This is a genomic window from Rhizobium sp. CG4 (assembly GCF_023701965.1).
Taxonomy (GTDB): Bacteria; Pseudomonadota; Alphaproteobacteria; order Rhizobiales; family Rhizobiaceae; genus Agrobacterium.
Map to the genome: position 1 here is coordinate 1 of NZ_JABAEG010000005.1, position 230,686 is coordinate 230,686.

General features: G+C 54.8%; 201 protein-coding genes and 3 riboswitches (1 of these 204 cut by a window edge). Of the genes, 120 read left to right on the forward strand and 81 right to left on the reverse strand.

Annotation, left to right across the window (positions count from 1 at the left end):
- From HGO37_RS15410 to HGO37_RS15425, 4 genes are all read left to right on the forward strand, one after another.
- Window positions 1-251: hypothetical protein (locus HGO37_RS15410; protein WP_250984099.1), on the forward strand; the 251-nt coding region annotated here is incomplete at its 5' end.
- 259 nt (window positions 252-510) lie between these two features.
- Window positions 511-3,000, forward strand: a complete 2,490-nt coding sequence (gene hrpB / locus HGO37_RS15415) for an ATP-dependent helicase HrpB (protein WP_250984100.1) — start codon at window positions 511-513, stop codon at window positions 2,998-3,000.
- A gap of 108 nt (window positions 3,001-3,108) precedes the next feature.
- Complete coding sequence (locus HGO37_RS15420; RefSeq protein ID WP_250984101.1) at window positions 3,109-4,413, forward strand: ActS/PrrB/RegB family redox-sensitive histidine kinase; 1,305 nt, start codon at window positions 3,109-3,111, stop codon at window positions 4,411-4,413.
- A gap of 72 nt (window positions 4,414-4,485) precedes the next feature.
- Window positions 4,486-5,076 (forward strand): ActR/PrrA/RegA family redox response regulator transcription factor, encoded by a 591-nt coding sequence (locus HGO37_RS15425; RefSeq protein WP_192490641.1) that lies wholly within the window; start codon window positions 4,486-4,488, stop codon window positions 5,074-5,076.
- 13 nt (window positions 5,077-5,089) lie between these two features.
- Here HGO37_RS15425 and HGO37_RS15430 read toward each other — a convergent pair whose 3' ends face one another.
- On the reverse strand, window positions 5,090-5,575 hold the full coding sequence (locus tag HGO37_RS15430) for an MmcB family DNA repair protein (protein ID WP_250984343.1): 486 nt from the start codon (window positions 5,573-5,575) through the stop codon (window positions 5,090-5,092).
- A 169-nt stretch (window positions 5,576-5,744) separates the two neighbouring features.
- Between HGO37_RS15430 and HGO37_RS15435 the strand changes: the two genes are divergently transcribed.
- Window positions 5,745-6,434 (forward strand): L,D-transpeptidase, encoded by a 690-nt coding sequence (locus HGO37_RS15435; protein ID WP_250984102.1) that lies wholly within the window; start codon window positions 5,745-5,747, stop codon window positions 6,432-6,434.
- Window positions 6,435-6,498: 64 nt separating this feature from the next.
- On the opposite strand, the gene HGO37_RS15440 is transcribed toward HGO37_RS15435, so the two are convergent.
- A complete protein-coding gene (locus HGO37_RS15440) occupies window positions 6,499-7,740 on the reverse strand; it encodes an MFS transporter (protein WP_250984103.1) in 1,242 nt (413 codons plus the stop codon).
- 120 nt (window positions 7,741-7,860) lie between these two features.
- On the opposite strand from HGO37_RS15440, the gene HGO37_RS15445 reads away from it, so the two are divergent.
- A complete protein-coding gene (locus HGO37_RS15445) occupies window positions 7,861-8,316 on the forward strand; it encodes a winged helix-turn-helix transcriptional regulator (RefSeq protein ID WP_250984104.1) in 456 nt (151 codons plus the stop codon).
- Window positions 8,317-8,367: 51 nt separating this feature from the next.
- Here HGO37_RS15445 and HGO37_RS15450 read toward each other — a convergent pair whose 3' ends face one another.
- From HGO37_RS15450 to hslV, 4 genes are all read right to left on the reverse strand, one after another.
- On the reverse strand, window positions 8,368-10,536 hold the full coding sequence (locus HGO37_RS15450; protein WP_250984105.1) for a malate synthase G: 2,169 nt from the start codon (window positions 10,534-10,536) through the stop codon (window positions 8,368-8,370).
- A 156-nt stretch (window positions 10,537-10,692) separates the two neighbouring features.
- Window positions 10,693-11,658: a DUF1402 family protein gene (locus tag HGO37_RS15455; protein WP_250984106.1), complete on the reverse strand. Its 966-nt coding sequence runs from the start codon at window positions 11,656-11,658 to the stop codon at window positions 10,693-10,695.
- A gap of 179 nt (window positions 11,659-11,837) precedes the next feature.
- Window positions 11,838-13,145, reverse strand: a complete 1,308-nt coding sequence (gene hslU, locus HGO37_RS15460; protein WP_250984107.1) for an ATP-dependent protease ATPase subunit HslU — start codon at window positions 13,143-13,145, stop codon at window positions 11,838-11,840.
- 31 nt (window positions 13,146-13,176) lie between these two features.
- Complete coding sequence (gene hslV / locus HGO37_RS15465) at window positions 13,177-13,704, reverse strand: ATP-dependent protease subunit HslV (protein ID WP_250984108.1); 528 nt, start codon at window positions 13,702-13,704, stop codon at window positions 13,177-13,179.
- 202 nt (window positions 13,705-13,906) lie between these two features.
- Here hslV and hisB point away from each other — a divergent pair, with 202 nt between their 5' ends.
- The 7 genes from hisB (at window position 13,907) to coaA (ending at window position 18,566) form a co-directional block, all read left to right on the forward strand.
- Window positions 13,907-14,503: an imidazoleglycerol-phosphate dehydratase HisB gene (hisB, locus tag HGO37_RS15470; protein ID WP_250984109.1), complete on the forward strand. Its 597-nt coding sequence runs from the start codon at window positions 13,907-13,909 to the stop codon at window positions 14,501-14,503.
- A gap of 62 nt (window positions 14,504-14,565) precedes the next feature.
- Complete coding sequence (locus HGO37_RS15475) at window positions 14,566-15,057, forward strand: DUF2628 domain-containing protein (RefSeq protein ID WP_250984110.1); 492 nt, start codon at window positions 14,566-14,568, stop codon at window positions 15,055-15,057.
- A gap of 1 nt (window position 15,058) precedes the next feature.
- Window positions 15,059-15,709, forward strand: a complete 651-nt coding sequence (hisH, locus tag HGO37_RS15480) for an imidazole glycerol phosphate synthase subunit HisH (RefSeq protein ID WP_250984111.1) — start codon at window positions 15,059-15,061, stop codon at window positions 15,707-15,709.
- 1 nt (window position 15,710) lies between these two features.
- Window positions 15,711-16,445, forward strand: coding sequence for a 1-(5-phosphoribosyl)-5-[(5-phosphoribosylamino)methylideneamino]imidazole-4-carboxamide isomerase (gene hisA / locus HGO37_RS15485; RefSeq protein ID WP_250984112.1), 735 nt, complete (start codon window positions 15,711-15,713; stop codon window positions 16,443-16,445).
- On the forward strand, window positions 16,442-17,218 hold the full coding sequence (gene hisF, locus HGO37_RS15490; protein ID WP_250984113.1) for an imidazole glycerol phosphate synthase subunit HisF: 777 nt from the start codon (window positions 16,442-16,444) through the stop codon (window positions 17,216-17,218). Before hisA ends, hisF begins: the two co-directional genes overlap by 4 nt.
- 21 nt (window positions 17,219-17,239) lie before the next feature.
- The gene (locus tag HGO37_RS15495; RefSeq protein WP_250984114.1) at window positions 17,240-17,563 is read left to right on the forward strand and encodes a phosphoribosyl-ATP diphosphatase; all 324 of its coding nucleotides are present in this window, start codon (window positions 17,240-17,242) and stop codon (window positions 17,561-17,563) included.
- A 28-nt stretch (window positions 17,564-17,591) separates the two neighbouring features.
- Window positions 17,592-18,566, forward strand: a complete 975-nt coding sequence (gene coaA, locus HGO37_RS15500; protein ID WP_250984115.1) for a type I pantothenate kinase — start codon at window positions 17,592-17,594, stop codon at window positions 18,564-18,566.
- Between the two features lie 72 nt (window positions 18,567-18,638).
- Here coaA and lysM read toward each other — a convergent pair whose 3' ends face one another.
- The 3 genes from lysM to HGO37_RS15515 form a co-directional block, all read right to left on the reverse strand.
- Complete coding sequence (lysM, locus tag HGO37_RS15505; protein ID WP_192490625.1) at window positions 18,639-19,094, reverse strand: peptidoglycan-binding protein LysM; 456 nt, start codon at window positions 19,092-19,094, stop codon at window positions 18,639-18,641.
- A 79-nt stretch (window positions 19,095-19,173) separates the two neighbouring features.
- The gene (gene arfB / locus HGO37_RS15510) at window positions 19,174-19,608 is read right to left on the reverse strand and encodes an alternative ribosome rescue aminoacyl-tRNA hydrolase ArfB (RefSeq protein ID WP_250984116.1); all 435 of its coding nucleotides are present in this window, start codon (window positions 19,606-19,608) and stop codon (window positions 19,174-19,176) included.
- Window positions 19,609-19,824: 216 nt separating this feature from the next.
- A complete protein-coding gene (locus tag HGO37_RS15515; protein WP_250984117.1) occupies window positions 19,825-21,435 on the reverse strand; it encodes a phosphoenolpyruvate carboxykinase in 1,611 nt (536 codons plus the stop codon).
- A gap of 331 nt (window positions 21,436-21,766) precedes the next feature.
- Between HGO37_RS15515 and chvI the strand changes: the two genes are divergently transcribed.
- From chvI to trxA, 12 genes are all read left to right on the forward strand, one after another.
- On the forward strand, window positions 21,767-22,492 hold the full coding sequence (gene chvI / locus HGO37_RS15520) for a two-component system response regulator ChvI (RefSeq protein WP_192490622.1): 726 nt from the start codon (window positions 21,767-21,769) through the stop codon (window positions 22,490-22,492).
- A 182-nt stretch (window positions 22,493-22,674) separates the two neighbouring features.
- Complete coding sequence (locus HGO37_RS15525) at window positions 22,675-24,432, forward strand: sensor histidine kinase (RefSeq protein WP_405049461.1); 1,758 nt, start codon at window positions 22,675-22,677, stop codon at window positions 24,430-24,432.
- Window positions 24,422-24,883 carry an HPr kinase/phosphorylase gene (locus HGO37_RS15530; RefSeq protein WP_250984118.1) on the forward strand — a complete coding sequence of 154 codons (462 nt, stop codon included), beginning with the start codon at window positions 24,422-24,424 and terminating at the stop codon, window positions 24,881-24,883. The genes HGO37_RS15525 and HGO37_RS15530 overlap by 11 nt, the downstream gene beginning before the upstream one ends.
- A gap of 133 nt (window positions 24,884-25,016) precedes the next feature.
- The gene (locus HGO37_RS15535) at window positions 25,017-25,418 is read left to right on the forward strand and encodes a PTS sugar transporter subunit IIA (protein WP_192490619.1); all 402 of its coding nucleotides are present in this window, start codon (window positions 25,017-25,019) and stop codon (window positions 25,416-25,418) included.
- 16 nt (window positions 25,419-25,434) lie between these two features.
- Entirely contained in the window at window positions 25,435-25,710 is a 276-nt protein-coding gene (locus tag HGO37_RS15540; protein ID WP_192490618.1) for an HPr family phosphocarrier protein, read from the forward strand.
- A 126-nt stretch (window positions 25,711-25,836) separates the two neighbouring features.
- Window positions 25,837-27,240, forward strand: coding sequence for an adenosylhomocysteinase (gene ahcY, locus HGO37_RS15545; protein ID WP_250984119.1), 1,404 nt, complete (start codon window positions 25,837-25,839; stop codon window positions 27,238-27,240).
- Window positions 27,241-27,439: 199 nt separating this feature from the next.
- The gene (locus HGO37_RS15550) at window positions 27,440-30,013 is read left to right on the forward strand and encodes a sensor histidine kinase (protein WP_405049462.1); all 2,574 of its coding nucleotides are present in this window, start codon (window positions 27,440-27,442) and stop codon (window positions 30,011-30,013) included.
- Between the two features lie 20 nt (window positions 30,014-30,033).
- Window positions 30,034-31,527 (forward strand): tRNA (adenosine(37)-N6)-threonylcarbamoyltransferase complex ATPase subunit type 1 TsaE, encoded by a 1,494-nt coding sequence (gene tsaE / locus HGO37_RS15555; protein WP_250984345.1) that lies wholly within the window; start codon window positions 30,034-30,036, stop codon window positions 31,525-31,527.
- Between the two features lie 80 nt (window positions 31,528-31,607).
- The gene (locus HGO37_RS15560; RefSeq protein WP_250984121.1) at window positions 31,608-32,345 is read left to right on the forward strand and encodes a nucleotidyltransferase family protein; all 738 of its coding nucleotides are present in this window, start codon (window positions 31,608-31,610) and stop codon (window positions 32,343-32,345) included.
- On the forward strand, window positions 32,342-35,530 hold the full coding sequence (gene addB / locus HGO37_RS15565; RefSeq protein WP_250984122.1) for a double-strand break repair protein AddB: 3,189 nt from the start codon (window positions 32,342-32,344) through the stop codon (window positions 35,528-35,530). The genes HGO37_RS15560 and addB overlap by 4 nt, the downstream gene beginning before the upstream one ends.
- Entirely contained in the window at window positions 35,520-39,098 is a 3,579-nt protein-coding gene (gene addA, locus HGO37_RS15570) for a double-strand break repair helicase AddA (RefSeq protein WP_250984123.1), read from the forward strand. Before addB ends, addA begins: the two co-directional genes overlap by 11 nt.
- Window positions 39,099-39,188: 90 nt before the next feature.
- The gene (gene trxA / locus HGO37_RS15575; protein ID WP_192490614.1) at window positions 39,189-39,509 is read left to right on the forward strand and encodes a thioredoxin; all 321 of its coding nucleotides are present in this window, start codon (window positions 39,189-39,191) and stop codon (window positions 39,507-39,509) included.
- Between the two features lie 48 nt (window positions 39,510-39,557).
- Here trxA and HGO37_RS15580 read toward each other — a convergent pair whose 3' ends face one another.
- Window positions 39,558-40,811 carry an MFS transporter gene (locus HGO37_RS15580; RefSeq protein WP_250984124.1) on the reverse strand — a complete coding sequence of 418 codons (1,254 nt, stop codon included), beginning with the start codon at window positions 40,809-40,811 and terminating at the stop codon, window positions 39,558-39,560.
- Window positions 40,812-40,879: 68 nt separating this feature from the next.
- Here HGO37_RS15580 and HGO37_RS15585 point away from each other — a divergent pair, with 68 nt between their 5' ends.
- Window positions 40,880-41,281 (forward strand): helix-turn-helix domain-containing protein, encoded by a 402-nt coding sequence (locus tag HGO37_RS15585; protein ID WP_250984125.1) that lies wholly within the window; start codon window positions 40,880-40,882, stop codon window positions 41,279-41,281.
- Window positions 41,282-41,287: 6 nt separating this feature from the next.
- Here the strand turns inward: HGO37_RS15585 and HGO37_RS15590 are convergent, their stop codons facing one another.
- The 7 genes from HGO37_RS15590 to HGO37_RS15620 all read right to left on the reverse strand — a co-directional run bounded on the left by HGO37_RS15590 (window position 41,288) and on the right by HGO37_RS15620 (window position 48,385).
- Window positions 41,288-42,640 carry a bifunctional folylpolyglutamate synthase/dihydrofolate synthase gene (locus HGO37_RS15590; protein ID WP_409515579.1) on the reverse strand — a complete coding sequence of 451 codons (1,353 nt, stop codon included), beginning with the start codon at window positions 42,638-42,640 and terminating at the stop codon, window positions 41,288-41,290.
- Window positions 42,641-42,762: 122 nt separating this feature from the next.
- Window positions 42,763-43,665 (reverse strand): acetyl-CoA carboxylase, carboxyltransferase subunit beta, encoded by a 903-nt coding sequence (gene accD, locus HGO37_RS15595; RefSeq protein ID WP_192490610.1) that lies wholly within the window; start codon window positions 43,663-43,665, stop codon window positions 42,763-42,765.
- Window positions 43,666-43,704: 39 nt separating this feature from the next.
- On the reverse strand, window positions 43,705-44,544 hold the full coding sequence (trpA, locus tag HGO37_RS15600; RefSeq protein ID WP_192490609.1) for a tryptophan synthase subunit alpha: 840 nt from the start codon (window positions 44,542-44,544) through the stop codon (window positions 43,705-43,707).
- Between the two features lie 2 nt (window positions 44,545-44,546).
- The gene (gene trpB, locus HGO37_RS15605; protein ID WP_250984126.1) at window positions 44,547-45,767 is read right to left on the reverse strand and encodes a tryptophan synthase subunit beta; all 1,221 of its coding nucleotides are present in this window, start codon (window positions 45,765-45,767) and stop codon (window positions 44,547-44,549) included.
- A gap of 2 nt (window positions 45,768-45,769) precedes the next feature.
- Window positions 45,770-46,432: a phosphoribosylanthranilate isomerase gene (locus HGO37_RS15610; protein WP_250984127.1), complete on the reverse strand. Its 663-nt coding sequence runs from the start codon at window positions 46,430-46,432 to the stop codon at window positions 45,770-45,772.
- 171 nt (window positions 46,433-46,603) lie between these two features.
- On the reverse strand, window positions 46,604-47,365 hold the full coding sequence (locus HGO37_RS15615; RefSeq protein WP_250984128.1) for a M48 family metallopeptidase: 762 nt from the start codon (window positions 47,363-47,365) through the stop codon (window positions 46,604-46,606).
- Between the two features lie 177 nt (window positions 47,366-47,542).
- Complete coding sequence (locus tag HGO37_RS15620; RefSeq protein WP_250984129.1) at window positions 47,543-48,385, reverse strand: fumarylacetoacetate hydrolase family protein; 843 nt, start codon at window positions 48,383-48,385, stop codon at window positions 47,543-47,545.
- 136 nt (window positions 48,386-48,521) lie between these two features.
- On the opposite strand from HGO37_RS15620, the gene HGO37_RS15625 reads away from it, so the two are divergent.
- Entirely contained in the window at window positions 48,522-49,124 is a 603-nt protein-coding gene (locus tag HGO37_RS15625; protein WP_250984130.1) for a nitroreductase family protein, read from the forward strand.
- A gap of 160 nt (window positions 49,125-49,284) precedes the next feature.
- Here the strand turns inward: HGO37_RS15625 and gyrB are convergent, their stop codons facing one another.
- From gyrB to HGO37_RS15650, 5 genes are all read right to left on the reverse strand, one after another.
- A complete protein-coding gene (gene gyrB, locus HGO37_RS15630; protein WP_192490603.1) occupies window positions 49,285-51,720 on the reverse strand; it encodes a DNA topoisomerase (ATP-hydrolyzing) subunit B in 2,436 nt (811 codons plus the stop codon).
- Window positions 51,721-51,861: 141 nt separating this feature from the next.
- Window positions 51,862-52,227, reverse strand: coding sequence for a helix-turn-helix domain-containing protein (locus HGO37_RS15635; RefSeq protein ID WP_250984131.1), 366 nt, complete (start codon window positions 52,225-52,227; stop codon window positions 51,862-51,864).
- On the reverse strand, window positions 52,224-52,790 hold the full coding sequence (locus HGO37_RS15640; protein WP_250984132.1) for a Smr/MutS family protein: 567 nt from the start codon (window positions 52,788-52,790) through the stop codon (window positions 52,224-52,226). The genes HGO37_RS15635 and HGO37_RS15640 overlap by 4 nt, the downstream gene beginning before the upstream one ends.
- Window positions 52,787-53,908 (reverse strand): murein transglycosylase A, encoded by a 1,122-nt coding sequence (gene mltA, locus HGO37_RS15645; protein ID WP_250984133.1) that lies wholly within the window; start codon window positions 53,906-53,908, stop codon window positions 52,787-52,789. Before mltA ends, HGO37_RS15640 begins: the two co-directional genes overlap by 4 nt.
- Window positions 53,905-54,603, reverse strand: a complete 699-nt coding sequence (locus tag HGO37_RS15650; protein ID WP_250984134.1) for a Tim44/TimA family putative adaptor protein — start codon at window positions 54,601-54,603, stop codon at window positions 53,905-53,907. Before HGO37_RS15650 ends, mltA begins: the two co-directional genes overlap by 4 nt.
- Before the next feature lie 142 nt (window positions 54,604-54,745).
- Between HGO37_RS15650 and HGO37_RS15655 the strand changes: the two genes are divergently transcribed.
- Together HGO37_RS15655 and secB are read left to right on the forward strand one after the other, a co-directional pair.
- The gene (locus HGO37_RS15655) at window positions 54,746-55,288 is read left to right on the forward strand and encodes an FxsA family protein (RefSeq protein ID WP_250984135.1); all 543 of its coding nucleotides are present in this window, start codon (window positions 54,746-54,748) and stop codon (window positions 55,286-55,288) included.
- 64 nt (window positions 55,289-55,352) lie between these two features.
- On the forward strand, window positions 55,353-55,832 hold the full coding sequence (gene secB / locus HGO37_RS15660; protein ID WP_192490597.1) for a protein-export chaperone SecB: 480 nt from the start codon (window positions 55,353-55,355) through the stop codon (window positions 55,830-55,832).
- A 127-nt stretch (window positions 55,833-55,959) separates the two neighbouring features.
- On the opposite strand, the gene dnaQ is transcribed toward secB, so the two are convergent.
- From dnaQ to HGO37_RS15685, 5 genes are read right to left on the reverse strand one after another with little or no spacing between them, the layout of a single operon-like run.
- Window positions 55,960-56,661, reverse strand: a complete 702-nt coding sequence (dnaQ, locus tag HGO37_RS15665) for a DNA polymerase III subunit epsilon (protein ID WP_250984136.1) — start codon at window positions 56,659-56,661, stop codon at window positions 55,960-55,962.
- Complete coding sequence (gene coaE, locus HGO37_RS15670) at window positions 56,654-57,262, reverse strand: dephospho-CoA kinase (protein ID WP_250984137.1); 609 nt, start codon at window positions 57,260-57,262, stop codon at window positions 56,654-56,656. The genes dnaQ and coaE overlap by 8 nt, the downstream gene beginning before the upstream one ends.
- On the reverse strand, window positions 57,259-58,122 hold the full coding sequence (locus tag HGO37_RS15675) for a shikimate dehydrogenase (protein WP_250984138.1): 864 nt from the start codon (window positions 58,120-58,122) through the stop codon (window positions 57,259-57,261). The genes coaE and HGO37_RS15675 overlap by 4 nt, the downstream gene beginning before the upstream one ends.
- Window positions 58,115-58,714, reverse strand: coding sequence for a Maf-like protein (locus HGO37_RS15680; RefSeq protein ID WP_250984139.1), 600 nt, complete (start codon window positions 58,712-58,714; stop codon window positions 58,115-58,117). Before HGO37_RS15680 ends, HGO37_RS15675 begins: the two co-directional genes overlap by 8 nt.
- A gap of 49 nt (window positions 58,715-58,763) precedes the next feature.
- Window positions 58,764-59,585 carry a pyruvate, water dikinase regulatory protein gene (locus HGO37_RS15685; protein WP_250984140.1) on the reverse strand — a complete coding sequence of 274 codons (822 nt, stop codon included), beginning with the start codon at window positions 59,583-59,585 and terminating at the stop codon, window positions 58,764-58,766.
- Between the two features lie 404 nt (window positions 59,586-59,989).
- Between HGO37_RS15685 and hemE the strand changes: the two genes are divergently transcribed.
- From hemE to HGO37_RS15725, 8 genes are all read left to right on the forward strand, one after another.
- A complete protein-coding gene (gene hemE / locus HGO37_RS15690; protein WP_250984141.1) occupies window positions 59,990-61,018 on the forward strand; it encodes a uroporphyrinogen decarboxylase in 1,029 nt (342 codons plus the stop codon).
- A complete protein-coding gene (gene hemJ / locus HGO37_RS15695) occupies window positions 61,015-61,557 on the forward strand; it encodes a protoporphyrinogen oxidase HemJ (protein WP_250984142.1) in 543 nt (180 codons plus the stop codon). The genes hemE and hemJ overlap by 4 nt, the downstream gene beginning before the upstream one ends.
- A 195-nt stretch (window positions 61,558-61,752) precedes the next feature.
- Window positions 61,753-63,018 (forward strand): transcription termination factor Rho, encoded by a 1,266-nt coding sequence (rho, locus tag HGO37_RS15700; RefSeq protein WP_192490589.1) that lies wholly within the window; start codon window positions 61,753-61,755, stop codon window positions 63,016-63,018.
- A 112-nt stretch (window positions 63,019-63,130) separates the two neighbouring features.
- Window positions 63,131-64,462: a tRNA uridine-5-carboxymethylaminomethyl(34) synthesis GTPase MnmE gene (gene mnmE / locus HGO37_RS15705; protein ID WP_250984347.1), complete on the forward strand. Its 1,332-nt coding sequence runs from the start codon at window positions 63,131-63,133 to the stop codon at window positions 64,460-64,462.
- A gap of 67 nt (window positions 64,463-64,529) precedes the next feature.
- Window positions 64,530-66,407: a tRNA uridine-5-carboxymethylaminomethyl(34) synthesis enzyme MnmG gene (mnmG, locus tag HGO37_RS15710; RefSeq protein ID WP_250984143.1), complete on the forward strand. Its 1,878-nt coding sequence runs from the start codon at window positions 64,530-64,532 to the stop codon at window positions 66,405-66,407.
- Between the two features lie 11 nt (window positions 66,408-66,418).
- Entirely contained in the window at window positions 66,419-67,036 is a 618-nt protein-coding gene (gene rsmG / locus HGO37_RS15715; protein WP_250984144.1) for a 16S rRNA (guanine(527)-N(7))-methyltransferase RsmG, read from the forward strand.
- 21 nt (window positions 67,037-67,057) lie between these two features.
- A complete protein-coding gene (locus tag HGO37_RS15720) occupies window positions 67,058-67,852 on the forward strand; it encodes a ParA family protein (RefSeq protein ID WP_275643473.1) in 795 nt (264 codons plus the stop codon).
- Window positions 67,853-67,882: 30 nt separating this feature from the next.
- Entirely contained in the window at window positions 67,883-68,764 is an 882-nt protein-coding gene (locus HGO37_RS15725; protein WP_250984145.1) for a ParB/RepB/Spo0J family partition protein, read from the forward strand.
- A gap of 154 nt (window positions 68,765-68,918) precedes the next feature.
- Here HGO37_RS15725 and HGO37_RS15730 read toward each other — a convergent pair whose 3' ends face one another.
- Window positions 68,919-69,137: a DUF1674 domain-containing protein gene (locus tag HGO37_RS15730; RefSeq protein WP_250984146.1), complete on the reverse strand. Its 219-nt coding sequence runs from the start codon at window positions 69,135-69,137 to the stop codon at window positions 68,919-68,921.
- A 116-nt stretch (window positions 69,138-69,253) separates the two neighbouring features.
- On the opposite strand from HGO37_RS15730, the gene htpX reads away from it, so the two are divergent.
- The 4 genes from htpX to purH all read left to right on the forward strand — a co-directional run bounded on the left by htpX (window position 69,254) and on the right by purH (window position 75,186).
- Entirely contained in the window at window positions 69,254-70,213 is a 960-nt protein-coding gene (htpX, locus tag HGO37_RS15735) for a zinc metalloprotease HtpX (RefSeq protein ID WP_250984147.1), read from the forward strand.
- Window positions 70,204-71,598 (forward strand): RsmB/NOP family class I SAM-dependent RNA methyltransferase, encoded by a 1,395-nt coding sequence (locus tag HGO37_RS15740; RefSeq protein WP_250984148.1) that lies wholly within the window; start codon window positions 70,204-70,206, stop codon window positions 71,596-71,598. Before htpX ends, HGO37_RS15740 begins: the two co-directional genes overlap by 10 nt.
- A gap of 222 nt (window positions 71,599-71,820) precedes the next feature.
- Window positions 71,821-73,464: a heparinase II/III family protein gene (locus HGO37_RS15745; RefSeq protein WP_502941424.1), complete on the forward strand. Its 1,644-nt coding sequence runs from the start codon at window positions 71,821-71,823 to the stop codon at window positions 73,462-73,464.
- 105 nt (window positions 73,465-73,569) lie between these two features.
- Window positions 73,570-75,186 (forward strand): bifunctional phosphoribosylaminoimidazolecarboxamide formyltransferase/IMP cyclohydrolase, encoded by a 1,617-nt coding sequence (purH, locus tag HGO37_RS15750; protein ID WP_250984149.1) that lies wholly within the window; start codon window positions 73,570-73,572, stop codon window positions 75,184-75,186.
- 117 nt (window positions 75,187-75,303) lie between these two features.
- Here purH and HGO37_RS15755 read toward each other — a convergent pair whose 3' ends face one another.
- On the reverse strand, window positions 75,304-76,845 hold the full coding sequence (locus tag HGO37_RS15755) for a UxaA family hydrolase (RefSeq protein ID WP_250984349.1): 1,542 nt from the start codon (window positions 76,843-76,845) through the stop codon (window positions 75,304-75,306).
- A 50-nt stretch (window positions 76,846-76,895) separates the two neighbouring features.
- On the reverse strand, window positions 76,896-77,606 hold the full coding sequence (locus tag HGO37_RS15760) for a FadR/GntR family transcriptional regulator (RefSeq protein WP_250984150.1): 711 nt from the start codon (window positions 77,604-77,606) through the stop codon (window positions 76,896-76,898).
- A gap of 227 nt (window positions 77,607-77,833) precedes the next feature.
- Here HGO37_RS15760 and HGO37_RS15765 point away from each other — a divergent pair, with 227 nt between their 5' ends.
- The 9 genes from HGO37_RS15765 to HGO37_RS15805 all read left to right on the forward strand — a co-directional run bounded on the left by HGO37_RS15765 (window position 77,834) and on the right by HGO37_RS15805 (window position 87,194).
- Window positions 77,834-79,399: a sugar ABC transporter ATP-binding protein gene (locus tag HGO37_RS15765; RefSeq protein ID WP_250984151.1), complete on the forward strand. Its 1,566-nt coding sequence runs from the start codon at window positions 77,834-77,836 to the stop codon at window positions 79,397-79,399.
- A gap of 8 nt (window positions 79,400-79,407) precedes the next feature.
- Complete coding sequence (locus HGO37_RS15770) at window positions 79,408-80,430, forward strand: ABC transporter permease (protein ID WP_250984152.1); 1,023 nt, start codon at window positions 79,408-79,410, stop codon at window positions 80,428-80,430.
- Window positions 80,431-80,515: 85 nt separating this feature from the next.
- Complete coding sequence (locus tag HGO37_RS15775) at window positions 80,516-81,457, forward strand: ABC transporter substrate-binding protein (protein ID WP_250984153.1); 942 nt, start codon at window positions 80,516-80,518, stop codon at window positions 81,455-81,457.
- Between the two features lie 75 nt (window positions 81,458-81,532).
- Window positions 81,533-82,546 carry an aldo/keto reductase gene (locus HGO37_RS15780; protein WP_250984154.1) on the forward strand — a complete coding sequence of 338 codons (1,014 nt, stop codon included), beginning with the start codon at window positions 81,533-81,535 and terminating at the stop codon, window positions 82,544-82,546.
- Window positions 82,547-82,551: 5 nt separating this feature from the next.
- Complete coding sequence (locus HGO37_RS15785; RefSeq protein WP_250984350.1) at window positions 82,552-83,394, forward strand: amidohydrolase family protein; 843 nt, start codon at window positions 82,552-82,554, stop codon at window positions 83,392-83,394.
- A 4-nt stretch (window positions 83,395-83,398) separates the two neighbouring features.
- Entirely contained in the window at window positions 83,399-84,409 is a 1,011-nt protein-coding gene (locus tag HGO37_RS15790; protein ID WP_250984155.1) for a zinc-binding alcohol dehydrogenase family protein, read from the forward strand.
- Window positions 84,406-85,539, forward strand: a complete 1,134-nt coding sequence (locus HGO37_RS15795; RefSeq protein WP_250984156.1) for a mannitol dehydrogenase family protein — start codon at window positions 84,406-84,408, stop codon at window positions 85,537-85,539. Before HGO37_RS15790 ends, HGO37_RS15795 begins: the two co-directional genes overlap by 4 nt.
- Before the next feature lie 12 nt (window positions 85,540-85,551).
- Complete coding sequence (locus tag HGO37_RS15800) at window positions 85,552-85,881, forward strand: L-rhamnose mutarotase (RefSeq protein ID WP_192490573.1); 330 nt, start codon at window positions 85,552-85,554, stop codon at window positions 85,879-85,881.
- A gap of 35 nt (window positions 85,882-85,916) precedes the next feature.
- Complete coding sequence (locus tag HGO37_RS15805) at window positions 85,917-87,194, forward strand: L-fuconate dehydratase (RefSeq protein ID WP_250984157.1); 1,278 nt, start codon at window positions 85,917-85,919, stop codon at window positions 87,192-87,194.
- Between the two features lie 47 nt (window positions 87,195-87,241).
- Here HGO37_RS15805 and cobD read toward each other — a convergent pair whose 3' ends face one another.
- Window positions 87,242-88,273: a threonine-phosphate decarboxylase CobD gene (gene cobD, locus HGO37_RS15810; RefSeq protein ID WP_250984158.1), complete on the reverse strand. Its 1,032-nt coding sequence runs from the start codon at window positions 88,271-88,273 to the stop codon at window positions 87,242-87,244.
- Between cobD and cbiB the strand changes: the two genes are divergently transcribed.
- A complete protein-coding gene (cbiB, locus tag HGO37_RS15815; protein ID WP_250984159.1) occupies window positions 88,272-89,237 on the forward strand; it encodes an adenosylcobinamide-phosphate synthase CbiB in 966 nt (321 codons plus the stop codon). The genes cobD and cbiB overlap by 2 nt on opposite strands.
- Here cbiB and HGO37_RS15820 read toward each other — a convergent pair.
- Both HGO37_RS15820 and cobO read right to left on the reverse strand, forming a co-directional pair.
- Window positions 89,224-90,681, reverse strand: coding sequence for a cobyric acid synthase (locus HGO37_RS15820; RefSeq protein ID WP_250984160.1), 1,458 nt, complete (start codon window positions 90,679-90,681; stop codon window positions 89,224-89,226). The two genes, cbiB and HGO37_RS15820, sit on opposite strands and share 14 nt — an antisense overlap.
- Window positions 90,682-90,692: 11 nt before the next feature.
- Window positions 90,693-91,310 carry a cob(I)yrinic acid a,c-diamide adenosyltransferase gene (cobO, locus tag HGO37_RS15825; RefSeq protein ID WP_250984161.1) on the reverse strand — a complete coding sequence of 206 codons (618 nt, stop codon included), beginning with the start codon at window positions 91,308-91,310 and terminating at the stop codon, window positions 90,693-90,695.
- Window positions 91,311-91,445: 135 nt separating this feature from the next.
- Window positions 91,446-91,658, forward strand: a riboswitch (cobalamin riboswitch).
- Window positions 91,659-91,780: 122 nt separating this feature from the next.
- On the opposite strand from cobO, the gene HGO37_RS15830 reads away from it, so the two are divergent.
- The 7 genes from HGO37_RS15830 to HGO37_RS15860 are packed head-to-tail and all read left to right on the forward strand — an operon-like array spanning window position 91,781 to window position 100,085.
- Window positions 91,781-92,206: a DUF1636 family protein gene (locus HGO37_RS15830; RefSeq protein ID WP_250984162.1), complete on the forward strand. Its 426-nt coding sequence runs from the start codon at window positions 91,781-91,783 to the stop codon at window positions 92,204-92,206.
- The gene (cobW, locus tag HGO37_RS15835) at window positions 92,203-93,240 is read left to right on the forward strand and encodes a cobalamin biosynthesis protein CobW (RefSeq protein WP_192490566.1); all 1,038 of its coding nucleotides are present in this window, start codon (window positions 92,203-92,205) and stop codon (window positions 93,238-93,240) included. The genes HGO37_RS15830 and cobW overlap by 4 nt, the downstream gene beginning before the upstream one ends.
- 3 nt (window positions 93,241-93,243) lie before the next feature.
- A complete protein-coding gene (gene cobN, locus HGO37_RS15840; RefSeq protein WP_250984163.1) occupies window positions 93,244-96,594 on the forward strand; it encodes a cobaltochelatase subunit CobN in 3,351 nt (1,116 codons plus the stop codon).
- Complete coding sequence (cobG, locus tag HGO37_RS15845) at window positions 96,591-97,949, forward strand: precorrin-3B synthase (RefSeq protein ID WP_250984164.1); 1,359 nt, start codon at window positions 96,591-96,593, stop codon at window positions 97,947-97,949. The genes cobN and cobG overlap by 4 nt, the downstream gene beginning before the upstream one ends.
- Complete coding sequence (locus HGO37_RS15850; protein WP_250984165.1) at window positions 97,949-98,581, forward strand: precorrin-8X methylmutase; 633 nt, start codon at window positions 97,949-97,951, stop codon at window positions 98,579-98,581. Before cobG ends, HGO37_RS15850 begins: the two co-directional genes overlap by 1 nt.
- Window positions 98,578-99,327, forward strand: a complete 750-nt coding sequence (locus tag HGO37_RS15855; RefSeq protein ID WP_250984166.1) for a precorrin-2 C(20)-methyltransferase — start codon at window positions 98,578-98,580, stop codon at window positions 99,325-99,327. The genes HGO37_RS15850 and HGO37_RS15855 overlap by 4 nt, the downstream gene beginning before the upstream one ends.
- Entirely contained in the window at window positions 99,324-100,085 is a 762-nt protein-coding gene (locus HGO37_RS15860) for a precorrin-3B C(17)-methyltransferase (protein WP_250984167.1), read from the forward strand. The genes HGO37_RS15855 and HGO37_RS15860 overlap by 4 nt, the downstream gene beginning before the upstream one ends.
- Here the strand turns inward: HGO37_RS15860 and HGO37_RS15865 are convergent.
- Window positions 100,052-100,819 carry a cobalt-precorrin-6A reductase gene (locus HGO37_RS15865; protein ID WP_250984168.1) on the reverse strand — a complete coding sequence of 256 codons (768 nt, stop codon included), beginning with the start codon at window positions 100,817-100,819 and terminating at the stop codon, window positions 100,052-100,054. The genes HGO37_RS15860 and HGO37_RS15865 overlap by 34 nt on opposite strands.
- Here HGO37_RS15865 and cbiE point away from each other — a divergent pair.
- Genes cbiE through cobM form a run of 3 tightly spaced genes read left to right on the forward strand, consistent with a single transcriptional unit; the run spans window position 100,818 to window position 103,230 of the window.
- The gene (gene cbiE, locus HGO37_RS15870) at window positions 100,818-102,086 is read left to right on the forward strand and encodes a precorrin-6y C5,15-methyltransferase (decarboxylating) subunit CbiE (RefSeq protein WP_250984169.1); all 1,269 of its coding nucleotides are present in this window, start codon (window positions 100,818-100,820) and stop codon (window positions 102,084-102,086) included. The genes HGO37_RS15865 and cbiE overlap by 2 nt on opposite strands.
- A complete protein-coding gene (locus HGO37_RS15875; RefSeq protein ID WP_250984170.1) occupies window positions 102,083-102,460 on the forward strand; it encodes a cobalamin biosynthesis protein in 378 nt (125 codons plus the stop codon). Before cbiE ends, HGO37_RS15875 begins: the two co-directional genes overlap by 4 nt.
- Window positions 102,457-103,230 (forward strand): precorrin-4 C(11)-methyltransferase, encoded by a 774-nt coding sequence (cobM, locus tag HGO37_RS15880; protein ID WP_250984171.1) that lies wholly within the window; start codon window positions 102,457-102,459, stop codon window positions 103,228-103,230. The genes HGO37_RS15875 and cobM overlap by 4 nt, the downstream gene beginning before the upstream one ends.
- Here the strand turns inward: cobM and HGO37_RS15885 are convergent.
- Complete coding sequence (locus HGO37_RS15885; protein ID WP_250984172.1) at window positions 103,185-104,315, reverse strand: cobalt-precorrin-5B (C(1))-methyltransferase; 1,131 nt, start codon at window positions 104,313-104,315, stop codon at window positions 103,185-103,187. The genes cobM and HGO37_RS15885 overlap by 46 nt on opposite strands.
- 58 nt (window positions 104,316-104,373) lie before the next feature.
- On the opposite strand from HGO37_RS15885, the gene cobA reads away from it, so the two are divergent.
- The 8 genes from cobA (at window position 104,374) to HGO37_RS15925 (ending at window position 115,181) form a co-directional block, all read left to right on the forward strand.
- Entirely contained in the window at window positions 104,374-105,159 is a 786-nt protein-coding gene (cobA, locus tag HGO37_RS15890) for a uroporphyrinogen-III C-methyltransferase (RefSeq protein WP_250984351.1), read from the forward strand.
- A complete protein-coding gene (locus HGO37_RS15895; RefSeq protein ID WP_250984173.1) occupies window positions 105,156-106,469 on the forward strand; it encodes a cobyrinic acid a,c-diamide synthase CobB in 1,314 nt (437 codons plus the stop codon). The genes cobA and HGO37_RS15895 overlap by 4 nt, the downstream gene beginning before the upstream one ends.
- Window positions 106,470-106,565: 96 nt before the next feature.
- The gene (locus HGO37_RS15900; protein WP_250984174.1) at window positions 106,566-108,098 is read left to right on the forward strand and encodes an acyl-CoA carboxylase subunit beta; all 1,533 of its coding nucleotides are present in this window, start codon (window positions 106,566-106,568) and stop codon (window positions 108,096-108,098) included.
- A gap of 90 nt (window positions 108,099-108,188) precedes the next feature.
- Entirely contained in the window at window positions 108,189-109,100 is a 912-nt protein-coding gene (gene yghU, locus HGO37_RS15905) for a glutathione-dependent disulfide-bond oxidoreductase (RefSeq protein WP_250984175.1), read from the forward strand.
- Window positions 109,101-109,111: 11 nt separating this feature from the next.
- Window positions 109,112-109,489, forward strand: a complete 378-nt coding sequence (locus HGO37_RS15910; protein ID WP_192490551.1) for a hypothetical protein — start codon at window positions 109,112-109,114, stop codon at window positions 109,487-109,489.
- Between the two features lie 160 nt (window positions 109,490-109,649).
- The gene (locus HGO37_RS15915; protein WP_250984176.1) at window positions 109,650-111,653 is read left to right on the forward strand and encodes an acetyl-CoA carboxylase biotin carboxylase subunit; all 2,004 of its coding nucleotides are present in this window, start codon (window positions 109,650-109,652) and stop codon (window positions 111,651-111,653) included.
- A 72-nt stretch (window positions 111,654-111,725) separates the two neighbouring features.
- Window positions 111,726-113,867 carry a methylmalonyl-CoA mutase gene (gene scpA / locus HGO37_RS15920; protein ID WP_250984177.1) on the forward strand — a complete coding sequence of 714 codons (2,142 nt, stop codon included), beginning with the start codon at window positions 111,726-111,728 and terminating at the stop codon, window positions 113,865-113,867.
- 120 nt (window positions 113,868-113,987) lie between these two features.
- A complete protein-coding gene (locus HGO37_RS15925; protein ID WP_250984178.1) occupies window positions 113,988-115,181 on the forward strand; it encodes a cytochrome-c peroxidase in 1,194 nt (397 codons plus the stop codon).
- 58 nt (window positions 115,182-115,239) lie between these two features.
- Here HGO37_RS15925 and leuB read toward each other — a convergent pair whose 3' ends face one another.
- From leuB to HGO37_RS15940, 3 genes are all read right to left on the reverse strand, one after another.
- Entirely contained in the window at window positions 115,240-116,352 is a 1,113-nt protein-coding gene (gene leuB / locus HGO37_RS15930; RefSeq protein ID WP_250984179.1) for a 3-isopropylmalate dehydrogenase, read from the reverse strand.
- A gap of 228 nt (window positions 116,353-116,580) precedes the next feature.
- Window positions 116,581-117,186, reverse strand: coding sequence for a 3-isopropylmalate dehydratase small subunit (leuD, locus tag HGO37_RS15935; RefSeq protein WP_250984180.1), 606 nt, complete (start codon window positions 117,184-117,186; stop codon window positions 116,581-116,583).
- Between the two features lie 167 nt (window positions 117,187-117,353).
- Window positions 117,354-117,590, reverse strand: a complete 237-nt coding sequence (locus HGO37_RS15940; RefSeq protein WP_250984181.1) for a hypothetical protein — start codon at window positions 117,588-117,590, stop codon at window positions 117,354-117,356.
- 111 nt (window positions 117,591-117,701) lie between these two features.
- On the opposite strand from HGO37_RS15940, the gene HGO37_RS15945 reads away from it, so the two are divergent.
- Both HGO37_RS15945 and HGO37_RS15950 read left to right on the forward strand, forming a co-directional pair.
- The gene (locus HGO37_RS15945; protein ID WP_250984182.1) at window positions 117,702-118,613 is read left to right on the forward strand and encodes an HpcH/HpaI aldolase/citrate lyase family protein; all 912 of its coding nucleotides are present in this window, start codon (window positions 117,702-117,704) and stop codon (window positions 118,611-118,613) included.
- On the forward strand, window positions 118,610-118,816 hold the full coding sequence (locus HGO37_RS15950; protein ID WP_250984183.1) for a DUF1737 domain-containing protein: 207 nt from the start codon (window positions 118,610-118,612) through the stop codon (window positions 118,814-118,816). The genes HGO37_RS15945 and HGO37_RS15950 overlap by 4 nt, the downstream gene beginning before the upstream one ends.
- Before the next feature lie 66 nt (window positions 118,817-118,882).
- Here HGO37_RS15950 and HGO37_RS15955 read toward each other — a convergent pair whose 3' ends face one another.
- On the reverse strand, window positions 118,883-119,323 hold the full coding sequence (locus HGO37_RS15955) for a metallopeptidase family protein (protein ID WP_192490542.1): 441 nt from the start codon (window positions 119,321-119,323) through the stop codon (window positions 118,883-118,885).
- A 332-nt stretch (window positions 119,324-119,655) separates the two neighbouring features.
- On the opposite strand from HGO37_RS15955, the gene rplU reads away from it, so the two are divergent.
- The 17 genes from rplU (at window position 119,656) to leuC (ending at window position 135,206) form a co-directional block, all read left to right on the forward strand.
- A complete protein-coding gene (gene rplU, locus HGO37_RS15960) occupies window positions 119,656-119,970 on the forward strand; it encodes a 50S ribosomal protein L21 (protein ID WP_192490541.1) in 315 nt (104 codons plus the stop codon).
- Window positions 119,971-120,011: 41 nt separating this feature from the next.
- Window positions 120,012-120,281 carry a 50S ribosomal protein L27 gene (gene rpmA, locus HGO37_RS15965; protein WP_250984184.1) on the forward strand — a complete coding sequence of 90 codons (270 nt, stop codon included), beginning with the start codon at window positions 120,012-120,014 and terminating at the stop codon, window positions 120,279-120,281.
- A 128-nt stretch (window positions 120,282-120,409) separates the two neighbouring features.
- Window positions 120,410-121,045: a GNAT family N-acetyltransferase gene (locus HGO37_RS15970; protein WP_192490539.1), complete on the forward strand. Its 636-nt coding sequence runs from the start codon at window positions 120,410-120,412 to the stop codon at window positions 121,043-121,045.
- The gene (locus tag HGO37_RS15975; RefSeq protein WP_250984185.1) at window positions 121,042-121,635 is read left to right on the forward strand and encodes a GNAT family N-acetyltransferase; all 594 of its coding nucleotides are present in this window, start codon (window positions 121,042-121,044) and stop codon (window positions 121,633-121,635) included. Before HGO37_RS15970 ends, HGO37_RS15975 begins: the two co-directional genes overlap by 4 nt.
- A 145-nt stretch (window positions 121,636-121,780) precedes the next feature.
- The gene (gene obgE / locus HGO37_RS15980; protein ID WP_192490537.1) at window positions 121,781-122,851 is read left to right on the forward strand and encodes a GTPase ObgE; all 1,071 of its coding nucleotides are present in this window, start codon (window positions 121,781-121,783) and stop codon (window positions 122,849-122,851) included.
- The gene (gene proB, locus HGO37_RS15985; protein ID WP_192490536.1) at window positions 122,848-124,017 is read left to right on the forward strand and encodes a glutamate 5-kinase; all 1,170 of its coding nucleotides are present in this window, start codon (window positions 122,848-122,850) and stop codon (window positions 124,015-124,017) included. Before obgE ends, proB begins: the two co-directional genes overlap by 4 nt.
- The gene (locus HGO37_RS15990; protein ID WP_250984186.1) at window positions 124,010-125,296 is read left to right on the forward strand and encodes a glutamate-5-semialdehyde dehydrogenase; all 1,287 of its coding nucleotides are present in this window, start codon (window positions 124,010-124,012) and stop codon (window positions 125,294-125,296) included. The genes proB and HGO37_RS15990 overlap by 8 nt, the downstream gene beginning before the upstream one ends.
- Window positions 125,271-125,924, forward strand: coding sequence for a nicotinate-nucleotide adenylyltransferase (locus tag HGO37_RS15995; RefSeq protein ID WP_192490534.1), 654 nt, complete (start codon window positions 125,271-125,273; stop codon window positions 125,922-125,924). Before HGO37_RS15990 ends, HGO37_RS15995 begins: the two co-directional genes overlap by 26 nt.
- Before the next feature lie 102 nt (window positions 125,925-126,026).
- Window positions 126,027-126,455 carry a ribosome silencing factor gene (gene rsfS, locus HGO37_RS16000; RefSeq protein ID WP_250984187.1) on the forward strand — a complete coding sequence of 143 codons (429 nt, stop codon included), beginning with the start codon at window positions 126,027-126,029 and terminating at the stop codon, window positions 126,453-126,455.
- Window positions 126,456-126,616: 161 nt separating this feature from the next.
- The gene (gene rlmH, locus HGO37_RS16005; protein WP_250984188.1) at window positions 126,617-127,099 is read left to right on the forward strand and encodes a 23S rRNA (pseudouridine(1915)-N(3))-methyltransferase RlmH; all 483 of its coding nucleotides are present in this window, start codon (window positions 126,617-126,619) and stop codon (window positions 127,097-127,099) included.
- Between the two features lie 101 nt (window positions 127,100-127,200).
- Entirely contained in the window at window positions 127,201-128,625 is a 1,425-nt protein-coding gene (locus HGO37_RS16010; RefSeq protein WP_250984189.1) for a murein hydrolase activator EnvC family protein, read from the forward strand.
- Window positions 128,615-129,943 (forward strand): S41 family peptidase, encoded by a 1,329-nt coding sequence (locus HGO37_RS16015; protein WP_250984190.1) that lies wholly within the window; start codon window positions 128,615-128,617, stop codon window positions 129,941-129,943. Before HGO37_RS16010 ends, HGO37_RS16015 begins: the two co-directional genes overlap by 11 nt.
- A gap of 65 nt (window positions 129,944-130,008) precedes the next feature.
- The gene (locus HGO37_RS16020) at window positions 130,009-131,205 is read left to right on the forward strand and encodes a divergent polysaccharide deacetylase family protein (protein ID WP_250984191.1); all 1,197 of its coding nucleotides are present in this window, start codon (window positions 130,009-130,011) and stop codon (window positions 131,203-131,205) included.
- A gap of 47 nt (window positions 131,206-131,252) precedes the next feature.
- Window positions 131,253-131,768, forward strand: coding sequence for an RNA pyrophosphohydrolase (locus HGO37_RS16025; RefSeq protein ID WP_250984192.1), 516 nt, complete (start codon window positions 131,253-131,255; stop codon window positions 131,766-131,768).
- Between the two features lie 104 nt (window positions 131,769-131,872).
- A complete protein-coding gene (locus HGO37_RS16030; RefSeq protein ID WP_250984193.1) occupies window positions 131,873-132,670 on the forward strand; it encodes a transporter substrate-binding domain-containing protein in 798 nt (265 codons plus the stop codon).
- A 49-nt stretch (window positions 132,671-132,719) separates the two neighbouring features.
- A complete protein-coding gene (locus tag HGO37_RS16035) occupies window positions 132,720-133,535 on the forward strand; it encodes an amino acid ABC transporter permease (RefSeq protein ID WP_250984194.1) in 816 nt (271 codons plus the stop codon).
- Between the two features lie 261 nt (window positions 133,536-133,796).
- Window positions 133,797-135,206, forward strand: coding sequence for a 3-isopropylmalate dehydratase large subunit (gene leuC, locus HGO37_RS16040; RefSeq protein ID WP_192490525.1), 1,410 nt, complete (start codon window positions 133,797-133,799; stop codon window positions 135,204-135,206).
- An 87-nt stretch (window positions 135,207-135,293) separates the two neighbouring features.
- On the opposite strand, the gene HGO37_RS16045 is transcribed toward leuC, so the two are convergent.
- The 7 genes from HGO37_RS16045 to HGO37_RS16075 all read right to left on the reverse strand — a co-directional run bounded on the left by HGO37_RS16045 (window position 135,294) and on the right by HGO37_RS16075 (window position 143,685).
- Window positions 135,294-136,820 (reverse strand): M48 family metalloprotease, encoded by a 1,527-nt coding sequence (locus HGO37_RS16045; protein ID WP_464039216.1) that lies wholly within the window; start codon window positions 136,818-136,820, stop codon window positions 135,294-135,296.
- Between the two features lie 272 nt (window positions 136,821-137,092).
- Window positions 137,093-137,812: a thiamine ABC transporter ATP-binding protein gene (gene thiQ / locus HGO37_RS16050; RefSeq protein ID WP_250984195.1), complete on the reverse strand. Its 720-nt coding sequence runs from the start codon at window positions 137,810-137,812 to the stop codon at window positions 137,093-137,095.
- Entirely contained in the window at window positions 137,809-139,434 is a 1,626-nt protein-coding gene (thiP, locus tag HGO37_RS16055; protein WP_250984196.1) for a thiamine/thiamine pyrophosphate ABC transporter permease ThiP, read from the reverse strand. The genes thiQ and thiP overlap by 4 nt, the downstream gene beginning before the upstream one ends.
- A gap of 31 nt (window positions 139,435-139,465) precedes the next feature.
- On the reverse strand, window positions 139,466-140,488 hold the full coding sequence (gene thiB / locus HGO37_RS16060; RefSeq protein ID WP_250984197.1) for a thiamine ABC transporter substrate binding subunit: 1,023 nt from the start codon (window positions 140,486-140,488) through the stop codon (window positions 139,466-139,468).
- A gap of 41 nt (window positions 140,489-140,529) precedes the next feature.
- Window positions 140,530-140,638, reverse strand: a riboswitch (TPP riboswitch).
- A 74-nt stretch (window positions 140,639-140,712) separates the two neighbouring features.
- Window positions 140,713-141,105 carry a VOC family protein gene (locus HGO37_RS16065; protein ID WP_250984198.1) on the reverse strand — a complete coding sequence of 131 codons (393 nt, stop codon included), beginning with the start codon at window positions 141,103-141,105 and terminating at the stop codon, window positions 140,713-140,715.
- A 96-nt stretch (window positions 141,106-141,201) separates the two neighbouring features.
- Window positions 141,202-143,028: an ABC-F family ATP-binding cassette domain-containing protein gene (locus HGO37_RS16070; protein ID WP_250984199.1), complete on the reverse strand. Its 1,827-nt coding sequence runs from the start codon at window positions 143,026-143,028 to the stop codon at window positions 141,202-141,204.
- Between the two features lie 3 nt (window positions 143,029-143,031).
- Complete coding sequence (locus tag HGO37_RS16075; protein ID WP_250984200.1) at window positions 143,032-143,685, reverse strand: thiamine diphosphokinase; 654 nt, start codon at window positions 143,683-143,685, stop codon at window positions 143,032-143,034.
- Window positions 143,686-143,774: 89 nt separating this feature from the next.
- Window positions 143,775-143,851, forward strand: a riboswitch (SAM riboswitch).
- A 100-nt stretch (window positions 143,852-143,951) separates the two neighbouring features.
- Here HGO37_RS16075 and metA point away from each other — a divergent pair.
- Both metA and HGO37_RS16085 read left to right on the forward strand, forming a co-directional pair.
- Window positions 143,952-144,869, forward strand: coding sequence for a homoserine O-acetyltransferase MetA (gene metA, locus HGO37_RS16080; RefSeq protein ID WP_250984201.1), 918 nt, complete (start codon window positions 143,952-143,954; stop codon window positions 144,867-144,869).
- Between the two features lie 74 nt (window positions 144,870-144,943).
- The gene (locus tag HGO37_RS16085; protein WP_250984202.1) at window positions 144,944-145,966 is read left to right on the forward strand and encodes an aldose epimerase family protein; all 1,023 of its coding nucleotides are present in this window, start codon (window positions 144,944-144,946) and stop codon (window positions 145,964-145,966) included.
- A gap of 8 nt (window positions 145,967-145,974) precedes the next feature.
- Here HGO37_RS16085 and mtgA read toward each other — a convergent pair whose 3' ends face one another.
- On the reverse strand, window positions 145,975-146,658 hold the full coding sequence (gene mtgA, locus HGO37_RS16090; RefSeq protein WP_250984352.1) for a monofunctional biosynthetic peptidoglycan transglycosylase: 684 nt from the start codon (window positions 146,656-146,658) through the stop codon (window positions 145,975-145,977).
- A gap of 200 nt (window positions 146,659-146,858) precedes the next feature.
- Here mtgA and HGO37_RS16095 point away from each other — a divergent pair, with 200 nt between their 5' ends.
- Together HGO37_RS16095 and hisC are read left to right on the forward strand one after the other, a co-directional pair.
- Window positions 146,859-147,773, forward strand: coding sequence for a polyprenyl synthetase family protein (locus HGO37_RS16095; protein WP_250984203.1), 915 nt, complete (start codon window positions 146,859-146,861; stop codon window positions 147,771-147,773).
- 1 nt (window position 147,774) lies between these two features.
- Window positions 147,775-148,839, forward strand: coding sequence for a histidinol-phosphate transaminase (gene hisC, locus HGO37_RS16100; RefSeq protein ID WP_250984204.1), 1,065 nt, complete (start codon window positions 147,775-147,777; stop codon window positions 148,837-148,839).
- A 54-nt stretch (window positions 148,840-148,893) separates the two neighbouring features.
- Here the strand turns inward: hisC and HGO37_RS16105 are convergent, their stop codons facing one another.
- Both HGO37_RS16105 and ispG read right to left on the reverse strand, forming a co-directional pair.
- The gene (locus HGO37_RS16105; RefSeq protein WP_250984205.1) at window positions 148,894-149,562 is read right to left on the reverse strand and encodes a YiaD family glycine zipper/OmpA-like lipoprotein; all 669 of its coding nucleotides are present in this window, start codon (window positions 149,560-149,562) and stop codon (window positions 148,894-148,896) included.
- A 68-nt stretch (window positions 149,563-149,630) separates the two neighbouring features.
- Complete coding sequence (ispG, locus tag HGO37_RS16110) at window positions 149,631-150,881, reverse strand: flavodoxin-dependent (E)-4-hydroxy-3-methylbut-2-enyl-diphosphate synthase (RefSeq protein ID WP_250984206.1); 1,251 nt, start codon at window positions 150,879-150,881, stop codon at window positions 149,631-149,633.
- Here ispG and HGO37_RS16115 point away from each other — a divergent pair.
- Entirely contained in the window at window positions 150,868-151,137 is a 270-nt protein-coding gene (locus HGO37_RS16115) for a hypothetical protein (RefSeq protein ID WP_250984207.1), read from the forward strand. The genes ispG and HGO37_RS16115 overlap by 14 nt on opposite strands.
- A 58-nt stretch (window positions 151,138-151,195) precedes the next feature.
- Here the strand turns inward: HGO37_RS16115 and HGO37_RS16120 are convergent, their stop codons facing one another.
- The 4 genes from HGO37_RS16120 to HGO37_RS16135 form a co-directional block, all read right to left on the reverse strand.
- Window positions 151,196-152,386, reverse strand: coding sequence for an MFS transporter (locus HGO37_RS16120; RefSeq protein WP_250984208.1), 1,191 nt, complete (start codon window positions 152,384-152,386; stop codon window positions 151,196-151,198).
- 11 nt (window positions 152,387-152,397) lie between these two features.
- Entirely contained in the window at window positions 152,398-153,204 is an 807-nt protein-coding gene (locus tag HGO37_RS16125; protein ID WP_250984209.1) for a DeoR/GlpR family DNA-binding transcription regulator, read from the reverse strand.
- 122 nt (window positions 153,205-153,326) lie between these two features.
- A complete protein-coding gene (gene pyc, locus HGO37_RS16130) occupies window positions 153,327-156,788 on the reverse strand; it encodes a pyruvate carboxylase (protein ID WP_250984210.1) in 3,462 nt (1,153 codons plus the stop codon).
- Window positions 156,789-156,914: 126 nt separating this feature from the next.
- Window positions 156,915-157,652, reverse strand: a complete 738-nt coding sequence (locus HGO37_RS16135; protein WP_250984211.1) for a helix-turn-helix transcriptional regulator — start codon at window positions 157,650-157,652, stop codon at window positions 156,915-156,917.
- A 324-nt stretch (window positions 157,653-157,976) separates the two neighbouring features.
- Here HGO37_RS16135 and HGO37_RS16140 point away from each other — a divergent pair, with 324 nt between their 5' ends.
- Window positions 157,977-159,737: a glucan ABC transporter ATP-binding protein/ permease gene (locus tag HGO37_RS16140; protein ID WP_250984212.1), complete on the forward strand. Its 1,761-nt coding sequence runs from the start codon at window positions 157,977-157,979 to the stop codon at window positions 159,735-159,737.
- A gap of 249 nt (window positions 159,738-159,986) precedes the next feature.
- Here HGO37_RS16140 and HGO37_RS16145 read toward each other — a convergent pair whose 3' ends face one another.
- Window positions 159,987-168,470: a glycoside hydrolase family 94 protein gene (locus HGO37_RS16145; protein ID WP_250984213.1), complete on the reverse strand. Its 8,484-nt coding sequence runs from the start codon at window positions 168,468-168,470 to the stop codon at window positions 159,987-159,989.
- Between the two features lie 620 nt (window positions 168,471-169,090).
- Here HGO37_RS16145 and HGO37_RS16150 point away from each other — a divergent pair.
- Window positions 169,091-170,269 (forward strand): M20 aminoacylase family protein, encoded by a 1,179-nt coding sequence (locus HGO37_RS16150; RefSeq protein ID WP_250984214.1) that lies wholly within the window; start codon window positions 169,091-169,093, stop codon window positions 170,267-170,269.
- Window positions 170,270-170,348: 79 nt separating this feature from the next.
- Here HGO37_RS16150 and HGO37_RS16155 read toward each other — a convergent pair whose 3' ends face one another.
- The 6 genes from HGO37_RS16155 to denD all read right to left on the reverse strand — a co-directional run bounded on the left by HGO37_RS16155 (window position 170,349) and on the right by denD (window position 177,005).
- A complete protein-coding gene (locus tag HGO37_RS16155) occupies window positions 170,349-170,492 on the reverse strand; it encodes a hypothetical protein (RefSeq protein WP_250984215.1) in 144 nt (47 codons plus the stop codon).
- A 228-nt stretch (window positions 170,493-170,720) separates the two neighbouring features.
- The gene (locus HGO37_RS16160) at window positions 170,721-171,695 is read right to left on the reverse strand and encodes a threonine ammonia-lyase (protein WP_250984216.1); all 975 of its coding nucleotides are present in this window, start codon (window positions 171,693-171,695) and stop codon (window positions 170,721-170,723) included.
- A 165-nt stretch (window positions 171,696-171,860) separates the two neighbouring features.
- On the reverse strand, window positions 171,861-173,294 hold the full coding sequence (locus HGO37_RS16165; protein ID WP_192490503.1) for an aldehyde dehydrogenase family protein: 1,434 nt from the start codon (window positions 173,292-173,294) through the stop codon (window positions 171,861-171,863).
- A 38-nt stretch (window positions 173,295-173,332) separates the two neighbouring features.
- The gene (locus tag HGO37_RS16170) at window positions 173,333-175,117 is read right to left on the reverse strand and encodes an IlvD/Edd family dehydratase (RefSeq protein WP_250984217.1); all 1,785 of its coding nucleotides are present in this window, start codon (window positions 175,115-175,117) and stop codon (window positions 173,333-173,335) included.
- A gap of 8 nt (window positions 175,118-175,125) precedes the next feature.
- Window positions 175,126-176,022 carry an NAD(P)-dependent oxidoreductase gene (locus tag HGO37_RS16175; protein ID WP_250984218.1) on the reverse strand — a complete coding sequence of 299 codons (897 nt, stop codon included), beginning with the start codon at window positions 176,020-176,022 and terminating at the stop codon, window positions 175,126-175,128.
- On the reverse strand, window positions 176,022-177,005 hold the full coding sequence (denD, locus tag HGO37_RS16180) for a D-erythronate dehydrogenase (RefSeq protein ID WP_192490500.1): 984 nt from the start codon (window positions 177,003-177,005) through the stop codon (window positions 176,022-176,024). The genes HGO37_RS16175 and denD overlap by 1 nt, the downstream gene beginning before the upstream one ends.
- Window positions 177,006-177,212: 207 nt before the next feature.
- Between denD and HGO37_RS16185 the strand changes: the two genes are divergently transcribed.
- From HGO37_RS16185 to HGO37_RS16210, 6 genes are all read left to right on the forward strand, one after another.
- Window positions 177,213-178,655 carry an FAD-binding oxidoreductase gene (locus tag HGO37_RS16185; protein ID WP_250984219.1) on the forward strand — a complete coding sequence of 481 codons (1,443 nt, stop codon included), beginning with the start codon at window positions 177,213-177,215 and terminating at the stop codon, window positions 178,653-178,655.
- Between the two features lie 128 nt (window positions 178,656-178,783).
- Window positions 178,784-179,500 carry a FadR/GntR family transcriptional regulator gene (locus HGO37_RS16190; RefSeq protein WP_250984220.1) on the forward strand — a complete coding sequence of 239 codons (717 nt, stop codon included), beginning with the start codon at window positions 178,784-178,786 and terminating at the stop codon, window positions 179,498-179,500.
- Window positions 179,501-179,758: 258 nt separating this feature from the next.
- Complete coding sequence (locus HGO37_RS16195) at window positions 179,759-180,919, forward strand: fumarylacetoacetate hydrolase family protein (RefSeq protein ID WP_250984221.1); 1,161 nt, start codon at window positions 179,759-179,761, stop codon at window positions 180,917-180,919.
- A gap of 115 nt (window positions 180,920-181,034) precedes the next feature.
- Window positions 181,035-181,565 (forward strand): TRAP transporter small permease, encoded by a 531-nt coding sequence (locus HGO37_RS16200; RefSeq protein WP_250984222.1) that lies wholly within the window; start codon window positions 181,035-181,037, stop codon window positions 181,563-181,565.
- Window positions 181,566-181,568: 3 nt separating this feature from the next.
- The gene (locus HGO37_RS16205) at window positions 181,569-182,846 is read left to right on the forward strand and encodes a TRAP transporter large permease (RefSeq protein ID WP_192490495.1); all 1,278 of its coding nucleotides are present in this window, start codon (window positions 181,569-181,571) and stop codon (window positions 182,844-182,846) included.
- Window positions 182,847-182,888: 42 nt separating this feature from the next.
- A complete protein-coding gene (locus tag HGO37_RS16210; protein WP_250984223.1) occupies window positions 182,889-183,896 on the forward strand; it encodes a TRAP transporter substrate-binding protein in 1,008 nt (335 codons plus the stop codon).
- 70 nt (window positions 183,897-183,966) lie between these two features.
- Here HGO37_RS16210 and acs read toward each other — a convergent pair whose 3' ends face one another.
- Window positions 183,967-185,925, reverse strand: a complete 1,959-nt coding sequence (acs, locus tag HGO37_RS16215) for an acetate--CoA ligase (RefSeq protein WP_192490493.1) — start codon at window positions 185,923-185,925, stop codon at window positions 183,967-183,969.
- Window positions 185,926-186,154: 229 nt separating this feature from the next.
- On the opposite strand from acs, the gene HGO37_RS16220 reads away from it, so the two are divergent.
- Window positions 186,155-186,859, forward strand: a complete 705-nt coding sequence (locus HGO37_RS16220) for a DUF1013 domain-containing protein (protein ID WP_192490492.1) — start codon at window positions 186,155-186,157, stop codon at window positions 186,857-186,859.
- 164 nt (window positions 186,860-187,023) lie between these two features.
- Here the strand turns inward: HGO37_RS16220 and HGO37_RS16225 are convergent, their stop codons facing one another.
- From HGO37_RS16225 to tesB, 3 genes are all read right to left on the reverse strand, one after another.
- The gene (locus tag HGO37_RS16225; protein ID WP_192490491.1) at window positions 187,024-188,379 is read right to left on the reverse strand and encodes an ammonium transporter; all 1,356 of its coding nucleotides are present in this window, start codon (window positions 188,377-188,379) and stop codon (window positions 187,024-187,026) included.
- A 25-nt stretch (window positions 188,380-188,404) separates the two neighbouring features.
- Window positions 188,405-188,755, reverse strand: coding sequence for a P-II family nitrogen regulator (locus HGO37_RS16230; protein WP_192490490.1), 351 nt, complete (start codon window positions 188,753-188,755; stop codon window positions 188,405-188,407).
- A gap of 214 nt (window positions 188,756-188,969) precedes the next feature.
- A complete protein-coding gene (gene tesB, locus HGO37_RS16235; RefSeq protein ID WP_250984224.1) occupies window positions 188,970-189,860 on the reverse strand; it encodes an acyl-CoA thioesterase II in 891 nt (296 codons plus the stop codon).
- Between the two features lie 84 nt (window positions 189,861-189,944).
- On the opposite strand from tesB, the gene HGO37_RS16240 reads away from it, so the two are divergent.
- The 4 genes from HGO37_RS16240 (at window position 189,945) to fdxA (ending at window position 195,843) form a co-directional block, all read left to right on the forward strand.
- On the forward strand, window positions 189,945-191,159 hold the full coding sequence (locus tag HGO37_RS16240) for a ubiquinone biosynthesis hydroxylase (RefSeq protein WP_250984225.1): 1,215 nt from the start codon (window positions 189,945-189,947) through the stop codon (window positions 191,157-191,159).
- A gap of 743 nt (window positions 191,160-191,902) precedes the next feature.
- Window positions 191,903-194,929 carry a helicase-related protein gene (locus HGO37_RS16245; RefSeq protein WP_250984354.1) on the forward strand — a complete coding sequence of 1,009 codons (3,027 nt, stop codon included), beginning with the start codon at window positions 191,903-191,905 and terminating at the stop codon, window positions 194,927-194,929.
- A gap of 4 nt (window positions 194,930-194,933) precedes the next feature.
- A complete protein-coding gene (locus tag HGO37_RS16250; RefSeq protein ID WP_250984226.1) occupies window positions 194,934-195,347 on the forward strand; it encodes an RNA-binding S4 domain-containing protein in 414 nt (137 codons plus the stop codon).
- Window positions 195,348-195,504: 157 nt separating this feature from the next.
- Window positions 195,505-195,843, forward strand: a complete 339-nt coding sequence (fdxA, locus tag HGO37_RS16255) for a ferredoxin FdxA (RefSeq protein ID WP_192490487.1) — start codon at window positions 195,505-195,507, stop codon at window positions 195,841-195,843.
- Between the two features lie 68 nt (window positions 195,844-195,911).
- Here fdxA and holA read toward each other — a convergent pair whose 3' ends face one another.
- The 3 genes from holA to leuS are packed head-to-tail and all read right to left on the reverse strand — an operon-like array spanning window position 195,912 to window position 200,130.
- Window positions 195,912-196,949 carry a DNA polymerase III subunit delta gene (holA, locus tag HGO37_RS16260; RefSeq protein ID WP_250984227.1) on the reverse strand — a complete coding sequence of 346 codons (1,038 nt, stop codon included), beginning with the start codon at window positions 196,947-196,949 and terminating at the stop codon, window positions 195,912-195,914.
- A gap of 9 nt (window positions 196,950-196,958) precedes the next feature.
- Window positions 196,959-197,510 carry an LPS assembly lipoprotein LptE gene (locus HGO37_RS16265; RefSeq protein WP_250984228.1) on the reverse strand — a complete coding sequence of 184 codons (552 nt, stop codon included), beginning with the start codon at window positions 197,508-197,510 and terminating at the stop codon, window positions 196,959-196,961.
- The gene (gene leuS / locus HGO37_RS16270) at window positions 197,500-200,130 is read right to left on the reverse strand and encodes a leucine--tRNA ligase (protein WP_250984229.1); all 2,631 of its coding nucleotides are present in this window, start codon (window positions 200,128-200,130) and stop codon (window positions 197,500-197,502) included. Before leuS ends, HGO37_RS16265 begins: the two co-directional genes overlap by 11 nt.
- Before the next feature lie 188 nt (window positions 200,131-200,318).
- Here leuS and HGO37_RS16275 point away from each other — a divergent pair, with 188 nt between their 5' ends.
- Entirely contained in the window at window positions 200,319-200,978 is a 660-nt protein-coding gene (locus HGO37_RS16275; RefSeq protein ID WP_250984230.1) for a YggS family pyridoxal phosphate-dependent enzyme, read from the forward strand.
- A gap of 87 nt (window positions 200,979-201,065) precedes the next feature.
- Here HGO37_RS16275 and bfr read toward each other — a convergent pair whose 3' ends face one another.
- The 3 genes from bfr to HGO37_RS16290 form a co-directional block, all read right to left on the reverse strand.
- Window positions 201,066-201,551 carry a bacterioferritin gene (bfr, locus tag HGO37_RS16280; RefSeq protein WP_250984231.1) on the reverse strand — a complete coding sequence of 162 codons (486 nt, stop codon included), beginning with the start codon at window positions 201,549-201,551 and terminating at the stop codon, window positions 201,066-201,068.
- Window positions 201,517-201,828 (reverse strand): (2Fe-2S)-binding protein, encoded by a 312-nt coding sequence (locus tag HGO37_RS16285; RefSeq protein ID WP_192490481.1) that lies wholly within the window; start codon window positions 201,826-201,828, stop codon window positions 201,517-201,519. Before HGO37_RS16285 ends, bfr begins: the two co-directional genes overlap by 35 nt.
- A gap of 285 nt (window positions 201,829-202,113) precedes the next feature.
- On the reverse strand, window positions 202,114-203,295 hold the full coding sequence (locus HGO37_RS16290; RefSeq protein WP_250984232.1) for an acetyl-CoA C-acetyltransferase: 1,182 nt from the start codon (window positions 203,293-203,295) through the stop codon (window positions 202,114-202,116).
- A gap of 222 nt (window positions 203,296-203,517) precedes the next feature.
- Between HGO37_RS16290 and phaR the strand changes: the two genes are divergently transcribed.
- On the forward strand, window positions 203,518-204,099 hold the full coding sequence (gene phaR, locus HGO37_RS16295) for a polyhydroxyalkanoate synthesis repressor PhaR (protein ID WP_192490479.1): 582 nt from the start codon (window positions 203,518-203,520) through the stop codon (window positions 204,097-204,099).
- A gap of 58 nt (window positions 204,100-204,157) precedes the next feature.
- Here the strand turns inward: phaR and HGO37_RS16300 are convergent, their stop codons facing one another.
- Together HGO37_RS16300 and HGO37_RS16305 are read right to left on the reverse strand one after the other, a co-directional pair.
- Entirely contained in the window at window positions 204,158-205,477 is a 1,320-nt protein-coding gene (locus tag HGO37_RS16300) for an MFS transporter (RefSeq protein WP_250984355.1), read from the reverse strand.
- A 158-nt stretch (window positions 205,478-205,635) separates the two neighbouring features.
- Window positions 205,636-210,393: an NAD-glutamate dehydrogenase gene (locus HGO37_RS16305; protein ID WP_250984233.1), complete on the reverse strand. Its 4,758-nt coding sequence runs from the start codon at window positions 210,391-210,393 to the stop codon at window positions 205,636-205,638.
- Between the two features lie 546 nt (window positions 210,394-210,939).
- Here HGO37_RS16305 and HGO37_RS16310 point away from each other — a divergent pair.
- Entirely contained in the window at window positions 210,940-211,524 is a 585-nt protein-coding gene (locus HGO37_RS16310) for a CarD family transcriptional regulator (protein WP_192490477.1), read from the forward strand.
- 70 nt (window positions 211,525-211,594) lie between these two features.
- Here HGO37_RS16310 and HGO37_RS16315 read toward each other — a convergent pair whose 3' ends face one another.
- Window positions 211,595-212,143 (reverse strand): L,D-transpeptidase family protein, encoded by a 549-nt coding sequence (locus HGO37_RS16315; RefSeq protein WP_250984234.1) that lies wholly within the window; start codon window positions 212,141-212,143, stop codon window positions 211,595-211,597.
- Between the two features lie 167 nt (window positions 212,144-212,310).
- On the opposite strand from HGO37_RS16315, the gene HGO37_RS16320 reads away from it, so the two are divergent.
- The 3 genes from HGO37_RS16320 to HGO37_RS16330 all read left to right on the forward strand — a co-directional run bounded on the left by HGO37_RS16320 (window position 212,311) and on the right by HGO37_RS16330 (window position 216,761).
- Window positions 212,311-215,040, forward strand: coding sequence for an FtsK/SpoIIIE family DNA translocase (locus HGO37_RS16320; RefSeq protein ID WP_250984235.1), 2,730 nt, complete (start codon window positions 212,311-212,313; stop codon window positions 215,038-215,040).
- Window positions 215,041-215,141: 101 nt separating this feature from the next.
- A complete protein-coding gene (locus HGO37_RS16325; protein WP_250984236.1) occupies window positions 215,142-215,822 on the forward strand; it encodes an outer membrane lipoprotein carrier protein LolA in 681 nt (226 codons plus the stop codon).
- A 135-nt stretch (window positions 215,823-215,957) separates the two neighbouring features.
- Window positions 215,958-216,761, forward strand: a complete 804-nt coding sequence (locus HGO37_RS16330) for an exodeoxyribonuclease III (RefSeq protein WP_250984237.1) — start codon at window positions 215,958-215,960, stop codon at window positions 216,759-216,761.
- 18 nt (window positions 216,762-216,779) lie between these two features.
- Here HGO37_RS16330 and HGO37_RS16335 read toward each other — a convergent pair whose 3' ends face one another.
- The 3 genes from HGO37_RS16335 to rplS all read right to left on the reverse strand — a co-directional run bounded on the left by HGO37_RS16335 (window position 216,780) and on the right by rplS (window position 218,859).
- Complete coding sequence (locus HGO37_RS16335; RefSeq protein ID WP_250984238.1) at window positions 216,780-217,235, reverse strand: cyclic nucleotide-binding domain-containing protein; 456 nt, start codon at window positions 217,233-217,235, stop codon at window positions 216,780-216,782.
- A gap of 167 nt (window positions 217,236-217,402) precedes the next feature.
- A complete protein-coding gene (locus HGO37_RS16340; protein WP_192490472.1) occupies window positions 217,403-218,086 on the reverse strand; it encodes a response regulator transcription factor in 684 nt (227 codons plus the stop codon).
- Window positions 218,087-218,319: 233 nt separating this feature from the next.
- Window positions 218,320-218,859 carry a 50S ribosomal protein L19 gene (rplS, locus tag HGO37_RS16345; RefSeq protein WP_250984239.1) on the reverse strand — a complete coding sequence of 180 codons (540 nt, stop codon included), beginning with the start codon at window positions 218,857-218,859 and terminating at the stop codon, window positions 218,320-218,322.
- Between the two features lie 269 nt (window positions 218,860-219,128).
- Between rplS and HGO37_RS16350 the strand changes: the two genes are divergently transcribed.
- The gene (locus HGO37_RS16350; RefSeq protein ID WP_250984240.1) at window positions 219,129-219,875 is read left to right on the forward strand and encodes a sulfite exporter TauE/SafE family protein; all 747 of its coding nucleotides are present in this window, start codon (window positions 219,129-219,131) and stop codon (window positions 219,873-219,875) included.
- On the opposite strand, the gene trmD is transcribed toward HGO37_RS16350, so the two are convergent.
- The 5 genes from trmD to ffh all read right to left on the reverse strand — a co-directional run bounded on the left by trmD (window position 219,857) and on the right by ffh (window position 223,622).
- Window positions 219,857-220,558, reverse strand: coding sequence for a tRNA (guanosine(37)-N1)-methyltransferase TrmD (trmD, locus tag HGO37_RS16355; protein ID WP_250984241.1), 702 nt, complete (start codon window positions 220,556-220,558; stop codon window positions 219,857-219,859). The two genes, HGO37_RS16350 and trmD, sit on opposite strands and share 19 nt — an antisense overlap.
- Before the next feature lies 1 nt (window position 220,559).
- Entirely contained in the window at window positions 220,560-221,132 is a 573-nt protein-coding gene (gene rimM, locus HGO37_RS16360; protein ID WP_192490468.1) for a ribosome maturation factor RimM, read from the reverse strand.
- Window positions 221,133-221,313: 181 nt separating this feature from the next.
- On the reverse strand, window positions 221,314-221,688 hold the full coding sequence (gene rpsP, locus HGO37_RS16365; protein WP_250984242.1) for a 30S ribosomal protein S16: 375 nt from the start codon (window positions 221,686-221,688) through the stop codon (window positions 221,314-221,316).
- 33 nt (window positions 221,689-221,721) lie between these two features.
- Window positions 221,722-222,039: a chorismate mutase gene (locus HGO37_RS16370; RefSeq protein ID WP_192490466.1), complete on the reverse strand. Its 318-nt coding sequence runs from the start codon at window positions 222,037-222,039 to the stop codon at window positions 221,722-221,724.
- 8 nt (window positions 222,040-222,047) lie between these two features.
- Window positions 222,048-223,622: a signal recognition particle protein gene (gene ffh, locus HGO37_RS16375; RefSeq protein ID WP_192490465.1), complete on the reverse strand. Its 1,575-nt coding sequence runs from the start codon at window positions 223,620-223,622 to the stop codon at window positions 222,048-222,050.
- Between the two features lie 323 nt (window positions 223,623-223,945).
- On the opposite strand from ffh, the gene HGO37_RS16380 reads away from it, so the two are divergent.
- The 7 genes from HGO37_RS16380 to HGO37_RS16410 form a co-directional block, all read left to right on the forward strand.
- On the forward strand, window positions 223,946-225,013 hold the full coding sequence (locus HGO37_RS16380) for an MBL fold metallo-hydrolase (protein ID WP_250984243.1): 1,068 nt from the start codon (window positions 223,946-223,948) through the stop codon (window positions 225,011-225,013).
- Window positions 225,014-225,183: 170 nt separating this feature from the next.
- A complete protein-coding gene (gene dapF, locus HGO37_RS16385; protein ID WP_250984244.1) occupies window positions 225,184-226,101 on the forward strand; it encodes a diaminopimelate epimerase in 918 nt (305 codons plus the stop codon).
- Window positions 226,098-227,372: a tRNA (N(6)-L-threonylcarbamoyladenosine(37)-C(2))-methylthiotransferase MtaB gene (gene mtaB, locus HGO37_RS16390; RefSeq protein WP_250984245.1), complete on the forward strand. Its 1,275-nt coding sequence runs from the start codon at window positions 226,098-226,100 to the stop codon at window positions 227,370-227,372. The genes dapF and mtaB overlap by 4 nt, the downstream gene beginning before the upstream one ends.
- 20 nt (window positions 227,373-227,392) lie before the next feature.
- A complete protein-coding gene (ftsY, locus tag HGO37_RS16395) occupies window positions 227,393-228,844 on the forward strand; it encodes a signal recognition particle-docking protein FtsY (RefSeq protein ID WP_250984246.1) in 1,452 nt (483 codons plus the stop codon).
- A 2-nt stretch (window positions 228,845-228,846) separates the two neighbouring features.
- Window positions 228,847-229,497: a septation protein A gene (locus HGO37_RS16400; RefSeq protein ID WP_250984356.1), complete on the forward strand. Its 651-nt coding sequence runs from the start codon at window positions 228,847-228,849 to the stop codon at window positions 229,495-229,497.
- The gene (locus HGO37_RS16405) at window positions 229,494-230,084 is read left to right on the forward strand and encodes a DUF2585 domain-containing protein (protein ID WP_250984247.1); all 591 of its coding nucleotides are present in this window, start codon (window positions 229,494-229,496) and stop codon (window positions 230,082-230,084) included. The genes HGO37_RS16400 and HGO37_RS16405 overlap by 4 nt, the downstream gene beginning before the upstream one ends.
- Before the next feature lie 207 nt (window positions 230,085-230,291).
- Window positions 230,292-230,686 carry the 5' portion of a GGDEF domain-containing protein gene (locus tag HGO37_RS16410; RefSeq protein WP_250984248.1) on the forward strand. Its footprint extends 796 nt past the window's final position, so 395 of the gene's 1,191 nt are visible here — the first part of the coding sequence; it begins with the start codon at window positions 230,292-230,294; its stop codon lies off the right edge, out of view.

The window sequence follows — 230,686 nt, forward strand, 5'->3', positions numbered from 1 at the left end:
TAAGGTCCCGCAAGCTTCGCCGCCCACGTTTCTCTTTCTTCTCATATTCAATTGTCAAAAAACTGACACACATCAGTGTCCAAAAATCCAACCCCAAAATCCGAAAACCCTGGGAACAAACCAGCCATAAAAGCCAATCTATCGTGATTTCTCTAGAACGAAGCAGTCCGTCGCCAGCAGCGCCGCCGCCCTCGTTCAGTGAGCGGACTTATAAATCTATCCCAACAAACAAGTCAACAGGGGGAATGTAAAAAAATTGTCATTTTTTCATCACATTGATTCTAAACAGTAATTTCTGCAACCCAGACAAAATATCCCAAAATCATTCCCAACAACAAAAATGACCGAAGCAAAAGAAGAAATTCAGCGGGAGCAATACGTATATAAAGGGACAAAATCCCTCACCCAGCCCAATGGCTGCGCTGTATCTTCACCAGCACACTTGAATCTGTGGGCCTGCTGTTTAAGAGCATAGTGCAACAAAGAGGCTGACGAGCGAGATCAAGTGAGATGCCCCTCCCCCATGCAGGAAAGTTGCCGGACCTGCCGGTCAGCCATGTCCTACCGCAAATTGCGTTAGCGCTTGATGCTGGACGGTGTGCAATACTCTCAGCGCCACCGGGCGCCGGTAAAACGACATTGGCGCCGCTTTATCTTCTCGATCAGAGTTGGATGAAGAACGGCAAGATCATTCTATTGGAGCCAAGGCGACTGGCGGCACGGGCGGCGGCGGCACGCATGGCATCTATATTGGGTGAAGAGGTCGGCGAAACCGTTGGTTACCGCATGCGGCTCGATAACCGCATAAGCGACCGCACTCGCGTCGAAGTCGTCACGGAAGGCGTGTTCAGTCGCATGGTGCTCGACGATCCCGAACTTCCCGATGTCGCCGCAGTAGTGTTTGATGAATTTCATGAACGTTCGCTTGACGGCGATTTCGGGTTGGCACTGGCACTGGATGTGCAAGCCGGGCTGCGCGATGATCTGCGTATTCTTGTCATGTCGGCGACGCTGGATGTCGAGAAGGTCAGTGCCCTACTGGGCAATGCACCGACAATTGAGAGCATGGGCCGCAGTTACCCTATCGATATCCATTATGATGAACGGACGACGCCTGATCGTGTAGAAGACAGGATGGCACGGGCAATCATTGAAGCACACGCCAGTGATGCCGGTTCGATATTGGCGTTTTTGCCGGGGCAAGCGGAAATCACGCGCACTGCCGAGCGCCTGCAAGGCAGGTTTGATCCTGATACTTCCATCATACCCCTATACGGTAACCTGTCACAGAAAGAGCAAGACGCTGCCATTCGTCCGACAGATCCAGGCAACCGCAAGATCGTGTTGGCAACGTCGATTGCTGAGACATCTATCACCATTGATGGTGTGCGTATTGTCATTGATAGTGGATTGCAGCGCCTACCGGTCTTCGAGCCGGCAACCGGGATAACCCGGCTAGAGACACAAAGGGTATCACAAGCCTCTGCCGAACAACGTGCCGGACGCGCCGGAAGAACGGAGCCGGGGACGGCCATCCGCTTATGGCACCCGGGCCAGACTGCTGCCCTGCCAGCCTTTACGCCACCACAAATTCTGTCCAGCGACCTTACTGGATTGGCACTCGATCTGGCGCATTGGGGGGTAGCAGATCCGACCACATTATCCTTCATGGACCAGCCGCCGGCAATTGCGCTGGCTGAGGCACGGTCCTTGCTGCAGAAACTCGGAGCATTGGATGCCGGTTACAATATTACCGCACAGGGCAAGATCATGCGAGGCCTTGCCTTGCCACCTCGTTTGGCCGCGATGGCCGTTCACGCAGCAAGACAGGGAGACGCTGAACAGGCATGTCTGCTGGCCGTACTTTTAACTGAGCAAGGGCTTGGTGGTCAGGACATCGATCTAGAAGAACGTTTGCGACGTTTCCGGTTTGAAAAAGGAGACCGGGCAGAAGCGGCGCGCAAACTGGCAAACCGCCTTGCAATGTCACTGGCGAAGATGACGGGCGGGGCTGGCGAGAAGTCCAAGGTGCGGCCGAGTGCCGGTCAACTTCTCCTACATGCCTTTCCCGACCGCATTGCTTTGCAGCGTGGGGCGCGGGGGCGTTATGTCATGGCGAATGGCCGTGGCGGTGAACTTGGTGAAACCGAGCAACTAGCGGGCCAGCAAATGCTTGTCGTCACCGATATAACAGGACGAGCTGCTCAGCCACGTATTCTGTCCGCAGCTGCTGTGTCCCGTGCAGATATAGAGAGCGAAATGCCGGGTATTGTCGCGCAGGAAGACCAGTTTTTCCTCGACAGACAAAGTGGGCAGGTGCGCGCCCGCAAAGTAACGCGCATCGGCGCTATCATTCTTGACGAGACCCCGCTACCGCGCCCCACTGGGGAGAAAGCTGCCATGGCAATGGCGCAAGGCATTCGGGAGCGTGGATTGTCGCTGCTTGGCTTCAGCAAAGAAGCACAGCAATTGCGCCACCGTATCGGGTTCCTGCACCGTACATTGGGTGAACCATGGCCGGATATGAGCGATGACGCTCTACTGTCGAGGCTTGAAGACTGGTTTGTACCCTTTCAGAGCGACTGCAAAGGTCTTTCCGACGTCAAACCCGGGACGTTGTTTGACGGGTTGATGTCACTTCTACCGCATGGGTTGGACCGCGATCTTCCCCGACTTGCGCCAACCCATTTCGAAGCTCCTACGGGTCAACGACATCAGGTACATTATGACGGTGAAGAGCCATTGCTGGTCATACGGGTGCAGGAATTGTTTGGCCTCAAGACACATCCTGCTGTTGCAGGCGGCAAATTACCGCTCCTGTTGGAATTGACCTCGCCTGCGCATCGCCCCATACAGACGACACGCGACCTACCAGGGTTCTGGTCCGGTTCGTGGAGAGATGTACGCGCTGACATGCGTGGCCGTTACCCGCGACACCCTTGGCCAGAAAATCCCGCAGATGCCGCGCCGACCAACCGTGCAAAGCCACGCGGCACCTGATCACGTGTCGCAAGACCTGTGTCCCTCCCGGTCGGTACCAAGAGTTTTGACCGCTATGCCCGCGACAAGACAATAAAGTCTGACGTGAATAGCATGAAGGAGACTGGCATGGCCGTTCAGCCAATCGAAAATACCCAGCTTGACCGGTTCAGCCGCCAGATACGTTTGCAAACAATTGTGCGTTTACGCTGGCTAGCAGTAGCCGGGCAGAGTGCAACACTGCTGCTGGTGGAATTGGTGCTGAAGTTCCCACTGCCTTTGGTGCCGTGCATCCTTCTCGTCGCAGCATTGGCGGCCGCCAATCTTGTTCTGACTGCCCGCTTCCCATCGACACACCGACTTGAGCCGCGTTCGGCCACTTTGCTACTTGCATTTGACCTTCTGCAGCTGACAGCGCTTCTTTACATCACCGGCGGTCTCTCCAACCCGTTCAGCCCACTAATTTCCGTTCCGGTTATCATTGCATTTGCCTCGCAGCCGCTGCGTTATTCGCAAGTGCTGTTGGGTGTTGCACTTGTCTGCTCGGCAATTATTGCATTCTCCCCCTATCCCGTACCTTGGTATCCGGGTGAGCCATTGCCGATCCAACCGATCATGCAGGTCGGCATGTGGTGCTCGATCATTGCTATGATGCTGTTTACCGCCTTCTACGCCTACCGGGTTTCCAATGAAGCCAATCAGCTTGCCAATGCACTGGCGGCCACGGAACTGGTGCTGGAACGCGAAAAACATCTGTCGCAGCTTGATGGCCTTGCTGCGGCCGCAGCCCATGAATTGGGCACACCACTTGCCACGATTAGTGTGGTCGCGAAGGAAATGGAACGCGAGCTTGGTAAGGATGAGCGGTTTGGCGAGGATGTCTCGCTGCTGCGCAGCCAGAGCGAACGTTGCCGTGACATTCTGAAGCGGCTGACTTCCCTTTCTGCTGACGGCGAAGAACATATGCGTCGTCTGCCTCTCTCCTCGTTAATGGAGGAGGTGATCGCGCCGCACCGCGAGTTTGGCATCAAGATCAATCTGGTCGACATCAATGGACGGGATGGAGAGCCTGTCGGATCCCGTAACGCTGGCATACTGTACGGTCTGGGCAACCTGATCGAAAACGCCGTCGACTACGCCAGCAAATCGGTGATCATCACTGTTGAACACAACGCCCAGCAGGTGCGCATTACCATTGAAGATGACGGCGAGGGTTACGCCCCGGACATTCTGGTGCGTATCGGTGATCCCTACGTGACCAAACGCCAGAACATGGCGCGCGCCGGCGGATTGGGCCTCGGGCTTTTTATTGCCAAAACCCTGCTGGAACGTTCCGGCGCTACGCTGACATTCGAGAACCGATCCGACACGACAGGCGCACGCGTCAAAGTGGTCTGGCCGCGCAGCATCATGGACGACATCAGGGCGAAATGACTTTACGCCAAGGCCGCTAAGGGCCATAACAATTATCACCTATAAAGACAGAAATAGCCGGGAGGCCGGGGCATGAGCAACGAAACCCAAACCACAGCGTTAAGTGGCGCAGACCAACCAACAGAAGACCATATCGGGCCTGACAAGACCCTGCTGATCGTTGATGATGACGGTCCGTTTTTGCGCCGTCTGGCACGCGCCATGGAAACAAGAGGATTTGTTGTCGACACGGCCGAGACGGTCAGTGAAGGCATTGCCAAGTCGAAGATCATGCCACCGAAATACGCGGTGGTCGATTTGCGCCTGACGGATGGCAATGGTCTGGAAGTCATCGAAGCCATTCGTCAGAACCGCGACGACACGCAGATCGTCGTGCTGACAGGTTATGGCAACATTGCCACCGCTGTTACCGCCGTTAAGCTGGGTGCACTGGATTACCTGGCAAAACCTGCCGATGCTGATGACGTCTTCAATGCGTTGACGCAGCGCGCCGGTGAGAAAAAGGAACTACCGGAAAACCCGATGTCTGCGGACCGAGTACGCTGGGAGCACATTCAGCGCGTCTACGAGATGTGTGAACGCAACGTGTCGGAAACAGCTCGTCGTTTGAATATGCACCGCCGCACCCTGCAGCGCATTCTGGCCAAAAGAGCCCCTAAGTAAGGACGCTGACCGGTCACTCCCCAAAGGTTTGGCCGGTTTGCCATTCGGCGAGCATCAAGCGGCGCGCCGCCGTTCGTGAGAAGTCGAGAGTGATCGCCTTACGCCGCGCCGGTACCAGCTTGTGTTCCGGTGCCTCGCGCAACATATGCGCCGAGTACCCGTCCGAAACAATCAGACCAAAGTCCGGCGGAAAGATATCAAGCGGCACTTCATTATGGGTTGCAAAAAACAGCCTGTCGCAAAACAAGCGATATTCCGGCCATTTGCGATCGACACGAAAATCTTCAATCGATGATTTGATCTCGATGATCCAGATCTCGCCTTTCATGGACAGGCTGATCAAGTCCGCGCGTCGGCCATTGGCAAGCGGCAATTCTGGCAACACAGCATGGCGCATCTCATGCAACAAACGCTGCACGCCACGTCGCACCAGCATGGCCTTTTCAGATTGCCGCCCGTCGACCAGCGGGTTACCGGCACCAAATGAAACGATGGTCATATCAAAGCCCTGTGAAATGTTGCAAAAAGGCCATCCCGTCACAATTAATCGCTGCATAGCGTGATGCTGCAACGCAATGCCTTGCAAAGCCCAGTCTAATGGAAAATAAGCTGCTGACAAAGGTGGTTCAACCTTCCCCATCACCAGCGTCATTTTCCGCGAGAACATCATGCGCATTCGCACTATTTTGACTGCATTCGGTCTGACAGCAACGCTTGCCATAACCGGTTGTGCTTCTACGAGTTCTGAAGTTTCGAAGAACGAGGCTGCTCCGATAGCAGCCCCTGCCCGCGTTGAAACTGTTCAGATTTTCAACGATGTTTATGGTCCGGTCACCGACGCCGGTTACGCACTGCCAGCAATTCCGATCGAGCGTGTGAACGAGAAGTTCCGCCGCCAGATCGTTGAGTTCCAGACACAGGAAAAGCCGGGCACGATCATCGTCAACACCCGCGAGCGTTTCCTGTATTACGTCATGTCCGGCAACCGCGCCGTTCGTTACGGCATCGGCGTTGGCAAGCAGGGTTTTGCATGGGCGGGCGAAGCCTATGTTGCCTGGAAGCAGGAATGGCCAATGTGGCACCCGCCAAAGGAAATGGCTGTACGCAAGCCGGATATTGCCCAGTACGTTGAAAAGGGCATGGGTCCTGGTCTCAGAAACCCGCTCGGCGCACGCGCCATGTACCTGTTTAACGAAAAGGGTCAGGACACACTGTTCCGTATCCATGGTTCGCCAGAATGGGCTTCGATCGGCACAGCTGCGTCCTCCGGCTGCATCCGTATGATCAATCAGGATGTGATCGATCTTTACAGCCGTGTTCGTCCAGGCCGTACCTCCAAGGTTATCGTGATCCAGTAAGGTCACGCAAACGACCAAAATCACAAAAGCCGCCGGAGAACGTCCTGGCGGCTTTTTTGTTTGCTCAGATGTTGTGCTGTCGCATGACGCTTGAAGAAATCCAGAATAACACGGCGGACAGGCTGAATGTTGCACCGAGCATCGATACGCCCGTCCAGCCAAATTGGGCATAGGCGGTGGTTGACGAGATGGCTCCTACTGCACTTCCTGTCGAATAGAACACCATGTAACCGCCAACCAGACGACTGCGCGCATCTGGGCGAGCCGTAAAGATCACACTCTGATTGGTCACATGGACTGCCTGAATTGCGAAATCAAGCAACACCACACCTACGACAAAAAGCAGCAAAGACGCGGGCAAAAGGCCGACCAGCAACCATGAAAGGCTGAGCAAAAGGAGCGACAGGCCCGTTACCCGGTTAGCATGACCACGATCGGCAAGATGTCCGGCTCCACTGGCAGCAAGTGCACCCGCTAGGCCGGCAATACCAAACAGCCCTATACTGGTGTGTGAAAGCGAAAAAGGAGTAGTACTCAGTGGCAACACCATTGCCGTCCACAAGGTGCTAAAACTTGCAAAAATGAGAAAAGCCAGGATGCCTCGCTCGCGCAGAATGCGCTCTCGCAGAAACAATGCTGGTATGGATTTTACGATTGCCCAATAGCTGCCTGTCCGTGCGGTGGACGGCGCTCCGCCCGGCAGGACACGGGCAAGCACCAGACCCATGATCAGCATCAAAAATGCGGACACCATATAAACGGTGCGCCAGCCGCCGAAATCAGCGAGTACACCGGAGACAAACCGGGCAGCAAGAATGCCTATCACTACCCCGCCCGTCACAAGGCCAATGGCGTGTCCCTGTTGTCTGGGAGCCGCCAACGTCGCGGTAAAAGCCACGATGACCTGCACGACAACAGCAAGAAGTCCGACACAGATCATTCCGACGAAGAGAATGGCGACATGCTGGGCTGTTGCAACAATCGTCAACGCCGCCGCGGACAGAAGGATTTGGCAGATGATAAGCTTACGGCGGTCAATCAGATCACTAACCGGCACAATGAGCAGAAGCCCTGCGACGTAACCGACATGCGTCAGCGTGACGACAAGTCCAATTGATGCGGGCTCAATGCCAAAGTCAGCCGCCATGACATCGAGCAATGGCTGGGCATAATAGATATTCGCGACACTGAGACCACAGGTCAAAGCAAAGATCAGAATGATCCAGCCAGACAGGCTGGCGGGTTGAAGGCTTTGGACGTGTGGTGCATCGGGGTGGAATGGGGCAAGATTGACTGGCGTTTCCATGGACATGTTTCCTTTGTGGTCTTATAACAAGACCACTTGCCACATTTGCATTCCAGTTCTATTTTAGAACTAGATTTGGCAGATAGCCGCCATCACGCGCCTTAACGTGGAACAAAGCAGATGAAACGTAAGAGTTTTCGGGAAGCGGAGTGTCCGGTCGCACGGACGCTGGACGCGATCGGTGACTGGTGGTCCTTGCTTATCATTCGCGATGCATTTGATGGAATCAGTCGATTCAGCCAGTTTCAGCAGAACCTCGGTATTGCCAAGGGTATGCTGACAACGCGGTTGCGCGATCTTGTTGAGGCGGGCGTACTAGGGCTGGCCCCAGCCTCTGATGGTAGTGCCTATCAGGAATATGTGCTGACCGAAAAAGGGCGGCGACTTTTTCTTGTTATTGTCTCGCTGCGACAATGGGGTGAAGACCACCTCTACCAAGCCGACGAACCCCGCTCCACACTGGTGGAGACCAATACAAATCATCCGGTTTCGCGGCTGGAATTATCCTCTTTATCCGGGAAAAAGCTTACCTGGGAAGAAACCCGGATCGTTGCAGCCCAGCGCCGCAGTTCATGACAATGTCTGTCACGACGCTGTCTCGCCTCGTGACAGACCTGAGGGGATATATCAGCCTGCCAGCTTTGCCTTCAACTCTTGGCGACGGCGGTGCAGAACCGGTTCAGTATAACCGTTTGGCTGCATACGGCCCTCCAGCACCAGTTCCAGTGCTGCCTGGAAAGCAACGGAATCGTCAAAATTTCCGGCCATTGGTGTGTACGCAGCATCGCCGGCATTCTGACCATCGACCACAGCTGCCATTCGCTGCATTGTTTCAACGATCTGCTGACGACTGGCGATACCGTGATGTAGCCAGTTGGCCATGTGTTGCGCAGAGATGCGCAGGGTCGCACGATCTTCCATCAGGCCAACATTGTTGATGTCAGGAACCTTGGAACAACCAACACCCTGATCAACCCAACGCACGACGTAGCCCAAAATTCCCTGGGCGTTGTTATCCAATTCGCGCTGGATGTCTTCAGCAGACCAGTTTGGACGGCTGGCGACAGGTACCGAGAGAATATCGCCCAGCTTGGCGCGCGGGCGGCTTTTAAGCCCCTGCTGGACGGCGGCAACATCGATCTTGTGGTAATGGGTTGCATGGAGTGTCGCCGCAGTCGGTGAAGGTACCCAAGCGGTGTTTGCGCCAGCCTTTGGATGGGCGATCTTCTGCTCCAGCATCGCGGCCATCAGGTCCGGCATGGCCCACATGCCCTTGCCGATCTGCGCATGACCGGACAATCCACATTCCAGACCGATGTCGACATTCCAGTTTTCGTAGGCTGCAATCCAGGCCGCCTGCTTCATGTCGCCCTTGCGGATCATTGGACCCGCTTCCATGGAGGTGTGCATTTCGTCACCGGTGCGATCAAGAAAACCGGTATTGATAAACACAACACGGTCCTTTGCCGCGCGAATGCACTCCTTGAGATTGACCGTGGTACGGCGCTCCTCATCCATAATGCCCATTTTCATGGTGTTGAGTTTCATGCCAACCAAAACCTCAACACGCGAGAAGATTTCGCAGGCGAAGGCCACTTCTTCAGGGCCATGCATCTTGGGCTTCACGACATACATCGAACCGGCACGCGAGTTCTTGTAGCGACCACCGGGGCCAATGTCATAAAGCGCAATCAAAGCAGTGATGACACCATCCATGATGCCTTCGGGCACCTCGTTACCGTTACGGTCAAGAATAGCCGGGTTAGTCATTAGGTGGCCGACATTGCGAATCAACATCAGCGAACGACCGGGTAGCGTCAGTGCTGAACCATCAGGGGCCGTGTAGTCACGATCGGTGTTCAGCGTGCGGGTAAATGTCTTGCCCGCCTTGGTCACGCTTTCCTTGAGATCACCGCGCATCAGGCCAAGCCAGTTCCGATAGACTTCAACCTTGTCAGCAGCATCCACAGCGGCGATGGAATCTTCGCAGTCCATGATGGTTGTCAGCGCCGATTTGGCAATCACATCCGAGATGCCGGCAGCATCGCTTTTGCCAATCGCAGTTGTTGGGTTGATGACAATTTCGATATGCAGACCATGATTGGCCAGCAGAATAGCGGAAGCCTGCGTCGCCTCCCCTTTGTAGCCGGCAAACTGCGCAGGATTTTTGAGGCCTGTCACGCCACTGGATGAGGCGATTTCCAATGTTCCGTTGTTGACCCGCAGGGCGTTGATAGCGGTCCAGTCACCATCAACAAGCGGAAACGCGTCATTGAGAAATGCTCGTACCCACGCAATGACCTTGTCACCGCGCTTGGGATTATAGCCTTCGGTCTTTTCGGCACCGTCGGTTTCAGGAATGGCATCCGTGCCATAAAGCGCGTCGTACAGCGAACCCCAGCGGGCATTGGCAGCATTCAGCGCGTAACGGGCATTCATGACCGGAACGACAAGCTGCGGGCCAGCGATCTGCGCGATTTCCGGATCGACATTATGAGTCGAAATGGTGAAGGCACCGCCCTCCGGCTGGATGTAACCGATATCGCGGAGAAATTGCTCGTAGACAGCAAGATCTACAGGTGCACCGTTCTGCCGGTACCAGTCATCAAGTTTAGCCTGAAACGCGTCACGCTTTTCCAACAGAGCGCGATTCTTCGGCGAAAGGTCGTGCACGATTTCGGAAAAACCGGCAAAAAACGCATCGGCATCAAGTCCGGTTTCAGGCAGGACTTCTGTGGTCAGAAAGTGGTGCAGCTTTGCGTCTACAGATAGTCCGTGCTTTTCAACGAAGGTCATACAGGGCTCTCCAAAACTTCTGGTGTTTGGGTGCCACATTGCCAGCAGGATATTTTTAGTCAATCACACAAAAGTAAGAAGGATCTGTTCCGTCTGGGAACAAATCCTTCAAGATCAATAACAAAATAGGCCTTGGGCAGATCCAAGCCTGATGGCTTACAGCAATTTTTTGAGGTCTTCGATGCGGTCGTTGACCAACCAGCCGTAATAGTTTTCTTCCGGCCAGGCTGGCCCATCACCTGCGGCAGCACGGGCGCGATTGCGCGCGGCCAAAGCTCCGGCACGCTGTGTGGAGCCACCGACATTATAGAGCGTCGATGTCAGACCGGGATTGTCAGAAATATCCATGTTTGCAATGGACTTGTAATCGTCAATTGATTTGCGGATCGACGCAGCCATGAAGGCAAGCGAGCGATCAGGATCCATAATCGCCTTGTAAACCGCCGCAGCGTCGTTTTCATCCAGCTTTTCATAGCCCGATGTTTTGGAAACCATGTCAGTCAGCATCAGAGCTGTCAGCGGGTTCATCTGGCCCAAACCAAAGGTCTGACCTGCATAAAAGGGCTGGAAAAATACGGCACTAAAACGATTGTCCGGATAGGATTTTCCACCAACCTTGCGGCCACGGAAGCTTTTTTCCCAGACATTTTCCCGGCACGACCACAGACGGTAAGCATCCGAGTTTGGCGAACAGTTGGCAAATTCAGGTTTTGCAATGAACTGGGCAATGGTTTCGTCTTCATAACCGAAGCGGAAACTGCTGCCAGCGTAGGATGCCGCCTTGACGTAATAGGACTGCAAGCGGTCGTAGGCGTCGACATTATAGGTATGTTCGCCGACAATCGCACCGATCATATGAATGGGGTCGATGCCGTAGCGACCGGCTGTCGACTTGATCTTACCGATAAGCTGCTTGTCGCTGGACAGGAGATCGATGACCTTCTGGTATTTTCTCTCGTAACTTGAATTGCTGGCTTTCGTGCGTCGCGCCGATGCACCTGGTACACCCGGCTGTTCCGCATTGCGGTTACCCGCAGGAACAAGCGTGGCAGCATCAGCTGCTGCAGTCGAAAAAGCCGTCATCAGCAGTGCGGCGGCGAGTGTCACAATTGTATGGCGCAAGACCGGATGCCTCATTCTTCCCTGAGATGCTTCCCTCTCCTCCAGAGTGGTTACATCTGCACGCTGCTCCGTAAAAGGAGTTCCCAAACAAATTCCAGCCTCCCCTTACAGAAAAGAGAGGCTGGATGTCGAGGAAAAGCAGACCGTATCACCGAATATTGCAGTAACGATGGTTCTTTTTACAGAATATAGCGGGACAGATCGGTGTCAGCGGCAATGTCGCCAACATGCTTGCGAACATATTCGCTGTCGATGTTGACTGCGGAGCCGCCACGGTCCGGTGCATTATAGGAGATGTCGTCCAGAACCCGCTCCATCACCGTTTGCAGACGACGTGCGCCGATATTTTCCACGGTTGAGTTGAGGTGGACCGCCACATCGGCCAGTGCATCAATCGCGTCTTCGGAGAAATCGAGATCAAGCTCTTCAGTCTTCATCAGAGCCTTGTACTGGCGGATGAGGCTTGCTTCCGGCTCCGTCAGGATACGACGGAAATCGTCCTTGGACAGCGCCTTCAATTCCACGCGGATCGGCAGACGGCCCTGAAGTTCCGGAAGAAGATCCGAAGGTTTGGCCACATGGAATGCGCCTGACGCGATGAACAGGATATGGTCGGTTTTTACCGGACCATATTTGGTCGAAACCGTGGTGCCTTCCACCAATGGCAGAAGGTCTCGCTGCACGCCTTCGCGCGACACACCGGCACCCATGCCGCCATCACGCGCCGCGATCTTGTCGATTTCGTCGAGGAAGACGATACCGTCATTTTCAACAGATCGTACAGCTTCACGCTGGATGACTTCATTGTCGATCAGCTTGTCAGATTCGTCACGGATCAACTCAGGATAGGATTTCGAAACCGTGGTGCGGACTTTCTTCGACTTGCCGCCCATAGCCTTGCCGAACATTTCCGACAGGTTCAGAACGCCGATATTAGCGCCTGGCATGCCGGGAATGTCGAAGCCGGGCATGCCCGCTCCGCTATCGGCAATCTCGATATCGATTTCCTTGTCGTCCAGTTCACCATCACGCAGCTTCTTGCGGAAGCTTTCACGCGTGGCAGGCGACGCTGTGGTTCCGACCAGCGCATCGAGAACGCGCTCTTCAGCACTGTCATGCGCCTTGGCCTGCACCTCGGCGCGTTTCTTTTCACGAACCAGACCGATGCCGATCTCAACCAGATCGCGGATGATCTGCTCGACGTCGCGACCGACGTAACCAACTTCGGTAAATTTTGTCGCTTCGACCTTGATGAACGGAGCACCCGCCAGTTTGGCAAGGCGACGGGAGATTTCCGTCTTGCCGACACCGGTTGGTCCAATCATCAAAATATTCTTCGGCATGACTTCGTCGCGCAGGCTCTCATCGAGCTGCTGACGACGCCAGCGATTGCGCAGGGCAATCGCTACAGCGCGCTTCGCCTCGTGTTGGCCAATGATGTAACGGTCAAGTTCCGAGACGATTTCGCGGGGAGAAAAAGTTGTCATGAATTTTACCTCACGGCCTTCGTAGCCGGATTCAGTTATCGGAATCGAGAGTTTCGATTACAAAACTATGGTTGGTATAAACGCAAATATCAGCAGCAATATCGAGCGCGCGGCGAGCAATGTCTTCCGCATTCTTGTCAGAATCCATCATGGCGCGAGCCGCGGCAAACGCATAATTTCCGCCCGAACCGATGGCCATTGTGCCATGTTCCGGTTCCAGCACGTCACCATTGCCGGTGATGGCCAGTGTTATGGTCTTGTCAGCGACAATCATCATGGCTTCAAGATTACGCAGATACTTATCCGTGCGCCAGTCTTTGGCAAGCTCAACCGCTGCACGCATCAGCTGGCCTGGATATTGTTCCAGTTTCTTTTCAAGTCGATCGAGCAGCGTAAAGGCATCGGCCGTCGCACCGGCAAATCCGGCGACAACTTCACCCTTCCCGATGCGGCGGACCTTGCGGGCATTGCCCTTCATAACCGTCTGGCCGAGACTGACCTGGCCGTCACCGGCGATTACGACCTTACCGCCCTTACGAACCGTTATAATCGTTGTCATCAAACACCTGTCTGCCCTCGATGGGCACGTTACAATCGGACCGACGTGGCCCTTTCCAAGCGTCTATGTAAGGAGGCTTTTGGCGATTGCAATCATGCTGACAATGTCAACACAGGCCACTATATGACAAGGTGATGTAACTTCTGGATATTTGCCGATCTTGCTGATAAGGAACGGCCATCATTTGCATGGAGCAGCCAGAATGGCAGAGCGTAAGGGTGAGATTTCCCGCAAGACCAACGAGACATCGGTATCGGTGCGCGTAAATGTCGACGGGACCGGACAATCAAAAATTTCGACTGGCGTCGGCTTTTTTGACCACATGCTGGACCAGCTTGCCCGCCATTCGCTGATCGATATGGAAATCGAGGTGCAGGGTGACCTGCATATCGATGATCACCATACGGTCGAGGACACCGGCATTGCCATTGGCCAGGCCATTGCCAAGGCACTGGCAGATCGCCGCGGTATCACGCGCTATGCCTCGCTTGACCTTGCCATGGATGAAACCATGACCAAAGCGGCTGTCGATATCTCCGGGCGTCCATTCCTCGTGTGGAACGTCAATTTTTCCGCGCCGAAAATAGGCACGTTCGACACCGAGTTGGTGCGTGAGTTCTTCCAGGCACTGGCACAGAACGCCGGTATAACCCTGCATATTCTCAACCACTACGGCGCTAACAACCATCATATCGCCGAAACATGCTTCAAGGCCGTTGCCCGCGTGCTACGCACCGCAACGGAAATCGATCCACGGCAGGCAGGTCGCGTACCCTCTACCAAGGGCATGCTGGCCTGAATGTCTGAGCAGGCAGGAAGGCAAGACGCCTTTCAGCCGCTCTGAAATTTGTCAGGAAAGCCATGACAAGCTATCTCGTTCTTGAAGCGCCCGATGGAGCCGATCCACAAGGGCTTTCGCCCCGGTTCGTTGCCGACCGCTTTTCCTGGCTTGGTTTTATCGTGCCGTGGATATGGCTTGGTGCGAACCGCCTGTGGCTGTTTGCGGTCCTTGCCATTGTGGTCCAGATCCTCGCCGGTGCCCTGTCTACAGTCAGCGGATTTGAGGTCGCGGGCGCTCTCTGCGCGCTGACCCTTGCTCTGCTGACCGGTTTTGAGGGTCGAAACCTGCTTATCCGACATTTGACCTCCAAGGGTTGGGAAACGAAGGACATTATCGTCGCTCCCGATCTGGCAACTGCCGAAACCATTCATTTTTCCATGGCCGCAGACGAGCCGTCGCCAGAGACAGCTGTTATAAAACCGGAATGGAAAACCTCATCGCAGGGTGTCTCCCGCCTTGCAGACAGTGATGCAGCCGGACTGTTCCAGTTCGATTTCAGTGGAAGGCGCTGACATGCGTGTGGCAATCATCGACTACGGTTCGGGCAATCTGCGCTCGGCCACCAAGGCTTTTGAACGGGCCGCAAGTGAAGCTGGCATTGCCGCCACGATCGAACTGACTGACAAGGCAGACGTTGTGGCGAAAGCTGACCGTGTTGTGCTGCCCGGCGTCGGCGCCTACGCAGATTGTCGCGCCGGCCTCAACGCTGTTCCAGGCATGTTGGAGGCGTTGAAGGACGTTGTCGAACACAAGGCACGGCCGTTTCTTGGCATCTGTGTTGGCATGCAGCTGATGTCCTCGCGCGGTCTTGAGAAAACCACCTCTGAAGGGCTTGGCTGGATCAAAGGCGACGTCGTTGAAATGACACCGGACGACAAGACCCTGAAAATTCCGCAGATCGGCTGGAATACGCTGGATGTGAAGCATCCTCACCCCTTGTTTAACGACATCAAAACCGGAAAAGATGGTCTGCACGCCTATTTCGTGCATTCCTACCATCTGGCAGCGACGAACCACGATGACGTTATTGCCACAACCAATTACGGCGGGGCGATGACTGCTTTTGTTGGCCGCGACAACATGGCCGGTGCACAGTTTCACCCTGAAAAAAGCCAGACGCTTGGCCTCGCCCTTATTTCCAATTTCCTGCGCTGGAAGCCCTGACATGATCCTTTTTCCCGCAATCGACCTTAAAGACGGCCAGTGCGTACGCCTGAAACTCGGTGATATGGACCAGGCCACCGTTTACAATCCAGACCCTGCCGCTCAGGCTAAGGCCTTTGAAGATCAAGGCTTTGAATGGCTGCATGTTGTGGATTTGAACGGTGCCTTTGCCGGTGAAAGCGTCAATGGTGCCGCGGTCGACGCCATCTTGAAGGCGACCACGAACCCTGTGCAGCTTGGTGGCGGCATTCGTACGCTGGACCATATTGAGGCGTGGCTGTCGCGCGGGCTGGCTCGCGTTATTCTCGGCACCGTCGCCGTGCGTGATCCAATGCTTGTCATCGAGGCCTGCAAACGATTTCCGGGACAGGTTGCCGTTGGTATTGATGCCAAGGGTGGCAAGGTGGCTGTCGAAGGCTGGGCGGAAGCCTCAGAACTTGGTGTGATTGAACTTGCCAAGCGTTTTGAAGGCGCTGGCGTTGCCGCAATCATCTACACCGACATTGACCGTGACGGAATTCTGACCGGTATCAACTGGCCATCCACGTTGGGGCTGGCCGGTGCCGTTTCCATTCCGGTGATCGCCTCGGGTGGTCTCGCTTCGATTGATGATGTCAAACGTATGCTGGAACCGGACGCAGCCAAACTCGAGGGCGCGATTTCCGGTCGCGCGCTTTATGATGGCCGCATTGATCCAGCGCAAGCATTGGCGCTGATCAAGGAGGCACGCGCATGAGCCTCAAAGCCCGTGTCATCCCCTGCCTTGATGTCAAGGACGGTCGCGTTGTGAAAGGCGTCAACTTTGTTGATCTGATCGATGCTGGCGATCCTGTCGAAGCGGCAAAAGCGTATGACGCCGCCGGCGCCGATGAACTTTGTTTCCTCGACATTACCGCCTCATCGGACAATCGCGACACCATTTTTGACGTTGTCTCCCGTACGGCCGATCACTGTTTCATGCCGTTAACCGTCGGTGGTGGCGTTCGTGCCGTTGCCGACATCCGTAAGCTGCTGTTGTGTGGCGCCGATAAGGTGTCGATCAATTCCGCAGCAGTGAAGGATCCGGATTTTGTGGCACAGGCTGCCGACAAATTCGGCAACCAGTGCATCGTTGTTTCGATTGACGCCAAGAAGGTTTCGGCTCCGGGTGAAACTGACCGTTGGGAAATTTTCACCCATGGCGGTCGCCAGAAGACCGGCATCGATGCCGTTGAATTCGCCATCAAGATGGTGGAACGCGGCGCTGGCGAACTGCTCATCACGTCCATGGACCGGGATGGTACCAAGAGCGGTTACGACATTGCGCTGACACGCACGATTGCCGACGCGGTTCGCGTACCGGTTATCGCGTCCGGTGGCGTTGGAAACCTCGATGATCTGGTAGCTGGTGTCCGTGATGGTCACGCAACTGCCGTTCTCGCCGCTTCCATCTTCCACTTTGGTCTCTATTCCATTAGCGAAGCCAAACAGTATATGGCCAACCATGGCATTGCCATGCGTCTGGACTGATATAAGCCTCAGGAACACATCATGAGCGGTTTTTCCCTTGCCGATCTGGAACGTATCGTCGCTGCGCGCGCTGCGGCGTCACCGGACGAATCATGGACGGCCAAACTTTTTGCGGCAGGCCAGCCGCGTGCAGCCAAGAAACTGGGCGAGGAAGCGGTCGAAACCGTGATTGCCGCCATTTCCAATGACCGCACTGAACTGACCAAGGAAAGCGCCGATCTTCTCTACCACCTGCTTGTGGTGTTGAAGATTGCCGATATTCCGCTCACGGAAGTGATGGAGGAACTGGAGCGCCGCACGGCGCAGACCGGTCTTCAGGAAAAGGCGTCGCGTCCCACGGCTTGATCAAGCCGCGCACGCAGAGGAGAGGCGCATGCCGACGACCAGTACACTCGACCATTTCCGAGCCGATGATTATTCGCCTTACCATTTCTTCTCTTCGGAAGAATGGGCGAAGTTCCGCGCCGATACGCCGATGACACTGACGGCCGACGAGGTCAGCCGATTACGTTCACTCGATGACCCGATCGATCTCGACGAGGTGCGGCGTATCTATCTTTCGTTATCGCGCCTTCTGTCATCCCATGTTGAAGCATCGCAACTGCTGTTCGAACAGCGCAACCGCTTCCTCAACATGTCCGATGTCAACAAGACGCCTTTCGTCATCGGCATTGCCGGTTCGGTTGCGGTCGGAAAATCCACCACCGCCCGTATCTTGAAAGAACTGCTGGCACGCTGGCCTTCCAGCCCGAAGGTGGATCTGATCACCACGGACGGTTTTCTCTATCCAAACGCTGTCTTGAAACGCGAAGGCCTGATGGAGCGCAAGGGATTTCCCGAAAGCTACGATATCGGTGCATTGTTGCGGTTCCTGTCTGCCATCAAGGCGGGACAGGCAGAGGTCAAGGCGCCACGTTATTCGCACCTGGTCTATGATGTCCTGCCAAATGAATATTCGGTCATCGACCAGCCGGACATTTTGATTTTCGAAGGCATCAATGTGCTGCAGTCGCGGGATTTGCCCGCGGGTGGCCGTATCGTGCCCATCGTTTCGGATTTCTTCGACTTCTCAATTTATATCGATGCAGACGAACACCAGATACATAACTGGTACGTCAACCGGTTTATGAACCTGCGCAAGACCGCGTTCCGCGACCCCAACTCCTTCTTCAATCGTTATGCCTCGATCAGTGAAGAAGAGGCCTTGCAGATTGCCGAGGGACTTTGGGCCAATATCAATCTGAAGAACCTGCGCCAGAATATCGTGCCGACCCGGCCGCGTGCGGACCTCATTCTGCGCAAGGGCAATAATCATCTGATCGATACGGTGGCGCTAAGAAAGCTCTGATCACCGCACAAATCTAAAGCGCCGCAGACTAGAAATCTGCGGCGTTTTTGTATCCATTTTTTTGAAATGCGTTTATTCGTCCAGGGCCGGAATGCGCAGCACCTGACCCGGATAGATCTTATCCGGATGGGTCAGCATCGGCTTGTTGGCTTCGAAAATAATATTGTTCTTGGCGCCCTTGCCTTTGCCGTATTGGGCTTCGGCAATCTTCCAGAGATTATCGCCTTTTTTAACCGTGTAGAAGACTGGCTCCTTCGCAGGTGCCGCAGCCACTTTCAGTTCACCGGCCTCCACCTTGGACACGCCGAGTGTATTGCCAACCGCGATAACGGCCTTTTCAAAGGCGGACTGATCGGCCACTTCGCCCTTCAGTACGATCTTGTCGTCAACCACATCTACCTGCACCTTGTCGGTGCCGAGATTGTGCGATGCCAGCTCCTTTTTAACAGCTTCGGCATCCGGAGCCTCTTCATCTCCTCCAAGGCCCAGTTTTTTCCCGGCATTCTTGATAAAGCTGAACAATCCCATGGTGATTTCCTCTCATGTTCGGAAACACTAAAGAACTGTAAGCCTGATCAAAATACAAGCATGTTTTGTGATGGCAGTTTCAATCACCGATTGGGCGGCCGCGCATCTTCTTGACTTCAGAGCGTCCGGATTTCTCTTTCAGACGACGCTCAACCGACCCTTTTGTGGGTTTGGTGGCTTTGCGCACTGGCGGTGGTGGTTTGGCCGCCTCAAGAATCAACTCCTTCAACCGATCACGTGCATCTTCCCGATTGCGCTCCTGGCTGCGGAAGCGGCTGGCTTCAATCATCAACACGCCTTCTTTTGAGAGACGACGGCCCGCTAATTGCTTGAGGTTTGTCTTGACGCGATCAGTCAGGGCGGGAGAGGTTTCAACGCTGAAAAACAGTTGAACGGCGGTGGAAACCTTGTTGACGTTCTGGCCACCCGGCCCACCCGCCAGCACGAATTGTTCCGTCAGTTCCCATCCGGAAATCGTTATTCGATTGCTGACAAAAAGTGGTTCACTGGCCATGGGCGGTTTTCTCCGGTGCGCGTCATGCCACAGATCGACAGAAATGAAAACCGGGAGAGCCTAGTGAAAGGCCCGACCCGGCCAGTTTGCGACGATCAGGCACATGCAAAGGGAAACATCGCATAAAGAAACCCCGGCGATATCTCGCCGGGGTTTCACGTGAATCCAAACTACAGTGTGCCGCGTCCTTCCAGACGCAACACCTGCATCCACTTGTTATTCTGCAGCGATCTTCAGGCCAGGAGCCGCATCGCGCACCTTGCTGTCGACGTGATCCTCGAACTTTGTGAAATTGGTCACGAACATCGAAACCAGCTTCTTGGCCTGTGCGTCGTAAGCAACGCCATCAGCCCAAGTCGAGCGCGGGTCGAGAATGGCGCTGTCGACGCCTTCCAGCGAAGTCGGCACAGCGAAACCGAAGTTTGCGTCCGTGCGGAACTGGGCGTTTTTCAGCTCACCTGTCAAAGCCGCTGTCAGCAGTGCGCGGGTTGCCTTGATCGGCATACGCTTGCCAATGCCGTAAGCACCACCGGTCCAGCCGGTGTTGACGAGCCAGCAATCCACCTGGTGGCGGCTGATCAGGTCACGCAGCAGGTTACCGTATTCCGCAGGATGACGTGGCATGAACGGTGCGCCGAAGCAGGTCGAGAATGTTGCTTCCGGCTCAGTCACGCCCTTTTCTGTACCAGCGACCTTGGCGGTGTAACCGGACAGGAAGTGGTACATGGCCTGCTCAGGTGTCAGACGGGCAATTGGCGGCAGAACGCCAAAGGCATCTGCTGTCAGCATGATAATGGTTTTCGGGTGGCCGGCAATACCGGTTTCCGACGCATTTGGGATAAAGTGCAGCGGGTAAGCGCTACGTGTGTTCTCGGTCAGCGAATTGTCGTTGAAATCCGGAACGCGGTTTTCGTCCAGTACAACATTTTCCAGAACCGTGCCGAAACGACGGGTCGCCGCGTAGATTTCCGGCTCTGCTTCTGCAGAAAGCTTGATTGCCTTGGCGTAGCAACCGCCTTCGAAGTTGAAGATACCATCTTCACCCCAACCATGCTCGTCATCACCGATCAGCGTACGCGACGGATCTGCAGACAGCGTGGTCTTGCCGGTGCCGGACAGGCCGAAGAAGACGGCCGAATCACCTGCCGGGCCAACATTGGCCGAGCAGTGCATTGGCATAACGCCCTTGGCAGGCAGCAGGTAGTTGAGAACAGTGAACACCGACTTCTTGTTTTCACCGGCATAGGACGTGCCGCCGATCAACACCAGACCATTGGTCAGATCGCAAGCAATCACCGTTTCGGTGCGGACGCCGTGACGCTCTGGATCAGCCTTGAAGCTTGGCAGGTTGATGATGGTCAGCTTCTGCTTGAAAGAACCCAGCTTTTCACGCAGCGGGCGGATCAGAAGGTTGCGGATGAAAAGCGCATGCCAGGCCAGTTCGGTTACAACACGAACCGGAAGGACGTTGTCTTCGTCGGCACCGCCCAGCAGATCCTGTACATAAAGTGTCTTGCCGGCAGCGTGGGCCAGCATGTCCTTGTGCAGGATTTCGAACTTTTCAGGAGACAGTGGCTTGTTGTTATCCCACCAGATGGTGTTTTCCGTCGCCGCGTCGCGGACAACAAACTTGTCCTTTGGCGAACGACCTGTGTGTTGGCCGGTCACTGCACGCAATGCGCCATCAGCGGTGACATCGGCTTCACCATTGCGGATTGCTTCTTCGTAAAGTTCGCTCTCGATGAGATTGTACTTGACGTTGGACGCACCAGCCAGACCAAGCTCGGATACTCCATTAGCAGGATTACGAATTCCAAGCTCCTCCATGAGCAATTTCCTTTTGTTGCAGGCATAACCATTGAAATTTTCGCAAGCGTATGACCCGTTTTTCGGAAACGCAAGAGCACCTTTTAAAATACATCAATAAATTCAATATATTAATCGATTTAGAATATTTTATTTCATTTTAAATCGTTTAAACAATCGCAGATTTTCGCGTTTAGGACGGGTGCAAACGACTGTTTGGAAGATTGCACGATGTCGCATCCTTTTTCTTTGCCACAATTTGTTCCACCTTTATACTCATGAACACGCTCACGGCGCTCCAACCTGGCTGGGTATGATGTCGAGAGAGAAGATGACGATGGAGATAAACACTATGCAGACAATTGCCCTTGTGGACGACGACAGGAATATTCTGACATCCGTTTCCATCGCCCTCGAAGCCGAGGGTTACAAGGTCGAGACCTATACCGATGGCGCATCGGCACTGGATGGACTTCTGGCCCGTCCGCCGCAGCTGGCCATCTTTGACATCAAGATGCCCCGCATGGACGGCATGGAGTTGTTGCGTCGCCTTCGCCAGAAGTCTGATATCCCTGTTATCTTTCTCACCTCGAAAGACGAAGAGATCGACGAATTGTTCGGCCTTAAAATGGGTGCGGACGACTTTATCACCAAGCCGTTTTCGCAGCGCCTTCTTGTGGAGCGCGTAAAGGCTATTCTGCGCCGCGCCAGCAGCCGTGAGGCCGCCGCAAGTGGCGTACCCGGCACCAAATCCGCCGCTGACCAGCAGGCCCGTACTCTGGAACGCGGCCAACTTGCCATGGATCAGGAACGTCACACCTGCACATGGAAGGGTGAGCCGGTAACATTGACAGTAACCGAGTTCCTCATTCTGCATTCGCTGGCACAGCGTCCAGGCGTGGTCAAAAGCCGTGATGCGCTGATGGATGCTGCCTATGATGAGCAGGTTTACGTCGACGACCGTACCATCGACAGCCACATCAAGCGTCTTCGCAAAAAGTTCAAGGTCGTTGACACTGACTTCGATATGATCGAAACGCTCTATGGTGTAGGCTATCGCTTCCGCGAAGCGGCCTAAACGGGCTATAAGAACGTCCGGTTTGAGACGGTTACCGCCCTGTTATGGCCAGTCCAAAGCGACTGGTTTCAGGGGCTGATGAAGAAAAGGCTGAAAACCCTGGAGGTTTTGGCCTTCTTCACTTGGGCGGTGAAAAGGAACAGGAATTGCTGAAGCAAACCTTTGAGAACAACGCGCAGAATATGGATGCGGACGACCGTTTGCAGGATCGCCCCCACCGTATTCACCCGTTGACGCTCATTCGACGGATCTTCGGCAATGCGGTGTTTTCCAGCCTTACTCGCCGTATCCTGTTTTTCAACGTGGCGGCGACCGTCGTTCTGGTTGGCGGTATTCTCTACCTCAATCAGTTCCGTGAAGGTCTGATCGACGCCCGCGTCGAAAGTCTGCTGACGCAGGGAGAAATCATTGCCGGTGCGATTTCCGCATCGGCGTCCGTTGATACCAACTCGATCACCATCAATCCGGAAAAGTTGCTTGAACTACAAGCGGGCCAGAGCATTACGCCTGTTCCCAATGATGAGGACCTGAGCTTCCCGATCAATCCGGAACGAGTTGCCCCGGTTCTACGTCGATTGATTTCCCCTACCCGCACACGCGCCCGCCTGTTTGACGCGGATGCAAACCTGCTGCTTGATTCGCGCCACCTTTATTCGCGCGGCCAGGTCCTGCGTTTTGATCTGCCGCCAGTTTCCAATGAAACGACAAGCTGGGGTGACTGGTTCGCCAGCCTGTTTAACCGCATGCTGCAATCCGGCAGTCTTCCTCAATACAAAGAAGCGCCTGGTGGTGATGGCTCGATCTACCCCGAGGTCATGAACGCATTGACCGGTGTTCGTGGCGCGGTGGTGCGGGTGACGGACAAGGGTGAACTGATCGTGTCGGTGGCTGTGCCGGTACAGCGTTTCCGCGCAGTTCTTGGTGTTCTGCTGTTGTCGACACAGGCGGGTGACATCGACAAGATTGTGCACGCCGAGCGTCTGGCGATCATGCGCGTGTTCGGTATCGCGACACTGGTCAACATTGTGCTGTCATTGCTATTGTCTTCGACCATCGCCACACCTTTGCGCCGTTTGTCAGCTGCCGCAATTCGTGTGCGTCGCGGTGCCCGCACCCGCGAGGAAATCCCTGACTTCTCTGCCCGTCAGGACGAAATTGGTAACCTTTCCATTGCCTTGCGCGAAATGACGACGGCGCTGTATGACCGGATTGATGCCATCGAAAGCTTTGCTGCCGACGTCAGCCACGAATTGAAAAATCCGCTGACCTCGTTGCGCAGTGCGGTTGAGACCCTGCCACTGGCCAAGACGGAACAATCTAAACAGCGCCTTACGGAAGTCATTTTCCACGATGTCCGTAGACTTGACCGCTTGATCAGCGACATTTCCGACGCCTCGCGTCTTGATGCCGAACTTGCCCGTGCCGATGCCAATCCCGTTGATATGGAAGTGCTTGTCAAAAGCCTTGTCGAGATTTCTCAGCAAATCAGTGCCAAGAAAAAAGCCGTCAAAATCGAATACAAGGCAGATCACAAGGCTGGCGTCAAAACCAACTTTGTCGTCAACGGCCATGACCTGCGTCTTGGCCAGATCGTCACCAATCTGATCGAGAATGCGCGCTCTTTCGTACCTGAAGACAATGGTCGGATCTTCGTGCATCTTTACCGGCACCGGGATCGTTGTGTGATCCGCGTCGAAGACAATGGTCCTGGCATTCAGGCAGAAAATATCGACCGCATTTTCGAGCGTTTTTACACCGACCGGCCATCGACGGAAGACTTTGGTCAGAATTCTGGCCTTGGACTTTCCATCAGCCGCCAGATTGCCGAAGCCCATGGTGGCACTCTGAAGGCAGAAAACATGCTCGACCAGCACGGCTTGATAACCGGTGCACGCTTTACCCTGAGCCTGCCTAGCGCTGAACAGCATCATGAGCGCTGATCGCATCAATCTTCATGCGACCGCCATCACCGTCGATGAAATCGGCATTTTATTCATTGGACCATCCGGCAGCGGAAAATCGTCCCTGGCCTTCGCTTTTCTGACGGAAGCCCGTTATGCCGGGCAATCCTCGGCACTGATTGCCGATGACCAGATTTTTGTCTCGCAGCAGCAGGACGGCACAATCATCGCTGAACGCCCTGTGTCAATTGCAGGGCTGCTGGAGTTGCGCGGCAGCGGTATTGTTCGGCTGGACAGCATTGAAAAGGCGACATTGCATTATGCGGTGATGGTTCTGGCGCCAAACGACACGCATGAGCGACTGCCGCCGGAAAACGAGATGTATGCGTTGCCCTGTGGCGGGCAATTGCCCGTCACACGAATTCCGCTGCAATGCCATAATCCGCTTGCCAGGTTCAGGACATTGGTAAGCAATTCGCTTTATGCATAAGACAAATGCGTCGATTGCCTCATTTTTGGACTTGCGATTCCTGTTTTCATCACCAAGATGGCTACCCACCGGTGGACAGAATTGCGGCATTGCGGTAGTCGGCAATTAGAATGCGTGTGCAAGGGAGCATTTCATGATCGGACTTGTGCTTGTCACTCATGGCAAGCTGGCTGAAGAATTTCGTCATGCGGTAGAGCATGTCGTAGGTCCGCAGAAGTTGATCGAAGCGGTTTCAATCGGCCCGGAAGATGACATGGATCAGCGCCGGCAGGATATTCTTGATTCCGTTGCGCGTGCAGATGATGGAAACGGCGTTATCATCCTGACCGACATGTTCGGCGGTACACCGTCAAATCTAGCGATTTCCGTTATGCATAATGGTCCAATCGAGGTGATTGCCGGTGTAAACCTGCCTATGCTTATCAAGCTGGCCGGCGTGCGCGGTGAGAACAATATGGACAAGGCGCTGCAGGAAGCATCCGATGCGGGCCGCAAGTACATCAATGTTGCCAGCCGCGTCTTGAGCGGAAAATAACGGACATTTCACACCCATGTCGCCATTATCGCGCGAATTGCTGATTATCAATAAACGCGGCCTGCATGCCCGTGCCTCGGCAAAATTCGTGCAGATGGTTGACGGATTTGACGCCGAGATCACCGTTTCAAAAGACGGAATGACGGTTGGCGGAACCTCGATAATGGGTCTTATGATGCTGGCAGCCAGCCCTGGCTGCACGGTGCTTGTGGAAGCAAGTGGCAATCAGGCTGAAGAGGCGCTTGCCGCTCTCGACGCGCTGGTTGCCAACCGTTTCGGTGAAGAAGCGTAAAGTCATATAAAGACATAAAGACTTCTTTATATCATTATTGCCAGATTGGTTTAAGCCTGATACACCCCTTGGCCAACAGTTGCCACCAAGGGGTGCGGATCGCACCTCACTGATCTGGAGAAACGCATGAGCACTGAAACCAAAGATTATATCGTCGCTGATATCAATCTTGCCGCATTTGGCCGCAAGGAACTCGATATCGCCGAAACCGAAATGCCGGGTCTGATGGCCTGCCGCAGCGAATTCGGTGCTTCCAAGCCGCTCAAGGGCGCACGCATTTCCGGTTCGCTGCACATGACGATCCAGACTGCTGTTCTGATCGAGACGTTGAAGGAACTCGGCGCTGATGTTCGTTGGGCATCCTGCAACATTTTCTCCACGCAAGACCATGCGGCCGCCGCTATTGCCGCTGCTGGCATTCCTGTTTTTGCGATCAAGGGTGAAAGCCTGACGGAATACTGGGAATACACCGACAAAATCTTCCAGTGGACCGACGGCGAGCCATCCAACATGATCCTGGACGATGGCGGCGATGCTACCATGTACATCCTGCTCGGCGCACGCGCAGAAGCTGGCGAAGACGTTCTGTCCAACCCGGGCTCTGAAGAAGAAGAAATTCTCGTTGCACAGATCAAGAAGCGCCTCAAGGCATCGCCAGGCTGGTTCACCAAGCAGCGCGAAGCAATCAAGGGTGTGACCGAAGAAACCACCACAGGTGTTCACCGCCTGTACGACCTGGCTAAAAAGGGTCTTCTCCCCTTCCCAGCAATCAACGTCAACGACAGCGTTACCAAGTCGAAGTTCGACAACAAGTATGGCTGCAAGGAATCGCTGGTCGATGGTATTCGCCGCGCTACCGACGTGATGATGGCTGGTAAGGTTGCTGTCGTGTGCGGTTACGGCGACGTTGGCAAGGGTTCGGCTGCTTCGCTTCAGGGCGCTGGCGCCCGCGTCAAGGTTACCGAAATCGACCCGATCTGCGCTTTGCAGGCCGCTATGGACGGTTTTGAAGTTGTCCGTCTGGAAGACGTTGTTTCTTCGGCTGACATCTTCATCACCACAACCGGCAACAAGGACGTTATCCGCATCGAGCATATGCGCGAGATGAAGGATATGGCGATTGTTGGCAACATCGGCCACTTCGACAACGAAATCCAGGTTGCTGCACTGAAGAACCTGAAGTGGACCAACATCAAGCCACAGGTCGACATGATCGAGTTTGCCAAGGGCAACCGCATGATCCTTCTGTCGGAAGGTCGTCTGCTGAACCTTGGCAATGCCACAGGTCACCCATCCTTCGTGATGTCGGCGTCCTTCACCAACCAGGTGTTGGGCCAGATCGAGCTGTACACCAAGCCAGGCGAATACAAAAACGACGTCTATGTGCTGCCGAAGCACCTCGATGAAAAGGTTGCCCGCCTTCACCTCGAGAAGCTTGGCGTGAAGCTCACAGAACTTTCTGACGTTCAGGCCGACTATATCGGTGTATCAAAAGTGGGCCCATTCAAGGCTGAGCACTACAGATATTAACCATATCAAATTTATCCACAATATATAGTGATGGCCCGCTTGACAAAGCGGGCCATTTCTTTTTTGGCCCAGTCCCTTCCCGCAGATTCCCTAAGGCAGTATTGTTTAAGCTCTTGATTCGTGAGGCTTCCGATCGGACGTCACGCGAAAATGGGATGTCTTGTCGATGAGCGGCACAACGGACGGAGACAGACCGGAAATGTCGGTAGAGATAAAAAACTCGCTTCTGCGGGTACAAAAAAACGTGGGCGAAACAAGCCCCACACCAAAATCCGGCGCGCATGTGCGGTTCTATCGCACGGCTCGTAACCGGGTTTCTGTTTTCGGTGGTCGCTTTGTTGCATTCCTGTCCGGCACGACGCTGGCAGGTGTTGCGCAGGCACAGGAAGCAAACATCATTACCAGCGGAGAGCGGCTGTTCTCCTCCAGCGAGACCATCGGCTTCTCGCTGGTGATTGGCGTTTTGGCAGCAAGTCTGCTGTCGGTTGTTTGGCTGGTGCGTCAGCGCGGCAATATCGAGGCGGAAAGCCGCGATTACCGCACAGCGCTTGCCGATGCCAACCAGAAGATTGATACCTATCAGGCACTGATTTCCGACAAGAGCCGCCGAATCGTGGTTTGGGAAAATACCGGCAAGCGCCCAGATTTTATCGGGCAGCTTCCTGTTGAGACCGGTGCTCCGCAAAATGATGCCGATTTCCTGGCGTTTGGCCGCTGGTTGAAATCCGGCTCAGCCAGCCAGCTTGAGAAGGCAATTGAAAAGCTGCGCAGCCATGCGCAGAGTTTTGACCTGACCATTGAAACCCACCGCGATGAGGTTATCGAGGTTCAGGGCCGGGTTTCAGGTGGCAAAGCATTTGCCCGTTTTATTGCGCTTAGCAATCTGCGCGCCGAACTGGCAGAACTGCGGATCGAGCGCGAAAGACTGCTGTCTTCCATCAATGCTTTTGAAGAACTGCTCGACGCACTGGAACAGCCTGTTTGGCGTCGCAACAGCGATGGCCAGTTGCTTTGGGTTAACCACGCCTATGGCAAGTCGGTCGATTCCAGCAATGCCGCCGATGCCGTCAAGGAACAGCGTGAACTTCTGACCACCGTGACACGCCAAAAAATCCGCGCCGTCACCACGCCGGAATCGCCGTTCTCCGACCGGATTTCCACAGTCGTGAACGGCAACCGCACGTTCTTTGATGTGGTCGATGTCAAGACACCGGGCGGATCTGCCGGTATTGCGATTGATACATCGCAGGCCGAGGCCATTCGTGAAGAGCTGAAACGTACGCTGAAAAGCCATGCCGAAACGCTCGATCATCTGGCAACGCCGGTGGCGATTTTCGACGGCCAGCAACGACTTCAGTTCTACAATCAGGCATTTGCGCGTCTCTGGGAACTGGATATCGTTTTCCTTGAAGGCCATCCTGACAATTCCGAACTGTTTGACCGTTTGCGACTAGCCGGCAAGCTGCCGGAAGAACTGAACTGGAAGAGCTGGAAAGAATCTGCCCTCTCGGTTTATCGTTCGCTGGATACACAGACCGATCTCTGGCACCTGCCAAACGGCCAGACACTGCGGGTTATCGCAACTGCGCATCCGCAGGGCGGCGCAACCTGGGTGTTTGAAAACCTTACTGAACAGGTGGACCTGCAGACCCGTTACAATACGTTGGTCAAGGTACAGGGCGAGACCATCGACCATCTGGCCGAAGGCGTTGCGGTGTTTGGTGCGGATGGGCGCATCCGCCTGTGCAACCCGGCATTCCGTGCGTTATGGGGCGTCACTGCTGAACAGGCAGAACCGGGCACTCACATCAAGGCCATCGAAAAGGCTTGCTCTGCATCCTATGAAAAGCCAGATGGCTGGCGGGAATTCAGCCAGTTCATCACCAGCTTTGATGATGAACGGCGCTCCAAACAGGGTACGCTGGAACTGCTTTCCGGGCTGGTGCTCGATTATGCAATCATTCCATTGCCAGACGCACAGACCATGCTGACCTTCGTCAACATGACTGACAGCGTCAGAGCAGAGCGGGCGTTGAAAGAAAAGAACGACGCACTGTTGAAAGCCGATGAACTCAAGAACGATTTCGTCCAGCACGTCTCCTACGAACTTCGTTCACCGCTGACCAATATTATTGGCTTTACCGATCTGCTCAAGACGCCGGGCATCGGCACGCTGAACGATCGGCAGGGTGAATATATCGATCATATCTCGACATCGTCGTCCGTGCTGTTGACCATCGTGAACGACATTCTCGACCTGGCGACCGTGGACGCCGGTATCATGCAGCTGCAATACAGCGAAAATGATCTGAATTCTTTGCTGGACGATGTGGCTGAACAGATCACCGACAAGCTGCATGAAAGCAATGTCGAGCTGGAAATTGCCGCACCGGTGAAGCTCGGTACATTGGTTGCCGACCATCAACGGTTGAAGCAGATCCTGATCAAGCTTCTGACCAATGCAGCCAACTTTGCCCCGGAAGGTTCGACAATCCTGCTGAGCTGCAACCGCAATGGCAGCGATTTTGTCTTCTCGGTTTCCGACAAGGGTCCGGGCATTCCAGAAGACGTTTTGAAGACGGTGTTTGATCGTTTCTCAAGCCGTGGCAATGGCGGCCGTCGCAGTGGTGCCGGTCTTGGTCTCTCGATCGTTGAAAGCTTTGTCAGCCTGCATAAGGGTGAAGTGCATATCGACAGCAAGCCGGGCGAAGGCACGGTCGTGACCTGCCGTATCCCGTCCTACATCAACCCGCACTCTATCGCTGCAGAGTGAGCAAACCCGTGTCCGCGATCATGCATATCCAACTGGCAGGAGAAGCGGACACGATGCGGCTGGGCGAGCAACTTGCCCTGACCTTGAAACCCAGCGATTGTATTGCTTTGGTCGGAGATCTCGGAGCCGGTAAGTCGACATTGGCGCGGGCATTCATCCGCGCCATGGCAGACGACGAAGAGCTTGAAGTTCCAAGCCCGACCTTCACCATCGTACAAAGCTACAATCTGCGCATACCTGTCCACCATCTCGACCTTTACCGCCTGTCGGACGTCAGTGAACTGGATGAACTCGGGCTCGATGAAATGCTAAAAGACGGCATTTGCCTCATCGAGTGGCCGGATATTGCAGCAGAGGATTTACCACGCAATAGCCTGCTAACGTTGCAGCTGGAGCATTCCGGCACAGGGCGTATTGCGCAACTGGAAGGCCCTGCCCGCATTCTGGACCGTCTGCAGCGCGTTTTGGATATTGCGGATTTTCTCGGAAGAGCTGGTCATGGAACGGCGAAACGCCGCTTCTTGACGGGTGACGCGTCAACTCGTGCCTATGAAACCATTCTGCCGCAAGACGGACCTAACCTCATCCTGATGGACTGGCCGACACCGCCCAAAGGCGCTGTTATCCAGGACGGCAAGACCTATGCGGAAATTGCCCATATTGCGCAAACGCCACCGGCCTTTATCGCTATAGGCAATTATCTCTCCGGCAATGGATTGTCGGCACCGGCCATTCACGCCGCCGATATCGGCAAGGGGCTGTTGCTGCTGGAAGATCTCGGTCGCGAAGGGGTTCTCGATGAAGCGGGCAACCCTATAGCGGAACGTTATCTGGAAAGTGTCGCCTGTCTTGCACGCCTACATGCGTTGAAAACACCCGGAATTTTGCCGGTCGATGACAGCGAAACCTATTCAATACCCGGATTCGATCGCGCCGCCATGAAAGTGGAAGTGTCGCTTTTGATCGACTGGTATCTGCCGTGGAAACGTGGGTCTGCCGCATCCCAGGATGAGCACGACGAATATTTTGCAATCTGGGACGATCTGATCGACCAGCTTGCCGACAGCGAGACAAACTTGCTGCTACGCGATTTTCATTCTCCAAACATTATCTGGAGAGATGACAGAACCGGTGCTGGCAAGGTCGGTATCATTGATTTTCAGGACGCGATGATTGGGCCAACTGCCTATGACGTGGCGTCGTTGGTGCAAGATGCACGTGTGACCATACGTCCTGATCTGTCAGACGCGCTTCTCGAACGTTACCTTGTGTTGCGCCGTCAGCAGGACGCGACGTTTGATGAAACGAAGTTCCACGACACCTTCGCCATTATGGCGACACAGCGTAATTGCAAGCTCGCCGGCATCTGGGTACGTTTGATGCAACGGGATGGCAAACCGGGATATATGCGCCACATGCCGCGCACGATGGAGTACCTTAAAGCCGTATTAAAAAATGATCGGCTTTCCCCCTTGCGGGACTGGTTAATCAAGGCTGATATCGGCATTCTCTAAAGCATCGTACCGAACACGATGGAGTGGTCTGCGGATCATCTGATGCTTGAACAAATGACGTCTCGAACCGAACAGGCAACATGACAATTCGCAATGCAATGGTTCTGGCAGCAGGTCTTGGCACCCGGTTGCGCCCTATCACTGACACGACCCCCAAACCGCTGGTGGCAATCGGTGGTAAACCGATGATCGATTATGCCCTGGATGCCCTGACACAGGCTGGCATCGATACCATTGCCATCAACGTGCATCACCATGCCGGGCAAATGGAACAGCATCTGGCACACTATGATCGTGCAAATATCCTGATTTCGGATGAACGCGACAGGTTGATGGATTCGGGTGGTGGATTGGCCAAAGGATTGAAATTGTTGCCAGCCGGCCCAGTCATGGTGATGAATGCGGATCTGTTCTGGCTCGAACGCCCTGACCTCGAACAGACGGCGCTCGAAAAATTAGCCGGATTCTTCGACAGTGATCGCATGGATATGGCGATGCTGTGCGTAAAGCTGGAGCATACGACCGGCCATAATGGCAAAAAAGACTTCAATCTCGACAGTGATGGTCGCCTGGCACGTTACCGTGATGGAGATGACAATCCTGTCGTCTACGCCGGTGCCATCGCCATGGATTCGCGGTTGCTTGCCGATGCGCCTGACGAACCCTTTAATCTGAATATCTATTTCGACCGGGCGATCGCAGCAGGCCGCCTGTTTGGCACCATGCTAGATGGTGAATGGATAACGGTTGGTACGCCGGATGCTATTGAAGCTGCAGAAATGACGATCCGCCGTTTTAACCGCGAGGTTGCGGCATGAGCGGCTCCGCTCATCATCAGCGCATCGTTACCATCGCCGCTGGTAGCCCGTTTCTGAAGACGCTTGCGGAAACACTCTGCAATGGCCAACTAACGCCGGATTACCGTTACGATCCAACCGATCCCCTGTCGCTGGCACGGGTGACGATTTACGTGCCGACCCGTCGTTCGGCCCGTAATCTGCGCTCCGAATTTGTGGATCTTCTCGGCGGAAAATCAGCCATTCTTCCGGTTATCCGCCCACTGGGTGAAACGGATGACGATAGCGGTTTTTTTGATGCCGAAATGCCTGCGCTTCTTGATCTTGCTCCACCAATTTCCGGCACGGCAAGACTTCTGGAACTGGCCCGTTTGATCCTAGCCTGGCGAAACAGCCTGCCTGATGCGATCCGCGCCGTGCATTCCGATTCGCCACTTGTCGCACCCGCCAGCCCTGCCGATGCCATTTGGCTTGCCCGGTCGCTGGCCGAGGTGATTGATGCCATGGACACCGAGGAACTGGATTGGGAACGGCTGGGCGAACTGGACACCAGCGAACATGCGCAGTGGTGGCAACTGACAGCCGACTTTCTCAGAATTGCCAGTCAGTTCTGGCCAGCCCGGCTGAACGAGCTAAACCGTTCTTCGTCTGGACGGCACATGAATTCAGTTCTGCGTGCCGAAGCACAGCGCCTTTCAAAACTTACCGATAGCGGCCCGGTTATTGTTGCCGGTTCCACAGGCTCTATTCCGGCAGCGGCTGATCTGATCGTGTCCGTGTCCCGACTGCCGCAAGGTGTTGTCGTACTTCCGGGTCTTGATACCAACATGCCCGAAGAGAACTGGCAGGCGATTGCCACCGAACCGGACGATCCTTCCAGCCGTACACATCCACAATATGGATTGTTTGTCCTGTTGCAAAAGCTTGGCGTGCTGCGTCGTGACGTCGAAGCCCTTTCAACGCCAACGCCAGCACTTCAAAAACGGGCCGCCGTGTTTTCTGCCGCCATGGCACCTGCGCAGGTCACCGACGACTGGGGTCGTTGGCGGGATGAAAATCCTCAATCAATTTTCGAAGAGGCGTTTGAAAACGCCTGCCTTATTGAAACGGCAAATGAGCGTGAAGAAGCCACGGCAATTGCCATTGCGTTACGCCTTGCACTGGAAAAGCCCGGTCGCCATGGCGTTCAGTCTCAGGCAGCACTCATCACCCCCGACCGCGCACTCGCCCGTCGGGTGGCAACGGAACTTGCGCGATTTGGCATTGAGGCGGACGATTCCGCCGGTACCCCACTGACAGCGACACCACAATCAACCATCCTGCAGCTGGCACTGGAGGCCATTTTGCGGCCGGGTGATCCTGTCGCGATAGTCTCGCTTCTCAAACATCCACTTGCACGGTTCGGTGCGACGGTTGAAGAACACGATCGGGGCATGACCGGCCTGGAGCTTCTGGCGTTGCGTGGCGGTACCGAGGAAGTCGACATTGCCACAATCAGCGGCCTGCTTGCCGACCAGCTTCTGCAGCACAGCACAGACCGCCATCCGCCAAAGTGGCGCAGCGCCTTGCCGGAGGAGATTGCGACAGAAGCAGCGCTGCTGGCAGAAAAAATCCTGCCAGCAATAGAACCATTGACCTCTACTTTCCTGTCCGAAGGCAAAAATGGCAGGCCGCGGACGGATCGTCTGCCCCTGTCACAATGGGCGGAAAGAACGGGCCGCGTGCTGGAAGCGATCTGCGTTGATGAAAACGGAGATCTGGCGGCCCTGTGGTCTGGAGAGGCCGGTGACAAACTTGCCAACCTGTTGGGCGAGTTGATGGAAAGTGGCGACATTCTGGATGCTGACGGTCCGCAATGGATTGATATTGTCATGGCGCTGGTGGCGGGAGAATCGACCAAGCCGCGCGCCATGAGCCATCCTCGCGTGTTTATTTTCGGTGCACTGGAAGCCCGTTTGCAGACCATGGATACAATGATCCTTGGGGGCCTGAATGAGGGCGTCTGGCCAGGCCAGACCACCAACAATCCTTTCCTTTCACGCAGTATGAAAACCGCCATTGGGCTGGAACCACCGGAGCGCCGTATTGGTCAATTAGCGCATGATTTCGACATGGCCAATGGAACACGCGACATATTCTATACCCGCTCGCTGCGGCAGGGCTCGGCACCATCTGTGGCTTCCCGCTGGCTGCAGCGCCTGCTGGCGCTGGGTGGGCCGAATTTCGCAAAACAACTGAAAGAGCGTGGCGAACCCTACCGACAATGGGCAGCCATGCTGGATAGCGGTCTGTCGCAAGATCCGGCCAGACGCCCCTCGCCAATTGCGCCTGCCGAACTGCAACCAAAAAGCTATTCTTTCAGTGAAGTGGGCAAATTACGGCGTGACCCCTATTCCATTTACGCACGCCGTATTCTGAGACTTGATCCAATCGATGAGTTCAACCGAGATCCCGGCGCCGCTGATCGCGGTACGTTGTATCACCGCATTATTGAGCGCTACACAGCAGCCGAACATGTTCCCGGCACACCGGCTTCATATGAGGCCATGCACCAGATTCTGAACGCATGTTTTGATGCGGAAAATCTACCTGCACATATTGATGTCGTATGGCGGCAGCGGTTTGCAGCCGTCGCCAACTCTTTCATCGAATGGGAAAAGGCACGCCATCATGATATCCGGCGTACTTTCACCGAGGTTCCCGCAGGTATGGAAATGCCACTTGCCGGTATTCGCCTCACCGGCATCGCCGACCGGATCGATCTGAAAAAAAATGGCTTGGCCGACATTGTCGACTACAAGACCGGACTGTCGCCTTCCGTACAACAGGCACGCGCCCTGCTCGACCCGCAATTGGCGCTGGAAGCCGCTGCACTGCGAGGCGGCGCGTTTCGCAATGTTGGCAATCAGGAGCCGGAAAACCTCGTTTACGTGCGCCTGAGACCCGGCGAACGTTTCCTGTCCGAACAGGTCAACAACGAACACTCGACCCGCTCGACCAAAAAGCAGCCGAAGTCGGCGCTGGAACTGGCCATCGAATCGGTTGAGCAGCTTGAAAAATTCGTAGGACTTCTGCAACGCGGCGAACGTGGTTTCGCCTCACGCCTCATTCCCGAGCAGCAGCAGACCTATGGCGGCGAATACGACCATCTGGCCCGGGTTTCCGAGTGGTCTACCGCAGAGGCGGGAGACGGCGATGGCGAGTGATACCATGCATTACGAAACAGACATCGATAATCCGGCCAATGACGATCCGAAAAGCTGGATCGACTGGACAGTCAGCCAGCAGACACGTGCGTCGGATCCCCTCGGTTCTGCCTGGGTGTCTGCCAATGCCGGTTCCGGTAAAACCCACGTTCTGACACAACGCGTTATTCGCCTGCTATTGGCTGGCTGCCGCCCATCGGCGATCCTTTGTCTGACTTATACAAAGGCTGCAGCGTCTGAAATGTCGAGCCGTGTGTTTGACCGGCTGGCGGAATGGGCAACCTTGCCGGATGAGGATCTGGCGCGCCGCATCGCGACAATTGAGGGAAAGCAGCCGGATCGGTTGAAGCTTGCCGAGGCAAGACGGTTGTTTGCACGCGCCTTGGAGACGCCGGGCGGTCTTAAAATTCAGACCATTCACGCCTTTTGCGAAGCGCTTCTGCACCAATTTCCGCTGGAAGCAAATGTCGCCGGACACTTCTCGGTGCTTGACGATCGTGCCGCTTCGACGCTTCTTGCCGAAGCAAGGCGAACACTGTTGACGAGTGTTTCCAGTGATCGCGACAGCGAGCTTTCACAGGCTTTGGCTTACGTTCTGGATATTGGTGATGAGACAGGGCTGGAAAGTCTGTTGAGCGCCATTGTCGCCAGCCGCAACCCTATTCACGCCTTTCTGGCACTGGCCCGCAAAAGCGGTGGCATTGATACGGCACTGCGACGTGAGTTTGCTATTCCTGACGGCATGAGCGAACAGGATGCCGCGAGCGCGTACTGGCCCCTACCTTATCTCAGTGGTGCATTGCTGGACGCCTATCTGACGCTTGCCGACGAGGTTGGCGGTGCGCGGGCAGAAGTGGTTGCCTATCAGCTGCGGCTGGCGATCAAGGAAAGCGACCCAGTCAAACGAATGGATTTTGTCGAGGCGGCCATTCTGACCGAAAAAGGCACGCCCAAAACCGATGCCTTCCTGTTCAACAAGGCGATGTCGAAAGCAGCACCGGAACTGGGTGACGCTTTTGCCGCGGCAAAGGAGCATGTGGCGGCCTGCCGCAATACCTACCGCACGCTTCGCATGCTATCTGCAACCCGCGCTGCACTTGTACTGGCAGAAAGGCTGATTGCCGAATTTGAGGATCTGAAGAAGCAACGTAGCCAGTTGGACTTTGAAGATCTGATCGAACGTGCTGCAACACTTCTCAACCGCGATACAGCCGGTGCATGGGTTCATTACAAGCTGGACCAGGGCATTGACCACATTCTGGTCGATGAGGCGCAGGACACCAGCCCGGTGCAGTGGTCCATCATCCAGTCTCTGGCAGCCGATTTTTTCAATGGTCGCACGGCGCGTGAAACACGCCGCACAATGTTTGCCGTGGGCGACGAAAAACAATCCATCTACTCCTTCCAGGGAGCCAGGCCCGAGCGATTTGCGCAGGAGCGCCGCGACACACATCGACGCGTGACGGCGGTCGAGCAGGTATTCCATCCGGTGCGCCTACCGCTTTCCTTCCGCTCCACCGAAGACGTGTTGTCGGCTGTCGATCAGGTGTTTTCCAATGAGGAAAATGCCAAAGGCCTGAGCTTTACGGGAGAGCCGGTGGAACATCGCTCCAACCGCATCGGCCAGGCTGGTACTGTTGAAGTGTGGGAGATGATTGCCGCCGAGCAAGCTGACACCGAAGACGATTGGACGGCACCGTTCGATTCGCTACCAGAAAGTGCACCGCCTGCCGTTCTAGCCCGTCGAATTGCCGCACGGATCGGTGAGATGATTGGCAATCAGACCATTACCGAGAAAGGCGTGACCCGGCCGATTGAAGCGGGGGACATTCTCGTTCTGGTCCGCAAACGCCACGCCTTCGTTAACGCCCTGACCCGCGAACTGAAAAAACGACGCGACATTCCTGTTGCCGGTGCCGACCGCCTGCGGCTGACCGACCACATCGCCATTCAGGATCTACTGGCGCTGGGGCGTTTTGTGCTTTTGCCGCAGGATGACCTTTCCCTGTCTGCACTTCTGAAAAGCCCGCTGTTCAACCTGTCGGAAGACGATATTTTTACCTTAGCAGCCAAGCGGGAGGACAATGAAAGCGTCTGGCAGCACCTGCAGCGGTTATGCAGCGGTGAAAGCCGCTCGCCGTATCAAGCAGCAATGGAACGTCTGCAGGGCTTTATAACGCTTTCCAAAACCGCAACGGTGCATGACTTCTTTGCCGCCATTCTTGCGCTCTATGAAGGACGCAGGCTGTTCCTTGCGCGGCTTGGCAATGAGGCGAGTGACGTTCTGGACGAATTCCTGTCTTTTGCACTCGACCATGAGCGAGCCGGCCTGCCGGGTCTGCAATCTTTTATCTCCGTGCTGGAAACCGACTCCCCGGAAGTCAAACGTGAGCAGGACAAGGAGCGTAATGAAGTACGCATCATGACCGTGCACGCGTCCAAAGGTCTGGAAGCGCCAGTCGTTTTCCTGGTGGATGGCGCATCAAAGGCTTTCAACCACAGTCATCTGCCGAAACTTCGTTTTATCGAAGCCACAGAAAATTCCTTCCCGGTCTGGCTACCCGGCAAAGGTTTCAGCAATACGCTGACCGAAGCCGACGAAGCGCGGCTGAAAATGTCGGCGGACGAGGAATATCGTCGCCTGCTTTATGTGGCGATGACCCGCGCTGCCGATCATTTGATTGTCTGCGGATATCGCGGGCCGAAAGAAAATCCGGATTGCTGGCATGCAATGATTTCAGCAAGCCTTGCTTCGGATGAAACACGGTGCCAGTCCGTCACGCTGAAAAGCGGTGCCGAGGAATGGTGTGGTCTTTTATGGCGGGCAACTCTAGGCGGCGCATCTGCTGAAATAAAAGACACGCCAGAGGTTCAACATCATGACAGTCTCGTGCTGCCGGCAGCACTAGGCGAGCCGTTGCCACCACAGACCTATCTGCCGCGACCTCTCAGCCCCTCCGGTGCCGGTACAATCATCGATGATGGTGCGGATGATCTGATCGTAACATCGCGATTGTTTGCGACGGAAAAGGCATCGTCTTCGGGCATAGCACTGCAACGTGGGCGGTTGATCCACCGCATGATGCAGATGCTGCCGGATTTTGCGGAAGAAGAACGCCGCGATGCTGCCTTGCGTTATGTAGAGCGTGCTGCCCGCTTCTGGCCCCAACGCGAACGCGACAATCTGATTGAGACTACGCTTTCTGTCTTTGCCAATCCGGAGTTGAAAGCTGCTTTCTCAGCCAATAGCCGTGCAGAAGTCTCTATCATGGGAACGCTGACCCTCGGCAGAACCGACTATGCAGTCTCCGGGCGTATCGACAGATTGGCGGTGGATGGCGATCACGTTATCCTCATCGATTACAAAACCAACCGTGTTCCGCCAAAGGGCAATGTTGACACGCCTCATTCCCATAAGGCGCAGCTCGCCATCTATAAACGCATTCTTGAGCCGCTCTATCCGGGTAAAACCTTCATCTGCGCGTTGGTTTACACCGAAACGGCAAAGCTTGTGACGCTGGATGAGAAAGAACTCGCACTGGCCCTTGCCGCAATCAAGACAAAGTGAGATACCGGGAAAACCGCACACAGGGCATTGAAATTCTGCCCGCGCCGCATCACATGCTTGCCAACAAGCTTCACTGAAAGGAGAGCCGCGATGGCTACCGTTAAAGTCGATACCGCCAACTTCCAGTCGGAAGTTCTCGAATCCTCCGAACCTGTCGTTGTTGATTTTTGGGCGGAATGGTGCGGCCCGTGCAAGATGATTGCACCAAGCCTTGAAGAGATTTCCAATGAACTGGCTGGCAAGGTCAAGGTTGCCAAGCTGAACATCGATGAAAATCCTGAGCTTGCTGCTCAGTTCGGCGTGCGCTCCATCCCGACACTCGCCGTTTTCAAGGGTGGCGAAGTGGCCGACATCAAGGTAGGCGCTGCCCCCAAGAGCGCGCTCTCTGCCTGGATTGCTGGCGCAGCCTGATTTTCCAATCAGAATACAGATTAAAAGCCCGGCGATGCCGGGCTTTTTTTATGGCTGCTCGCGAGTCAGACTTTCCCGTCTACGCCTGCCTGCCGCTATATTAACAGCGATTGCAGCAATCATCATGGTGCCGGAGAATAGAAAAACCAGCTGCATGCCCTGCCCTATGGCCTCACTTGTGGCATCTGCTAAATTTTTGGTGCCGACACCGGCGCTGAAAACAACTCCCATAATCGATGCACCGGTAATCAAACCGATATTGCGTGACATGGTCAGGACCCCGGATGCTGTAGCGCGCTGTTCTCTCGGCACATCTGCCAAAGCTGCGGTGTTATTGGCCGCCTGGAACAATTGATATCCCGGCGTCAGCAGAATGATGGATGAAATATATCCAGCCAGCCCAATGGTGTTAGGCACAAAAGCCAGAAGAAAAGCGCCGGCAGCCAACAAGATCAGCCCGAGGGACAACACTCTCCTGCTTCCCCAGACATCAACAAGTCGACCCGATGGCACACCGCTGATGATCGACAGGAGCGGCCCAATCGCCATGACAAAGCCGATCTGATTAATCTGCAACTCCAGCCTGAGGCCGAGATAAAATGGGCCGACAACCAATGTCGTCATCATCACTGCGGCGACCAGAAGATTGATGACAAGACTGGCGACCAAGGCAGCGTTGAACACCGATCGCATGCTAGCAGCTACTGTTTGTTTTCTCGCGACGTCATCAGGCAGGATTACAACTGCCAGCAGCAAGGCGATTGCGGTGACAGGGATCTGCAGCCAGAAGATACCCTGCCATCCCGCCACCGGGATTAACAGGCCACCAAGCGAGGGGCCAAGAGCGGTACCAACAGCGGAAACGGTTCCGAGCAGTCCCATGGCCCGTCCAATCCGCGATTGGCCTGCCATTTGGCGCATCAGGGCCATGGAGAGCGTCATTAGAAAAGCTGCGCCGATACCTTGAAGTGCTCGTGCAGCAATCAGCCACCAGAGATTTTGCGCAAATGCACTGGCAAATGAGGCAAGGCAAAATAAGCCAAGGCCAGTTTGTAACATGGGCTTTAAACCGAACCGGTCACCGAGCCTGCCAGCGATGACGACGGATACTGTCATGGCAGCAAGATAGATGACCACGACCGCTTGCACTTCTGCAAACGGTGCCGAAAACGCCTCAGCCAGTGCTGGCAAGGCAATGTTGACAATGCTGGTGCCGAGCGATGCCAGCAACATCGATAATGAGAGGGTAAAAACGACCCCCTTCGTCATTCGCTGTTGTTCACTTACTTTCGTTTGCTGCATGTCTTTGCCTCTTGTTTGAATAACGAACGAGGAGCATGCTGCCACTTCAAGCCAACTTGAGGTCAAGTATGAAGTTTCTGGATATTGGCGAAGTTTCGGCGCGTAGCGGGTTCAGACCGTCGGCACTTCGATATTACGAAGAAGCCGGGTTGATCACCTCGGTGTCACGCAAAGGTTTGCGTCGACAGTTTCCGCCCGAGGTCCTGCTGCAACTCAAATTGATTGCGATGGCCAAGTCAGCAGGATTTTCACTGCAGGACATTGCCGGAATGTTTGGCCAGAATGGACTGCCTCAGATATCGCGCGATGTTTTCAATCAAAAGGCGGATCAGATCGATGCACAGATCCGCGAACTGACGACGTTGCGTGACACGTTGCACCACGTCGCCGAGTGCCCTGCCCCGTCGCATATGCAATGCAAGTCATTCCGGCAGCTTCTGAATGCTAGTTTGACTGCAAAGCCTGCTTGAACGATGTCAGTCTGGCAGTGTGCCGTTGGCAGAAAGCGCGTTGCCAGCCAGGTAGAGCGATCCACCAATCAGAATACGTGGAGCCGGTGCGTCGAGCATCAACCTTCCGTGAATCTCCTGCAGCGCTTCCTCGATTGACGAGGATGGCTCTGCCGTCAATCCGGCGTCAAAGGCGGCATGTGCCAGAACGACAGGATCAATTGCAGCATCGGTTCCGCCAATCGGCACGGTAAAGACATATTCGGCGATATCGGCAAATGCCTTGAAGTAGCCAACCGGATCCTTGGTATTGATCATACCGGCGATGATGAACAGCGGGCGCGGCTGCTTTTCCTCGAAACCAGCCATCGCTTCGGCAATCACTTCACCGGCACCGGGATTATGCCCGCCATCGACCCACAATTCAGCACCCTTTGGCGCCAGTTGGAACAGTTTGCCATCCATCAGTCTCTGCAAACGACCCGGCCATTCGACCGACTGCATGGCTTTTTCCATCATGCGCTCACTGACTTCGAAGCCTGCAGCCTTAACGGCGCGAATGGCAGCAGCGGCATTGGCAAGCTGGTGGCGGCCCGGAAGCCGCGGCATCGGAAGATCGGACAGCCCAAATTCGTCCTGGTAGATCATGCGGCCAAATTCCTCATGGGCACCGTAATCCTGTCCGAAGACAGTGGTGGGACAGGACAGCCGCTCGGCCGTACCGACCAGAACCTCAAGAGCCGCATCAAATTGCTGATGGCCGATGACGACAGGAAAGCCCTTTTTCATGATACCGGCCTTTTCGGCCGCAATCAGTTCCACTCTGTCACCGAGATAAGGCTGGTGATCCAGCGAAATCGGCATGATGACGGAGACAGCCGGGCTGTTGATGACATTGGTGGCATCAAACCTGCCGCCAAGTCCCACTTCGATAATCGCAACATCTGCCGGATGTTCCGAAAACAACAAGAACGTCACCGCCGTCAGAATTTCAAAAACTGTGATTTTTTGTCCGCCATTGGCATCAGCCACGCGGCGCAATGCGTCGGCAAATACGGCATCTTCCACGAAACGACCACGGCCTCCGGGGACGCCGAGGCGGTATCGTTCGTGCCAGCGCACCAGATGCGGCGAGGTATGAACATGAACAGAAAGACCGGCTGCTTCGAGAAGCGCGCGGCTGAACGCCGTGACAGAGCCTTTGCCATTGGTGCCGGCCACATGAATGACAGGCGGCAGGCGGCGATGTGGATTGCCCAGCTTCTCAAGAAGAGCGGTAATACGCTCCAGCGAAAGGTCAAAGCCCTTCGGATGAAGCTGCATCAGCTTTTCAATTTCCAGTTCGGCTTCACTCATGGGCAAGTGCGTCATGTCGGTCATTCGCCCCTCAGGCGTCTAAAGCGTGTGTCTAGAGGACAAAGCCTGTTCCGCACACATCCGGAAAATACAAATGCGCAGCCTGACGAAAATGCAGGCTGCGCATGGATCTTGAAAAAGCGCAATCAGGCGGAAACGGCATCAACCACGGTAACCTGCTTTTTTTCAGGCGCCGCGATGTTCGATTTCGTCATGATCTTGAGAAGGTTTGCCAGCGTATCGGGAATCTCATGGCGATCCACCACCATGTCGACCATGCCGTGATCCAGCAGGTATTCCGCCGTCTGGAAGCCTTCCGGCAGCTTTTCGCGAATTGTCTGCTCGATAACGCGCTTGCCAGCAAAGCAGATTTCGGCACCTGGCTCGGCAATGTGAACATCGCCCAGCATTGCATAAGACGCGGTCACACCGCCCGTGGTCGGGTTAGTGAGCACGACAATATACGGCATGCCTGCTTCTTTGAGCATGTTGACGGCAACAGTGGTGCGCGGCAGCTGCATGAGAGACAGAATGCCCTCCTGCATACGTGCGCCACCGGAAGCCGGGAACATCACGAGCGGGCACCGTTCGGAAATAGCGCGCTCAAATGCCTTTACGATGGCCTCACCGGCCGCAATACCCAGCGAACCGCCCATGAACTGGAATTCATGCACGACGGCCACAATCTTTAGGCCCTTCAGCAAACCAACGCCGGCCAGAATGGTATCTTCCTGGTCGGTCTTGATGCGGCTGTCACGCAGGCGATCGGTGTATTTCTTTGAATCGCGGAACTTCAGCGGATCCTGCGCGACCTTTGGCTGCTGCAGTGCTTCGTAAACGCCGTCATCAAACAGATCAGCAAGTCGGGCCTTGCCCGGCATCTTCATATGATAGCCGGAAGCAGGAATAACCCACTTGTTGTCTTCCAGATCCTTATGGAAAACCATCTCGCCCGTTTCCGGGCACTTGATCCAGAGGTTCTCCGGCACATCGCGGCGGCCCAGCATGGAATTGATGCGCGGCCGAACGTAATTGGTGATCCAGTTCACTTGAAAACTCCTGACTTTTTCTGCTGTCCGTACCGAATACTACTCGGCAGCAGCAAGGCGTGATGCTCTGACGCCCGTGGAAAGTCCCTTTACCAGTGTCGTGACGGCATGAACAGTGTCCGCTGACGCCTTACCGTCCTTTGTCAGACTTCCGGCAATCTGCGCGACAATCGCAGTACCGACCACCACACCATCGGCAACTGCGCCTATGGCCTTGGCATGTTCGGCTGTCTTGACGCCGAAACCGACACAAACCGGTAGGTTCGTGTGCGCCTTGATACGCCCGACGGCCCCGGAGATCAACGACGGATCCGGCAGCGCCGAACCGGTGATACCGTTCATCGAAACGTAGTAAACAAAACCGGACGTGTTGTTGAGAACCGCAGGCAGACGCTTCTCATCCGTGGTCGGTGTTGCGAGACGAATGAAATTGAGACCTTTCTGCAATGCTGGAATGCAGAGTTCGTCATCCATTTCCGGCGGCAGATCAACGATGATCAGGCCGTCTATACCGGAGGCCAATGCATCGTCGATGAACTTTTCGACCCCATAGATGTAGATGGGGTTATAGTAGCCCATCAGGACAATTGGCGTATCGTTATCAACCTTGCGGAATTCACGGGCCAGATCAATCGTGGTTTTCAGCGACTGGCCGTTCTTTAGCGCGCGCTGGCCAGCCAACTGAATGGCCGGGCCGTCGGCCATCGGATCAGAAAACGGCATGCCGAGTTCGATCACATCTGAACCGGCTTCCGGCAGCGCCTTCATGATGCCAAGCGATGTTTCGAAATCAGGATCGCCACCCATGAAATATGTAATGAGCGCCGGGCGATTTTCTGCACGCAGATCCGCGAAACGTTTTTCCATACGAGCAGTCATGATTACGCACCCATTCCCAGAAGTTTCGCCACAGTGAAGATATCCTTGTCGCCGCGACCGGACAGATTCATGAGAATGATTTCGTCCTTGCCCATTGTCGGCGCGCGCTTGATAACTTCGGCCAAAGCATGGCTTGGCTCCAGTGCGGGAATGATGCCTTCAAGACGTGTCAGTGTCTGGAATGCTTCCAGAGCTTCATGGTCCATGATCGGAACGTATTCAACGCGACCAATATCATTCAGCCAGGAATGCTCAGGCCCGATCCCCGGATAGTCTAGACCGGCAGACACGGAGTGACCTTCCTTGATCTGGCCATCCTCATCCTGAAGCAGATAGGTACGGTTGCCATGCAAAACACCTGGAGAACCGGCCGTGATGGATGCGCAGTGCTCATCACCTGACAGACCCTTGCCGCCAGCCTCGACACCGACAATCTTCACACTTTCATCATCCAGGAACGGATGGAAAATACCGATAGCGTTGGAACCGCCGCCAACAGCTGCAATAACCATATCCGGCAGACGGCCTTCGGCCTCCATCATCTGCTGTTTGGCTTCTTCACCAATCACAGCCTGAAAATCGCGCACCATCTCCGGATACGGATGAGGTCCGGCAGCGGTACCGATCAAATAGTAGGTGTCGTCGACATTGGTAACCCAGTCGCGCAGCGCCTCATTCATGGCGTCCTTCAACGTGCCGTGGCCAGCCGTGACCGGCTTAACTTCAGCACCGAGGAGTTTCATGCGGAACACGTTTGGAGCCTGACGCTCGACATCCGTTGCACCCATGTAGACAACACAAGGCAGACCAAACCGTGCGGCCACGGTGGCAGAAGCCACGCCGTGCTGGCCGGCACCGGTTTCAGCGATGATACGAGTCTTGCCCATGCGTTTGGCAAGCAAGATCTGGCCAAGGCAATTGTTGATCTTGTGCGAACCGGTGTGGTTCAGCTCTTCGCGTTTGAAATAGATCTTGGCACCGCCGAGTTCCTCGGTCAGGCGTTCCGCGAAATAGAGCGGGCTTGGACGGCCGGTATAGTGGGCGCCGAGATGCTTCAATTCCGCCTGGAATTCAGGATCATTCTTGGCCTTGTCCCATTCCGCCTGAAGATCGAGGATCAGAGGCATCAGGGTTTCGGCAACAAAGCGCCCCCCGTAAATGCCGAAGCGCCCATCCTGGTCGGGACCGGCACGAAACGAATTCGGTTTTGGCGTCTCGTTCACTTTCAAACTCCCTGCGGTTTGTTTCCGGCTGTCTCGATGGCATCAAAAAGCGCATCAATCAGTCCGAGATCCTTTACGCCAGGCGCACTTTCCACGCCCGACGATAAATCTATTCCCCTCGCCCCGGTGCGTGACAGCGCCTCTGCGACATTATCTTTGTTCAATCCACCGGAAAGCATGTAATCGATATCTGCGTCAAGGCCAGCCAACAACGACCAGTCAAAGCTTACACCATTGCCACCCGGCAGATCCGAACCGTTTGGAGGCTTGGCATCGAACAGGAAGCGATCTGCTATTCCTATATAGGGTTCGACCCTGATAAGATCATCAGCTTCACGGATGGAAAGTGCCTTCATGACTGGCAATCCGTAGATCGCCTTGACGTTCAAAACCCGTTCAGGGGTTTCCGTGCCATGAAGCTGCAGAATATCCGGTTTGAGAAGCGCAATGATCTCGTCCAGATCATCATTGTCGGCATTGACGGTGACAGCAACGATTTTTGCCCGTCCCCGCACCGCATCCGCCAGTTTTCCAGCAATATCAGGTTCAATATTGCGGGGGCTTTTTTCAAAGAAAATGAAGCCAATATGGCTTGCACCACGGGCAACGGCTTTTTCCACCGCTTCCGAGGTCTTCAATCCGCAGATCTTGATATCAGGTTTCATAGCCGCGACGTGACATGATTTTATCCAAGAGTCGAGCCAAAACGCGACCTCCCGATGAGAGAATATGTTTCACGTGAATCCAAGTTGTAGTGTTACCTGTTATACGCGCGACAAAATGGGCCAAATGATGGAAAACATAACAGAGTGGCCGTCATTTTATGCCAATGACGTCTAGCTGAAATCCAATGCATGCAGCTGTGAACCATGCCGCTTCAGCCAAGCCTTGGATTCTTCCATATGTGGGCACAGTGCTTTGCACAGTGCCCAGAATTTTGGTCCGTGGTTCATTTCACGCAAATGCGCCACCTCATGAGCGGCCAGATAATCAATGACACTGTCCGGGGCCATAACGATACGCCATGAAAAACTGAGATTGCCTTCGTAGGAGCACGATCCCCAACGGCTGCGCGTATCTTTCATGGTGAGGGAGCGCACCGGCCGGCCCACGGTTTTTGCATGCATGGCCACCAGCCGCTCTAGATCAGCACGGGCTTCCTTTTTAAGGTAGGTTGAAATGCGTCGACCGGTATGTTCCGGCAGGCCGCTGACCCGCAAGATCGCCTCCCCTTCCGGAGTACGCAGAACCTGCGTCACCCCGCGCAACGTTCCGGTATGTTCGATACGGTGGGAAATACCGCGAATGCTGATGGTACCGCCATGGCGCAGATGTTGCTCCGGGCCAAGTTTTTCGAGCCTGTTTTTCAACCAGCCGTGATGCCGATCAAGAAAATCATCGACCTCGCGATGGTGTAGACCATAGGGAATGGTGAGTTTCAGACCCTTTCCGCCTGGTTCGATACGCAGGGTAATACGGGTGGCGCGCAGGTTTTCCTTGATAACCAACGGCAAGCTTCTGCCGGCCACTTCATGCATACGCTGAAGCGGGGCTTTGGGTTTTGCTGGTGTTCGAGATTTTCTCAGTAAGGAAAACATGCTGTTTCATAACCGATTCGAGGCCATTCACGCCAAGGAAAACTGCGTCCTGCCAATCCTGCGGGTATGTCGCGGACTGTGAAACAAACAAAAGCCCGAAGATACCTTCGGGCTTTTGTGTAACTTCCAGCATGTCTTGCGATAAAAACATCGCAGAACGCACCGTCAATTCAGATCTTAGACGTCAGCGACGAAAGTCTGCTTCTGCGTGCCAAGGCCTTCGATGCCGAGCTCAACGACGTCACCTGCCTTGAGGAAGCGTGGTGGCTTCATGCCGAGGCCAACGCCTGGAGGTGTGCCGGTGGAGATAACATCGCCCGGGTGCAAAGACATGAACTGGCTGAGGTAGGAAACAACATTGGCAACGCCATAAACCATGGTCTTGCTGGAGCCGTTCTGTACAGTTTCGCCGTTTACCTTCAACCACATTCCAAGGTTCTGCGGATCGGTAATTTCTTCCTTTGTTACCAGCCATGGGCCGATCGGGCCGAAGGTGTCGCAGGACTTGCCCTTAGTCCACTGTCCCTGACGCTCGGTCTGGAACGCACGCTCGGATACGTCGTGGCTGACGCAGTAACCTGCAACGTAGTCCAGTGCGTCGGCTTCGGAAACGTATTTCGCTGTCTTGCCGATAACCACACCCAGTTCAACTTCCCAGTCGGTCTTTTCAGAGCCACGTGGAATAACGACATTGTCGTTAGGACCAACGATAGCGGATGTTGCCTTCATGAAGATAACTGGTTCGGAAGGAACGGCTGCGCCGGTTTCAGCAGCGTGGTCCGAGAAGTTCAGGCCGATGCAGATGAATTTGCCGGTGCCGGCAACGCAGGCGCCAATACGGCTGTCATCGAGAACTGGCAGGCTGGACAGGTCCAGTGCAGCAATCTTTTTGAGGCCTTCAGGCGAAATCGCCTCGCCGCCAATATCCTTTACATGAGCGGAAAGATCACGGACCTTACCGTCGTTGTCAAGAATGGCTGGTTTTTCCTGACCCGCTGGGCCAACGCGCATCAATTTCATAGGGATCCTCCCGGTTGTCAGACAAGATAGATCATATATGAACGATCTATTTATCCTTGTCACCCCTTGACCGCATATGGACCTGAAAAATAGCATGCGGAATGCTGACATCTTTTTACCAATGAAAGGCGCAAAGATGACCAAAGCCAATTCCCGCCAATCCGAATATCCCATTGATCCATTGTTTCTCGAGCGCTGGTCACCGCGAGCCTTCACCGGTGAGGCAATGCCGGCGGATGATCTTCTGACCATTCTGGATGCCGCCCACTGGGCACCATCTGCTTCAAATTTCCAGCCATGGCGTTTTATCTACGCCCATAATGGCAGCGAACAATGGCAGACACTTTTCGACTTGCTGATGGACGGTAACAAACGTTGGGTCGACAAAGCGTCTGTGCTGCTGTTTGTGGTATCTCGCACCTACAATGTTTCACGCGAAGGCGAGAAAAAGCCATCGGCGACCCATTCCTTCGATGCTGGTGCTGCTTGGTTTTCAATGGCCATGCAGTCGCAGTTGCTCGGTTACCATGCCCATGGCATGGGTGGCATTTACCGTGACAAGGCACTTGAGGCTTTGGATATTCCCGACGGGTATCAGGTTGAGGCAGCGGTTGCGATCGGCAAGATAGCCGACAAGGACACCCTGCCCGATGATCTGAGAGAACGTGAAGTGCCAAGCGGCAGACTGCCACTGGCAGACGTTGCCTTTGAAGGCAAATTTGCCGGCAAGATTGATTAAGGGCAGTTTCCGCTTTCGGCAGTCTGGCACCAACGGGCTGTCTTGCCGCAAAGACATCTTAATTGATGCCATAGCACAAAATAAAATCCCCGAGGTTTAGCCCGGGGATTAAAAGTTTCACGTGAATCCTCAACCATTCACCGTCTGGGGCGGTACCTGATCAGATATCCAGATTGGCAACGCTCAAGGCGTTTTCCTGGATAAAGTCACGGCGCGGCTCGACTTCATCGCCCATCAGGCGCGAGAACAAGCCATCCGCGTCGGTCGCATCATTGACCTTGACCTGCAGCAGCGAGCGAACGTTTGGATCCAGCGTGGTTTCCCAAAGCTGCTCGGCATTCATTTCGCCAAGACCTTTATAACGCTGCATGGACAGACCCTTGCGGCCCGATGCAAAGATCGCATCCAGCAATTCACGCGGGCCGGAAAGGGTGATGTTGCCTTCCTTGCGGGTCAGGACCGGCGGAACACGGTAGATGTCTGCCAAGCGAACGGACAACTGGTCAATGTAACGGGCATCAGCCGAACCGATCAGGTTCATATCGAGCCACGCCACTTCCTTGACGCCACGCACCATACGTTCGAAACGGAAACCGCCCTCGTCCGTCACGTGGCCACTCCAGCCGCGTTCGGTTTCTTCAGCAATCATATCCAGGCGCCGTGCCACTTCGGCGGCGATTTCTTCGCCACGGCTCTTGTCAGCAGCAAGCTCGACATTAAGTAGGCCAGCAATTGCCGCCTGCTCGACAACACCGCGATTGTAACGCGAATGGAGACCATCAATCAGCGAACGCAGTTTGGACGTGTCAACAATTATCTCACGCAAATCCTGGCCGGCGCGTACTTCGCCTGAACCCAATGTCAATGTCGCGTCTTCGAGACCCATGGTCACCAGATAATCTTCCAGCGCCTTTTCGTCCTTCAGGTACTGAACGGACTTGCCACGCGTCACCTTATAAAGCGGCGGCTGCGCGATATAGAGATGACCGCGTTCAATCAGTTCCGGCATCTGACGGAAGAAGAATGTCAGCAGCAGTGTACGAATATGTGCCCCGTCCACGTCAGCATCGGTCATGATGATGATCTTGTGGTAGCGCAGTTTATCCGGATTAAACTCGTCCTTACCGATCGACGTACCAAGCGCGGTAATCAACGTACCGATTTCCTGGCTGGACAACATCTTGTCGAAGCGGGCGCGCTCTACGTTGAGGATTTTACCGCGCAGCGGCAAAATGGCCTGTGATTCACGTGAACGACCCTGCTTGGCAGAACCACCAGCCGAGTCACCCTCGACGAGGAAAAGTTCAGACTTGGCAGGATCACGTTCAGAGCAGTCAGCAAGCTTGCCAGGTAGAGACGCGATATCCAGTGCGCCCTTACGACGGGTCAGTTCGCGAGCCTTGCGCGCAGCTTCACGGGCAACCGCAGCTTCAACCACTTTGCCAACCAGAACCTTGGCTTCTGTCGGATGTTCTTCCAACCAGGTCGAAAGGGCTTCGTTGACCAAACCTTCAACAACTGGCCGCACTTCCGACGAAACCAGCTTATCCTTGGTCTGCGACGAGAACTTTGGATCAGGAACCTTAACAGACAGAACTGCAGTCAGGCCTTCACGGCAATCGTCACCGGTCAGGCTGACCTTTTCCTTCTTGGTGATACCTGACGTATCCGCATAGGAGGTGATCTGACGTGTCAGCGCACCACGGAAACCGGCCATATGCGTGCCGCCATCGCGCTGTGGAATGTTGTTTGTGAAGCAAAGAACATTTTCATGGTAGCTGTCGTTCCACCACATGGACACTTCAACGGTGATCCCGTCTTTTTCGCTTTTGATAAAGATCGGCTTGTCGACCAGAGATTTCTTGGAACGGTCAAGGTAGCGCACATAGGCTTCCAGACCGCCCTCATAAAGCATCTCTTCCTGCTTGATTTCCGGGCGACGCTTGTCAGTTAACAGAATGCGCACACCCGAGTTAAGGAATGCGAGCTCCCGCAGACGGTGTTCCAGCGTGCCGTAATCAAATTCGATATGAGTGAAGGTTTCCGTGCTTGGCTGGAAGGTCACTTCCGTGCCGGAACGACCTTCATAATCACCAATTACTTTCAGCGGCGCATCAGCCACGCCGTGGGTGAAAGCGATTTCATGCAGCTTACCATTGCGGCGGATACGCAGCTTAAGCCAAACGGACAGCGCGTTCACCACCGACACACCCACGCCGTGCAGACCACCAGATACCTTGTAGGAGTTCTGGTCAAACTTACCACCTGCGTGCAGCTGGGTCATGATAACTTCAGCGGCAGAAACACCCTCACCGGTGTGGATGTCTGTTGGAATACCACGGCCGTTGTCGGTCACAGTGACCGAGCCATCAGCATTGAGCGTAACAGTTACAATATCGGCGTGGCCGGCCAGCGCTTCGTCGATTGCGTTATCGACAACTTCGTACACCATGTGGTGCAGGCCGGAGCCATCATCCGTATCGCCAATATACATGCCAGGGCGCTTGCGTACCGCATCGAGACCCTTGAGAACCTTGATCGAATCGGCGCCATATTCAGGGGTTGCGCCAACTTCGCCAGACGGTGTTTCGGTCATGAATTGTCTTTCCAAATTTGTCGGTGGCAGAAGGGGTCTCTGCGAATCACCAGATTCCTGACCCGCGACTATAGAAATTTTAGGGCAACATCCAAAGTCCGGGAACTGTTCTAACCCCCATAATTCGGGGGATATAGGCATTTATCCGGTCGTCCGGCTGCGTTGCAGAACATCTGACAGTTCATTTAGCACGGATGATGGCAAATGGCGAATATCCTTCGCAAGCGCGTTGGCAAAGGCGGTGTATTCCGGCGCCATACCGGACGTGTCGATAACCACCCTTGGATCTGATACACCGGCCAGAGAAAATAGCTCCTCGGCCTCGTCCCAGATAATGTTGAAATAACCGGCAACCCGCTGGAGAAAATCGAAGCTGGGTTTGCCACGCTTTCCATGCTCCAGCGCTGAGAGGTAGGCGGGCGATACACCGATGGCATAGGCCATCTGCTTTTGCGTCACACCCTTACGTTCTCTCAACAGACGCACAGCTTCTGCAAAGGGTGTCATGATCGATCTCCCCTCGCCCGCGACAGCCTGACATATAGCGCGCCATCACCACCGTGATTACGCGAAGCATCTTCATAAGACGATATCAGGTAACTAAACTCCGGCTTGGAAAACCACATTGGCACTGCTCGTTTCAGGGCACCATCGCTGCCGAGCGACCTGCCTTTGCCGGTGATGACCAATACATGCCGCATACCCCGTTCATGGGCACGGATCAAAAAGTCCAGCAGAATGGAATGCGCTTCGCTCTGGACCATGCCGTGCAAATCAATACGGCCTTCAAGTGGCAGATGGCCGCGGGTCAGTTTTCGTTTGACCGGTTTCTCAAGCGGATGGTGAATGCGACCAGCCTTAGCCTTAATACCGGGATCAAGCGGCACTTCCTCAACAATCATTTTCGGGAATTGCGCTTTGGGCTTCTCCGGTTCTGCGGCAACGGGCGCTGCTTCCGTTACATCTTCAAACTCCAGGTCTTCAAGACGACCGGACACAGGCCGTGTCGTTCTGGCGACCTTGCCCCACAAAATGCGTTCGTCCCGATTCAGCTTTCGACCACCCTTCATGGCCGGTACCTTTGGGCGGCATGGTTGGGTAGCAGAATGTAAAAATCAGCGTTGTTGCGGATCGTGCCTGCCTGCTCTCCACCCAGATAACCGGAGCCCGTGAAAATATCACCGCGTGCCGGACCGATAATCGCCGAACCGGTATCAAGCGCCAGCATCAATCTGGCGAAAGGTTTTCCCTCGTCGAGATGTGTCAGCTCCGCAGCGTGAATAAAAAATGGGTAGCCAAATGTGTGAATGGAGCGATCGACAGCCAGCGAGCGGCCGGCGATCAGTGGAACCTTTGCAGCCGCCACCGGCCCCAGAGTTTCATCCGAAACATCCGCGACCTTGAAAAAAATATAAGAAGGATTGTGCCACAGCACTTCGTCCACCAAGGCAGGATTTTCGCCGAGCCATCTACGAATGGACTGCATGGAGACAGTGGCCGGATCGATGCAGCCACGATCGATCAACAACCGACCGATGCCTGAAAACGGATGACCAGCTTTTGCCGCATAGGTGATGCGGGTCACGCTTCCATCGGGAAATTTCAGCCTTGCGGCACCCTGAACATGGGCGAAGAACACATCAACCTTCGATTTGGCCCAGGCAATTTCCAGATTCCTACCCTGTAGGTAACCCTGATCAATCACTTTGCGGTCCGGATAGACATCGACACCGTTGTCGCTAGAAAGTCCAAATGCGTAGGATGCATCGATATGAGCTGGGCGATTTTGCGCATCCAGATCAATCAAATCAGTGGGGCGATTGTAGAAGGGATATTTCCAGACATCGTCAGGAACGGCAGATACTTCGACTTCCGGTTCATAAAAACCGGTTACGAAACCTTGCGCTGTTTCCTGAGGAAGAATGGCAAATGGCGAACAGTGTCGTTCAAAAAACTCCCGGGCATCCGCTGCACAGGATGGCTGAAATGTTTCTGCCGCTTCAAGAAGCGGCAGCAAATCATCACTCGACAGTCCAAGGGAACCGGTACGATAGGGTTTTATGGAGCGCAGATGCCGAAGACAGGCCTGCATAGCATCCAACAGCGGGCGTGGGTCATCTCCACGCCAGCCCGGTAGATCCAAAAATTTCAGTTCTCGTAACGAGAAATTCTGGCCTTCGGCACTCATTGTTCGGATTCTGTAGCAACCAGTTTCCAGTTTGGATCTTTTGACCGCACATCGCGGGCAAAGGTCCAGATATCATTGACCTCGGAAACACCCTCGGCATCGCCGTCTACCAGTTCCCCATCCTTGCTATAGGTGGCCGAAATCAGCTGGCTGGCTATGCGCACTGTGATCTGTTCTTCTTCATCACGAATGCTGGCCTGAAGAATATCCGCCTTTTCGATACCGACAAAAGTGGACTTCACGACTTCGCCCTGTGCCTCACGTTCCGTAATGGCTGAATTGAAGCCATCATAAACTTCTCGTGACAACAGGTTTTTGAGGGTCTTGCGATCGCCATCAGCAAAGGCCATGACGATCATTTCGTATGCCATACGGGCACCGTTGAGGAATTCCTTGGGCCGGAAAGACGGATCACTCTTGAGGAGTTCACGAAGTGATTCGTTCAGTTCTGTGCCTGGTTTTGCAAAAGAATCGATTTCAGCAAAACGCTCATCCTCATCCCTTCCATCGCGTTTGGGCAGGGTAACAACCTTGCCGTCATCACCACCGGGACCCCTTGCAGCGTCCTTTGCGCTATAGGGATCAAAGGGCGGTTTTTCATTTCCTGTGCGGCGACCAAGGACGCTGCGCAACTGAAGAAAAATCAGTACAGCCGCAACAAGAAAGAATAATGTTATGAAATCGCTTGAACCCATGTTTAGCCAAAACCACCATTTAAATCCACATCATGAAACATCATATAGTCTGAACTGTCACTCATTCAAATAGACAGATGCAATCGGCGGTATGGGCGTCATACCGTTGGCAACGAGATAACTCACACGCAAGGCGAGAATAATGCGTTTTCCACTCCTATCCTTCTTCGTCATACTAATGCCGATCTTGGAAATTGCTGGCTTCATTGTTGTGGGCAAGGCAATAGGTGTTTGGGCAACGCTGGCACTTGTCATTCTCAGCGCTTTCGCAGGTCTGATAATTTTGCGAGCGATAGGACTTGGCATGTTCCGCAAACTTTCGGCCAGCCGTCAAAGTGGCGTAGCGCCTGCCGAAGAGATCGTCCAGGGCGTTATGCTTGGCCTCGCCGGTGTCCTCCTGTTCCTACCCGGCTTCATTACCGATGTGATCGGTCTACTGCTGTTACTGCCTTTTGTACGCAAAGCGATCTGGTCGAAATTCGCAGCCAATATTGTTGTGGCCAGCAATTTCAGCCAAAGTCGCCAGTGGAGTGGTGGTGCCCGAAGCCACTCTTCGCGCCCTGATGTCGTTGATCTCGATGACACTGACTTTCACCGGCAAGACCCGAATGAAAAAAGTCCTTGGCGAAAAGGACCTGATATCGACCATCTTGACGGACCCGGAAACAACGGTCCCCGTGGCTGAAGGCTTGTAAGCCCTGTTTTGAAATGATAGATGGCCAAACACATTCAATCCGCGAGGAAAAAGCATGACCACCGAAAATGGCGCGCAGGGCGGAGCCAGCCCCTCCCTGAATATTCTGACCCAGTACATCAAGGATCTGTCGTTCGAAAATCCCGGCGCTCCCCGTTCCTTGCAGGCGCGTGAGGGTGCTCCCTCGATCAACATCAATGTCAACGTCAATGCGAACCCGATCACCGGTTCTGACTTCGACGTTGTTCTGACGCTGAACGCCGAAGCCAAGGATGGCGACAAGGTTCTGTTTGCTGCGGAACTGGTTTATGGCGGCGTTTTCCGCATTACTGGTTTCCCACAGGAACATATGCTGCCGGTTCTCTTCATCGAGTGCCCACGCCTTCTGTTCCCGTTTGCACGCCAGATCATTGCTGACGTGACGCGCAATGGTGGCTTCCCGCCACTGATGATCGACCCGATCGACTTTGCGCAGATGTTTGCCCAGCGCGTTGCTGAAGAGCAGGCCCGCTCCAAGGTTCAGGTTACCAACTGATAGTTGGTTCGCTTGTATGAAACTAAAAAGCCCGCAGCGAATACCCCGCAGCGGGCTTTTTGTTTGTTCAAAGAAAAATCTTTCTCTTTTATCTGCGGTCTCGTCTCGGAGACCACCGACAGCTGATTTAGTTGTAACGTCCCCAAATCGCTTTTTCGCCCATTGAGGCAACCAGCTTCGCATGCGATTCAGCTTCAAGTTGGGACAATCGTGATGGCAATGCGTGTGGTCGCGACAATGGTGCGTCAACATCGCTGTCATCGCCGACATCTATCTGTTCTGCCACCTTCTGCGCCGATCCGAAACCAAGCGCTGTCTGGCGTCCGCCAATCATCTCGATATAGACTTCAGCCAAAAGTTCGGAGTCGAGAAGCGCGCCGTGTTTTTCGCGGCGGGAGTTGTCGATGCCATAACGACGGCAAAGAGCGTCGAGAGAGTTTGGCCCCATCGGATGTTTGCGGCGAGCCATCGCCAGGGTATCCAGCACCATATCAGGTGCCACGGGCTCTATACCCAGACGCGCAAATTCCGCATTGATGAAGCCCATATCGAAGGTCGCGTTGTGAGCGACCCACTTCGCGCCTTCGAAGAACTCCCGGATCTGGTCAACGACTTCAGGAAATTTTGGCTTATCGACCAAAGATTCGTCGGTAATGCCATGCACCGCCAAAGCATCTGGGTGAACTTTGCGTCCCTGCGGATTGATATACAAATGGATCGTACGACCCGTAGGAAAATGATTGATAAGCTCAATGCCGCCAATTTCGATGATGCGATCATTCTTTGATTCAAGTCCGGTCGTTTCCGTATCGAAAATAATCTCACGCATCTGCATTATCCTTATTCATCTGCCCACGCAGATTGTGAATGATCTCATCAACCTGTTGTCTGGCCGCCTCCATACCGTTTCCGGTATCAATTATAAAATCCGCCCTCGCCCGTTTTACCGCATCCGGTGTCTGCCGTGACAGGATCATTGCAAATTTTTCTGCCGTCATGTCAGGGCGTTTCAAAACCCGTTCTTTCTGAATTTCAGGATCACAAGTGACGACAACTATCTTGTCGACCCTTTTGTCAGCTCCTGTTTCAAACAGCAAAGGTATATCGATAATGACGATGTCTTGCCCCAAGGCTTTCTGGGTTGCCAGAAAGTCCTTTTCCATTTCGCGCACAAGCGGATGAACAATGCCTTCCAGCACTTTAAAATTAGCCGGATTCTTCTTGAGTTCTTGCGACAGTTTTCGACGGTCGACTGTTCCATTGGACGTGACGCCAGGAAAAGCGTCTTCAATTGTAGAAACTGCTTTGCCTGAATAGAGACTGTGCACATTCCGATCAGAGTCATTGACCGGGATTCCGGCATCGGCAAACATGGCAGCTGTCGTCGACTTGCCCATGCCTATCGACCCGGTCAGCCCGATCACAATCATGCATGTTTCTCCATGTCGGCGATGATCAGCGACCGAAGAGTTTCATCGACCTTGGGGCGAACCCCAAACCATTTCTCAAAACCTGGTGCTGCCTGATGCAGTAACATGCCAAGACCGTCAACAATTGCAAAACCCTGTTGCTCCGCAATTTTAAGGATCGGTGTTTTGAGGGGCACATACACGATGTCAGTCACAACTGCGGCGGCTGCCAACGGTGAGAAGTCGAAATCCGGTATTTCACTTCCATCCATTCCAAGCGACGTAGTGTTCACAAAAAGCCCTGCACCCGACATGGTTTCCTGTAAAGCACTCATGGAGTGCGCATGCACTTTCTCACCAAAGCGATCTGAAAGTTCCTGAGCGCGTTCTACCGTTCTGTTGAGAACATGGATTTCGCTCAGGCCGCGATTGCGCAATGCCTGAATGATCGCGCGGCTTGCACCACCTGCTCCCAGAACAACAGCCTTGCCTGCCTTGTCCCAGCCGGGATGACGTTCATCGAGATTGGCAATAAAACCGTGACCGTCAGTATTGGTGGCACATAGTTTTCCGTCTTCCAGCCAGATCGTATTGGCGGCGCCCAACTCTTGTGCCAATTCGTCCGGCTTGTCAGCATATTGAAATGCACTTTCCTTATGCGGGATTGTGACATTGCCGCCGACAAAGCCGCCCTCCTCGCCAGACTTGATCTGTGCAAGAAAGTTATTGAACGCATCCGGATGAACTTCGACGGTATTATATGATCCTTCGATGCCGAATTGTTTCAGCCAGTATCCATGGATCAATGGCGAGCGAGAGTGCTTGATTGGGTAGCCGGCAACAAAAGCCTTCATGGTTAATGTTTCACGTGAATCACGCATTTATCACCCCAAATTCTCTTAACGCTTCCAAAAGCGGCAGTAGCGGCAGGCCAAGCACGGTAAAATAATCGCCTTCAATTGAAGTGAATAGCTGGATTCCCTCTCCTTCAAGTTGATAGGCTCCGACGCTGGTCAAGGCTTTTTCGCCGACCTTCCGCAGGTGTCCGTCGACGAAAGCTTCACTCAATTTCCGAACAGTCATATTGGCATGGGTTATCGTCTGCCAGAGCACCTCGCCGTCACGCACCATGACCGCGGCCGAGTTCAAACGATGTGTCTGCCCCGAGAGCGACATCAGATGCTGATGTGCCTCAGCCATATCTTTCGGTTTGTGGTAGATTCTGGAACCCAGCGACATTGTCTGGTCGCAGCCAATAATAATGGCCTGATGATGAAGGGCGGAGACGGCCAGTGCTTTTGCCTTGGCAAGTTCAAGCGCTGTTTCATCCGGCGTGCTACCGGCCTCCTGCAGCGGCTCTTCAATCAGACGTTCGTTGATATCAGCGGCTTGCGCAGTAAACTCCAGGCCGGCGTTTCTCATCAAAGCCTGGCGGGATGAACTGGAAGACGCCAGAATCAAGGCCGGTTTCATATCTCTCTCCAAACTTTATATCAGCGGCGGTTAAACAGCGTGTCGCGGCTTAGCGTAGCTGTGGACGCAGGGCAATGATCGCGGCGGCCGTTTCTTCAATCGATCTGCGCGTCACATCTATCACCGGCCAGTTATTATGGGCACACAGCGAACGCGCATATTTCAGCTCTTCCATAATTGTCGCCCTGTCAGTGTATCCACCAGGGTCAAAACCGCTTGTTGAACCGAGTTCACGATTTTCCCGAATTTGGGAAATGCGATCTGATGTGGCGATCAATCCGACGATCAAAGGTTTGGTGGCTGCATAAAGACTTTCGGGCAAGGGAACACCGGGAACAACAGGTATATTGGCAGCCTTTATACCTCTGTTAGCGAGATAGATGCTGGTGGGAGTTTTGGAGGTACGGCTGATGCCGACGATAACCACATCAGCCTCATCATAGTTCTCCGACATCTGGCCATCGTCATGATCCATGGCAAAGGTCAATGCTTCAATGCGGCCAAAATAGTCGGCGTTCAGAGCATATTGTGCACCGACCTGCTGTTTTGATTTTTTTCCGAGATAGGTCTGAAAGGTCGTCAAGATCGGTTCGAGCACATTCACGCAAGGGATATCCATAGCCTTGCAACGTTGCGACAGGAACTCGCAAAGGTTCTCGTCCACCATTGTGTAAAGGAGAATGCCGGGTTCGTTATCGATTGCATCGAGGATCTGGCCAAGCTGCTTCTGGTTTCTGACCATTGGATAGACATGCACAATTGGTGTTGCGGCATGAAACTGCGCGGAGGCAGCACGGCCTGCAGATCTGAGAGTCTCTCCTGTTGAGTCAGAAATCAGATGCAGATGAAAGAAACTTTTCTGGTTCTCCACGTTGTTTTTGCCTGCCTGTTGATAAGTGGGGATGACTTCATCCTACTTGCGAGAGACAGATCCGGGAACGGGAAAAGTGTCGAGTTTTCCACAAAAAGCACTTCAGCGGACTTCGTTGAGAGGAGCTTGTGGATAGATGGGAAAAAATGCCGCAGTCCAAATCCATGCAACAGTTATCCACAATTTGAGAGCAATTTTTTAGCGTTCAAGTCAATGATTTTTCGCTATTTTTTGAATTATTCACAGTACCAAGCTGTTTGGCTGAAGCTGTGTCCCCTCAATTGCTGCCTGTCATGTTTTTGTGGGTGAGGCTTGAGGTGTTTTTAATTCCTGATACTCACTGACTCTAAGAATAAGAAGATTCTAAGAATCTCTATTTTTATATTTTGGAAAGGTGTGAATTCATGGCTGTACGCCGTCTGCTGAAAGTGCTTGATGGAGAAACACTCACTCCTCCACCAATCTGGCTTATGAGACAGGCTGGTCGTTACCTTCCCGAATACAGACAAACGCGTCAGCAAGCCGGAAGTTTCCTGGACCTCTGTTATAATCCGGAATTGGCCACCGAAGTGACATTGCAGCCTATTCGCCGCTTTGGTCTGGATGCTGCAATCCTGTTCTCAGACATCTTGGTTATTCCAGATGCTTTGAAGCGCAATGTTACTTTCAGTGAGGGCAAGGGTCCGGCTATGGATCCGATTGAGGTTTCAGACATTGCATCCTTTTCCAAGGTCGATGTTCTTCCGCATCTCTGTCCCGTGTTTGAAACCGTAAAACGGTTGCGCGCAGAACTGCCTCAGGAAACGACGCTGATTGGCTTCTGTGGGGCGCCCTGGACAGTTGCGACCTATATGATTGCCGGCCACGGAACACCCGATCAGGCACCTGCGCGTCTGTTCGGTTATAATCATCCTCAAGCGATGGAAGAACTGCTGGCTACTCTCGCTGACATATCCGCTGATTATCTCGTGGCGCAGATTGACGCCGGCGCAGATGCCGTTCAGATTTTCGACTCCTGGGCTGGTGTGCTTGGTGAGAGTGAGTTTGAAAAATTTGCGGTGAAGCCGGTTCAGCGCATCATTGCGTCCGTTCGTAGCCGTCGCCCCGGTGCCAAGATCATCGCTTTTGCCAAAGGTGCGGGACTTCTGTTGAAGGATTACCGTCAAAAGACCGGCGCAGATGCAATTGGGCTCGATTGGTCTGTTCCGCTTTCCTTTGCACAGGAGTTGCAGAAGGACGGCCCCGTTCAGGGCAATCTGGACCCTATGCGTATGGTCGCCGGTGGCAAGGCACTGGATGAGGGCATCGATGCCATTCTGCAGGCACTGGGCAACGGTCCACTGATTTTCAATCTTGGCCATGGTATCACGCCACAGGCCGATCCAGAGAATGTAACGAAGCTGGTGAACCGCGTGCGTGGTTTTAAACGATGAGTGGTGAGCAGCAGACTTCGGAATCTGCTGGACGGAAAACCCGGCTGCGCGTAGCTGTGGCGCTCAGCGCATTTGTTTGCTTCGGTGGCCTGCTCTACTGGATAGGTCCTGATCAGGCCTATCTCTGGGTTAAGGCGCTGCATATCATCGCTGTGATTTCATGGATGGCGGGGCTGCTTTATATGCCGCGGCTGTTCATCTACCACACTGATGCACCGGTCGGTTCCGTGCAATCCGAAACCTTCAAGGTGATGGAACGGCGTCTTCTCAAGCTGATCATGAACCCTGCCATGATGATTTCATGGGTGTTGGGGCTCTACCTCGCCTGGAGCGTTTATGGCTTTTCGGGTGGATGGCTCCATGCCAAAATTCTCGCAGTGGTGTTTCTAACCGGTGCGCATGTGTATTTCAGCCGTGCAGTTCGGGTTTTTGCGCGTGATGAAAACAAACACAGCGCCCGACACTGGCGGTTGTTAAACGAGGTTCCAACCGTCTTGATGATCATCATCGTCATACTTGTGGTTGTGAAACCGTTTTGATCGGTTCATATTTTTATAAATTTCGCGGAATTGTTGCTTTTCTCTTGCAGGCTTCCAATTCAGTCGCTATTTTCCCGCTACTCATCTTCGCGGCATGTGTCTTGTTCAGTCGTATGCGGGTCATTCACCCAGTACCGAATTTTTCCGCACGCCCCTCCCCTATCATTTCTTAATATCTGAAACGGTCTTCTCTTCATGGCTGAAATGAAGCTTCAAGAACTAAAAAGCAAATCTCCAACCGATTTGCTGACATTTGCGGAATCGCTCGAGGTCGAAAACGCCAGCACCATGCGTAAGCAGGAGTTGATGTTTGCTATCCTCAAGGTTCTCGCCAGCCAGGATATCGAGATTATCGGTGAAGGTGTGGTGGAAGTTCTGCAGGACGGTTTCGGCTTTCTGCGTTCCGCCAATGCCAACTATCTGCCTGGTCCTGATGATATCTACATATCTCCCTCGCAGATCCGCCGCTTCTCGCTGAAGACTGGCGATACGGTTGAAGGACCAATCCGTGGGCCGAAGGAAGGCGAACGGTATTTTGCGCTTCTGAAGGTCAACTCGATCAACTTCGACGATCCTGAAAAGATTCGCCACAAGGTTCACTTCGATAACCTGACACCGCTCTATCCGAACGAGCGTTTCAAGATGGAACTTGATGTTCCAACCTCGAAGGATTTGTCGTCTCGCGTTATCGATCTGGTTGCCCCACTCGGCAAAGGCCAGCGTGGTCTGATCGTTGCACCGCCACGTACCGGTAAAACGGTTCTGCTGCAGAATATCGCACATTCGATCACTGCTAACCATCCGGAATGCTATCTCATCGTTCTGCTGATCGATGAGCGTCCTGAAGAAGTGACGGACATGCAGCGTTCTGTGAAGGGTGAAGTTGTTTCCTCTACCTTCGACGAGCCAGCAGTTCGCCACGTTCAGGTCGCTGAAATGGTCATTGAGAAGGCGAAGCGCCTTGTCGAGCATGGTCGTGACGTTGTTATCCTGCTCGATTCGATCACCCGCCTCGGTCGTGCTTACAACACCGTTGTTCCCTCTTCTGGTAAGGTTCTGACCGGTGGTGTCGATGCCAACGCCCTGCAGCGTCCTAAGCGTTTCTTCGGTGCTGCCCGTAACATCGAAGAAGGCGGCTCATTGACAATCATCGCAACGGCGCTGATCGATACAGGCAGCCGTATGGATGAAGTTATCTTTGAAGAATTCAAGGGTACAGGTAATTCGGAAATCGTGCTTGACCGCAAGGTTGCTGACAAGCGTATCTTCCCTGCTCTGGATATTCTCAAGTCCGGCACACGTAAGGAAGACCTGCTTGTGCCACGCCAAGATCTTCAGAAGATCTTTGTTCTACGCCGTATCCTTGCTCCGATGGGAACGATGGACGCCATCGAATTCCTTATCGACAAGTTGAAGCAAACCAAGAACAACGGTGATTTCTTCGATTCGATGAACACCTGACGGTTAGCCGGATTCAATAATAAAGTGGCCGTGTGGTGTAATGCCAGCACGGCCATTTTTTATTGAAGATAATAATTGTATGTTCGGGCCTAGGTGGGACCAAGTGACAGCGATGACAAAAACCTCAGACACGATTTACGCATTGTCCAGTGGCGCGCTGCCTGCTGGTGTCGCGGTCATCAGACTCAGCGGACCACAGGCATTTCCTATGTTGCAAAGTCTGATCAAAGGTCCTTTGCCGGATTCCAGAAAAGCAAGTTTAAGAACGATTCGTAACCGTAATGGTCTAGTGATTGATCAGGCGCTGGTGCTTCCATTTCCAGCTCCACACTCCTTTACCGGTGAAGATTGCGTGGAATTGCAAGTCCACGGCAGCCGGGCTGTGGTGAACGCTGTATTTGAGGAGTTGGCGGGGCATGAAGGGGGAAGGCCGGCGGAAGCTGGAGAATTTTCCCAACGTGCTTTCGAGAATGGGAAGATGGATCTTGTCGAGGTTGAAGGTCTCGCAGATCTATTACATGCAGAAACGGAGATGCAGCGTCGTCTTGCCGTTGAGCAAAGTTCTGGCAAACTCTCTGCTCTTTACGATGGCTGGGCCGACAGGTTGACGCGAGCGCGTGCGTTTATCGAGGCCGAACTCGATTTTGCCGATGAAGAAGATGTACCTGACTCTGTCGCCAATCAGGTTTGGATACAGATGAAGGCGCTGCTGGATGAAATTAACAATCATCTTACCGCCGCATCGTCAGCAGAAATCATCCGAGACGGCCTCAAGATTGCGCTGGTTGGCGAACCTAACGTCGGCAAGTCCAGCCTGCTGAACGCTCTCAGCGGTCGTGACGTGGCGATCGTTACCGATATTGCTGGCACGACCAGGGATGTCTTGAACGTCGATCTTAACCTTGGTGGTTATCTCATCACCGTCTCCGATACCGCCGGCATACGAGAGACAGCTGATGCCGTCGAGCAGGAAGGCGTTAAAAGAGCGGTTGCAAAAGCCGAAACGGCCGACTTGGTTTTGCATCTTGTTGATACCGATTCGATTCCGAAACAAACTAGCCTTACTATCAATACTGGTAACCACGTCCTCTTGCGCAGCAAAAGCGACAAGCGCTGTCCCTCGCCTTTGCCATCTGAATTTGCACTCGAACTGTCCGTCGAAAGCGGACATGGTGTGGAAAAACTCAAATCATTTATTCGAGACTATATAGAGAACCGCCTTGGTTCTGCATCGATGTTGGCGCCCGCGCGACAGAGACATCAGAAACGTCTTGAAGAGACACGAAATTATGTTAGTGATGCGCTGCAATCCGAAGGTCAGGATTTGGCCATACGATCGGAATATCTCCGTCTCGCTGCAAGTTCTCTTGGTAGAATAACCGGACGAGTAGATGTCGAAGATTTATTGGGTGTGATTTTCTCCGAATTCTGCATTGGCAAATGATTCACGTGAAACATTCGGGCTAATGAGTGCCCTCTCCGTTTCCGCAGAGTAATACAAGGGCATTGATATGCACTACGATGTAATTGTTATCGGTGGTGGACATGCAGGCTGCGAAGCTGCGGCTGCAGCGGCACGTCATGGTGCCAAGACAGCTTTGATTACCCACAAAGCTGACACCATCGGCGTCATGTCCTGTAATCCTGCGATCGGTGGGTTGGGAAAAGGTCACCTTGTTCGCGAGATTGACGCTCTCGATGGTTTGATGGGCCGTGTTGCCGATGCGGGCGGAATACAGTTCCGTATGCTCAATCGTAAAAAAGGGCCGGCTGTCCGCGGTCCTCGTACTCAGGCTGATCGCAAGCTTTATCGTCTCGCCATGGCTAAGGAAATTGCCTCAATCGATAATCTTACAGTTATCGAAGGTGATGCCTATGATATTGAAATTGAAGATAAAATCGTCAAAAAAGTTGTCATGGCGGATGGGCGTGTGTTTCCTTGCGCATCAGTTGTTCTGACCAGCGGCACCTTTCTCCGAGGCCTCATTCATATCGGTTCCGAAAAGATTCCTGCAGGTCGTGTTGGTGAAAAGCCATCTGTTGGACTATCCGATACACTGGCGCGGTTGGGGCTGAAACTGGGTCGTTTGAAAACTGGCACACCCGCCCGTTTGAATGGCAAGACAATTGAGTGGGATTCGGTGGAGCGCCAGTCCGCAGACGAAGACCCGGTCCCCTTCTCTTTCATGACGGACGCGATTGTTAATCCACAAATTGATTGTGGTGTGACCCGTACCACCGAATACAGTCACAAGATCATCCGCGACAATATCCATCTCTCAGCGATGTATTCCGGACAGATTGAAGGTGTTGGGCCGCGTTATTGCCCTTCCATCGAGGACAAGATCGTTCGCTTTGGAGACCGTGACGGTCACCAGATATTCCTGGAGCCTGAGGGACTGGATGACGACACGATTTACCCGAACGGTATTTCGACGTCGTTACCGGCGTCCGTTCAGGAAGCTTTCATTCATAGTATTCCCGGATTGGAAAAAGTTGAAATTTTCCAACCAGGTTATGCAATTGAATATGATTACGTTGATCCTCGCGAGCTCTACCCTTCTTTGCAGGTCAAGAAGGTGCAAGGTCTGTTTCTTGCAGGACAAATCAATGGCACGACTGGTTACGAAGAAGCGGGCGCTCAAGGCCTGGTCGCCGGTCTTAATGCATCGCTTTATGCTTCCGGTGCTGACGCCCTGCATTTCAGCCGCACTGAATCCTATATCGGTGTGATGATTGACGATCTGACGTCAAAGGGCGTCAGTGAACCGTACCGCATGTTTACATCACGTGCCGAATATCGGCTTTCTCTACGGGTTGATAATGCCGATTTGCGTCTGACCCCTATTGGTTTGAAAGCGGGAATTATTGGTTCGGCCCGCGCTGGGCGCTTTTCTGAATTCACGGATGCGATCGAAGACGGTCGTGCTCTGCTGCAGTCAATTCAGATCAGCCCCAACGAAGGGGCGAAAATTGGCTTGAAGTTAAATCAGGATGGGCAGCGCCGTTCTGCCTATGAGTTGCTGTCCTATCCTGATATTTCGCTCGATCAGCTCCGTGGACATTGGAGCGAGTTGAGCGTGATCAACAATAAGGTTGGCGAAGTGCTGGAGATTGAAGCTGGCTATGCTGTGTATATGCAGCGTCAGAGCGCTGATATTATCGAAATTCGTCGTGACGAGGATCGTAAGATACCAGATGATTTTGACTACAGCTTGCTTTCCAGCCTGTCGAATGAATTGAAGCAGAAACTTATTGCTGCAAAACCTCTGAATATCGCACAGGCATCCCGTGTCGATGGCATGACACCGGCCGCTGTATCGCTTATTCTGGCGTTGGTAAAAAAGCACAACGTAGCGATTCAACCGCAGGTAAAATCGCACTCATAACGAGTCTTTATATGCAGATAAACGGCCAAAGTGTTTCACGTGAAACACATGAACGACTCACACATTATGTTGAGCTGTTTAAAAAGTGGAATAAAACAACAAATCTCGCAGCGCCCTCCACCATATCGGAAATCTGGAGTCGGCACATTGCGGATAGCGCGCAGATCTTTCAGCTAACCCCACAACCGCAAACGTGGGTTGATTTGGGCAGTGGCGGCGGGCTTCCTGGTGTTGTCACGGCGATTTTCCTGGCTGAACTCAACGATGGCTGGGTTCATCTGGTTGAAAGCAATAATAAGAAAGCAGCGTTCTTGCGTGTTGCTTTGGCTGAAACCGGTGCTCGGGGCAGTGTTCACCCTATTCGCATCGAAAAAGCGCCTGAAATCATTCCGCATTGCGATGTGATTTCAGCACGTGCGCTCGCTGACCTCGATCTTTTGCTCGAATATATGCATCCTTGGGCCAAAGATTCCGAAAAAGTGAAGGCTTTTTTTAATAAAGGCCGGGATTACCGAAGTGAGATCACGAAAGCCCGTGGTCGTTGGCAGTTTGATCTGATAAAACATTCCAGTGTTGTTGAGGCAGATTCCGTTGTTCTGGAAATCAGCCGTCTTACATCTCAACAATGATGTATTCTCTGGGTGTGCGGCATTATGTTTGAAAAAAACCGAATTATCACCATTGCAAATCAGAAAGGCGGCGTTGGTAAAACAACGACAGCCATCAATCTTGCAACGGCACTCGCGGCAATTGGGGAACGTGTTCTTATTGTTGACCTCGATCCGCAGGGTAATGCCAGTACTGGCTTGGGTATTGATCGCCGCGACCGCAAACTTTCGTCTTATGACTTGCTGATTGGTAGCAATACGATTGGTGAGACTGTCGTCCCAACAGCTGTTCCCAATCTTGATATTGTGCCATCCACAATGGACTTGCTGGGCTTCGAAATGGAAGCCGCGAATCTGCCCAACCGTGCTTTTCGATTGAAGGCCGCCCTGTCGAGCGAACAGGCGAAAACCTATTCCTATATTCTGTTGGACTGCCCGCCGTCCTTCAATCTACTGACCATGAATGCCATGGCCGCCGCACATTCAGTATTGGTGCCACTTCAGTGCGAGTTCTTTGCATTAGAAGGGTTGAGCCAGTTGCTTGATACCGTCAACCAGGTTCGGCAGACGGTCAATCCTACTCTCGATATCCAGGGTATTGTGTTGACAATGTTTGATGCGAGAAACAATCTTGCCCAGCAGGTTGTTAACGATGTGCGTACGCACCTTGGGGAAAAAGTCTATCATACGCTTATTCCTCGCAATGTTCGGGTTTCGGAAGCGCCATCTCATGGTAAGCCTGCAATTCTCTACGATCTGAAATGCGCGGGTAGTCAGGCCTATCTCCAGCTTGCATCGGAAGTTATCCAGCGTGAGCGGTTGCGTAAGGCGGCGTGACGGACAAGTTTATAGTACGGAGTGACATGCATGAGTGACGATATTTCAAAACGTCGGCTTGGCCGCGGTTTGGCAGCCCTGATCGGTGAGATGGATCAGCCCCTGCCCTCGGGAGATACGCAGCGTACGGTCAATCCCGATCGAAATGTTCCCATCGAATTCATAGCCCGCAGCGCGCGTAACCCGCGCCGGCATTTCGATGAAAGCGAACTGCAGGATTTGGCTGCTTCTATTCGTCAACATGGCATCGTGCAGCCGGTTGTGGTGCGTACCGTTGAACCCAGCCGTTATGAAATCATAGCTGGTGAACGTCGCTGGCGTGCTGCGCAGCTAGCGGGCTTTACAGAAATCCCAGTTATTATTCGTGACGTGGACGATCGAACAGCGCTTGAATTGGCGATTGTTGAAAACGTCCAGCGCTCAGACCTTAATCCGCTTGAAGAAGCGCTGGGTTACGATCAGCTTATCGCTGAGCATGGTTATACACAAAACGATCTTGGTGAAATTATCGGTAAAAGCCGAAGCCATGTTGCCAATAGCCTGCGCTTGTTGAAGCTACCGGATCCCGTTCGTGACATGTTGGCACAGGGTTCCCTGTCTGCCGGTCACGCACGTGCGCTGGTTTCGACCTCTGATCCATCGGGCCTGGCAAAAACGATCGTGTCAAAGGGTTTGTCCGTTCGTGATGCTGAGCGTTTGGCGCAAAATGATATCAAGGGACAGAGTGAACATCAGCGGCAGTCCGTACCGGAAACCAAGGATTCAGATACTCTGGCTTTGGAGCGTTCACTGACGGATGCACTTGGGTTGGATGTAAAGATCAATCACAAAGCGTCTGGCGGCCAGATCCGTATCAGCTATAAAACGTTGGAGCAGCTCGAGGCTGTCTGCAAGCTTCTGGAACGCGCCTGATATTGTTTCGAAAATGAAATGATTTTATTGCAAACCCGCATCGACGTTGGTGCGGGTTTTATATGGTTACTGACGTCTTAATGAGATGTGCTGACTAGCGACATTTGTTTAAGTCTTTGTTTTCACGCTATTTTGATCAACGTGAAACGCCGAATTAAAAATCAATTGCACGGCCGTTGATTTCATAATCACCAAATCGCACGGGCTCAGCGCCGCCTCGCCCGCCGGTTTCCGGCGGTAGCTCCAGTTCCTGTTGTGCTTTTCGGCGTTCTTCTGCTTCCTGTAGGGCTCGTTTGGCGGCTGGCGACAATTTACGTGTTGAGAGGTTCTTTTCGTTCTCGTCGAACAAGTTGTCGTTATCTGCATTCTGCATGGTTTCGCGCCTTTGGCAGTCTGATATTGAAAAGCGGACTATCATAACCAAATTACACGAGGAACAATCGAACGGCAAATGGCCGTATCGAACACATCGTAAAATGGAGACAACGGATGAATCTTGCGCGCACTGCCATGCTTCTTGCCTTCATGACAGCCTTGTTCATGGGGGTCGGCTTTCTGATTGGCGGACAGGGCGGTATGATGATCGCACTTGTCATCGCGGCGGGTATGAACCTGTTTTCCTACTGGAACTCGGACAAGATGGTGTTGTCCGCTTATCACGCCCAAGAGGTTGATGAGCGCAACGCGCCAGAGTTTTTTACGATGATCCGCGATCTATCGCAGAATGCCGGCCTGCCAATGCCGAAGGTCTATATCTATGAGAGCGAGCAACCAAATGCCTTTGCTACGGGCCGAAATCCTGAAAACGCAGCTGTGGCCGCCTCTACGGGCCTTCTGCAAAGGTTGAGCCCGCAAGAGGTTGCAGGGGTCATGGCCCACGAGCTTGCCCATATCCAAAACCGTGACACTTTAACCATGACGATTACGGCAACCCTTGCCGGTGCTATTTCCATGCTCGGAAACTTTGCGTTTCTGGTTGGTGGCAATCGCAACAACAACAATCCGCTCGGTTTCATTGGCGTGCTGGTTGCGATGATTGTTGCGCCACTGGCGGCCATGCTTGTTCAGATGGCGATCAGCCGGACGCGCGAATATTCCGCTGACCGTCGTGGTGCCGAGATTTGTGGTAATCCACTATGGCTGGCCTCAGCGCTTCAGAAAATCTCTGGCGCTGCACAGCGTCTGCACAATGAGGATGCCGAACGTAACCCGGCGACTGCGCATATGTTCATCATCAACCCGCTATCCGGTGAGAGAATGGACAACCTGTTTTCCACGCACCCGAATACGGAAAATCGTGTCGCTGCGCTGCAGGCAATGGCAAACGAATTTTCCCAGCCATCGACGCCACCCGCCACAAGTGCTAATGCCGAGCGTAAGACACGTTCTGTACCCTCCACCGGCTGGGGACGGGGCGGAAACAATGAACGCAAAGGACCATGGTCTTGACGGCAGAACACGCCAAAAAAACACCTCACCGCAACAAACGGCGTGACAATCCAAGAGCAGGTAGCGATCAGGACGGTGGACTGCAGTTTGACAACAAGCCGGGTCTAGAAACCCGCAATGCTGCTGTCAAAATCCTGTCTGCTGTCATCGATAAGAAAACATCGCTTGATGGTATGCTGGATGCTGAAACAGGCAATCCGGCCTATAGGGCGCTAAATGCGGCTGACCGTGGCTTGGTGCGCGCCATCATCAACACAGCCCTTCGTCACCTGCCGCGTATTGATGCGGCGATATCCATGTTGCTGGACAATCCCTTGCCATCAGGCGCGCGGTCGCTGCATCACGTTCTGGTGGTCGGTGTAACGCAGATGCTCTACCTTGATGTACCCGACCATTCTGCTGTCGATCTTGCCGTAGAGCAAGCTCATCGCGATCCTCGTAATCGGCGTTTCGTAAAATTGGTCAACGCCCTTCTGCGTCGTCTCGGCCGCGAAAAGGAGGAGATCAAGGAACGAATTTCCACCGTGCCGGTGCTGCCTGAATGGTTCTTTGACCGGTTGGTCTCGGCCTATGGTCGAGAAAAAGCCGAGCAGATTGCGCAGGCACAGCTTTGGCCTTCGACCATCGACGTTACGGTGAAATCTAATCCAGAAGTCTGGGCAGAGAAATTTGGCGGTCAGGTACTGGCTACGGGATCTGTACGTCTTGGCGCCTTTGAAGGGCAGATCCCTGATCTCGAGGGTTTCACGCAGGGCGAGTGGTGGGTGCAGGACGCAGCTGCCAGCCTTCCAGTCAGATTGATGGGAGACATCAAGGGCAAACGGGTGGTTGACCTCTGTGCGGCTCCTGGTGGCAAGACCGCACAGCTTGTTTTGGCTGGAGCTGACGTGACGGCCCTTGATCAATCGGGTAACCGTTTGAAGCGACTTCGCGGCAATCTGGAGCGTCTCGGTTTTGCAGCCGATACGGTTGAAAGCAACCTGTTGACGTTCACCACAGATGAACCTTTTGATGTGGTGCTGCTTGACGCGCCCTGCTCTTCAACAGGAACCCTGCGTAAACATCCTGATGTTCCATGGACAAAGGGACCGGAAGACATTGAAAAGCTCGCCGGACTCCAGGAGAGAATGCTGCGCCACGCCATTTCACTGGTGAAGCCAGGTGGCATTCTGGTGTTTTCCAACTGCTCGCTTGACCCTCTTGAGGGTGAGCACATGATTTCCCGCGTGCTGCAAGACAGCACCGATGTGGAACGTGTGCCTGTGGACAAAAAAAATTGGCCAGGTTTGGAAGCTGCCGTCAACGGCGACGGCGATTTGCGCACAACGCCTGATATGCTTGGCGGAACCGATGGATTTTTTGCCACCGTGCTGCGTAGAAAATAAGCAAAGCCCGACGGATTTCCACGTCTGAAAAACTGATGTCGGATTTTTTTCTTGAAATTCCGTGCCTTAAAAAGATTATGCAATCAATCACGAATCATGTGATTGATTGCTAAATTATTTGTTTCGTGTGCAATTCCTTAAAATCAGGCATGAGACCGTATAGACGGGAAAAACGGTTTGGCAGGGTCTAACTCCAACGGTTACGGAAGTGCAGGGTTTTTTATGAAAACCCTATACCGTCGTGCGCGTATACGGGTTGCCGGCTTGCGTATGGTCCTGATACCCGGGGTGTCTGCGCCTGATGGGCTGGTTGCAGCACCGACAGATTTACATGCCGTTGATCCGTTCGTTGCGGAAGAATTGCTGAATGGTCGTATCGTTTTGGCTGGCCGGGTCTACGAACTGGATGGCGTTTCGGTTTTTGCGGATGAATTGCCAAGTCTGGCATTTGCGGAGAGCCTCTATTCCTTTGAATGGTTGCGTCATATTCGTGCTCACCGTACAAATGAATGCTGCGCAAAGGCCCGCCAACTGGTGGCGGAATGGATGGCGCTGCACGGGCGAAAAGCGCGTGGTCTGGCGTGGGAGCCGGACATTGCAGCCAGACGGTTGATTGCGCTCCTGTCGCATTCTCCTGTTGTACTGAATGACGCCGAGAGTGGTTTCTATCGCCGCTTCATGAAGACACTGGGTTTTCACGTGCGTTATCTCGGCATGATCGCCCGCTTTGCGCCCGATGGTGAAACTCGCCTGCGAATACATATTGCACTGGCTGTCGCCTCAATCTGTATGTCTGGCAAACAATCCTGGGTGTCACGTCAGGCCAGAAAATTAAGTCGTGAAATGGAACGTCAGGTCCTGCCGGATGGCGGGCATGTTTCACGCAATCCGCGGGTTCTTCTCGATCTGTTGCTGGATCTGCTGCCGCTGCGTCACAGCTATATTAATCTCGGACACACTGTTCCGTCCGGGCTTGTTTCCGCAATTGACCGAATATTTCCGGCATTGCGGTTTTTCAGGCATCAAGATGGTGATCTGGCTCTGTTTAACGGCGCCACGAGCACGTTGGCCAACGAACTGACGGCTGTGCTGCGGTATGACGATACGGCCGGGGCAACGACGCGTGAACTGCCTGATATGGCCTATCAGCGTTTGGTGGCTGGAGACACAACTGTGCTGATTGACACTGGCCGGGCTTTATCTGTTGAGCTTTCATCAACTGCCCATGCCGGTTGTCTGTCTTTTGAAATGTCTGCAGGACGGTATCGCTTTATCGTCAATTCCGGTTCTCCGGAAAATGGCAGTGTCGAACTGAAAGAATTGGCGCGCTCCACGGCGGCCCATTCAACTGTGACCTTGGCCGATACGTCGTCATGCCGGTTTTCCCGCTCAGCATTTCTCGGACCAATTATGGTGCAAGGTGCCCGCGAGGTGATGGTCAACCGTACGACTGGGCCTAATAAAAACGACATCGTTTCCGCAAAGCATGACGGTTATGTTGCCGATTTTGGTTACCTGCATGAGCGCGAAATGGATATGAATGAGGCTGGAACACGTATCCGGGGTCGTGACATTGTCTATGTAGCTGGCAAGAACAACAAACATATTCCTGAAAGCCTGCTGGCTGTTGCGCGCTTCCATGTTCATCCCCTGATCGAACTTAGCCAGCTCAATGATGAAACCGTAGTTCTGACTGCACCTGATGGTACCCGCTGGCATTTCTCAGTTCCCGGCCGAGCCCTTGCCATTACCGATGATATCTTCATGGCAAATGTGTCCGGCCCACGGCGGTCGCAACAGATTGAAGTGGCTTTCGACGTTCCCGAAGTACGCGAAATACGCTGGTTTTTAGACCGTAAGGCCTGAATGATTGCCTGATTCGTGTTTATTCCCGTGGGAAGGTGTGCTAACGCGACCCCAACGGCCGGTCTCTTCTTCCGGCTGATTTTCCTGCCTATACGGAGTAAGCCGATGGCTGTTGTTTCCAAGAAAATCCCCGCCCCGGATAAAGTCAAAATTCGCACGGCACTTTTGTCCGTATCGGACAAGACCGGCATCATCGAACTCGCCACCACACTGGCTTCAATGGGTGTGAAACTGCTGTCGACAGGTGGAACCGCGAAGGCTATTGCCGATGCTGGCTTGCCGGTTACCGACGTTTCTGACGTCACGAAGTTTCCGGAAATCATGGATGGCCGCGTCAAGACGCTGCACCCGAATGTGCATGGCGGTCTTCTGGCGATCCGTGATGACGCTGATCACATCGCTGCCATGAAAAAGCACGGTATCGAAGGCATCGATCTTTCCGTCATCAATCTCTACCCCTTCGAGGAAGTTCGCGCCAAGGGTGGTGATTACCCGACAACGGTTGAGAATATCGATATTGGTGGCCCGGCCATGATCCGCGCTTCAGCCAAGAACCATGCCTATGTCACAGTTATCACTGATCCGTCCGACTACGGCGCTTTGCTGGATGCACTGAAGGCTGATGACGGCCAGACAACCTACGCGCTGCGCCAGAAGTTTGCTGCCAAGGCCTATGCTCGTACAGCTGCCTATGACGCGATGATATCCAATTGGTTCGCGGATGCGCTTGAAATTGAAGCACCTGATTACCGCGCAATTGGCGGCGTCCTGAAAGAAAAGATGCGTTATGGTGAAAACCCACATCAGAGCGCGGGCTTCTACCTGACCGGGGAGAAGCGTCCCGGCGTTGCCACGGCAACGCTGCTGCAGGGCAAGCAGCTTTCCTACAACAACATCAATGACACGGATGCTGCCTTCGAGCTGGTGGGTGAGTTTCCGGCCTCCAACGGTCCGGCCTGCGCCATTATCAAGCACGCCAATCCATGTGGTGTTGCAACCGGTGAAACCATGCTTGAGGCCTATAAAAAGGCCCTCGCCTGCGATTCTGTATCGGCATTTGGTGGCGTGATTGCGCTTAACCAGACGCTGGATGCGCAGACGGCCGAAGAAATCGTCAAGCTGTTCACCGAAGTGATCATTGCTCCTGACGTTACGGAAGAAGCAAAGGCCATCGTAGCGCGCAAGCCAAACCTGCGCCTGCTGTCGGCCGGTGGTCTGCCAGATCCGCGTTCGCGTGGCCTCGCAGCCAAGACCGTTTCCGGTGGCCTTTTGGTTCAGAGCCGCGATAATGGCATGGTTGAAGACCTCGACCTCAAGGTTGTGACAAAACGTGCGCCGACTGCCCAAGAGTTGGAAGACATGAAGTTTGCGTTCAAGGTCGCAAAACATGTTAAATCCAACGCCGTTATCTACGCCAAGGATGGTCAGACAGCGGGTATTGGCGCAGGCCAGATGAGCCGCGTGGATTCCGCACGTATTGCGGCCCTGAAAGCTGAAGATGCCGCCAAGGCGCTTGGCCTTGCCGAACCACTGACAAAGGGCTCTGCGGTTGCTTCTGAAGCGTTTTATCCGTTTGCAGATGGTTTGCTAGCCGCGATTGCTGCCGGCGCTACAGCCGTCATCCAGCCGGGTGGCTCGATGCGTGACCAGGAAGTGATCGACGCGGCCAACGAACATAACGTGGCGATGGTCTTCACTGGCATGCGTCACTTCCGCCACTAAGCATCGCGGCTTCTCTCAGCCTTTATTGGGAGAGGCCCCAGCACCTTAATAATCAAAAAGGCCCGGAGAGATCCGGGCCTTTTTCCATTTCGTGGCGATTTCGATGTTTCACGCCTATCAGGTCACAGCTCCAACCTGCCACGGTACAAACTCGTTATCACCATAGTCGTAAATTTCGCTGACTGTCTTGTCGCCAGAGGCAACAGCAAGAATCCGCTCGAAAATCCGTTCCCCTGCTTCCTCAATGCTTTCGACACCGGTGACGATTTCACCGCAGTTCAGATCCATGTCTTCCTGCATGTGTTCGAACATTTCAGTGTTGGTCGCGATTTTAATGCAAGGTGAGGGCTTGAAGCCGGATACGGATCCACGTCCTGTCGTGAAACAGATGACGTTGCAGCCGCCGGCAACCTGGCCTGTTACAGCAACGGGGTCATAACCGGGTGTGTCCATAAACACGAAACCTGGTTCGGTAACGGTTTCTGCAAATTCATAAACTGCTTTCAGCGGCATCGAACCACCCTTGGCCACGGCACCCAGAGATTTCTCAAGAATGGTGGTCAAGCCGCCCAGCTTGTTGCCGTGCGACGGGTTGTTATTCAGTTCGTCTCCGTTACGCGCGGTATAGTCGCGCCACCAGTCAATGCGCTCAAGCAGCTTTTCGGCAACCGCTGGCGTTACGGCACGGCGTGTCAGAAGATGTTCGGCACCATAGATTTCCGGCGTTTCCGAAAGCACCGTGGTGCCACCATTGCGCACGATCAGGTCGGATGCGTAACCAAGTGCCGGATTTGCAGAAATGCCGGAATAACCGTCCGAACCACCACATTCCAGTGCTAGTTTCAGTTTGGACAGTGGCTGCGGGGTGCGTTTGGCATGATTGACGAGTGGCAGCATGTCCTTGATCTGGGCAATCGCAGCTTCGATGGTCTTGCGGGTGCCGCCATGCTGCTGGATGGTCATGGTACGCAGACGCTCACCCTCCTCCATCCGGTAGTGTTCGAGAATGGGGGCAATCTGGTTTGTTTCACAGCCGAGGCCGATCAGCAGAATGCCGCCAAAATTGGGATGACGTGCATAACCTTGAATGGTGCGGATCAGCAGTCGGTACCCTTCCGACTTGGTGTTGAGAGCACACCCCCCACCATGGGTCAGCGCAACGACACCGTCGACGTTGTCAAAACCGTCCAGTCCGCCCTGCTTGTTGAAGTAGTCGGCAATGTAGCGGGAGACGGTGGCGGAACAGTTCACGGACGCGATGACGCCGATGTAATTGCGGGTACCAGCGCCACCAAGGCCACGATCGTAGCCCATGAATGTACGGCGTTCGGCTTCCGGCAGCATGCCGGTTTCCTCGATATCGACGCTGAACTGGTGCGCATGCTCGGAGGGTACCATGGCAAGGTTGTGCAGGTGGACATGACGACCGGGCTCAATGTCCTGGGTGGCAATACCGATCACCTGACCGTATTTACGGACTTCTTCGCCAGACTTAATGGTCTTCAGCGCAACCTTGTGTCCGCGGCCGATCAGGTCAAGTGCGACAAGATCTCCCCTGCCGGTCGGGTTTCCTGCAGGAATGGATCTGCGGGCCACAGCAACGTTATCGTTGATATTCAGCAGGATGGTTGGCTCGGAATTTAATGCTTTATCATGCACTGTCACGGGGATTTTCCTCCTCCCGGTCTATGTCTGCGCAAAAGCGCTACTCAGTTCTCGATCCAGCGCTGCTTTGAGCTTTCGAGATGGCTATGCATCGCTGCTTGCGCAAGCAGTGGATCGCGCATTTCAAGGGCTGCCAGAATGACTTCATGCTCATTCAGGGCTCGTGTCCATGTCTCACGGTCCTCAAAACGGACGCGAAACTGGGCGGAAATAGGACTGTGGCGTTCGTCAAAAAGCTCAGCCACCATACGGGCCAACACGCTGTTTTGCGATTGTTCAGCAATGGTAATGTGAAACAGTCGATCCTGATCGAGCGGCTTTTTGCCGAGATCGATTTCCTTCTTCATGCCGTCCAGTAACTGGCGAAGCGTAACGAGTGCTTCCTGTGTAATACGGCTTGCGGCCAAAACAATTGTTGCACCCTCAATGGCAGCACGCGCCTGCATCAGCTCGGTCGGGCTGTCGCCCATCGACTTGGTTTGCCATGTGGTGGTGGCGGGCTCCGCAGACACATAGACGCCGGACCCCATACGAATTTCAACGCTGCCATCGATTTCAAGTGCAATCAGTGCTTCGCGTAGGGATGGCCGTGAAACACCCAGTTTCTGGGCCAGTTCCCGCTCCGCTGGCAGGCGCGATCCGGGCTGAAATTCGCCCTGATCGATCAACTCACGGATTTGATCCGCAATCTGCTGGTAAAGGCGGCGTGTTTCCATGTGTTTGGTCAGGCCAATTATCTCGTTGAGTATGAGCATTTTAAGTTTACGAAATTTGGCCTTACCGTATCTATAAGTGTGACAATAGGCAAGAATAAGTTTAAAATATTGAATTATATAGATTTATTGCGGCTGATAATTTTCTGCTATAAGGCTGGTTTCGAAGTTTTTCGATAATTGGCTTGACCAATAAAAAAATGCGGCCTAACCATTGCCTCCGATTGAAGGCAACCGGGTGGAGCGTGGTTGCGCATGGAGGATCTCAAATGTCACAAGGCGAACTCAATATCGTAGGCGCAAATACGCCTGGCGATAGCTTTGCCGGTGCTGCCGAAACCCTACTGCGCCTCGAAAATATCACCAAGGAATTCCCCGGTGTTCGGGCCTTGTCGGGCGTACATTTTGATCTCGTGCGCGGTGAAGTGCATGCGGTCTGTGGTGAAAACGGTGCCGGAAAATCAACATTGATGAAAATTGTCAGCGGCGTTTATCAGCCGACTGAAGGTACAATCATTCACAAAGGTAACAAGGTTCAGTATTCCTCGCCGCTCGAATCCGAAGCGGCCGGCATTGCCATCATCCATCAGGAACTGAACCTCATTCCGCATCTCAGTGTGGCGGAAAACATCTATCTGGCGCGCGAGCCGCGTCGTGGGTTCTGGGTCGATCGCAAAAAACTGCGCGCCGATGCCAAGCGCTGTCTTGATCGTCTGGGTGTCGATATTGATCCCGACCAGACGGTGCGTGGCCTTTCCGTTGCGCAGTGCCAGATGGTGGAAATTGCCAAGGCCCTGTCTCTGGATGCCGAAGTGCTGATCATGGACGAGCCTACCTCGTCGCTGACCGAGCAGGAAACCACCCTGCTGTTCAAGGTCATTCATGACCTTAAACGGTCCGGTGTCGGCATCGTTTATATTTCTCACCGTCTGGACGAGATGGCGCAGATCGTTGACCGCGTCACCATCTTGCGTGACGGTCGTTATATCTCCACTGCCAAATTTGCTGAAACAACGGTTGATAATATCGTTGCCCAGATGGTTGGCCGGTCACTGGAGGAAAAATTCCCTGAGCGCACGTCCACGCCGACCGACGAGGTTATCTTTGCCGTTAAGGGACTGACCCGCAAGGGCGTATTCGAGGATGTCAGTTTTGAGTTGAAGCGCGGTGAAATTCTCGGCTTTGCCGGGCTGATGGGCGCCGGTCGTACCGAAGTCGCGCGTGCGATTTTTGGTGCAGATCCGCTAGATTCCGGCGAGATCACCTTTGAAAGCCGCGTTCTTGATATTCGCACCCCGCAGGATGCTATCCGCGAAGGGATCGCCTATCTCTCCGAAGACCGCAAAAGTGATGGTCTTGCGGTGAAGATGTCGGTGGCAGCCAATACGACGCTTGCCAACATGGAAGCGGTTTCCAGCAAGTTTGGCGTGATTGATTTTGCTAAGCACAATGAGATTGCCCGCAAATATGTCGATCTTCTCAACGTCAAGACGCCGTCGATCGAGCAGACCGTTCGTCTGCTATCCGGTGGTAACCAGCAGAAAATCATCATCGGTAAATGGTTGTTCCGCGAATCCCGCATCCTGTTCTTCGATGAACCGACCCGCGGTATCGATGTGGGTGCGAAATTTGCCATCTACAAAATCATGGACGAATTGGCCGCACAGGGCATTGGCGTCATTCTCATCAGTTCCGAATTGCCGGAAGTGCTGGGTCTGACCGATCGTATTGCCGTCTTCCATGAAGGCAAGATCACCGGTGTCTTGAAGACGGCCGAAACGAACCAGGAAGAAATCATGCGATACGCATCCGGCTATGTACCGGCGGCGCAGTGAGGAATGCAATGAGCAGCAATAATCCTGAACAAAAGAACATGTCTTTGAGTGACCGCCAGAAGGATATCATCCAGAAGTTTGCGGCGCTGGGCAGCCTTGTTGCGTTGACCATCGTGTTTTCGCTCACCAGCAGTGCTTTCTTCACCGTTAGCAATGCCATGACCATCGCCTTGCAGGTCACGTCGATCGCTCTTCTCGGTATTGGTGCAACCTGCGTCATCATCACCGGCGGTATCGACCTTTCGGTTGGCTCGGTTTTGGCGCTTGCCGGTGTTGTTGCCGCGCTTGCGGTGAAGGAACTTGGTATCCCCGTGCCGTTTGCGATGCTTCTCGGCATTTTGACCGGTTCGATCTGTGGTTACATCAACGGACTTCTGGTCACACGCTTCAAGCTGCCGCCGTTCATTGCAACGCTTGGCATGATGTTGATTGCACGCGGCGTGGCCCTGCAGATTACCGGTGCCCGCGCAGTGTCCGGCCTCGGTGAATCCTTTGGCGTTCTGGGTAACGGCGCGCTGTTCCGTGTCGTCAACATCGGCGAAGACGGCTTCCCGAATGTTGTATTCCCAGGCATTCCCTACCCGGTCATTCTGATGGTCGTCATCGGTATTGCCGTATCTCTGATGCTCAACCGCTCAGTACTTGGCCGCCATATCTATGCTGTTGGCTCCAACGCGGAAGCTGCACGCCTGTCCGGCGTCAATGTCAGCCGGGTCACCAACTTTACCTACATTCTTTCAGGCACGCTTGCCGGCCTGACAGGCTGCGTTCTGATGTCTCGTCTTGTTACCGCACAGCCGAATGAAGGCGTGATGTACGAACTGGACGCGATTGCCAGTGCGGTGATCGGCGGTACGTCGCTGATCGGTGGCGTTGGTACAATTTCCGGCACAGGCATTGGTGCCTTTGTCATCGGTATTCTGCGCAATGGTCTTAACATGAACGGTGTTTCGGCATTCACGCAGCAAATTATCATCGGCCTCGTCATTCTGGTGACCGTGTGGATCGACCAGTTGCGTAACCGCCGCTGAGAAGGGCGCGGACCCTTTCCGTAAACAACAAGGGGGACGAGGAGTTCTCCCGAAGAGGCCAGAGTGGCCACCATTGGAGGAAGAGATGAAGAAACTTTCGACTGCCCTTCTCACATCTGTCATCGCACTGTGGAGCGTTTCCACCGTCCAGGCCGGTGAAATTGCAGTTATCGTCAAGACGGTAAACTCCACCTTCTGGCAGAACGTCCAGAAGGGCGCAGACGCTGCGATCAAGGACCTGAACGGTCACACGATCACATTCCAGGGCCCGGCTTCGGAATCTGCGATTGCTGACCAGGTGAACATGGTTGAAAACGCAGTAAACCGTAAGGTTGACGGCATCGTTCTCGCTCCGTCTGATCCAGACGCACTGGTTCCAGCCGTCAAGAAGGCATGGGAAGCCCGTATTCCTGTTGTGCTGATCGATTCGCAGCTCGCTGAGGGTTCCGAGCAGTATTACCAGTCCTTCCTCGCAACCGACAACAAGAAGGCCGGCGAGCTTGCAGCGCAGGCGCTGATCGAAAAGGTTGGCACTGAGGGCAAGATTGCCGTCATGTCCTACGTTGCCGGTGCCGGTTCGGAAATTGGCCGCGTTGGTGGTTTTACCGATTACATCAAGGCAAATTCCAAGTTGGAAATCGTTGGTCCGTTCTATTCGCAGTCGCAGATGGCAACGGCTCTGAACCAGACGACTGACGTTCTTGCTGCCAATTCAGACCTCAAGGGCATCTTTGGCGCCAATGAGCCAACAGCAATCGGTGTTGGCCGTGCGCTCGTTCAGTCCGGCAAGGCTGGCAAGGTTGTCGGTATCGGCTTTGACGGTAACCAGGACCTGCAGGAATTCGTCAAGGATGGTACACTGGCAGGTATTGCCGTTCAGGGTTCCTACCAGATGGGTGAACTTGGCGTGCAGACAATCGGCAAAATCCTCAACAAGGAAAAGGTCGAGAAGTTCGTTGATACCGGTGTGGTTGTTGTCACCAAGGACAACATCGAAAAGCCGGAAGCAAAGAACGTTCTTTACTAATCTGCCAGACAGGGCGCGTCGCGACACGCGGCGCGCCGGTTTCTCCTGCAAACGCCTGATTGAAAGTGCCAGACGATGAAAGTATCCGATACGCGCAAGCTGCCCCGCCGCTCCGTTGACGTTACCCTTATGGGGCTTGGCTGCGCCCAGATGGGCAATCTTTACCGTGTCACGCCTTACGAGGAATCGAAGGGTGCTTTCGAAAAGGCATGGGAAAGCGGCATTCGTTATTTCGATACCGCACCGTTTTACGGTTACACTCGTTCGGAGCGTCGTCTCGGCACGATGCTGACCGAACATGATCGCAAGGATTACACCGTCAGCACCAAGGTTGGTCGCGTAATGGTTCCTGACGATACGGTTGGTCCGGAGGAGGATGCCTATGTCGCTCCGCTGCCGTTCCGCCCGAATTATGATTATTCCTATGATGGCATTTTGCGTTCGTTTGACGCCAGCCAGCAGCGTCTTGGAATTCTGAGACCTGATATTCTCTACATCCACGACATCGGCGCTGCGACGCATGGTGAAAAGCACCCGCATTACTGGGAGCAGTTGACCTCTGGCGGCGGTTTCAAGGCGCTTGCAAAGCTGCGTGAAGAAGGGTCGGTCAAGGCTGTTGGCCTTGGCGTCAACGAGTGGGAAGTCATTCGTGATGCCATGCAGGTTTTCGACGTTGATGTCGCCATGCTGGCCGGTCGCTATACGCTGCTGGAACAGCAGAGCCTTGCCTTCATGGACAATTGCGCCACGGTTGGCACCGCGATCGTCATCGCCGGCGCGTTCAACTCCGGCATTCTGGCAGGCAACAAGAAGTTCAACTATGCCGACGCGCCAGCTGATATCGTCAAAAGCGTTGAAGCACTGGAAGCTGTTTGCGCTGACACAGGCGTCAAGTTACAGGCGGCAGCCTTGCAATTTCCTCTCGCCCATCCTGCCTCCGTCACGGTGGTTTCGGGTGCGCGCAACGCAAGCCAGCTGACCTCGAACATCGAGTGGTTCGAGGAAGAAGTTCCGGCCGAATTCTGGGCCGAGCTGCGCAAGCGTGGCCTGATTGCCGAGGGTGCGCCGGTTCCTGGCGGCAAGGCTTGATCAACATGCGGATCGATGCCCATCAGCATTTCTGGCTTATGAAGGATCGGCAGGGCCAATGGCCTCCGCCGTCCTTGGAGGCAATCTACCGGGATTTTTCCCCTCAGGATCTGAAGCCTTTGCTGGACGCGCAGTCCATTGACGGCACCGTTCTGGTCCAGACGATGGAGAGCGAGGTCGACACCGCCTATATGCTCGATCTAGCGGCCAATAACAGCTTTATCAAAGGTGTGGTTGGCTGGACGGATTTGAAGGCCCCGGGGGCTGCAGAGGCCATCAAGGCATTGTCCGCCAATCCGGTGCTTAAGGGTTTTCGGCCCATGTTGCAGGGTCTGGAAGACGACGATTGGATCGATGATCCCGCGCTGGACTCGACAATCGGTGCGATGATTGCCTGTGGTCTCGTGTTCGATGCGTTGGTTTTGCCTCGACATCTGCCCGCACTTTTCAAATTTGTCTCACGCCATCCTGATCTTCCGGTGGTTATCGACCATGGTGCCAAACCTTGGATAGCGACCGGCCATTACAGCGAATGGCGTCAGAACATGGCGGCATTGGCAGGCCTGCCCAATGTATCCTGCAAATTGTCGGGTCTGCTGACGGAGGCCGGTGATCAGAAACCTCAGGCTGTCCGTCCTTACGCGGAAACGATCCTTGAGCTTTTCGGTCATTCGCGCGTGATCTGGGGCAGCGACTGGCCTGTGCTGCGGCTTGCTGGCGATTATGCCGGCTGGCTGGAGATGTGCCGCGATATCGTGCCGCAACAGCATCACGATGCCGTCTTCGGTGGAAACGCCGTTTCCTTCTACAATCTGACCGACCGCCGGTCGTCTTCTGAAAACAGGTGATGTGATGCTTGCGATAAGCTGCGATTCTCCCGGAACACTGACAGCCGTTGACAAGGACATGCCGTCACGTGGCGATGGCGAAGTGCTGGTGCGGGTACGCCGCATTGGTGTGTGCGGTACCGATCTGCACATCTTCACTGGCAATCAGCCTTATCTGTCCTATCCGCGCATCATGGGACATGAGTTGTCCGGTACAGTTGAAGAAGCACCGCAGGGAAGCACTCTTGCCAAGGGCGATATCGTAACGATCATTCCTTATATCTCCTGTGGTCACTGCAGCGCTTGCCTCAAAGGCAAGAGCAATTGCTGCCGCAATATCGGAGTTCTCGGCGTGCACCGTGATGGCGGCATGGCGGAATATCTCAGCGTGCCACAGCAATTTGTGCTCAAGGCCGACGGGTTGACGCTTGATCAGGCCGCGATGACGGAGTTTCTGGCAATTGGCGCTCACGCCGTTCGCCGCGCCAAAGTCGAAAAAGGCCAGAATGTTTTGATCGTTGGCGGTGGTCCCATCGGCATGGCCGTTGCTATATTTGCAAAGCTTGATGGCGGACGCGTCACTGTCATTGACGGACGCACAGACCGTCTGGATTTCTGCAAGAAACACCTTGGTGTCGATGAGACCGTTCAGCTCGGCGATGGCGACAAGGACAGGCTGTCGGAGATTACCGGTGGCGATTTTTTTGATGCTGTTTTTGATGCAACAGGCAATTCGAAGGCCATGGAGCGTGGTTTTTCGTTCGTCGGTCACGGCGGCACCTACGTGCTGGTATCGATCGTCAGCAGCGACATCACCTTTAATGATCCGGAGTTCCACAAGCGGGAAACCACACTGCTCGGCAGCCGAAACGCGACCATCGAGGATTTTGAACGGGTCATTGCTGCACAGCGCAGCGGTGGCGTGCCGGATGCCTTGATCACACACCGCATGACACTCACAGAGGTTCCGGAGAAGTTTTCTGGTCTGCTTGATCCGGCAGCGGGCGTTGTGAAAGGCATGGTTGAGGTTCAATGAGCGAAGCCACTCCCATCCTGCAGTTCGGGACAAGTCGTTTTCTCCTGGCGCATGCCGACCTCTTCGTGTCGGAAGCACTGGAAGCGGGCAAGGCGCTTGGCAAGATTGCCATTGTCCAGACAACAGGCAATGCCCAGAGTGCGGCACGTATCGCTGCACTGGGTAAACCCGATGGCTATCCGGTGCGTATCCGTGGTCTGAAAAACGGCGTCGCTGTTGATGAGGAGCGTCGTGGCATGGCTGTGGCGTTTGGCCTGAGTGCGAACCAGGATTGGCAGACCGTTCGCGAGATTGCCTCTGTTGCGAAGGTGATTATCTCAAACACCGGCGACAAGGGTTATGAGCTGGATTCGGACGATACCGTCGAATTGGCTGATGATTTTACCCGGGTTCCAAAAAGCTTTCCGGCCAAGCTGTGCTTGTTGCTGCTGGAGCGCTGGCAGCTCCACCCGGAAAGTGAAATCTCGATTTTCCCTTGCGAACTGATCCCGCGTAATGGCGACCGGTTGAAGGATATTATCCGTGGACTTGCCGACAGTTGGCAACTGCCTGCTGGTTTCACGTTCTACCTGACGGAAAAGTGCCGTTTTGCCAACAGCCTCGTTGACCGGATTGTTTCGGAACCGATTGAGCCTGTTGGCGCGGTTGCAGAACCCTACGCCATCTGGGCTGTTGAAAATCAGGCCGGGCTGACATTGCCCTGTGTGCACCCTCATCTCGTTTTGACCGATGATCTCGATCATTACGAAAACCTGAAGCTTTATCTTCTCAATCTCGGTCACAGCTATCTGGCCGAACGTTGGTTGGTTGATGCGCGTGCCAAGGACGAGACCGTGCGTGAAGCCATGGCAGATTTGGACTTACGTGCCGATCTTGAAGCGGTCTGGCATGAAGAGGTTCTGCCGCTGTTTGCCGCTGACGGTCTGGGGACTGACGCAAAGACCTATGTGGACGATGTTCGCGAGCGTTTTCTCAACCCGTACCTCGCCCACCGGCTCGCCGACATTGCCGGCAATCACGACGAGAAAAAACGCCGCCGTATCGCACCGGTTATCGCATGGGCTGAAAAGCTCGGCCTCAATCTGCCGCAGACGCGTCTTCGCGCTGCAATGGCGACCATAAAGCAGTAACAGGAGTTATCAATGCAGCGCATGGGCATGGTCATTGGCGTCAAGCCGGACATGATTGCGGAATACAAGCGGCTTCATGCTGCGGTATGGCCGGAAGTTCTGGAACTGATCAGCAAAAGCAATATCCGCAACTACACGATCTTCCTGCGCGAGCCGGAGAACCTGCTTTTCGGATACTGGGAATATCACGGCACGGATTATGAAGCCGATATGGCCCGTATCGCTGCCGACCCCAAAAATCAGGAATGGTGGTCTTTCACCATTCCCTGTCAGCAACCGCTTGAAAGCCGCAAGGATGGAGAGTGGTGGGCTATGATGGAAGAAACATTCCACCACGACTGAGAACCTTTATTTTCCCTGACCGCGAGTAACCGGCCATGACCAAGATTACCGACCTTAAAGTATACGACCTGCGTTTCCCGACCTCCCAGAGCCTCGACGGTTCGGACGCCATGAACCCCGATCCGGATTATTCGGCAGCCTATGTGGTGCTGAAAACCGATACGGATGGTCTGGAAGGCCACGGCCTGACCTTCACCATCGGCCGCGGCAATGACATTTGCTGCATGGCGATCAAGGCGATGAGCCATCTCGTCATTGGTACCGACCTTGCCAAGGTCTTGGAAAACCCAGGTCAATATTGGCGTCACCTGACCAGCGACAGCCAGCTGCGCTGGATCGGTCCGGATAAGGGTGCCATGCATCTGGCCACCGGTGCAGTCGTCAATGCCGTCTGGGATCTCTTGGCCAAGCAGGCTGGCAAGCCGGTCTGGCAGCTGGTCGCCGATATGAGCGCAGAAGAAATCGCAGATATCGTTGACTATCGTTACCTGACCGACGTTTTGTCGCGTGAAGATGCGCTGGCTATTCTCAAGAAGGCGGAAGCCGGTAAAGCGGCCCGTGTTGAGACGCTGAAAAATGAAGGTTATCCCTGCTACACGACCTCTGCCGGATGGCTGGGTTATGACGACGACAAGTTGCGTCGTCTCTGCAAGGAAGCCATCGATGCCGGTTTCAACCACGTTAAGATGAAGGTTGGCCGTGATCTGGAAGACGATATCCGCCGTCTGACCATTGCACGTGAAGTGATTGGTCCGGATCGTTATCTGATGATCGACGCCAACCAGGTCTGGGAAGTTGATCAGGCAATCGAGTGGGTCAACAAGCTGGCCTTCTCCAAGCCGTTCTTCATCGAAGAGCCAACCAGCCCGGATGATATTGCCGGCCACCGCAAGATCCGTCAGGCGATTGGCGATGTGAAGGTTGCGACTGGTGAAATGTGCCAGAACCGTATCATGTTCAAGCAGTTCATCGCTGAAGGTGCGATTGACGTGGTGCAGATCGATTCATGCCGTATGGGCGGTCTGAACGAAGTTCTGGCCGTGTTGCTGATTGCTGCAAAATACAATCTGCCGGTCTGGCCGCATGCCGGTGGCGTTGGTCTTTGCGAATATGTTCAGCACCTGTCGATGATCGACTATCTGGTGGTTTCCGGCACCAAGGAAGGCCGCGTCATCGAATATGTCGACCACCTGCATGAGCACTTCATCGAGCCCTGCGATATCCGTGAGGCTGCCTATATGCCGCCAAAATTACCGGGCTTTTCCATTGAAATGAAGCCCGCGTCGATTGCGGAATATACTTTCAAGGGTTGATACTGATTAAGTCAACAAAATCCCCGGTTCTGACCGGGGATTTTCTATTACATGCCTTTCAAGGCATCACGAAGCCGCTGCCATTCTTCCTGGCGTCCCGGCAGTCCAAAACGCAAATCTTGCGGTCTCTCTTCAAAGGCGCGCACCAGAATGCCATGTTCGCCAAGATGGCTGAAAATCTTGCCTGCATTTTCATGGCGGACCAGCCGGAAGAGATTGGTGCCACCTAATACCGTCAGGCCGGCAGCGCCCAGCACTTCATCCAGTCGTTCGGACTTTTGCCGAAGGTGCAGGCGCATATCCACCTGCCAGTGTTTGTCGTTCAATGCTTCCGTGGCAATGTGGAGCGCGGGACCGGAAATGGCCCAGGGACCGAGACGGTTTTCCAACAGGCCAGCGGTCTGTGGTGTTGTCACTGCAAAGCCCAGTCTCAAACCGGCCATGCCGTAAAACTTGCCGAATGAGCGCAATACAACAATACCGCCCTGATCGACATCACCGCACAAGCTCTCATAACCGTCGCCAGCGTCACCAAATGCCTCATCGACAATCAGCGTGCCACCTTTTTCCTTCAATGCTGTGGCCAGCGCTAAAAGGTCTGACTTCGAGATAACGCGACCGGTCGGATTATTTGGATTGACGACGATGGCGAGATCCGCGGTTGAAAGCGTCGCAAAGTCATCCGTCTCGATCACCTCAAAGCTATTCAATCGTGCAGCGCGGGCATGTTCGGCATAGGTAGGTGACAGAATAACGGCTTTTGGTTTGGCCGATTTTTTTGCCAGCTCAGAAACCAGCGGCAGCAAGATTTGCGTGCCCGGTGCCGCCGCAACGTGGGCAGCAGAGGGCGCCCCATAGGCGCGTGCAGCGCGTTCTCTAAGGATCTCTGCCAATGCCGGTTCTGGCAGACGCGAAAAAGCCTCTGCCGGAATGGGCGAATGTGGATAGGAAATTGGATTGATGCCGGTCGAAAGATCGATCCAGGGGGCTGGCGCCTGTGGAAACAGGCTACGGGCGCGGGCAAGATTTCCACCGTGCAGGATCACAGGCTCAATCTTTTCTGCTATTGGACTGTCCATGTTTTTCGCTCTCGCCTTCCTGTCGCTGCTGATCGAACGGTTCACCGGTTATCCGAACTGGCTTTTTGCCCGTATCGGGCACCCCGTGACATGGGTTGGTTCGTTTATTGCGCTCCTCGATAAAAAATGGAACCGGGAGAGTGACGATTTTGCAAAACGAAAAGTCATGGGTATGACGACGGTGATTGTTTTGCTGGTTGTGACGATTTTTCTGGCATCGCTGGTGCAGTCCGTTTTGTTTCTTCTGCCCGTTGGCCTTTTGTTTGTGGCGATCGTTTGCGCTGCATTGCCTGCACAGAAAAGCCTTGAGCAGCATGTCGAGGCGGTTGCAGTCGCACTTGAAACCGAAGGGTTGGAAGGTGGTCGCAAAGCCGTGTCGATGATTGTCGGCCGCGACCCGGATCAGCTTGACGAAGCGGCCGTATGCCGTGCGGCAATTGAAAGTCTGGCTGAAAATTTTTCGGATGGCATCGTTGCTCCCGCTTTCTGGATCGGCATGTTGGGTTTGCCCGGGGGGGCAGCCTATAAGGCTATCAACACGGCTGACAGCATGATCGGCCACCGCAACAAGCGTTATGAAGCCTTCGGCAAGGCATCAGCCAAGCTGGATGACCTGGTCAATCTGCCAGCCTCACGTCTGACTGGTTATCTGTTCGTAGTCGCTGCCGTGTTCGTAAAGGATGCGTCTCCCAAGCGGGCGCTGAATGCCATCAAACGTGATGCGCATCATCATCGCTCTCCCAATGCGGGATGGCCGGAAGCGGCTCTGGCCGGTGCTTTGGGCTACGCGCTTGCTGGCCCGCGTTCTTATGATGGTCAGATGATCGAGGCACGTTTTATGGGCAGAGGTGGACGTCGTGACTTGACGGCCGCCGACATTCGTCGCGCGTTGAAGCTGACACGGATCGCCGATGGATTGCTGATTGCGCTGTTTGGCTGTCTGGTTCTTGTTATCGGGCGATAGCCAAAAGTCCGTCCAGATCGAGGTGGGCTTCCATATGGGCCGCCAATCGATCAAGAACCTCATCAACCTGCTGTTCGTAATTGAGTGTCGAACTGCTGCCACCTAACCGCTCCAGCCATACGCCTCTTTGTCGATCATCGGCAAAAAGACCGTGGATGTAAGTGCCAAAAACACGCCCCGCCGGTGAAAGCGCCCCTTCAATGTGATCATCGACAGATGAAAACGGTCGGTCACAGTCTTTACCAGTGGTGACGCCGACATGCATTTCATAGCCGGAGAATGAAGTACCGTCGAAACTTGAACCGGTCACCGAGGCGAGGCGTTTATCGCCTGTCAAAACGGTGTCGACATCAAGCAGGCCCAAACCCTCGACCGAGGCTGGCGGTCCTTCGATGCCCTTCGGGTCGGCGATTGTGTTGCCCAGCATCTGATAGCCGCCACACAGGCCCAGCACATAACCGCCTCGTCTGACGTGAGCCTTGATATCGATATCAAGCCCGGACTTTTTTAGCACTTCCAGATCAGCAATTGTCGACTTTGATCCGCACAGGAGAACCAGCGCGCAATCGGCTGGAATGGTCTGTCCGGGTCTTACCCTGATAAGTTCGACGGTCTCTTCCATGTCGAGAGGATCAAGATCATCAAAATTGGAAATATGCGGCAGGATCGGCACTGCAATACGGATTTTTGCGCCCCGCTTTTGTGTGGCGGGCCCACTCAGGCCAAGCGCGTCTTCGGCCGGTAGCTGTTGCGCGTCGGCAAAGTGAGGCAGAAGGCCTATGCTGCGCCATCCGGTTTTGTCGGCAATGATCCGCATTCCATTGTCGAACAGTGTTGGATCGCCACGGAAACGGTTGACAATAAATCCCTCAATCATCACTGCATCATCTAGGTCCAAAACCGTTTTGGTGCCAACGAGGCTGGCGATAACGCCCCCTCGGTCAATGTCGCCGATCAGGATGACAGGTGCATCGGCGGCACGGGCAAATCCCATATTGGCAATATCATTGGCGCGCAGATTGACCTCGGAAGCACTGCCGGCACCTTCGACCAGCACCAGATCAGCTTGTGATTTCAGACGTTCCAAACTCTCTAACACCTGCGGCATCAGGCCTGCCTTCATATGCTGGTAATCGGCAGCCTTAGCATTGCCAATGACCTTTCCCTGCACCACCACCTGCGCACCGGTTTCGCTTTGCGGCTTCAACAGTACTGGGTTCATGTGAACAGACAGAGGAACGCCGGCAGCTCGCGCCTGTAGTGCCTGGGCGCGGCCAATTTCACCGCCGTCAGCGGTCACAGCAGCATTGTTGGACATGTTTTGAGGTTTGAATGGCAGCACCGACAAGCCACGTTTGACAAAGGCGCGGGCAAGGCCTGCGACCATAAGCGATTTGCCGACATCAGAGCCGGTGCCCTGAAACATCAGAACGCGTGCTGCCATGTGGTTTTATCCTAAAACTCGATACCGGCCTGGGCTTTGACGCCAGCCTTGAAATGATGCTTCACCAGTGTCATCTCAGTCACCATATCGGCAGCATCGATCAACGGCTGCTTGGCGTTACGGCCGGTGACGACAACATGCAAATCGGGGCGACGGTTCTGCAATGTCTCGATCACGTCGTTCAGGTCGAGATATTCATAGCGGAGAGCAATGTTCAACTCGTCGAGGACAAGAAGTCCGATCGTTTTGTCTTCCATAAGCGTCTTTGCTTCCGCCCATGCCTTGGCGGCTGCGGCGATATCGCGCTTCAGATCCTGAGTGTCCCACGTGAAACCTTCGCCCATGGTGCGCCATTCGACGCGGTCTCCGAACAGAGTCAAGGCTTGTTGTTCACCGGTCGCCCAAGCGCCCTTTATGAACTGCACGACGCCGACGCGGCGGCCATTGCCAAGCATGCGCAGCGCCAGACCGAAGGCCGCGGTAGACTTGCCTTTACCCGGTCCAGTGTTGATGATCAAAAGCCCTTTTTCGACCGTTTTTTCCGCGACTTCGGCATCCTGGACGGCTTTGCGATTGACCATTTTTTGGCGATGACGCTCGGCCTCAGTTTCGGTAATCTCGCGGGTCATGGCGGTTTTCCTGTCATTGCTACGTCTAAAAAACGCTTATCTGCTATTTGCGAAGCGGCGACTATAGCCAATTTGCCTCACCCGGCAATGCTGGCGGCATGTGGGCTTTGCATTGACCGCAGCAGCGGTTGCGCCTAAGTGTAAATCACTGACGGTCTTTTTCCGGCAACGGGAAAAGCTAAGAGGGAACACGGTTCCGCCCCGATTTGACGGGCCACTCCGTGGCTGCCCCCGCAACTGTAAGCGGTCAGCCCACGCCGAAACGCCACTGGACATATGTTCGGGAAGGCGGCGACACGGGCGCCATAAGCCGCAAGCCAGGAGACCTGCCGTTTCAGGAAAATACGTCTGTCGGGCGGGGTGCTCCGGTCAGTCGAACCGATCGAATATCTGGCTATCATCGCGATGAATTGCCGTTTTCGATAACCGCACCCATGATTTTTTTGAAGGCGCGGAAAGCGAATACGGATTTGGATATTACGGCAACATCACCCTGCCCTGATGGTAAAACACAAAACGGCACCGCTGATGGTGTCGTCGTATTTGTCTGCCGAAACTGTCGCAGCGAGGACGATCCGAATGCCGATCCCCGCCCCGGCGCGCTTTTGTCATCTGCCGCTATCGCGAAGGCCCAGGATGTTGGCATCGAGGTACGTAGCGTCAATTGTCTTGCCAATTGCAAGCGTGGTTTGAGCGCCAGTATTCGCAGTGTTGATGGCTGGTCCTATATTTTTGGCGGCCTTGCACAAGACGATGCTGACGACCTGCTGATCGGCGCGCAATTGCTTGCCAGTGCGCCGGACGGTCTTATGCCTTGGCGCGGACGTCCCGACAGTTTGAAACGTGGCATGATTGCCCGTACTCCACCATTTGATTACACAGAGGAAAAATCATGAGCAATTCGCTGGACCGTGTTCCCTGCACCATCGTCACCGGTTTTCTGGGTGCTGGAAAAACCACGCTTTTGCGTGGTCTCCTGGAAAAACTGGAAGGCAAGCGTCTTGCGATTATCGTCAATGAGTTTGGCGATGTTGGCATTGATGGCGAAATCCTCAAGGGCTGCGGTATCGAAAGCTGCCCAGAAGAAAACATCGTTGAACTGGCAAATGGCTGCATTTGCTGCACGGTTGCCGATGATTTCCAGCCAGCGATCGAGCAGATACTCAGCCGCCAGCCGAAGGTGGAGCATATTTTGATCGAAACTTCCGGCCTTGCCCTGCCGAAGCCTCTGGTGCAGGCGTTCCAGTGGCCGGCAATCAAAAGCCGCGTCACGGTGGATGCTGTTATCGCTGTTGCCGACGGTGCTGCACTCGCAGAAGGCATGGTCTCGCATGATCTGGATGCTCTTGCTGCCCAGCGTGCCAATGACGAGGCGCTTGACCATGATGATCCAGTTGAAGAAGTGTTCGAAGACCAGATTGCCTGCGCTGACCTTATCGTCCTGACCAAGGGCGATCTGCTGGATGCCGAAGGTCTGGAACGCGCCAAGGCGCATATTGGCGAACATCTGCCCAAGGCTGCAAAGATCGTTGTAGCGTCCAATGGCGCCATTGATCCCGCTGTCCTGATCGGTCTTGGTCTTGCTGTGGAAGACGACATTGAAAATCGCCATACCCATCACGATGAGGAAGAAGACCACGATCACGACGAGTTCGACAGCTTCGTTGTGGAATTGTCGGCGGTAAGTGACCCGGAAGCTCTGGCGTCCCGTATTGCTGAAACAGCTGCTGCGGAAAACGTGCTGCGCATCAAGGGATTTGTCGAGGTTTCCGCCAAGCCTATGCGCCTGCAGGTGCAGGCAGTAGGTTCGCGCGTCAATCATTATTTTGATCGCCCATGGGCAGCAGGCGAAACCCGCCGCAGCCGTCTGGTTGTCATTGGTGAAAAGGGTATCGATCGCGCAAAAATCGAAAAGATGCTTGCGGCCTGATCCATGCATATTCTCGCCACCACATCTTCGTCTCTCGACGACCTGATCGAGCCGGTTGATCTCAACCAGCCACAGGCGGATGTGGTGGTGTTATCTTTTTCTAGCAGCGATCTGGCAGGTCTGGAGCGTGGTTGGAAGCAGACATGTACTGGCTCTCTCTCGCTCGTCTCTGCCAACCTGTCCGAACTTCGCCATCCCATGTCTGTCGATCTTTGGATTGAGAAGACGGCGGAAAAGGCGAAACTGATCCTTATCCGGATTCTCGGCGGTGCAGATCGTTGGCGTTACGGTGTCGATCAGCTTGGTTTGATGGCTAGGCGACGTGGCATCAAACTGGTCCTTTTGCCCGGTGAATGCAGCGAGCGGGACGACAAGTTGGAAGCGGCGTCCACCGTTGACGCTTCTACTCTTTCGGCAATCCTGTCATTTTTCCGCGAAGGCGGCAGCTCCAATATGGCGCTGCTGTCCGCCGGTTTGAGCGCTTTGGTTCAGGGTGAAGCATGGCCTAAGATCGTACCAGACCCTTTGCCAAAGGCCGGGTTCTACCGACCCGGTGAGGGGTTTGTCGATCTTGAGCGAGCATTGGATGGCTTTACTCCCGATGCACCTGTCTTGCCAATGTTGTTTTACCGCTCGATGTTGCTGGCGGCGGATATCGCGCCTGTCGATGCGTTGTTTGCGGCTTTGGAAAGGCGTGGGTTTGCGCCATTGCCGATTTTCGTCAGCGGCCTGAAGGACGCTGAGGCAATTCGGTTTCTAGAGGAGAAGCTGCCTCTGTTGGAACCTGCAGCAATCATCGCTGCGACTGCTTTTGCAAGCCACACCGACGATGTTGGCGATACGCTTTTCGACCGATTGGGCGTTCCGGTTTTTCAGGTCATCATGGCGACAACACGTCATGATGGCTGGGTCGACAATATGCGCGGTCTCAACCCGTCTGATCTTGCCATGCATGTGGTGCTGCCAGAGCTGGACGGGCGCATTCTGGCTGGGGTCATCTCGTTCAAGCAGCTTGATCCGCAGGGTGGGCAAGGGCTGGTAAACGTCGCCGAAGCTGATCGCGTCGAGCAGGTTGCTGCACGCGTCCAAGCTTTTCTTCGGCTCAAGAGTGCAGAACCATCCGATCGACGCCTCCTCATTCTGATGCCGGACTATCCCGGTGCCGCACCGGGCCGAACCGGATATGCTGTTGGTCTGGACGTGCCACAGAGCGTGCTGGAGATGATGCGTGACCTCAGTGATGCTGGTTACCGCGTTGAAAACATCCCTGACACCGCACGCGGTTTGCTGGATCGTATTGAAGGCGAAACAGCTGAGCTTTCGCAGGCTGACTATGCCGCCTTTTGTGCATCGCTCCCGTCGTCTGCTTGTCAGGCCTTACAAGACACTTGGGGTGACGCGGCACTGGACGATGTCGTTACTGATGGTCATTTCCATTTTAGAGCAGCGCATTTCGGCGCGGTGACGGTCGCACTTGCTCCTGATCGCGGACGCAACGAAGACCGGCGTGTTGATTATCACGATCCTGCCTTGCCTCCGCGTCATGCATTGGTGGCTTTTGGTGCCTGGATGCGTGAAAAGCTTGACGCACATGCTGTGATCCATGTTGGTGCCCATGGCACCCTTGAATGGTTGCCGGGTAAGACCGTTGCGCTGTCGCAAGCGTGTTTTCCGGAAATCGTTACCGGGTCCCTGCCGGTCATCTATCCATTTATCGTTTCCAATCCGGGTGAAGCTGCCGTCGCCAAACGGCGTATTGCTGCCGTAACCATCGGGCATATTCCACCCGTGCTGGTGGAAGCTGGTCTTTCGCCGGATCAGGCTGCGCTCGAGCAGCTTGTTGATGAATATGCACAGGCTGACGGGCTTGACCGCCGCCGGCGCGATAGACTGGCCACACTGATCGTTGAAAAGGCACGCGATACGGGCATAGCGGCTGATGCCGGCGTTGACTTGGGTGATGATGCCGATACGGCGCTGTCGCGCATTGATGCTTTTCTTTGCGACCTCAAGGATTTTGCCATCAAGGATGGCCAGCATGTGTTTGGGCGCACGGTGGCTGGCGAACAGGACCCGCTGAGAACTCAAAGTGCAGACGCGGAAAAAGCTGCTTTGTTGGCGGCACTTGACGGCCAGCACATAGTCCCCGGCCCGTCAGGTGCTCCAGCGCGTGGCAGGCTGGATGTGTTGCCGACCGGGCGCAATCTTTACGCTGCCGATCCGCGCACCATGCCCACACCAACGGCGTTTGAACTGGGCCGGATGGCGGGTGAAGAGGTGCTGCGGCATTATCTGCAAAGCAACGGTGATTGGCCAAAACATCTGGTTTTTGACCTCTGGGGATCAGCCTCCTTACGCAATGGTGGCGAGGATGTCGGGCAAGCTCTGCATCTGATGGGGGCAAGGCCGATCTATGATCCTGCCACTGGCCGGGTGACTGGCATCGAAGTTTTGCCACCCGCTGCGCTTGGGCGTCCAAGAGTGGATGTGACATTCCGCATTTCCGGCCTCTTCCGCGACATGTTTCCAGCTCTGATTGCGCTGCTGGATGCTGCGGCCAAGGCGATTGCGCAGCGTGAAGAAGCGCCCGGCGATAATCCACTGGCTGAGGAAGCGGTCACGTTGGGTCGTATTCCCTCGCGTATCTTCGGTTCTGCACCCGGCACTTATGGAGCGGGGATTGAAGAGAAGTTGGCAAATGGCCGCTGGGATGAGCGCGATGAATTGGGGCAAATCTATCTGGATGCTGCAAGCCACGCCTTTGGCGGCGCAGATGGATTGCATGTGTCTGCGGATACCGGCTTTGCTGGTCAGGTGCAAAAGGCTGAATTTCTGATCCATACTGGTGATGATCCCGGGCGGGATCTTCTTGATGGTTCATCGGATGTCGCCTTTATTGGTGGTTTTGCGGCTGCCAAGGCCGCACTTGGTCAAGCCGCAGATGTCGTGGCACTGGACACCACTGATCCTGCTCGCCCAAGGGCAAGATCCATCGCGCAGGCTTTGACGCGTGTGGTGCGGGCTCGCGCAGTCAATCCACGGTTCATCGCCGGACAAATGCGGCATGGTCCGCGTGGCGCTGCTGAATTTGCCGAAACGGTTGATCGACTGATTGGATTTGCTGAAACCACTCATGTCGTTCCGTCATCGCTGATCGAGGCGCTTTATGATGCCTATTTTGGCGATGAGGCGGTTCGTGATTTCATTCTGCAAGAAAACCCGCAGGCAGCTGAAGTGATGGCGCAGCGCTTTATCTCTGCCCGCCGCCGAAATCTCTGGCACAGCCGTCGTAACGCTGTGGACGCTGAGCTGGAAATGCTGCTCACATCCCGACAGATGCGGGTGGCGACATGAGTGCATTACCGCTTTCCGACGTCCAGCCATTTTCGCGTCGCGGCGTTTGTCCGGCACTGTCTGCACCGATGCAGACCGGTGACGGGCTGCTGTCTCGGGTGGCCTTTACCGGTTATGTGTCTCCGCAGGATTTTGTCACACTTTGCGCATTGGCCACCCGGCACGGCAATGGACTGGTTGATATCACCGCCCGTGGCGGGCTTCAGTTTCGTGGTCTGACAGCACAAAGTGCGACTGGGTTGGAGCGTGATGTTTTGCAGCTTGGCTTGCCTATTCGCCAAGGCCTGGCCGTTGAAACGTCACCGCTGGTTGGCGTCGATCAAACCGCGATTGCGGACACACGAAACATCGTAAGCCGGATTCGTTTATCGGCTGAAAAGCTCGGTCTTCACGACAGGCTGGCGGCAAAGATGTCGGTTATCTTGGACGGTGGTGGCCATGTCAGTCTCAGTGATCTGCTGGCCGACATTCGTCTGCGGGCCGTGACACTGAGTGGCGAGATATTCTGGCAACTAACGCTGGGTGGTTCGGAAAATAAGGCTTTGAGGGCCGGTTTGCTGCGCCAGGAACACGCTGCTTCTGTGGTCATTGATCTGCTTTCGCACCTTGCGACAATCGGGCCAGATGCGCGTGGACGTGATTTGGATCTCGCTACCGTACGTACGGTCTGCGATGAACGGTTGCTGGACCGGGATCTTGATGATGCTTCCAGATGCGTCGTAGATTTGCCTTACGGTCTGATGCCGTTGGGTGATGGTTTCTTTGCCGCTGGACTTGCACCGGCATTCGGGCAAATCTCGGCCGACGTTCTGACATCGCTCTTTCAACAGGCAACCAATCTGGGGTTGGAAAATGTCAGATCTGGACCATCGCATTCGCTGATATTTTGTGGCCGCGAAGCGGATTGCCGAGAGTTGCTTGCCTATGCCGCCAAGGCTGGTTTTATGACGATGGCAAGAGATCCCCGATCTGCCATCGCCGTCTGTCCGGGCGCCCCCGCCTGTGGTTCAGCCTTCATGCCGACCCATGCGCTTGCAGACCATGCAGCTGCTGAATGTAGCTCCATACTGGACGGATCATTTACCCTGCATTTATCAGGCTGCGCCAAGGGATGTGCACACCCCTCACCAGCGCTTTTGGCTTTTCACGGCCGTGCTGAAGGTCTGGCTTTTGGGCTTTCAGCGCGTGTCGGAGACCCACCAACTGCTGTTCTGCCCATTGGTGCGCAAAAGGCTGCGCTTTCGCGGCTTGCCCAGCTTTACGAAAAAGAACATAAGCCCGGAGAAAACGCGCGTACATTTTTTTCCCGTTTGGGAAGCGAAACCGTCAGCGCGCTGCTCCAACAGGATAATTGATGACCGACTACGATTACATCCGCGATGGTAATGCCATCTACGAACGCTCATTCGCCATTATCCGCGAGGAGGCCGATCTTTCTGCGTTCACAGTTGATGAGGCTGACATTGCGATCCGTATGATCCATGCCTGCGGACAGGTCGAAGCCGCGCAGCACTTCCGTTTCTCCAAAGACTTTGTTATCGCGGCGCGTGGTGCATTGCAGGCTGGCAAACCTGTTTTGTGTGACGCTGAGATGGTGGCGCGTGGCGTTACCCACGCACGACTTCCGGCCAATAACGAAGTGATCTGCACCTTGCGTGATCCGCGCACGCCTGAGCTCGCCAAACAGATTGGCAATACCCGTTCGGCAGCAGCGCTCGATCTGTGGGCAGATAAGCTTGATGGCGCGCTTGTGGCCATTGGCAACGCGCCAACCGCGCTGTTCTATCTGCTTGAGATGCTGGACAAGGGCGGAGTGCGTCCGGCCGCCATCATCGGCATGCCGGTTGGTTTTGTTGGGGCTGCGGAATCGAAAGATGCTTTGGAGGTCAGCCCGCTCGGTATTCCCTACGCCATCGTCAAGGGACGCCTGGGTGGTTCGGCCATGACTGCTGCCGCGGTTAATGCCATCGCGAGGGCGGGTCTGTGAGTGCTGCTCTTCTTGAAAATGTCAAAGGCAAGCTGATTGGCGTTGGCACCGGCCCGGGCGATCCTGAACTTCTGACCTTGAAAGCCGTTCGCGCCATTGAAACCGCCGATGTGTTGGCGTTCTTCTGCAAAAAAGGCAGCACCGGCAATGGTCGCGCTATTGTCGAGGCCTTCATCCGGCCAGGCACCATCGAGATGCCGCTGGTTTACCCGGTTACGGTGGAAAGCGATAAGAACGGCGAGGATTATCGCGGTGCAATATCCGGATTCTTTGACCAGTCTGCCAAGGATATTGCGGTTCATCTGGATCAGGGACGCAATGTCGCGGTGCTGTCAGAGGGCGACCCGCTGTTTTATGGTTCCTATATGCATCTGCATTTGCGACTTGCGCCATCGTATCCGGTGGAAGTGGTGGCGGGTATCACGGCGATGTCTGGTTGCTGGTCGATGACTGGTCTTCCACTGGTACAGGGCGATGATATCTTGAGTGTCCTGCCTGGCACGCTCTCGGAAGACATCCTCGCAGAACGTCTGTCTGGCACTGACGGTGCTGTTATCATGAAGGTCGGACGCAACCTGCCCAAAATTCGCAAGGCACTGGAAAAGGCAGGCAAGCTGGAGAGCGCGCTTTATGTCGAGCGTGGCACGATGGCGAACAGTGCGGCCATTCCGATGCGCGAGCGGGACAGTTCTCCGGCTCCCTATTTTTCGCTTGTTCTGGTTCCTGGCTGGAAGGACCGTCCATGAGCGGCCGTCTTACCGTTGTTGGACTCGGTCCGGGCAATCTCGCGCAGATAACACCGCAAGCTCTGACAGCTGTGGAAGCGGCAGACGATTTTTTCGGCTATATTCCCTATCTCGACCGCCTGTCCTTGCGGCCGGATCAGCGTCGCCATGCCTCTGACAATCGCGAGGAAATCTCCCGCGCCGAAGCCGCGCTGACGCTGGCTGCGGCGGGTGGCAATGTCTGCGTGGTATCCGGTGGTGATCCCGGCGTTTTCGCCATGGCTGCGGCGGTCTGTGAGGCCATTGAAAATGGTCCTGACGCGTGGCGTGATATTGAATTTTCGGTGGTGCCAGGTGTGACGGCCATGCTGGCGGTTGCGGCCAAGGCTGGTGCTCCTCTTGGGCATGACTTCTGCGCAATATCGCTCTCGGACAATCTCAAGTCTTGGGCGCTGATTGAAAAGCGCCTGATTGCGGCGGCAGGTGCCGGCTTTGTCATGGCGTTTTATAATCCGGTCAGCAAGGCACGCCCGCATCAGTTGTCGACTGCATTCGAGGTGTTGCGAGCCCATCTACCGGGCACGGTGCCGGTTATTTTCGGCCGTGCGGCAGGGCGTGTTGACGAACGTATCCGTGTTGTGCCGCTGTCGGAAGCGACAAGCGATATGGCCGACATGGCAACCTGCATTATCGTCGGTACCGAAGAAACCCGGCTTATCATGCGCGATGGCAAAGAACCGATTGTTTATTCACCACGGTTTTCCAAAAGGGAAAGCTGATGCTTAATGGCGGTGAGCGCAGCTTCGATATTGGGCAACGTCGCGGCGCAGGGATGCGGCGGGCGTTCGATCATCACCACCTCGATGCCCAGCTGCCGCGCCGCTTCGATCTTACCATAAGCCGCCGTGCCGCCGGAATTTTTGGACACGATGATGTCGATCCGGTTATCGCGCAGCATGGTAATCTCGTCCTCCAGTACAAAGGGTCCGCGCGCGGTGATGTAACGGGCATCGGGCACATTGAGAGGTGGTTCAACCGGATCGACGCTGCGGACCAGGTAATGATGTTGGGGCGCGGCCTCAAATGGCAAGAGCTCCTGGCGACCAAGCGCAAGGAAGGCATTCTTGCTGCTGGAGCCCACTGCGCCGACCGCCGTATTGACATCGGCAACGGCCTGCCAGCGGTCACCCACCTGCCTTTGCCACGGCGCCCGCTCCAGCGCAATCAGCGGCACTTGCGCCTGCTGCGCAGCATGAACGGCATTGGCAGAGATACGTGCGGCGTAGGGATGCGTCGCATCAATCAGCAGATCAAACGCATTTTCCATGATAAAGGAAGCAAGACCATCTGCTCCGCCAAAACCGCCAATGCGCACCGGAACCGGCTGTTTGACAGGCTCGCGAGTGCGTCCTGCCATAGAAAGCAATATCCGATAGCCGGATTCTTCCGCCAGTTTGCCCGAGAGAATACGGGCATCGGCGGTACCGCCAAGAATAAGAATGGAACGTGTCATGGCTTCTGAATATGCCGGAAATGGACAGGCTTCCACCGAAAAGGCACAAACCCCTTGGCTTTCGATCGTCGGTATTGGCGAAGACGGGCTGCATGGCATCAGCCAAAATGCCCGTCTTGCCATTGAGGAAGCAGAATTTGTGTTTGGTGGCAAAAGACATCTTGTACTTGCTGCCGACGCGATTAAGGGCGACGCGAAATCCTGGCCGGTGCCGTTTGATGTCGCAATGGCCGACGTCGTGGCGCTGCGCGGCAAAAAAGTCTGCGTGTTGGCCTCTGGCGATCCGTTCTTTTACGGGGTCGGCGTCACGCTTCTGCGGCATGTGGCGGCAGAGGAAACCCTCTCTTATCCCGCGCCATCGGCGTTTTCGCTTGCCGCATCAAGGCTCGGCTGGGCGTTACAGGATGTCGAATGTGTGTCCCTGCATGGTCGTTCGATTGATCTCATCCGTCCGTATTTGCAGCCGGATGCAAAACTCATAGTTTTGACATCTGATGACAAGGCGCCTGCCCTGGTGGCGGAGCTTTTGACGGAGACTGGTTTCGGCACTTCGGAATTGACATTGCTCGAGGCCTTGGGTGGTTCACGTGAAACACTACGGCAAACAAAGGCCTCTGCATTTTCATTCACTGATGTTGATCCCCTGAATGTGCTGGCGGTGGACGTGGTTGCGCATAAAACAGCGCGTGTCTTGCCATTTACGAGCGGTCTCGACGACACCCTGTTTGAGCATGATGGCCAGATCACCAAACGGGAAATTCGCGCCGTGACTTTGTCATCGCTTGCCCCCCGTTATGGCGAAGTTCTCTGGGATATCGGTGCGGGTTCCAGCTCCATTGGGATTGAATGGATGCTGTCGCACCCGTCCCTCAGGGCCATCGGCATCGAGCAGAATGCGGAGCGGGCAAAACGCGCTGTTCGTAATGCCGAAAACTTTGGTGTTCCGGGGCTGGAAGTTGTCATCGGTACTGCACCTCATGCTTTTGAGGGTTTGCCGGTGCCGGATGCAATCTTTATCGGCGGCGGCGGCAGTGAAGCTGGCGTGCTGGATGGCGCAGTCAGAGCGTTGAAGCCAGGTGGTCGATTGGTCGCTAATGCTGTGACGTTGGAAATGGAGGCCGTGTTGCTGGCCGCTCAAGCCCGGCTTGGCGGTTCACTGATCCGGCTGGAAGTATCGCGTGCTACACCGGTCGGTAGCATGCAAGGCTGGCGTCCGGCCATGCCGGTCACCCAATGGTCCTGGGTAAAACCGGGAGAAACAGCGTGATTGTTGCGGGCATTGGATGCCGCAAGGGCGTCAGCGTTGAAGCGGTCATGGCGGCGTTGGATGAGGCGGCCAGGCAGCATAAGGTCAACATCGACTTTATCGCCACGGCACCGTTAAAGGCTGACGAGCCAGCTTTGCTGGAGGCCGCAACCATACGCAACATGGCCTTTGTTGTCGTGGCGCAGGCAGATTTTGAACAGGCGGCGAGCCGCACCCTCACCCGCTCGGCAGTAAGCGAAGCGCATTCCGGTTCCCCAAGCCTCAGCGAGGCCTCGGCCCTTGCGGCGTTGGGACCAGATTCAAGACTTATCGCGCCGCGTATGGTGATCAATGAGATTACGGTGGCAATTGCCACGTCAGGAGATCAGGAATGACAGTTCATTTTATTGGTGCCGGTCCGGGCGCTGCAGACCTCATTACAGTGCGCGGGCGTGATCTGATCGCCGCCTGCCCGGTCTGCCTTTATGCGGGATCACTGGTGCCGAAGGCGTTGCTGGATTATTGCCCGCCCGGCGCACGTATTGTTGATACGGCGGCCTTGTCGCTGGATGAAATCGAAGCGGAATATGCTGCGGCTGCCCGTGAAGGCAAGGACGTGGTGCGTTTGCATTCGGGCGACCTTTCGGTCTGGAGTGCCATGGGTGAACAAATCCGCCGCCTTGAACGTCTTGGGCTGGATTATACGGTAACGCCTGGCGTGCCCTCCTTTGCAGCAGCAGCGGCCACCTTAAAGCGGGAACTGACTGTACCGGAGGTGGCGCAAAGCCTTGTGTTGACCCGTGTGTCTGGTCGCGCCTCCAAAATGCCGGAGACGGAAAACCTTAGGGCATTTGGTGCGACAGGGGCAACACTTGCCATTCATCTTGCCATTCACGCCATTGGCAAGGTGGTTGAAGAGCTGACACCGCTTTATGGCGGTGATTGCCCGGTGGCCATCGTGGTGCGTGCCTCTTGGCCAGAGGAGCGGATTATCCGTGGAACGCTTGGGGACATCGAGGCAAAACTTGCTGAGGAACCGGTTGAGCGTACCGCATTGATCTTTGTCGGCAAGGGCCTTGCTTCGGAAGATTTCCGTGAAAGCGCGCTTTACAGCACAGACTATGTCCGCAGGTTCCGTTCACCCAAGGGGAATGCAGACGCGTGAACCGAGCAGGCGAAGCCACTTTGGCCCTTGACTATGCCAAGGCGGTCAAAAACGAGGATTTCCAGCGACATATCGGGATGCTTCAGCGCCGCTGCAGCGGTGACCCACGCTTTTTTGGCCACCACGGCGCCCAGATCGATACCGTTGGTTTCGGCCATTTCAAACGCATGGGCAACCGTGTTGGCGGAAGTTATCTGGTCGATAAGCGCTGCCTCGGCGCCGGCCTCGCTGGCCAAAGCCGCCAGCGCATCAAGATCGGCAAGGCCACGTTTGGAGTGTACATCCAGCATGCCTTGCGCCAGCTTGGTCATCTTGGCGACGCCGCCGGCAATGGTCACTTTTTCAACGGGATGGCTGCGCAGATATTTCAGCATACCGCCAATAAAATCGCCCATATCGATGAGTGCGATTTCATCCAGCCCGTAAAAAGCCTGTCCGGCTTTTTCGGAGGTATTGCCGGTGGCACCGAGGACATGGGTCAGACCGGCCGCGCGCGCCACATCGATGCCGCGCCAGATGGAGTGGATCCATGCCGAGCAGGAAAAGGGAATAACCACACCGGTGGTGCCGAGAATGGAAATGCCGCCGACAATGCCAAGTCTGCCATTCAGGGTTCTCTCGGCAATTTTTGCGCCGTCCTGAACGGAAATCTCGACTTCAAAATCGGCGTTGGCACCGGCGACTTCATGAATTGCGGTTTCCATCATCTTGCGGGGAACCGGGTTTATAGCCGGCTCTCCAACCGGCAACGGCAGACCGGGACGGGTAACGACGCCGACGCCCTGCCCTGCCTTGAAAACAATTCCGCTTCCCGGTTGGCCGCGTCTGACAGTGCTTTCAATCAGCGCCCCATGGGTGACATCAGGATCGTCACCCGCATCCTTGATAACCCCGGCTCGGGCGTAATCTGTGCCCATTTCATGGGTGGCAAGCGAAAAGCCCGGTCTGGCACCGCTTGGAAGTTCCACCTCGACAGGGTATGGAAAATCGCCGGTCAACAGGGCGGCGCAGGCAGCTTTCGTCGCTGCGGTTGCGCAAGTGCCCGTGGTCCAGCCGCGGCGAAGGTTTTTTCCATCCGTTTCCATGACCATTCCTATAACCGGTGGCGGCTTTTCCGTCATCGTTAAACAGCAAGTAAAGACAATGACGACAGCCGAAATTCTCAACAGCATCATGTCCACTGGTCCGCATCTCCAGCCGGGACATGTCTGGCTGGCCGGTGCCGGTCCCGGCGACCCGCGTTATCTGACGCTGGAAGTGGCTGCGGCCTTGGGACAGGCTGACATCATCGTACGCGACGCCTTGGTAAGCGACATGGTTCTCAAGCTTGCGCCACAGGCGGAGATTGTTTTTGCGGGCAAGCGTGGGGGAAAACCCTCTGCTGTGCAGGACGATATTACTGCATCGCTGATTGATTTCGCCCGTCAGGGTAAAAGAGTTTTACGTCTTAAGGGTGGCGATCCCTTTGTTTTCGGTCGTGGTGGCGAAGAAGCGGAAGCTCTGGTGGATGCAGGCATTCCGTTTCGGGTGCTTCCTGGTATGACCTCGTCACTGACGGCTTTGGCGTCAGCCTCCATTCCTGTCACCATGCGTGGTATCAGCCGGGCTATCACACTTGCAACCGGGCATGCCGCCGGCACTGACGATGACGTCGACTGGCTAGCATTGGCTAAAACCAATGAGCCTGTTGTGGTTTATATGGGACTGAAAAACATCGAAAAGATCGTTTCCATGCTGATGCAGGGCGGGCGTGCGCCTGAAACGCCGGTTGCGGTCATCATGTCTGCAACCACGCCACAGGAACGGATTTTCACCAGTCGTCTGGAGACGATTGCTGCAGATGCCGAGCGCGAACAGTTTGAAGCGCCGGCACTGATTGTGATCGGTGACATCGTCTCGATGCGGTCTCGCCTTGGAGTGAAAGAATGACTGCGCGCGCACTCATCATCGGCGCACCCCGTTCCGGGTCTGGCAAGACCAGCGTAACAATTGGCTTGCTGCGGGCTTTCGCACGCCGTGGCGTGAACGTCCGTGGCGTGAAGACTGGTCCGGATTACATCGATCCCGGCTTTCATGCGGTTGCGACGGGGACGCCGGGCCTTAATCTGGATAGCTGGGCGATGCAGCCGGACCTGTTGCAGCACTTGTTTGCCGAGCAGGCTGATGGTGCGGAGCTGCTGCTGATTGAAAGTGCCATGGGTCTATTTGATGGTATTCCGGTTGCCGAAAATCGCACTGGATGCGCTGCCGATCTGGCGCGGCTTTTCGGCATTCCGGTTCTGCTGGTGCTGGATGTCTCTGGCCAATCGCAAACCGCGGCAGCGGTTGCCTATGGTTTTGCCCATTATGATCCTGACGTAAAAATGTCTGCTGTTGTGCTGAACCGGGCGGGCAGCGAAAGACACCGCACGCTGTGCACCGATGCCATTGAAAAAATCGGCTTGCCTGTCGCTGGGTGCGTGATGCGCGATCCGTCGCTGGTTTTGCCAGAACGACACCTGGGATTGGTACAGGCCAGTGAGCATCCCGAAATTGATGCCCATATCGAGGCCTTGGCCGATGCGATGGAAAAGTCGCTTGATCTCGATGCGCTGATGGCACTCGCAGCACCCGTCAGTCTTGATTGTGGTTCACGTGAAACCGCGATTGCGCCGCCAGGCCAACGTATCGCTTTGGCGCAGGACGCTGCTTTTACCTTCCTCTATCCGCATCTCGACAAACATTGGCGGGCGGCAGGTGCCGAAATCATTCCGTTTTCGCCACTGGCCGATGAGGAGCCGCGGGATGATTGTGACGTCTGCTGGTTGCCGGGTGGATATCCGGAACTGCATGCTGCAACGCTCGGTACTGCTGCAAACTTCAAAGCAGGCCTATCACGTTTTGCTGAAAGCAAACCGGTTCATGGCGAGTGCGGTGGTTACATGGTTCTGGGTGAAGCGCTGGAAGATGCGCAGGGTGTCACCCATGCCATGACGGGTCTTCTGTCGCATTCGACCAGCTTTGCCAAACGCAAGATGAATCTGGGCTACCGGCAGGCAACCATTGCCGTTGACGGTCCTGTCGGTTCGGCCGGTGACGTCTTGCGCGGGCACGAGTTCCATTATGCGCGGGTGACGGAACCCGGTCATGATGCGCCATTTGCAGAGATTGCCGATGGCCAGGGACGGCCACTTGGTCCTTCCGGCGGACGGCGCGGTCATGTTACCGGCACGTTTTTCCACGCCATCGCCAAAGGCTGAAATTGCCAGTCATGGATTTAATCCTTGCGACTTTTGGCTGAATAGCCTCCCTTGTCGGTCTGTCATAAGGTTGATTTGGTGATTGGGGGAGGAGCAATGCCGTCAGTTCTTGAAGAGTTGCAGGAACGCCGTGCCGAGGCGCGTCTTGGTGGCGGGCAGAAGCGTATCGATGCGCAACATGCCAAAGGCAAGCTGACAGCACGCGAGCGCATTGATGTGCTGCTCGATGAGGGCTCTTTCGAAGAATACGACATGTATGTCACCCACCGTGCGGTGGATTTTGGTATGGAAAGCCAAAAGATTGCCGGGGATGGTGTTGTGACCGGCTGGGGAACGATCAACGGACGCCAGGTTTATGTGTTTGCACAGGATTTTACCGTTCTGGGCGGGTCTCTTTCTGAAACTCATGCGCAAAAAATCTGCAAGATCATGGATATGGCGGTGCGCAATGGTGCGCCGATCATCGGCCTCAATGATAGTGGCGGAGCCCGCATTCAGGAAGGCGTTGCCTCACTTGGCGGTTATGCGGAAGTCTTCAAGCGCAACGTCATTGCCTCGGGTGTGGTGCCGCAGATCTCCGTTATCATGGGGCCATGCGCAGGCGGTGCAGTCTATTCGCCTGCCATGACAGATTTCATTTTCATGGTTCGCGACACCTCCTACATGTTCGTGACCGGGCCGGATGTGGTGAAAACTGTCACCAATGAAATTGTCACGGCTGAGGAACTGGGCGGAGCCGGAACCCATACAAAAAAGTCTTCCGTTGCTGATGGCGCCTATGAAAACGACATCGAGACCCTGGAGAAGGTGCGGATGTTGTTCGACTTTCTGCCGGCAAACAACCGCGAGAAAGCGCCGATAAGACCGCATTTCGATGATCCTGCACGGCTTGAAATGCGGCTTGATACGCTGGTGCCAGACAATTCGGCCAAACCTTACGATATGAAGGAACTGATCCACGCATTGGCAGATGAAGGGGATTTTTTCGAACTTCAGGAAGCCTTTGCCAAAAACATCATCACCGGTTTTATCAGGCTGGAGGGGCAGACTGTAGGGGTAGTTGCCAACCAACCGATGGTGCTGGCGGGTTGCCTTGATATTGATTCTTCGCGTAAGGCTGCACGTTTCGTGCGGTTCTGTGATGCATTTAACATTCCACTGCTGACGCTGGTCGATGTCCCAGGTTTTCTTCCCGGTACGGCACAGGAATATGGCGGTGTCATCAAGCATGGCGCAAAACTGCTTTATGCCTATTCCGAGGCAACGGTGCCAATGGTGACGCTGATTACCCGCAAGGCCTATGGTGGTGCCTATGACGTGATGGCATCAAAACACATCGGTGCCGATATCAATTACGCCTGGCCAACGGCTGAAATTGCCGTGATGGGCGCCAAGGGGGCCACCGAAATTCTCTACCGGTCAGAACTTGGTGATCCCGAAAAAATTGCAGCGCGAACGAAAGAATATGAAGAGCGTTTCGCCAATCCGTTTGTGGCGGCGGAGCGCGGTTTCATTGACGAGGTTATCATGCCGCATTCCTCTCGCCGTCGCATTGCCCGGGCTTTTGCGTCACTGCGTGGCAAGCAGGTGGACGTACGGTGGAAAAAACACGATACAATTCCGTTATAGGGGCAGAAATGCTTTGGAGGCCTTACTATATTGCCTCCGGGTCATTCCGGTTTTCCGGATGCGCCATTTCAGGAACAAGGACACATTTTGATGACCGAGAGATCTCCCGCGAATAACTTCCCCGCTGGTTATGAAGCCCCGAAAGTCTGGGAATGGGAAACGGGCAATGGTGGCCAGTTTGCCAGTATCAACCGCCCAACCGCAGGCGCGCAGAAACAGAAAGAATTGCCGGTCGGCAAACATCCGTTGCAGCTTTATTCCCTGGCAACACCCAATGGCCAGAAGGTCGGCATCATGCTGGAAGAGCTGCTCGCGGCAGGCCATACCGGTGCTGAATATGATGCTTGGTTGATCAAGATCGGTGAAGGCGAGCAGTTCGGTTCAGGGTTTGTCGTGGTTAATCCAAACTCTAAAATTCCGGCACTGATGGATCATTCGACACCGGAACCAACTCGCGTTTTCGAATCCGGTTCGATCCTTGTCTACCTTGCTGAAAAGTTTGGCGCCTTCCTGCCAAAAGATCTGAAAGCCCGCACGGAAACGATGAACTGGCTGTTCTGGCAGATGGGTTCTGCACCATTTGTTGGTGGTGGCTTTGGCCATTTTTATGCCTATGCCCCGATCCACATCAAATATGCCATTGATCGTTATGCGATGGAAACCAAGCGCCAGATGGATGTTCTCGATCAGCATCTGGCCAACAACAAATTTGTTGCTGGCAATGAATACACTATCGCGGACATGGCGATCTGGCCGTGGTATGGCAAGCTGGCTCTCGACCAGTCCTATCCCAATGCCGGAACCTTCCTCGACACCGGCATCTACAAAAACGTCAAACGCTGGGCTGACGAGATTGCCGCGCGTCCAGCGGTAAAACGGGGTTGCATGGTCAACAAGACGTCCGGCGACCCATCTGAACAATTGCATGAGCGCCATGATGCCTCTGACTTCGATACGAAGACACAGGACAAAATTGGCCAGAATTCGTCTGCAAAGGCGTAAGGAGACTACCCATGGCAAACCTGCCCGACATGACAAAACACCGAGGTTTCCCATCCGGCATGCCGGGCACCGGCGTTCAATTCACGATACGCCGCGCCAATCCGAAAGGGGTAACGCCAATCAAGGCGTTACCACGTCGGGCTCGTCCCGATACGAAGGAACACCGTATCGATGCGGCCTTCCTGCATGCTCTCTGGCATCACTTTGGCTCAGAGCCATTCGAACGCGGCAATCTTGATGCGGCACGCATCAATTTGCTCTTCGGGCGTGAGGTTATTGCTGGCGAAAAGAATTTTGATCCGTTGTCCTATGAGGCATTGCTGCAGATCAATGAGAAGGTGGCGCGCCTGAGCTTCCCGGAATCCTTCGACGACGTTTTCGAGGTTTGAGCCTGCATGCGTTCGCCAGCAAGGAATAGACGTTCGATGTCAACACACACCGGGCATCAATTTTATCAGACAGACAATGATGTCTGGCTGATTGACGCAGTTCCTGCCGAGTATTTGACATTGATTGATTGAGCGTTATGCCGTTGGGAGGCGGTGATAGATGATATCCAAAATCCTCATTGCCAATCGTGGTGAAATTGCCTGCCGCGTTATTCGCACGGCAAAGAGGGTGGGGATTGCCACTGTCGCAGTTTACTCAGATGCAGATGCCAATGCACTGCATGTAAAGCTGGCCGATGAGGCGGTGCATATTGGCCCTGCCCCATCAAACCAGTCTTATATCGTTATCGACAAAATTCTTCAGGCAATCCGTACGACCGGTGCCGATGCGGTGCATCCCGGTTACGGATTTTTGTCTGAAAATGCCGCCTTTGCTGAGGCTTTGGAAAAAGCGGGCGTGGTTTTCATTGGCCCACCGGTTGGTGCCATCGAGGCGATGGGCGACAAGATCACCTCCAAGAAGCTTGCGGCCAAGGCAGGCGTTTCCACCGTGCCCGGGCATATGGATCTGATCGCTGATGCTGATGAAGCGGTCCGGATTGCTGTGCAAATCGGTTATCCTGTGATGATTAAGGCCTCTGCTGGTGGCGGTGGCAAGGGCATGCGTATTGCCTGGAATGATCAGGAGACTCGCGAAGGATTTCAGTCGTCAAAAAACGAGGCGAAATCTTCCTTTGGTGACGACCGCATCTTTATTGAAAAATTCATCACCGAACCGCGCCATATTGAAATTCAGGTGCTTGGCGACCAGCATGGCAATCTGATTTATCTGGGCGAGCGCGAATGTTCGATACAGCGCCGAAACCAGAAGGTTATTGAAGAGGCCCCTTCGCCTTTTCTGGATGCGGCAACACGCAGGGCCATGGGTGAACAGGCGGTCGCACTGGCCCAAGCCGTCGGTTATTTTTCAGCAGGAACGGTTGAATTCATCGTTGATGGGCAAAAGGACTTCTATTTCCTTGAAATGAACACCCGGCTGCAGGTTGAACATCCGGTCACCGAGTTGATCACCGGTATTGATCTGGTCGAACAGATGATCCACGTCGCGGCGGGCGAAAAACTCACTTTTGGGCAGGATGATGTCGTTCTTAACGGGTGGGCGATTGAAAGCCGACTTTACGCTGAAGACCCCTATCGTAACTTTCTGCCGTCGATTGGCAGGCTTTCCCGCTACCAGCCACCAGCCGAAGGGCAGCAGGAAACGGGTGTGATTGTACGCAACGACACAGGCGTGTTCGAAGGCGGCGAGATATCCATGTATTACGATCCAATGATTGCAAAGCTCTGCACTTGGGCGCCGGATCGTATAAGCGCCATTGATGCGATGGCTGAGGCGCTGGACAAGTTCGAGGTGGACGGCATCGGTCACAATCTGGCCTTCCTGTCAGCGGTCATGCAGAAACCACGTTTTCGCGATGGAAATCTGACGACAGGCTTTATCGCTGAGGAATTTCCGGACGGTTTTGTCGGCGTTGAGCCGGATTCCGAAGGTTTAAACAGGTTGGTGGCGATTGCGGCCGTCATTCACAAGCGTTTGCAAAATCGCGCGACAGCAATTTCCGGATCTCTTGGCGGTCATCACAAAGTCCTTCGTCCAGATTGGGTTGTTTCCCTTGCTGGGCAGGAAAGACACATCGTCCTCTCAGCAAACGATGACGGCGATGTTGTACAGATCGACAAGCAGCAAAATCTACATGTTACCACCGACTGGTTGCCGGGTAGAACTCTCGGCGTCTTTACCATTGATGGCGACGTTCTTTTTGCCAAGGTGGATATTGCTGGCACCGGCATTCGTTTGCGCTGGCGGGGAATCGATGTGCTTGCGAATGTTCGCTCGCCGCGTATCGCTGAACTTGCCCGGTTGATGCTGGTCAAGGTGCCACCTGATACCTCTAAAATGCTGCTATGCCCAATGCCAGGTATCATTACCTCAGTTCTGGTGGCCGTGGGGGATGATGTGGAGGCCGGACAGGCACTCGCGACCGTTGAAGCCATGAAGATGGAAAATGTGCTGCGAGCTGAAAAACGCGGGCGCATTTCAAGTGTTGCTGCAAAAACCGGTCAAAGCCTGAGTGTTGACGAAATCATACTGGAATTTGAATGAGGACTTCGCCGCTGGAACCCAATCCGGTGAGCGTGGTTTGCTATGGATGAATGACGGTAAAGGGAGAGATTGATGCCGGTGGACAAGACAGTGAAGGACTGGGAAGCGCTTGCCGAGAAGGAAGTGAAGGCTCCCGCAGAGACACTCGTCTGGCACACACCCGAAGGCATCGATATCAAGCCGCTCTACACAGCGCAGGACATTGAGGGCATCGATCACCTCGATACCTTACCTGGATTCAAGCCATTTGTGCGTGGACCGCGTGCGACCATGTATGCCGGTCGTCCTTGGACGATCCGCCAATATGCTGGTTTCTCCACAGCGGAAGAATCCAACGCATTTTACAAGCGTAATCTTGCCGCTGGCCAAAAAGGCCTGTCAGTTGCCTTCGATCTGGCAACCCATCGCGGTTATGACAGCGATCATCCGCGGGTAGAGGGTGATGTAGGCAAGGCTGGTGTTGCTATCGACAGTGTCGAGGACATGAAGATCCTGTTTGACGGCATTCCGCTCAAAGACATGTCGGTTTCCATGACCATGAATGGTGCCGTCATTCCCATTCTCGCCAACTTCATCGTTGCGGGGGAGGAACAGGGCTGTACGCGCGCCGAACTGTCCGGCACCATCCAGAATGACATTCTCAAAGAATTCATGGTGCGCAACACCTATATCTACCCGCCAGAACCGTCGATGCGCATCATTGCCGATATTATCGAATATACAGCGAAAGAGATGCCGCGCTTCAACTCGATATCGATATCCGGCTACCATATGCAAGAGGCTGGGGCGACACTGGTACAGGAACTGGCATTCACTCTGGCGGATGGCCGGCAATATGTACGCGCAGCAATTGCCAAAGGTCTTGATGTGGATGCCTTTGCCGGTCGGCTGTCGTTCTTTTTTGCCATTGGCATGAATTTTTTCATGGAGGCTGCCAAACTGCGTGCCGCACGTCTTTTGTGGTCTCGCATCATGGAGGAATTCGAGCCGAAGAAGCCGTCTTCCCTCATGCTGCGCACCCATTGCCAAACGTCGGGTGTGTCGTTGCAAGAGCAGGACCCATACAACAATGTTATCCGCACCGCCTATGAAGCGCTGTCGGCAGCGCTCGGCGGTACGCAATCCTTGCACACCAATGCACTGGATGAAGCAATAGCCCTACCGACCGATTTTTCGGCGCGTATTGCCCGCAATACCCAGCTTATTTTGCAGCATGAAACCGGCGTGACGAAGGTCGTCGACCCACTGGCTGGTTCCTATTACGTGGAAAGTCTGACCCATGAGCTGGCAGAGAAAGCCTGGCAGCTTATCCAGGAAGTAGAAGGGTTGGGCGGCATGACCAAGGCCGTGTCGGATGGTCTGCCAAAACGGCTTATCGAAGAGGCGGCGACGCGCCGGCAGGCTGCGGTTGATCGCGGAGAAGAGGTGATTGTCGGGGTCAATCGTTTCCGTCTGGAAAACGAAGAACCTATCGACATTCTGGAAATCGATAATAGTGCAGTCCGAGCAGCACAGATCAAACGTTTGGACAAGCTGCGTCAGCAGCGTGATCCGAAAACACTGGAGCAGACACTCGCCCGACTGTCCGACGTGGCAAAGTCGGGACAGGGTAACCTGCTGGAAGCGGCTGTTGAAGCGGCGCGTGCGCGTGCGACGGTTGGTGAAATTTCAGATGCCATGCGTGTGGTGTTTGGCGATCACTCCGCCGTGCCAGATGTTGTCGATAATGTCTATGGCGCAGCCTATGGTGACGATCCCGAGTTTTCGACGCTGAAGGGTCGATTGACCGAACTTGCCGGTGTCTTGAAAGTCCAACCGAAAATCATGGTCGCAAAACTTGGACAGGACGGGCACGATCGCGGTGCCAAGGTCATTGCCTCGGCCTTTGGCGATGTTGGCTTCAAGGTCGTAGCTGGCCCCCTGTTCCAGACGCCTGAAGAGGCGGCAACCCTGGCTATTGAGAGCAAAGTTCACGTGGTCGGTATGTCGTCGCTTGCGGCGGGTCATAAGACGCTGGCGCCACAGCTGGTTCAGGCGCTGAAGGCAAGGGGTGCAGAAGATGTGATTGTGGTGGTGGGCGGTGTTATTCCGCGCCAGGATTATCAGTATCTGCTCGATAATGGCGTAGCTGCCGTGTTTGGTCCTGGCACCCATGTGCTTGAAGCAGCACGCGCGGTTGTTGACCTGATGCAAGGACGCCTTCGCAACACGTGATGGCTGCTGCCAGTCACGGCTGTGGCAAAGTGGAAGCAAAAAAGAAAGTTTCTGGCGTTTGAATGGGCTGAGGTGATATAGGTCAACAATAATGCGGCATTAGGCCGGTATTGAAAGACCATGTTTAAGATCACCTTCCGTCTTGTCATAACCAGCGCGGCTTTGTTCGCTTCCGCGAATGGTGCTCTTTGGTTTTCGCATGCCCATAGTGGCGAGGATTACGCGACGATAGAGAAACTGGGCGAAGCGTTATTCAACGACCCCAATCTTTCCCATAATCGCAGCCAAGCCTGCTCCACCTGCCACATGCAGGGTTTCGGCTTGGTGGATGTGCGGGAGAACGACGGTGCTGGCCAAGACGTATCGCTTGGCGACAATGGCAGTTCGCTTGGTGATCGCAATGCGCCAACCGCGTCTTACGCAAAGCTCTCTCCCCCGTTCAGCAAAAATGAAGCGGGCGAATATGTCGGAGGCCAGTTCTGGGATGGTCGCGCCTCGAGCCTTGAAGATCAGGCCGCAGGTCCGCCCTTGAACCCAGTGGAAATGGGCATGCCCAATAAGGCCACAGTGGTTGGACGTCTCAAAGAAAATCCGGATTATGTTGCAGCCTTCGGCACGCAATTTGGATCCAAAGTATTTGATAATCCTGATGATGCCTATGACGCGATGACAAAGGCATTGGCTGCTTTTGAGCGCACCGACGAATTCGCGCCCTTCGATTCCAAATATGATCGGTATCTGCGCGGCGAAGAAAAACTGACGGATCAGGAAGAACTGGGTCGGGTACTGTTTTTCTCCAAACAGTTCACCAACTGCAATCTCTGCCATGAGGTCAACGGACCGAACGGTATTGAAAAAGGGCTGTTCACCAACCACAAATATTTCAATATTGGCGTGCCGGAGAATACGGCGGTGCGCAAAGCCAATGGCTCAAAAGTGGGTACAGTCGACACGGGTCTGGCGCAGAACCCGGCGGTGACAGATGCCGATGCGCAGCGCGGCAAGTTCAAGGTACCGACACTGCGCAACGTCGCCGTAACCGGTCCTTACATGCACAATGGCGTGTTCAAGGATTTGCGCACCGTTGTGCTGTTTTACGTGAAGTACAATAGCAAGAAAAAAAGCCGTCAGATCAATCCGGAAACCGGTGACGTCTGGGCTGCACCGGAAGTCCCTGAAAATATCGCCATGACAGAGTTGACGGCAGGGCCGGCGCTTGATGACAAGCGCGTCGATGCTTTGGTGGCGTTCATGAAAACGCTGACCGACAAGCAGTATGAGCATCTTCTACCGAAAGATGCGGGCACTCAATAACAAACGGGCAGAGAAACATCGCTCCTCTGCCCGCCTTCTCTAAAGTTTTTGGGTTGGATCAGGCAGACAGTGCCTTGAACTCGGCCAGAACCGCGTCACCCATTTCAGAGGTGCCAACCTGACGGCAACCTTCATCCATGATGTCGGAGGTACGAGTGCCCTTTTCCAGCACGTTGGCAATTGCTGTTTCCAGTCGGGTTGCCTCGTCGACCATGTTGAACGAATAACGCAGGCACATGGCGAAGGAGGCGATCATGGCGATCGGGTTGGCGATGCCCTGACCGGCGATATCCGGTGCCGAACCGTGAACCGGCTCATACATGGCCTTGCGTTTGCCTGTCTTGGCATCCGGTGCGCCAAGCGAAGCGGATGGCAGCATGCCCAGCGAACCGGTCAGCATGGCCGCGACGTCGGACAGCATGTCGCCGAACAGGTTGTCGGTAACGATGACGTCAAACTGTTTTGGTTTGCGCACCAGTTGCATGCCGCCGGCATCTGCCAGCATGTGCTCCAGCTGTACGTCCTTATACTTCGCAGCGTGGGTTTCCGTCACAACCTGGTTCCACAACACGCCCGATTTCATGACGTTGCGCTTTTCCATCGAGCAAACGCGATTGCCACGGGTGCGGGCCAGTTCGAAGGCAACGCTGGCGATACGCTCAATCTCGAATGTGTCGTAGATCTGTGTGTCGATACCGCGCTTCTGGCCGTTACCCAAGTCGATGATCTGCTTCGGCTCGCCAAAGTAGACGCCACCGGTCAGTTCTCGAACGATGAGGATATCGAGACCTTCAACCAGTTCCTGCTTCAGCGAGGAAGCGGCAGCAAGTGCCGGGTAGCAGATGGCCGGACGCAGGTTGGCGAAAAGCTCGAGATCTTTGCGAAGGCGCAACAGCCCTGCTTCCGGACGCTGCTCGTACGGCACGCCATCCCACTTCGGACCACCAACGGCACCAAACAGAATGGCGTCTGCTGCCAGCGCCTTTTCCATGTCTGCATCGGAAATCGCCACACCATGGGCGTCATAGGCCGAACCGCCCACAAGACCTTCTTCGATCTTGAAGCCGGTGTTTAGGGCGCTGTTCATGTGGTCGATCAGCTTGCGGACTTCAGCCATGGCCTCAGGGCCGATGCCGTCGCCGGGCAGCAGAAACAGGGTGCGAACTGTCATGGGAACCTCTCCTTGGCGCATACCGGAAAACCGTAACCGGTTTTGCGATAACGGCATGCACAACGTGAAAACCTCAATCCCGCCTGACCGTGTTTCACGTGAGACGTGACGCGGTCTGCGGGGGTCCAGGTTTCATATCCTTGGGATGAGGGCATTTCAAGGAAAGCAAAAGCCGATTTGGTACGGATTTTCGTTCCAAATCGGCTCTAAATAGTCAGGTAAAGCTGTTTACGCCCAGGGACGGACGGATGCGTTGGTTTTTTCAAACGTCTCGATAGCTGAAGAATGTTCCAGCGTCAGGCCAATGTCATCGAGACCGTTCAGCATGCAATGGCGCTTGAAGGCATCGATTTCGAAGCTGATCGTGCCGCCGTCAGGACCACTGATCTGCTGGTTTTCGAGATCGACGCTGAGAACGGCGTTGGAGCCGCGCGATGCGTCGTCCAGCAGTTTTTCTAGATTTTCCGGGCTGACGATGATCGGCAGAATGCCGTTCTTGAAACAGTTGTTGTAGAAGATATCGGCAAAGCTGGTCGAGATGACACAACGGATGCCGAAGTCCAGAAGCGCCCATGGCGCATGCTCACGCGACGAACCGCAACCGAAATTGTCGCCAGCCACAAGGATCTGTGCATTCTGGTAGGCGGGCTTGTTCAGCACGAAATCCGGATTTGGGGAACCGTCTTCAAGGTAACGGGATTCCGCAAAAAGACCCTTGCCCAGACCGGTACGCTTGATGGTCTTGAGGTAATCTTTCGGAATAATCATGTCCGTATCGATGTTAACGACCGGCATGGGGGCGGCAACACCCGTCAGCTTGGTGAACTTGTCCATCTATCGCTCCAGCTTGGCTGTATTCGCAAAGCAAAATCGGGCTTTGCGCATGATGATGTCGCCAATAAAGCAATTCCCGCAAGATTTGAAGGGAAAACAGCTCAACGGGCATACGCCACTTCAAAGCAGCGGAAACGCCGCTGCTTTTCCAGTGCGCTTTCATATCATCAAAGGTCGATGATTGTGCCCTTGCCGTCGTTCCAGACGCGGATGTCACGCTGGCTCTGATTGCGGGTCTTGACCGGAATAGGTGCCGGTTTCAGTCGGGCAGTTACTGCGCGAGTAATGCTGATGAGCGCGAGCACGCCAACAAATGCCACAGTAAGAGAAGCCGTGAAAACGGCGGCCAGCGCCAAAATTGCGATGCTGGAAGCCGCTATGATTAAAGTGCGGATGCCTTGCATAATTCAAAACCTTTCGTTCATCAGCAATGTGGGCGTTGTCTGCCTTGCTTGCAAGAGGATTCGACGCGAAGTGTGCTTGCAGATGCCACAAAACCTTGACACAAGTGCGGCATGATCAAATTTGAGCCTGAAAATATTGCTCGTCCGCGCCGTTCGGTACTTTGTGTGCCCGCAATCAATGAACGTGCGCTACAAAAACTACCTGATCTCGACTGTGATGCGGTGATTTTCGATCTCGAAGATTCTGTGGCTGTTGATGCCAAGCAGCAGGGACGCGAAGCTTTGGAGCGTTTTTTTGACAAGACCCCACTTGTCGGGCGCGAAACGATCATCCGCATCAATGCCTTTGACAGTACGTTCGGCCGTGCAGATCTTGAAACGGTTTTGCGTTGCGTGCCCGATGCGGTCTTGTTGCCCAAGGTCGACCAGCCGTCTGACGTTCATGACATCTCTGATATTCTGACCGAGAGAGATGGCGCGGAGAACATGCGCATCTGGGCCATGATTGAAACACCGCGTGGTGTTTTGAATGCGGCTGCCGTCGCCGAGGCAGCACACACACCAGACTCGCGTCTTTCGGCCTTTGTTGTCGGCCTCAACGATCTGCGCAAGGAAACCGGTGTGCCCAATCTGCCCGGCCGCACATATCTGGTTTCCTGGCTGATGCAGATCGTGCTGGCTGCAAGAGCCTACGGCCTTGATGTCATCGATAGCGTGTCAAATGATTTCCGTGATCTCGACGGTTATGCAGCTGAGTGCGAGCAGGGCCGTGCCATGGGGTTTGATGGCAAGATGCTGATTCATCCGGCGCAGATCGCTGCTGCAAACCGGCATTTTGCGCCGTCAGAAGACGCTTTGGAGGAAGCACGCAGTATTGTTGCTGCTTTTGCTGCGCCCGAGGCGGCTGGTCTGAACATTATCAACGCGAATGGTCGCATGATTGAGCGCCTGCATGTAACGGGTGCTGAAAAACTGTTGCAAATGGCTAGTGCCATAGACGCAAGAAAGGCAGACAGACTATGAAACTCTACCGTTTTATCACCGGTCCCGATGATGCAAAGTTTTGCCATCGCGTCACCGATGCCCTCAACAAGGGTTGGGAGCTTGCGGGATCACCGACCTATGCTTTCAGCGCGGCAACTGGCGTCATGCATTGCGGCCAGCCGGTCACCAAGACCGTTGAGGGTAAGGACTATCACCCGGACATGAAGCTCGGCGAGCAATAATCGCGGCTATCTTTTTCAGCATTTCCGGAAGATGGTGCCCGCATTCAACATGCGGGTATCTGTCTTTTAGCGTTCGGAAGCAGCAGCTTCAGCACTTTCTTCGATGCGCTCCATGTCGTCATCGGACAGACCGAAATGGTGGCCGATTTCGTGGATGAGAACATGGGTGATGATGTCGCCCAGTGTCTCTTCGTTTTCGGCCCAATAATCCAGGATAGGACGGCGATAGAGCGTGATACGGTTCGGCATTTCACCCGTTTCCATGGTGAAACGTTCGGTAATGCCCCTGCCCTCAAACAATCCCAAGAGGTCGAACGGGGTTTCGAGCGCCATGTCCTCGAAAACTTCATCCGTCGGGAAATCGGAAATTTCGATAATGAGATTGTTGGTCAGTCCGCGGAATTCTTCCGGCAGGTGGCCGTACGCCTCGATAGCCAAGGACTCAAAACTGGAAATTGTTGGTGCATGGCGGTCCCGCCAATCGTCGGTCTGGTCAATGCGGGCCATTTTTACTCCTTGCTATGGCCATCATATAAACAGTTGAAGCAGAAATTTCGAGAGCCGTTTGCAAGAACATGAAAAATCATCGCAAATGGCATGGCTGACAAGGGATTTTGCGTGGTTTGTGCCTTGACAGATCAAGGGCGCTCAAGTATCCCGGCACGCGAATTGAAGGGGCGTAGTGCGTCTTCTGTTTTGTTCTGCCTTTTCGGGCAGGTTTCACCGGTGAAGATTTTGACGCCATTGGCTCAGGGTTTTCACTACTCCGACTGATAAAAAGACGGCCGGACACTTGGTTTCAAGTGATCAGAGCCGGAACGAACATGAAAGGATAAAAAATGTTCGCAGTCATCAAGACCGGCGGTAAGCAGTACCGCGTGGCCGCCAACGACGTACTTACCATCGAAAAGCTGGAAGTCGAAGCTGGTGACACTGTAGAATTCACCGAAGTTCTCGTTATCGGCGAAGGCGCCGACGCAAAGTTCGGTGCACCCTTCGTAAAGGGCGCGACCGTCAAGGCTGAAGTTGTTGAACACAACCGCGGCAAGAAGGTTCTGTCCTTCAAGAAGCGTCGTCGTCAGAACTCGAAGCGTATTCGCGGTCATCGTCAGCATCACACTGTTGTTCGTATCACGGACATCGTTGCTGCCTAATCGGCGCGTCACGGGAAACTAGGTTTTAAAGGAGCACTCCAATGGCACACAAAAAAGCTGGCGGTTCATCGCGTAACGGTCGCGATTCGAATTCCAAGCGCCTTGGCGTAAAGAAGTTCGGCGGCGAAGCCGTCATTCCAGGCAACATTATTCTGCGCCAGCGCGGCACGCAGTGGCATCCGGGCACCAACGTTGGCCTCGGCAAGGACCACACGATTTTTGCGCTGACCGCCGGTAACGTATCCTTCCGTACGAAGGCTAACGGCCGCGTATACGTGTCTGTGGCACCGAAAGCGGAAGCCGCAGAATAAGCCGGCAAGCGTTATATGCAGCCGGTGTCTCATCGACCCGGCTGACGCTTTAGGTTCAGTCAGAAAACAGGGGAGATGGGGCACCACCCATCTCCCCTTTTTCTTTATCCCAACAGGAGGACTGAACCATGCAGGATGAATTGATCAGGGCTGACCAAGAGCGGTCGCCCCAGGAACGGCTGAGGCCGCAGCGGTCAAGGACCGATTGCCCTGTCTTATTATCGCAACGGCTCGTTTTGCGCGCGCCACACGAAGAAGACATTGACGCCCTTGCCCATCTCGCCAACAATGCCAATATTGCGACCATGGTGTCGCGTATGCCGCTCCCATATACGGCCAAAGATGCCGCTGATTTTGTGCGACGTACGAAAGCTGGCGAGATTGGCAAGTGCGTCTATGCGATTACCCGCATGGACAATGGCGAGTTTATGGGGTGCTGCGGTCTGGAGCCTGACCCTGATGATCCCGGTACGGTCGAGCTTGGCTATTGGCTAGGCGAACCCTACTGGAATAATGGTTACACGACCGAAGCTGCACATGCCCTGATCGACATGGCGTTCCGCACCCGTGACATCGACTTCATCGATGCACGTTGCCGGGTCACCAATGTCGCATCGCGCCGCGTTATCCAGAAGTGCGGTTTCCAGTTCCAGAGCTCCGGCATGGTCGGTTCGCTGGCTTTGGGCGGCATGGTGCCTGTCGAATGGTTCCGGCTGGATCGCAAGACCTGGGTTTCTCTCAGAAGCTGGGGGGATATGCGATGACCAATGCTGAATTGTTGCGCAGCAGGCAGGTTGATACCCTGCCACCTCCCGGTCCCTGCCCGACCATTGAAACACGTCGTCTGGTGCTTAGGCCGCAACGGCTTGCCGATGCCGGCAGCATTGCAGAATCCTTGAGTGATTTTGCAGTAACACGCATGCTGGCCAGAGTTCCTGCCCCTTATTACCGGCAGGATGCTTTGGAATGGCTTATCCTGCGGACATCCGGCACGTTACCGGATTGGGATTTTGCCATCACCCGCGATGATGACACGTTGATTGGTGTCGTTTCCGTCGAGTTTCGCCATGGCGAATGGCATCTTGGTTACTGGCTCAACCGCTTCTATTGGGGCAAGGGCTATATGACGGAGGCGGTTAGCGGTGTTGTTGAACGGTTCTTCCGCCGCATGCCGAATGCGACCATGCATTCTGGTGTGTTTGCGGATAACCCCGGTTCGCTGCGGGTTCAGGAGAAGCTGGGTTTCCGGATTACCGGTTGCCATGAGACCTACGCTGTCTCGCGCGCGGCAATGGTTGCGCATCTGGATACCGTCTTGACGGCCGAGGATTTCGTGCCTTCACGACCGCGATAACCATACACGAGGCCGGTTTCTTGCGAAGCCGGCCTTGTTTTACATGGCGCTGCCCGTCACGATAATCTTTGACGTGCGGGCAAAGCGCCTATATTCCAAGCGACAAAAGCAATGTTGCGTAAACGGCTGACAGAACGGCACTACAATGAAATTTCTCGATGAAGCAAAAGTCTATATCAAGTCCGGTGATGGCGGCGCAGGCGCTGTATCCTTCCGGCGCGAAAAGTTCATCGAGTTCGGCGGACCGGATGGCGGTGACGGCGGACGTGGTGGCGATGTCTGGGTGGAAGTGGTCAACGGCCTTAACACGCTGATCGATTTCCGCTTTCAGCAGCACTTCAAAGCGTCGATCGGCCAGCATGGCATGGGCAAGACCCGTACCGGCGCCAAGGGTTCTGACGTGACGCTGAAAGTGCCAGTTGGGACGCAGATTTTTGAAGAAGACAATGAAACGCTGATTGCCGACCTGACCAAGGAAGGCCAGCGGTTCCGTCTGGCCGCCGGTGGTAACGGTGGTTTCGGCAACGCCTATTTCAAATCCTCGACCAACCAGGCACCGACCTGGGCAAATCCTGGTTTGGCCGGTGAAGAAAAAACCGTTTGGCTGCGTCTCAAGCTGATTGCCGATGCCGGTCTGGTTGGTTTGCCGAATGCAGGAAAGTCCACCTTCCTCGCCACGGTTACCCGCGCGCGCCCGAAGATTGCCAACTACCCATTTACCACGCTGCATCCCAACCTTGGCGTTGCGACCATCGATGGCCGCGAATTCGTGCTGGCTGACATTCCGGGCCTGATCGAAGGTGCGCATGAAGGTGTTGGTATCGGCGACCGTTTTCTCGGTCACGTCGAGCGGACGCGCGTATTGCTGCATCTGGTTTCGGCGCAGGAAGAAAAGGTTGGCCAAGCTTACAAGACGGTCAAGGCCGAGCTTGAGGCCTATGGCGGTGGTCTGACCGACAAGGCGGAAATTGTTGCCCTTTCACAGATCGACGTTCTCGACGAAAAAGAACTGAAGAAAAAAGCCAAAGAGTTGGAAAAGGCGTGTGGACGTCCGCCACTTCTGATTTCGGCAGCGACCCATGCCGGCATGACGGAAGTGTTGCGTGCGCTGCGTGACATTATTGTTTCTGCAGCAGGCGGTGAAACTGCGCTGCCAGACCGTTCCATGCCGATCGAGGACAGAAGCGGTGAGGATGACGGAGACGACCGGTTATGAGCGCAAAGCGCAAACCTGTTTCCAGCCACCACCGCATCGTTATCAAGATCGGTTCGGCTCTGCTTGTTGACCGTAAGAGCGGTCTGAAAAAAGACTGGCTGGACGCGATTTGCGAAGACATCGCCGCTTTGAAGGCGAAGGGCGCTGATGTTCAGGTGGTGTCTTCGGGTGCGATTGCGCTCGGGCGTACCGTCCTAGGACTGCCATCCGGCGCATTGAAGCTGGAAGAAAGCCAGGCAGCAGCAGCAGTTGGCCAGATTGCTCTGGCCCGCGCCTGGTCTGAGAGCCTTTCACGGCATGACATTATAGCCGGGCAAATCCTGTTGACGCTGTCCGATACGGAGGAGCGCAGGCGTTATCTCAACGCCCGCGCGACTATTAACCAGCTTCTGAAGATCGGCTCTATTCCGATCATCAATGAAAACGATACGGTTGCGACAACCGAAATCCGTTATGGCGACAATGATCGTCTTGCAGCCCGGGTTGCGACGATGACCGGAGCCGACCTTCTGGTGCTGTTATCGGATATTGACGGGCTTTATACAGCGCCCCCGCATCTTGATCCCGACGCCAAGTTTCTCGACAGTATTGCAACGATCACGCCTGAAATTGAGGCAATGGCAGGTGGCGCTGCGTCGGAACTGTCGCGTGGCGGCATGCGCACCAAGATTGATGCTGGCAAGATTGCGACGGCTGCCGGTTGCGGCATGATTATCGCGTCCGGCAAGACCCTTAATCCCCTTCGTGCGATTGACGAGGGTGCGCGGTCCTCGTGGTTTGCGCCGTCAGGCACACCTGTCACCGCGCGCAAAACCTGGATTGCCGGACAATTGCAGCCTGCCGGTGAAGTGCATGTCGATGCCGGTGCACAGACTGCGCTTTATGCCGGAAAAAGCCTTTTGCCAGCCGGCGTGCGGCGGGTGAGCGGCAATTTCGGGCGCGGCGATGCCGTGGCCATCATCGGCGTGGACGGGCGTGAAATCGCGCGTGGTCTTGCCGGTTACGATGCCGAAGAGGCCCGCCAGATTACTGGGCACAAGTCCTCGGAAATTGAAGCTATTCTGGGTTATGTCGGACGTTCCGCCATGATCCATCGCGACGATCTCGTTATGACCGGCGCAAGTGTGACCGTATCAGCCGTAAAGAAGGATGAAATCCATGCCTGAGCAGGCCGTGAGCCGTAGCCATGATATTGACGGACTGATGAATACGATCGGTCTTCAGGCGAAAGCTGCTGCGCGACCTCTTTCAGTGGCGTCGACGGATCAAAAGAACCGTGCGTTGCTGGCTATGGCGTCTGCGATCGAGGCATCGAAAGACAAGATTCTTCAGGCCAATGCGATAGACCTGGCGGCTGGTAAAAAGGTGGGCCTTGCTGCCTCCTTTATTGACCGCCTGACCCTTGATGAAACCCGTATTGCTTCGGTCGCAGAAGGCATTCGCGCCATTGCGGCACTTGCTGACCCGGTCGGTCAGGTCATTGCCGCGTGGGATCGCCCCAATGGCTTACAGATCGAACGCGTGCGGACCCCGCTTGGTGTTATCGGCGTGATTTACGAAAGCCGACCCAATGTGACTGCGGACGCTGGCGCGCTTTGCCTCAAGGCGGGCAACGCGGTCATCTTGCGCGGTGGTTCGGACTCCTTACATTCGTCGCAAGCAATTCATGCCTGCCTCGTTGAAGGTTTGAAAATTGCCAGCCTGCCGGAACATGCCATTCAACTGGTCCCCGTTGCCGATCGTGCAGCGGTCGGTGCCTTGCTTGGCGGCCTGAATGGCACCGTGGACGTCATTGTCCCGCGCGGCGGAAAAAGCCTTGTCTCGCGGGTGCAGACGGAGGCCCGCGTGCCGGTTTTTGCGCATCTCGAAGGCATTTGCCACATCTACGTGGACAAATCCGCTGACCTTGCAATGGCCGAAAAGATTGTTCTCAACGCCAAGATGCGCCGGACCGGTATCTGCGGTGCCGCTGAAACCCTGCTTATCGATAAGGCTGTTGCTTCCACGCATCTGGAGCCGCTGGTCAAGGTTCTTCTTGATGCGGGTTGTGAAGTTCGCGGTTCCGAAGCCGTTGAAAAGGCCATTTCCGGTGTGAAGGCCGCGACCGAGGAAGACTGGCGCACCGAATATCTGGATGCGATCATTTCGGTCCGTCTGGTGGACGGAATTTCCGGCGCGATCGAGCATATCAGCACCTATTCCTCCAACCATACGGAAGCGGTCATTGCCGAAGATGGCGCGGTTGTTGAACGCTTCTTCAACGAGATCGACTCAGCCATTCTGCTGCACAATGCCTCAACGCAATTTGCGGATGGCGGAGAATTCGGGATGGGTGCGGAAATCGGTATCGCGACCGGCAAGATGCATGCGCGTGGTCCGGTTGGGGTGGAGCAGTTGACGTCATTCAAATATCGCGTGCATGGCACCGGCCAGATACGGACCTGACGTTTTGATGGCAGACCCTGTCAACCGGCGTTACCTGACCATGCCGCATGTGGAGCGCGGCATGGTGGTGGGGCTGTTTGGTGGGTCGTTCAATCCACCACATGGTGGGCATGCGCTGGTCGCAGAAATCGCGTTGCGCCGTTTGGGGCTGGATCAACTGTGGTGGATGGTGACGCCGGGCAATCCACTTAAAAACCACAAGGAACTTGCCCCGCTTTCCGCGCGCATCCAGGCGTGTGAACATCTGGTTCATGATCCACGTATCAAGATCACGGCCTTTGAGAAGTCATTCGGGGTCAGTTATACCGCCAATACGCTCAAGAAGATCAAGGCTAGAAACCCGGGAGTCCGGTTCATCTGGATCATGGGGGCAGACAATTTAAAGAGCTTCCACCGCTGGCAGAAATGGCGGGAAATCGCCGAGACATTTCCAATTGCAGTTATTGATAGACCGGGAGCGACCCTGTCCTATTTGTCATCCACGATGGCGCAGGCTTACAGTCATGCGCGTGTCGATGAAGATGACGCTGGCGTATTGTGGACCAAAAACGCCCCAGCCTGGACCTTTGTCCATGGTCCCCGCTCGACCTTAAGTTCCACGGCTCTGCGCAATTCAGTGAAGAGATAAAAGGTGATTTAAGCGATCCCTTGAAAACCGGTGGCTTTGATGCCACCTTCATGTAACGGATCGAAAAAAGAATCGGTTCGTTTTGTGCTTGTTTTGTCAAATATGAAAGGACAACCTCTGACAACAGTACACGCTAAGGGAAGAGCATCCGTTGCTATCCCGAAGGGTCATGACAGTGGCGCCGATGCCGCCAGACGTGCCCTCGAAACCGTCATCGCCAGCCTCGATGACTCCAAGGCAGAAGATATCGTTACCTTGAATATTGCCGGGAAATCGGCGCTCGCGGACTACATGGTTGTAGTTTCCGGGCGATCGAGCAGGCATGTCTCGGCTATCTGTGAACACCTTATTTCAGACCTCAAAGATGATGGTTTCCGTAACGCCCGCGTGGAAGGGCTGGAAACCGGTGATTGGGTTCTGATCGACACGGGTGACATTATCGTGCATGTGTTCCGTCCGGAAATTCGTGTGTTTTACAACATCGAAAAGATGTGGGCGACGCCGGATATCGAGGAAGAAACACTGCACTGAACGAAAGCTCCCTCTGAACTGGATTTCAGACCTAGAGCATTCTTGAGTGTCGTCAAGCGCGGCCGGACGATGGGCGTCTGGCCGAAAAAATTCCGCGGTCATGTCATTGTTCAGCGTTCTGACCCTTGCTACCGTTGATCACCAACCAATGTGGAGCAGGAATGCGGATTGCGATTTTTGCGGTGGGGCGGCTCAAATCCGGTCCTGAGAAGGATCTTGCGTCGCGTTATCTAGACCGTTTTGCCAAAAGTGGTCCGGCCATCGGTCTTGAGTTTTCACGGGTGATCGAGGTGGCAGAAAGCCGTGCATCGAATGCCGAGACCAGAAAACGCGAAGAAGCGGCACTGCTTGAGAAACATTTGACCGACGGGGCAGCGCTTATCTTGCTGGATGAGCGCGGCAAGGCACTTGATAGCCCGGCCTTTGCAGATGCCATCGGCAATCTGCGTGATGGTGGCAAACGTGATCTTGTCATTGCCATCGGTGGTGCAGATGGTCTCGATCCTGCCCTTTATGAAAAAGCCTCAGCTGTTTTATGTCTCGGGAAACTGACCTGGCCACACCAGCTTGTTCGAATCCTGATTGCCGAGCAGCTTTATCGCGCCGTTACCATTCTTTCGGGGCATCCTTACCACAGGGTATAAGGAAACACGCCATTGTGTTGCCTGAATAAAAGGATGTTGTTGGCTGGCGATTGCGAAGCAGAGTATGTTAATCGCTTGATTTTGATTTTCCAGAAAGCGGCATGAACCGGAAAAGCGCCCACACCAGATGCGTGACCTCTGCGGGAGCAGCCTTGGCTGTCTCTCTTTTTGTGCTTGCGCAGGGTGTGTACGCGCAAGAGCCGGTGGCTGCGCCCTTTCCGACCCAGGCTGCACCGACCGAACAGAATGGCCAGACCGCGCAGCCAGACGCCCTGAATGACCTTGAAGCGCGGCGTGATCGTAATCGCGAGGACTTGCAAGAGCTGGTCGATAGTATCGGTCTTTCCGAAGACAAGGCTCGACAGCTGGAAGAAAGCATTGCGTCTCTCAATCAGGACAGCAGTCGTATCCGCCAGGAATTGATCGATTCTGCGTCGCGTAGAAAAGATCTTGAACGCAAGATTGAAGAGGGTGAAGACCGGCTGGCCAAACTTGGTGTGCAAGAAGACGGCGTGAAGGCGTCGCTTCGTGAGCGTCGGGGTGTCTTGGCTGAAGTGTTGGCTGCTCTGCAACGTATGGGGCGTAATCCGCCGCCTGCCCTGCTTGTTTCGCCTGAAGACGCTCTCGCATCCGTGCGTAGCGCCATTTTACTTGGAGCTGTGGTTCCCGGTGTGCGGCATGAGACAGACAAGCTGGTCGCGGACCTCAAGGCATTGACGGATGTGCGCAAGGCCATCGCCAGTGAGAAGATTGACCTGACCGCCATGATGACGGCAAAGCTCGAGGAAGAAAAGCGCCTCGACCTGTTGCTCGCTGAAAATGACAGGCAGGGAACGCGCACGGCTGCGGACCTTGAAGCGGAACGCAAACGCTCTGAAGAACTTGCCTCTAAGGCAACCAGTCTTGAAAGCCTTGTTGCCTCATTGGAAAACGAGATATTCTCCGTCCGTGAAGCCCAGGAAAAGATGCGCGCCGAAGAGGAACGGGTTCGTCGTTTGTCGGAAGATGAGCGCGAGCGTGAAAGGGCAAATGCCGATGCTGGCATGCCCGATAAAAACCGTATTGCGCCCGCATATCCGTTTGCAAGTCTGAAGGCCAAACTGGATATGCCGGTAACGGGCGATGTGCTGAGAAAGTTTGGCGATGCCGATGGAACTGGCCATACCTCTCGCGGTGTTGTGATCGCAACCGGTCCCGGCGCACTGGTAACAGCCCCCGCAGACGGGTATGTTGTTTTTGCTGGAGAATTCCGCAGCTATGGCCGAATGATTATTCTCAATGCAGGTGACGGGTACCATCTGGTACTGACCGGAATGGATGCGATAAGAACCCGTCAGGGTATGTTCGTGTTTTCCGGTGAACCCATTGCTTCCATGGGAGCAAAAAGAGTGGCCAGTGCAGCAGCATTGGCGCTGGAAACTGATAGGCCAACGCTTTACATAGAATTCAGAAAAGACGGTGTGCCGGTTGATTCCCAACCTTGGTGGACCGCAAAAAATACCGGAAGGGCGCACAATGATTCGTAAGGTTTCGCTTCTGCTCATCGGTGGACTCATGGGTGCCACGGCGATGAGTGTCATTTATTCTGCGAGCATCCCGGCGCAGGCCGCTGGGCCGTCTACCTATAAGGAATTGTCGATTTTCGGCGACGTATTCGAGCGCGTGCGTGCACAATATGTAACGCCACCGGATGACAAGAAGCTGGTTGAGAACGCCATCAATGGCATGCTCAGCTCTCTTGATCCGCATTCAAGCTTCCTCAATGCGCAGGATGCTACCGATATGCGTAGCCAGACCAAGGGTGAGTTTGGTGGCCTCGGTATCGAAGTGACCATGGAAAATGAACTGGTCAAGGTTATCACACCAATCGATGATACGCCTGCCTCCAAGGCTGGCATCTTGGCTGGCGACTTCATTTCGGAAATCGATGGTCAGCCGGTTCGCGGTCTCAAGCTCGAGCAGGCCGTTGAAAAGATGCGCGGTGAGGTCAAGACACCTATCAAGCTGACGATCATTCGTCAGGGTGCTGACAAGCCGCTTGATATCACCGTTATGCGCGACATCATTGCCGTACGTGCCGTCAAGTCGCGTGTTGAAGGTGACAATGTTGGTTATCTGCGGGTGATCTCATTCACTGAAAAGACTTATGACGATCTCGAAGCCGCGATCAAAAAAATCAAGGCCGAGGTACCTGCTGACAAGTTGAAGGGTTATGTTCTCGACCTTCGCCTCAACCCGGGCGGCCTGCTTGATCAGGCGATCAACGTATCGGATGCCTTCCTTGAAAGAGGTGAAGTGGTTTCGACCCGCGGCCGTAACCCGGAAGAAACCCGTCGCTTCAACGCAACCGCGGGCGATCTGACGGACGGCAAGCCGGTTATCGTTCTGGTGAACGGTGGTTCGGCGTCTGCTTCGGAAATCGTTGCCGGTGCTCTGCAGGATCTGCGTCGTGCCACCGTTGTCGGCACTCGCTCGTTCGGCAAGGGCTCTGTCCAGACGATCATCCCGCTGGGTGAAACCGGTGCGCTTCGTCTGACCACGGCGCTCTATTACACGCCATCGGGCAAGTCCATTCAGGGCACAGGTATCGAACCTGATATCAAGGTCGACCAACCGCTGCCGCCAGAGCTTCAAGGCCGCATTCGCTCCGAAGGTGAATCCAGCCTGCCGGGTCACATTCAGGGCCAGAGCGAAACGGACGAAGGTTCGGGTTCTGCTGCCTATGTGCCGCCGGAAGCCAAGGACGACATTCAGCTGAACTACGCGCTTGATCTGCTGCGCGGCGACAAGACCGACCCGTCTTTCCCGCCAAACCCTGAAAAAGCTGTCGTAACCAAGCAGTAATAAGGGGCGCCGGTTTTCCGGCGCTTTCCCTACCCCTGCATACAACAATCGGGATAGGCCGCGTTTTGGTATCTGAACTGCGCAAACCCTTGGGGCAAGATCGTAAGGAAAGCGCCGGCAAAAGCCGGCGTTTTTCTGTTGCTGCTCTTGCCGGTACCGTTGCGCTATGCGCGGTTCTGGGATTGTCTGTTTACACAGTGATTGCTCCTGACAATCTGGCAAAATCAGGCCTCGATCCACAATCATCGCCTGACGTTGCGCAGGCGGAAAGAACTCCGTCGCCTCAAACCAAAACGGAAAACGAAACGGCCGGACTTCCCGTCAGCAGTGGCCGGTCCGGCGCAAATGTGCGCCAGGAAACCACCGAGGACGGCAATGTCGTATCGGTGTTTTCGCCCCGCCCCCGGGACGGTGACGGTCCGGTTTTGATGACCGGTCAGACCTATGGTCAGAATCCACGTATGGCGACCATGCCGAACGAAGATCTGCTGGAGGATTCTGCATTTGGCAAATTGCCGAAAACAGGAGCCGATGGTTTGCGTTCGCTGGAACAATATGCCCGTCCATGGTCTGGCGCGCGTGGTACACGTATTGCCATTGTGATTGGCGGACTTGGCCTTAGCCAGACCGGCACCCAGAACGCTATCAGAACATTGCCACCGGAAATCACGCTTGCCTTTGCAGCCAGCGGCAACAGCTTGCAGCGCTGGATGCAGGAGGCGCGGCGTGAGGGGCATGAAATTCTGCTGCAGGTTCCTTTTGAACCGTTCGGTTATCCCGGTAACAATCCCGGTCCTGATACCTTGCTGGTTGGCGACAGCCAGAAGATCAATATGGAGCGCCTACACCGTTCCATGGCCAAGATCACCAACTATACCGGTGTGATGAATTACCTTGGCGGCCGCTACATGGCTGATGCCAAGATGCTGGAACCTGTTTTGCGTGACGTCAGCGAGCGCGGGCTGCTGTTCCTTGATGATGGTTCTTCGGCGCAATCCCAGACCGGCGCGGTCGCCAAAGCTTTGGCAATGCCGCACGCGTTTGGCGATATACAGATCGACGAACAGGTGAACCGTTCATCCATCATGACACGGCTTGATGATCTTGAACGTCTGGCGCGTCGCAACGGCTCGGCGATTGGCGTTGCCTCGGCCTTTGATGAGAGCATTACCGCGGTGTCCGACTGGGTCTCCGAAGCGACATCACGCGGCATTGAGATCGTTGCGGTTTCGGCGCTTGTTTCTGACAGGCCGGGACAGTAAAGATCGCTGCTGCGGCTATCGGATGCCGTTTTCCGTGAGGACTGTTCATGACAATCAAGCCTGAAGATTTGCCTTACCGTCCCTGCGCCGGGATTATGGTGCTGAGTGCGCAAGGGCTGGTTTGGGCCGGACGACGTATCCCTGAAAAGAACTCGGAATATGATGGCTCCAACCAGCTGTGGCAAATGCCTCAGGGCGGCATTGATGATGGCGAAAAGCCGTTGAATGCTGCCATTCGCGAGCTTTATGAAGAAACCGGCATGCGTAGCATCACCCTGCTCGCCGAAGCGCGCGACTGGATACATTACGACCTGCCGCCTCATCTTCTTGGCATTGGTCTCAAAGGAAAATTCCGTGGGCAGGCGCAGCGCTGGTTTGCTTTCCGTTTTGACGGCGACGAAAGCGAGATCGAGATCAATCCGCCACCAACCGGCAATCATCCGGAATTCGATGCCTGGAGCTGGAAGCCGATGGAAAGCCTGCCGGACCTTATCGTGCCGTTCAAACGCGGTGTGTACGAGCAGGTTATCGCCGAATTCCGGCACCTCTCTCCGCAGGCCTGATTTAACCGGATCGTTTTAAAAGCCGCATGTTTCAAGCCAATTTGTTTCTTGTCTTTGCGGCTTGAAATGTGACATTTTCACCGCTCCCGCCACAGGAGAAAGACATGTTTTTCAGACGTACGCTGCTTGCCGGCATCATGGCCGCAATTGTTGCCCCTTTCACGGGTTTTGCTGCCGATCTTCCCGACCTTAAAGGGCGTACGGTGGTCGTGGTCACGGAAAATGCTTACCCGCCGCTGCAGTTTGTCGATCCTAAGTCTGGCAAGGCTATCGGCTGGGAATATGATGCGGTTGCCGAGCTTGCCAAGCGTTTGAACTTCAAGGTCGAATATCAGAACATCTCTTGGGACGCGATGATCCAGGCGGTTTCGGATGGCCAATATGACATCGGCATGACCGGCATCAGCATCAAGGATGACCGCAAGGAAAAGGTCGACTTCTCCGACCCCTACATGCGCTCGGAAATGTTCATGCTGGTGCGGGCTGATGAAAACCGCTTTACCGATGCCAAGAGCTTTGCTGGCTTCGACAAAGGCCTTGTTGGCGCGCAGGCTGGAACAACCCCATTTTACACCGCCGTTTATGATGTTCTCGACGGCAACGAGCAGAACCCGCGTATCAAGCTGCTGGAAACCTTCGGTGCCAGCGTACAGGCGCTCAAGACCGGCGACGTTGATCTGGTCCTGACCGATGGAGTTGCCGGCAATGGTTACGTAGCCGCGTCCAACGGCACCTTGAAGCTGATTGGTGCGCCTTTGGGTGGCGATGATTTTGGCTTCATCTTCAAAAAGGGCTCGGACCTCGTCGCACCGATCAATGCAGGTATCGCGGCCCTCAAGGCAGACGGCACCATTACCGCGCTCGATAAGAAGTGGTTCCTCGACTACAAGCTTGGCGAATGAGTGAAATCATCGCCTGCATGCTGATTTCCGTTTATCGGAAATTGTCAAGATGAGTTTTATCAAACACAGCACCACGGAGAAGGACTTTCCGTGGTGGCTCGTTGCATTGGTCGTGATCGGTGCCGGACTGGCTGTGACAATCATTGCCACAGACCTTTACGCGCAGGTTTTTTCCACCGTTGTCAAAGGCATCGGTATCACCATCTTCGTGACGCTCGCAGCTTTTTTTCTTGCTGTCGTGTTTGGCCTCGGCATTGCGCTACTCGGTCTGTCGGACAATGTGGTGCTGCGGCAGATTGCGCGCTTTTACATTGAAGTTATCCGCGGCATCCCCATCCTCGTCTTGCTGTTCTATATTGCTTTTGTCGGGGCGCCGGGTCTTGTCAGTCTCTACAACTGGGTGACTACGCCGCTTGTGTCGGCAGGCTGGTTGGAGCCGGTTCTGGTGCGTGACTTCTCGCTGGTCTGGCGGGCGATTATCGCGCTTACGATTGGTTACGCATCGTTTCTCGCGGAAATTTTTCGCGCTGGCATTCAGTCCGTTGACGAAGGACAGATTGAGGCCGCAAAGGCTCTTGGGCTTAATCGTTACCAACGGTTTCGGCTGATCATTCTGCCGCAGGCGGTCAGGACGGTTTTTCCGCCACTTTCCAACGACTTTGTATCGATGGTGAAGGACAGTTCGTTGGTGTCGGTGCTTGGCGTTGCCGACATAACCCAGATGGCCAAGGTCTACGCAGCTGGCTCGTTTCGTTTCTTCGAAACGTACTCGATCGTTGCCTATATATACCTGATCCTCACGGTTGGTTTGTCGCTTGTTCTCAGGCGTATTGAAAAGGCCATGCGGCGGGCTCCGGCTGGATAAGGCGAGCCCCCGTGTTCCTGCGTGTCATTGATATTGAAGCGCAGGCAGCAATCTGCTAATGAAATGGCCATGGGATCGAAATTCGGATGTCTCGCGCAAAATATTTTCGTGCTGCAGGATCATAAGCGTCTGCCGGCACGTTTCTTCGCGCGCTTGTCCGGGGCGCTCAATAGCCGACTTACGCTCGCCTGATAGCCCTTCAAGGCTGTCAGCCTTTTTGCGAAGCCCATTTCCCTTTTTCAATATCCGATGGATAAAGCCATGAGCGCACCCCGCACCCTCTATGATAAAATCTGGGATGATCACGTCGTTAATAGTGATCCGAACGGAACCTGTCTTCTCTACATCGACCGTCACCTTGTTCACGAGGTGACGTCGCCGCAGGCCTTTGAAGGTCTGCGTATGGCGGGTCGTCCCGTTCATTCGCCAACCCGCACACTGGCCGTGGTCGACCACAATGTTCCAACCACTGCTGACCGTCTTGAAGGCATCAAGAACGAAGAAAGCCGTATTCAGGTTGAAGCGCTGGCACAAAATGCCAAGGAATTCGGTGTTGAATATTATTCCGAGCGCGACAAACGTCAGGGTATCGTTCACATCGTCGGTCCTGAACAGGGCTTTACCCTGCCCGGCATGACGATTGTGTGCGGTGACAGCCACACATCGACGCATGGCGCGTTTGGCGCCTTGGCGCACGGTATTGGCACTTCGGAAGTGGAACACGTTCTGGCGACCCAGACGCTGATCCAGAAGAAGGCCAAGAACATGCTGGTGCGTGTCGATGGCAAGGTGCCGGAAGGCGTAACAGCCAAGGATATCATCCTCGCCATCATCGGTGAAATCGGCACAGCCGGTGGTACCGGTCACGTGATTGAATTTGCAGGCGAAGCCATTCAGTCGCTGTCAATGGAAGGCCGTATGACGGTCTGCAACATGACAATCGAAGGCGGCGCACGTGCGGGCCTGATTGCTCCGGACGAAACGACCTTCGAGTATATCAAAGGCAAGCCACGTGCACCGCAGGGTGAAACGCTGGAACAGGCAATTTCCTACTGGAAGACTCTGAAGTCTGACGAAGGCGCACATTACGACAAGATCGTTGTTCTCGATGGCGCCAATCTACCGCCGATTGTTTCCTGGGGTTCGTCACCGGAAGACGTTGTTTCGGTTCAGGGCACCGTTCCAAACCCGGATGATATCGCTGACGAAAACAAGCGTAACTCCAAGTGGCGTGCGCTCGAATATATGGGCCTGCAGCCGGGCACCAAAATGACTGACGTTGCCATTGACCGGGTGTTCATCGGTTCGTGCACCAATGGACGTATCGAAGATCTACGGGCTGCTGCGGTGATGGTCGATGGTCGCAAGGTTGCACCAACCGTCTCGGCTATGATTGTTCCGGGCTCCGGTCTGGTAAAGGAACAGGCGGAAGCCGAAGGTCTCGACAAGATCTTCCTCGACGCCGGTTTCGAATGGCGCGAACCTGGCTGTTCGATGTGTCTTGCGATGAATGATGATCGCCTGCAGCCGGGTGAGCGTTGTGCGTCGACCTCGAACCGTAACTTCGAGGGACGTCAGGGCTACAAGAGCCGTACGCACCTTGTGTCGCCTGCCATGGCCGCTGCTGCTGCCATCGCTGGCCACTTCGTTGACGTGCGCGAGTGGAAATAAGATTTAAGACTGCCGAATAAGACAAAGCCCTCAGGAAACGAAATTTCCTGAGGGCTTTTTGTTCGGATAAAAGGCGTAATTCGCCGGTTATTCCGCGATGATCTTCACGCGCTGTCCGGGCTGCAACACTGCGCCAGCGCCCATCGCATTGATCATCTTGAACAGATCTAGTTTGCGGTCCGTGCCCATCATGCGCGCCGCCATGGTGGCTATGGTTTCGCCTGGCTTTGCCGTTACCACGCGCACGCGCAATGGCTTGAGTGAGGCGATTTCTGCGCTGGTCATCTGCCGGAAGCTGGTACGCAAGACGTTCGCGACCGTATCAAGCTGTGGATTGCCCTTCGGTACAGCTGTCAGGAAGCGGAAAATCTGCTGACCCTGCCTGATGACAGTAACGTCGAAATCCCATTTTTCAGCTGTGGCGCGGGCAGTTGCTGCCTCGAGACCGTTGACCTGCGTTTTGCGCACGGTATTCGGCAGAAGGCCGGCCACCCAGCCGCTGGTCAGGTAATTGGCAAGATCGGTCTGCTTGGCATCTGCCACACCATCAAAACGGATGGCCATTTCGCCGGGGCCGGTTGCAAGAACGGCTTCAACCTTGTTGTCGATTTGGAAACCTTCCGGCACATCGAAACGAATGCCAAGGCTGCCATGCAGGAATGTCTGGCCACGTACATAGCCTTCTTGCGGACTGTCGCCATAAAGCAGGCCGTCAATGCCGTTCAGATACCATTCACGACCGCGATCTCCGACGCTACCTTCCTGCCCAAATGCGCGGGCATGGCGACGTGCCAATTCAACGCGCTGTGGCGCATTGGGGTGGCTGGAAAGGAAGTCGAGGCTCTGGTCGCTATCCGGCTCAACGGATGTGTAACGGGCATAAGCGGCCATGGAATCGAGGAAGCGCGCTGCGGCATAGGGGTCATACCCCGCCTCACCCAGCATGCGTACACCAATGACGTCTGCCTGCAACTCCTGCTGGCGAGAAAATGCTGCCAATCGCAGCTTGCCGCGCGCCAATGCCTGTTTTCCAGCCAGATCACTGGACAGCACTTCCGCCACAACACGGCTGGCAATCACCTCCGCCTCTTCTCGGCGCTGGCGTTCAATGCCGTGGTTGGCAGTGACGTGGGCCATTTCGTGCGACAGAACGGCGGCAACTTCCGACGCGTCGTTGGCGAGCGCCAACAGTCCGCGTGTCACATAAAGATAGCCACCGGGCAGCGCGAATGCGTTGATCGCCGGGGAATTGAGAATGGTAATGCGGTAGGATTGCTGCGGATTTTCCGAAACGGCCGTCAACGCGCCGGTAATGCGGGCAACCAGCCTTTCGGTTTTTTCATCGCGGTATTCACCGCCATAACTTGCAACAATACGCGGGTGTTCGCGTGCTCCCATTTGGGCACGCGGGTCATTTTTCTGAACTTCTTCAACAGTCTGCGGGTTGTCCGACGGGCGAACACTTGCCTGGTAGGATTGGCTGAACAGCGACTGGCATGCACTGAGCGTCATTGCAGCAATTGTCAGGCCGGCAACAGAGCGCACAAGTTTGCCATAACGCTGCGCGCGCGGATCAGATGTCCTTGCCGGCCTTGCTATTATGGAAATCGTCATCTTGTCAGTCAGTTCCTATGCCCCTGATGTTACGCACTGCTAGTTTATTGTGCGAATACTGTCCATCAATGGACACAAATTGTCACGCCTTGTGGTGTGCTATTATCGATGACGAATCTTTTCAATATTCTTGACCATCTTGCATGGCTCATCAGGCAACCAAAGTAAATTAGCAAATAGACGATCAAATAAACTCAATCCCCTGTTGAAGCCGTACTAAGCCGATTGCCACTTGCCCGCGTCGAAATTGTGGCGAACGGCGTGTGCCGCAGCTATCCCTTCAGGAACGTACGAATTTGGGGGATGTTCCCGTTCTCGGAAAAAATCTCCGGTGTGCCCTGGAACAGGATTTTCCCCTTATCCATGAACACGACATGTTTGGCCAACTGTTGTACTTCCTCGGGTTTGTGGGTGACCAGCAATACAGTGTTGCCGGTTTCCTGATGCAAACTGGACAGCAATTCAGCCATCCCGGCGCGCAAACCGGGATCAAGAGCGGCAAAGGGCTCATCCAGCAACATAACCGAGCGGTGGCGCACCAGAGCCCGTGCCATGGCAACGCGTTGCCGTTCTCCACCCGACAGATTTGGCGGCAGACGCTTTTCAAAGCCCGCAAGACCGACACGCTGCAGGGCATTTGAAACGGACTGCCGCTCTTGCGCGGAAAGTTTCAGCGAAGGATTGATGCCGAGCGCTATATTGGTGAACACATCAAGGTGCGAAAACAGGTTGTTGTCCTGAAAGATCACCGAGACCGGTCGCTCGGCCGGGGCTAGGTGTGTGACGACCTGCCCGTCAATCATGATGGTGCCGGCATCTGGTGTTTCAAAACCAGCGACCAGATTCAACAGGGTTGATTTCCCTGAGCCGGATGGGCCGGTAATTGCCGTGATCGTGCCCTGCGGCAAGTGGCAATCAAAGGAAAACTCCTGCGATCCAAGTTTCAGCGCTACATCATTAAAACGAATGCCGGAAGGAGCGGTTTCAGTCATTGGTTTTGCTCCTTGCGGGTTTGTGCGGTGCCTGCGCCACCCATGGCCAATATCAGGCAGATCACACCCAGGATCAGCGCATAACCATCGGCGTCATTGGTGCGATAGCTGCCCATATTGCTGTAAACCAGCCAAGGCAGCGTGATAAAGTTCTGCGAGCCGAACAGGGCGATTGCGCCAAGATCGCCAAGTGACAGCGCCATTGCAAAGCTGAAGGCCGTTGCCAGGGGTTTACGCAGGATTGGCCAATGGAGGTAACGCAATCTGGCAAAACCATGCATGCCGAGACTGGCTGACAGTCTTCCAGTTCGCGCCTGGTGGGTCTGGAACGCCGGTTCAAGTACCCGCATAACGAAGGGCAACGCCATCAGCATGTTGATGCAGGCAACCAGCGCCGGTGCAAACAGCGTGATGTCGCCAAGCGGCCGTAACAGCAGGAACCAGCCACTCCCCAGCACCACTGGTGGCACCAGCAGCACCATGGATGCGCCACCGGACATCGTGGAGGCCATAAGACGTAGTGTCAGGTTTGCCTTGCGGTTGCCACGGATCGTCGAGCGCGCGTTGATGAGGGCGACGGAAATGCCAATGGCAATACTGGCTGAAACCAGCGCAATGGACAGGCTGGTTCCGGCTGCCCGCCAGAACACATCGGCCGCCAACAGGCGCGATAAGTCGGCGGTCGAGCCGGATATGGCGATACTAAGCATGGGTGCCACCATAAAAACCACAGCGGCGATAATTAGAATACCGTCGCGCAGCCGTACCTGAAGCCGTTTTCCATCATAGCGCTGGATTGCTCGGCCGTGGCTCAAACCCTCGTCGTCAGGTCTGGGCAGCCAGCTTAATAAGGCGAGCAACAACCCGGTCATGACGATTTGCAGAGTAGCAAGAGCAATGGCGCGTGGAGGATCGAAATCAAAGCGCAGCGATTGATAGATCGCCACTTCAAGCGTTGTCGCCGCAGGCCCGCCGCCCAACATCAGCACAAGGGTGAAACTGGTGGCGCAAAGCATAAAAATCAGCCCGGCGACACTGGGAACCAGTTTTATCAGCGCCGGCCATTCAATGAACCGGAAAATGGACCAGGATGGCATGCCAAGGCTTGCCGCCATACGCCAATATTCACCGGGAATACGCTCCAGCCCGGCCAGCAGCAAACGGGTAGCAAGCGGCAGGTTAAAGAAGACATGTGCCAGCAGAATTCCTGACAGGCCGTAAATGCTGAACGGTTGTTCAACACCGAGTGATGTCAGTGTGGTGTTCAGGAAGCCCTGTCTTCCCCAGATGGCAATAAGGCCAAGCGCACCGACGATAACCGGTAGCCCCATGGGAACGGCCATAAGGCGGATAATCCAGATACGACCGGGAAACGCAGTTTGTCTTGCCAAAGCCAGTGCGACAGGCAGCGCAAAAAGGATCGATAGTCCGGTCGATAACGTTGCTTGATAGAGGGTGAAGCGCAGGATACGCCAGGTGTAGGTACCGAACAGCTCATCGCTTGCAGCACCTGCATCAAAAGACAGAAGGGCAAATGTGCCAAGGCCAATGAATGCGAGAACAGCGGCAAAAGCCGCCATTCCCGTGCCTATCGATTGCCGTTGTTCGGCCTTTGAAATCATGGCGCTGGCCCGAATTTCCGATTTGCAAAGGTTAGTTGATGCTCATGGCTGTCAGCCACTCATCAATCCATGCCTTGCGGTTCTTGGCCACTTCCTCAGGTGACATCAGGAATGTCTTGGTGGGAACAACAAGTTTGGAAAACGCCTCGGGCAGCGGTGCGCTGGTTGCCGCAGCCGGCATCATCCAGTTATTTTCCGGTATGGCGTCTTGGAAACCTGGTGTCAGCATGAAGGAGAGGAATGACTTGGCAAGGTCTTTCTCTGGGGCATTTTTCAACAGGCCGGCCACCTCGATCTGAATGTAATGACCTTCCGCGAAGCTGGCTGCCTGATAGCGGTCTGTGTTTTCTGCGACCATGTGGTAGGCAGGTGAGGTCGTGTAGGACAGCACCATTGGCACTTCTCCCTTGGTGAACAGGCCATAGGCTTCAGACCAGCCCGGCGTGACCGTCAAAATACGGGTCTTGAGCTTTGCCCAGGCTTCCGGTGCCTGATCACCATAAACGGACTTCACCCACAGGAGCAGGCCAAGGCCGGGGGTAGAGGTGCGCGGGTCCTGAATTGCAATCTTCTGGGAAGGATCACCTTCGACCAGATCCTTCAGGCTCTGTGGCGGGTTCTTGATGGTCTGGGTGTCATAGATGATGGCGAAGTGGCCGTAGTCGTAGGGAACAAAGATATCATCCTTGAAGTCGCCTGGAATCTTGGCAGCTGACGTATCGATGCCGCTTGCCTCGAACAGGCCGGTTTCCTTGGCTTCAGCAACAAGGTTGGTGTCGAGCCCCAGAACGACATCGGCGTTGGATGTTTCACCTTCCATCTTGAGGCGCGTCAAAAGCGCAACGCCATCGGCAACACCGACAAAATTGACAGTGCACTGGCAATTTTTCTCAAAGGCTTCCTTGACCTTGGGGCCAGGACCCCACTCGGACACGAAGCTTTCATAGGTGTAGACCGTCAGTGTCTTGTCGGCTGCAAATGCTGCGCCAGGCACGGCAAATGCCACAAGTACCAAGGCCTTGGCAATCAGGGAATTGTTCAAAATGCTGCGCATCCGCGCCTCCTCTTTCATATGTTGAACGGGAATAGGGCGCTGATAATGAGCCGTCTAATCCCTCCGCCGGTGTTAACCGGATCAGGTTCTTCGGGTTGGCGGAAGCCTCTCAGCCTTGTCGGTAAAGACAAAGCACCCCGTTAGAGCAAGGCAAGGTGTAATGTTACTGTCATCACTTGGCAAGATAGCAGTCATGGCAACAGTCGGTGTTTGGTCCGATGGTTTCAGGACTGCCCGGACATATGGACCAGTTCCCAGACATGGCCGTCGGGATCCTGAAAACTTCCGGCATACATGAAGCCATGGTCCTGAATCGGTTTCCATTCGCGGCCGCCGGATGACAATGCTGTCGCAATCATCCTGTCGATGTCTTCGCGGCTTTCTGCCGTCAGGCAGGTCAACACTTCGGTCGTGCGGGTGGCGTCGGCAATATCGCCGTTGATGAAATCACGGAAACGCTCCTCCTGAAGCAACATGACGAAGATGTTCTGCTCCACGATCATGCACAGCGTCCTCTCGTCCGAATATTCGGGATTGAAGCTGAAGCCGAGTGCGGTGAAGAAAGCTTTTGTCGTTTCGATATTGCGAACAGGCAGATTGACGAAAATCATACGCATTTTCTGAACTCCTCCATCTTTGCCAAGGAAAACGTAAAATCGCTTCCCTGTCAAAGACGGATGAAGAACAGAGGTTCCGGTATGGTGGAAGGAATTTTAGCCTTCCAGTTCCTCGCGCAGCATTTCAAGCTCTAGCCACTCTTCTTCCATCGTGATCAGCTTGTGTCGCAGCTTTTCCATTTCGTCGGCAAGCTTGCCAAAAGCTGTGGGGTCTTTGGTGAAGAGGTTGGGATCGGCCATCTTTTCTTCGCGCTTGGCGATTTCGATCTGGGCCTTTTCCATTTCCTTGGGCAGGTTTTCCAGAGCGAACTTCTGCTTGAAGGACAATTTACCTTTGGCCTTTGGTGCATCATCCGACGCAGTTGAAGAGGAGGTGCTTCTTGCCTTTTCCTGCTTTTCCGCCTTGCGCTTTTCCTCGGCCGCGCCCTTGCGCTGCGCCATCATGTCGGAATAACCGCCGGCATATTCGATCCAGCGGCCATCTGGCGCATCGGGATTGGCCGGCGCAATGGTCGAGGTCACTGTTCTGTCGAGGAAGTCGCGGTCATGGCTGACGAGAATGACGGTGCCGACAAATCCGGCGACCACTTCCTGCAACAGATCAAGCGTCTCAATATCGAGGTCGTTGGTGGGTTCGTCGAGAATGAGGAGGTTGGTCGGGCGGGCGAGAATACGCGCCAGCATCAAACGAGCACGTTCACCACCGGAGAGATTCCTGATCGGTGTGCGGGCCTGTTCCGGCTGGAACAGAAAATCCTTCATATAGCCGGTCACGTGCTTCAGTTCGCCATTGACCAGCAGGTTTTCACCACGTCCGTCGGTCAGATAGTGCGCCAGCGTGTCATTCGGGTTCAGTTCTTCACGCTTCTGATCGAGCGTGGCGATGTCGAGATTGGTGCCAAGTTTGACCGTGCCGCTATCTGGTTGCAGCTGTCCGGTCAGCATTTTCAAAAGCGTGGTCTTGCCTGCTCCGTTTGGCCCAACCAGACCAATACAGTCGCCACGATGCACGCGCAGTGAGAAGGGTGCCACGATGGTGCGATCACCATAGGACTTGGTAATGCTGTCGGCCTCGATCACCAGTTTGCCGGATTCACGGGCATCAACAGCTGTGGTCTGCACGGAACCTTGCGGTCCCTTGTGGCCACGATGTTGAGCGCGCATCGCCTGAAGTTCGCCGACGCGGCGCATATTGCGTTTGCGACGGGCGGTTACGCCATAGCGCATCCAGTGTTCTTCGCGCTCAATCGCCTTGCCGAGTTTGTGCTGCTCGAGTTCTTCCTCTTCCAGCACCTTGTCGCGCCATTCCTCGAAATGGGCAAAGCCGCGGCTGAGACGACGCGAGGTGCCGCGATCGAGCCATACAGTTGCATTAGAAACTTTTTCAAGGAAACGACGGTCGTGCGAAATCAGAACCAGTGCACTGCGGCTTTTCTGCAGTTCCTCTTCCAGCCATTCGATTGTCGGCAGATCCAGATGGTTGGTCGGCTCGTCCAGCATCAGGATGTCGGGTTCAGGTGCCATGACGCGAGCGAGCGCCGCACGGCGGGCTTCGCCGCCGGAGAGACTATTAGGATTCTCCTGCCCCGTCAGGCCAAGGTGGTTAAGCAGATATGTAACCCGATAAGGATCATCGCCCGGTCCAAGCCCTTCTTCGGCATAGGCCTGTACGGTGTCGTAACCACTAAAATCCGGTGCCTGCTCAAGATAACGGATGGTTGAGGAGGGGTGTCTGAACACCTCGCCGGATTGCGCTTCGACCAGGCCGGCGGCAATTTTCATCAGCGTGGACTTGCCGGAACCATTGCGACCAACGAGGCAGATACGGTCACCCGGTTCCACTTGCAGGTTGGCACCGTTCAGCAGCGGTGTAACGCCAAAGGTCAGCGTGATATCGTCAAGTTTCAAAATGGGAGGCGCCAAGGCTCAGGCTCCAGTCATGTCATAAGGGCGGGCAAGGATGATGGCTCTGCCATTTTTCAGGGAGAAGCGCACCGGACCTTCCGCAACGTTGGAAATTGTGCGGGATGTGCCGAAGGTCAGCGAATAGTCATTCAACGGATAACGGGCGTTCTCGATGTCAAGGCCGTCAAGATCGCTGAAACCGAGAACGGAAAACAGCGAACCGGCGGGTAAGTCGAGTGCTTTCTCGCCACCGGATACCAAGGGGTAGGCCTCTTCTTCACCCGATAGAAGGGTGACATCGTAACCTTTTTCCTTAAGGCTGATGGCATTCAGCATGTGCTGAAAGGCATGGTCGGTTCGGTCGCCACCCAGTGCGCCAATCAGAACGAGGCTTTGGGCACCACGCTCAATCGCCTGCGAGACAGCGATCTCGCCATCTGTTGCGGCCTTGCTTGCGGGAAAGGTGTGACGCTCCACATCCGGCCATTCGGTGAGAAGAGTGGTGTCGGTGGAATCAAAATCTCCCACCCACAATTCCGGTGTCAGCGATAGCGGCTGCGCATGGCGCATGCCATTGTCGGCTGCGATGACGCGTGTTCCGTCTGCGGCTTTGCGCACGCGCTCGGTCACCGACAGGTTGCCGCCCAGCAGAATTGTAAAGCCCGTTTTTTCCATGCCCCGCCAATAGCCCAAATGTTCGCAGAAGGGAACGGCCAGCGCCCGCAAATGCGGCTATATTGATTTTCGCATCATGCGGGATTATGTAATCTCATAGTGGTGATTTGCCGACCGGCTTGCAGCCACTTTAAAGAAGTCGCTAAAGGGTCGAGGAAACGTGGATTTTCCAAGAACCGGTTGCGATTTCGTTGCCGGTTTTTTTGTTTTGTGCGGTTTGTCCGGGCTGTCTGCCTTGGTTACCCGCCGGATGAGAGTGTTCCAATATGCCCATCAAAATACCCGATACGCTGCCTGCTTTTGAAACCCTCATCAATGAGGGTGTGCGGGTGATGACCGAAACGGCGGCTGTTCGTCAGGATATCCGCCCGTTGCAGATCGGGCTTTTGAACCTCATGCCGAACAAGATCAAAACTGAAATCCAGATGGCGCGCCTAGTCGGCGCATCCCCTTTGCAGGTCGAGTTTTCGCTGGTGCGTATTGGCGGACACCGTGCCAAGAACACCTCTGAAGAGCATCTCTTGTCGTTCTATGAGACCTGGGAAGAGGTCAAGCATCGCAAGTTTGACGGTTTCATCATTACCGGCGCACCGGTCGAGACCATTGCTTACGAGGATGTGACCTACTGGGACGAGATGCAGAAGATTTTTGAGTGGACGCAGACCAATGTCCATTCAACCCTGAACGTCTGCTGGGGCGCGATGGCGGCCATCTACCATTTCCATGGCGTGCCAAAACATCCGCTCAAGGAAAAGGCGTTTGGTGTTTATCGTCACCGCAATCTTTGCCCGTCGTCCATCTATCTGAACGGTTTTTCCGACGATTTCCAGGTGCCGGTTTCACGCTGGACCGAGGTCCGTCGCGAGGACATTGAAAAGCACCCCGAGCTTGAAATCCTGATGGAATCGGAGGAGATGGGTGTCTGCCTGGTGCATGAAAAGAAGGGCAACCGTCTCTACATGTTCAACCATGTGGAATATGATTCCACATCGCTTTCCGATGAGTATTTCCGGGATGTGAATGCTGGTATTCCGATCAAGGTGCCGCATAATTACTTTCCGCACAATGATCCTGATATCACCCCGCAAAACCGTTGGCGCAGCCATGCCCATCTGTTTTTCGGCAACTGGATCAATGAAATCTATCAGACGACCTATTACGATCTGAACGAAATCGGAAAGTGAAATTTGCCGATTGCGAAGCGATGGGAAATGACGCAACGTCTGGCCCGTAATTCTTGCAAACGGAGGTCGATATAATGACGAATGGTGCCACACGGGAAAACTTCGGCGTAACGCCCACCGGCGAAAAAGTGGAGCGCGTCATTATTTCGGCAGGCGGTTTGACCGCCAATATTATCACCTGGGGCGCAGTCATTCAGGATTTGCGCCTCGATGGCCATCAGCCACCGTTGGTTCTCGGCTTTGATAAGTTTGAGGACTATCCGCAATATTCCTCTTATTTCGGTGCAACGCCCGGCCGTAACTCCAACCGTATCGATAGCGGGCGTTTCTCGATTGACGGCAAAGAATACCAGCTTGAACTGAACGAAAAAGGCGTCACCCATATCCATGGCGGCAGTGATGGTATCGGTAAAAGCAACTGGCTGATCATGGAACATGGCCCAAGCCACGTCGTGCTGCAGATCATTGATCCCGATGGCCGTGCCGGTTATCCCGGCAATTGCACGGTAAACGTGACCTACACAATCCGTGAAGGTGGTGTGCTTTCGGTTCTCTATGAGACAACCACTGACCAGCCGACCATCGCCAATATTTGCCAGCATTCCTACTTCAATCTGGATGGTGCTGACAACGCACTCGATCACGAGATCATGATTGCGGCTCACCACTATCTGCCGACGGATGAACGGCAGATCCCGACCGGTGAAATTCGTGCTGTTGAAGGCACTGCATTTGACCTGCGCTCATCCACGCCGATGAAGCGTGAGGACAATGGCGAACAGGTTCTGTACGATCATAATTTCTGCCTGTCGCCTGAGCGCCGCGAAAAGCGCAAGGTGGCACGGGTGTTTGCACCTGCTTCCGGTGTTGCACTTGAGGTGCACACCACGGAGCCGGGCGTGCAGTTCTATTCCGGCTTCAAGCTCAACACAGCCGTTCCCGGTCTCGATGGCCGTCATTACGGTGCCTTTGCAGGCTTCTGCCTTGAAACACAGATTTGGCCGGATGCAGTGAATCATCCCGATTTTCCGAACGGCATCTTGCGTCCAGGCGAGATTCTGCGTCAGGAAACCGATTATATCTTCACGCGCGGCTGATCAGCCAGTCAATCGAGAACACATCCGACATAGCCGCCGGATGCACGGGCGCGGCGCTCATTGAGCGTCGCCAGCCGCTGAGTGCCACGTCCCGGTTTGGAGGCTACACGTTCGATTGGGTTCGGCAGGCTGACGGCCAGAAGTGCCGCCTGTCTGGTGCTGAGCTTGGAGGCTGATGTCTTGAAGTGATAACGGGCCGCCGCTTCGATGCCGTAAATACCCGGTCCCCATTCGGCGACGTTCAGATATATTTCCATCATCCGCCGTTTCGACCAGACGAAGTCGGCGGTCATGGCCAATGGAATTTCCAGAATTTTACGAACGAAGAAACGACCATTCCACAAGAACAGGTTCTTTGCGGTCTGCATGGGAATGGTGCTGGCACCACGGGTGGTATCACCCTGCAATGTGCCCTCGATCACACCACTCATCTGTTTCCAGTCAACACCGCCATGGAAACAGAACTGGCCGTCCTCCGACATCATGACGGACCGAACAACATTTGGTGAAATGTCATCGATCGATACCCATTGCCGGTCATAGCCCTGTAACGCCACCAGATCGGCAAGCATCAGCGTAGAGACGGGCCGCATGAATGGCAGTGCGTAAACCAGAATGAGAAAATAGGGCAGGGCAAGGAAGATTAAGATCGCCATGACCAGACGCTGCCAGAGACTGCGTTCCCTCAGCATGGACCTATCCTGCGCATCGTCATCCTGCGACAGTACAACGTCATCATTCTGGTTTTCAGGTGCGACTGCCAATCTTTCAAACCTGTGCCTTTTTGTTTGCCGAACCGTTTCACATTGGCAAGATGCGATCAAGCCTTGCCGATGCTGCAAAAAGCCTGATTTTCATTGCCTGTGTTAACTTCTCATGGCAAAGAGCGGCCATGAAGCCAGAAACAACCTTATTCGAACGCGCATTGCGTGAAAACGCGCAGCAGGTGGAAAATCTGCTGGATAACGTTCTTTCCCCAGCCCATCGCAGCGATGAAATCACCAGACCGGACAACCTGCTGGAAGCGATGCGTTATGGCGTACTGAATGGTGGCAAACGTTTGCGGCCGTTTCTGGTGATCGAGAGCAGCAAGATGCTGGGTGGCAACGCGCTGGCGGCCTTGCGTGTAGGCTCGGCGCTGGAATGCCTGCATTGCTATTCTCTTGTCCATGACGACCTTCCGGCGATGGACGATGATGATCTGCGCCGCGGACAGCCAACAGTACATCGCAAGTTTGATGAGGCGACCGCCATTCTGGCTGGCGACAGCCTGCTGACAATCGCATTCGACATTATTGCAGCACCAGAAACTCCGCTGCCGGACGCTTCCAAAACGGCTCTTGTACTGGCGCTTGCACGGGCAGCCGGTATCGGTGGCATGGCCGGTGGGCAGGCGTTTGATCTGGCGGCTGAAAAACAAGCGCCGGACGAGCAGGGTATCATCACCCTGCAGGCCATGAAAACCGGCGCGTTGTTGCGTTTTGCCTGTGAGGCCGGTGCGATCATTGCTGGTGCTGATGCCGAGACACGTCAGCGGCTCAGAACCTTCGGCGAGCGCGTTGGACTTGCGTTCCAGTTGGCTGACGATCTTCTTGACCTGACGGCCGATGCCGCAACCATGGGCAAGGCAACTGGCAAGGACGCGGCACGTGGCAAGGGTACATTGGTTGCTCTGCGTGGGCAGGCGTGGGCTGAACAGCGTCTGGGTGAACTGGTTGATGAGGCCTCACAGCTTCTGGAGCCTTACGGCGAACGTGCCGATATTCTAACCGCGGCGGCGCGGTTTATCGCGGAAAGAAAGAGTTGAGATGAGCAAATTCTGGTCTCCTATTGTTGCATCGCTTCATCCGTATGTGGCGGGAGAGCAGCCAGCCATCGCCAATCTGGTCAAACTCAACACCAATGAAAACCCGTGGGGGCCTTCTCTGCGTGTCGTGGAAGCCATCAAGGATGCTGCGACGGATGATTTGCGGCTCTATCCTGATCCTTCCGCCAAAAAGCTGAGAGAGACGATTGCCGCCTATCACGGTGTGTCGCCGGATGAAGTTTTTGTCGGCAACGGCTCGGATGAGGTTCTGGCCTTTATCTTTGCCGGCCTTCTGAAACACGAAAAACCGCTGCTTTATCCAGATATCACCTACAGCTTTTATCCGACCTACAGCCGGTTTTTCGACGTTAAGACCACAACCGTGCCGCTGGACGACAACTTCCAGATCCGTCTGGAGGATTACGAAGGTGAATGTGGTGCGATCATTCTGCCAAATCCTAATGCGCCAACCGGCATCGGATTGCCGCTTGCCGACATCAAAAAACTGGTCAGCTCTCACGCCGATCAGGTGGTGGCGATTGACGAAGCCTATATTGATTTTGGCGGTGAAACCGCCGTTCCGCTTGTTCGCGATCATGACAATCTGATTGTCATCAGGACCTTTTCCAAGTCTCGTTCACTGGCGGGCATGCGGGTCGGTTATGCAATCGCCCAGCGCCCACTCATCGACGCATTGGAACGGCTCAAAGACAGCTTCAATTCCTATCCGCTCGACCGGTTGGCACAGGTTGCGGCTGTTGCCTCGATCGAGGACGTTGTCTGGTTCATGGACCACCGCCAGAAGCTGATCGACAATCGCCAGAGGCTGGAACAGGCACTGCGTGAACGTGGTTTTGATATTTTGCCATCGCAGGCCAATTTCATCTTTGCCCGTAAATCTGGCTGGACCGGCAAGGATCTTTCCCTGGCATTACGTGAGCGCGCCATTCTGGTGCGTCACTTCGACAAGCCGCGTATTTCGGATTTCCTGCGTATTTCCATTGGCACGGAAGAACAGTGCCAGGCGCTGATCACTGCGTTGGATCAGGTTTTTGCATCTGCCTGACATAAAAAACGCCGCATAAAGCGGCGTTTTTCAATTAGTGTCTGTGTTAATTTATCAGCTCTGGGTGAGCGGAGAGATCAGCACTTCGACGCGGCGGTTCTGCGCGCGGCCTTCCGGCGATGCATTCGATGCGACCGGCTGCGACGGGCCGTAACCCAGTGTCGAAATGCGGCGCTGGTCTACGCCACGTGCGCCGATGTAGTTGGCGACAGACGCGGCACGGCGCTCAGACAGACCCTGGTTATGGGCAAGGCTACCGGTGGAATCGGTATGGCCATTGATATCGATCAGCGTGCGGTTGAACTTGTTCAGAACAATGGCGACCGAGTTCAGTGTGTCGTAGAACGGTGGGATCACCTGATCTTGATCGGTTGCGAAAGTGATGTTTGATGGCATATTGAGAACGATGCTGTCACCACGACGGGTCACTGAAACGCCGGTGCCCTGAAGCTGCTGACGCAGTTCTGCCTCCTGGTTGTCCATGTAGTTGCCGACCACACCGCCAGCCAGCGCGCCAATACCTGCGCCCAGCAGGATGGCATTACGGCCGGACTTGCCAGATCCGCCGCCCACAGCCAGACCGCCAAGCGCACCTGCAACAGCACCGATACCGGCGCCGCCTGCCATGTTGGACATCTTCTGTTCGCCAGTATAGGGGTCCGTCGTGGTGCAGGCTGAAAGGAATGTTGCGGCAAGCGCAAGGATTGCAAACTTTTTGATCATCGAATCATGGCTCCTTGATTGATGGACCTGAAATACCACGAATCGGGCAAAATCCCGGCGGGTGTTGATTATTCTGCTGCGTGTTTGTGTCCAAACCGCTTTTCAATGTAGTCGATGACCAGCGCTTCGAAATCTGCTGCAATATCTGGACCACGCAAGGTCAGGGCTTTCTGACCATCAATGAAGACCGGAGCGGCCGGAGTTTCACCGGTGCCGGGCAAGGAAATACCGATATCGGCATGTTTGCTTTCGCCCGGGCCGTTGACGATGCAGCCCATGACCGCAACGTTGAGACCCTCGACGCCAGGATATTTTTCCTTCCAGATCGGCATGTTTTTTCGGATGTCGTTCTGGATGTTTTGCGCCAGTTCCTGGAACACCGTCGAGGTCGTGCGACCACAGCCAGGACACGCCGCAACAACAGGAATGAACTGACGGAAGCCCATGACCTGCAGGAGTTCCTGCGCAACCTGCACTTCACGGGTACGGTCGCCATTGGGTTCCGGCGTCAGAGAAACGCGGATCGTGTCACCAATGCCGTGTTGCAGCACATAACCCATGGCCGCAGACGAGGCGACAATGCCCTTGGAGCCCATGCCCGCTTCGGTCAGGCCGAGATGCAGGGCGTGGTCAGAACGCTCTGACAGCATGGAATAGACGGCAATCAGATCCTGCACCTGACTGACCTTCGCCGACAGGATGATGCGATTGCGTGGCAGGCCTATATCTTCGGCCAGCTCGGCCGAAATCAGTGCTGATTGCACGATGGCTTCGCGGGTGACCTGACGGGCAGACAGAGGAAAACCTTCAGCCTGGTTCTTGTCCATCAATGTGGTCAGCAGTTCCTGATCGAGAGACCCCCAGTTGACGCCGATTCGAACCGGCTTGTCATAACGGATCGCCATTTCGACGATATCGCCGAACTGCTTGTCCTTTTTGTCTTTGAAGCCGACATTGCCGGGATTGATGCGGTATTTTGCAAGTGCTTCCGCACAGGCGGGATGATCCGCCAGCAGTTTGTGGCCAATGTAATGGAAGTCGCCAACCAGCGGTACATCAAGACCAAGGCGCAAAAGCCGGTCGCGTACTTTCGGTACAGCGGCTGCGCTCTCGTCGCGGTCAACGGTGATGCGAACAATTTCAGAGCCAGCGCGATAAAGCGCGGCAACCTGCGCAACAGTCGCGTCAATGTCGGCCGTGTCGGTGTTGGTCATCGACTGCACAACAACAGGCGCTCCGCCACCGACGATGACGCCCCCCACATCGACGGCAACCGAGGCACGGCGTGGCTTGGGATCAAAATCAATGGGTGATGACATCGTTATCTCTACGCTTGCGACAAATGCGCCTATTCAGGTGGATCAAGGCGCGTGCCTTGTCAATATTATACCTATCACGTTTTGCTTTGAGTGGCATTACCTGCCGCCAGGAAGTGCTGATTTGTCGCCTATTTCAGGCGCTTTGATGATCATTGTCAGGAATTATCATCAATCACAAAAAATGAAATACATAAAGGCTGCAGATTTTCCTGCGATGCAATCTTTGATTGAGGTCATGAAAACAAAGGCGTCTTAAACGGTGTCGATATGTCCGCCAGTTGATGTGGCGGACATTTTTTTGCGGTTGAAACCGGTCAGTGGCCGCTGGCACCATCTGCGTGGCGGGCCAGCCTCGAGAGAAGCAGGACGATAACGTGCAGTACCGGCAGGCCGATGAATACTGTTCCAAGCCCGATATGCTCAGCTATGAAGCCGATCGCAGACGGAGCAACCAGAATACCGGAATACCCCATGGTCGTGACAACCGAGAGGCCAATGCCGGGTGCGAGGCCCGGCATGTTGCCAGCCGCCGAGAAGGCAATTGGCACCATGTTGGAAATACCGATACCGGCGATAGCAAAGCCGGCGATAGCGACAACCGGGTTGGTGGCGATGCCGGCAATCAACAGGCCGATAATCGAGATCACCGAGCAAACACGCAAGGTGTTTACGGCACCAAACCGGTCACGCACCAGATCGCCGGCGAAACGCATGATGGCCATTGTCATGGAGAACGCGGCGAAGGCAAAACCCGAGGCGGTGACCGAAGCGCCAAGTTCATTGCGCAGATAAAGTGCACCCCAGTCAAGGATCGCACCTTCCGGCACCATGGAAAACAGCGCCATGATACCAATGATCCAAGGTAGTGGTGTCATTGGCAGGCGAAGCTTTTCGTGGTGTTGTTCAGGATGCGGAGGATCGGCAAGAACACGTGGCCATGCGATTGTCAGCAGGATTGCGGCGACCACCGTCAGGGTTATAGCATGGCCGTAAACGCCGATCTGTTTGATGAGCAAGCCGCCAAGACCAGCACCGAGCAAGCCGCCAAGGCTCCAGAAGGCATGGCAAGACGACATGATCGAGCGGCGCATGCTGCGCTCTGTTGCGACTGCGTTGGCATTCATCGCCACGTCCATGGCGCCCGTAAGACCACCGAACAACACCACTGCAGCCACACCGCTCCAGACGTTGTTGGTGAGAGTGATCAGCAGAAGGGTCGGCAGAAACACAACGGCGGCTGTCAGTGATACTTTTCTGGAGCCGTAACGGGCGATTTTTGCGCCTGCCACTGGCATCATCAGCAGTGATCCGACGCCGAACATCAAGATGACAAGACCGAGCTGGCTTTCACTCAAGGAAAGCCGGTGGGCAAATTCCGGGATCATTGGTGCCCAGGAACCCATCATGAAACCGTTCATCAGGAACAGCAGAGAAATGGCCAGTCGGGTTCTCGTCATATAGGACGTGCGGACGGGCAAGGTGGTGTTCATGGCAGAGCCAGACATCGGAGTTATCCTCAGGAATTGGGGATTACGGGTTGTAATGAAGCGGATGCGGCCATGTGAATTTCAATGCCGCGAGCGATCAACGCATCGCTGAAGACCGGATTTGCCTGATGTTCGAGAATGAGCGACAGCGGATCACCGAGATCACACACATTGAAGGCGGCCTTGTGGCCAAGTTTTTCACGGGTAATGGCGGCCAATATTTTTGCACTTGCCTGGCATGCCAAGCGCTTGAAAACCGCATCCTCGTAAATGTCTGCAGCAAGGCCATGTTCCAGAGTCACGCCGCAGGCGCCGAGAATACACAGATCAGGACGTACCTGTTCCAGCTGCCGCAGGGCCGTGGCGTCAATGGAGGCGCCGACATTGGCGTCGACCTTTCCGCCAATCACAATAAGATCAACACCAGATTTACTGGCAAGTTCTGCGGCAATGATGGGTGTGTTGGTAATTGCCGTCAGACGCAAATCCTGCGGTATCTGACGTGCGACCGCGAGATTTGTCGAGCCGGCATCGATAAAGACAACCATCCCCTCGCTGAGCAGGGAGACGACTGTTTGTGCGAGAAGTGCTTTGCGATCGGTTTTTTCGGTCAGCCGTGTCTGCAGTGGCGTGGTGATACCTGTTGTCTTTAACGCACCGCCATAAACGCGTTCGCATTCACCGCGGGCGGCCATCTCACGCAGGTCACGGCGGATGGTGTCCTCCGAGGTGCTGAAGGTCTGGGCGAGTTCCTGCGCAATGACACGACCTTTCGTCTCGAGTTCCGAGAGAATGAAGGCCTGTCTTTCGCTTACAAAATGCTCTGTTTTGGACATTGACTATCAATCGTGAATAAACGTGCAAAAACACGCATAAATCGATTGAGTTAAAACAGCAAGAACAAAAATGCCCGCTTTTCAGCGGGCATGATGTTGAAGCGTCATGAGTGGCAATTCTGTTACTCGCCGTAGATGACCAGCAGGTCCTTGGCGTCGATCTGATCGCCTGCGCGCACCAGAACTTCAGCGATTGTGCCGTCCTTTTCTGCGTGCAGTGCTGTTTCCATCTTCATGGCTTCGATTGACAGCAATACATCACCGGCCTTGATCGTCTGGCCCTGGTTGACGAAGACGCGAGAGATGACGCCTGGCATTGGTGCGCCCAGATGTGCGCCATTGGCTGGCTCGGCCTTGCGACGGACAGCAGAGCCGGATGCGCCATGGGCACGATCTGGCACCTTGATGCGGCGTGGCTGACCGTTGATTTCGAAGAACACGGTGACCATGCCCTTGTCGTCGGTGCCGCTCATCGCCTGATTGACGATAACCAATGTCTTGCCGCGTTCGATATCGGCAAACAGTTCCTCGCCATCTGCCATGCCGTAGAAATAGGCGTGGGTGGGAAGAACTGAAACAGGCCCATATTGCTCGGATGCCAAAGCAAAGTCCGTAAACACCTTCGGATACATCAGATAGGATGCGAATTCGAAGTCATTGACGGTGCGACCGATCTTCGCGTCGATGGTTTTGCGTTCTGCATCCAGATCAGCATCTTCCAGCAGTGAACCGGGACGTACCGTGTAGGGCTTGTCGCCCTTCAGAGCCTTTTTCTGCAGGCCTTCCGGCCAGCCGCCTGGTGATTGTCCGAGATCGCCCTTCAGCATGGAGACAACAGATTCAGGGAACGCGATATCCTTGTCAGGGTTTTCGACATCCGCAACCGTTAGATCCTGGCTGACCATCATCAAGGCCATATCACCGACAACCTTGGACGAAGGCGTTACCTTGACGATGTCACCGAACATGCGGTTGGCGTCAGCATAAGCCTGCGCCACTTCGTGCCAGCGGCTTTCAAGGCCAAGCGAACGGGCCTGTTCCTTGAGGTTTGTGAACTGTCCACCGGGCATTTCGTGCAGGTAGACTTCGGAAGCTGGTCCCTTAAGGTCGCTTTCAAAGGCTGCGTACTGGCCGCGTACCGCTTCCCAATAGAAGGAAATACGTCTGATCCATTCCGGATCAAGGCCGGTATCACGCTCGGTGCCGGAGAGGGCTTCGACAATCGAACCCAGGCAAGGCTGGGATGTGTTGCCGGAAAGCGCATCCATGGCTGCATCCACCGCGTCCACACCTGCATCGACAGCGGCAAGAACGGTCGCAGCCGAAATGCCTGACGTGTCATGGGTGTGGAAGTGAATTGGCAGGGATGTTGCTTCACGCAGCGCGGTAAACAGAACCTTTGCGGCTGCTGGCTTCAGCAGGCCGGCCATGTCCTTGACGGCGATAATATGGGCGCCAGCCTTTTCGAGTTCGCCTGCAAGGTTGGTATAATATTTCAGGTCATATTTCGGTCGCGCCGAATTCAGGATATCGCCCGTGTAGCAGATGGTTGCTTCACACAGCTTGTTTTCTTCGGCTATGGCATCCATCGAGACGCGCATGTTCTCAACCCAGTTGAGGCAGTCGAACACACGGAACAGGTCTACGCCACCCTTGGCAGCCTGACGCACGAAATATTTGACGACATTGTCCGGGTAATTCTTGTAACCAACGCCATTGGCACCGCGCAGCAGCATTTGAAGCAAGAGGTTCGGTGCGCCCTCACGGATCAGCGACAAGCGTTCCCAAGGATCTTCCGTCAGGAAGCGCATCGATACGTCAAATGTCGCGCCGCCCCAGCATTCCAGAGACAGCAGTTGCGGCAGTGCCTTGGCGTAAACATTGGCAACGCTGGCAATGTCATGGGTGCGCACACGGGTGGCCAGCAGCGACTGGTGGCCATCGCGCATGGTGGTGTCGGTAACGAGAACGCGCTTTTCATTGCGCATCCACTCGGCAAAACCTTTCGGCCCTAGCTTGTCCAGCAGTTGCTTCGTGCCGTCGGGAATGGCCTTGTCGATGTAAGGTACAATCGGCTTGGCAGCTTTGTCCGATGGTGTGGCGCGACCCTTGGTTTCCGGGTGGCCGTTGACGGTCACATCAGCCAGATAGGTCAACAGTTTGGTGGCACGGTCCTGCCGTTTGACCTGTTGGAACAGCTCTGGTGTCGAGTCGATGAAACGTGTCGTGTAGGTGTTGTTGCGGAACTTTTCATGGCCGATGATGGCTTCAAGGAAGGTCAGGTTGGTTGCAACGCCGCGAATACGGAACTCGCGCAGCGCGCGGTCCATGCGGCTGATGGCTTCCTGTGGTGTTCCGCCTGATGCTGTTACCTTGACCAGCAGCGGGTCGTAATAACGGGTGATGATAGCGCCGGTGTAAGCCGTGCCGCCATCCAGACGAATGCCGAAGCCGGCTGCCGAACGATAGGCGGTGATACGGCCGTAGTCAGGAATGAAGTTGTGTTCCGGATCTTCGGTGGTGATACGGCACTGCAGTGCGTGACCATTGAGACGAATGTCAGCCTGCTTTGGTACGCCGGATTCGGGCGTGCCGATCGCTTCACCTTCGAGAATATGAATCTGCGCCTTGACGATATCGATACCGGTCACAACTTCGGTAACCGTGTGTTCCACCTGAATGCGCGGGTTAACTTCGATGAAGTAGAATTTTCCGGTGTCGGAATCCATCAGGTACTCGACGGTGCCCGCGCCGATGTAATTGGTGGCAGCGGCAATTTTCAGCGAGTAATTGGCCAGTTCCTGACGTTGTTCTTCCGAAAGGTAAGGGGCAGGCGCGCGTTCGACGACCTTTTGGTTACGGCGTTGAATGGAACAATCACGCTCAAATAGATGCACGACATTGCCGTGCGTATCGCCAAGCACCTGGCTTTCAACGTGGCGTGCACGCTCGACCAGCTTCTCTAGATAAACTTCATCCTTGCCAAAGGCAGCCTTGGCTTCGCGCTTCGCTTCCATAACCTCACGCGCCAGATCTTCCTTTTTGCGGATGGCGCGCATGCCGCGTCCGCCCCCGCCCCAGGAGGCTTTCAGCATTACTGGATAACCGATCTGTTCGGCCATACGCTCGACCTTGGCCATGTCTTCAGGCAGCGGGTCGGTTGCCGGTACGACGGGAACGCCAACCGAAATTGCCAGATTACGGGCTGCTACCTTGTTGCCAAGCTGGCGCATCGTGTCGGCGGTAGGACCGATAAAAATGATACCTGCAACGTTACAGGCCTCTACAAACTCTGGACTTTCGGACAGGAGGCCATAACCTGGATGGATGGCATCGGCGCCGGAAAGTTTGGCAACGCGAATAATTTCCTCAATCGACAGGTAGCTTTCGATTGGTCCCATGTCCTTGGCCAGATGGGGGCCGCGACCAACCTGATAGCTTTCATCCGCCTTGAACCTGTGCAGCGAAAGTTTGTCTTCCTCAGCCCAGATCGCCACCGTTTTTATTCCCAGCTCGTTGGCTGCACGGAATACACGGATCGCTATCTCGGATCGGTTCGCCACAAGAATTTTCGATATCTTCAAGACGGTCTCCCAAAATCGTCGCGGATGCATATATGTTGCAGCGCGAAATTAAGCAGCAAAACCCTGTCTTGGGAAGGGCTATTCAGCGCCAAAGCGTTCGCTCGACAGAAGACCAATCGGTTGAGATCAGGAAATAAGTCCGTAGCGGAATGCCAGAGCGATGGCATGTTGGCGATTGCGGGCATGGAGCTTCCGCTGAATGCCATTGATATACCAGTCGACGGTATGGCTGGAGATCGACAGCTCTTTGCCCATTTCTGGGGACGTCATGCCCTTTGACAGCAAAATCAGAATATCCATCTCTCTCTGGGTGAGACGAATTTCCGGTGGCAGCGGCATGTCCAGCGTTGCAGCATCGTCCTGTGAGAGTTCCAGAAGGCGCCAGAAGGTGGCGCGGGCAGCGGCATCAAAAAGTGCCAATTCCGAAGGCGCCATGTCGCCCGGTTCGCCTGCAATCCAGACGCTGCCCAACAAGCCGCCACGGCCGTGGATCGGGAAGACATATCCGTCGGTCATGCCGTAACGGGCACTATCTTGAAACAATCTGGCAATACGCTTGCGATATGCGGTTGGCTTGAACGGGCCAACGCTATTCTGCCATCTGAACGGACGATGGGAAGAGGCCAGCATTTTGCGTGTCGGATCGATCAGCGGGTATTTGCGGCTGTGATAATAATCGCGCCAGCCCTCCGGCAATTTTTCGCCGAGAGGAGTGCCAAGATCGTCCACATCGTCCTGCGAACGCTTGAAAAATATGAAAAACTTGAAGTTATACTGTTCCAGAAGGCGTCCGAAACCAGTCAGAAGTTCTTCTCTCGTGTCGGCTTCCGAGCAGATGAAAAGAAACTCATTTATATGACGCATGACGATGCACGTCCCGAAATTGGCATAAATCCTACATAACTATGGACCCGAACCGTTTTTTGGTGACGTCATGTTACGCAGGTTAGACCGCGGTCAGGTTTCACCCCATTTGGTTATCAATACCTAAAACACAACGGCTAAATCTTGCCATGCTCTCCAGGAAATACAAACCATTGAACCATCAAATGCTATGAGTTGTGCGGTTTATTTGATAGTTCAGCACAGGGACTTTTTTTGAACTTCGCGTGCGATTTGCGCGTGCACCCGAAGGCGAAAAATGAATACCGGAGTTTGAAGCCGGCTTCATGAGGATTGGATACGAAATTGACACTGTTTCAGGTTTACGCAAGAGCCCTTCGTTATCTCGCAGAAAACCGTTTGCGCGTCGGGATCGTTGTGATCGCCAACGTCATCCTGGCGGCAATCAGCATTGCCGAGCCTATTCTGTTCGGTCGCATTATTGATGCGATTTCGAGCGGCAGTGATGCAACCGGCATCCTGATGATCTGGGCGGCCTTTGGTGTTTTCAACACCATTGCCTATGTGCTTGTGGCGCGTGAGGCCGATCGGCTGGCGCATGGACGGCGCGCTACCCTGCTGACAGAAGCCTTCGGGCGCATCATTTCCATGCCGCTTTCCTGGCATCAGCAACGTGGTACTTCCAATGCGCTGCACACCCTTCTGCGCGCCAGTGAAACCCTGTTTGGCCTGTGGCTGGAATTCATGCGCACGCACCTGGCAACGGCCGTTGCCCTTCTGCTGCTTATCCCGACAGCCATTTCCATGGATCTGCGTCTTAGCTTCGTGCTGATTGCGCTGGGTGTGGTTTACTGGATCATCGGCAGAATGGTCATGCAGCGGACGAAGAATGGTCAGGCTGCTGTGGAAAAACACTACCACACGGTTTTTTCGCATGTCAGCGATTCGATCAGCAACGTCTCCGTGCTGCACAGCTATAACCGGATTGAAGCAGAGACAAAGGCGCTTAAGGGCTTTACCGAGCGCCTGTTGAGCGCACAGTATCCTGTTCTAGACTGGTGGGCGCTGGCCAGTGCGTTGAACCGCACGGCATCCACCGTGTCGATGATGATCATCCTGATTATCGGCACACTTCTGGTTCGCAGCGGCGAACTGCGCGTTGGCGATGTCATTGCCTTTATCGGTTTTGCCAACCTGCTGATTGGTCGTCTTGATCAAATGCGTGCCTTTGCGACACAGATTTTCGAAGCCCGCTCAAAGCTCGAAGACTTCTTCACGCTTGAAGACAGCGTGAAGGACCGTGAAGAACCACTGGATGCCAAGGATCTTGGCCATGCGGCAGGCACGGTGGAATTCCGCGATGTGTCCTTTGATTTTGTCAATACCACGCAGGGCGTTCGCAACGTCTCATTTACTGCGCAAGCGGGGCAGACAATTGCCATTGTCGGGCCAACCGGTGCCGGTAAAACCACGCTCATCAACCTGTTGCAGCGTGTATATGATCCCGGTCAGGGCAAAATCCTCATCGATAATATCGACATCTCGACGGTGACGCGCAAATCCTTGCGCAACAACATTGCCACTGTGTTCCAGGATGCCGGTCTTCTCAACCGCAGTATCCGTGACAATATTGGTCTTGGCCGCATGGATGCGACGGATGCCGAGATTGCTGAAGCGGCGACAGCGGCTGCGGCGACCGATTTTATCGTTGGTCGTTTGGAGGGATATGACACCCATGTTGGTGAGCGCGGTAACCGTCTGTCGGGTGGTGAACGCCAACGTGTTGCGATCGCACGTGCCATTTTGAAGAATGCGCCTATTCTGGTTCTTGACGAGGCGACCAGTGCGCTAGACGTTGAAACAGAAGCGCGCGTCAAGGCGGCGGTCGATACGCTGCGCAAGAACCGCACCACCTTCATTATTGCCCACCGTCTTTCGACCGTGCGGGATGCTGACCTCGTGCTGTTCCTAGATCACGGACGCATCATTGAAATGGGTACGTTTGATGAGCTGAGTGCCCGAGACGGCCGCTTTGCATCGCTTCTGCGCACCAGTGGCATCCTGGCGGAAGAGGGCAATCGCCAAACGGCTCCTGCCTTGACCTGATGGGTTGAACCTCAGTCATCTGTCGATTGTCATTAATCTGAAAACCTCCGTTTGCGAACGGAGGTTTTTTTGTGCCGTCCATCATAGGCTGTCTGGTCGGCCAGAACCTCCGTATTGCTGGCTGGTATTGAGCGCCCCTCATTTGAAATACGCAGACTGCAGACAAAAAAGAACCGCCACCCTTGCAGGTGGCGGTTATCGTCTGAGGTTCGTCCTCATCCCGAACCGGTGTCGGTTCGGGGAAGAGACTTAGCCGAGCTTGATTGTACGCTTTGCGGCGTCCAGTGGCTTGCCATCCACCGAGACAGTCACAGTATCGCCGGAGCGCTTAACCGTGATTTTGCGGACCTTGCCATCGACGTTGATGTCGGCAGAGAAGCCATCCCATTCCTGCGGAATAGCAGGATTGATGTGAAGTTCGCCATTTTCACGTTTCAGGCCAAGAATGCTCTCGACGGCTGCGCGGTAGAGCCAACCGGCAGAGCCAGTGTACCAGCTCCAGCCACCACGACCGGCAAGAGCGCCTTCGCCGTACACGTCAGCTGCTACGACATAAGGCTCAACGCGATAGTGTTCCGCCGAGGTGGCATCGGTCGCATGGTTGACCGGATTCAGCAGCGAGAAGCATTTCCATGCATCCTGCGTGCGACCAAGTTTGGCCAGCGCCATCACAACCCAGGTGGCTGCGTGGGTGTACTGGCCACCATTCTCACGCACACCGGCCGGATAGGCCTTGATATAACCGGGATCCTGATCGGTTTTGGAAAGCGGTGGCGTGAACAGGCGAATGATGCCTTTTTCACTATCCACCAGCTGCTCAAGCACGGCATTCATGGCTTGCTGCGAACGGGCATCTTCACCTTCACCGGACAGAACACTCCAGCTCTGTCCAAGAGAATCGATACGGCATTCGTCGCTTTCAGAGGAGCCGAGTGGCGTACCGTCGTCGTAATATCCACGACGGTAGTAGCTACCGTCCCAACCGGCTGTTTCGAGTGCTGAACGCAGTCGATCGCGATGGGTTTTCCACGCTTTGGCGCGTTTATGGTCGCCGCGCTGTTCGGCAACACCGATGAAGTCACGCAACGTACCGGCCAGGAACCAGCCAAGCCACACGCTGGTGCCGCGTCCGCTGGTGCCAACACGGTTCATGCCATCGTTCCAGTCGCCGCCCAAAATGAGTGGCAGACCGTTTTCGCCGGTGCGGGCAATTGCCAGATCAAGCGCCAGCGCCGCGTGTTCATAGAGGCTTACCGTTTCGCTCGAAACTTCAGGCTCAAAGAATGCGTCGTGCTGACCCGGCAGAAGCTGGTGGCCTTTCAGGAACGGGATCTGTTCCTCAAGGATAGCGGTGTCGGCCGTTGCCGCCAGATACTGATTGATGGCGAAGCCAAGCCAGACAACGTCGTCCGAGATCAGTGTCCGTACACCCGCGCCGCTGTTTGGCAGCCACCAGTGTTGAACGTCGCCTTCCGCGAACTGGCGGCCAGCTGCACGAATGATCTGGCCTCTGGCCAGTTCCGGCTGCTGGATGAGGAAGGCAAGTGTATCCTGCAGCTGGTCACGGAAACCAAATGCGCCGCTCGACTGGTAAAAGGCGGTGCGTGCCATCAGACGGCAAGACAGGGCCTGATAGGGCAGCCAGCGATTGACCATGTGGTTAAACGCCTTGTCTGGCGTTTCAACCTGCAGGCGGCCGGTAAAGTCATTCCAGAAATCGCGGTTTGCTTTGACGGTTGCGTCAAAATCCGTCGCGCGAATATCTTTTACCAGTGCCTTGGCAGCGTCAGCACTGTCGGCGTCGCCAAGATAGAACAGGACACTCTTTTCTTCGCCCGGCGCCAGTGTCAGATCCTGGCTCAGTGCTGCGCACGGATCACCGTCCTGCTCGATGCTGCCGGACAGGCTTGCACCTGTTGCCGCACTCTTTGGTTTGACAACACTGCCATGGCGACCGATGAACTCGCGTCTGCTGGTCGAGTAGCCGGCTTTGCTGCTGTCTGACGCAAAGACGGCGAAGTTGCCGCTATAGTCAATGCTGTAGGCATTGGTTGCCAGCAGTGCACCGGTTTCTTCGTCATGCGAACTGAGGATGAACGGTGCGGTTTTCTGGCGATTATTGCCAAGCACCCATTCAACATAACCATAGGTCCGCAGGCGGCGGGTTTCGCCGCTGGTGTTCTTGATGGTCAAGCGTGACAGCTTGACCGGATGACTGCGGTCTACCGTTTGCGTCAGGCCAAGCGCCAGACCATTGTCTTCAACCGTGAAGCTTGAAACGCCAAAGCCGTGGCGGGCTTCAAAGACAAGCTCCGGATTGCGTGACAGCGTGGCGAGCGGGCTGTGCAGTTTGCCACTGTCCAGATCAGTCACATAAAATGCTTCGCCCGGACGGTTGCTGACCGGATCATTCGACCATGGTGTCAGCTGATAGTCGCGCGAATTGCGGCTCCAGCTAAATCCTGCGCCTTCTGCTGAAATGTGGAAACCGAAGTTTTCATTGGAAATCACATTGATCCACGGCTGCGGCGTCGACTGACCGCCGCGCAGACGCACGATGTATTCGTCACCAACCTTGTTGAAGCCGCCAAAGCCGTTCCAGAAATCCAGATCGCCCTTGTCGTCCAAGGCTTGGGCTGCCGGGAACTGCTCGGCGGGCAGTGGAACAATGCTGTCGCTGCCATCCGGTGTGCGGTGCGCTGCAAATAGCGACACTGCACGGTTGACCTGATCGACAATCTTGCCATTGCGGGCGTGCAGGACGACGCGCGACGCAGCCAGCAAGGCTGCCCATGTTTCCTCATCCGTCAAATCCTTGCGGACGGAGAAGACATGCGGTTTGCCGCCATCCGCCGGGTTGATACGGCGCTGTCCTTCGGAAATGACATCCAGCGCGTGCTGCATGTCCTGCGCGTAAGAGGTGGCGCGTTCATTAACGATTACCAGATCGAACAGCACACCGCGCGAACGTAGATATTCATGGGCACTGAGCGCCTCACGCGCAATTTCCATGTCCATGTCGTCATTGATGCGCAGGCTGAAGATCGGATAATCGCCCGAAATGGACAATGGCCAGAGCTTGCGTTGTGATGCGAGCGTGTTTTGGACAGTCGCCGCATCGATGCGCATGTGCATGTCCGGATAGACCAGATAACGGCCGAGATGCTGGAAAGCGGCAGCCTGCTGCGAGGTAACGCCAACGTGGCGCATCTGCACCTGGGTTCTTGTCCAGGCATGAACAAGCTCGTGGGCAAACGCATCCGGGTGACGGTAGCGGTCAATCGCCTTATCGACTTCTTCGCGGCTTGGTCCAGCAATCGTCCAGAAGATGATGCTGACTTTTTTGCCGGCCGGAACGCGGACAACACGGCGCAGAGACAGGATTGGATCGAGCGTAACGCCGTCCGAACCTGAAAGGCTTGCGCCGGAATCAAAGGCTGCTGCTTCCGCAAGCGTGCGGCCGCGGCCGATGAAGCGTCTGCGATCGGTTTCGAATTCTGTCGGACGCGATGTACCGGTGGTGTCGGCTGTCAGGTGCGCGATAACGGTGCCTGGTTCATTCGGTGTGCGTTTATTTCGCCATGCCCGAATGACGTCGCCACGACGGCCAATTTCGGTTTGCAGGAACATGCGTGAGAAGACAGGGTGTGCGTTGTCATCGTCTTCTGCACCAATGACCGGCTCCATATAGGACGTCACTTCGATGTAACGGTCTTCCGAACCAACGTTCAGCAATGTTACACGGCGCCCTTCGGCATCATGCTCGGTGGCGACAATGCACTCGACGGTGCTGGTCAGGTCGCCTGTGGTCTTGTGGAACTCGGCCTTGTCATCGCTGAACACGACCTTGGTCTTTTCACCTTCGGCTACTCTTGGTTCCGTGGTGGCGCTCCACCATTCGCCTGTTGTCGTGTCGCGCAGGAAGATGAAGGTGCCCCAACGGTCTTCGGTCGGATCGGCTTTCCAGCGGGATATTCCAAGGCCGTTCCAGCGGGAGTACCCCGAACCGGTGGCGGTCAGCATGGTCGAATAGTGACCGTTTGACAGGAACACAACTTCGCGGTCCTTGATGGCTGGGTCTGTCACGGTGCGCACTTCCGAGCGCAACAGATCTGCCTGTTCCTTGCCGGGTGTTTCCGGCTCGTATTTGGCGCTCATGACCGGTATTTCGCGCGGTGCCTTTTCCTGCAGCAGCAGTTCCGCGGCTTCGATAACCGGATCGGAATGGAAAAGTTCACGCAGACGGCCGTCGAACACCACGTTGGCAATGGCTGCAATCGACATGCCGTGGTGGTGGGCATAGTAGTTGTAAACCACGGCGCATGTCTTGCCATCCGGCACACGGGTTGGCGTGAAGTCCACGGCGTCGTGGAATCCATACTGGCCAAGTGCGCCGAGTTTACGCAACTTCTCGAGGTTTTCGAGGGCTGCTTCAGGATTGTACTGGCTCGCGAGGATCGACGCATAAGGTGCGATCACCGCATTTTGGCCAAGACCACGTTTGAGACCGAGGCTCGGCACACCAAAGTTGGTGTACTGGTAGTTCATCTGGTGGTCGCGGGCGTTAAAGGCCGCTTCAGAAATGCCCCATGGCGTGCCGAGGCGGCGACCGTGGTTCATCTGTTCAACAACCACAAGATTGTTGGTCTGGTTGAGAATACCACCCTGACGCTCCTGCATGACCAGTGGCGGCATCAGATATTCGAACATGGAGCCGGACCATGATACCAGTGCACCCTGCGCACCAACCGGCACGACCTGGCGGCCAAGACGATACCAGTGTTCGGTTGGCAGGTCGCCCTTGGCAATGGCGAAAAGGCTGGTCAGACGGCATTCGGATGCCAGAAGGTCGTAGCAGGCTTCGTCCAATTCCTTGCTATCTGCGCGGTAACCAATTGAAAGTAGACGACGATCCTTGCGATAAAGGAAGGTAAAGTCCATCGAGAAGGCGAGGGAGCGCGCGCGGTCACGCAGAGCGGCGAGTCGCTGACGCACCGGTTCAATATTGGTCAGGTCGAAAGCGCTGTCAGAGATATGTGCTTCACAGACATTGACCAGAAGTGCCGCCCAATGGGTGACTTCGGCGCTCTGTGTAGAATCGACCTCGTGATCAAGGTTGAAAGCGAGTTTCTGGATGTCACGTGCCAGCACAGCAAGATTGATGACGCGGATCGATGCAAACTCGTGTTCGCGCTTGACCGATGCTAAGGCATTGGCAAAGCCGGTGATGCGCTCTTCGAGACGACGGTGCAGCGGTCGCAGGTTCTTGCGATCGTCCGGCAGGGACTTGAGGCATTCCTGAAGAATACCGGCGACGTCGCCAATACCATCGAGGTTGCCCTGAAGGTGAGCGGATGGCGCTTCACACCATTCACGGCACGCAGACGACACCGCAATCAAATGGCCCGCAAGGTTACCGCTGTCCACCGCCGAAATATAGTGCGGGCCAAGAGGCGCCAGCGTATCGGTGTGGTACCAGTTGAGCAGGTGGCCGCGGTATTTCTCCATGCTCTCGACGGTGGTGATGGTTTTTTCCATCCGGTCGATGGTGTCTGCAAAGCTGATCCAACCGAAATGGCGGGCCGAAATCACCGACAGCAGATAAACGCCGATATTGGTCGGAGACGTTCTCTCGGCAACAAGCGGCTGCGGTGTTTCCTGGAAGTTGTCCGGCGGCAGGTGGTTCTGCTCGGGCGTGACAAACTCTTCGTAATAACGCCATGTCCGACGCGCGATCTTGCGCAGTTCGTCAGAGACGTGATCGGCCACAAACAGACGGTCTTCGGTTTCAGCCGACTGGCTGACATACCAGGCGACGACTGGAGACAATACCCACAGCACAGCAAATGGAATCCCGACCAGGAAGGCATTGTCGCCTGGAAGTGCCGCAAACAGCAGACCCAAAAGCGCGATAACCGGTGCATGCCACATGGTGCGGTAATAGTCGGTAATACTGCCCTGCGCGCTGGATTGCACGCTTGCCGCCGTTTTCCATTCCAGCATCAGCTTGTGGCTGACAAACAGGCGGTAAAGCGAGCGACCAATCGCGTCGGTCATCATGCAGGCAGAATCAGCAATAAACACGATACGCAGCGCAACCTGCGCATTTGTGGCGCGAATTTCAGACCAAAGCGTGTGGAAATGCGCGCGTGGAATGATGTCGGTGCTTGGCGGAACAATGCCCGAAAGAATGGACAGGGTCGGAGCCACAAACAGCGAGAAGATCAGCAGGATCTGCCAGATCAGCGCGCCGAGCGGGTCCATGAAGTACCAGCCGAGAACAGATGCGAAGAACCATGCGATCGGCGTCAGCGAGCGACGGAGGTTGTCGATCATCTTCCAGCGGCCAATGGCTGTCACACCACGCTTGGCTTCGAGAATGTAAGGCAGCAGCTGCCAGTCGCCACGTGCCCAGCGATGCTGGCGTGATACTTCCACTTCGTAACGGGTCGGGAAATCTTCGACCAGTTCAACGTCGGTGATCAGGGCGCAGCGCGCAAACGAACCTTCGAGAAGGTCGTGGCTGAGAACGGCGTTTTCATCCACCTGACCCTTAAGGGCGGTTTCAAACGCGTCAATGTCGTAAAGGCCCTTGCCGGTAAAGGTGCCTTCGGCGGTCAAGTCCTGATAGACGTCCGACACGGTAAAGACGTAAGGGTCGATACCACGGTTGATCGAATAGACGCGCTGGAACACCGAAGCGTCTTTGCCGGTTGTCAGGGATGGCGTCACACGCGGCTGCAGAAGGCCGTAACCGTAGATGACACGTCCGGTTTCTGGATCGTGAACCGGGCGGTTGATCGGGTGGTGCATCTTGCCGACAAGCTTGGTAACTGCTTCACGCATCAGGCGTGTGTCGGCATCAAGCGTCATGACGTAACGAACATCGAGCGGTACATTTTCGAGACCTGCGATAAAGCTGGTGTCCTTGTCGCCGCGCAGAAGCAGGTTCAGTTCGTGCAGTTTGCCGCGCTTGCGCTCCCAGCCCATCCACACGCCTTCGGACGGATTGTAGAGACGACGGCGGTGGAAAATGTGGAAACGCTGGCCGTCACTGTATGGGTAACGCGTATTGAGACGCGCTATTTCCTTGCGGGCATAATCCAGAACTTCCTGGTCGCCGGCCATTTCCTCGGTCTTGGCGTCACGCCAGTCGCTGATCAGCGCAAAGGAAATCGCGCCATGCGGGTTGGCGAGGTAATGGACTTCGAGGTTACGCACGAGTTCATCGACGCTATCGCGGTTGGTAATCAGACAGGGAACCGCAACAAGCGTGCGGGCATCCTGCGGAATGCCTTCCTTGAACTCGTATCCGACAAGTCGAAACGGCTTGACGAACAGCGTGACCAACGTGTTGAACAGGCCCGTTGCACCTTCGGATGCTGGCAGAGAAAACATCAGCAGGAAGGCAAGAATGACGTACCATTCCATGCCGGCGCGACCCAGCAGCCAACCGGCCACGGTCATGGCAAGCACTGTCAGCAGAACAACTGGAACCGCAACTGCCATCCAATGGAATTTGCGCACCGAACGCACGACATGCTGGGCAATCAGCGGGCGATAGCCAATGGCTTCCTCCAACTCCTTGCGGCGGCGTCCAACCAGGAATGTGCCGACGTTAGGAACATGCGGATGGTGTTCATTGGCCTGTTCCGCTGCGGTGACCATGTCGACCGCCAGCTGCGCCACTTCTACCTCTGTCTTGCCGGAGCGGCGCGCCAGTAGCTCGATCGTGTTGCGGTAGGTGTTGCGCGAACCGAAATCCAGAACGCTGTAATCGGTGTGCTCACGCAGCACCTTGTCGATATGGCTGACCTCTTCAAACCATACAGACCATTCGGTATCGTCGATTTCACGCAGGCTCTTGACGATGTTGCCCATCGTCACGTTGCCAGAGGCGAGGCGGTTATGCTCCGCCATCATCACTTCTTCGGCGTCTGTACCGGCGCTGATCAGGCGCTCTTCCAGCCAGGAAACGGCGAAACCTGAGCTCTGCGAACCGTTGCGCAGGCGATACAGGAACTGGGTCGCGAAGGTGCGATCTTCAGCGAAACTGTCGATGCGTTTGAGAACCTCGACGGATGCTTCCGGGTCATTCAGGCGAATGATCTCGTCGGCAACCTCATTGGCCTTCTGGCGCATACGACGCGAGCGGTCGACGCGAAACGCGATGCGGCGCAGGTTTTCGATAAGCACAAAACGCAGGATGGACGGAAGCGCCCACAGCTCGCCGATCTGCAGGGTATTTGTGGTCTGGTAACCTTCAACCAGTGCCGTCAGGCTTTCACGGGAAACCGTGCTGTGCGTGTGGGCAACATAAAGCCATGCCAGCGCCATGACGCGCGGGATCGTGACATCACCGATCTGCATGGTTGGAAGCTGGCGATAGAAGCGTCGCGGGAAATCGCGCCGAACTTCCTGAATGGCTTCCTCGATGACGTAGTGATTGTCCAACAGCCATTCGGCTGCCGGCGTGATCGTTGCGCCATTTTCCACATCGGCCGCTGTTGCGCGATAGACGCGTAAAATCTCCTTTTCATTCTCCCGGTGGCGGGCGAAGAAATCGAAGCTCATGAACCCAGGGAGGTCACTTGCACCGTCCCGCGACAGAGAGGCGCCATATGCATTCAGCTCCTCCATAGCAAGATAGTCAGAGCGGATCGAATCGTTGTGATCGATCTGCTTGCTCTCGGCTTCACGGGCGGCGGCTTTCGGCGTGATATGGAAGGACATCGGCTCGTAATTCTGTGTGATGAAAGATTTAATTGTTTACCCGCTTCGCAACATCAAAAAGGACTTTCGGCGTTGCGGGCAGGCCAGTCTATAGTCTGAACGAAAATATGGATTTTTTGTTCAGACAGTCATTAATTCACTACAACTCTGCTTTCCCATGATAGTGGCATTTTTGGGTCGCAGTGTCGGAAATCGTTGAATATCAGTCGTTTGAGGCAAGCGCATTCTTCAGGACAAACTGCCCCAGCAATCGCGTGCGATCTGGCGAACTCCCCCCAAGCCAACATGGTTTTCCGGTTTTACCTTCGTGATCATCATTTCACTCGTAAGGGCGTTTAACCGCCTGTAGCAAAAGACCAAACCGGACCATTTACAGTTCCATGCCACCTGTTGCGTTTGGATGCAAGAGTTGAATCATTTCAATGGCCTTGGCCCCTTTGCGCGACAAAACGTAGTCGGGGCCGCAAAGTCATTTTTGCCCCGCTGCTTTGGTGAAATTCACGGATCATGTGGAGGCCTTACAAGCCTGTCCGGATGCTGCTAAAGCTTCATCTTTCAGTGTGTCGGATCTCGATTGTCCAAGCACATGTTCATAAGACTGAATATACCGGAAGCTGATCATGACGCGCCAATTCTCCGTTTCGCAAAAATTTGCAAACCACATGCCCGACGTGGTTGCCACGCGACAGCATTTGCACCGGTTTCCTGAAATCGGGCTTTCGGAATTCAAGACCTCGGATTTTGTCGCGGAACAGCTGGTGGCTCTGGGCTATGAGGTAACGCGCGGTCTGGCCGGTACAGGTGTTGTCGCCACTCTTCGCAATGGCAGTTCCACGCGTTCTGTCGGTATCCGGGCGGATATTGACGCGCTGCCGATTCACGAGGAAACCGGTGCCGCGTATAAGAGCGAGCATCCCGGCGTGATGCATGCCTGCGGACACGATGGTCATACGGCAATGTTGCTGGGCGCGGCCAAGATCATTGCCGAGCGCCGGAATTTCGACGGCGTCGTGCACCTGATTTTCCAGCCCGCCGAGGAAAATTTCGGTGGGGCCCGCATCATGATTGAGGACGGCCTGTTCGAAAAATTCCCCTGTGATGCGGTATTTGGCCTGCACAATGATCCCGGCCAGCCTTTTGGCAAGTTTATCCTCCGTGACGGACCGCTGCTGGCGGCCGTCGATGAATGCACCATCACCGTAAAGGGTTATGGAGGGCATGGAGCCGAGCCCCAGGATGCTTCAGATCCGATCGTGGCGGGTGCAAGCATCATCATGGCGTTACAGACCATCGTGTCGCGCAACATTCACCCGCAGCTGTCGGCCGTCGTGACGGTTGGGGCGTTCCATGCCGGTGTTGCCAGTAACGTCATTCCCGAGACATCGCAGATGTCGCTGACCATTCGTTCCTTCGATCCCGGAGTGCGTGATGAGCTGGAAAAGCGCATTCGTCTGATCGCGGAAGGACAGGCCGCAAGCTACGGCATGAGTGTCGATATCGACTATCAGCGTGGTTATAACGCCACAATCAATCACAAGGTTGAAACGGATTATATCTTTGATCTTGCTCGACGTTTTGCCGGCGATGACAATGTAGCCGAGATGCAGCGCCCCTCGATGGGGGCTGAAGATTTTGCCTATATGCTGGAAAAGCGGCCCGGTGCGTATTTCTTCCTGGGCAGTGCGCGCACGGAAAACGATCCGCCGCTTCACCATCCCAAATATGACTTCAATGATGACATTCTGCCGATCGGCACGGCGTTCTGGGCAGAACTGGTCGAGGATTACCTCAAGGCGTGAAAGCGATCTCCCGGACAATAAAAAGGCCAGTTTAACAACCGGCCTTTTCTTAAAATATGGGAGGATTTTAAAAAAACTATTAGGCAAACAGTCCGCAGACCACAGCTGCGACAAACAGGAAGCTTGCGCCGACAAGTGCACTGTTGAGCGTGCTGCTCCAAGTGCTGCGGGGCGTAGACGATGTCGAAAAAGTTTTGACTTTCTCTGCCTTCATATAGGTCATCGCGGTTTCCTCCATTGTGGCTTTGCCCACTGTTAACAAAGATTAATCTTATCTCTACCAATTGTGTAGAGATAAATTTTCAACCATGCGGCCCCTTCGGAAAAATACTGATGTTTTTGGCCTTGATCGAGCAAAGCCTGTCCTCATCTCCGCATAGAGAACGCCGTTTGACCCGGTCAGTTCCGTCGCCGGGCTCATTTGGCATAAAGATTAAGACTGCCCGATCCTTCAGGCGTATCTGGAAAGTGCGTCGCGCATGACATCCGGCTCGACATTGCCGCCTGACGCAACAACAATAACCTCGTCACCAGAAATCGCATTACCGTGGAAAAGTGCGGCGGCAAGTGCCACGGAACCACCGGGTTCCAGTGCGATTTTCAGCCGCGTGAATGCCAGTACCACGGCCTTCAGAGCTTCTACCTCGGTAACGACAATGCCCTTACCACAAAGGGATTTCATGATTGGAAAAGTGATGTTGCCCGGTTGCGGTGTGATGATGGAATCGCAGAGTGACCCGGCCAATCTGGCATTTCTTTCGATCTGACCGCTTTTCAGAGAGCGGGTCGTGTCATCGAAGTCTTCGGGTTCGCAGGGGCGGGCGGTCAGGCCCGGTGCCTTGGCCTCCAATGCAAGTGCGATGCCGGAGGTCAGTCCACCGCCACCGCAAGGGATCAGGACGTCAGCTTTTTGAATGCCCAGTTCTGCCGCCTGTTCTGCGATTTCTAGACCAACGGTACCTTGGCCCGCAATGACCTGAGGTTCATCGAAGGGTTTGATCAACGTCAGTTGGCGCTCGCTGGCCAGACGCGCGCCAAGCGCATCACGATCATCCTTGGCACGGTCAAAAAGCACCACCTCTGCGCCAAATGCCTTGGTGTTATCTATTTTTATCTTCGGAGCATCTGCCGGCATGATGATGACGGAGGGTACACCATGCAGCGCTGCGGCATGAGCAACGCCCTGCGCGTGATTACCAGAGGAAAAGGCAATAACGCCGCGACTTCGAACATCTGGATCCAATGCTGAAACGGCGGACCATCCTCCACGGAATTTGAAAGAGCCGGTTCGCTGCAAGCACTCAGCTTTCACAAGGATTTTTCGCCCGGCAATCTCATCCAGAAAGGGAGAGGACAGCAATGGTGTGCGGCGCGCCTGATCGCCAATACGCTGACGTGCGGCTTCAATCATTGCAATACTGGTCATGCGGGATATCCTTTCAGGCGGGGATGGGGCACGGGGTAGGTCGGCAAAACCATAAGACGGTTTTGCGGCCAGTCAAACCGCAAAAGGATGACGCGTTTCAGGTGGCCAAACGAAAATCCCCGGCGCTTGGCCGGGGATCGTCTTGTCTCATAATTCGTTGGCGGATCAGGCCAGAGTGTAAGCTGTCTTCACAGTGGTGAAGAATTCCGAAGCGTACTTGCCCTGTTCGCGAGGACCAAAGGACGATGCCTTGCGTCCACCGAACGGAACGTGGAAGTCCACGCCTGCGGTTGGCAGGTTGACCATGACCATGCCAGCTTCAGCATTGCGCTTGAAGTGGGTGGCGTGCTTCAGGCTGGTGGTGGCGATACCGGATGCCAAACCAAACGGCGTGTCGTTGGCAACAGCCAGCGCTTCGTCGTAGTTCTTGACGCGGATAACAGCAGCAACCGGTCCGAAGATTTCTTCCTGCGAAATACGCATGTCGTTGGTCGCTTCGGTGAACAGCGCAGGCTGCAGGAAGAAGCCGGGGGTGTCGCGCTTGAGCACTTCGCCACCGAAGGCCAGCTTTGCGCCTTCCTTCTTGCCGATTTCAATGTAGTCGGTGTCCTGCTTGAGCTGCTTTTCATCAACAACCGGACCAACATGGGTGTCCTTGTCGAGCGCGTTGCCAACGTTGATTTTGGCAAGACGTTCGGTCAGGGCGGCCACGAACTTGTCGTGGATGCCTTCGGTCACGATGATGCGCGAAGATGCCGTGCAACGCTGGCCGGTGGAGTAGAAGCCGGAGTTTGCAGCAGCTTCGACGGCAACGCCGAGATCAGCGTCGTCGAGAACGACGAACGGGTTCTTGCCACCCATTTCAAGTTGGAATTTACGGTTGAACGGCAGTGAAGACGCTGCAACGCGCTGGCCAGTGCCTGTCGAACCGGTAAAGGTGATGCCGGCAAGGTCCTTGCTGTCAAGCATGGCCTGACCAACGACCGAGCCACGGCCCATAACGAGGTTCAGAACGCCCTTTGGCAGGCCTGCGCGGTGCAGGATGTCAACGATGGCCCATGCGCAACCTGGAACCAGATCGGCAGGCTTGAAGACGATGGTGTTGCCGTAGCACAGTGCAGGTGCGATCTTCCACGCCGGAATAGCGATCGGGAAGTTCCATGGCGTGATGATGCCGATAACGCCGAGCGGTTCGCGGGTGATTTCAACACCGATGTTCGGACGGGCAGACGGCAGAACCTCACCGGCCAGACGCAGTGCTTCGCCAGCAAAGAAATCAAAGATCTGCGCAGCGCGGATGGTTTCGCCGATACCTTCAGCCAGAACCTTGCCTTCTTCACGGGCCAGAAGCGCGCCGAGTTCTTCCTTGCGAGCAAGGATTTCGTCCGCAGTCTTCTTCAGAATGCTGTGACGCTCCAGAATGCCGGAACGCGACCATGCAGGGAATGCTGCCTTGGCAGCTGCGATAGCAGACTGGGCATCTTCAGAAGAAGCCTGCGCGTAAAGGCCAACAACTTCGTTGGTGTCAGATGGATTGATGTTCTGCGAACTGTTGGTTCCAGTCCACTCACCGGCAATAAGATTTTGATAGATGGTCATTTAAAAACATGCTCCCTGTTCATGCTCGGACCTTGCGGTCAATGATTGTGCCGCGGCATTTTCTCGGCGATCCGGCGAAAATCTGCTGCACCTTCCAAAATTGCACCATCCGAAAGCTGGGTAACCGACTTTCGATAGATGCGTTGCCACGGCGTGGCATCTGCCGGAACCGGAGGGATACCATCAGCCTTGCGGCGGGCAATCTCCTCGTCCGGGACGAGCATATTGCATTCTCCGACGTTAAAGTCGATGCGGATAATGTCTCCGGAACGCAACCAGGCCAATCCGCCACCTGCCGCACTTTCAGGTGATGCGTTGAGAATGGAAGGGCTGTCGGCGGTGCCGGACTGACGTCCGTCGCCAATGGTCGGCAGGCTGGTAATACCACGCTTCAACAGTGCATCCGGTGGCTGCATGTTGACCACTTCGGCAGAGCCCGGCCAACCGAGCGGACCAGCGCCACGAATAACCAGGATTGTGCGTTCATCGATATCCAGCGAAGGATCGTTGATGCGGGCGTGATAATCCTCAGAGCCGTCGAATACTACGCATTTGCCCTGGAACACACCTTCATTGCCCGGCTCGCTCAGATAACGCTGGCGGAACTCGTCGGAGATAACGCTGGTTTTCATGATGGCAAAATTGAACAGATTGCCCTTGAGAACGAGGAAACCCGCACGCTCTTTCAACGGCGCATCATAGGGCAGAATAACGTCACGGTCGGTTGCTTCGCGGCCTGACAGGTTTTCCGCCATCGTCTTGCCGGTAACGGTGCGACAGTTGCCATCCAGTTTTCCGGCTTGCAGCAGTTCCCACATGATCGCCGGCGTGCCGCCTGCGCGGTGGTATTTTTCACCAAGCCATTTGCCGGCCGGCTGTACGTTGGCCAGCAGTGGAATGTCGTAACCGTGAACCTGCCAGTCCTCTTCCTTCAACTCGACACCGGCATGCTGCGCCATGGCAGCAAGGTGCGGCTGGGCATTGGTGGAACCACCAATGGCGGAGTTGACGCGAACGGCATTGAGGAAGGATTCGCGGGTCAGGATGTCCGATGGCTTGATGTCTTCGATGACCAGTTCCACGGCGCGTCTGCCGGTACGGTAAGCCATCTGGCCCCGCTCGCGGTAGGCGGCAGGAATGGCTCCGCAGCCGGTTAGCGACATGCCGAGCGCTTCAGCCATGGCGTTCATGGTCGATGCTGTACCCATGGTGTTGCAGTGGCCGACCGATGGTGCCGATTCGAGTGCTGCCTCGAGGAACTCTTCGCGGGTGATTTCACCTGCACCGTATTTGCGGCGCATACGCCAGATCACCGTGCCGGAGCCAACCAGATCACCGTCGTGATATCCGTCAAGCATTGGGCCGCCGGATAGAACAATGGCCGGAATGTCGACCGTGCTGGCTGCCATCAGCGCAGATGGCGTAGTCTTGTCGCAGCCGGTGGTCAGAACGACGCCATCGAGCGGGTAACCGTAGAGAATTTCGACCAGACCAAGATAGGCAAGGTTGCGGTCGAGGGCTGCTGTCGGGCGTTTGCAGTTCTCGAAGATCGGATGGGTGGGGAATTCGATCGGAATACCACCGGCATCACGAATGCCGTCACGTACGCGCTTGACCAGTTCGACATGGACGCGGTTACACGGCGTCAGGTCGCTGCCGCTTTGGGCAATGCCGATGACCGGCTTGCCGGAACGCAGTTCTTCCGGCGTCACGCCGTAGTTCATAAAGCGCTCGAGATAGAGCGCTGCCATGTCGATGTGATCGGGGTTGTCAAACCAGTCCTGCGAACGCAAGCGGCGTTTTCCGGTAATCTCTTGGGCCATGGCGCAGCTCAGTCCTTTTGACGGTTGTTCAGTTTTTCAAGGTGGATCAGCAGACCGCTATGATCGATATCGGCGCCGCCGTCATTAACGAAGTCGGCAAATTCCTGCCGAACCTGTGCCGTCAGCGGCAAATCAAGCGACAGTTGTTCCGCCATGGCCATGACGCCATTGAGGTCCTTGAGCTGGAATTTGGAAGGACCGCCGGGCACGAAATTACGTTTCACCATGCGCTCGCCATGCAGTTCCAGAATGCGGCTTTCGGCAAAACCGCCACGGATAGCATTGCGGAAACCTTCGCGGGATGCGCCACCGGCTTCCACCAGCATCATCGCTTCCGCCACAGCGCCAATCGTTACGGCAACAATCTGCTGGTTAGCGAGTTTGCAAAGTTGGCCTGCACCGGAAGGACCAACATAAGTCACACGGCCCATGGCAGCAAAAACATCTGCCAGGCCGGCAACGATTTTTTCGTCGCCGCCGGCCATGATGGCCAGCGTTCCAGCGGTCGCGCCGGGAACGCCACCGGATACCGGAGCGTCGACGTGAGACAATCCCATCGCCGCGAGTTTGCCGGCATGTTCGCGGGCAATCGGTGGCGCAATTGAACTGCTGTCGATAATGATGGTGCCCTTGTTCAAGGCGGCTGCAACGCCCTTCTCAAACAGCACTTCACCCACGGCCTGGCCGTCGCTCAGCATGGTGATGACAATGTCCGCGCCCGTGGCAGCCTCTGCCGGGGAGGGAGCCAATACTGCACCGTGAGTGACAAGTGCCTCAGCCTTTTCAACGCTGCGGTTCCAGACACGCACGGTAAACCCGTTCTTCAACAGGTTGTGAGCCATCGGCCCGCCCATAAGGCCGGTGCCGATAAACGCGATTGTTGCTTTCCCTCCCGCGTTGCTCATCAGATGTTTCCACCGAGTTCGTCGTCGATATGGGCGCGAATGATCTCTTCGAAGGAGTTTTCAGCGGTGAAGCCGAGTTCGCGAGCGCGCTTTGCTTCAAAGCCGGGTGCCCAGCCATCGCACATGCGCATGATCATTTCGTTCGGTTCGCGACGGATGAGGCCAACAGCCTTTTCACCGGCAACCTTGCGCAGTGCTTCGATCTGTTCGCCAACGGTGGCGCTGAGGCCCGGCATAGAGATGTTGCGGCGTGGACCAACCTTTGCAACGTCGATAGTCGCGCCATGGATGAGGAAGCCGACGGCAGAGCGCGGCGAAGCGTGCCAGTGACGAACGCTTTCTGGAACTGGCAAGACTGCTTCCTGACCAACCAGTGGCTCGCGCAGGATGTTGGAGAAGAAACCCGATGCTGCGGCGTTTGGCTTGCCGGGACGAATGCAGATGGTTGGCAGACGAATGCCAATGCCTTCAAAGAAACCGCGACGGCTGTAATCGGACAGCAGAAGTTCGCAAATTGCCTTTTGGGTGCCGTAGCTTGTCAGCGGTGTTGTGTGGAACTCGTCGGGGATCGGATAAGGCAGTGGTGCGCCAAATACCGCAATCGAAGAGGTGAAGACGACGCGTGGCTTGTAGCCATCCTTGCCGTTGGCAATGCGAATGGCATCAAAGAGATACCGGGTGCCATCAAGGTTGATGCGGTAACCCTTGTCGAAGTCCAGCTCTGCTTCGCCCGACACGATGGCAGCGAGGTGGAAAATCACGTCAGGACGGCTTTCAACCAGCTTTTCAGCTTCTCCTGACGCCGAGAGATCGGCGGCGCGGGTCTCGACTGCGCCGTTGAAACCGGCTGGCTTCTCAGGCTGAATGACGTCGAGCAGAGTGAACTTTTCGATGGTCTTGCCATCCAGTGCGCCATCACGAACCAGGCGTTCAGTGAGTTTGCGGCCAACCATGCCTGCTGCGCCGATAATTGCAATATGCATTAATGCCTCCCTTTGCGTGTTCCAGCCTTAACCTAATCCCTGGCTTGAAACACTTTGATTGCTGTCTCGTGAGAAAATATCTTGTAGGGTTGTCTGATAACCTTATATGGTCGGTTTGAAAATAGTATTTTTCACGCGTCGCCAAAAACGACACGGCGATCGTTGCATCTGATGCGTGGGCAGGACAGTCATTATAGAGGGTATAACATGGCCGATGCGGTTAGCGGGACTGAAAGCCTGCGCGAGAAGCTCAAGGCGGTGCTGGGCGAAGGTTTGCTTTTGACGGCGCAGGAAGACATGCAGCGTTATTGCAGCGATTGGCATGGCGACGTGAAAAGCTCTGCGGTTGCCGTGATCCGGCCCCGTTCCACGGAAGATGTATCGGCAGCCGTTCGCGCTTGTGCTGAGCTTGGTCTGGCAATTATCCCGCAGGGCGGGAATACAGGTCTGGTTCTCGGTGGCACGCCTGACGATCCTGCCCGCCAAGTCGTTATGAGCCTCGAACGTATGAATGCCATTCGCGCCATTGATGCGGATGATTTTTCGGCTGTCGTTGAAGCCGGCTGTATTCTGTCTGAATTCAAGGATGCCGTTGCCGAACAGGGCATGTTCTTCCCGCTGTCGCTTGGTGCGCAGGGCAGCTGCCGTATGGGCGGCAATGTCTCCACCAATGCCGGCGGTATCAACGTCCTGCGTTATGGTATGACACGTGAGTTGGTGCTTGGTCTTGAGGTTGTGCTGCCGGACGGAACGATCTGGAACGGCCTTTCGACGCTGCGCAAGGACAACCGTGGTGTTGACCTCAAGCAACTGTTCATCGGTGCGGAAGGTACGCTTGGCATTATCACTGCGGTTTCGGTCAAGCTTTATCCGAACCCGGAACATGTCGAGACAGCTCTTCTTGGCCTCAACTCGCTGGATGATGCCATCAAGCTTTACCGTCGTGCGCGCCGCGAATGTTGTGACCTGATGTCTGCCTTCGAGTTCATGCCACCTGTCGCCTTCACACTGGCAATCGAAGCTATTCCGGATCTCAAGATGCCGATCGCGGGCGACTATCCAGCCTACGTGCTGATGGAAATTTCCGGTTCCGGTCTTGTGGATACGGCTGACCTGATGGGCCGTTTCCTTGAAGGTGTGATGGAAGATGGTCTGGTGTTGGACGGCGTTATCGCGTCTTCGCGTGCACAGGCGCAGTCGCTATGGCTGTTCCGCGAAGGCATGAATGAAGGTCAGGCGCTGCGCGGTGCGCATATGCGTACTGATATCTCGGTGCCGCTTTCCAAGCTCGCTGAATTTGTCGCTGAGGCAGAGGCCGAACTGCAGGCAAAGCTGCCTGAATGCCTTGCCGTATCCTACGGCCATGTCGGAGACGGCAACGTTCACCTCAACGTTCTGCCGCCGGATGGCTCTAGCCGCGAAGAGCGTGATGCTTACATCTACAAGTCGAAGGTGCTGGTGAATGAGGTTCTCGACCGTTACGTCGGCAGCATCAGTGCCGAGCATGGCATCGGTCGCTTGAAGCGCAGCGATTTCGAGGCACGTCTGCCTGAAGTTCAGCGGAATATGATCATGAACTTGAAAAAGGCGTTCGATCCGGAGTTTCGAATGAATCCCGGTTGCCAGATTACCCTGCAAGCGGATAGCTAATGCTCGGAGGAATTCGAGAGCGGCTCTTACGGGTCGCTCTCGAGCAAATATGACGGCAGGCTCGGCTTGCCTTTCCGTTCAATCGTCGCCCCGCAAAGGGGGCGAAGCTGTAAGGGCTGGGAGGCCGCATGTCGCTCGAATTCAACCAGATTCATCGCAATGAACATTTGCCCGGCAGAATTGCCGCCGAAATCACGCGCGAGATTACCGAATCAAAATTGGGGCCGGGCGACAGATTGCCGACTGAGCATATTCTGGCGAAGACATTTGGTGTCAGTCGTTCAGTGATCCGCGAAGCAATTGCACAGCTGCGTAATGAAGGTTTTGTCGAGACCCGCCAGGGTGTCGGTGCCTTCGTTACCGATCCACGGCAAAGGCTTTCGGTGCGCATTGAGCAATCTGCGCTTAATGATCCGGAAAACTTCCGTGATCTGATGCAGCTTCGCATGTCGCTAGAAATCGATGCGGCCGGACTTGCAGCCCTTCATCATAAGCCCGAACATCTGGAAAAATTCGACAAGGCTATCTACGGCATGCGCAATGCTATAGAGTGGTCGAAGGACGGCGTTGAAGCCGATCTCGACTTCCACCGCGCCATGGCCGAAGCGACGGGTAATGAATATTTTCTGATTTTTCTGGGCTTCATAGCCCAGCGTATCAGCCTGGCGATTAACACTGCATTTTCACGCGCCGTGTATGGAGAGATCCTTGAGGTCACCATCAATGAGCATGTGATTTTGCGTGACGCTATTGCATCACGAAATGTCGTGATGGCGCGTGACGCGATGCGTAAACATATCATGGGTGCTGCCAAGCGGCTAAACATCGATCTCGACGTGTTCTGACCGTTGAATTTTTTCAATATCTTGTCAGACCGGTTTGACTTTGGGGTGTGACTATCGTCAGAAACTGTCGACAGCTTTTGTTGCAAGTGCAATAACGCGGCGCACAATAAAAATTAAGGCTTACGACATTTTCTGGGCGATGCGCTGGACTCGGCTCAAAAGTCATACTATGAAGATCGTTAAAGCTTGTCAGACATCCAGACAATACGACTGCTTGGAGTGCAGCCGCTGGAATTGCCTGGGTGGGAGGAGAACAATATGACTGACCGTTTGTCGATCACGACAGATATGATTTTGCCTGAAGATGCTGCAACTGCCGTACTGGTTGGCCGCGTCTGGTCCAAGGCTGCCAATGGCCCTTGCCCTGTCGTTCTGAAAGACGGCACCCTTTACGATATTACCAAAATCGCACCTGTCATGTCCGAGGTTCTCGAAAAGAAAAATCTTGTCGAATTGCTGGCAGATGTCTCCGCCTTCCCGGCGTTGGGCGATTTACAATCTTTCCTCGATGGCGTTTCCGGTGAGCTTCTTGCTCCAAACGACCTTCAGGCCGTCAAGGCAGCTGGCGTTACCTTCGCCGACAGCATGCTGGAACGTGTCATCGAAGAGCAGGCCAAGGGTGATCCACTGCGTGCGCAGGAAATCCGTGGCCGTCTGGCACCTGTACTAGGTGACAATCTCAAGGGTCTCGAAGCCGGTTCTCCCAAGGCCGCCGAGGTGAAGGCCCTTCTCCAGGATATGGGTCTTTGGTCGCAGTATCTTGAGGTCGGTATCGGCCCGGACGCTGAAATCTTCTCCAAGGCTCAGCCCATGTCCTCCGTTGGCTGCGGTGCGCTGATCGGTGTGCATCCGAAGTCGCAGTGGAATAACCCCGAGCCGGAAGTGGTTCTGGCGGTAACGTCCGACGGTCGTATCGTCGGTGTTGCTTTGGGGAATGACGTCAACTTGCGTGACTTTGAAGGTCGTTCAGCCCTTCTGCTCAGCAAGGCGAAAGACAACAACGCGTCCTGCTCGATTGGTCCGTTTATCCGACTGTTCGACGGCAAGTTTACGCTTGAAGATGTCAAGAAGTCGCAGATTTCTCTGGTTGTTGAAGGTGAAGACGGCTTTACAATGACGGGTGTCAGCCCGATGGAAGCCATCAGCCGCACACCTGAAAATCTGGTTTCTCAGCTTCTCAACCGTGATCACCAGTATCCTGATGGTGCGGTCTTCTTCCTTGGCACCATGTTTGCTCCGGTCAAGGATCGTCATGGCCCAGGCCTTGGTTTCACCCATGCAAAGGGTGACCGGGTGGAAATCTCCAGTCCGAAGCTTGGCAAGCTCATCAACCGGGTTGCCTCGACTTCCGATTGCCCTGAATGGACATTCGGCACCGTGGCGTTGATGCGTAATCTGGCCGGGCGTGGCCTTCTTTAAGGACTGCGGGTGCTCCTAGAGCGCCCGTTTTTCTCATTCTCAGTTTAGTAGCAGTGCGTTTTTGAAAGCATCCTGGATCTTTCGACGTCTGCTCATGTTTTCTCAGGGAGGGAAAATGCAAAAGGCGATCAACCTTTTTTACAGGCTTCTCGAGATCATTCTGATTGCTCTGCTTGCTGGCATGGCGATCATGGTTTTCGTGAATGTCGTCATGCGTTACACCATGAACTCCGGTCTCAATGTATCGGAAGAAATGTCGCGCTACTTCTTCGTCTGGATCACCTTCATCGGTGCCGTTTTGACCTTCCGTGAAAATAGTCACATGGGTATCGAAACGTTGGTCATGTTCCTTTCGCGCGGCAAGCGCATTTTCTGTATGATCCTGTCCAACATCATCATTATTGCATGTTCGGCCATCTTCTTCTGGGGAACCTGGAAGCAGTCGGGCATCAACGCCAGTATGCATGCGCCGGTCACCGGCCTTTCGATGATCTGGGTTTATGGCATTGGCATGTTTACAGGTGCTATGATGTTCATCATTGCTCTTGAGCGATTGTTCCGGTTGCTGACCGGTCGGGTAACCGAAGAGGAAATCGCCGTTTTTGCCGGCGAAAACCTGACAATCGAACAGCTTTCGGAGCGCTGATACATGACACTTCTCGTTTTTGTTGGCTCCCTGCTCGGAGCCATGGCCATCGGGGTTCCGGTTGCATTCTCTTTGATGTTCTGCGGTGTCGTGCTCATGGCCTATATGGGCATGTTCAACACGCAGATCATTGCCCAGAACATGATTGCAGGCGCTGACACATTCACGCTGCTTGCCATTCCGTTCTTCATTCTCGCTGGTGAGTTGATGAACTCGGGCGGTCTGTCTCGCCGTATCATCGACTTTGCTATTGCCTGCGTCGGTCACATCCGTGGCGGTCTTGGTATTGTGGCGATTTTCGCTGCTATCATTATGGCGAGTATCTCGGGTTCGGCCGCAGCTGACACGGCAGCTCTTGCTGCTATCCTCATTCCGATGATGGCGAAGGCTGGCTACAATATCCCGCGGTCCGGTGGCCTGATCGCCGCTGGTGGTATCATCGCGCCGGTTATCCCGCCCTCCATGGCATTCATCGTCTTTGGTGTTGCTGCCAACGTTTCGATCACCCAGCTCTTCCTGGCCGGTATCGTGCCCGGTATCTTGATGGGTATCTCTCTGATCATTGCCTGGCTGATCGTTGTTCGCAAAGATGACGTCAAGCCGCTGCCAAAAACCTCTGCCAAAGAACGTTTGCTGGCAACAGGACGTGCCGGTTGGGCTCTCGGTATGCCAGTCATCATTCTCGGCGGTATCAAGGCCGGCGTTGTAACGCCAACCGAAGCTGCGGTTATCGCTGCTGCGTATGCCTTGTTCGTTGGCATGTTTATCTACCGCGAACTTAAACCAGCCGATTTGATGCATGTTCTTCTGCGTGCCGCAAAGAGCACGTCGATCATCATGTTCTTGGTTTGCGCCGCTCTGGTTTCCGCATGGCTGATCACCGCTGCAAACATTCCAAATGAAGTTGCTGGCTACATCGAACCTCTGATTGACCGTCCGATGTTGCTGATGGCTGTCATCATGGTTTTGGTGTTCATCGTCGGAACGGCGCTTGACCTGACGCCGACCATTCTGATCCTTACGCCTGTTCTGATGCCAATCGTCAAGCAGGCAGGTATCGACCCGGTTTATTTCGGTGTTCTGTTCATCATTAATAATGCAATTGGCCTTATCACACCACCTGTAGGTGTAGTTCTGAACGTGGTCAGTGGCGTCGGTCGTATTCCGCTGGGCAAGGTGACGGTTGGTGTATGGCCATTCCTTGTTGCTGAAACCATCGTTCTGGCTCTGTTGGTGCTCTTCCCGGACATCGTCCTGGTACCACTGGCTTACCTCAAGTAATCGTTAATCTGTTTTCTCGCTAACAGTCCAAGGGAGGATATTATGAGAAAATTTTTTCTGACTACCACCGCTATTGCTTTCGCTATGGGTGCCGCTGCACCTGCCATGGCAGAATTCAATGATCGCACCATCCGCGTTTCGAACGGCATCAACCAGGATCATCCGGTTGGTAACGGTATCGAAGCCATGCAGGCTTGCCTTAATGATAAGACTGGCAGCAAGCTGAAGTTGACCGCATTCTGGGGTGGCGCTCTCGGCGGCGACTTGCAAGCCACGCAAGCACTGCGTTCCGGCGTTCAGGAAGCAGTTGTAACGTCTTCGTCTCCACTTGTTGGCCTTATCCCGGCTCTCGGCGTATTCGACCTGCCATTCCTCGTTGGCAATGCGAAAGAAGCTGACGCCCTGATGGATGGCGAATTCGGCGACATGATGAACAAGAAGCTGGAAGAGCAGGGCCTCGTAAACCTTGCTTACTGGGAAAACGGTTTCCGTAACCTTTCCAACTCCAAGCATGCTGTTAACAAGTGGGAAGACTTCTCGGGCATGAAAGTGCGCGTGATGCAGAACAACATCTTCCTTGACACGTTCCAGAACCTTGGCGCCAACGCAACGCCAATGGCTTTTGGTGAAGTGTTCTCGGCTCTCGAAACCAACGCTATCGACGCGCAGGAAAACCCCTACGTGACTATCGATACGTCGAAGTTCTACGAAGTTCAGAAGTTTGTTACGGAAACGAACCACGCTTACACGCCGTTCCTGTTCCTCTTCTCCAAGCCAATCTTCGACAGCTACACAGCTGAAGAACAGGCAGCTCTTCGTGAGTGCGCCATCGTTGGCCGTGACGTAGAACGTAAGGTTATCCGCGAACTGAACCAGAAATCTCTGGAGAAGATCAAGGAAGCAGGCCTGCAGGTAAACACGCTTTCGCCAGAAGAGCAGGCCCGTATTCGTGAGAAGTCGGCTGTTGTTTATGAAAAGCACAAGGCAGCCATCGGTGCAGACGTTGTCGACGCCGCTTTGGCCGAGCTGAAGAAAATTCGCGGCGAATAAGCCGGTCATTTTCGACTAAAAAACCCGGCTACTTTTCGGTAGCCGGGTTTTTTGTTGCTTTGTTTTTTGCTTATGCCGCCACTGCCTTGTTCTGACGGTTGGCGATGAGATCTTCAACGACAGCCGGATCGGCAAGGGTCGATGTATCTCCCAGAGACCCGAAGTCATCCTCGGCAATCTTGCGCAGAATGCGGCGCATGATCTTGCCGGAACGGGTTTTCGGCAGGCCTGGAGAAAACTGGATCTTGTCCGGGGTGGCAACCGGGCCGATTTCATTACGGACATGCTTGACCAGTTCCGCGCGCAATGCGTCGTCGCCGACCTGCCCTGCCATCAGCGTCACATAGCAATAGATGCCCTGTCCTTTGATGGAATGCGGATAACCGACCACCGCTGCTTCCGACACTTGATGGTGCGAGACCAACGCAGATTCGACCTCCGCCGTGCCGAGACGGTGGCCAGAGACGTTCAACACGTCATCGACACGTCCGGTTATCCAGTAATAACCATCTTCGTCACGTCGGCAGCCATCGCCGGTGAAATACTTGCCCTTGTAGGTGGAGAAGTAGGTTTCCACGAAACGGTTATGGTCGCCGTAAACCGTTCGTGCCTGCCCTGGCCAGCTGTCTGTGATGCACAGATTGCCGTCGGCCGGCCCTTCCAGCACATTGCCTTCCGCATCCACCAACTGTGGCTGGACTCCGAAGAACGGACGGGTTGCCGATCCGGGCTTAAGATCCGTCGCACCCGGCAGCGGTGAAATCAGAATACCCCCGGTTTCAGTCTGCCACCATGTGTCGACAATCGGGCTCTGGTCCTCACCAACCACGTGGTAATACCATTCCCATGCCTCTGGGTTGATCGGTTCTCCGACCGAGCCGAGCAGCCGCAGGCTGGAGCGGGAGGAGCGTTTCACGAAGTGATCGCCAGCGCCCATCAACGAACGAAGTGCGGTTGGTGCGGTGTAGAAAATATTGACTTTGTGTTTGTCGATGACTTCCCAGAAACGACCCTGATCCGGGAAGTTCGGCACGCCTTCAAACATCAGCGTAGTCGCGCAATTGGCGAGTGGTCCGTAGACAATATAGGAGTGGCCTGTCACCCAGCCGACGTCAGCCGTACACCAGTAGATATCGCCGTCCTTGTAATCGAACACATATTCATGCGTCATCGACGTGTAGACGAGATAACCGCCTGTGGTGTGCAGCACGCCCTTCGGCTTGCCGGTGGAGCCAGAAGTGTAGAGAATAAACAGCGGGTCTTCCGCACGCATCTTGACCGGTTCGCAATGCGGCTTAACGCTTGCAATTTCCTGATGGTACCAGAAGTCGCGACCAGGTGCCCAACCGGTTTTGCCGCCGGTACGGCGCACAACCAGCACCTTATTGACCATGACATATTGTTTGGCGGCAATGTCGATCGCGGTGTCGGTGTTTTCCTTCAGTGGAATAGGTTTGCCGCCACGAACACCTTCGTCGCAAGTGATAACAAAAGTCGATTCGCAGTCAACGATACGGCCTGCAAGTGCTTCGGGAGAAAAGCCGCCAAACACCACGGAGTGAATTGCGCCGATACGGGCACAGGCTAGCATCGCGTATGCCGCTTCCGGGATCATCGGCATGTAGATGGTAACGCGGTCACCCTTTTTGACACCATGCTTCTTGAGAACGTTGGCCAGACGGCACACCTGTTCGTACAGCTGGTTATAGGTGATCTTCTTGTCGATATAGGGGTTGTCACCTTCCCAGATGATGGCGGTGCGTTCGCCATGCGTCTTCAGGTGGCGGTCGATACAGTTATAGGAAACGTTGGTCAGACCGTCCTCGTACCATTTGATCGGTACCTTGCCTTTAAATGAGGTGTTTTTGACCTTTGTATATGGCTTGAACCAGTCGATGCGGCGGCCGTGTTTGTCCCAGAACTTTTCCGGGTCTTCTACGCTTTCCTGATACCACTTCTGGTAACGGTCATTATCAATCAGTGTTCGGGTTTTCGCCGTTTTCAACACTGGATAGACTTTGGCTGACATGAACTCCTCCTAAAAGCATTACGTCAATTTCGGTTCGGAGACTCCCACCTCCGATATGTGTTCAATTCATAACACTTCGCACTCGCACGGCAATTAGACAAAGGTCATTTGTATCCCAAAGAATTGCAATTTCGATACAATACGTTTATAGAGCAGACATATCCCGGAAATTGGTGGTTAATATCCACGGACCGCGACACCGGAGCGGACGGACAGAAGGACTGTATCTATGGCTCAAACACTGCTTATGCCAAAGGCAACCGCCGTATGGCTGGTTGACAACACTGCACTGTCGTTCGATCAGATCGCGACATTCTGCAAGTTGCATCCGCTTGAGGTTAAAGCGATTGCCGACGGCGAAGCGGCACAAGGCATCAAGGGCCTCGACCCTATTGCTACAGGTCAGTTGTCGCGTGATGAAATTGTTCGTGGTGAAGGCAACCCGAACCATAAGCTGAAGCTTTCCGAGCCTAAGGTTCGTGTACCGGAATCCAAGCGTCGTGGCCCACGTTACACGCCAGTTTCCAAGCGTCAGGACCGCCCGAACGCTATTTTGTGGCTGGTGCGTAACCACGCAGAACTGAAAGACGCGCAGATTTCGCGTCTCGTCGGTACAACCAAGTCGACGATTGAACAGATTCGTGATCGTACGCACTGGAACTCTGCGAACCTCACACCAATGGACCCGGTGACGCTCGGCCTCTGCAGCCAGATCGACCTGGACCTGGAAGTAGAACGCGCATCGCGCGGTCGTCCGCTGCCGACAGCTGAAGAGCTGGATGCAACGCTGCAGCCAGCTGCCCAGACCGAAGGTCTGGATTTCAACTACCAGCGCGAAGAAGAAAAAGAAATCGACGCTGACGCCGTATTTGCGAAACTGGCATCCCTCAAGTCTTCCAAGAACGACGATGATGAAGAGGATGATCGTTTCTGATCATCTGCCGTTACAAAGCGGAATTATTAAAACCCCGGTGATGAGCCGGGGTTTTTCTTTGGTCATCTGTGCGGTGCAAATCTCGGCGTAAAAAAAACCGCCCCGGAGGGCGGTTCGAAAGTTTGCGAGATGCGAGGCCGTAACCTCGCACCGGGTTAAATGTCTTAGTTGTGGTAAGCAGCTTCGCCGTGCGATGCGAGGTCAAGACCTTCGCGTTCTGCTTCAACCGGTACACGCAGACCAACAATGAGATCAACGAGCTTGTAGAGGACGAAGGAGCCGATACCGCACCATACGATGGTGAGGATAACAGACTTGATCTGGACCCAGACCTGAGCGCCCATGGTCACGCCTTCTGCGTAGCCTACGCCACCCAGAGAAGTGCTTGCGAAGATGCCGGTGCCGATAGCGCCTACGATACCACCAACGCCGTGTACGCCGAATACGTCAGCCGTATCGTCGTAACCGAACTTGTTCTTCACGACAGACACGAAGAAGTAGCAGAATGCCGAGGCAATTGCGCCGAGGAAGATCGCGCCGATTGGGCCAACCGCGCCAGCGGCAGGAGTAACGGCAACGAGGCCAGCGATAACGCCGGAAGCAGCGCCGAGCATCGAAGCTTTGCCACGGGCGAAGCTTTCAATGACGCACCATGCAACGATTGCACCTGCTGTTGCAGTGAGCGTGTTGATCATGGCGAGACCTGCAACGCCGTTGGCAGCAGCGGCGGAACCGGCGTTGAAGCCGAACCAGCCAACCCACAGCATCGAAGCGCCGACCATGGTCAGGGTCATTGAGTGAGGAGCCATCATGTCCTTGCCGAAGCCTGTGCGCTTGCCGACCAGGATTGCGCCGATAAGGCCAGCAACACCAGCATTGATGTGAACAACCGTGCCACCTGCGAAGTCAAGTGCACCCCAGTCCCACATCAGGGCGCCGTCGCCCGACCAGACCATGTGGGCAACCGGGAAGTACACGAAGGTAACCCACAGAATGCAGAACAGGATCACGGCAGAGAATTTGATACGCTCTGCAAATGCACCAACGATCAGCGCTGGCGTAATGCAAGCGAAGGTCAGCTGGAACGAGATGAAGACGTATTCCGGAATGCTGCCGCTGACGCTTTCAGAGGTAACGCCGGACAGGAAGAGCTTTTCGAAGCCGCCGATGAAGGTGTTGAGGCCACCACCGTTGGAGAAGGCAAGGCTGTAACCGTAGAATACCCAGACGATCATGATTGCTGCGGAAACCACGAGGCACTGCATGAGTACCGACAGCATGTTCTTGGAGCGGACGAGGCCGCCGTAGAACAGAGCGAGGCCCGGCAGGATCATGAAGAGCACCAGAACGGTCGACGTCAGCATCCATGCGGTGTCGCCGGAGTCGATTGTCGGTGCAGCGGCTGCTGCTTCAGCGGCAGGAGCGGCTGCTTCCTGCGCGAAAGCGAAGGCAGGGGCCAAAAGGGCCGCCGTGCCGGCGCCCAGCCGACCGAGAGAGGTAGAAATTCTTGAAAACGACATTGTATAAAACTCCCTGATCAGCCGATTACAACGCTTCAGTGTTGGTTTCGCCGGTGCGGATGCGAACTGCCTGCTCGATCGAGTAGACAAAAATCTTGCCGTCACCGATCTGGCCGGTCTTGGCGGCGGAGGCGATGGCCTCGACAGCCTTTTCAACCACATCCGAAGGAACGGCGATTTCAATTTTCAGCTTCGGAAGGAAGCTCACGGCGTATTCCGTGCCACGGTAGATTTCCGTGTGTCCCTTCTGGCGACCGTAACCCTTGACCTCGGTTACGGTCAGGCCCTGGATACCGACAGCGGTGAGTGCTTCGCGCACTTCGTCCAGCTTGAACGGCTTGATAATGGCCATCACAATTTTCATCAGGTTTCCCATCCTTTGTTTTTCCTCGGCACGGAGCCGACTCTCCTTGCCGCTGGCGGCGCACTGAACAGCGACTGCAGCTATACATTCAAGGCGCGTGCCAGTTTTGAGGATGGGGAATAAGTTATTGAAAAGTAAAAGCTATATTCTTGCAGTCTGTTTTGGAGGCATTTGTTTGCACAATAATCGCGCAATAATTATGCAGTTTGAAATTTAAGCGCAAAATTTAATCATTTGCTCTTTTCCGAATCAAACCTTCCTGTGTAACCGATGCAATCAGCACACCATCTCGCGTCATGATACTGCCGCGGGTAAGACCTCTCGCTCCGGATGCACTTGGGCTGTCCTGCGAATAAAGCAGCCAATCATCCAGCTTGCATGGACGGTGGAACCACATGGCGTGGTCAAGGCTGGCAACCTGGATACTGGGATCAAAAATCGTTGTGCCATGCGCATAAAGCGAGGTGTCGAGCAGCGTCATATCCGAAAGGTAGGCGAGAATTGCTGCCTGGAAACAGCGGTCATCGGGCACGTCGCCAACGGCGCGCACCCAGACATCCTGATTGGGCGCCAGCTTCTCGTTGGAGATGTAATGGGCCAGCGATACCGGCTTTATCTCGATAGGCCGTTTGTTCTGCCAGTATTTGCGGATCATCGGCGGCGCTTTTGCCAAGAAGGCTTCCTGCAATTGGGTTTCGCTGAGCAGCGATTCCGGTGCTGGAACCTTCGGTGCTGGCATTTGATGGTCGTAACCTTCTTCCTCGATCTGGAACGAAGCCGACATCGAGAAGATCGGTTCGCCGTGCTGGATGGCGACGACACGGCGGGTATTGAAGCTGGAGCCGTTCCGGATGCGTTCAACCTGATAGATAATCGGCACCGAGGGATCACCGGGTCGCATGAAATAGGCATGCAGTGAATGGATGAACCGATCTGCATCGACGGTGCGATGTGCAGCCACCAGAGCTTGAGCGATGACCTGTCCGCCGAAAACCCGTTGCCAGCCAATTTGCGGGCTTGTGCCACGAAACAGGTTCTCCTCGAGCTTTTCCAGATCGAGTGTATCAACCAGTTTGTGCATGGCGGATTTTTCCGTCGGATCGGAATCAATCGTCATTCAGCTTTGCTCCTGCTGTAGGAAGATGGATTTCCATGGTCTATAGTGCCGGGGCAATATTCTCAAGAATGCAGGAGTTTGATTATGCTGGATGTGGTGATTGCCGGGGGCGGATATGTCGGACTTGCCGTTGCTGTCGCCATCAAGCAGGCGGCTCCACATATGCAGGTCGAGATCGTCGAGGCGGCACCGCAGGATGTGTGGAAAAAGGATATGCGTGCCTCGGCGATTATTTCAGCGGCAACCCGTATGCTCGACGTGTTCGGCATCTGGAGCGAGATAGAGCCGGAGGCTGAGCCTATCCGCAAGATGATCGTGACGGACTCCAAGATGACAGATCCGGTGCGCCCGGTATTCCTGACATTTGATGGCGAAGTAGAAGAGGGACGCCCCTTCGCACATATGATTCCCAATGTTGCGATCGTCGGCGCCTTGAGAGGCCTTTGTGATCGTCTCGGTATTACCATTCGCCACGGTCTCACAGTGTCCGGTTTTGTTAGCGGTGCCCAGAGCACCAGCATCAGCCTGTCCGATGGCAATGTTCTCGAGGCCAGATTGTTGATCGCCTGTGACGGCGTTCGATCCTCTCTGCGCGATATGGCCGGTATCAAGACGGTTCGCTGGGACTATGATCAGTCCGGTATCGTCACGACGGTAGAACATGAGCGCCCTCATAATGGTGTGGCTGAAGAGCATTTCTTGCCATCCGGACCATTTGCTGTACTGCCGCTCAAGGGCAATCGCTCATCGCTGGTGTGGACTGAACGTCGCGCCGATGCCGACAAGTTGGTGGCATCCGATGACTTCCTGTTTGATGAAGAACTTGAGCGCCGCTTTGGCCACAAGCTTGGTTCTGTCCGTGCGGTTGGTCCTCGTCGGGCGTTTCCGCTTGGCCTGACACTTGCGAGGGCTTTCGTCGCACCACGCTTTGCGCTGGCGGGCGATGCTGCCCACGGCATTCATCCAATCTCAGGCCAAGGCCTGAACCTTGGTTATAAGGATGTAGCAGCACTGGCCGAAACGATCGTTGAAGCAGATCGGCTGGGCCTCGACATCGGCTCGCTGAATGTTCTGGAGCGTTATCAGGCATGGCGCCGGTTCGATACGCTACGCATGGGCATAACGACAGATGTGCTCAACCGCCTTTTCTCGAATGACAGCACGCCAATCCGCGTTGTGCGTGATCTGGGCCTGGGGCTTGTCGACCGACTGCCAGCTTTGAAGTCTTATTTCATCGATCAAGCCGCGGGTCTGGCGGGTGAAAGCAGTCCGAAACTTCTGGCAGGACAGCCGCTTTAAGGGCGTTTCCTTCGCCCAAAAAGGGATGATGTTTGATGTCAAAGACGGCTCGGTTGGGCCGTCTTTTTGCATTTGGACATCACTTGGGTGTCGTCTCGAAAACCCCTCGGGTTTTACGACTGCCCGCTACCCTGCAAATGTTAACGTTGCGATGAAATTGCGCGTCAGCAGTTTGCGTTACCCACAAAATCGTATGGTTAACAAACTATTATTCCACAATATATGGTGGAGAACAAACCGGGAAACTTTCGATGTCTGTGATTCGTCAGCGATTCGTTCTCCATTTACTCCAAAGGTTAATGCGTCAATATCGTGTTTTCAGAAGAATTTAAAAATTATCTATATTTTTCAGAATCTTAAAGGCGATTTATTCAAATTTTAACAATCTATTTACGAAGGTAAATGAAAGCCGGCTCGAATGCGGCGCATGTTCTTAACCGGATTCAGCATGTCGTGCAGGTCGACGATAAAGAAACCATATGTTGCGGTGAACAAACCCTGAATCTCATGGAGTCAGCGATTCGTCGCTGATTCGTTCGCACGCTGTTCCAAATGTTAATTCCGGCATTGTTTTCCCGGATTCGAAAACCGTCACAGACATGGAAAAATGCGCTTTGCTGCAAACATTCCTTGCCTTTGTCGCTGCTCATCGCCATGTGTTAACTCCATGCTTCTGGCGGATTGTCGTCCGGTGAAGCGACAGGCATGACCATCGCACGGACAGTACGTTGAATTTTCAACCAATGATCTTGAGCGGGCGCGGCGTAACCGCCGTACTCGGACCCACCAATACCGGCAAAACGCACTATGCGATTGAGCGCATGGTTGCGCATGGCAGCGGTATCATTGGTCTGCCTTTGCGTCTGCTCGCACGTGAGGTTTACACGCGTCTGGTCGAAAAGGTTGGCGTCGCCAATGTCGCGCTGGTGACAGGCGAAGAGAAGATTTCTCCGCCCAAGGCACGTTTTTCCGTCTGCACCGTTGAGGCCATGCCACGCGAAACCAATGCGTCTTTTGTGGCCATCGACGAAGTCCAGCTGGCTGGCGATCTGGAGCGCGGGCATATTTTTACCGACCGCCTGCTGCATCTGCGCGGAAGGGAGGAAACACTTTTCCTCGGTGCCGGTACCATGCGGCCCATTCTGCAAAAGCTGCTTCCCGGTATCACCATCGTTGAGCGTCCGCGTCTGTCCCAGCTTTTTTATGCCGGGCAGAAAAAAATCACCCGTCTGCCGCAACGCTCCGCGATTGTCGCGTTTTCGGCGGATGAAGTTTATGCGATCGCCGAGCTGATAAAACGTCAGCGTGGTGGTGCTGCCGTGGTTATGGGCGCTCTGTCTCCCCGCACCCGTAATGCGCAGGTCGGCTTATACCAGGCGGGTGATGTGGAATATCTTGTTGCGACCGATGCCATTGGCATGGGCCTCAATCTGGATGTCGACCACGTTGCTTTCGCTCAGGACCGCAAGTTCGACGGTTATCAGTTCCGCAATCTGAACCCCGGAGAGCTGGGGCAGATCGCCGGTCGTGCTGGCCGTCATCTGCGTGATGGCACTTTTGGTGTCACCGGTCGCGTCGAACCTTTCGATGACGAGTTGGTGGAACGCATTGAAGCGCATGAATTCGATGCTGTGAAGGTTTTGCAGTGGCGCAGCAAGGCGCTTGACTATTCCTCGATTGGAAATCTGCGCTCAAGCCTTGAAGTGGCACCTGCTCTTCAAGGCTTGTCGCGTGCTTTGCCTGCTGTGGACCAGCAGGCGCTTGATTATCTTGCCCGTTATCCGGAAATCATTGATCTCACCACTACCCCGGAGAGAGTGGAACGGCTATGGGAGGCATGTGCACTGCCTGACTACCGGCGAATCACACCTGCCCAGCATGCCGATCTGATTTCGACACTCTATTTCGATCTCGTTCGTCGCGGCACGGTGAATGAGGATTTCATGGCCGAGCAGGTGCGCAGGGCTGACCGAACTGATGGCGAAATAGATACGCTGTCGGCACGGATTGCGCAGATACGAACATGGACGTATGTATCCAACCGTCCCGGATGGCTTGCCGATCCGACACACTGGCAAGAAAAGACGCGGGAAATCGAGGATCGATTGTCCGATGCGCTACATGAAAGGTTGACGAAACGCTTTGTAGATCGCAGGACATCTGTGCTCATGAAGCGCCTGAGAGAGAATGCGATGCTTGAAGCTGAAATCAGTGTGAATGGTGATGTCTTCGTTGAAGGACATCACGTCGGTCAATTGGCGGGATTCCGGTTTACGCCAATAAGCGGAACCGAAGGTCCAGATGCCAAGGCCGTGCAGTCGGCTGCGCAGAAGGCGCTTGCCCTCGAATATGAGGCGCGTGCTGCCCGTCTGCATGCCAGCGGCAATAATGATCTGGCGCTTGGCTCGGATGGTGCGGTGCGTTGGCTCGGTGAGCCTGTTGCCCGACTTGCCGCCGGCGACAATATCATGAAGCCACGTGTCATTATGCTGGCTGATGAACAGTTGAACGGAAATGCGCGTGAACACGCCGTTGCCCGTATCGAACGTTTCGTCAATCACCAGATTGCGACGATCCTCAAGCCGCTGGATGATATTTCCCGCGCTGAAGATTTGCAGGGACTGGCGAAGGGGCTGGCTTTCCAGCTCGTCGAAAACCTTGGTGTGCTGTTCCGTCGCGACGTGGCCGAAGAGGTCAAGTCGCTCGATCAGGACGCGCGCGCATCCATGCGCCGTTACGGCGTGCGTTTTGGCGCTTACCACATTTTCCTGCCTGCGCTTTTGAAGCCAGCACCAGCCGAACTTGTGACCCTGCTTTGGGCGCTCAAGAACGACGGTCTTGGCAATGCCGGTTATGGCGATCTTATCCCGGTTCTGGCTGCTGGTCGTACGTCTGTCGTCACTGACCCAAGCTTCGACCGCATGTTCTATAAGCTGGCCGGTTTCCGTTTCCTCGGAAAGCGCGCCGTTCGTATCGACATTCTGGAGCGTCTGGCGGATATCATCCGTCCGCTGCTGCAGTGGAAGCCCGGCGCGCAGCCGCGTCCTGAGGGCGCATATGACGGCCGTCGTTTCACCACGACTACGGGTATGCTCTCCATTCTCGGCGCTACGCTGGATGACATGGAAGAAATTCTCAAGGGTCTTGGTTATCGTGCAGATCAGGTAAGCGCTGAAGATGCAGCGACCTTCATGGCAGGCCAGAGTGGTCAGGCTGCTGCTTCCGCTGAAGCGCCAGTTGGCGAGGAGGCTGGTGACGAGCATGACGCTGATGCGGCTGAACAAGAGGTTTCTGCCGAAGAAACCAAGGCTGTAGCGGAAGAGGCGGTTGCATCTGCTGAAGCGCCTCAGTCTTCCGAAGCGTCTGCTGAAACAGCCGAACCAAAGCCGGTTCTGTTGTGGCGTCCAGGTGGACGTAATGAAAACCAGCGTAACGACAACCGCCGTCAAGGTCACGGGCAGTCCCGTGGCCAGGGTGAACGTCGCAACGAAGGTGGCGAAGGTCGTGACCGCAATCGTGCCGCTGCCGGCCGTGATGGTAATCGCGAAAACAATCGTGACGGTGAACGCAAGCGTGATGGTGGTCAAAGACCAGATCGTGGCAACCGCAACGACCGTGGCGAGCGCAAGGACAAGCACGATCGCAATGACCGTGGCGGAAAGCCGCAGTCGCAGCGTTTCGAATCCAAGCCACCGCGCAAGGAGAAGCCGTTGGATCCGGATTCACCTTTTGCGAAGCTCGCAGCGCTCAAGGAACAGATGAAGAAATAAGCTCATGGACGAAGAACAGTCAGGTCAGCACGCGCGCCAGCGCATCGACAAATGGCTGTTCTTCGCTCGCATGGCGAAATCCCGTTCAATCGCGCAAAGCCATGTCCAGTCCGGCCATGTGCGTGTCAACGGAACAGTCATCCGGCAGGCAAGCCATATGGTGAAGCCGGGTGACAAGCTGGAAATCAGCTTCGACCGAATGGATCGTATTCTTGTCGTGAAGTCGGCTGGTGACAGACGCGGACCTTATGAGGAAGCCAAACTCCTCTATGATGACCAGACGCCACCGCGTGAAAAGACGACGCGGTTGACCCTGCTTGAGCAGGCGGTACGGCAGCCGGGAGCAGGGCGGCCGACCAAAAAAGAGCGTCGTGAACTGGATAAGTTCATCAATACTGCCAACGACGTTTCCGACTAGAATATATGACTAAATCACACATGTTTTGTGAAATAATTATTCTTGCCTTCACTGTGTAAAGGCATTACGTCACTGGCAAAAATACCAATACCGCAAGTCCGGGCTGCGGATTTTTGCCAAAGCCTTCATTCCCGGAACGTGTATTCTGGAGTTCTTCATGACATATGTCGTGACCGACAATTGCATTCGCTGCAAATATACTGACTGCGTTGAAGTCTGCCCTGTGGACTGCTTCTACGAGGGTGAGAACTTCCTCGCCATCAATCCCGATGAATGCATCGACTGTGGCGTATGCGAACCGGAATGTCCCGCCGAAGCCATCAAGCCGGACACCGAGCCAGGTCTTGATGAGTGGCTGAAGCTGAACGCCGAATATTCGCAGATCTGGCCTAACATCACCATCAAACGTGACGCGATGCCTGAAGCCAAGGAAATGGATGGCGTCTCAGGTAAGCTGGCGCTGTATTTCTCTGCCGAACCCGGTAGCGGCGACTGATACGGTTTTGATAAGCCTGGAAATGGAAAAGCCCTTGTTGCTGCTGCACAAGGGCTTTTGTGTATCTGTTACCCGCTGCGGCCGGATTGCAGTGTGGTAGACAACAGCGTCAGAAGAGCCACGCTGTCCTCCAGGCTTTGACGCTGGCGGCTCTGCAGGATCGCGGCCTGCAACCGGTTCATCTCACGCGCAATCGCCGCTGGCTGCCATGTACGCAGCGCACGCTCGATGATCGGCTTGCGGCGGAAATGGATATGCCGGCCAAGTGTCTGCATGACCTGGCCTGCCTGCAGTTTTTTTTCGTCCATTTCCGCGCGCATCTGGTCCAGAAGCTGGAATTGGCGAAGGCAGCCTTGCAACACCAGAAAGATTGGCGTTTTGGACGATACGATTTTTTGCGTCGCATGGAAAAATGCGTTGCGGTCACCCTTCAGGATGGCGTCTACCGCATCGTCTGCGGATATCGCGCTGGCATCACCAATAATGGCCAGCACGTCCTCTTCCTCGATAACGCTTTTTCCACGGCAGTAGAGGCCCAGCTTGCGGATTTCGTTGCGCGAGGCAATGCGATCACCCCCCAGCGATTCGATCAGCCTCTGGCGGGCTGCAGGCGCTATTCTCAACTCATCCTGAGTCAGTTCATGATCAATCAGGGCGTTGAGCGCTCGGGCATCGTCGGCATAGCAGGGAATGATGGCGATATCTCTGGATGCCTCAGCGATCTTGCGAAGGCCGGTCCCTTTTTTCAGATCTCCGGCTTCGATGATCAGGAATGCAGATTGCGGAGGGGTCTCGTTGAGAACCTGCAATGCGTCGACCAAAGCTTTTTCGTTTGCCGCACCCTTGACCCATACCAGCTTTTCGCCACCGAACAGTCCGATAGCGTTGACTTCATCCAGCAAGCGGCCAGGATCGCCCTGCAAATCGCCGACGTTCAGTTTGAGTGAGGAGAAAGCGTCGTTGGCATCAATGCCTGTCTTGGACGCGATTAGCGATGCACGCTCCGATACGAGGCCGCGATCGGGACCGTAGACGACAAACATGCGAAACCGCTCCGCCGGTTTTTCGGCGAAGCGGTCAAATTCATGGGACTTTATTTCCGCCATGCCGGCGTCTCAACGGCTCAGTGCAGAGGCGATGTCCGTACGGATCACTTCCGCGACTTCACGCACGGCACGGTCCTGTGCATCACGGATCGCACGCATATTGGCGAATTGCTGCTGCGGAAGGTCAACCATCGAGGTCACCGTCCGAGTAGCGGAGCGAATGACCTTCTGGTCGGAAATGCGAACCAGAACATATTGTGCGGATACGTCGACACGGCCTGGATAATGACCTTCAAACGTATTGTCCGGCAGGTTCAGATAGAGGTCATTGTCGTTTACCTCTGTCGAGGTCGACGATGACGACACAACGAGCTTCACCTCGTATTCCGGCTTCACAGGTTCACCTGCTCCACCAGCGGACTTGAAGATCAGTTCATTGCGCAGAGCCTGCGCAATGCGGCCAGTCACCGGTGCGTACTGCACCGATGCCAGCTTTTCAGTGGTGCCTGATTCCTTGGAATACAGCGGGCGCACCTGACAGCCGGCGAGAGCACCGGACAAAACAATTGCGCAAACCACGAACGCGATGCGGCTCCATCCGGAAGAGACGTTAGACGACAATGTTCACAATCCTTTGAGGAACCACAATGATCTTTTTCGGCGCGTTACCTGCCAATGCCGTGACAACGGCATCGAGCGCAAGCACGGCAGCTTTGACGGCATCTTGATCCGCATCGCGCGCGATTGTCAATTCTGCACGTTTCTTGCCGTTGATCTGTACTGGCATAACGACTTCATTTTCCTCAACCAGCTTTGCAATGAATGCTGGCCAAGGGGTTTGAGCAACGAGGCCGTCATTGCCAATTACAGTCCAGCACTCTTCCGCCAGGTGCGGCGTCATCGGTGCGATCATGCGAATAAGGATTTCAGCGGCATCACGTGCTGCTGCCTTGTCCGCATCGGATTTGCCACCGGCTGCGATATCGGCAAACGGGCCGGCAATGGTGTTGACCAATTCGTAGATGCGGGCAATTGCCTTGTTGAATGCCAGCTTGTCCAGGTCTTCCTGCACTGCCTTCAGCGTCTTGTGCGCGGCCTTGGACACTGCCAGAAGCGGGCCTTCGGTTGCCGGAGCCGCCTTGACAGTCTTCAGTTCGTCGGCAGCCTCGCCAATGATGCGCCAGACGCGCTGCACGAAGCGGTGTGCGCCTTCAACGCCAGATTCTGACCAGATCACGTCACGATCAGGTGGTGAATCGGACAGTACGAAGAAGCGCGCGGTGTCAGCACCGTAGGACGCGATGATATCATCGGGATCGACAACGTTTTTCTTCGACTTCGACATCTTTTCGATGGAGCCGATTTTGACCTCTTCGTCGTTCGACAGCAGGAAAGCACGACGTGTGCCGTCGGCCTCGTCAATCCGCAGGTCCGCTGGCGGCACCCATTCGCGGCTCATACCTTCGCCACGGCTGTAGGTTTCGTGCACGACCATGCCCTGTGTGAACAGGCCCTTGAAGGGCTCCTTCACATCCACATGTCCTGTTTCCCGCATGGCGCGCGTAAAGAAACGCGAATAGAGCAGGTGAAGTATCGCGTGTTCGATACCGCCAATATACTGATCGACTGGCAGCCAGTGGTTGGCGACCCTCGGATCTGTCGGCTTGTCTTCCCATGGCGCCGTAAAGCGGGTGAAGTACCAGCTGGAATCGACGAATGTATCCATTGTGTCTGTTTCACGACGTGCATCCTTACCGCATTGCGGGCAGGAAACGTGGCGCCATGTGGGATGGCGGTCCAGCGGGTTGCCAGGAACGTCAAACGTTACATCGTCAGGCAGCTTGACCGGCAGGTCCTTCTTCGGAACCGGCACGACGCCGCAGACTTCGCAGTGAATGACCGGGATCGGGCAGCCCCAATAACGCTGGCGTGAAATACCCCAGTCACGCAGGCGGAAGTTCACCTTGCGCTCGGCCTGTGGCTCATTGCCCAGCGTCTGTGCCGACAGCTTGGAAACAACGGCTTCAAAGGCGTCGGTGGTTGTCATGCCGTCGAGGAAACGTGAGTTGATCATCACGCCGTCATCGACATAGGCCGTGTCGCCAACCGCAAATGTCTGCGCATCTTCGCCTTCCGGCATAACGACAGCGACAACCGGCAGATCGTATTTGCGTGCGAAATCAAGGTCACGCTGATCGCCGGACGGGCAACCGAAAATCGCGCCAGTACCGTAATCCATCAACACGAAGTTGGCGATGTAAACGGGCAGTTCCCAGGATGCGTCCAGTGGGTGAACGACCTTGACGCCGGTATCCATGCCCTTCTTTTCAGCGGTTTCCAGTGCTGCCAGCGATGTGCCCTGACGGCGGCATTCTTCGCAGAATGCAGCAATCTCAGGGTTGTTGGCAGACAATGCGCGGGCCAGCGGATGGTCGGCAGAGATGGCCAGGAACGATGCGCCAAACAGCGTGTCAGGGCGTGTGGTGTAGACGGTAACGTCAGAGAAACCCTGTGGCGCGGTTGCAGCCACGGTTTCCCAACGCAGCGAGAGGCCTTCGGACTTGCCGATCCAGTTCTTCTGCATCAGACGTACTTTTTCTGGCCACTGGTCGAGCGTGTCCAGCGCTTCCAGAAGATCTTCCGCAAAGTCGGTGATCTTGAAGAACCACTGAGTCAGCTCGCGCTGTTCAACCAGAGCGCCGGAGCGCCAGCCACGACCATCGATAACCTGCTCATTGGCAAGAACGGTGTGGTCGACCGGGTCCCAGTTGACCTTTGACTGCTTGCGATGAACCAGGCCCTTTTGCATGAAGTCGATAAAGAGCGCCTGCTGGCGATGGTAATATTCCACGTCGCATGTCGCGAACTCACGGCTCCAATCCAGGGACAGACCCATGGACTTCAGCTGGTTACGCATGGTTGCGATGTTCTGATAGGTCCAGTCCTTCGGGTGAACCTTGTTCTGCATGGCGGCGTTTTCAGCAGGCATGCCGAATGCGTCCCAACCCATTGGATGCAAAACATTATAACCGCGGGCACGCTTGTAGCGCGCGACGACATCACCCATGGCGTAGTTGCGTACGTGGCCCATGTGGATGCGGCCCGACGGATAGGGAAACATCTCAAGAACGTAGTACTTCTCGCGCGGGTCGTCGTTATCGGTTTCGAAGACCTTGTCTTCGTTCCACTTCTGCTGCCAGCGTGGCTCGGCATCGCGAGGATTGTAACGTTCGGTGGCCATTCTCAAAATCCGGTATCCATGGGAAAATTGCGCTGACCTTCACCATGAAACAGCCGGTGCGTCAAGTTTGGTGGCATCACAGGGCGTTCAAACTTTGCAATTGGCACACAAAGGGCACAAAGCGGCTTGGCTTTCGATAGTGTGGCGTCTAGGTAATTGCTGGTATTATCAGGAATGAAAGCGGCATCATGGAAATCGAAGCACGCCTCGCAGAGGTCAATAACCGCATAACAACAACGGCCAAGAAATCCGGTCGCAAGACTGGCGATGTCGCACTTGTTGCGGTTTCAAAAACGTTCGATGCCGATGATATCAGGCCGGTGATTGCGTGCGGGCAGCGGATTTTCGGCGAAAACCGCGTCCAGGAAGCGCAGGGCAAGTGGCCTGACCTGAAGCAGGAAACCGCTGATATTGAACTGCGGCTGATCGGACCTCTTCAATCCAACAAGGCGGCCGATGCCGTGGCGCTATTTGACGTGATCGAAAGCGTTGACCGGGAAAAGATTGCCCGGGCACTGGCGGACGAATGCCAGAAGCAGGGCCGTACACTTCGCTTCTATGTGCAGGTCAATACCGGGCTGGAGCCGCAGAAGGCGGGCATTGATCCGCGGGAAACCGTTGCATTTGTAGCTTTATGCCGCGATGAGCTGAAACTTCCCGTCGAAGGGCTGATGTGTATTCCTCCAGCCGATGAGAACCCAGGTCCACATTTTGCGCTGCTGGCCAAAATTGCCAAGGAGTGTGGCTTGAACAAGCTTTCCATGGGCATGTCCGGGGATTTTGAAACGGCGATCGAATTCGGCGCAACCAGTGTGCGGGTCGGGTCGGCCATCTTCGGATCGCGCTGAATATCGTTTTAAAGACCCGTAAAATGAAAAGCCCCGGCAAAACCGGGGCTTTCGTTTGCAAGGCACAAGCCTTGCGTATCCTGTCGCTTATTCAGCGGCGTCGGCGGAATCAGCGTTGAGCTGACCGTATTTTTCTTCGCCAATCTTGCCGAGAAGCTCAAGTTGGGTTTCGAGGAAGTCGATGTGACCTTCTTCATCGATCAGCAGTTCTTCGAACAGCTTCATCGATACGTAGTCACCGACCTCATAACAGATGTCACGCGACTTTTTGTAGGATGCGCGTGCGTCGTATTCGCCAGCCAGATCAGCTTCCAGCACTTCCTTGACGTTCTGGCCGATGCGCAGCGGTGCAACGGTCTGCAGGTTCGGATGACCCTCAAGGAAGATGATGCGGTTGATGATCTTGTCGGCGTGCTGCATCTCTTCGATGGATTCAGCGCGTTCCTTCTTTGCGAGCTTGGTGTAGCCCCAGTCGTCAAGAAGGCGATAGTGCAGCCAGTACTGGTTTACAGCACCGAGTTCGAGGAACAGTGCCTCGTTAAGCCGCTCGATGACTTTTTTGTCGCCTTTCAATGTCCGCTCTCCTGTTTTCATCATGGAACTGTCTCAGGCGGGACATGAAATCAAAAACTTCGGCTTCCGTCGAGTGGTGACGGGCGTGGTATTCTTCGGTTGTCTTGATGATAAGGTCTACGACGGTCGGAAAACAGCCGCAGCAGCGTCCCCGTTTTTCCATCGCGTGGTACACTTTTGCAGGAACGATGAGCTGCCAACAGTCTTCGTCCAGGAGCTCGTTAATGACGTCCCGGATGTCGTGGTCAGTGATGTAATTGCAGCTACAAACCAGCATGGTGAAGTTAGACCGTACTACGCAACATATTGTTTTTGCACTTAAAGCAAAACAGGATGCTAATTGTCAAGAAAAAGCATCGTCAAATTGTTTTCCCAGTAAATTAGATTCATTCTAAACTTGATAAAATTTATCGTATTTTCATTTACTTAGTGAATTCAGCGAGCGTAAAAATTTTAGTATTCTTATTTTCAATTCTCTAATAACTGCGACAAAATGCCGCAGTTATTAATACGCGATGTTTGTAATTCCACAGGCGATAAAACGAAAGGTTGTAGTCGTTACTCACACTGCCTTAACACACATGGCGATACCCATGCCGCCACCAATACAAAGGGTGGCCATTCCCTTGCTGACGTTACGGCGCTTCATCTCAAACAGCAGCGTATTGAGAACACGGGCACCGGAGGCCCCGATTGGGTGGCCAATCGCAATAGCGCCGCCGTTGACATTGACGATGGCCGGATCGAGTTCCAGATCCCTTACAACTGCGCAAGATTGGGCGGCAAATGCTTCATTCGCTTCTACCAGTCCCAAGTCTGACGTCGACCATCCCGCCTTTGCAAGCGCCTTGCGAGAGGCAGGGATCGGCCCTGTTCCCATGATGCTCGGATCCACACCGGCAGTTGCCCATGAAACAATACGTGCCAGAGGCAGGATATCACGTTGCCGCGCTGCATTTTCCGTCATCAGCAGGACGGCTGCTGCGCCATCGTTAAGCCCTGATGCGTTCCCGGCGGTGACCGTACCGTCTTTGTCGAAGGCTGGTTTCAGTTTCGCAAGCAGTTCGATGGTGGAGCCCGCCCTGATATATTCGTCCTTGTCGACGATGATCTCGGCCTTGCGGCTCTGGATGGTGAAGGGCACGATCTCGTCGTCAAAACGGCCGGCGGCCTGAGCGGCCTCTGCCTTGTTCTGCGATGCCACAGCAAAGCTGTCTTGAACCTCGCGTGACAAATCCCACTGGCGGGCAATATTTTCAGCGGTGATGCCCATGTGGTAACCGTGGAAGGCGTCGATCAGGCCGTCCTTCAGCATGGTATCAACCATCTTGAAGTCACCCATTTTTACGCCACCGCGCAAATGCGCGCAGTGTGGCGCCATCGACATCGATTCCTGACCGCCAGCCACGATGATCTCGGCGTCACCGGCAACAATCTGCTGCATGCCAAGTGCGATCGCACGCAGGCCGGAGCCACATAGCTGGTTGATGCCAAAGGCGGTTGCCTCCTGCGGGATACCTGCGCTCATCGCGGCCTGACGTGCAGGGTTCTGTCCAGCGCCAGCGGTGAGTATCTGGCCAAGAATGACTTCGTCGACTTCGGATGCTTCGACATTTGCCCGTTGCAGAACGGCCTTTATGACCGCTGCGCCCAGTTCATGGGCTGGTGTGTTGGCAAAACTGCCATTGAATGAGCCTACCGCAGTGCGCGCAGCGCTGGCGATGACGATGGACGGGGAAGTCATGCTCTGTCTCCTCTTGAGAGGGCGGAGACTGTCAAAGCATATCAGCCAAGTCAAATGTTGTTCACGCAGGCTTTGAGAAGCAATCGGCATGACTGCAGTGCACATTATGCTATTGCGACGCACAATTCTGTTGTCATAGCGTCACATTTGCGCTTACACTTGCCGACGGGAGAGCATGAAACACCATAGATTTATAATTTGCTATATCGTGAGGAGGCGAGAATGGCGAAGCGCATCAGTGATGAGATAATCATCAAGAAATACGCCAATCGGCGTTTATACAATACCGGCACCAGCACCTATGTAACGCTTGACGATCTGGCCCAGATGGTCCGGCGGGAAGAGCAGTTCAAGGTTCTTGATGCCCGGACATCTCAAGACATTACCCACACCGTTCTGACGCAGATCATTTTCGAGCAGGAAGCGAAAACCGAAAATTCGCTGCTGCCCGTATCGTTCCTGCGCAAGCTGATTTCCTATTACGGCGATCAGATGCAGACGCTCGTACCGGCATTCCTTGACCAGTCACTCCGGTCTTTTTCGGAGCAGCAGGTACAGATTCGCGATCAGGTGAACCGCACTTTCGGTAACACGCCGCTTGCCAAGGATATTCCCGTTCCGGCCGTGGATGAACAGGTGCGTCGCAATACAGAAAATTTTCGTCAGAACCTTCAGGCTTTTTCACCATTCCTGGCAACCAAACCAGCCAGCGATCGTGAACCAAGACTTGGTGCATCGGAAATCGATGATTTGAAAGCACAGTTGAAAGTCATCCAGCACCGTCTGGATCGCCTCGACCACTGAATGAGCGGCGATATGAGGCATTGGGAGGTGCCTCATATTCCTCATCAGCAGTTTCGTCTTAGGGGGCTGTTTTGATTGTGTCGGGAACGCGCAACATCAGCAGCAGCCCGGCTACCAGAAAGATAAGCAACGTTGCCATGCCAAGGTGCGCAGAGCCCGTGGCATAGGTCACGATTGAGAAAAACAGTGTGGCCATGAAACTTGTGGCACGGCCGGTTAGCGCATAGACGCCGAAATATCGGCCAGCTTCCGACAGAGCGACATTCCTTGCCAGATAGGAACGTGACGAAGCTTGTACTGGACCAAAGGCAAAACCGATCAGAATGCCAAACAGCAGATACGCCTTTTCGGCCCCGGTGGCAAAAATCCCGCCATTGTCGTCCTGCGATAATTGCAGCAGTCCAAATAGGGTCGAACCTCTTTCCGTTGAAACGATGCCCAACGTCGCCACAAGCAGCAATATGAGGCTGATCAGGATGGTTGTTCGGGAGCCAATACGGCTATCGAGCGAGCTCGCAATCATGCATCCAAAAATCGCGACGACATTGAGGATGATGCCGTAAATGCCGATTTCCATGGTTGCCCAGCCGAACATGCCGGCCGCGAAAACCCCACCCAAGATCAGCAGTCCGTTTACGCCGTCCTGATAGATCATCCGTGCAATCAGAAAGCGCGTCAGGGAAGGTCTGTTGCGCAGTTCCTGCAAGGTGCCACGCAGTTCTAGAATGCCTTGGCGGATCGCTGTCTTAAATGCCAGGCCTTTGGGAGCATCTGGCGTAAACAGAAACATGGGTATGACAAAAATTAGATACCAGACGGCCGAGATGGGACCTGTTATCCGGGCGTCTTCGCCTTGTTCCGGATCAAGCCCGAAGAGTGGCTGCACACCAATGATCGTAGTGCCTTTTTGTGGGTCTGCGGCCAGCAAAGCCACCACGCCGATCAGAACGATCATGCCACCGAGATAACCCAGCCCCCAGGCGATATTCGAAAGCCTGCCGATCTCGCGTGAGGGTACCAGCCTCGGCATCATCGAATCGTTAAAGACGATTGAAAACTCTGCGGCAATCGAGGCGAGAATCATAAACAGTACCGGCCACAGGATGGGCGATCCGGGGGCGGCACACCACAGCATGAACAGGCTGGCGATCTTGATAGTCGCAAAAAAGGCGATCCACGGCTTTCGCGCGCCGGACTGGTCGGCAATTGAACCGAGAACCGGCGACAGGATGGCAATAATGATCGACGAGATGGTTGCAGTATTGCTCCACATTGCCTGTGCAGAGACGGGGTCGCTCGTGAGGCGCGATACGAAATAGGGTCCGAAGATGAAGGTGGTGACAACCGTAAAAAAGGGCTGGGCTGCCCAGTCAAACATAATCCATCCGCGAATGCCGCGTTTGCTGACGGCTGTCTCAATCGAAGTCTCGGTCAAAGGCAGCCCCGTTTTGGCAAGGGATCAGATAATAGTACGTCTCTTCAATAGTGAAAGATGCCCGGCTCCGCCATGGTGACGGAGCCGGGCATGGTTGTTTTTTAGACCTTGTCCTGCGCGATATCGGACAGCAGGCTGGCTGCTACCGTCAACCGTGCCAGATTAAGTTCACTGGTATCCGTCAGGCTGGAAAGCTCCGAGGCAATACGGTTCACGCGTACGCGGTCAGCCGCGTACCATGCCTGCACCGGATCTTTTTCCTTGGGATATGCAGTCAGCGCCGAGATGACGATGCGGCGGCGTGAGGAGGCAATCAGGTCCTGTCCACGTGACAGGGCGAGGCTCTCGTAGTGGTCGCCGGTGATGATACGGCTGCTTGCTTCCAACAGTCTGGTCACGCGGAAGGTGGTCGACACGGAAGCGTAGCTTTCTGCCGCACGCGTCAGCGTGGTGCCAGCACGTTCCGTGATCTGCATGATTTCCGGTGTGAAGACCAGATGTGCGAGGACGGAGAGTTCTTTCTCCAGTTCTGTTGGCACACCGTTTTCTTCCAGAACATCCGCCGATGGCAAACGCTTGACGAGCAGCGGCTGCAGGCTCTTGATCGCATCTTTGAGACGGGCAATGCCATCGCCCATCGAGCGGTCATCCATTGTTTGGGTCTGCAGGAACAGCCGTGTCGCATCCAGGAAAATCTGCGAGACACGAGCATAGAGACCGTTCTGGATATCGCCCGGCAGAGCATTGTCGAGCTTGTCGATTGCGTTCCACAACCGGTCAAGACCAAAACCGTCCTGCACGATGATTGCGGCTTTCACCACGTCAGCGGCAAGCAAACCGCTGGCATCGCACAGTTTCTGCACAAAGCCCGGGCCGCCACGATTGACAACATCGTTGGCGAGTACCGTTGCGATGATTTCACGGCGCAGACGATGGGCTTCGATGTCGCCGGCATAGTTCTTCTGCATTTTTGCCGGGAAGTAGGAAACCAGCAGATGCTGCAGATAGGCGTCGTCAGGCAGATTGCTGGCCACCAGCGTATCGAACAGTGTCAACTTGGCATAGGACAGCAGGACGCCGATTTCCGGACGGGTCAGCAGTTTTCCGGCGGTGTAGCGCTCGGTGAACTCCGCGTCATTCGGCAGGGTTTCTACCTTGCGGTTCAGTTTGCCGGCCGCTTCCAGTGCGCTCATCAGGCGTCCCAGTTCTTCACGGTTTTCCAGCCCCTTGCGTTCGGCAAGCGAGATGGCCAGCGATTGCAGGTAGTTGTTGCGCAGAACAAGCGAAGCCACTTCACTGGTCATCGAAGACAGCAGCTGGTTGCGCTTGTTGATGGGCAGTCTGCCATCCTTCACCGCCGGTGACAGGGCGATCTTGATGTTCACCTCAACGTCAGAGGAATTAACACCGGCAGAGTTATCGATGGCGTCAGAGTTGCATCGACCACCGGTCAATGCATAGGCGATACGGCCCTTCTGGGTTACGCCGAGGTTGGCGCCTTCACCGATTACCTTGGCAAGAACCTCGCCAGCATTGATGCGAATGGCATCATTGCTGCGGTCACCGACTTCGGTATTGGTTTCTGCGGCCGCCTTGATGTAGGTGCCGATGCCGCCAAACCACATCAGGTCAACAGGCGATTTCAAGATCGCGGTCATGATTTCAGCCGGTGTTGCCACGGCCTTGTCGATGCCGATTGCCGCGACGGCTTCCGGTGTCAGTGTTACAGATTTTTCCGCACGCGAGATAATCATCGCGCCCTTGGACAGCGTGGCGCGATTGTAATCCTGCCAACTGGAGCGCGGCAGATCGAACAGGCGCTTTCTCTCAGCGAAGGAAACATCCGTGTCCGGATTCGGATCGATAATGATGTCACGATGGTCGAATGCCGCGATCAAGCGAATTTTCTCCGACAGCAACATGCCGTTGCCGAACACGTCACCGGACATGTCGCCCACACCGGCAACGGTGAATGGTGTCGTCTGAATATCGATATTCAATTCACGGAAGTGGCGTTTCACCGTTTCCCATGCGCCGCGTGCGGTAATACCCATCTTCTTATGGTCGTAACCGGCGGAACCACCCGAGGCAAAGGCGTCATCCAGCCAGAAACCGGCGTCCTGAGCCAGACCATTGGCTGTATCTGAGAAGGTGGCCGTACCCTTGTCGGCTGCCACCACGAAATACGGGTCGTCACCATCAAGACGCAGCGTATCGGCGGGTGCAATAATGTCGTCGCCGACAATATTGTCGGTGATGGACAGAAGCGTGCGGATATAGGTCTTGTAAGCTTCACGACCAGCGTTGAAGATTTCATCACGGCTGCCACCAACTGGCAGGGTCTTCGGGAAGAAACCGCCCTTGGCACCAACCGGAACGATCACGGCATTCTTGACCTGCTGAGCCTTGACCAGACCGAGAACTTCGGTGCGGTAATCCTGGCCGCGATCCGACCAGCGCAGACCACCGCGTGCGACTTTACCGAACCGCAGGTGAACACCCTCGACTTCGGTGCCGTATACGAAGATTTCGCGGAACGGACGCGGGTCTGGTAGACCATCCAGCAATTGCGGATCGAACTTGAAGGCCAGCATTGCCTTTGGCGTGCCGTCTTCATTCTTCTGGAAATAGTTGGTGCGCAGTGTGGAATCGATGGCATTGACGTAGCGGCGCAATGTGCGGTCTTCATCAATGCTTGGCACCTGTGCCAAGCCGGTTTCAATGGCCTTGTGCAGTTCAGACAGTTTGCGCGGGCGGTTCTTTTCCGACAGCTTCGGATCGAAACCGTGGCGGAACAGTTCAAAGATATCGCGGGCGATATGGGGGTATTTGAACAGCGTCTCAGAAATGTGCTCCTGAGCGTAGACAATGCCGGTTTGGCGTAGGTAACGCGCATAGGCACGCAGTACAGACACTTCACGCACTGTCAGGCCGGTTGCCAGCACAAGGCGGTTGAAGTTGTCGTTGTCGACCTGGCCGCTGAAAGCAGCGAGAAATGCGTCTTCAAGCTGCTGGCCGTGCTTGGCGAGGTCAATCGTCATGCCGTTCTGAATGGAAAGCTCCATGTCATGCAGCACGATATGGCGGTTTTCGTCATCCTTGACGACGCCGATGTCGAATGTGCGTTCGCTGATGACGCTGAAGCCAAGGTTTTCCAGCAAAGGCACGCGGCGTGACAGCGGCAGGTGGCCGTCGCGATGGAAGATCTTGAGGGACAGATGTTCCTGCCGTTCACCGGCCGCACGATAGAACTCGATACGAATTGCATCACCGGCCGCGCAGGCGATGATATCGGTCATATCACCAAAGGCTTCCTCCGGTGTGAAGGCTTCCTTATAAGCCTGATCGACATCCAGTGTCGGTGCACCGGCTTCACCCAGCGCGTCGAAATGGTCGATCCAGCGGGCTGCGATATCGCTGACGGCCTCTTCCAGCTTGTCCTGGGCAATGCGTGGGGTCTTGCCGTCGGTCCGGCCAATAATAAAGTGAACGCGTGCCACCGCACCTTCCGGGAATGCCGGATAATAAGCTGAAACGTGGCCTTCATAGACCTGGCTGAGATAGGCACCGATCTTTTCGCGAACCAGCGAGTTGTATTCCTCACGTGGTACGAACACGATGACCGATACAAAACGATCGAAACGGTCAATACGCGGCAGGACACGCACGCGGGGTCTGTCGATGAGATCCATGATCTGTTCGCTGAAGCGAACCATCACATCATTTTCGATCTGGAACAGATCGTCACGTGGGTAGGATTCCAGCGTGTTCTGCAGAATGCGGCCCGAGTGGCTGTTCTGGTCGAAACCGAAATGCCGCTCGACCGCTGCCGCCTTGGCGCGCAGAAGCGGAATGTGTTTGACCTGACGGGTGTAGGCGGTTGCGGTAAACAGGCCGACGATGCGTAGTTCACCAATGACATTGCCGTCAACATCGAAACGCTTCACGCCGATATAGTCCATATAGGCGCGGCGGTGCACAACGGACTTCACGTTGGCTTTGGTGATGATCAGGAAATCCGGGCCATCAAGGAACGCCAGAATTTCTGGTGTCGTTGTAACGGCATCTTTGCCGAGGCGCAGTACGCGCACATCCGGATTGGTCAGAATGCCGAGCCCGGTTTCATCGCCGCGTTCAACCCTGGCATGTTTGCCCTTGCCGGAATAGGTATAGTCGCGCATGCCAAGGAAAGTGAAGTTGTTGTCACGCAGCCATTCGAGAAAAGCAACAGCCTCTGTGCGCTCGGCCTTGCGACGGTCCGAACCGCGCTCTGCCAACTCGCTGATGGCCGTGTCGAGTTTGGCCAGCATTGGCTTCCAGTCGTTGGAAGCGGAATGAACCTGTTCAAGGATGGTCTGCAGCCGTTCAATGAGATTGGCTGCCGCATGAGCGGCGATCGGTGCGATATGCAGTTGAATTAGACTGATACTGTCTGAAGGGTCGCTATCGCCTGCCGCCAGATGATAATTGTCGCTGGCCTTCTTGTCGGCCACGAGAATAGGGTGAACCGCCAGATAGAGATCGCGGTGGTTGCTGGTGACCTCCCCCATGATGGAATCATAAAGGAACGGCATGTTGCGATCGATGACCGTCAGAATGCAGACAGGAACGCCCTTTGGCGAAACGCCATCAATCTGGCTGATGTCGACATGCGGTTTCTTGCCGTTCCATTTGGCTAACTCATTATAGGTATGGGCTGCGGTTGCTGCCAGCATGGCGGCAGAATAGTTTTCAAGGTCGTCTGCACTTGCACGCCCATAAAGAAGCGCGGTGTCGAGGAATGGCTTTTTCAGTGATTTCGCAACCTCACTGGCCTGAGAGAGCTGTTTTTCTTTCTTGGGATTGTTCCTGTAGACCATGTGTTCCCCCTTGCGGACGACGAATCCAATACAGTTTTGCGATTTTTTGGGCCTCTTGCCCTTCGAATCGCGATCATGGACGCTAAATATGAATAGTTTTGAGGCGGAATCTCGCAAAAATGTCCAAAAACTGAAAATTTGTTTGTAAGGGCGTCCGAATCTCTTTAGGCCGGAAAAATCATCACTGTGGACAGTGTGAAATTAACGGCCAAGCCACCTTATTGCCACCAAAAGCGTGGCCGCTTCGCCACGATTGAAGCAAATTATTGATTTCCACGTATTTTTGTGATACACCAAAAGAACTGATCCACTTAGTGGCATTTTGCGTGCCCGAAACCGCCACGAAAGCAAATATCATTTTGCACGTTGTCTCCGTGACATAGTCTAGTTTTATGTTATCGAATCTACGATTGCGATGGTGTTTTTTTATGCGTGCTGGATTGGATCAGTATGGAGTCACCTGACGGTTTCCCCCGTCTCATACGGGCCTGACCGACCCGAACCCGGAGAAAACTCCGGGTGTGTAACAGGGAGTTTTTAGAACGAATGACGACCCAGCAGAAGAAATCTCCGGCGCGCCACGGATTCAAGACCGGCGAAGCGATTGTATATCCCGCTCATGGAGTCGGCACCATTTCCGCTATTGAAGAGCAGGAAGTGGCTGGCATGAAGCTTGAGCTTTTTGTCATCGACTTCGAAAAGGATAAGATGCGCCTCAAGGTTCCTGTTGCCAAAGCGGTAAGCATTGGCATGCGCAAACTTTCCGAGACTGATTTCGTTGAGCGTGCGCTGAAGGTTGTTCAAGGCAAGGCGAAGGTAAAGCGGACCATGTGGTCCCGCCGTGCCCAGGAATACGATGCCAAGATCAACTCGGGCGATCTGATCGCTATCGCAGAAGTGGTTCGCGACTTGTACCGCGCTGAAAATCAGCCGGAACAGTCCTATTCCGAGCGCCAGCTTTATGAAGCCGCACTTGACCGCATGGCACGCGAAATCGCTGCCGTTAACAAGATGTCGGAAACAGAAGCTGTCCGTCTGGTTGAAACCAACCTCAACAAGGGACCAAAGCGCGGCAAAGTCGTTGAAGAAGACGAAAGCGACGCGGATGATTCCCAGGAAGAAGCTGCATAATCCCAGCTTTTTCATTCTTTAAAAAAGCCCGTCAGTGATGGCGGGTTTTTTTTACGTCTATATTCCGACCCTAGATAACCCTGAGCGTCATGCCTTTGCGCAGATGTGGCAGCAACCGTTGCATGTCACGCAGGCTAAGCCCGACGCAGCCAGCCGTCGGCTGATATCCGGGTCGGATCAGGTGGAAAAATATCGCCGATCCACGATTGCGACTGCGTGTCGAAATATTCCAGTCCAGAACGATGCAGATATCGTAGAGACCATCCTGTCGCATCAATTCTTCATGGCTGGCCTTGAAGGGCGCAGAAACCGGCCGGTTATAAGAGGCATGGTCGGGTGCGTCACACCACAGCATGGTTTTGTGGACCCGTTTCAGGTTCAAAGGCGAGCGCACATTTTTAAGACGGTCGCCGCGGATGAAGCCGTCCAGAATGCGCATGCTGGCAATAGGTGTTTTGCCGTCGCCTTCTTTTTTCAGGACTGTGCGACCGTTACGGCCAATGGCGGCCTGAAATGTCAGCCCACAATATTGCAAAAGTGCCCGGCTTTTTTGACCGGGAGCTTGTCGCACGACTAGACAGTTGGAGTAGTTGCGCATTTCGCCGCGTGGTTTTGCCATGGATTTCCTGATTTACCCCACTTCCAGAGATCGCTGTCATATCAAATATTCGATGGTTAATGCGACGTTAACCCTCCTTCGGATATTTTGACCTGTCATCTGGAATTGTGTCTATGGGCGTCCTTGCCTGTGGGACTGCGAATTTACGGGTTCAGGACATGGGAAAAATGAATTCTCCGGCTTGGGACGACGGTCCGCATCGCTTTGCGCTGAGCGCATTTCTGATGCGTCAGATCATTGCGCTTGCTGGTTTCACTGTTTTTATCGCGCTTGCGCTGGCTGTTGCCGCTCTGGCGACGTGGAACGTTTCTGATCCGAGCTTGTCATACGCAACATCGAATCAACCGACTAACATTCTCGGTTATAGCGGTGCGGCCTTTGCCGATCTTCTGATGCAGTTCTTCGGCCTGTCGGCAATCGTCAGTTTGCTGCCGATATTGGCGTGGTCATTCTGCATGATCTCGGGTCGACGGCTGCGGCGTATTCCGGCGCGGGTTGCCGCCTGGCTTGGTGGTGCATTCGTGTCTGCCGCTGCGATTGGCTGTTTTACCGCACCCGCCACCTGGCCGCTGCCGAATGGCATTGGCGGAGTGATCGGTGACATGATCCTGCGTTTTCCAGCCCTGTTCATCGGTGCGTACCCTACCGGTACCTTCGCCATGATCATCGGCTGCATTTTTGCTGTACCGGCGACCTGGATGCTGTTGTTTGCCTCTGGCATCATTACCGGTGCGCAGGCCGATGAAGATGAAGAAGACGACAAGCCTGCCGTAGTCTCGACCAGCAAGGCGCGCAGCTTGCGTGACATGGAAGAAGATGATGAGGATGATAGCGAAAGTTTCCTCTACCGTATTCTGCCAATCGGCGCTGCTGCCCACTACTGGTACATTACGCAGGCGCGGGCACGCCGCATTTTCGGCATCAAACCACGTGCGTCTTTCCGCAATGATTTCGAGCAGCCTTATGACTTCAACGACGAAGACGATGATTTTGTCGCGGATGAAGCACCCGCCCGTCATACCCCAGCGCAACCAGCCCGCATAACACAGCGCACCGAACCTTCGTTCGAGCAGCGTGCAGAAGCGCGTGCACAGTCCGAACGTCGCGTCGTTGCGCCGCCGCCAATCTCGATTGGTGATGAAGAGGATGACGAGCCTCCATTTGATGTCGATGAACGCCGTCTTCCTGCAGGTATCCTGTCTGCGGATGACGATGATGATGATCTCGACATGCAGGCAGAAAACTTCGTGGCAGGCACACCACGCCCGGCCAATGGTCAGAAAAACCCGTTGCGTGTAACGCCGCAGGTTACGCGTCCGCAGCCAAGTGCGCGGGTCATGCGTGAGGCACAGGCATCATTTATCGATCCTGATGGCTTCCAGCTTCCTTCGGTTCATCTTCTGGCAGAGCCAAAGGGTGTGGTGCGTGACCATACGCTGAGCGAAGAAATGCTCGAGCAGAATGCCCGCATGCTGGAAGGTGTTCTGGAAGACTTTGGCGTTAAGGGTGAAATCATCCATGTCCGCCCGGGTCCTGTTGTTACGCTTTATGAACTGGAGCCTGCGCCAGGTATCAAGTCGTCGCGTGTTATCGGCCTTGCCGATGATATTGCCCGCTCAATGAGTGCGATTGCAGCGCGTGTTGCCGTGGTCCCCGGCCGTAATGCCATCGGTATCGAATTGCCGAACCACAGCCGCGAAACGGTTTATCTGCGCGAACTGATCGGCAGCCGTGATTTCGAGGGCAGCAAGGCAAAGCTCGCCATGTCGCTCGGCAAGACCATTGGCGGTGAACCTGTTATCGCCGACCTTGCCAAAATGCCTCATCTGCTGGTGGCTGGTACGACCGGTTCGGGTAAGTCAGTTGCCATCAACACCATGATCCTGTCCTTGCTCTACCGTTTGTCCCCAGAGCAGTGCCGCCTAATTATGATTGATCCGAAGATGTTGGAATTGTCTGTCTATGACGGTATTCCGCACCTGTTGTCACCAGTGGTGACCGATCCGAAGAAGGCTGTTGTCGCGCTCAAGTGGACCGTGCGCGAGATGGAAGAACGTTACAAAAAGATGTCGAAGATCGGTGTGCGTAACATCGATGGGTTCAACTCGCGTGTTCAGCAGGCGCTGGACAAGGGTGAAGTGTTGACACGTACCGTTCAGACTGGCTTTGACCGCCAGACCGGCGAAGCAATCTATGAGACGGAGGAGTTCGATCTCAAGCCGATCCCCTATATCGTTGTGATCATCGACGAAATGGCCGACCTGATGATGGTCGCCGGCAAGGACATTGAAGGTGCCGTACAGCGTCTGGCACAGATGGCCCGTGCTGCCGGTATCCACGTTATCATGGCAACGCAGCGCCCATCGGTTGACGTTATTACCGGTACGATCAAGGCCAACTTCCCAACCCGTATCTCCTTCCAGGTAACGTCGAAGATCGACAGCCGCACGATCCTTGGAGAGCAGGGCGCCGAGCAACTTCTTGGCATGGGTGACATGCTTTACATGGCGGGCGGCGGACGTATCCAGCGTGTTCACGGTCCTTTCGTATCGGATAATGAAGTCGAGGAAATCGTTGCCTATCTGAAGACACAGGGTGCACCGGAATATCTCGAAGCCATCACCATCGATGAAGATGAAGACGGTGGTGCCGGTGGTGGACCTGCCGGAACCAGCAACCTTGCGGATTCGGAAGATCCTTACGATCAGGCCGTTGCCGTGGTTCTGCGGGATGGCAAGGCATCGACGTCCTACATCCAGCGACGTCTTGGCATTGGTTACAACCGTGCTGCTTCACTGATCGAACGTATGGAAAAGGAAGGCGTCATCGGTCCGGCGAACCATGCCGGCAAGCGCGAAATTCTCGTGCCGACGGAAGCCGACATCATCGAGCGATAAATCTGCGCAACCCCTTGGGCAGCATGAACGTTTGTTAACCTGAAACGTCATGAAGCTGCCGCCTTTTCAAGGCATTTGGGTGAGCGATGAAGGAGAATAATATGAACGAAATCACACCGGTCCGTGACACGAATGAAGGCTTGGAACAACCGGGCGTTACACGTCGCGGATTGTTGTCGGCCGTTTCCATGGCGGGTGTGTTTGCCGCAGTTGGGCTTTCGCCGGTTGCTGCTTTGGCGCAGGCCCCGGCCAACGCAACCGCCCAGAAGATTGCCAATCACTTTTCGTCCGTCAAAACCATGATGGGTGAATTTGTGCAGTTTGGCCCACGTGGCGAACAGACCGGTGGCAAGTTTTACATCGAGCGGCCCGGCAAATTGCGCTTCAATTATGAAGACCCATCACCAATGCGTGTTATCTCTGATGGCAACAACGTCGTCATCGGCAATATGAAGCTGAAGACCTGGGATATTTACCCACTGTCCAAGACACCACTCAGCCTGCTGTTGTCTGATAAGATCGACCTGTCCAATGACAAGGTGAAGGGCGTGAAGGAAGAGCCAGACCTCACCACCATCGTGCTTGGCGACAAGAGCATTTTTGGTGAAGCCACAATTACATTGATGTTTGACCCTAAAACCTTTGATCTGCGCCAGTGGACGACCACTGATACTCAGAATAAAGACACAACCGTGATGATCTTTAATGTTCAGACCGGTGTCGACTTTGACAAGCGTGTGTTCAACATCAATTACGATGAAGTGCGTCGTCGCGGCAAATAAGCTGCTAGCGGTTTTGCACTGTTCCATGGAAAGGCGGCTTTAGGCCGCCTTTTTTGTTCAGGTTTCCAGTTCGATAGTGTAAGCCTGCCGCAAGGGTTACCGGCCTTGCCGGTACATGGGAACGCGGAGCAATTCATGACATTTTCGATAACCACCTGGAACATCAATTCCGTGCGGTTGCGCATGCCGATCGTTGAACAGTTTCTTGTCCGTTACCAGCCCGACGTACTGTGCCTTCAGGAAACGAAATGTCCCAATGGTGAGTTTCCTCTGAAGCCGCTCAAGGCGCTGGGATATGAAAATGTGATGATCCACGGGCAAAAAGGTTACCACGGCGTGGCGATTGCCTCCAAGCTGCCGCTGAGCGAAGATCACCGTCAGGACTATTGTGGCGTAGGTGATGCCCGTCATGTTTCGGCAATCGTGGAAGCCGGTTCACGTCGGATTCGCGTTCATAATTTTTATGTGCCGGCTGGTGGCGATGAGCCGGATCGCAGCATCAACCCGAAATTCGGTCACAAACTGGATTTTATCGAGGAGATGAAGGTGCTGAAGTCCAATGCCGGCCCGGGACTTTCCTCCATTCTGGTCGGTGATTTGAACATCGCGCCGCTGGAGAATGACGTCTGGTCACACAAGCAGCTTTTGAAGATCGTCAGCCACACACCTGTCGAAACCGAAGGGTTGCTGGATGTGATGAAGAAAGGCGACTGGCTGGACCTGATGCGCCTCAACGTACCGGACAGCGAAAAGATTTACACGTGGTGGAGCTACCGCGCCAAGGAATGGGATGTGGCCAACCGTGGCCGTCGTCTGGACCATATCTGGTCATCGCCGGATCTTGGCCCATCGCTGGACAAGATCGAGATCCTGCGCGAAGCACGCGGCTGGAACCGGCCATCCGACCACGTTCCGGTGACTGCCCATTTCAAGTTTTGAACTCGGTTTCGGGAATTTTTAGTTGAAACGGTGCTGCATGGCCGCAGCGCCAGATGCCAGTGATGCGAGGTTATCGCGAATACGTGCGATAACCATGTCGGCCACATCAGGATATTCTTCGACCAGACGGTGGAAGAGGGTGCGGGTTATCCTGATAACTTCTGAATCTTCTGCTGCAACGGCCGTGAATTTACGTTCACACAGCGTAAACAGTGCGAGTTCCGACAGAAGCGTGCCTTCACCCGACCGTGTGGCCAGAACAGGCTTTCCGCTACGCCCCATGTTGGACAGTTCAAACAATCCCTTGATCACCAGAAAAGCGCATTCGGCCGGTGAGTTTTCACGAAACAGCAACTGACCCGTCGACACCCGTCGACGCTCGGCACCAAAGGCGATCAGACGCAACTGATCTTCGCTGAGGCCCGCAAACAGCGGAACCTGCGAAAGCAGCCGAATGTCGTCCATCAATGCCATAACATGCTCCGCAATGCGTTGCGTTTTTTAAAGAGATATTGCTCGCATCAAAACACCAAAACGCAGTGCATTTCCAGCCCGAGTAAGGTATGGAAACGCACTGTCATATCGTTTTCCTGCGCTTGTAGTGAGATCTGACGTGTCGGTCACACTTACGAACGCAAAATTCACGGAACGATCTTGTAGCCGCCGTTTTCGGTAATAAGGATTTCGGCGTTGGAAGGATCGCGTTCAATCTTCTGGCGCAGGCGGTAGACGTGTGTTTCCAAAGTATGAGTGGTTACACCAGAGTTATAGCCCCAGACCTCTTCCAGCAGAACGTCGCGGGTGACAACCGCATTTCCGGCTCTGTAAAGATAACGGATGATCGCTGCTTCTTTTTCCGTCAGGCGGATCTTCTTGTTGTCTTCCGTCGTCAGAAGCTTCTGGCTCGGCTTGAACTGGTAAGGACCAACCGTAAAGACGGCGTCTTCACTCTGCTCGTACTGGCGCAACTGTGCGCGGATGCGCGCCAGCAGCACCGCAAAGCGGAACGGTTTGGTGACGTAGTCGTTAGCGCCAGCCTCGAGACCGAGGATTGTATCGGAATCGGTGTCATGGCCTGTCAGCATGATGATTGGTGCCTTGAAGCCGCCCTTGCGCATCAATTTGACCGCTTCACGCCCATCCATGTCAGGCAGGCCAACATCCATGATCAGCAAGTCAACCTGCGCGTCCTTGACCGTCTGGATGGCCTTGGCAGCGTTTGCGCCTGTCAGCAGCGAGAACTCCTCATAGGGCGACAACTGCTCGCTCAGCGTCTCACGCAGGTCATCATCGTCGTCAACAAGAAGGATTGTTCGAGCCGTCATGCGTTGCTTGCCTTTTGTTTCAATAACTTGTTTGCGGTTCGAACTCATATTTAGTGCTCAGAACGCAGGATAAAAGGCAAAAAAGCGTGATAATGGGCGATTAGTGCCTCCTGCCATGATTTTCGGGTTGTTTTTCGCGCTCAAAGTACCTCGTCAGCGCAAATAAAAAGGCCGCCCCGTTTCCGGTGCGGCCTTCCGATATCCAGAACGAGGCCGAGGCCTCATTCGAAATCTTATTCAGCAGTTGCTTCTGCTGCCTTTGCTGCTTCTTCTGCAGCCTTTGCTTCAGCGGCGTCTGCTGCTGCCTTTTCGGCGGCCAGAGCCTGTGCTGCTGCAACCTTTTCAGCTTCCAGACGTGCCTTTTCTTCGGCAATTGCCTGACGCTCAGCGTCGTTCAGCTTGCGAGCGCGTGTACCAGTGTTTTCAATGATACGTGCAGACTTACCGCGACGGTCGCGCAGGTAGTACAGCTTCGCGCGACGAACCTTACCGCGACGAACAACCTCAACGCCTTCAACCAGCGGAGAGTACATCGGGAATACGCGCTCAACGCCTTCGCCGTAGGAGATTTTGCGAACTGTGAAGCTTTCGTTGATGCCGCCGCCTGAACGGGCAATAACGACGCCTTCGTAAGCCTGTACGCGTGTACGGGTACCTTCCGTAACGCGTACGTTAACGCGAACGGTGTCACCTGGGGAGAACTCAGGCAGGGTGCGCTTGGCAGCAATCTTGGCGGCCTGTTCTGCTTCCAGCTGTTCGATAATGTTAGTCATATTAACCTCTGATTTCTTCTGAAACAGCCAGAGCGCTCAACATAGTCCTCTTGGATCAAAGCCTTGAGGGTTTGCCTTGCGGCAGGAGCGAATTCACCATTCTTTGCTTGCGGTTAAGGGATATTTCCCATTTCCACGGGCGCAAATACAGCAAAGTGGCGCATTTGTCATCCCATTAAACGCAATATTTATCACCAAAAGCCGGTTCAGCATGGATTGCGAGGCTCAAAAGCACGCTATATGGCATGCCCATTCCCGGGAGAGGTTCCATGTCGATCTTTATGGCAGTTCTTTTATTTGCGACAGGGCTTTTTGCGGGAGTAGCCAATGCCATTGCCGGTGGTGGCACGTTTTTGACATTTGGTGCCATGACACTGGCTGGCATCACACCGATCTCTGCCAATGCGACATCCGCGATCGTCCAGTTTCCGGGCTATGTCACCTCGGCCATCGCCTACCTACCGGAAATCAGGCGCCATTGGCGCGAGGCCGTTGTGTTGTGCATCGTTTCAGTGATTGGCGCATTGATGGGTGCGCTTCTCTTGCTGTCGTTGGACAACAGTTCCTTCCGGCAACTGGTGCCTTGGCTGTTGCTTGCTGCAACCGTGCTTTTTGCCGCCGGTCCGTGGCTGAGGCCCAAATCCAGCACGGAGCGTTCGGCGGGTAACCTGTCCAGTGTGGTGTGTCAGGGATTGGTGTCCATCTACGGCGGCTTTTTCAGCGCCGGTCTTGGCATCATGATGTTGGCCGTCCTCGGCCTGACGACCGGTGGCAGCTATCACTACATGAACGCGTTGAAAAACCAGCTGTCGGTCGTCGTTGCCTTTATCGCCATTGTTGTTTTTGTCAGTGGAGGCGTTGTCTCATGGATGGCGGCGCTGGTGATGATCCCAGGTGCTGCGATCGGCGGATATGTTGGGGTTCATATCGCAAGACGTGTGCCGCAGTGGCTGGTGCGTCTGCTTGTCGTTGCCGTCGGAACCATGCTGACAGGGTATTATTTCTTAACGCTCTGACTGTCTTTTGGCAGAAGATCAGGCCGACGTTCGCGTGTCAGGGCGAGTGCCTGTTCGCGTCGCCATTTTTCAATGGCAGCGTGGTTTCCAGAGGTCAGAACAGCGGGAATATCGCGCTCTTCCCACACTTGAGGACGGGTATAGTGCGGGTGTTCCAACAGGCCGCCCTCGAAACTCTCATGCACGCCAGAGAGGTCGTTGCCCATCACGCCTGGCAGAATACGCACCACCGCATCCAGAAGCGTCAGCGCTGCCGGTTCACCGCCGGACAAAATGTAATCGCCAATGCAGACCTCTTCGAGATTGCGGGCATCAATCACCCGCTGGTCGATGCCTTCAAAGCGACCGCAAACGATAATGGCGCCTTCTGCCTCGGCCAGTTGGCGCACGCGCTCCTGTGTCAAAGGCTTTCCGCGTGGGCTCATCAACAGACGTGGTCTGTTATCACCCTGCGAGACGTGATCAATGGCCCGTGCCAGAACGTCCGGCTTCAGCACCATTCCGGCACCACCGCCTGCGGGCGTGTCATCCACGCTGCGATGTTTGTCTGTTGCAAATTCGCGGATCTGCACCGTTTCCAACGTCCACTGTTCACGCTCAAGCGCCTTGCCAGCGAGTGAGTAGCCCAAATGTCCCGGAAACATTTCCGGGTAGAGTGTCAGGACGGTGGCCTTGAAAGTCATGTTATTTCTTCTTGCCGAAGACCGGATGGTCGGGATCGTCCTTGCCATCGTCGGGGTTATCGATCAGTCCGGCGGCCATCGGGTCAATGAGGATCTTGCCAGCTTCGAGATCGATTTCAAGAACCGCCGCTTCCGAGAAAGGGATAAGGGCAGGGCGTCTTCCCGCGCCTTTCAGCTCCAAAAGGTCGCCAGCGCCAAAGTCATGAACGGCGGTGACCGAACCATAGCTCTTGCCATCGGCGTCAACGGCTTCAAGCCCTTCCAGATCGGTGTAGAAAAACTCGTCATCATCAAGTTCGTCGTCGGGTAGATTTTCCCGATCGATGAAAAGCTCAAGACCGTTCAGGGCTTCTGCCGCATTGCGGTCGTTGATCCCACGGAACCTGACGATCACCACCGTCTTGTTCTCGCGCATTTCGAGAATTTCGAAAACACGTCCGTCAGCCGCTACAAGGTTGCCGTAATCGCCGAGCGCCATAGCGTCGTCTGTATAGGAGCTGACGCGCACTTCACCGCGCAGGCCTTGCGCCGCGCCGATCTTGGCCATCAGAATCGGGTTTTCCAGCTTTGCCATGGGCTCGTCCGTTGGAGAATGTTGATGAAGATGCTTGTAAAAGCATGCATTCGAAATTGAAACAAAAAATGCCTGAAACCCGGCCGGTTACGCTTTTAAAACGTCGATGGCTCAAGTGTTTCAAAACAAAAACGGGCAGCATGAACCATGCCACCCGCTTTTTGATGCATAAATGCCGGACTTATTCGGCAGCAGAAGCTTCTGCAGCAGCAGCGGCGTCTTCAGCCTTCTGCTTCTTCTCAGCAATACGCTCCAGAGCCTTCTTGCCTGGCTTTGCCTTGTCTGGGTTGCTGCGTGTTGCACGCTCAGCAATGCCAGCTTCGTTCAGGAAGCGCAGAACGCGATCGGTTGGCTGTGCGCCCTTTTCGAGCCAGGTCTTCACCAGGTCAGCGTTCAGTTCGATGCGCAGTGGGTTGTCCTTGGCCAGCATTGGGTTCCAGGAACCAACCTTTTCGAGGAAACGGCCGTCGCGTGGCGAACGGGCGTCAGCAACTACAATCTGGTAGTAAGGGCGCTTCTTGGAACCACCGCGTGCCAGACGAATTTTAAGTGTCATGTCATTTACTCCTTGAGATGTCGTGTCCGCCTATCAGGCGGTCTTTTCGTTGCTGCCATGTTCGGCAGCGATTGCTTCATGATGCCGGATGACTTCCTTGATGATGAAGTTCAAGAACTTCTCGGCGAAATCCGGATCCAGATTGGCATCCTTTGCCAGACGGCGAAGGCGTTCGATCTGGTATTCTTCGCGCGCCGGATCTGCCGGCGGCAATTCGTACTTGGCTTTCAGGACACCGACTGCCTTGGTGCAGCGGAACCGTTCAGCCAGAACATGGACCAGTGCCGCATCGATGTTGTCGATGGACTGGCGGTATTCTGCGAGCTGGGCTTTCACTTCAGAATTGGTCATGATCGCACTCACTTCTTCTTCGGAAAGCCGGGTAGGCCGGGAATTCCACCAAGGCCGGGCAATCCGCCGCCGCCCAGACCGGGAAGTCCGCCTGGCAGGCCACCGAGGCCTGGCATTGCGCCTGGTTTGGTCAGTCCTGCGGCTTCGGCCTGCTTCTGCAAGGCTTCAAGCTGCTTGGGGTCCATGTTGGCGAGATCAGGCATGCCGCCCATTCCACCCATGCCGCCAAGGCCCATCTTACCTGCCAGGCCGCCCATCATCTGCTTCATGATGCCGCCCTTGCCTTTACCGCCCATGGCTTTCATCATATCGGCCATGCCGCGATGCATCTTGAGCAGCTTGTTGATTTCGGCGGCATCGGTGCCGGAACCGGCAGCGATACGCTTTTTGCGGCTATGCTTGAGCATATCAGGATTGGCACGCTCAGCCTTGGTCATCGACGAGATGATGGCGATCTGGCGGTCGAACATCTTGTCGTTCAGACCGGCCGAAGCCATCTTGTCCTTCATGCCTGCCATGCCGGGCATCAGACCCATGATGCCGCCCATGCCGCCCATCTTTTTCATCTGGGCAAGTTGGTCAGCAAGATCATTGAGGTCGAATTTGCCCTTGGCCATTTTTTCGGCCATGGCGCGGGCTTTTTCGGCGTCGATGTTTTCAGCGGCTTTTTCAACCAGCGAAACAATGTCGCCCATGCCGAGAATACGGTCTGCGATACGGCGTGGATGGAATTCATCCAGTTCGCCCATACGCTCGCCCGTACCAATCAGCTTGATCGGCTTGCCGGTAACAGCGCGCATCGAAAGGGCGGCACCGCCGCGGCCATCACCGTCCATACGGGTCAGGACAAGGCCGGTGATGCCAACGCGCTCATCGAAATTGCGGGCGAGATTGACGGCGTCCTGACCGGTCAAGCTGTCGGCAACCAGCAGGATTTCATGCGGGTTGGACTTCTTCTTGATATCGGCCATTTCCAGCATCAACGGTTCGTCGATGTGGGTACGGCCAGCCGTATCGAGGATGACGACGTCATGGCCGCCGAGTTTCGCAGCCTGAACGGCGCGTGCGGCGATATCTGTCGGGGACTGTCCGGCGATAACAGGCAGGGTGTCGATGCCGGTCTGTACGCCAAGCTGGCGCAGCTGTTCCTGGGCGGCTGGACGACGCGTGTCGAGAGATGCCATCAGCACCTTCTTCTTCTCGCGGTCGGTCAGGCGCTTGGCGATTTTGCCGGTGGTGGTTGTCTTACCAGAACCCTGCAGACCCACCATCATTATAACAACAGGGGCCGGTGCATGAAGGTCGATTGAAACGCCTTCAGAACCCAGCATTTCAACCAGCTCGTCGTGAACGATCTTCACAACCATCTGGCCAGGCTTGATGGACTTTAGAACGGAAGCGCCAACTGCCTTTTCACGCACCTTGTCCGTGAAGGAACGTACGACTTCCAGCGCCACGTCGGCTTCCAAAAGCGCGCGGCGAACCTCGCGCAGGGCTGCCGATACATCGGCTTCCGACAGCGCGCCACGGCCGGTCAGTCCATTTAGAATGGAACCAAGGCGGTCCTGGAGGTTTTCAAACATCGTTTCTTCCTTCTTCGTTCCGGGGTTTCCGAAACGTCGGTGCTTTTGCTGACAAAAACAAGACGCAAAGCCAAAAAGCACCCGAGGGCGCGACGCGCTGTCGGGTGTTGACCTCCGGGATCTCTTTATACCTTTTCGGGTCCCGGTCGGTGGCTTGGAGTCTTGAAACTGCCAGCTAATCGGTGCGGATAAACAGGAAAGTGATGGGAAAGTCAAGGCTCTCAGGTGTTTTAGAGGCCTTGGGCAATAACTCCCGGCAATGTGATGGCAAAGCAAGGTCCTGTCACATTGAATATAGCCGGTGCCGTGGCTATATCATCGCGATGAAACGTCGCAACCTTTTTCGATTGTCAGCTCTGGCCGCGCTTGCTGCGGGTGGTGTTTTTGCCGCCACCAAGTCGAAGGCGGCTGGCTATTATCACGGCCCGGTTTCCGATCACTTTGACGGGACACGTTTTTTTAACCCCGGTGGTGAACCTCCGGGGAATTTTTTTGATCTTTTGAAATGGCGCACCAACGGTGCAAAGGCCACTTGGCCGCAGGATTATCCCAGTCCTTATCCGACCGCAAAACCGGACCAGCGGGTCAATGGCGCCGATTTGCGCATTACTTTTGTCGGTCACGCGTCTTTCCTGATCCAGACGGCCGGCCTGAACATCCTGGCTGATCCGGTGTGGTCGCAGCGGACGAGCCCTTTTTCCTTCGCCGGCCCGAAGCGGGTCAATCCGCCCGGTATCGTGTTCGAGGATCTTCCGCCAATCGACATCGTTCTGGTGACACATAATCATTACGACCATCTCGATATCGAGACCTTGAAGCGATTGCAGGCTGCCCATAAACCAACATTCATTACGCCACTGGGCAATGACAGCATTATCCTGTCCGATGTGCCTGATGCGAAGATAGAGGTCGGTGATTGGGGCGATGTGATCACCGCTGGTAACGGCGTGAAAATTCACGTGGAGCCCTGCCATCATTGGTCTGCGCGTGGTTTGAATGATCGGCGTATGGCGCTCTGGGCGGCGTTTGTCATCGAGACACCGGGTGGTAAAATATACCACATTGGCGATACCGGTTTCTTTCAGGGCAACAACTATCGGGCTGTGAAGGAAAAACATGGCGCGTTTCGCCTGGCAAACCTGCCGTTTGGTGCCTACGAACCACGCTGGTTTATGAAGGGGCAACACCAGAACCCGGCCGAGGCGGTGGAGGGCATGGTACTATGTGATGCGCGGCATGTCTGCGGTCATCACTGGGGTACCGTTCAACTGACTGATGAGGCGATTGATGCACCGGTGTTTGCGCTTCAACTGGCGCTCAATGAAAAAGGGCTGGAGCACAGCCGTTTCCGACCGATGCGTCCCGGTGAGGTTTTTGACGTTCCTGCGTGAGTGACCTTTTCAGGATTAGGGCCAACCACTGTTCGCAGCCATGGTTATACGCGGCTGACGCATGCTATGCATGTTGGCTCAAGGCTGGTAATTTGCTGCACTTTCCGCCATATAGGGCAAAATAAGCCTGCTCTCTGTGACGGGCATTTTCTCTATCAGGTACACGAGCTATGGCGAACACGGTCGAATTTGCGAAGATGAATGGACTTGGAAACAAGATCCTGGTTGTCGATATGCGCGGCCGTACTGACAAGGTCACGCCGGAAGCTGCGATTGCGCTGAATGCGGATACAGCCACCCAGTTCGATCAGATCATGGCGATCCATGACCCCAAACTTGCCGGTACCGACGCTTATATCGACATTCTCAACTGCGATGGCACCAAGGCGCAGGCGTGTGGCAATGGTACGCGCTGTGTGGTGCAGGCGCTGTCGTCCGAAACAGGCAAAAAGACCTTCACCTTCCAGACTGTTGCCGGCATTCTGAATGCTGTAGAACACGAGGATGGCATGATTTCGGTCGACATGGGCAAGCCCAGGTTTGGCTGGCAGGAAATTCCTCTGTCCGAGGAGTTCCATGATACCAGCCGCATCGAATTGCAGATCGGGCCGATCGACAATCCCATTCTGCATTCGCCGGCTGTGATGTCGATGGGCAATCCACATGCGATCTTCTGGGTAGATCGTGATCCGATGGACTTCGATCTGGAACGTTTCGGTCCGCTGCTTGAAAACCATCCGATGTTTCCGGAAAAGGCCAATATAACGTTGGCGCAGGTCACGTCAGACGCATCACTGCGCACACGCACATGGGAACGTGGTGCAGGTCTGACCCTTGCCTGCGGTTCTGCCGCCTGTGCAGCCGGCGTCAGCGCGGCACGCACGGGTAGAACCGGGCGTACCGTGACCATCGATGTTGCCTCAAGCCCGATCCGTGTGCCGCTGACCATCGAATGGCGCGATGATGATCATGTCATCATGACCGGTCCTGCCGAATGGGAATGGTCCGGTGCCGTTGATCCGCAGAATGGCACTTGGCAGCGCGATGAAGCCAGTGAGACATCGTCCCGTGAGGCTTCAGTAAAATGAGCGGCGTCGAGGTCATTACCTTCGGCTGTCGTCTCAATACCTATGAATCGGAAGTGATGAAGGCCGAGGCGGAAAAAGCCGGGCTCAACAATGCCGTTCTGGTCAATACCTGTGCCGTGACGGGCGAGGCTGTGCGTCAGGCGCGCCAGGCCATTCGGCGTGCGCGCCGCGACAATCCGCACGCCCGCATCATTGTTACCGGTTGTGCTGCACAGACCGAGAAGCTGACCTTTGCCGACATGCCTGAGGTGGATGCAGTGCTCGGTAATGAGGAGAAGCTGAAAAGCGCTTCCTACCGCGCCCTTCCGGATTTTGGTGTATCTGCGGAAGAAAAACTGCGCGTCAACGATATCATGAGCATCAAGGCGACAGCGCCGCAAATGGTCAAACATATTGACGGGCACGTTCGCGCGTTTATTCAGGTACAGAATGGCTGTGATCATCGCTGCACCTTTTGTATCATTCCTTATGGTCGCGGTAATTCTCGCTCGGTGCCGATGGGTGCTGTGGTGGAGCAGGCTCGCAAACTGACCGAAAGCGGTTACTGCGAAATCGTGCTGACCGGGGTGGATGCCACAAGTTATGGTGCTGATTTGCCGGGCGAACCTTCGCTTGGTTATCTCGCCAAGACCTTGCTGAAACAGGTGCCGGATATCTTGCGCTTGCGGCTGTCCTCGATCGACAGCATAGAAGCAGACAAACATTTGATGGATCTGATCGCCGATGAACCACGGTTCATGCCGCATCTGCATCTCTCGCTGCAGCATGGCGACGACATGATCCTGAAACGCATGAAGCGCCGTCATCTGCGCGATGATGCCATTCGTTTCTGCAACGAGGTAAGGGCTCTGCGGCCTGATATTGCACTCGGTGCTGACATGATCGCCGGTTTCCCGACAGAAACCGAAGACATGTTCGAAAATGCTGCCACACTTGCGGAAGAGTGCGGCATTTCCAATTTGCATGTTTTTCCCTACAGTCCGCGTGCCGGAACACCGGCAGCGCGCATGCCGCAGCTCGACCGTGGTCTGGTGAAAGAGCGTGCGGCAAGGCTGCGTGAGCGGGGTGAGGTGCTAAAACTTCGTCATCTGCAAAATATGGTTGGCAGCGAGCAGACTATTCTGGTTGAAAACAACGGTTTTGCGCATACCGATAATTTTACGCTGGTTGCAGCCCCATCGCTTGAGCCGCGCACTCTTGCGCGTGTTGCGATTACCGGTCACAACGGCAAGCACCTTACAATGGAACTTCTGGCCGCAAACGCGGCCTGAGAAAAAGATACGGAACTATCATGGCCCTTGGCTTCATCAAAAAGGTCTTTTCATTCGGCAAGGACAAAGCCGAAGACGACAAGGCTGAACCAAATGGCCTGAAGGAACAGTCTTCTGAAGCTGCCTTTGAACAGGCTTTGGCCGAAGCGAAGCAACATTCTCCCGTCGATGACCCGGTGCTTGAGGTCGAGGTCGAAACTGCTGGTGGCCCTGCTCCCGATGAAGTGATGCAGTCTGATGAGGTCGAACCGCAGACGGAACCGGATGATGCGCCACTGCTTCCTGCTGCATTGGAAGCGAGCGATATTGGTGTCGTACCTCTTTCGCTGCTCGAGGTTGAAGCGGAAGCGGCAGAGGATGAAACGTCGTTTGCCGTCGCTGATGAACCGGTCATTGAAGACGAGCCGGTAACAACGGCTGATAAGACCGAGGCCGTTGTTGAGGCCGAAGAACAAGTTATTTCATCTGCGATTGCGGAAACGGCTGCGACTGTGCTGCCGAAAGGCTTTTCGACAGCCAGCGAGCTTGTTGTGCCGGTTGAAGAAACACCACAGCAGAAGCTGACATGGTTTCAACGTCTTCGTGCCGGGTTGGCGCGGACTTCTTCGCAACTGACCAGCCAGATCTCGGCGTTGTTCACCAAGCGCAAGCTGGACGAGGACACGCTGGACGAGCTGGAAGATTTGCTGATCCAGTCTGACCTTGGCGTCGAAACTGCGATGCGTATCACCGGTGCATTGTCGTCCGAGCGTTATGGCAAGGATGTCAGCGGTGAAGATGTGGCGCGCATCATGGCCGGTGAAATCACCAAGGTGCTGACCCCGGTCGCCAAGCCGCTGCAGCTTGATCTCAATCACAAACCACATGTCATTCTGGTGGTGGGTGTCAATGGTACCGGCAAAACCACGACCATTGGCAAGCTTGCGGCCAAACTGTCCGGTTCCGGGCTCAAGGTTATGCTTGCAGCGGGCGACACGTTCCGTGCCGCGGCGATTGAACAGTTGAAAATCTGGGCGGATCGTACCGGTTCTGAGTTCATCGGGACGAAGCTGGGCGCTGATGCTGCTGGCCTTGCCTATGACGCCTATGAGCAGGCGCGGGCCAAAAAAAGCGACGTTCTGATTATCGATACGGCCGGCCGTTTGCAGAACAAGACAGAGTTGATGGCCGAGCTTGAAAAGATCGTGCGTGTGCTTGGCAAGCTTGATCCAGATGCGCCTCACACTGTCTTGCAAACACTTGATGCAACGACAGGCCAGAACGCCATGAACCAGGTGGAGATTTTCCGCAACGTGGCGGGTGTGAATGGCCTGATTATGACAAAATTGGATGGCACGGCTCGCGGCGGTATCCTCGTTGCCATTGCTGCGAAGCACAAGCTGCCGGTTTATTTCATCGGCGTGGGCGAAGGCGTGGACGATCTGGAACCGTTTGAGGCAGAAGATTTCGCGAAGGCGATTGCGGGAGTTTGATGATGGACGTGGAAAGCAATCAGCGCGAAAGCGAAAATATGGTCAAGGAGACCAGCCCTCTGTTGAAGATGGTGCTGGAACTTGGCCCGTTGATGGTTTTCTTCTTTGCCAATTCGCGTGGTGACTGGCTTGCTGAAAAGTTTCCGGTGCTGACCGAATTCGGTGGCCCGATCTTTATCGCGACTGGTCTGTTCATGATTGCCACCGCCGCTTCGCTGATCGTGTCGTGGATCATGACCCGCAAACTGCCGATGATGCCGCTGATCTCCGGCATCGTGGTGTTTGTGTTTGGCGCGCTGACATTGTGGCTGCAGAACGACACTTTCATCAAGATGAAGCCGACCATCGTCAACACTCTGTTTGGTGCGATCCTGCTGGGTGGTTTGCTGTTTGGACAGTCGTTGCTGGGTTACGTCTTCAATTCCGCTTTCAAACTGACTGACGAAGGCTGGCGCAAGCTGACCCTTCGCTGGGGCATTTTTTTCCTGTTTCTCGCGGTGTTGAATGAAGTCGTTTGGCGGAACTCCTCGACCGATTTCTGGGTCGCTTTCAAGGTCTGGGGCACCATGCCGGTCACCGTTTTGTTCACCATGGCACAGATGCCGCTGATCATGCGTCACTCGGTTGAACCGCTGGTGAAAGACGAAAAATGACCGTTGCGGATCTCACTGTCAGCCGTAGCTCATCGCTGAAATGGTTTGGCGTCGCCGCAGCACTTCTGCTGCTGCAGATCGTCATTCTTTATTTCATGGGCCGTATTCCGATTTGTGAGTGCGGCTACGTCAAGCTGTTCGAGCCGGGCGTCAACACACCGGGCAACTCGCAGCATTTGTCCGACTGGTACACGCCGTCGCATATCATTCACGGCTTCCTGTTCTTCGGCCTTGCATGGCTGCTGTTTCGCAAACAACCGATTGCTATGCGCCTGTCATTTGCGGTGCTGATCGAGGCAGCCTGGGAACTGCTTGAAAACTCACCGCTGATTATCGACCGCTATCGCAGTGCCACAATGGCGCTTGGTTACTCCGGTGACAGTATTCTCAATTCGGCCATGGACACTGTTTTCATGGCGCTTGGTTTCTTCTTCGCCGCGCGCATGCCTGTCTGGGTGACGGTGGCGGTGGCTGTTGTCTTTGAGCTGTTCACCGGGTGGCTGATCCGAGACAATCTGACGCTCAATGTCATCATGCTGCTGTGGCCGATCGATGCCATCAAGGAATGGCAGAACGCGATTTCCTGATCCGTGTAATAGTCGTCAATCGTTATGAAACAATACATAACTGATGTCACATCGTGCTGACTTCAAATGGATTCTTAACGGAAAGCATCTAGATGTCCATGCTCGCTGGGGATCACGCATTGAACCGGATGCACGGCCATGCCGTGACGCCGGTAGCACCAAGCATCGCATTTAACAAAAACTGTTTCTGATCAAGGCTTCGTCATCGTGCAGGATAATTTCGCCTATCTGCTTCCGTTTATCATGCTTACATTTGGCCTGGTATTTCTCGGTTTGCAGACCATGGGTTTCAAGCCTGCGCGTTTCTGGGGCATTGGTTACATCTGTGCGGCCCTGGGCTTTTCAAGCCCGATGTTTTTTGCCGATGATGCCTTTCTGGCGCATGCCCTGATTTCCAATATCCTGTTTTTTTCCGCGTTCTTTTTTTACGGCCATGCGTTGTTGGTGCAATTTGAGGTCAAGACGCTACTTGGTTGGCGCATCGGATTTCTGGCCGCAGCCTATGCGGTTGTGTCGTATTTTATTGTCTTCCAGATCGATTTGCGCGCTGAACTTGCGCTGAGTGATTTGATGTGCGCTGCGCTGCTTGCGCCGTGCATCCT

Bases quoted from the DNA above. Each gene is read 5' to 3' on its own strand.
- HGO37_RS15925 (WP_250984178.1), top strand. From the start codon at position 113,988: ATGTTTAAGATCACCTTCCGTCTTGTCATAACCAGCGCGGCTTTGTTC.
- HGO37_RS15580 (WP_250984124.1), bottom strand. From the start codon at position 40,811: ATGCAGCAAACGAAAGTAAGTGAACAACAGCGAATGACGAAGGGGGTC.
- HGO37_RS16300 (WP_250984355.1), bottom strand. From the start codon at position 205,477: ATGTTTGACTGGGCAGCCCAGCCCTTTTTTACGGTTGTCACCACCTTC.
- HGO37_RS16145 (WP_250984213.1), bottom strand. From the start codon at position 168,470: ATGTCCTTCCATATCACGCCGAAAGCCGCCGCCCGTGAAGCCGAGAGC.
- addA (WP_250984123.1), top strand. From the start codon at position 35,520: ATGGCGAGTGATACCATGCATTACGAAACAGACATCGATAATCCGGCC.
- HGO37_RS15895 (WP_250984173.1), top strand. From the start codon at position 105,156: ATGACTGCGCGCGCACTCATCATCGGCGCACCCCGTTCCGGGTCTGGC.
- HGO37_RS15990 (WP_250984186.1), top strand. From the start codon at position 124,010: ATGCCTGAGCAGGCCGTGAGCCGTAGCCATGATATTGACGGACTGATG.
- hisH (WP_250984111.1), top strand. From the start codon at position 15,059: ATGCGTGTGGCAATCATCGACTACGGTTCGGGCAATCTGCGCTCGGCC.
- hrpB (WP_250984100.1), top strand. From the start codon at position 511: ATGCCCCTCCCCCATGCAGGAAAGTTGCCGGACCTGCCGGTCAGCCAT.
- mtaB (WP_250984245.1), top strand. From the start codon at position 226,098: ATGAGCGGCGTCGAGGTCATTACCTTCGGCTGTCGTCTCAATACCTAT.
- HGO37_RS16025 (WP_250984192.1), top strand. From the start codon at position 131,253: ATGACAATCAAGCCTGAAGATTTGCCTTACCGTCCCTGCGCCGGGATT.
- HGO37_RS16315 (WP_250984234.1), bottom strand. From the start codon at position 212,143: ATGGCAAAACCACGCGGCGAAATGCGCAACTACTCCAACTGTCTAGTC.
- HGO37_RS16150 (WP_250984214.1), top strand. From the start codon at position 169,091: ATGACGCGCCAATTCTCCGTTTCGCAAAAATTTGCAAACCACATGCCC.
- coaA (WP_250984115.1), top strand. From the start codon at position 17,592: ATGCCGACGACCAGTACACTCGACCATTTCCGAGCCGATGATTATTCG.
- cobD (WP_250984158.1), bottom strand. From the start codon at position 88,273: ATGGACAGTCCAATAGCAGAAAAGATTGAGCCTGTGATCCTGCACGGT.
- rlmH (WP_250984188.1), top strand. From the start codon at position 126,617: ATGCGGATTGCGATTTTTGCGGTGGGGCGGCTCAAATCCGGTCCTGAG.
- mtgA (WP_250984352.1), bottom strand. From the start codon at position 146,658: ATGCTGAGGGAACGCAGTCTCTGGCAGCGTCTGGTCATGGCGATCTTA.
- HGO37_RS16205 (WP_192490495.1), top strand. From the start codon at position 181,569: ATGACACTTCTCGTTTTTGTTGGCTCCCTGCTCGGAGCCATGGCCATC.
- cobG (WP_250984164.1), top strand. From the start codon at position 96,591: ATGAGTGCATTACCGCTTTCCGACGTCCAGCCATTTTCGCGTCGCGGC.
- rplS (WP_250984239.1), bottom strand. From the start codon at position 218,859: ATGACTAACATTATCGAACAGCTGGAAGCAGAACAGGCCGCCAAGATT.
- phaR (WP_192490479.1), top strand. From the start codon at position 203,518: ATGGCGAAGCGCATCAGTGATGAGATAATCATCAAGAAATACGCCAAT.
- HGO37_RS15780 (WP_250984154.1), top strand. From the start codon at position 81,533: ATGAAAGTATCCGATACGCGCAAGCTGCCCCGCCGCTCCGTTGACGTT.
- rimM (WP_192490468.1), bottom strand. From the start codon at position 221,132: ATGGCAAAGCTGGAAAACCCGATTCTGATGGCCAAGATCGGCGCGGCG.
- HGO37_RS16120 (WP_250984208.1), bottom strand. From the start codon at position 152,386: ATGTCTGGCTCTGCCATGAACACCACCTTGCCCGTCCGCACGTCCTAT.
- trxA (WP_192490614.1), top strand. From the start codon at position 39,189: ATGGCTACCGTTAAAGTCGATACCGCCAACTTCCAGTCGGAAGTTCTC.
- fdxA (WP_192490487.1), top strand. From the start codon at position 195,505: ATGACATATGTCGTGACCGACAATTGCATTCGCTGCAAATATACTGAC.
- rpmA (WP_250984184.1), top strand. From the start codon at position 120,012: ATGGCACACAAAAAAGCTGGCGGTTCATCGCGTAACGGTCGCGATTCG.
- HGO37_RS15585 (WP_250984125.1), top strand. From the start codon at position 40,880: ATGAAGTTTCTGGATATTGGCGAAGTTTCGGCGCGTAGCGGGTTCAGA.
- HGO37_RS15650 (WP_250984134.1), bottom strand. From the start codon at position 54,603: ATGGGTTCAAGCGATTTCATAACATTATTCTTTCTTGTTGCGGCTGTA.
- HGO37_RS15625 (WP_250984130.1), top strand. From the start codon at position 48,522: ATGACCAAAGCCAATTCCCGCCAATCCGAATATCCCATTGATCCATTG.
- secB (WP_192490597.1), top strand. From the start codon at position 55,353: ATGACCACCGAAAATGGCGCGCAGGGCGGAGCCAGCCCCTCCCTGAAT.
- HGO37_RS15860 (WP_250984167.1), top strand. From the start codon at position 99,324: ATGAGCGGCCGTCTTACCGTTGTTGGACTCGGTCCGGGCAATCTCGCG.
- HGO37_RS16175 (WP_250984218.1), bottom strand. From the start codon at position 176,022: ATGAGCAACGCGGGAGGGAAAGCAACAATCGCGTTTATCGGCACCGGC.
- tesB (WP_250984224.1), bottom strand. From the start codon at position 189,860: ATGACGATTGATTCCGATCCGACGGAAAAATCCGCCATGCACAAACTG.
- HGO37_RS16225 (WP_192490491.1), bottom strand. From the start codon at position 188,379: ATGTCGTTTTCAAGAATTTCTACCTCTCTCGGTCGGCTGGGCGCCGGC.
- HGO37_RS16030 (WP_250984193.1), top strand. From the start codon at position 131,873: ATGTTTTTCAGACGTACGCTGCTTGCCGGCATCATGGCCGCAATTGTT.
- HGO37_RS15680 (WP_250984139.1), bottom strand. From the start codon at position 58,714: ATGAAACCGGCCTTGATTCTGGCGTCTTCCAGTTCATCCCGCCAGGCT.
- addB (WP_250984122.1), top strand. From the start codon at position 32,342: ATGAGCGGCTCCGCTCATCATCAGCGCATCGTTACCATCGCCGCTGGT.
- HGO37_RS15725 (WP_250984145.1), top strand. From the start codon at position 67,883: ATGAGTGACGATATTTCAAAACGTCGGCTTGGCCGCGGTTTGGCAGCC.
- cobO (WP_250984161.1), bottom strand. From the start codon at position 91,310: ATGACCCGCGAGATTACCGAAACTGAGGCCGAGCGTCATCGCCAAAAA.
- HGO37_RS15515 (WP_250984117.1), bottom strand. From the start codon at position 21,435: ATGGAGGAGCTTGGAATTCGTAATCCTGCTAATGGAGTATCCGAGCTT.
- hemJ (WP_250984142.1), top strand. From the start codon at position 61,015: ATGAGTGGTGAGCAGCAGACTTCGGAATCTGCTGGACGGAAAACCCGG.
- HGO37_RS15745 (WP_502941424.1), top strand. From the start codon at position 71,821: ATGAAAACCCTATACCGTCGTGCGCGTATACGGGTTGCCGGCTTGCGT.
- HGO37_RS15770 (WP_250984152.1), top strand. From the start codon at position 79,408: ATGAGCAGCAATAATCCTGAACAAAAGAACATGTCTTTGAGTGACCGC.
- HGO37_RS15730 (WP_250984146.1), bottom strand. From the start codon at position 69,137: ATGCAGAATGCAGATAACGACAACTTGTTCGACGAGAACGAAAAGAAC.
- yghU (WP_250984175.1), top strand. From the start codon at position 108,189: ATGACCGAGAGATCTCCCGCGAATAACTTCCCCGCTGGTTATGAAGCC.
- HGO37_RS16310 (WP_192490477.1), top strand. From the start codon at position 210,940: ATGACGACCCAGCAGAAGAAATCTCCGGCGCGCCACGGATTCAAGACC.
- HGO37_RS16165 (WP_192490503.1), bottom strand. From the start codon at position 173,294: ATGACCATCTATCAAAATCTTATTGCCGGTGAGTGGACTGGAACCAAC.
- HGO37_RS15760 (WP_250984150.1), bottom strand. From the start codon at position 77,606: ATGCTCATACTCAACGAGATAATTGGCCTGACCAAACACATGGAAACA.
- ispG (WP_250984206.1), bottom strand. From the start codon at position 150,881: ATGTCATCACCCATTGATTTTGATCCCAAGCCACGCCGTGCCTCGGTT.
- ahcY (WP_250984119.1), top strand. From the start codon at position 25,837: ATGAGCACTGAAACCAAAGATTATATCGTCGCTGATATCAATCTTGCC.
- HGO37_RS16010 (WP_250984189.1), top strand. From the start codon at position 127,201: ATGAACCGGAAAAGCGCCCACACCAGATGCGTGACCTCTGCGGGAGCA.
- HGO37_RS15915 (WP_250984176.1), top strand. From the start codon at position 109,650: ATGATATCCAAAATCCTCATTGCCAATCGTGGTGAAATTGCCTGCCGC.
- HGO37_RS15785 (WP_250984350.1), top strand. From the start codon at position 82,552: ATGCGGATCGATGCCCATCAGCATTTCTGGCTTATGAAGGATCGGCAG.
- HGO37_RS16190 (WP_250984220.1), top strand. From the start codon at position 178,784: ATGTCGCTCGAATTCAACCAGATTCATCGCAATGAACATTTGCCCGGC.
- hslV (WP_250984108.1), bottom strand. From the start codon at position 13,704: ATGACAACGATTATAACGGTTCGTAAGGGCGGTAAGGTCGTAATCGCC.
- HGO37_RS16045 (WP_464039216.1), bottom strand. From the start codon at position 136,820: ATGACGATTTCCATAATAGCAAGGCCGGCAAGGACATCTGATCCGCGC.
- dapF (WP_250984244.1), top strand. From the start codon at position 225,184: ATGGCGAACACGGTCGAATTTGCGAAGATGAATGGACTTGGAAACAAG.
- HGO37_RS15475 (WP_250984110.1), top strand. From the start codon at position 14,566: ATGACAAGCTATCTCGTTCTTGAAGCGCCCGATGGAGCCGATCCACAA.
- HGO37_RS15740 (WP_250984148.1), top strand. From the start codon at position 70,204: ATGGTCTTGACGGCAGAACACGCCAAAAAAACACCTCACCGCAACAAA.
- HGO37_RS16370 (WP_192490466.1), bottom strand. From the start codon at position 222,039: ATGACCAATTCTGAAGTGAAAGCCCAGCTCGCAGAATACCGCCAGTCC.
- HGO37_RS15940 (WP_250984181.1), bottom strand. From the start codon at position 117,590: ATGCAAGGCATCCGCACTTTAATCATAGCGGCTTCCAGCATCGCAATT.
- HGO37_RS16230 (WP_192490490.1), bottom strand. From the start codon at position 188,755: ATGGGAAACCTGATGAAAATTGTGATGGCCATTATCAAGCCGTTCAAG.
- holA (WP_250984227.1), bottom strand. From the start codon at position 196,949: ATGGCGGAAATAAAGTCCCATGAATTTGACCGCTTCGCCGAAAAACCG.
- HGO37_RS15945 (WP_250984182.1), top strand. From the start codon at position 117,702: ATGATCAAATTTGAGCCTGAAAATATTGCTCGTCCGCGCCGTTCGGTA.
- HGO37_RS15495 (WP_250984114.1), top strand. From the start codon at position 17,240: ATGAGCGGTTTTTCCCTTGCCGATCTGGAACGTATCGTCGCTGCGCGC.
- HGO37_RS16325 (WP_250984236.1), top strand. From the start codon at position 215,142: ATGAACGAAATCACACCGGTCCGTGACACGAATGAAGGCTTGGAACAA.
- trpA (WP_192490609.1), bottom strand. From the start codon at position 44,544: ATGACTGCTCGTATGGAAAAACGTTTCGCGGATCTGCGTGCAGAAAAT.
- HGO37_RS15790 (WP_250984155.1), top strand. From the start codon at position 83,399: ATGCTTGCGATAAGCTGCGATTCTCCCGGAACACTGACAGCCGTTGAC.
- HGO37_RS15800 (WP_192490573.1), top strand. From the start codon at position 85,552: ATGCAGCGCATGGGCATGGTCATTGGCGTCAAGCCGGACATGATTGCG.
- chvI (WP_192490622.1), top strand. From the start codon at position 21,767: ATGCAGACAATTGCCCTTGTGGACGACGACAGGAATATTCTGACATCC.
- HGO37_RS15885 (WP_250984172.1), bottom strand. From the start codon at position 104,315: ATGGAAACGGATGGAAAAAACCTTCGCCGCGGCTGGACCACGGGCACT.
- acs (WP_192490493.1), bottom strand. From the start codon at position 185,925: ATGTCAGCCAAAGTCTATCCAGTGTTGAAAACGGCGAAAACCCGAACA.
- HGO37_RS16170 (WP_250984217.1), bottom strand. From the start codon at position 175,117: ATGGCCCAAGAGATTACCGGAAAACGCCGCTTGCGTTCGCAGGACTGG.
- HGO37_RS15675 (WP_250984138.1), bottom strand. From the start codon at position 58,122: ATGCGTGATTCACGTGAAACATTAACCATGAAGGCTTTTGTTGCCGGC.
- HGO37_RS16115 (WP_250984207.1), top strand. From the start codon at position 150,868: ATGGGTGATGACATCGTTATCTCTACGCTTGCGACAAATGCGCCTATT.
- purH (WP_250984149.1), top strand. From the start codon at position 73,570: ATGGCTGTTGTTTCCAAGAAAATCCCCGCCCCGGATAAAGTCAAAATT.
- HGO37_RS15550 (WP_405049462.1), top strand. From the start codon at position 27,440: ATGTCGGTAGAGATAAAAAACTCGCTTCTGCGGGTACAAAAAAACGTG.
- HGO37_RS15765 (WP_250984151.1), top strand. From the start codon at position 77,834: ATGTCACAAGGCGAACTCAATATCGTAGGCGCAAATACGCCTGGCGAT.
- HGO37_RS15530 (WP_250984118.1), top strand. From the start codon at position 24,422: ATGAGCGCTGATCGCATCAATCTTCATGCGACCGCCATCACCGTCGAT.
- HGO37_RS16240 (WP_250984225.1), top strand. From the start codon at position 189,945: ATGCTGGATGTGGTGATTGCCGGGGGCGGATATGTCGGACTTGCCGTT.
- HGO37_RS15450 (WP_250984105.1), bottom strand. From the start codon at position 10,536: ATGACCTTCGTTGAAAAGCACGGACTATCTGTAGACGCAAAGCTGCAC.
- leuD (WP_250984180.1), bottom strand. From the start codon at position 117,186: ATGGACAAGTTCACCAAGCTGACGGGTGTTGCCGCCCCCATGCCGGTC.
- HGO37_RS15655 (WP_250984135.1), top strand. From the start codon at position 54,746: ATGCGTTTTCCACTCCTATCCTTCTTCGTCATACTAATGCCGATCTTG.
- cbiE (WP_250984169.1), top strand. From the start codon at position 100,818: ATGGCTTCTGAATATGCCGGAAATGGACAGGCTTCCACCGAAAAGGCA.
- HGO37_RS15795 (WP_250984156.1), top strand. From the start codon at position 84,406: ATGAGCGAAGCCACTCCCATCCTGCAGTTCGGGACAAGTCGTTTTCTC.
- rsmG (WP_250984144.1), top strand. From the start codon at position 66,419: ATGCAGATAAACGGCCAAAGTGTTTCACGTGAAACACATGAACGACTC.
- HGO37_RS15620 (WP_250984129.1), bottom strand. From the start codon at position 48,385: ATGAAATTGATGCGCGTTGGCCCAGCGGGTCAGGAAAAACCAGCCATT.
- gyrB (WP_192490603.1), bottom strand. From the start codon at position 51,720: ATGACCGAAACACCGTCTGGCGAAGTTGGCGCAACCCCTGAATATGGC.
- lysM (WP_192490625.1), bottom strand. From the start codon at position 19,094: ATGGGATTGTTCAGCTTTATCAAGAATGCCGGGAAAAAACTGGGCCTT.
- HGO37_RS16185 (WP_250984219.1), top strand. From the start codon at position 177,213: ATGGCCGATGCGGTTAGCGGGACTGAAAGCCTGCGCGAGAAGCTCAAG.
- HGO37_RS16305 (WP_250984233.1), bottom strand. From the start codon at position 210,393: ATGGTCTACAGGAACAATCCCAAGAAAGAAAAACAGCTCTCTCAGGCC.
- HGO37_RS16155 (WP_250984215.1), bottom strand. From the start codon at position 170,492: ATGACCTATATGAAGGCAGAGAAAGTCAAAACTTTTTCGACATCGTCT.
- HGO37_RS15615 (WP_250984128.1), bottom strand. From the start codon at position 47,365: ATGTTTTCCTTACTGAGAAAATCTCGAACACCAGCAAAACCCAAAGCC.
- hslU (WP_250984107.1), bottom strand. From the start codon at position 13,145: ATGACAACTTTTTCTCCCCGCGAAATCGTCTCGGAACTTGACCGTTAC.
- HGO37_RS15805 (WP_250984157.1), top strand. From the start codon at position 85,917: ATGACCAAGATTACCGACCTTAAAGTATACGACCTGCGTTTCCCGACC.
- mnmG (WP_250984143.1), top strand. From the start codon at position 64,530: ATGCACTACGATGTAATTGTTATCGGTGGTGGACATGCAGGCTGCGAA.
- HGO37_RS16095 (WP_250984203.1), top strand. From the start codon at position 146,859: ATGAAGCCAGAAACAACCTTATTCGAACGCGCATTGCGTGAAAACGCG.
- rho (WP_192490589.1), top strand. From the start codon at position 61,753: ATGGCTGAAATGAAGCTTCAAGAACTAAAAAGCAAATCTCCAACCGAT.
- cobA (WP_250984351.1), top strand. From the start codon at position 104,374: ATGACGACAGCCGAAATTCTCAACAGCATCATGTCCACTGGTCCGCAT.
- hisB (WP_250984109.1), top strand. From the start codon at position 13,907: ATGGCAGAGCGTAAGGGTGAGATTTCCCGCAAGACCAACGAGACATCG.
- hisF (WP_250984113.1), top strand. From the start codon at position 16,442: ATGAGCCTCAAAGCCCGTGTCATCCCCTGCCTTGATGTCAAGGACGGT.
- HGO37_RS15430 (WP_250984343.1), bottom strand. From the start codon at position 5,575: ATGACCATCGTTTCATTTGGTGCCGGTAACCCGCTGGTCGACGGGCGG.
- HGO37_RS15820 (WP_250984160.1), bottom strand. From the start codon at position 90,681: ATGGCAGCACGCGTTCTGATGTTTCAGGGCACCGGCTCTGATGTCGGC.
- HGO37_RS15420 (WP_250984101.1), top strand. From the start codon at position 3,109: ATGGCCGTTCAGCCAATCGAAAATACCCAGCTTGACCGGTTCAGCCGC.
- HGO37_RS15440 (WP_250984103.1), bottom strand. From the start codon at position 7,740: ATGGAAACGCCAGTCAATCTTGCCCCATTCCACCCCGATGCACCACAC.
- thiB (WP_250984197.1), bottom strand. From the start codon at position 140,488: ATGCGCAGCATTTTGAACAATTCCCTGATTGCCAAGGCCTTGGTACTT.
- HGO37_RS15535 (WP_192490619.1), top strand. From the start codon at position 25,017: ATGATCGGACTTGTGCTTGTCACTCATGGCAAGCTGGCTGAAGAATTT.
- HGO37_RS15865 (WP_250984168.1), bottom strand. From the start codon at position 100,819: ATGACACGTTCCATTCTTATTCTTGGCGGTACCGCCGATGCCCGTATT.
- HGO37_RS15910 (WP_192490551.1), top strand. From the start codon at position 109,112: ATGGCAAACCTGCCCGACATGACAAAACACCGAGGTTTCCCATCCGGC.
- hemE (WP_250984141.1), top strand. From the start codon at position 59,990: ATGGCTGTACGCCGTCTGCTGAAAGTGCTTGATGGAGAAACACTCACT.
- denD (WP_192490500.1), bottom strand. From the start codon at position 177,005: ATGCATATTGCAATTATCGGCGCAGCAGGCATGGTTGGCCGCAAACTC.
- HGO37_RS15950 (WP_250984183.1), top strand. From the start codon at position 118,610: ATGAAACTCTACCGTTTTATCACCGGTCCCGATGATGCAAAGTTTTGC.
- mnmE (WP_250984347.1), top strand. From the start codon at position 63,131: ATGACAAAAACCTCAGACACGATTTACGCATTGTCCAGTGGCGCGCTG.
- HGO37_RS16275 (WP_250984230.1), top strand. From the start codon at position 200,319: ATGGAAATCGAAGCACGCCTCGCAGAGGTCAATAACCGCATAACAACA.
- HGO37_RS15445 (WP_250984104.1), top strand. From the start codon at position 7,861: ATGAAACGTAAGAGTTTTCGGGAAGCGGAGTGTCCGGTCGCACGGACG.
- rpsP (WP_250984242.1), bottom strand. From the start codon at position 221,688: ATGACACTTAAAATTCGTCTGGCACGCGGTGGTTCCAAGAAGCGCCCT.
- ffh (WP_192490465.1), bottom strand. From the start codon at position 223,622: ATGTTTGAAAACCTCCAGGACCGCCTTGGTTCCATTCTAAATGGACTG.
- htpX (WP_250984147.1), top strand. From the start codon at position 69,254: ATGAATCTTGCGCGCACTGCCATGCTTCTTGCCTTCATGACAGCCTTG.
- HGO37_RS16210 (WP_250984223.1), top strand. From the start codon at position 182,889: ATGAGAAAATTTTTTCTGACTACCACCGCTATTGCTTTCGCTATGGGT.
- HGO37_RS16195 (WP_250984221.1), top strand. From the start codon at position 179,759: ATGACTGACCGTTTGTCGATCACGACAGATATGATTTTGCCTGAAGAT.
- HGO37_RS16125 (WP_250984209.1), bottom strand. From the start codon at position 153,204: ATGTCCAAAACAGAGCATTTTGTAAGCGAAAGACAGGCCTTCATTCTC.
- HGO37_RS15955 (WP_192490542.1), bottom strand. From the start codon at position 119,323: ATGGCCCGCATTGACCAGACCGACGATTGGCGGGACCGCCATGCACCA.
- HGO37_RS15635 (WP_250984131.1), bottom strand. From the start codon at position 52,227: ATGACACCCTTTGCAGAAGCTGTGCGTCTGTTGAGAGAACGTAAGGGT.
- rplU (WP_192490541.1), top strand. From the start codon at position 119,656: ATGTTCGCAGTCATCAAGACCGGCGGTAAGCAGTACCGCGTGGCCGCC.
- hisC (WP_250984204.1), top strand. From the start codon at position 147,775: ATGAGCAAATTCTGGTCTCCTATTGTTGCATCGCTTCATCCGTATGTG.
- HGO37_RS16160 (WP_250984216.1), bottom strand. From the start codon at position 171,695: ATGACCAGTATTGCAATGATTGAAGCCGCACGTCAGCGTATTGGCGAT.
- HGO37_RS16245 (WP_250984354.1), top strand. From the start codon at position 191,903: ATGATCTTGAGCGGGCGCGGCGTAACCGCCGTACTCGGACCCACCAAT.
- cobW (WP_192490566.1), top strand. From the start codon at position 92,203: ATGAGCAATTCGCTGGACCGTGTTCCCTGCACCATCGTCACCGGTTTT.
- proB (WP_192490536.1), top strand. From the start codon at position 122,848: ATGAGCGCAAAGCGCAAACCTGTTTCCAGCCACCACCGCATCGTTATC.
- obgE (WP_192490537.1), top strand. From the start codon at position 121,781: ATGAAATTTCTCGATGAAGCAAAAGTCTATATCAAGTCCGGTGATGGC.
- HGO37_RS16065 (WP_250984198.1), bottom strand. From the start codon at position 141,105: ATGCGTATGATTTTCGTCAATCTGCCTGTTCGCAATATCGAAACGACA.
- scpA (WP_250984177.1), top strand. From the start codon at position 111,726: ATGCCGGTGGACAAGACAGTGAAGGACTGGGAAGCGCTTGCCGAGAAG.
- trmD (WP_250984241.1), bottom strand. From the start codon at position 220,558: ATGACTTTCAAGGCCACCGTCCTGACACTCTACCCGGAAATGTTTCCG.
- HGO37_RS16200 (WP_250984222.1), top strand. From the start codon at position 181,035: ATGCAAAAGGCGATCAACCTTTTTTACAGGCTTCTCGAGATCATTCTG.
- cbiB (WP_250984159.1), top strand. From the start codon at position 88,272: ATGTTTTTCGCTCTCGCCTTCCTGTCGCTGCTGATCGAACGGTTCACC.
- HGO37_RS15850 (WP_250984165.1), top strand. From the start codon at position 97,949: ATGACCGACTACGATTACATCCGCGATGGTAATGCCATCTACGAACGC.
- HGO37_RS16380 (WP_250984243.1), top strand. From the start codon at position 223,946: ATGAAACGTCGCAACCTTTTTCGATTGTCAGCTCTGGCCGCGCTTGCT.
- HGO37_RS15775 (WP_250984153.1), top strand. From the start codon at position 80,516: ATGAAGAAACTTTCGACTGCCCTTCTCACATCTGTCATCGCACTGTGG.
- HGO37_RS16135 (WP_250984211.1), bottom strand. From the start codon at position 157,652: ATGCGTCATATAAATGAGTTTCTTTTCATCTGCTCGGAAGCCGACACG.
- arfB (WP_250984116.1), bottom strand. From the start codon at position 19,608: ATGGCCAGTGAACCACTTTTTGTCAGCAATCGAATAACGATTTCCGGA.
- dnaQ (WP_250984136.1), bottom strand. From the start codon at position 56,661: ATGCGTGAGATTATTTTCGATACGGAAACGACCGGACTTGAATCAAAG.
- HGO37_RS16405 (WP_250984247.1), top strand. From the start codon at position 229,494: ATGACCGTTGCGGATCTCACTGTCAGCCGTAGCTCATCGCTGAAATGG.
- thiQ (WP_250984195.1), bottom strand. From the start codon at position 137,812: ATGACTGAAACCGCTCCTTCCGGCATTCGTTTTAATGATGTAGCGCTG.
- HGO37_RS15560 (WP_250984121.1), top strand. From the start codon at position 31,608: ATGACAATTCGCAATGCAATGGTTCTGGCAGCAGGTCTTGGCACCCGG.
- HGO37_RS16085 (WP_250984202.1), top strand. From the start codon at position 144,944: ATGACGAATGGTGCCACACGGGAAAACTTCGGCGTAACGCCCACCGGC.
- HGO37_RS15970 (WP_192490539.1), top strand. From the start codon at position 120,410: ATGCAGGATGAATTGATCAGGGCTGACCAAGAGCGGTCGCCCCAGGAA.
- HGO37_RS16105 (WP_250984205.1), bottom strand. From the start codon at position 149,562: ATGATCAAAAAGTTTGCAATCCTTGCGCTTGCCGCAACATTCCTTTCA.
- HGO37_RS15540 (WP_192490618.1), top strand. From the start codon at position 25,435: ATGTCGCCATTATCGCGCGAATTGCTGATTATCAATAAACGCGGCCTG.
- HGO37_RS16250 (WP_250984226.1), top strand. From the start codon at position 194,934: ATGGACGAAGAACAGTCAGGTCAGCACGCGCGCCAGCGCATCGACAAA.
- HGO37_RS15425 (WP_192490641.1), top strand. From the start codon at position 4,486: ATGAGCAACGAAACCCAAACCACAGCGTTAAGTGGCGCAGACCAACCA.
- HGO37_RS15995 (WP_192490534.1), top strand. From the start codon at position 125,271: ATGGCACCGGCCAGATACGGACCTGACGTTTTGATGGCAGACCCTGTC.
- HGO37_RS16220 (WP_192490492.1), top strand. From the start codon at position 186,155: ATGGCTCAAACACTGCTTATGCCAAAGGCAACCGCCGTATGGCTGGTT.
- HGO37_RS16340 (WP_192490472.1), bottom strand. From the start codon at position 218,086: ATGACGGCTCGAACAATCCTTCTTGTTGACGACGATGATGACCTGCGT.
- HGO37_RS16400 (WP_250984356.1), top strand. From the start codon at position 228,847: ATGGACGTGGAAAGCAATCAGCGCGAAAGCGAAAATATGGTCAAGGAG.
- HGO37_RS16015 (WP_250984190.1), top strand. From the start codon at position 128,615: ATGATTCGTAAGGTTTCGCTTCTGCTCATCGGTGGACTCATGGGTGCC.
- tsaE (WP_250984345.1), top strand. From the start codon at position 30,034: ATGCATATCCAACTGGCAGGAGAAGCGGACACGATGCGGCTGGGCGAG.
- HGO37_RS16075 (WP_250984200.1), bottom strand. From the start codon at position 143,685: ATGGAAAAAACGGGCTTTACAATTCTGCTGGGCGGCAACCTGTCGGTG.
- HGO37_RS16035 (WP_250984194.1), top strand. From the start codon at position 132,720: ATGAGTTTTATCAAACACAGCACCACGGAGAAGGACTTTCCGTGGTGG.
- HGO37_RS15590 (WP_409515579.1), bottom strand. From the start codon at position 42,640: ATGACCGACATGACGCACTTGCCCATGAGTGAAGCCGAACTGGAAATT.
- leuB (WP_250984179.1), bottom strand. From the start codon at position 116,352: ATGACAGTTCGCACCCTGTTTCTGCTGCCCGGCGACGGCATCGGCCCT.
- cobN (WP_250984163.1), top strand. From the start codon at position 93,244: ATGCATATTCTCGCCACCACATCTTCGTCTCTCGACGACCTGATCGAG.
- HGO37_RS16320 (WP_250984235.1), top strand. From the start codon at position 212,311: ATGAATTCTCCGGCTTGGGACGACGGTCCGCATCGCTTTGCGCTGAGC.
- HGO37_RS15640 (WP_250984132.1), bottom strand. From the start codon at position 52,790: ATGAAGGGTGGTCGAAAGCTGAATCGGGACGAACGCATTTTGTGGGGC.
- HGO37_RS16285 (WP_192490481.1), bottom strand. From the start codon at position 201,828: ATGCTGGTTTGTAGCTGCAATTACATCACTGACCACGACATCCGGGAC.
- HGO37_RS15975 (WP_250984185.1), top strand. From the start codon at position 121,042: ATGACCAATGCTGAATTGTTGCGCAGCAGGCAGGTTGATACCCTGCCA.
- metA (WP_250984201.1), top strand. From the start codon at position 143,952: ATGCCCATCAAAATACCCGATACGCTGCCTGCTTTTGAAACCCTCATC.
- HGO37_RS16290 (WP_250984232.1), bottom strand. From the start codon at position 203,295: ATGACTTCCCCGTCCATCGTCATCGCCAGCGCTGCGCGCACTGCGGTA.
- hisA (WP_250984112.1), top strand. From the start codon at position 15,711: ATGATCCTTTTTCCCGCAATCGACCTTAAAGACGGCCAGTGCGTACGC.
- HGO37_RS15610 (WP_250984127.1), bottom strand. From the start codon at position 46,432: ATGAAACCTGATATCAAGATCTGCGGATTGAAGACCTCGGAAGCGGTG.
- rsfS (WP_250984187.1), top strand. From the start codon at position 126,027: ATGAAAGGACAACCTCTGACAACAGTACACGCTAAGGGAAGAGCATCC.
- HGO37_RS16350 (WP_250984240.1), top strand. From the start codon at position 219,129: ATGTCGATCTTTATGGCAGTTCTTTTATTTGCGACAGGGCTTTTTGCG.
- coaE (WP_250984137.1), bottom strand. From the start codon at position 57,262: ATGATTGTGATCGGGCTGACCGGGTCGATAGGCATGGGCAAGTCGACG.
- thiP (WP_250984196.1), bottom strand. From the start codon at position 139,434: ATGATTTCAAAGGCCGAACAACGGCAATCGATAGGCACGGGAATGGCG.
- cobM (WP_250984171.1), top strand. From the start codon at position 102,457: ATGACAGTTCATTTTATTGGTGCCGGTCCGGGCGCTGCAGACCTCATT.
- leuC (WP_192490525.1), top strand. From the start codon at position 133,797: ATGAGCGCACCCCGCACCCTCTATGATAAAATCTGGGATGATCACGTC.
- ftsY (WP_250984246.1), top strand. From the start codon at position 227,393: ATGGCCCTTGGCTTCATCAAAAAGGTCTTTTCATTCGGCAAGGACAAA.
- HGO37_RS15900 (WP_250984174.1), top strand. From the start codon at position 106,566: ATGCCGTCAGTTCTTGAAGAGTTGCAGGAACGCCGTGCCGAGGCGCGT.
- HGO37_RS16330 (WP_250984237.1), top strand. From the start codon at position 215,958: ATGACATTTTCGATAACCACCTGGAACATCAATTCCGTGCGGTTGCGC.
- mltA (WP_250984133.1), bottom strand. From the start codon at position 53,908: ATGAGTGCCGAAGGCCAGAATTTCTCGTTACGAGAACTGAAATTTTTG.
- HGO37_RS15525 (WP_405049461.1), top strand. From the start codon at position 22,675: ATGGATGCGGACGACCGTTTGCAGGATCGCCCCCACCGTATTCACCCG.
- HGO37_RS16335 (WP_250984238.1), bottom strand. From the start codon at position 217,235: ATGGCATTGATGGACGACATTCGGCTGCTTTCGCAGGTTCCGCTGTTT.
- leuS (WP_250984229.1), bottom strand. From the start codon at position 200,130: ATGGCCACCGAACGTTACAATCCTCGCGATGCCGAGCCACGCTGGCAG.
- HGO37_RS15435 (WP_250984102.1), top strand. From the start codon at position 5,745: ATGCGCATTCGCACTATTTTGACTGCATTCGGTCTGACAGCAACGCTT.